We start from the raw sequence: 230686 nt of genomic DNA, 5'->3' as shown, positions 1-230686 counted from the left end.
CGTCGGCGGGGCCCGCTCCCACTTCACCGAGCTCAACCGGGAGCACCATCGCCTGCCGGCCGATCTCGACGGCATCGTGTTCAGCGTGACGCCGCTGTTCCACAGCCTCGGCACCGAGCAGCTCGTGGAGTCGCTCGCGATGCAGCGGCTCGTCGCCGCGCAGGCGGTGCGGATCGCCGCATCGGTCGCGGGCGGCCCGTCGACGGGCTCGGCGACCGAGGGCGCGGGCACCGGCTCAGGGGCCGAGGGCGTGCCCGTGCACATCGGGCCGATCGGCCTGCGTCCGCACTTCAACGACGTCGCGACGACGCCTCCGCCGCGAGCGGCCCACGATGACCTCCGCGACGGGTACGGTCCCGCGCTTCTCGATCTCGCCGACCCTCGACAGGACGCCGAGGAGCTCGCCGCCTGGACGATCGCGAGCGCGGCTGCCCTTGCCGTGCCGGGCGTGGAGACGCTGACGTTCTTCGAGGAGTGGGGGCCCCGAGGCATCCGCGATGCGTCGGGCACCGACCGCCCCGTGGCCGACGCGATCCGCGCTCTGGCCGCACTCTCGGGCACCGCCCTGCTGCACGGCGCGAGCCCCGACGGCCTGATCTGGGCGATCGGCGGCGCCGACGCGGAGGGCCGCGAACGCGTCCTGGTCGCCAACCTCGACCGCACCGGACGCACCCTGCGCCTGACGACCGAGACAGGCCACGCCGGCATCCATCTCGGTCCGCTGACCTGGCTCGCCCTCGACCTCCCTGCCCCGCGCTGACCTCGCCCCTCGATGTCCCACTTTGAGTGGGTGCGGAGGCGACCAACCCACGCGAAGTGGGACACCAACCGACGCGAACCCCTCGATGTCCCACTTCGTGCGGGTGCGGACGTGGTCAACCCACGCAAAGTGGGACACCAACCAACGCGACCCACCCGTCCCTCTCGATATCCCACTTTGAGTGGGTGCGGACGCGACCAACCCACGCGAAGTGGGACACCGACACCGGGAGGTCAGGGCAGGGCTTCGCCCCAGACCGCGACGCCCCAGGGTGCGAGCGGCAGCACCGAGCCCGCAGGCAGCGGCGCATCGGCAGCTAGCGCGTCCGCGACATCCCGCACCGTCTCGACCTCGACCTCATCGGGCGTCCAGTTGTGCACGACCCACACCCGACCGCGCGGCCCGGAGAGCGAGTGCACCGTGACGCTGTCCGGTCGATCCCGCAACGGCGACACGATGCGCGGAGCGGAGGCATCCACCACTACCCGCGCCATCAGCGCGCGATCGAGCAACGTGCCCACCGCATACGCGGTGCCCGCGCCGAACGCGTGCCGGGTCACCGCCGCCCACGCGCCGTAGTGCGGGTGCGCATACCCCGCGAGCACCTCGGCACCCTCCGGCTCGTACGCATCGATCCAGCCCTGCGCGACTCCTCCGCCCAGGCCGTCGACGACGACGTCGCCGCGCAGCGCCGCGAACTCGGCGTACGACGCCCCCAGCACCTCGGCGAGAACCCCCGGCGCCACCGAGGTGCGCACCCGGCCGGAGTCGTCGCCGAACCCCGTCCGCGGGCCGACGACGAGCGTTCCACCGAGACCCACGAACTCGACGAGAACGGAGAGCGTGCGGTCGGATGCGGCCACAAGGCCGGGAACGATCACGGTACCGAATCGAGAAACCAGGGCAGCGGCATCCGGGATCTGCCGCTCGTTCACGACGGCGAGCTGACGTCCGGCGTCGACGACTCCGCGCGCGAACGCCTGGACGATGCGCCCGTATGAACGCGGATCGGCGCTGCCGTCGACCCGGCACAGCGGCGGCTCGGCCGCCATCACCCAATCACTGTCGTGCGCGATCACGATCGCGACATCGGCCTCGGCCTCGGCATCCGCGAGCCACTCGGCGGATGCCGAGAACTGCGCCCCGAGGGCCGCGATCTCGCGGTACACGCGCCCCGGGCGCAGGTCGTGGCCGAGCACGCCGCCCCAGTGCGCCTCGTGCCCCGAGTGCAGCGTGTGCCAGTGCCAGTACGACACGAGCCGCGCCCCGCGGGCGACGAGCAGCCAGGCCGCCTGGGCGAGCTGTCCGGCGTACGGCGGACGGGTCTGGTGAGCGGCGCCGATCGACGTCGCACCCGTCTCGGTCACGAGGAACGGGGCGTCACGCGTCGCGCGCATGCGATCGGCCATCAGCACGAGCTGCGCGACGTCGTCGGCGAACCACTCGTCGCCCTGCGCGGTGTGCGCGAGCGCGAGGGAGTCCTGTGCGGCGTAGTACGCGTTTCCGCTCGCGATGTCGAGGACCCCGCCCACGGCCACGTCGTCCATCGCCGGCCGCCCGTAGGCGATGCACGTCGTGATCACGGCATCCGCAGAGACCAGCGGCCGCACGATCCCGGCCTGCCACGCGAGGAAGTCCGTCGTCTGGGCGGCCTGGAAACGGCGCCACGCGAGCGCATACGCGGGCGTCGTGTTGCCGGCCGGCGCCCACAGCTCGTCCCACGCCGAGATGCGGTGCGACCAGTACGTCAGGCCCCAGGCCTCGTTGAGCGCCGCCGGGGTGCCGTACCGCGCCTCGAGCCAGCGTCGGAAGGCGGCGACGACGTCGTCGTTGTGGATGAGGTGCAGGCCCGCCTCGTTGTCGAGCTGCACACCGGCGACCGCCGGATGCCGCCCGTGTCGGCCGACGACGGCGCGGATGACGCGTTCGGCATACCTGCGGAACACCGGGGAGGTGAAGTCGACCTCCTGCCGTCCGCCCCAGGGCACGCGCGATCCGTCGGCCCTCTGCACGGCGAGCTCGGGATGTGCGCGCGCGAGCCACGGCGGCACGGCGTAGGTCGGCGTCCCGAGGATGACCTCGATGCCGTGCGCGTGCGCGGCGTCGAGGATCGGCGTCATCCACTCGAGGTCGAACAGCCCGTCCTCGGGCTCCCACGTCGACCACACGGATTCGCCGACGCGGATGCACCGGATGCCGGCGGCGACCATGAGCCGCAGATCCTCGTCGAGCCGCGACGGATCGGGGAGGTACTCGTTGTAGTACGCGACGCCCAGACCGACGGTCGTGCCCAGCCGGGCCATCAGTCGATGCGGGTGATGCGCAGCGCGATCGCCTCGCCCTCGGGGAGCGCGACGGGGTCGGCGGCCCGGGCGAAGGCCTCGTTGCGCTGCACGTCGTCGAGCACGAAGCGGCGACCCACGGGCATGATCGTCATGTTCCACGTGTCGATGACGTCGATCTCGAAGGCGTCGCCGACCTCGAGCCTCTCGCCGATCATGCTCGACTGCGGCAGGCGGAACACCCACTCCGCCGGAGCCGAGCGCCCGAAGTACCGCACGTACTGGCGGCGCGCGACGCCGGCGACGTACTCGGGATCGTCCCACTTGTCGATGGGATCGAGCCCCGGAACGGCGAGATCGTCGAGCACCGTCCGCAGGAAGCCGAGGCGCACCGGCGAGTCGCCGAGCAGCGGTCCGCCCTCGACGATGTGGTAGCTGTCGTTCGGCAGCAGGAAGCTCTCGCCGTGCGACGCGTACGTGCCCGACACGGTCGCGATCCAGAACTGGTGCACGAGCTCCTGCGGCGTGAGATGCCCCCACCGCTCGGGGGCATCGCCCTAGTCGAGGCCCGCCCGTTCGATCCAGGCGTAGCGGTCGGCCGCGGTCTCGGCCGCGAACGTCTCCTCGTCGACGACGAGGTACACGTCGACGTCGGAGTCCTCGCGCTCCTCGCCCCGGGCCACCGAGCCCACGACGATGACGGCCAGGGATCCGGGCCGCTCGCGGACGGAATCGACGTACGCGGCGAGCGCGCGCTCCTGCTGTTCCACTCGTGCTCCTTCGCATCGGGTCGCTCCCCACGCTATCGGCCCGGTGATCGTCATCGGGGCTCCATCGCCGCGGAGATATCGATTTCTCGTCGTCGATCGGGCCTGCCGTGCGGTAGGTTTGAAACGATTCATGCCCGATCGACCGAGGAGACGACTCGATGACGAGCACCCCGCCTCCGACGCGCGTCTGCTTCGAGCTCCAGGTCGCTCCCGACCGGCTCGAGGAGTACGTCGCGCGGCACACCCCCGTGCGCGCCGACATGCTCGCCGAGATCGCGGCCTCCGGTCGACGCAACTACTCGCTGTTCCTCGCCGAGGGAGGACGACTCGTCGGCTACTACGAGACCGACGACGACGCGGCCGCGCAGGCCTACCTCGCCGCGTCTCCCGTCGCCACCCGCTGGGAGGCCGAGATGGCGCCCTTCTTCGTCGGGCTCGCCGGGCGTCCCGACCAGGCGGCGACACCCCTCACCGAGATCTTCAACCTCGATGCCCAGCTCGCCCCGGCCGGCACGGCATCCGTCACACCCAACGAAGGAAGCGACGCATCGTGAGCACCCTCACCCCCGACCACCTGTCCACCCTCGAGAAGCAGGGCATCGAGCTGCCCAGCTGGGCGTTCGGCAACTCCGGCACGCGGTTCAAGGTGTTCGCGACCCCCGGCACGCCCCGCGACCCGTTCGAGAAGATCGCGGATGCCGCGGAGGTCAACCGGGTGACGGCCCTGGCGCCGAGCGTCGCCCTGCACATCCCGTGGGACAAGGTCGACGACTACGGCGCGCTGCGCCGGCACGCCGAAGACCTCGGCGTCGCGCTCGGCACGATCAACTCCAACACGTTCCAGGACGACGACTACAAGTTCGGCGCCCTCACCCACTCCGACCCGAAGATCCGGCAGAAGGCGATCGATCACCACCTCGAGTGCGTCGACATCATGGATGCCACGGGTTCGCGCGACCTCAAGATCTGGCTCGCCGAGGGGTCGAACTACCCCGGCCAGGCCGATCTCCGCGCCCGCCAGGACCGTCTCCAGGAGTCCCTGCGGCAGATCTACGCGCGCCTGAGCGACCAGCAGCGCCTCGTGCTCGAGTACAAGTTCTTCGAGCCGGCGTTCTACCACACCGATGTTCCCGACTGGGGAACCTCGTACGCGCAGGTGGCCGCCCTCGGCGACCGCGCTCTCGTGTGCCTCGACACCGGCCACCACGCACCCGGCACCAACATCGAGTTCATCGTCATGCAGCTGCTGCGCCTGGGCAAGCTCGGCTCGTTCGACTTCAACTCGCGGTTCTACGCCGACGACGACCTCATCGTGGGCGCGGCCGACCCGTTCCAGCTGTTCCGCATCATCGACCAGGTGATCGTCGGCGGCGGCCTCAACAACCCCGACGTCGCGTTCATGCTCGATCAGTGCCACAACATCGAGAAGAAGATCCCCGGCCAGATCCGCTCGGTGCTCAACGTGCAGGAGATGACCGCCCGCGCCCTGCTCATCGACCGCGAGGCGCTGCGCGCAGCGCAGGACGCGGGCGACGTGCTCGCCGCGAACGCCGTCTTCATGGACGCGTTCTACACCGATGTGCGCCCGGCCCTCGCCGAGTGGCGCGAGTCGCGGGGCCTCCCCGGCGACCCGATGGCCGGCTACGCCGCGTCGGGCTACCAGGACAAGATCGAAGCCGAGCGCGTCGGCGGAGTGCAGGCGAGCTGGGGCGCATGACCCCCCTCGTCCGAGCTCTTCCCGCATCCGTCACCGAAGGACACCACGCATGACCAACCCCGCCGCCGCCGATCTCCTCGCGCGCTCGCATCGACTGGGCGCCGACCCGAAGAACACGAACTACGCCGGCGGCAACACGTCGGCCAAAGGCACCGAGACCGACCCCGTCACCGGCGAGCCCGTCGAGCTGATGTGGGTGAAGGGATCGGGCGGCGACCTCGGCACACTGAAGGAGGAGGGCCTCGCGGTGCTCCGCCTCGACCGTCTCCGCGCGCTCGTGGGCGTGTACCCGGGTCTCGACCGCGAAGACGAGATGGTCGCCGCATTCGACTACTGCCTGCACGGCAAGGGCGGAGCCGCACCGTCGATCGACACCGCGATGCATGGCCTCGTCGATGCCGCCCACGTCGACCACCTGCACCCGGACTCGGGCATCGCGATCGCGACCGCCGCCGACGGCGCCGAGCTGACGCCGACGATCTTCGGAGAGAAGGTCGTGTGGGTGCCGTGGCGTCGGCCCGGCTTCCAGCTCGGCCTGGACATCGCCGAGATCAAGGCGCAGCATCCGCAGGCGATCGGCTGCATCCTCGGCGGTCACGGCATCACCGCGTGGGGAGACACGTCGGACGAGGCAGAGGCCAACTCGCTGTGGATCATCGAGACCGCGCAGGCCTATCTCGACGCGAACGGGTCGCCGACGCCGTTCGGCGACGTGCGCCCCGGCTTCGAGGCCCTCCCCGACGAGGCGCGACGAGCGAAGGCGGCGGCACTGGCTGCCACGATCCGCGGTCTCGCGTCGACCGACAAGCCCATGGTGGGCCACTTCACCGATTCCGACGTGGTGCTGGACTTCCTCGCATCGTCGCGCGCCCCCGAACTGGCGGCGCTCGGCACGAGCTGCCCCGATCACTTCCTCCGCACGAAGGTCAAGCCGCTCCTGCTCGACCTTCCCGCCGACGCGACGGTCGAGGAATCCGTCGCGCGCGTGAAGGAGCTGCACGCCGAGTACCGCGCCGACTACCAGGCCTACTACGACGCGCACGCGACCGCGGACTCGCCGGCCATCCGCGGCGCCGATCCGCTCATCGTGCTCGTGCCGGGTGTCGGCATGTTCTCGTACGGCGCGAACAAGCAGACGGCCCGCGTCGCGGGGGAGTTCTACGTGAACGCGATCAACGTGATGCGCGGCGCGGAGTCGGTCTCCACGTACTCCCCCATCTCGGATGCCGAGAAGTTCGCCATCGAGTACTGGGCTCTCGAAGAGGCGAAGCTGCAGCGGATGCCGAAGCCCAAGACCCACCAGGGGCGCATCGCGTTCGTGACCGGCGCGGCCTCGGGCATCGGCAAGGCCATCGCCACCCGTCTGGCCGCCGAGGGCGCGTGCGTCGTCGTCGCCGACCTCGATCTCGAGAAGGCGCAGGCCGCCGCGGCCGAGCTCGGGGGCACGGATGTCGCCGTCGGCGTCGCCGCGAACGTCGCCGACGCCGCGGGCGTGCAGGCCGCGATCGACGCGACCGTGCTGGCGTTCGGCGGGGTGGACCTCGTCGTCAACAACGCCGGCCTGTCGCTGAGCAAGCCGCTGCTGGAGACCACCGAGAAGGACTGGGACCTCCAGCACGACGTCATGGCCAAGGGATCGTTCCTCGTCTCGAAGGCCGCCGCGCGCGTGCTCATCGACCAGGGCATGGGCGGCGACGTCATCTACATCTCGTCGAAGAACTCCGTCTTCGCCGGGCCCAACAACATCGCGTACTCGGCGACCAAGGCCGACCAGGCCCACCAGGTGCGCCTGCTGGCGGTCGAGCTCGGCGAGCACGGCGTCAAGGTCAACGGCATCAACCCCGACGGCGTCGTGCGCGGATCGGGCATCTTCGCCGCCGGATGGGGCGCCAACCGCGCCGCGACGTACGGTGTCGAGGAGAAGGACCTCGGACAGTTCTACGCGAACCGCACGATCCTCAAGCGCGAGGTCGTGCCCGAGAACGTCGCCGACGCCGTCTACGTGCTCACGGGGCCCGAGCTCTCGCGCACCACCGGCCTGCACATCCCGGTCGACTCCGGCGTCGCCGCGGCGTTCCTGCGATGACGACGGGAACCGTCGCCGCGATCGATCTCGGCGCCACGAGCGGACGCGTCATCATCGGCCGCGTCGGCCCCGACACGCTCGCGACCGAGACCGTCGCGCGGTTCCCCAACGACCCCGTGCCCACGATCGACGGGCTCCACTGGGACATCCTGTCGCTGTACGGCGCCGCGCTGAACGGCCTGCGCGACGCGTTCCGGGCGGAGCCCGGCATCCGCAGCGTCGGGGTGGACGCGTGGGCCGTCGACTACGGGCTCCTGCGCGACGGGCGCCTGCTCGGCAACCCGCTGCACTACCGCGACGACCGCACCGCGCGCGGCGTCGCGGCCGTGCACGAGCGGATGCCGCACGCCGAGCTGTTCGAGCGCAACGGCCTGCAGTTCCTGCCGTTCAACACCCTCTACCAATTCGCCGCCGAAGAGCGCGACATCCTCGCGTTCGCCGACCAGGCGCTGCTCATCCCCGACCTGATCGGCTACTGGCTCACCGGTGGCGCGCGCGCCGAGGTCACCAACGCGTCCACGACCGGACTCCTGCGCACCCTCGACCACCGCTGGGACGATGCGCTCGTCGCGGCGCTGGACCTGCCGCGCGGCATCCTTCCTCCGCTCATCGCGCCCGGTGAGACCCTCGGCGCGCTGCGCGCCGACGTCGCCGCGTCGCTCGGCGCACCCTCGAACGTGACGGTCACCGCCGTCGGGTCGCACGACACGGCGTCCGCTGTGGTCGCCGTGCCGATGCAGGCGGATGCCGCCGCCTACATCTCGTGCGGCACGTGGGGCCTCGTCGGAGTCGAGGTCGACCGTCTGGTCCTGACGCCGGAGGCCCTCGCAGCGAACTTCACCAACGAGGGCGGCGTCGACGGACGCGTCCGTCTGCTGCACAACGTCATGGGGCTCTGGGTGCTCAGCGAGACTGTCCGCGGGTGGGAGCGCACCGAGGGCCACCGCATCGATCTGCCGACTCTGCTCGACTCGGCACGGGAGGTCGACCCATCGCGCGTGCCGCTGTTCGACGTCAACGATCCGCGCTTCCTCCCGCCCGGCGACATGCCCTCCCGCATCGACGCGTGGTGCGCCGAACACGACCTCGCCGCCCCGCGCACCCGCGCCGAGTACACGCGATCGATCGTGGAGTCGCTCGCACAGGCGTTCGCGGAGTCGGCCCTCGAAGCCGGCCGGATCGGCGGAGTGGACGTGCGCACGATCCACATCGTGGGCGGCGGCTCGCTCAACGAGCTGCTCTGTCAGCGCACCGCCGATCGGGCCGGACTCCCGGTGCTCGCCGGACCCGTCGAGGCCACGGCGCTGGGCAACGTGCTCGTGCAGGCCCGCGCGCTCGGACTCGTGTCGGGAACCCTCGAGTCGCTGCGCGATCTCGTCGCGCGCACGCATCGGCCGCGGAGATTCGATCCGCACGCGTGAGCCCGCCGCTCGTCCGGAGAACCCCAGGATGACCGCATAATGGAGAGGTGCCCCCCGGCACGGAGAGTGCCAAGGTGATCTGACATGCCCTATCGCGATCAGGCGACGGTGAATGCATGGGTGCGGGACTTCCTCGCGGCGAACCCCGACATCCACTCCGAGATCTCGGTGCTCGAGAAGGACTACGTGTCGGGCCCCGAGTCGGGACTCGTCGCGGTCGCCATGCGCCACGCGTCGACCGTGACCTACATCCAGGCCGTGGTCCGCGACGACCACCCGACGTGGATCGTGACGTTCGAAGCCCGCCCCGACAGCTTCGACCTCGACGCCGTCGGCGTCTCCCGCCTCGCGGAAGAGCTGTCGACGATCGCGCGCATCGCCCTCTTCCTCCAGGACCAGACCGACCTCGTGGTCGAGCAGCGGGCGTGACGCCCCGCGGCGCGGCGCACGGCCGACGAGCCTAGAAGAGCGCGAGCGCCCCCGCGCTCACGAACAGGCCGACAGCCACCGCACCGGTCGCCGTCGCCAGCGACCACACGGCGCGGGTGGCTTTGGTCGGCTCGGGCCAGGTCACTCCGCGGGCGACGTCGACGACCGCTCGCTGGGCAGCCTCGAGGGTCGCGTAGCGGCCGAGCGCGGTCGAACGACCGTCGAAGGCCACGTGGATGCCCGCGGCTGTCACATCCACCGAGCCGACGAACTCCCCGCCGCGCGAGGCGACGTGGAAGCCGTCGTCGACGGTGCTCCACGTGACTCCGCCGGTGGGAGCGAAGATCGAGGTGATCGCCGGGGCGCTCACGCCGCACGCTCCAGGTGCCGCCGTTCGGCCACGGGGGCGACCATCGACGCCAGGTCGAGGGTCACGCCTCCCGTCGCCATGGCGCTCTGGGCGAGCTCTTCGAGGAGCTTGCGGTCGAGCACCTCGGGCGCCGCCGAGTCGAATTCGAACCGGAACGGGATCGAGGGGTGCACCCAGATCATCGACCGGCCGTCGTCGTCGTCCTCGCCGTGACGCCACGAGACCGTGAAGCTCTCGGACCGGCGGAGCTTCGAGGTCATGAGCACGCGCAGATGGGCGAGCATCCGATCGGGGAACTCGATGGAGTCGTTCCCGCCGTAATGAAGACGTCCCACGTCGATCCCTTCGCCCGTTCGGTAAGTTGATTGCTAGGTTAGTCATGAAGTAAGTAGTTCGTCAAACTAGATACTTGTGAACCTGTATCATTGTCGACGGAACGAGTGCGGAGGTGAGCACATGAGCACGAACGACACGTCGCAGACGACGGAGGACGTCGTCGCCGCGTACCACCGGCTGCGGTCTGCGGAGGCGTCGCGACAGGCGCGCGTCCGATCGGCCACCGGCCTCGGCGACAACGAGCTCAAGGTCCTGAGGCTCCTCCTGAGCGAGGGCGAGAGCGGTCACGCCGTGATGCCGAGCGAGATCTCCCGGCACCTCGGGGTCTCCTCTGCCTCCACCACTGCTCTCCTCGACCGACTGGAGCGAGCGGGCTCGCTCGAGCGCGTCAGCCACCCGACCGACCGGCGCAGCATCCTCGTCGCCCCGACCGCAGCCGCGGAAGCCGCGCTCGCCGACGCACTCGGAGAGCACGAGCGCGCGCTGCACGATGCCGCCGCGCGCCTCGACGCCTCCGGGCGCCGAGCCGTCGTCGAGTTCCTCGAGTCGGTCGCCGCCGAAGCAGAGCCCGCCACGGCGACGCGAGGCTGACGCGGCTCAGGCGTCGATCTCGTCGACCGCGGCCTCCATCGCGGCGAGGAAGGCGACCACGGTCCGCCGGTCGTCCTCACTCATCCCCCGCACGACCTCCATCATCCGGGTGTGCATCGTGGAGAGCGTGTGACGGATCTCCAGATCCGACTTCTCGGTCGGTTCGATGATGACGCTGCGGCGGTCCTCCGGATTGGCGGAGCGGGCGATGTGCCCGCTCTTCTCGAGGCGATCCAGCAGCGCGGTCGTCGACGCCGACGTGATGCCGAGGTGGCGTGAGACGACGGCGGGAGTGACGAGTTCGCCACCGGACTGAGCGCGCATCAGGAACCGCAGCAGGAGGAGCTCGTTCTCTCCCATGTCCATCGCCTGGCGAGTGCGGCGGCGCATCGCCACCTCTGCCGCGCGATACGAGCGCAGAGCCTCCATCACCGACACCGCCGGCGCATCCCGCTCCTCGGTGTACCAGTACGGCTCCCCCGCCGTGTGCTTTCCGTTCATCGCTCCCATTTTCCCCCGGACACCCTCCCTCCGGCGTGAGATCGACGGAATCAGCGATACCGGATGCGCAGATAGCTAGATAAGCTAGCGAAATGGTTCAGGGCTCCCGCCGCCGATGGATCGGCCTGGTCTTCATCAGCATCGCCGTCGCGCTCATCATCGTCGACTCCACGATCGTCAACGTGGCGATCCCCGCCATCGTCGACGACCTCGGCATCACATCGACCCAGGTCCAGTGGGTGCAGGAGGCGTACACGCTCGTCTTCGCCTCACTCCTGCTCGTGTGCGGCAGCATCGCCGACCGCGTCGGCCGTCGACGGATGCTGATCTCCGGCGTCGTCGTCTTCACGATCGCGTCGATCGGCGCGGCGCTCGCGCCCACGGGCGACCTGCTCATCCTCGCGCGGTTCGTCCAGGGCGTCGGCGGCTCGATGATCCTCCCCACGACGCTGTCGCTGCTCAACGCGTCGTTCCGCGGACGGGAGCGCGGCATCGCGTTCGCCGTCTGGGGCTCCACGATCGGCGGCATGGCGGCCGTCGGCCCCCTCCTCGGCGGCTGGCTCACGACGTCGTTCTCGTGGCACTGGGCGTTCGGCATCAACATCCCGCTGGGCATCCTGATCGTCGTCGGCGTGCTCCTCACGGTCGACGAGTCCCGCGGAGACGGCACCGGCATCGACGTCGTGGGCGCCCTGCTGTCGATCGTGGCGATGGCGGCGCTCGTGTTCGCCCTCATCGAGGGTCGCTCGTACGGGTGGTGGGGAACCGAGAAGAGCCTCGTCATCGGCGGATGGACGTGGCCGTGGGACATCTCACCCGTGCCGATCGCGTTCGCCGTCGCCGCGGTCGGCATCACCGCGTTCATCGTGTGGGGCCTGCAGCGCCGGCGCCGGGGCCGGCCGACCCTCATCGCCTTCGGGCTGTTCGGCATCCCGTCCTTCCGCAACGGCAACATCGCCGCGCTCGTCGTCTCGCTCGGCGAGTTCGGCATCATCCTCGCCCTGCCGTTGTGGCTGCAGTTCGCGCTGGGGTTCGAGGCGGTGCAGACCGGCCTCATCCTCCTGGCGCTGGCCCTCGGCTCGTTCGTCGCGAGCGGACTGGCAGGCGCTCTCAGCGGCCGGCTCTCCGCCGTCTGGATCGTGCGCCTGGGCCTTCTGGCCGAGATGATCGGCGTGGCCTGGGTCGCCTGGGTCATCGCGCCGGATGCCTCGTGGGGTCCGCTCATCCCGGCCCTCTTCGTCTACGGCATCGGCGTGGGGCTGGCGACGGCGCAGCTGACCGGTGTCGTGCTGGCCGACGTCCCCGTGACGGAAGGCGGTCAGGCATCCGGCACCCAGTCGACGGCCCGCCAGCTCGGCGCCGCCCTCGGCATCGCGATCCTCGGCACCGTGCTGTTCACCACCACCGCAACGGCCCTCGCGACGCGGCTCGACGACCGCGGCATCCCCGCCGATCAGCGCGACCAGGTGGTGTCGGCCGTCGTCGACAGCGCCGGCGGCGCGATCGCCGGACTGGAGCAGTCGCCCGAGACGGCCCCGCTCGCCGACGACGCGAAGGCCGCGCTCTCCGACGGCACGAAGTGGGCGAGCATCACCGCAGCCGGCTTCCTCGCCTTCGGCCTCCTCGCGACGCTCTCGCTGGGTTCGGGACGCCGCCCCGACCACGACGAGGCCGACCCTCCCGCCAAAGCCACCGGCGCCGCCGAAGGCGCCGCCGCGAGCTGACTCCGCGGTCGCGCGTCGGTCTTCCTCCGGCTGGCGTCGAGAACCGTAGGAGGAACGCGAGAAATCCGACCGCTCCACCGGCGCCCCGGCGATTCCTCCCACGGTTCTCGACACCGCGGCACACCGACGACGGTGTCAACCCCCTCCGCAGCACGCGGAGCCCGCCGTAGCGTCGAACCATGGACCGCGAACGCGAGCAGGACGCCCCCCTCGGCGGCGACGAGACGACCGAAGACCAGCTGGAGGCCGACAACCCGGCGGAAGAGGAGACGCTCAAGCTGCTCGACCCGGACTCCCCGCCCGCCTGAACCAGGAGGTCACGCCTCGCGCGTGATCGTCACCTTCACGTTGACCTGTCCCTTGAACGGACCCGCGTACACCCCGCGCAGCGGCGGCACGTCGTTGTAGTCGCGCCCCCGGCCCACCAGCACATGGCGGTCGCCGATCTCGGTGTTGTTCGTCGGGTCGAAGCCCTGCCACTCCCCCGAGAACCATTCGACCCACGCGTGCGACTCCCCGGCGACGGCGACGCCGACCTCGGGCTCGCGCGACGGGTGCAGGTAGCCCGAGACGTAGCGGGCGGGGATGCCCACTTCGCGCAGCGCGCCCAGCGTGATGTGCGCGATGTCCTGGCATACGCCCTTGCCGGCCTCCCACGCCTCGGCCGCGGTGGAGTGCACGCCCGTGACGCCGAAGACGTACTCGACCGCGTCGCCGATCGCGATGGCGATCGCGTGGGCGGCGTGACCCGGAGTGTCGTGCTGCGCCGCGATCGAGCGGGCGAGCTGGGCGACCTCGGGGTGCGGCTGCGTGCGCGCCGTCTGGGTCAGCTGCTCGACGGTCTCGATCGAGCGATCGATCTCGGCCTGCAGCTCGTCCCACGAGATGTCGGTGTGCTCGAGCGGGCGCGGACGCACCTCGACCAGCGACCGCGCCGTGATCTTCAGCTCCGTGTGCGGCGAGAGCACGTCGAACGCCGCGACGCGCGTGCCGAAGTAGTCGACGTACTGGTTCACCGACGTCGACGGCTCGATGTCGAGCTGCGAGCTGAGGACGAACTGACTGTCGGTCGACCCGGGGAGCATGCGCGCCTCGTTGTACGACGCCGAGACATCGCCCGGGTACGAGAAGCCGGTGGCGTGCTCGATGCGCAGGCGCTTCATGAGATCTCTCCGATCCAGCTCGGTTCGGCTTGCGTGGGGAAGAAGCGCTGACGGATCGCCTCGGATGCCTCGCGGGTCACCTTCTGCACGCGGTCCATGTGCGTCGGCAGCTCGTGCAGGATCTCGCTGATCGGCCGGTACTCGAGGTCGTTGCGGATCTGTCCCAGCGCCCGCAGCACGGTGTTGGAGTGTCCGACGCGGTCGGCGCGGGGGTCGATCGCGCTCATGCAGTCCTCCGCGCGCTGCACCGAGTACACGATCGAGCGCGGGAACAGTCGGTCCAGCAGCAGGAACTCTGCGGCGTTGCGCGCGCTCGGCATCCCGCGGTACGTCCGCAGGTACGCCTCGTACGCGCCGCACGAGCGCAGGATCGTGGTCCACGAGGGTCCGGATGCCTCGGTGAGCGACCGGGTCGCGAGCATCCGCGCCGTCATGTCGGCGCGTTCGATGCTGCGACCGAGGCTGAAGAACTGCCAGGCCTCATCACGGCTCGTGGAGGAATCCACGATGCCGACGGCGAGCGCCGAGCGCTCGCGCACCCACTGGAAGAACTCGTGCACCTTCTCGTTGTTGATGCGCCGCGGCATCCGGGCATTGGTCGTGTTGAGGCACTCCCACAGCTCGGTGCTGACGATCTCGCGCGCACGGCGGGCGTTCTCGCGCGACGCGTTCAGCGCGTAGGCGATGCTCGACGGGTTGGTGCGGTCGACGGCCAGCCGGGCGAGCACGTCTTCGCGCGTGACGGACTCGAGGCCTTCGGGAGGCACCGATCCCATGACGGAGATGAGCGAGCGGCACGCGGTGTCTTCGTCGATCCACGGGTCCTCGAGGAGGAGTTGGAGGTGCACGTCGAGGATGCGGGCGGTGCCGTCGGAGCGCTCGATGTAGCGGCCGATCCAGAACAGCGACTCGGCGATGCGGCTCAGCATCCCGCCACCCCCTCGTCGTCGCGCGCCTGCTGCTGCTGCTCCTGCTGCTCCTGGCGGCCGCCCGCGAGATCCTGCGGGGAGTGGGCCGGAGGCGGCTGGTCGTCGTAGATGATCGGGATCGCGGCCGTCTCCGGCGCGGCCTGGTCGGCGACGAGCCCTGCGAGCCCGCCACCCTGGCCGTACTCGACGTGGCCCGGAGCCGAGCCGCCGACGATCCACGTGTCCTTCGACCCGCCGCCCTGGCTCGAGTTCACGACGAGCTGTCCTTCGGGGAGCGCGACACGGGTGAGACCGCCGGGGAGCACCCAGATGTCTTCGCCGTCGTTGACCGCGAACGGCCGCAGGTCGGCGTGCCGGGGCCGCATCCCCTCCTCCACGAGCGTCGGGATCGTCGAGAGCATCACGACCGGCTGCGCGATCCACCCGCGAGGGTCGGCCCTGAGCCGCTTGCGGAGCTTGTCGAGCTCGGCGGGAGAGGCATCCGGCCCCACCACGAGGCCCTTGCCGCCCGAACCGTCGACGGGCTTGACCACGAGCTCGGGCAGACGGTCGAGAACCTCCTCGAGGGCTCCCGGATCCTCGAGGCGCCACGTGTCGACGTTCTTGAGGATCGGCTCCTCGGCGAGGTAGTAGCGGATCAGGTCGGGCACGTACGTGTAGAGGAGCTTGTCGTCGGCGACGCCGTTGCCCACCGCGTTGGCGATCGTCACGTTGCCCAGGCGCGCCGCGAGCATGAGGCCCGGCGCCCCCAGCATCGAATCGGCGCGGAACGACAGCGGGTCGAGGAAGTCGTCGTCGACGCGGCGGTAGATCACGTCGACGCGCTTCGGCCCGCGCGTCGTGCGCATGAACACCTTGCCGCCCACGCACAGCAGGTCGCGACCCTCGACGAGCTCGATGCCCATGAGGCGCGCGAGGAGCGTGTGCTCGAAGTACGCGGAGTTGTAGACGCCGGGGGTCAGGACGACCACGTTGGGATCTTCGATGCCGGCGGGGGCGGATGCGCGCAGGGCCGCGAGGAGCTTGTTGGGGTAGTCGCCGACGGGCCGCACGCGCATCGAGACGAACAGCTCGGGGAGCGTCTGGGCCATGACGCGGCGGTTGGAGATCACGTAGCTGACGCCGGAGGGCACGCGCACGTTGTCTTCGAGCACGCGCATCTCGCCGTGCTCGTCGCGGATCAGGTCGATGCCCGACACCTGGATGCGCACGCCGTTGGCGGAGTGGATGCCGGCCGCCTGCCGGTAGAAGTACTGGCTCGAGGCGATGAGCCCCGCCGGGAGGACGCCGTCGCGCACGCAGTGCTGGTGACCGTACGTGTCGTCGAGGAACGCCTCGAGCGCGCGGACGCGCTGCTTGACGCCCGCCTCGACCCGCGACCACTCGTCATAGTCGATGATGCGGGGCACCGCGTCGAGCGGGAACGGCCGTTCCTCACCCGCGAAGTCGAACGTGACGCCCTGGGCGAGGTACGAGCTGGCGAGCGACTCCGTGCGCCCGCGCAGCTCCTCCTGGGTCATCTGCGCGAGGGCCTGATAGAGCTCGCGATACGCCTTGCGCGACTCCGCCGGCGATCCGGGACTCTCGGGGAGGCCGAACATCTCGTCGAACGCCGGGATGCCCGACGCCGTCTTGCGCGGCGCCAGAGTGGAGCCGTATCCATCGAACAGGTCGCCCATGACATGAGCCTAGTCGGGGCCGTGTTGCGTGAGTGTTTCGACTTCCGGAGCGCGACGTGCGGCAGATCTCACGAAGTCATGACGGATGCCGCACCGCACGCCTCGGGCCGTGCGGCCGGACGTACGCTGGGGTCGTGACCGATGCTCCGCGCTCCCCCGGTGTCGTCGCCCCCGCCGCCGCGGGGGTCGCCGCCGTCGCCCTCGGCGCCGGTCTCGGCGAACTCGTGTCGGGCATCTTCGCCCCCGCGGCGAGTCCGTTCGCCGTCATCGGCGGCGCGCTGATCGACGCCGCTCCGTCGTGGGCGAAGGATGCCGCGATCGCGCTCTTCGGCACCGCCGACAAGGTCGCCCTGCTCGTCGGCATCGGCATCGTGCTGCTGATCGTCGCCGGCGTCGCCGGCTGGCTCGAGGCCCGGAAGGCCCCGTGGGGACGCGTCATCGTCCTCGCGCTGGGCGCCGTCGGCGCGGTGGTCGCGATGACGCGGGCGGAGGCATCCACCCTCTCCTGGCTCCCCTCGGTCGTGGCGGGAGTGACCGGAGCAGCAGCGCTGATGTGGCTCGTCCGGCTCGTGCTGCGGCGGGGCCCGGCGCGCGCAACTCCTCAGGAATCGGCGGCTCCCGGCGTGGCGGAGTCCGACACGCCCGACGCCGCACCGCCCGTGCTGAGCAGCGCGCGCCCCGACCGGCGGAGCTTCCTGATCTGGTCGGGCGTGGCGACGGGCGTCGGCGTCGCCGCCGCGTTCGCCGGCTCGGCGCTGCGGGCGGGCAGCCGGTCGGTGACCGTCATCCGCGACGTGCTGACCCTTCCGCGCGCGACGGGCACCGCTCCCGCCGTACCGGCGTCGGCCGACTTCGGCATCGACGGGCTCGCGCCGGTCATCACGCCGAACGCGGACTTCTACCGGATCGACACGGCCCTCATCGCCCCGCAGATCGATCCCGCCGACTGGTCGCTGCGCATCCACGGCGACGTCGAGCAGGAGGTGACCCTCACGTGGGACGAGCTCGTCGCGCTCCCGCTCGGAGAGAGCGTCACGACGCTCGCGTGCGTGTCGAACCCCGTCGGCGGCGACCTCATCGGCACGGCCGTGTGGCTCGGCTACCCGATCAGAGAGCTCCTCGCCCGCGCGAAGCCCACGGCGGATGCCGACATGGTGCTCTCCCGCTCGATCGACGGGTTCACGGCATCCACTCCTCTCGACGTGCTCACCGACGAGCGCGACGCCGTGCTCGCGATCGGCATGAACGGCCAGCCGCTGCCGATCGAGCACGGGTTCCCGGTGCGCATGGTCGTCCCCGGGCTGTACGGCTACGTGTCGGCGACGAAGTGGGTGACCGAGCTCGAGGTCACCCGGTTCGACAAGGCGACGGCGTACTGGACCGATCGCGGCTGGTCGGAGGAGGGTCCGGTCAAGCTGCAGTCGCGCATCGACGTGCCGCGCGGACGCCAGAGCGTGCCCGCGGGCGAGACCGTCATCGCGGGCGTCGCCTGGCAGCAGCATGTGGGCGTCTCCGGCGTCGAGGTGCAGATCGACGAGGGTGCGTGGCAGCAGGCCGAACTGGCGACGCCGATCTCGGACGACACGTGGGTGCAGTGGCGCTTCGTGTGGGATGCCGTCCCCGGCGATCACACCGTGCGCAGCCGCGCCACGAGCCGGACGGGCGAAGTGCAGACCGACGTGCAGCGCGCCGTCGTGCCCAGCGGCGCGACCGGCCACCACGAGATCACGATCTCGGTGTCCTGACGACGACGCCGCGCGTCCCGCCGCCGAGACAGTTGAGGCGGGTCAGTCGGCGAGGACGAGCTTCAGCTGCTCGACGGCCCAATCGAGTTCGGTCGCGCGGATGACGAGCGGCGGCGCGATGCGGATCGTCTGGCCGTGCGTGTCCTTGACGAGCACGCCGCGCGCGAGGAGCTTCTCGGCGATCTCACGCCCCGTGCCGTACGCGGGGTCGATGTCGACGCCCGCCCACAGGCCCGCGATGCGCACCGTCGTGACGCCGTGGCCGACGAGCTCGTCGAGCTTCGCCTCGAGGTGCTCGCCGAGGGCGCTCGCGCGGCGCTGGAACTCCCCGGTGTCGAGCATCTCGACCACGCGCAGCCCCACCGCGGCCGCGAGGGGATTGCCGCCGAAGGTCGAGCCGTGCTCACCCGGTCGGATGACGCCGAGCACGTCGGCGTTTCCGACCACCGCCGAGACGGGCAGGATCCCCCCGCCGAGGGCCTTGCCGAGCAGGTAGAGGTCGGGGACGACCCCTTCGCGGTCGCACGCGAACGTCTCGCCCACGCGGCCGAGGCCCGACTGGATCTCGTCGGCGATGAACAGCACGTTGTGCCGGTCGCAGATCTCGCGCACGGCCCGCAGGTAGCCGACCGGCGGGATCACGACGCCGCCCTCGCCCTGGATCGGCTCGAGCAGCACGGCTGCCGTGTCGGGCGTGATGGCCGCCTCGATCGCGGCGGCATCTCCGAACGGCACCGAGACGAAGCCGGCCGCGTACGGGCCGAAGTCGTCGCGGGCCTGCGGGTCGTCGCTGAAGCCGACGATCGTGGTGGTGCGGCCGTGGAAGTTGCCGTTCGCCACGACGACGGTCGCGGCATCCGGGGTCACGCCCTTCACGCGGTACGCCCACGCGCGGGCGACCTTGATGCCGGTCTCGACGGCCTCCGCGCCCGTGTTCATCGGCAGCACGAGGTCTTTGCCGCACAGCTTCGCGAGCGCCGCCGCGAAGACGCCCAGCCGGTCGTTGTGGTACGCCCGGCTCGTGAGCGTGAGCCGGCCGAGCTGCTCGGTCGCCGCGGCGAGGAGCGCCGGATGCCCGTGCCCGAAGTTGAGCGCCGAATAGGCCGACAGCAGGTCGAGGTAGCGTTTGCCCTCGACATCCGTCACCCAGACGCCCTCCCCCTTGGCGATCACCACGGGGAGCGGGTGGTAGTTGTGCGCGACGTGCGCATCCTCGACGTCGATGATGCGGATCGAGCCGGTGTACAGCGAAGGGGTGGCGCTCATCGACGACCTCGCAGTTCGAGGGTGCAGCATTTGATCCCGCCGCCGCCCAGCAGCAGTTCGGAGAGATCGATCAGCACCGGGTGGTAGCCGCGTTCGCGGAGCTGGGCCTCGAAGCCCGTCGCGCGCGGCGAGATGATGACGTTGCGTCCGTCACTGGCGGAGTTGAGCCCGAAGACCGCCCCGTCGTCGTCGGACACGAGGATCGCGTCGGGGTACCGCGCGGCGAGGATCTCCTGGCTGCGCTCGTCGAACGCATGCGGGAGGTAGGCGATGTTCGCGCGCTCGACGCCACCGTCGCCCTCGACGGGATCGAGCACCGCGATCGCGGTGTCGAGGTGGTAGAACCGCGGGTCGACGAGCTGGAGCGAGACGACCTCGCGGCCGAAGACCTCGGCGACTTCGCGGTGGCTGTCGCCCGTCGAGCGGAAGCCCGTGCCCGCGAGGATCGTGTCGCCGACCAGCAGGAAGTCGCCCTCCCCCTCGTTCACCTCGACCGGTTCGACGACGTCGTAGCCGTGCGCAGCGAACCACTCCATGAACGGCCCCGCCTCGGCGGCGCGCTCCTGGTAGCGGAACTTCGGTCCGTACGCGGTGCCGTCGATCAGGAAGCCGCCGTTGGCGGTGTAGACCATGTCGGGGAGGCCCTCGACGGGGTCGATCAGGTGCACTTCGTGGCCGAGCTCGAGGTAGGTGTCGTAGAGGGTCTGCCACTGGCGCAGCGCGAGGGAGGTGTCGGTCGGGTTCGCCGGCTCCATCCACGGATTGATCGTGTAGCTCACCGTGAAGTGCTCGGGCCGGCACATCAGGTACGTGCGGCGCTGGGCGATGCGTACGGGTGCCGTGTGCTCGACCGCCACGTTGGGAAGGGACATGTTGCGCTCCTCAATTCAATGGGGATGGCGGACGCTGTCCACAGGCCCGACGGCTCCTCGATGCAGGTCGAGGGGACAGACTCGGGCACGCCGGGCTCTATTGTCGCACGGCCGGATGCCGCCGCACCCGGCGATCTCCGCTCATCCGCCGAGCACGACCACCTTGCCCACGGTGTGCCCGGCGTCGACGTGCGCGAGCGCGTCCCGCGCCTCATCGAGGGGCCACGTGCGCTCCACGACGGGGGCGAGACGGCCCTTCGCGGCGAGCCCGAGGAGCGAGGTCAGGATGCCGGTGTCGGGCGTCGCCGCGAGCGGGATGAGCCTGCGGGAGCGGCGCGAGAGCACGATGGCGCGCAGGATCCGCCCGACCGGACCGAGCACGCGCCCGCCGTGCCCCGACACGAGCACGACACCGCCGCCGGGCCGCACGAGCCGCTGCAGATCGCGCAGGCGGGCGGTCCCGGCGATGTCGATCACGGCGTCGAACGACGCGGCACCCAGCTCCGGAGCCCCGGGCTGCACCACCGCGTAGTCGAAGACCCGTGCGGCGCCGAGACCCGTGACGAGCTCCCGTGCGCGGGCGCCGGTCAGCGCCCACACCTCGATGCCCCGCTCGGCGGCGAGGCGCAGCGTGAACGTCCCGACTCCGCCCGACGCGCCGATGACGAGGATGCGCGCCCCCGCGGCGACCTTCGCGAGCTCGAGCGCCCGCCAGGCCGTGCCGCCGGCGATGGGGAGGGTGGACGCGGTCGCCGCCGTGACCTCCGCGGGTCGGCGCACCAGCCGAGCAGCGGGCGCGACGACGAACGGGGCGAGCCCGCCGCCGGGCAGCTCGCCCACGACCTCGTCGCCCACCGCGAACGCGGTGACGCCCGCGCCGATGCCGACGACGGTTCCGGCGACGTCCATTCCCCGCCCGGGATGCTTCGGGCGCCGCAGCCCGAAGGCGGCGCGCACGAGCAGCGGCTCGCCGCGCATCAGTCGCACGTCGCCGGAATTGAGGCTGGTCGCGGCCACCCGCAGCAGCACCTCGCCCGCCGACGGCGTCGGCACGGGCACCGTTTCGCGTGCCACCGTCTCCGGGCCGCCGTAGCGATGCTGCTGCCAGGCCGTCATGGTTGCGGGAAGGGCGGCGGCCGGGGCCGCGGCATCCGTCGTGTCGGTCATCTCTGCTCCTGCGGGTAGTGGAAGACGTCGTCGAGCGAGACCCCGAAGACGCGGGCGATCTGGAAGGCGAGCTCGAGGCTCGGGGAGTAGCGGCCCTGTTCGACCGCGATGAGGGTCTGCCGGGTGACGCCGATGCGGGCGGCGAGCTCGGCCTGCGTGAGAGCGGCCTCCTCGCGGAGGCGACGGATGTCGTTGGTGACCTTCGTGGGCTTCACCATCAGACGAGTCCCCGGCGGTAGGCGATGACGCTCGCGATGCCGCCGATGAAGGCCGACAGCGCGAAGCCGAAGAACATCGTGTGCGCGATCCAGAACCACGGCGCCTCCACCGCGCACAGCACGATCACCCCGAGCCCGGCGAGGACCGTGAACGCCTGGCCGACGCGGCTGCCCATCCGGGCGATGTCGCGGTCGCGCTCGTCGGACTTCCCCACGCCGTCGGGGTCTCGCGCGCCGGCGATGATCCCCCAGACGATACTCAGGAGGATCGTGCCCGCGATGCCGGCTCCGATCGTCCACAGCATGGTCGGCCACCAGTCGACGTCGGGCAGCGGCCCGCCGGCCGCCTGCTGCAGGATGACGACGACGTACGCCGTCATCACGATGACCGTGACGATGAGCCCCGCCCACGCGTTGCGCTCTTCGTACGCCATGATGCCCTCCACAATGTAAGGAATGTTTGACATCAGAAGAGTATGCCGCCGTCCGTCCAATTGTCAAGAAACTTTGACATAGTGAATCCGGCTCCGTGTCAAGAGTTGGCTGTCCGGGCCCTGACCTGGGATTCTGAAGTTATGGGGAGGCGTACAGCCGAAGACACGCGCAGGCTCATCATCGATGCGGGGCTGACGCTCCTCCTCGAGCGGGGGGCTTCAGCAGGCGTGCAGCACATCCGCCTGCAGGAAGTGCTGCGCACGGTCGGGCTGACCACCGGAGCGGCGTACCGCATCTGGGCGGATCAGACCGACTTCCACCGCGACCTCGCGATCGAGATGGTGCGACTGCGCTTCGCGCCGCCGTCGCGCAGTGCCGAGTCCGCCGTGGCGGGAGTGCTCGACGGCGGCGGATCGATGGACGAGGCGATCCGCGCCGCCACTGCAGACCACATCGCGTACGCCTCGCGCTTCCACCTCGAGCCCGAATCGCGCGACTCGCACGCGTTCATCACGGCCCTCGCGCTGCGTACGGCGGCAGGCGCCTGGCCCGAGCTGCGCGAAGCCAGCGCCGAGCGCCACACCGAGTCCATTCAGGGCTTCACGGACTTCTACACGGCGATGATCGCCCGCTACGGATACCGGATGCGCGCGCCGTTCACCGTCACCGACTTCGCCGAGGCGATGGCCGCGCTCGGCGAGGGCTTCGCCGTCCGGGCCGCGGAGGGCTTGGACCATCCGATGTTCGAGATCGACGACGCGCAGGAGGTGCCCGCCGGCCACTGGACGCTGTTCGGCCTCGCGGCGCGCGGCTTGGTCGACGCGTTCATGATCCACGAGCCCGACGCCGACGCGACCGATCAGGCCGCGTCCGACGCCGTCTGACACCGCAGCGGCCACCGGCCGTTGCGGGCCCGATCCCCAACGGCCGGGGCCGCTGACCCCAGGTGTGTGGACGACGTAGGAATGCGAACAACTCCCCAGTTGTCCTTCGCCGTCATGTCCGTCCTCCATGTAAGCGGACATCCGCGAGCAAGAAAAGAAAGATAAGTTCTTTCTCTTCGGCGGGCCGAAACGTCAGATGACGGTCTCCGACCAGGCATCCGGATTCCCGAATCGGTGCGCCGTGATCGTGATCGACTGCTCGTGCAGGAACGGCAGGAGCTCGATGCGGCCGGCCGTGGTCACCTCGTTGTCGTACACGGCCAGGTCGGGGTCGCCCGCGACGGCCTCGGCGAGCGCGCGATGCGCCGCAGCGACCGACTCGCTCGTGCCCACGAGCCGAACGCGCGACGGGCGGCCTGCCCCCGACATCCGCTCGAGCCACTGCTGCTCGGTCTCGACCCAGACGGCGATCCCCTGGTCGCTGAGCACGCGCCGCACGGTGGGGGGCAGCCCCACGGGTGCGCTCACGTCGAAGTCCGCCCCCGACCGGATGCCGGCGACGACGACGCGCAGGAGGGCCCGCCAGGAGGCATCCCCCGCCGCGCGCAGCGCGACGCCCGGCATCGGCCGGTACCGGAAGAGATTGCGCTCGACGCCGAGGCGCGAGACGTCCTTGACCTGGCCGAACTCACGGTCCCACGCGATCGCGTCGGCCAGGGCGCCGCGGCGCAGCCACTCGAAGGACTCGTAATCGAGTGAGGGCTGAGCGGCCTCCACGAGGTCGGTGATGCGGGAGTCGAGACCCCGCAGGTGCAGCGTCGCCGACGTCGTCGCCCCTGCGGAGGGCCGCCACGATCCGAGACCGATGAGGTAGTTCGGTCCGCCCGCCTTGGTGCCGGCGCCCACCGAGGAGCGCTTCCAGCCGCCGAACGGCTGGCGCTGCACGATCGCGCCGGTGATGCCGCGGTTGACGTACAGGTTGCCGGCCTGCACGGTGTCGAGCCACTGCGCCAGGTCGTCGGGGTTCTGCGTGTACAGGCCCGCGGTGAGTCCGTAGGCGACCGCGTTCTGCAGCTCGATCGCCTGGGCGAGCGACGTCGCGTGCATGACACCGAGCACGGGCCCGAAGAACTCCTCGCGGTGGAAGCGTGACCCGGGTTCGACGCCCGTGCGGATGCCCGGACTCCAGAACCGGTCGCGGTACTCCGGTCCGAAGTCGAGCGGCCGGGGCTCGACGAGCCACTTCTCGCCGTCGTCCAGCGTGGTCAGCGCCCAGGCGAGCTTGCCGTGCGGGGGCTCGATCACGGGGCCGACCTCGCTCAGGGCATCGGAGGGCGGCCCGACGCGGAGAGAGGCCGCGGCATCCACGAGCTGTCGGGCGAAGCGCTGGGACCGGCCGACCGGGCCGACGAGGATCGCGAGGGAGGCCGCAGAGCACTTCTGCCCCGCGTGCCCGAACGCGCTCTTGATGAGGTCGGACGCGGCCAGGTCGAGATCGGCCGACGGCATCACGATCATGGCGTTCTTGCCGCTCGTCTCGGCCAGCAGGGGCAGCTCGGGCCGCCACGAGCGGAAGAGCTGCGCGGTCTCCCACGACCCGGTCAGGATCACGCGGTCGACGTCGGGATGCGACACGAGCCGACGGCCGAGGGACCCCTCGTCGATGTCGACGAGGGCGAGCACGTCGCGCGGGACCCCGGCCTCGTCGAGGGCCGCCCACAGCGCCTCGGCCACGACGGCCGCACACCGGCGCGCCTGCGGAGCAGGCTTGAAGACGACGCCCGAGCCGGCCGCGAGCGCGGCGAGCACGCCGCCGGCCGGGATCGCGATGGGGAAGTTCCACGGCGGAGTGACCACGGTGAGCTGGGACGGCACGAAGACCGCACCCGAGACGCTGTCGAGCTCGCGGGCGGTCGCGGCGTAGTACGCCGCGAAGTCGACCGCTTCGCTCACTTCGACGTCGGCCTCGGCGAGCACCTTGCCCGTCTCGGAGGCCGCGACCTCGATGAGCTCGGCCCGGCGGAGCTCGAGCATCCGCGCCGCCGCCTGGAGCACCTCGCCGCGCTCGCCCGCGGGGCGCGCGCCCCACGTCGCCCCGGCCGCGCGCACCCGCGCGATGACGGCCTCGAGCTCGTCGGCGTCGCCGACGAGCGCCGCGCTGATCGTGGCGTCGCCCGCGGAGGACGTCTCGATCCGGTCGAGGATGTCGCGGCCCCAGGCACGGTTCGCCGCGAGGGCCGGATCGGTGTCGGCGGCGTTCGTGAACCCGGGAGCACCCGTCGCACGGGACGTCTCGCGGGAGGCGAAGACGGCCGTCTCGACGAAGCTGTCGCCGCCGAAGACGACGTGCCCGGCGCCCGGGGCGATCGGCGTCGTGTCGCCGGGATCGGAGGAGGAGGAGCGGGCGATGCCGAGCACCACGTCGGTGAGCCCGTCCTCGGCCGCCGCGATCGGCGCGCTCCGGCGGAGGATCTCGGGCGCCGGGGCGGTCCGGCGGTCCTGCACCCGGTTCGGCCCCGTCGCCAGCGCCGGATCGGCCGCGCGCTCGAGGGAGGCCGCGAAGCGCGCGCGCTCCCTCTCGAACAGCGACGGATCGTCGGCGAGCTCGAACGCCGCCGAGAGGAAGTTCTCGCTCGACGCGTTCTCCTCCAGCCGACGCACGAGGTAGCTGATCGCGACGTCGAACTCGTCGGGCCGCACGACCGGCACGTACAGCAGCACATGGCCGACCTCCCGCGCGACGGCCTCGACCTGCCCCTGCGCCATGCCGAGGAGCATCTCGAACTCGACGGCTGCGGTCACCCCGCGGCGCTGCGCGAGCAGCCACGCGAAGGCGATGTCGAACAGGTTGTGACCCGCGACGCCCAGGCGCACGGCATCCGTCCGTGCAGGATCGAGCGCGAAGTCCAGGCAGCGCAGGTAGTTCGCGTCGGAGTCGACCTTCGCGCCGTACGTGGCGAGCGGCCAGTCGTGCATGACGGCATCCACCCGCTCCATCGCGAGGTTGGCGCCCTTCACGAGGCGCACCTTGATGCGCGCTCCGCCCGCGGCGACGCGCTGCCGGGCCCAGGCCGTGAGCTGCTGCAGCGCGGGGAGCGCGTCGGCGAGATAGGCCTGGAGCACGATGCCGGCGTCGAGCCGCGTGAGACGCGGGTCTTCGAGGATGCGCGTGAACACCGCGATCGTGAGGTCGAGGTCGCGGTACTCCTCCATGTCGAGGTTGATGAACGTGCCGTCCGATGCCGCGCTCAGGTAGAGCGGCATCAGCCGGTCGACGACCTTGTCGACCACGTCGTCGAACGCCCACATCGAGATGTGGCTCGCGATCGCCGAGACCTTCACCGACACGTAGTCGACGTCGGGACGACGGATGAGGTCGTGGATGCCCTCGAGCCGCCGCAGCGCCTCACCCTCGCCGAGCACGGCCTCGCCGAGCAGGTTGAGGTTGAGCTTCGCTCCGCTCGCGCGGAGCTTGGAGATCGCGGGGCCGAGCTTGGCGGGCCGCGCGTCGATGACGAGGTGGCCGACCATGTCGCGCAGCGCCCGGCGCGCGATCGGCACGACGGGCGAGGGCAGCACCGGGGCGACGGCTCCGCCCAGGCGCACGGCGCCGCGGAGATACCACGGCAGGAAGTCGGGAACGAGCGGAGCGACGCGCTGCAGATTGGATGCCGCGGCGGCGAGGCTCTCCGGGCGCATGACGCCGTCGACGAAGCCGATCGTGAAGGGGAGGCCGTTCGCGTCCTGCAGCACGCCCGCGAGCCGGGCCGCCGCGGGATCCGCGTCGGCGTCCGCCGCTTCGTGCACCCAGCGCTGCGCGAGCGCGACCGCGCCCTCGATGAGATCCGTGTCCTCGAGCATCCGCACTCCTGATCGTCCGTGTCCAGCCTGTACCCCGACGTCGCTCATTCGACCAGATTGCGGCATCCGATCATTCGTGAATAGCGATGATCTACGATCTGTATTGTTCGGCTTTATCGATGGGATGAAGATGTTCGAACTTCGACGCCTCCGGCTGCTGCACGAACTGGCTCTCCGGGGCACCCTCTCGGCGGTCGCGGAGGCGCTGTCGTACAGCCCGTCGACGATCTCGCAGCAGCTCGCGCAGCTCGAGAAGGACGCCGGCGTGCCACTGCTCGTGCCCGATGGACGCCGGGTGCGACTGACCGAGCAGGGCGAGGCGCTCGCGGCCCATGCGGCTCGTGCGCTGGCGCTCGAGGAGCAGATCCGCGGCGAGCTCGAACAGGTCCAGCCCGGCATCGCGCCGGTGCGCGTGGCCGTCATGCAGACCGCGGCGCTCGGGCTCGTGCCGGCCGCGCTCGGCATCCTGCGTGAGCGCGCCCCCGGTCTGCGCGTCGAGCTCGCCGAAGTGCCGCCCGAGGAGGGCCTGTTCGAGCTCGCGGCCCGCGGATTCGACCTCGTGATCGCCGAGCAGTATCCAGGAGTCGCCCGCGAGCACCGCTCGGGCCTCGAGCGGGATCCGCTCGGCCGCGATCCGATCCGCCTCGCGCTGCCCCGCTCGTCGAGACCCGAACCCGTCACCGCGCTGCGCGACCGCGCCTGGGTGATGGAGCCGGTCGGCACCGCATCGCGGCAGTGGGCCGTGCAGCAGTGCCGCGCGGCCGGATTCGAGCCCGACGTGCGGTTCGAGCTGGCCGACCTCACCGCCCACGTGCGGCTGATCGCGGCGGGACACGCCGTGGGGTTCCTCCCCGATCTCCTGTGGGCCGGCGAGAAGCCGCGGGTGCGGCTGGTCGAGCTCCCCGGATCGCCCGACCGCGAGATCTTCACGGCGGTCCGCCGCTCCTCCACGACGCGCGCCGGCATCCGGATCGTCCGCGACGCGCTGCGCGCGGCCTTCGACCTGCACGCCGGAACCGCGGTGGCCGGTTCGTCGTGACCCACCGACCGCGGCATCCGTCCGGCCTCTAGCGTGGAGGCGTGACCCTCGCCTCCACGCACCCCGCCGTCGTCGAAGCCCTCGCCTCATTCCCCGTCATCGACGGCCACAACGACCTGGCGTGGGCCGCACGGGAGGACGCGACGGATCGGTACGGCGTAGAGGGGCTGGATGCCGGATCGGCCCACGGCCGGTTCCAGACCGACCTGCCGCGCCTGCGCGCCGGCGGGGTCGGGGCGCAGTTCTGGTCGGTGTACGCGCCCTCGACGCTGCCCGAGCCGGAGGCCGTCGTCGCCACGCTCGAGCAGATCGACTTCGTGCACCGCTTCGTCGCCCGCCACCCCGCCGATCTGGCCTTGGCCTGGTCGGCCGACGACGTGCGCGCGGCGTGGGCATCGGGCCGCATCGCGTCGCTCCTCGGAGCCGAAGGCGGGCACAGCATCGCCGGGTCGCTCCCGGTGCTGCGCGAGCTCGCCCGACTGGGCGTTCGGTACATGACCCTCACCCACAACGACAACACCGCGTGGGCGGATTCCGCGACCGACGAGCCCGTGCACGGCGGACTCACCGACTTCGGCCGGGCCGTGGTGCGCGAGATGAACGCCATCGGCATGATCGTCGACCTCTCGCACGTGTCGGCGCAGACGATGCACGCCGCGCTCGATGAGACGCGGGCGCCGGTGATCTTCAGCCACTCGTCGTGCCGCGCGCTGTGCGGCCACCCGCGCAACGTGCCCGACGACGTGCTGCAGCGGCTCGGATCCAACGGCGGCGCGATCATGATCGCGTTCGTGCCGCCGTTCCTCACCGACGACTACGCGCAGTGGATGCGCGACGGCTCGGAGGGCCCGAAGCCGCCCGTCACGATCGACGACCTCGTGCGGCACATCGAGCACGCCCGCGACGTCGCCGGCATCGACCACATCGGTCTCGGCGGCGACTACGACGGATTCGAGGACTTCCCACCCGGCCTGGAGGACGTCTCGGGCTACCCGCGCCTGCTCGAGCGCCTCGCCGAGCGGGGCTGGTCGGCGACCGATCTCGGCAAGCTCACCGGCGCGAACCTGCTGCGGGTGATAGGCGACAGCTGAGCTCCGTCAGCTCCAGACGCTCGGCGCCTCCGCCTTCGTGGAGGGCAGAGCGGATGCCGCGGCCCACTCCGACACCCACGGCGCCAGTTCGGGCAGGTTGTCGGGCTTGTGGAGCGCCTCGAAGAGCTCCTCGAGCGGGACGACACCGCCGCTGCGGCGGAGGAACCGCGCACGCACGATCATCTCGGCGTACACCTCGCCGTCCACGACCGCCCGGTGCATGAGGTAGCTCGACTTGTCGTCGTGCGCCATGATCCGCGACTCGATGGTGAAGACCTGCCACAGCTCGAGCGACTTGCGGAACGTGATCGTCTCGCTGGCCACGACGGCGTACCAGCCGCGCTTCGTGAGCAGGTCCCACAGCCCCGTGCGGATGAGCAGGTCGAAGCGGCCGAGATCGAACAGCGATCCGTAGCGGCCGTTGTTCATGTGGCCGAGCAGGTCGATGTCGGTCGGCAGTGTGCGCACGCGCACGCGCCCCACAGCGGTCGGATCGAGGGGACCGTTCCGGCGGAGCATCGCTTTCGCCCGCCAGACGGTCAGGAGGGTGCGCCAGATCACGTTCACGAGGAGCGATCGTAGCCATCGCTGTGCGTATCGCGGATTCGTTTGTCGAATGCCCACAGTGGGACCGGCGTGTCGTTGGCGTCCCCGTCCGCCGATGCCGACATGCCCGTCCGAGCCTCCGCATTCGCGGTCGCCCCCGACCGTCGCTCGATTTCGCCGAGCCGAATCGCGAGCGTAGAGTCGCGGCATGGAAGCGGAAATCCAGACCGACATCGTCGTCCGTCCGGTGCGCGACGTCGACGCCGAAGCCCTCGGCCGCGTGCATGCGACGTGCTGGCACGAGACCTACGACCACCTCATCAGCAAGGCCGCCCTCGAGGCCGTCTCGCCGAAGCGTCTCGCCGAGCTGTGGACGCACTGGGCCGCGCAGGGCCCCGACTTCAAGATGTTCGCCGCGCTCGTCGACGGCGAGATCGTCGGCTTCGCCGGCTCCGGCCCCGCCCGCGACAAGGACGCCCCGAGCTTCCGCGAGCTGTACTTCATCTACCTCCTCGACGCCTTCCACGGCACCGGCATCGGCCAGCGTCTGTTCGACGCCGTGATCGAGACCGACGAGCCCCTCTACCTGTGGGTCGCGGAGGACAACCCCCGCGCCCACCGCTTCTACCAGCGCAACGGCTTCACCCTCGACGGCGCGACGCACACCGAGCCCTTCCTCGGCGAGACGCTCACCGAGGTGCGGTTCGTCCGCTGACCGCTGACGTGCTGCAGGTCTGGGCCCTCGAGGGCATTCCCGAGGTCGCTCCGGGCGCCGACCTCGTCGCGCTCATCGCCGACGCCGCCGGGGGGACGCTCGTCGACGGCGACATCCTCATCGTGACGTCGAAGATCGTGTCGAAGGCCGAAGGCCGGATCATCGAGGCATCCGACCGCGAAGCCGCCATCGACACCGAGACCGTGCGCGTCGTCGCATCGCGCACGTCCGAGTCGGGGCACGTGACGCGGATCGTGGAGAGCCGACTGGGCATCATCGCCGCGGCGGCCGGCGTCGACGCGTCGAACACGCCGCACGGCACCGTGCTGCTGCTGCCCGTCGATCCGGATGCCTCGGCCCGCGCGCTCGCGGCGGGAGTGCGGGAGCGGCTCGGGGTGCACGTCGGCGTCATCGTGTCCGACACGATGGGGCGCGCGTGGCGCGACGGCCAGACCGACACCGCGATCGGCGCCGGTGGCGTGCACGTGTTCGAGGATCTCCGCGGACAGACGGATGCCGAGGGGCGCCCTCTCGTCGTGACGATGCCGTGCGTGGCCGACGAGCTGGCGTCGGCCGGCGACCTGGTCAAGCGCAAGGCCGCCGGCCGCCCGATCGCCGTCGTACGCGGCCGCGGCGACCTCGTCGGCGACCTCGACCTGCCGGGTGCGCGGTCGATCATCCGCCCCGCCGAGCGCGACTTCTTCCACACCGGATCGGCGGAGTCGTACGCCGAGGGCTTCGCCGCGGGCGCGGCATCCGCTGCTCCCTGATCTCCCCCGCGGCCGCCCGCACGCAACTCCTCCGTTCCGGCGCCGGTACGGCGTGTCATCGCCGCGACACGCCGACCCCCGGCCGGGAGTGAGGAGTCACGCACGCGAGAACGGCCCGGGCCTCTCCCTGGGCCCGGGCCGTTCGCGTCAGGAGAGGTCAGTTCGCGCGCAGCTCCGCGTTGCCGGCGGAGACCGTCACCGTGACGGTGTTCGGCGCGCCGGGGGTCGACCCGATACGGTTGTCAAACCCGCCGGCCGACACGTCCGACCGGACGTCGTACTCGCCCTCGGGCACCTCGAGGCGGAGCGAGCCCGCGCTCACATCGAGCGAGAGCTCGCGCGGCGGTGTGCCGGTGAACGACACGTCGAGGTCGCCCGCACTCACGGTGAGCTCGCCGGTGCGCACCCCGTCGACGTCGAGATCGGCGCGTCCGGCGCTCACGTCGACCGAGACGTCGTTCGCCGAGCCGTCGATCTCCGCGCGACCGGCGCTCACGTCGACGTCGAGCTCCCCGAACGCTCCGGACGCCGAGAGGTCTCCCGCCGACAGGCCGAGCTCGGCATCCAGTCCTTCGAGCGCCAGCGGGAGCCGCAGCACGGCGTCGCCGGCGCCGTCGAAGAGCCAGCCCAGGCCGAAGAAGCGGGGCGACGCGACGCGCAGTTCGTCGTCGTCGCGCTCGAGCGTCCAGCGGTCGGCGCCGAATGCCGAGCGCACGTCGAGCTCGGCTTCGTCGACGTCGGCGAACTCGATGCGGAGGCTGCCGGCCGACACGTCGACCGAGAGGTCCTGGACGCCGGTGGTGGCCACGGTCGCCGTCGAGGTGCGCACGTTGGCGCTGAAGAGCGTCGTGGCCACGGCCCAGCCGACGGCGCCGAGCACGAGGATGCCGCCGACCACGATCGCGATGATGGCGACCACGCGCGACGCGGGCGTGGGCGACGACGGGGTCGGCGCAGGCTGTGGAGGAACCGGCTGCTGAGGAGGAGCGGGAGGGGCGGGAGTGGTCGCAGTGGACATGTGATTCTCCTGACTAGAGGCCGGCGGACGGCTGTCCGCCGTGCCCGAGGTGGACGAGGGCTGCGAGCACGCGCCGGTTGCCCGACTCGTCCTGCTCGAGGCCCAGCTTCTGGAAGACCGCGGTGATGTGCTTCTCGACGCTGCCTTCGCTGATGTAGAGGGTCTTGGCGATCGCCTGGTTCGACTTGCCCTCCGCGAGCAGGGCCAGCACCGTGCGCTCCCGATCGGTCAGCCGCTGCATCCGCTCGTCGCGCGGGCGGCGCCCGAGGAGCTGGGCGACGACCTCGGGGTCGAGCACCGTGCCGCCCTGCCCGATCGCCTCGATCGTGTCGAGGAAGTCGGCCACGTCGGCGACGCGGTCCTTGAGGAGGTAGCCGAGGGCGCCCCCTCGTCCGGCGATGAGCTCGGAGGCGTAGCGCTCCTCGACGTACTGGGAGAGCACGAGCACGGGGAGGTCGGGGTGGGCGTCGCGCAGCCGCAGGGCCGCCCGGATGCCTTCGTCGGTGTGGGTCGGGGGGAGGCGCACGTCGAGGATGCACAGCTCCGGGGCGGACTCCACGACGGTGTCGTCGAGCTCGGAGGCATCCGGGAGGGCGGCGACCACAGTGTGACCGGCGTCTTCGAGCAGACGCACGAGCCCTTCGCGCAGGAGCACCGAGTCCTCGCAGATCAGAACGCGCACGGGATGCTCACCTCCACCGCAGTGGGTCCGCCGACGGGGCTGTCGAGGCGGAACTGACCGCCGACGCCGAGCACGCGGTTGGTGAGGCCGTCGAGTCCGCCGCCCGGAACGACGGTCGCCCCGCCGATGCCGTTGTCTTCGATGCGCACCCAGAGCAGCCCGCCGTCGCGCTGGCGCACGACGACCCGGCACTCGGTGGCGCGGGCGTGCTTGGCGGCGTTGGTGAGCGACTCGGCGATGACGAAGTACGCCGCCGTCTCGGAGGCCTGACTGCACCGCTGGGTGAGACGGACGTCGAGCGTCACGGGCACCGGCGAGCGTGCGGCCAGGGCCGACAGGGCGGCATCCAGTCCCCGGTCGTCGAGGACGGACGTGTGGATGCCGCGGGCCAGCTGACGCAGCTCGGTGATCGCCGTCTTGGTCGAGGCGTGCGCTTCGGCGATGAGGGCCTTGGCCGTCTCGGGGTCGTCGTCGATCTTCTGCTGCGCCATGCCCAGCGTCATGCCCACCGAGACGAGGCGCGGCTGGACGCCGTCGTGGAGGTCGCGCTCGATCCGGGTGCGCTCCACATCCGCGGCGCGCACGGCGCCGGCGCGCTGCCGGTTCGAGGTGCGCGCCTCTTCGGCGAGCAGCGCTTCGCGCGACGGCACGAGGATCGCGCGAGTCAGCACGCCGTGCAGCAGGGCGAGCCCGACGATCGCCGCCGCGGAGATGAGGGCGATCAGGATGCCTGCGGGCACCGCCCATCCGGCCGGAAGAGCCAGGCCGATCCGAGCGAAGCGCACCGCCTCGCCGTCGGCGAAGAGCGGAGCGAAGATGCCGACGATCCCCGAGGCGAAGACGCCGACCAGGCCGAAGACGATCGCGCCGAGGATCGTCGACACGGCCGCACTGGCGATGCCGCGCCACACGGGCGGATCGATCAGCTGCTGCCAGAGCGTGCGGAGCAGCCCGCCGAAGCCCGGACGCCCGCTCGTGCGGAGGCGCCGGGGCGGCAGGCCGAACCCGTACAGCCCGTCGACCCGCGCCGCCTCGAGCCACGACGTCGCGAACAGCGCGTAGGCCAGCACCACGAGGAAGACGACGCCGATGAGGAAGACCGGCAGGAGGCCGAGCCCGAGTCCGAGCAGCGTGAACAGGATGGCGAAGACGACCGGGCCGATCACGCCGACCGCCGCGAGCTGGAGGATCGCACCGGCCACGAGGCGGGGGGACGAGATGCGCGGCGGGAGCGGTGCGGATGCCGGCGGTGCGCCGGTTCCCGGCGAGACGGCGACGGATGCTGTGGTCATGCCTCCACGGTAGGACTCGGCGCGCGTCGGCGCCGTGGTGTCAGCCGGACAACCCTCTTCGGGTTATCCCCCGGTGGATTCCCCTCAGCGACCGGAGACGGTGCCGAAGAGGCGGGCGATCGGCGCAAGGACGAGCGGGCGCGCTGCGATCCAGGCGCTGGCGATGACGACCATGGATGCGAAGAAGAGCCAGAACCCGGTCCAGTTGTCGGCGTAGGCGTTCGGGTCGACGGAGCCCTGCGCGGCGTACATGTGGTTCAGGTTGCGCAGCGCACCGGTGGCGAACACGAGCACGACGTGCACGAAGATGAACAGGCAGAAGTAGATCATCGTGGGGAAGTGCACAGCGCGAGCCCACTCGACGGGGTAGATCCGGTTCAGGGTCTTGGCGTTCTGCGGCCACAGCTTCGTCATGCGCGCGCCGGTGATCGCCGCCACAGGGGCCGCGATGAAGATCGTCACGAAGTACGCGAGCTGCTGCACCGAGTTGTAGTTGACCCAGCCGTTCTCGGTGGGCCAGTCGAGCGAGATGTACTGCAGCACCGCGGAGAGGGCGTTGGGGAACACCTCCCACGACGTCGGGACGACCCGCATCCACTGACCCGTCGTGAACAGCAGCACGATGAAGATCACGCCGTTGACGAGCCACAGGATGTCGAGGCTCTGGTGGAACCACAGGGCGAGACTGATCTTGCCCTTGGGGTTGTTGCGCGGTGTCCAGAACGCGGTCGGACGCTTCTCGGTGCGCACCTGCAGACCCGAGCGGATGATGAGGACCATCAGGAACACGTTGAAGAAGTGCTGCCAGCCGAGCCACGCCGGGAATCCGACCGGTGCACCCTCGGGCAGGTGGTACTCGCCCGGGTACGTCTCGAGGAAATCGCGCAGCGGCTCGGTGGAGAGCAGGAACCGCACGGTGACGACGGCCATGAACGCGGCGAACAGGAGCCCGAGTCCTCCGACGGCGACCGCGCCGGCCCACTGCACCTTCGTGAACGGACCGATCCGCTCCGGCTCGGGCGCGGCGATCTTCTCGCCCGCGCGCCGCTCGGTCTCGAATCGGCGGGCGGCCGGCCCCTGCCACACGGTGCGCGTGAACGGCAGCGGCGCACGCGGTCCGGAGGCGACGGCGACGGATGCCGCAGCCGGTGCGGGCGCCGAGCTCTCGGACGCCGACGACTCGAGCGTGTCGGATGCCGCGGTCGTCTCGATCGGAACGTCCGCCTCGGCCGCGGCGACGGGAGCGACGGCGGCGGGGTCGGGCGCGAAGCCCGCCGGAGGCCAGGGTTCGCCGCCGGCCACGCGCGGCAGTCCACGACGCAGCGGGGTGGTCGAGGAGGGAGCGGCGACGGATGCCGCGCGGGCGGGCGCTGCGGATACGGGTGCCGGGACGGGCTCGTCGGTGGGGGCGGCGGTGTCTGCGGCGACCGCCGCGGCGGCGACGGGGGCGGCACTGACGGGAGCGGGGGCCGCGGAGGCCGGAGGCCACGGCTCGCCGCCGGGCACGCGCGGCAGCCCGCGCCGGACGGTGCGCGTCGCGACGGGCGCGGCCGTGGACGACGCTTCGACAGGCTCAGCGACCGGGAGGCCAGGCTCAGCGATCGGGACAGAGGACTCAACGACCGGGACAGGGGCCTCGGCGACCGGGACGGCCTGCTCGGCGACCGGTGCGGCAGGCTCAGCGACCGGTGCGGCAGGCTCAGCGACCGGTGCGGCCGGCTCGGCGACCGGTGCGGCCACATCGAGCGGAGCGTCTCCCGCGGGAGGCCAGGGTTCGCCGCCGGATCGGCGGGGAAGACCGCGCCGAACGTGTGTGCCGTAGGTCGCCATGCCTCGGACGCCCCTTACTTGGCCTTCTCGGCCTCGAGCGCGGCGATGAGCTGCGGGACGACCGTGAACAGGTCGCCCACGACGCCGTAGTCGGCGATGTCGAAGATCGGCGCATCGCCGTCTTTGTTGATCGCCACGATCGTCTTGGCCGTCTGCATGCCGGCCTTGTGCTGGATCGCGCCCGAGATCCCGAGGGCGACGTACAGCTGCGGCGACACCGAGACGCCCGTCTGTCCGACCTGGTACGAGTACGGGACGTATCCGGCATCCACCGCGGCGCGGGAGGCGCCGATCGCTGCGCCCAACGCGTCGGCGAGCTGCTCCACCAGCACGAACTTGTCTTCGGAGCCGAGCCCGCGGCCACCGGAGACGACCTTGACCGCACCACGGAGCTCGGGTCGCGACGACGCGACGACGGCCTCTTCGACCGACTCGACCGCCGCGGCGGGACGGCCGCTGGCTGCGACCTCGAGCGCGTGCACGACGGGAGACGCGACCGCGTCGGCCCGGGCATCCACCGCCCCCTGGCGCACCGTGATGACGTACGCCCCGAACGTGGCGGCGGAGTCGACGTTGTAGGAGCCGCCGTACACGGAGTGCTGCGCGACGATGCCCTCGTCGTCGCGCGAGACTCCGACGGCGTCGACCGACAGCGCGGAACGCGAGCGCGCCGCGAACCGCGCGGCCACTTCGCGCCCCTCGACGGAGTGCGACACGAGCACGGCATCCGGCTGCACGAGCGCGGCAGCCGACGCCAGCGCGTCGACCACCGGCACCGACAGCGCCGAGGCGTCACCCGCGGCCGTCAGGACGACACCCGCACCGAGTGCCGCGGCTTCGGCCGCGAGCTTCTCGGCGTCGCCGCCGACCACGAGGGCGACGGGCGTGCCCACCTGGGTGGCCGCGCCGATCAGACCGGCCGCGCTCTTGGCGAGCGCGCCGCTCGGGGTGACGTCCAGCAGCACCAGGATGGAATCCGCAGCAAAGTCAGTCATCGCTCCACACCCTCACGCGAGCCGGTTCTGGATGAGGAACTCGGCGAGCTTCGTGCCCGCGTCACCCTCGTCGGTGATCTTCACACCCGCAGAGCGGGGAGGCTTCTCGGTCAGGCCGATCACGATCGACCGCGCCGCCGCGGAGTCCTCCGCGTCGATTCCGAGGTCGGCGAGCGACCACGTCTCGAACGGCTTCTTCTTGGCGGCCATGATGCCCTTGAAGTTGGGGAACCGGGCATCCGGCAGCGCCTCGGTGATCGAGATCACGGCGGGCAGCGCAGCCGACACCGTGGCGGATGCCCCGTCGGATGCGCGGCTGCCCGACACCGAGGACTCGGTGATCTCGACGGCGGCGAGCATCGTCGCCGCCGGCACCTCGAGGAGCTCGGCGATCATGGCCGGCACCACGCCGCCCGATCCGTCGGTCGAGAGGTTTCCGCCGATCACGAGATCGAATCCGGTCTTGCGCAGCGCCGCCGCGAGCACCTCGGCGGTGAGGCCCAGGTCGGCGCCCAGCAGCGCCTCGTCGACGACCTGCACCGCAGATGCGGCGCCCATCGCGAGGCCTTTGCGCACCGTCGTCACGGCGGACGCGGGCGCCATCGACAGCACGACGACCTCGGTGCCGGCGTTCTTGTCGGCATATGACAGCGCGACCTCGAGCGCGCGCTCGCCGATCTCATCCAGCACCGACTCCGATGCACCACGATCCGCGAGACCCGTCTCCAGCGACAGCTTGCGATCCCCGTAGGTGTCCGGGACTTCCTTGACCAGAACCACGATCTTCATCCGGCAACTCCTTCAGCCGTATCGAGTCTACCCAAGAGGAATGACAATGTACCCAAACGGAGGCCGTGCAAAGAGCAGGATCAGCGTTTGAGGCCCGTATGTATACATTGCGAAGGCAGACGCGCGCTGGTGACATCCTCGACGCGCGCGGACTCGCTAGCCTGGGAGCACGCAGGAGGGGGTGCTGATGGCCAGATCGAGGAGGCTCGCGGTCGACCCGATCGCCGAAGCCAAGCGGCAGTGGCTCGCGCGCGGGTGGACGGATGCCGCGGCCGGCATGACCGCCGTCACCTCCGTCATGCGCGCCCACCAGCTCATGCTGGCCCGCGTCGACGAGACGCTGCGCCCGTTCGGCCTCAGCTTCGCGCGCTACGAGCTCCTCACGATGCTGAGCTTCACGCGCGAGGGACGGATGCCGATGGCCTCCGCGACGGCGCGACTGCAGGTGCATCCGACCAGCGTCACGAACACCGTCGACCGGCTGGAGGCATCCGGGCTCGTCGCGCGCGAACCGCACCCGCAGGACGGACGCGCGACCCTCGTGGTGCTCACCGAGGCCGGACGCGACGTCGCCGAACGGGCGACCGCGGCGCTCAACACCGAGGTGTTCGAGACTCCGGGGATGACCCCCGACGACACCGACGAGCTCGTCGCGATCATCGCGCGGATGCGCAAGGGCGCGGGAGACTTCACCGAGCCGCGCCCGCTTCCCGACCCGCTCTGATCCGACGCGCCTACAGGCGCTCGATGATCGTGGCGTTGGCCATTCCGCCGCCTTCGCACATCGTCTGCAGGCCGTACCTGCCGCCGCTCGCCTCGAGGTGCGCGAGGAGCGTCCCCAGGAGCCGCGTGCCCGACGACCCGAGCGCGTGACCCAGCGCGATCGCGCCGCCCCACGGGTTGAGCTTGGCAGGGTCGGCGCCCGTCTCGGCCGCCCACGCGAGCGGGACCGACGCGAAGGCCTCGTTGACCTCGTAGGCGTCGAGGTCGTCGATCGCGAGCCCGCTGCGCTGGAGGATGCGGTGCGTGGCGGGGATGGGTCCCGTCAGCATGAACAGCGGATCGTCGCCGACGACCGCGAAGGAGTGGAACCGCGCGCGCGGCCGCAGCCCGAGCCGGGCCGCGCTCTCCGCGCTCATGATGAGGACGGCGGATGCCCCGTCGGTGAGCGGTGACGAGTTGCCGGCGGTGATGCGCCATTCGAGCTCGGGGAAGCGGGCGGCGGCGGCGTCGGAGCGGAACGCCGGCGCGAGCCCCGCGAGCGAGTCGACGGTCGTGGCGGGGCGCACCGTCTCATCGGCGCCCTGACCCTCGACGGGGAGGAGCTGCGAGGCGAAGAGTCCCCCTGCGGCAGCATCCGCCGCCCGCCGGTGCGACTCGGCGGCGTACGCGTCCAGCGTCTCGCGCGAGAGACCCCACTTCTGCGCGATCAGCTCGGCCGACACACCCTGGTTGACGAGGCCCTCGGGGTAGCGGGCGGCGAGCAGAGGCGACACGGGCGATCCTCCGACGGCCGCCGAGGTGCCCAGCGGCACGCGGCTCATCGACTCGACTCCGCCGGCGATGACGATGTCGTACGCACCCGCGATCACGCCCTGCGCGGCGAAGTGCGCGGCCTGCTGGCTCGATCCGCACTGCCGGTCGATCGTGGCCGCGGGCACGGACTCGTCGAAGCCGGCGGCGAGCACGGCCTGACGCGCGATGTTCCCGCTCTGCTCGCCCACCTGACTGACGCAGCCGAGCAGCACGTCGTCGATCTGCCGCGCGTCGAGGCCGTTGCGCTCGAGCACGCTCGTGAGCACGCCCGCCATGAGATCCACGGGGTGGATGCCGCTGAGCGCGCCGCCCGGTTTGCCGCGCCCGGAGGGCGTGCGGACGACATCCACGATGACAGCGTCGGTGGTCATGATCGGACCTCCGTCAGCGGTTCGTGAAGTCGGGCGACCGCTTCTCGCGGAAGGCGGCCATGCCCTCCTTCTGGTCGGCCGTGTCGAACAGAGCGGCGAACGCGTGCTGCTCGAAGCGGAGGCCCTCGGCGAGCGTGGTCTCCATCGCGGCATCCAGGGCCGCCTTCGCCGCGAACACCGACGGGAGCGACTTCGCGGCGATCGCGTCGGCGACCTTCCCCGCTTCCTCGAGCAGATCGACTGCGGGCACGACACGCGACACGAGGCCCGCGCGCTCGGCCTCGTCGGCACCCATCATCCGGCCGGTGAGCACGAGATCGGCGGCCTTGTAGTAGCCCACGGCGCGCAGCAGCCGCTGCGATCCGCCCATCCCGGGGATGACCCCGAGGGTGATCTCGGGCTGACCGAACTTCGCCGAATCGGCGGCGAGGATGATGTCGCACATCATCGCGAGCTCGCATCCGCCGCCCAGCGCATAGCCGGAGACCGCGGCGATCACGGGCGTGCGGACCGCCGCGAAACGCGCCCAGCCGCCGAAGTGGTCGTCCATGATCATGTCGAGGCCGGACTTCGACTCCATCTCCTTGATGTCGGCGCCGGCCGCGAACGCCCGCTCGGAGCCGGTCACGACGATGGCGCCGATGCCCTCGTCGCGATCGAATCCGGATGCCGCGTCCACGACATCGCGCATCACCTGCGAGTTGAGGGCGTTGAGCGCCTCCGGGCGGTTGATCGTGATCCAGCCGACGCGTCCTCGCGTCTCGGTCAGGATGGTCTCGTACGTCGTCATGCCCTCATCGTTCCACGTCGCCCTCCGACACGCCCGCCCGGCGATGTCAGCCGAGGAGCTCGCGGCCGATGATGACGCGCATGATCTCGTTCGTGCCCTCGAGGATCTGGTGCACCCGCAGGTCGCGCACGACCTTCTCGATGCCGTACTCGTGCAGGTAGCCGTAGCCGCCGTGCAGCTGCAGGGCCTCGTTCGCGACGCGGAAGCCCGCGTCGGTCGCGAAGCGCTTGGCCATCGCGCACTGCATCGCGACATCCGGGGCCTTCTCGTCGAGCGCCCGGGCGGCGTCGCGCACGAGGGCGCGCGCGGCCTGGAGCTCGGTCGCCATGTCGGCGAGCGCGAAAACGACGGCCTGCTTCTCGGCGAGCGCCTCGCCGAACGTGAACCGCTCGTGCACGTAGCGGATCGCACGCTCGAGGGCCCACTGCGCGCCGCCGAGCGAGCACGCCGCGATGTTGATGCGTCCGCCGTTGAGCGCCGACATCGCGATCTTGAAGCCCTGCCCGGGCTCGCCGAGCATGGCCGACGCCGGCACGCGCACCTCATCGAGGATGACCTGCCGGGTGGGCTGCGCGTTCCAGCCCATCTTCTTCTCGTTCGCGCCGAAGCTCAGGCCGCGGGACCCGTCTTCGACGAGGAACGCCGAGATGCCGCGGGCGCCGGGCTCGCCGGTGCGCGCCATGACGATGTAGACGGATGCCTCACCCCCGCCGGAGATGAACTGCTTGACGCCGGTGAGCACGAACTCGTCGCCGTCGCGGATCGCGGAGGTGGTGATGGCCGCGGCATCCGACCCTGCACCCGGCTCGGTGAGGCAGTAGCTGCCGAGCGCGTCCATCGACACCAGGCGGGGAAGCCAGGCGTGCCGCTGCTCCTGCGAGCCGTAGGTGTCGATCATCCAGGCGACCATGTTGTGGATCGTGAGGTAAGCGGCGATCGCGGGATCGGCCTTGGCGAGCTCCTCGACGATCAGGACGGAGTCGGCGCGGCTGAGGCCGGATCCTCCGACGTCCTCCCGGATGTAGAGGCCGCCGAGGCCCAGTTCGCCCCCGCGCTCGATGACGTCACGGGGGAAGTGCTTGTCCTCATCCCACTCGAGGGCGTGCGGGGCGATCTCGGACTGGGCGAAGTCGCGCACCGCCTCGAGGATCGCGTCACGGTCGTCGGGGCTGAGGGGAGAGACCTCGGTGGCGGTCATGCTCATGGGATTCACGTCCTTGTGGGGCATCCTGCAGGTTTCAGCGGCGCCGCAGTGGGCACGATGCTCAGTTTACATGGACGTCCTAGCATTTGCGAGGACGTTCAGGGAAGCAACCGTTCGCGGCTCGTTCACCCCGATGACATCGGCGGCGAGTACCACGGAGACACCGCGCTCGCGGACCCTCCCCTCCCCGCCCGAGGACACCGATGCCTTCGCTCCCCCGCTCCGTCGCCGTACTCGCGGCGACCACCCTCACCGCGGCCCTCGCGGTCTCTCCCGCGGTCGCCACCGCGGCGATCGTCGCCGATCCGATCGCGTACTCCGCCGACGACGCGACGCTCTCGCTGTCTCCGCTCGGCACGTTCGAGACGGGGCTGTTCGACGTCTCCGGTGCCGAGATCGTGCAGGCACACGGCGATCGTCTGTTCGTCGTGAACGCCCAAGCGGGCTCGGTCGACGTGCTCGACTACTCCGACCCCGCCGCGATCGCGCAGGAGTTCTCGATCTCGTCCGACGGCGTCGCCAACTCGGTCGCGATCCGCGCCGACGGCCTCGGCGCGATCGCCTTCGAGGCACCCGACAAGGTGGGCGCAGGTCACGTCGTCTTCTTCGACGCCACGGCGGCGGATGCCTCCACGGCCGTCCTCGGCGAGGTGACCGTCGGCGCCCTGCCCGACATGGTCGCGATCTCGGCCGACGGCACGCACGCGGTCGTCGCGAACGAAGGCGAGCCGGCCGACGACTTCTCGTCCGACCCGGAGGGCTCGGTCGCCGTCATCACCCTGCCCGCCGCGAAGCTCGCTCCCGCCCAGGAGTCCGTGCGCATCGCCGACTTCCACGCGTTCGAGGCCGGCGGCCCGAAGACGCTGCCCGAAGGCGTCCGCGTCTTCGGGCCGCGGCCGCACGGCGACGACCTCCCGGTCAGCCGCAACCTCGAGCCCGAGTACGTCGCCGTCGACGGCGGCATCGCCTACGTCGCACTCCAGGAGGCGAACGCCGTCGCGGTCGTCGACCTCGCCTCCGCGACGGTCACGCACATCCTGGCGCTCGGCTTCAAGGACCTGGGACTCGCCGGCAACGGCATCGACCCGAGCGACCGCGACCCGAACGGGGCGCCGACGTTCAGCATCCGCACCTACCCGGGCCTGCACGGCGTCTTCATGCCGGACGCCATCGCGTCGTACGTCGCGAACGGCACGACCTATCTCGTCTCGGCGAACGAGGGCGATGCCCGCGAGTGGGGCGACTACGTCGAGCCCGTGCGGGTGAAGGACCTCGCGAAGGACGGCTTCGGCCCGGTCTGCGCCGACAGCGCGCTCGCGCCGTTCCAGAAGGACGGCGACCTCGGACGCCTCAACGTCACGAAGGAGCTCGGCTTCGACGAGGCGAACGGCTGCTACTCCGAGCTCTACGCGTTCGGCGGGCGCTCGTTCTCGATCTGGACGACCGACGGCACGCAGGTCTTCGACTCGGGCGACGCGTTCGAGCGGATCACCCACGCCGCGATCCCGCAGTTCTTCAACTCGAACCACACCGAGGCGAACCTCGAGGGACGCAGCGACGACAAGGGCCCCGAGCCGGAGAGCGTCGCGATCGGCACGCTGAGCGGCCGCACGTACGCGTTCCTCGGCTTCGAACGCGTCGGCGGCATCGTCGTGTTCGACATCACCGACCCTGCGGCATCCCGCTTCGTCACCTATGTCAACAACCGCGACTTCGCCGCCGACCCCGAATCGTCGGAGGCGGGCGATCTCGGACCGGAGGGCATCGCGTTCATCCCCGCCGCGTCGTCGGCCACGGGTGAGCCGCTGCTCGCGGTGGGCAACGAGGTCTCGGGCACGACGACGCTGTTCTCGATCGCCGATCTGCTCGTGCCGTTCAACACCGCCGTACCGACCTTCTCGGGCGCTCCGGACGTCGGCACGACGCTCAGGGCGACGCCGGGCACCTGGACGCCCGGCGTCGGCGGAGCGGCCGTCGGCTTCTCGTACCAGTGGCTCCGCGACGGTGCGCCGATCGCGGGCGCCACCCGGAGCACGTACCGCGTGGCCGTCGCCGACCAGGGTCGCCCGCTCTCGGTGCGCGTCACGGCGGCGCAGGACGCGGCATCCGCCACCGCCGACAGCGCGCCTGTCACCGTGCGCCGCATCTCCATCGCGTCGGTCGTGGCCTCACCGACGCTCGCCACCACGACCTCGAAGGTCACCGTCACGGTGCGCATCGTGTCGACAGGGGGAGCGAAGGCGACCGGCGAGGTCAGGGTCACCGTCGGCGGCAAGACCTTCACCGGCACCGCGGTCGACGGCGTCGCGAAGATCGCGATCGGAAAGCTCACGCGAGGGATCCGCGCGATCACGGCGACGTACGCGGGCGACTCCGTCGTGTCGCCCACGGCAGGGTTGGGGATCGTCCTGGTGCTGTGACCCGGACTCCCCCGGCGGGCTGTGACGTCGTCTGCACGTCCGCCCGCCTCGCGGCCCCGCCCCGGGTGCCGCCGCGATCCCCCGCCGATCGGGTCGGCGGGGGATCGCCCTCTCTGCGGCGTGCACCCGCGTCCCACACGGCGAGCGCGTTCCTCCCCTGGCGGAGTCGGATGCCGAGTGCCAGGCTGACGCCGGGGGAACGCGGCGACGAAAGGCCGACATCGTGGTGGACATCTTCCTTCAGCTGCCGGGGATCCCGGGCCCCTCTTCAGCCACGGGGCATGAGCAGTGGATCGAGCTGACTCGGGCGAGCTGGGGCGTCGACGGCGCCGGAGCCGTGCACCAGGGCGGGGGTGCGGGAAGAGGACGAGCGACACCGGATCCCCTCGTCGTGACCGCACCGACCAGCACGGCGACACCGCTCGTGTTCGAGGCGATCGTCACCGGCCGCCGATTCGCCCAGGCGACGCTCGAGGTCGTGCGCCCCGGTCAGGTGCAGCACACCGCGATCCGCTGGGAGTTCGCCGACGTGCAGCTCACCGCACTCGACGTCTCCGGCGCGGAGCCGGGGTTCGAGGACGTCTTCCGTGTCGAGGCTCGGCGCGCGCGGGTCGCCGTGATTCCACCGCACCCCCGGGGCGGCGAAAGCCTCAATGTGACGCGCGGGTGGGACTTCGCGCAGAGCCGGCCCTGGTAGCCCCACCCACGACTGTCAGTAGACGAACACCGGCAGCGGAATGATGCCTCGGGAGTCGTTCCACCCGTCCGCGCCCGTGAACGACACGCGGATGAGGTGGATGCCCCGTGCGAGCTTCGGCAGCGCGATGTCGACCTTGCCCTTCGCCGCGGCGGCGAGCGGGGCCGTCGCGATCACCTTGCCGTTGTCGGTCACCGTGACGGTGCCCACCGGTGCGCTGCCGTCCTCCGCGACGATCTTGCCCGTGACCTTGACGGTCGAGCCGTACTTCGCGAGCAGCTTGTTCGGCCCCGCGACGACCGCCGTGTCGACGGACTGCGGTGCCGCGTCGACGAGCACGGCCACCGATCGGGCGGGCACCGTGACCGTGCCGGTCGCGGCATCCCACGTCGTGGTCTTCACCACGGCATCCGACCCGTTCGCCTGAGCCGGCGTCAGCGCGAATCCGCGCCCCGCCAACCCGGCCACGGTCTGCGTCGTCGCCTCGGGCGATGCGTTGAACACGACGAGGGCGCCCTCGAGCTCGGGATCGATGTCGTCGCCGAGCAGATCGTCGATCAGCATGACGATGACACCCGGCGTCGCGCCGGCACCGCTGTTGGGGAAGCTCACCTTCTGCGAGATCAGCTCCGCCGATCCGAGCCGCAGGAGGGGGACCTCGTTGCGGACCTTCAGGAGGTCGAGAGCGGATGCCTCGGCCGCCGCGATGTCGGAGGCTCCGGGCTTGAGGGCGGGGTTCGCCAGGAGGGGCGCCATGATGCCCCACTTCTCGCCGTTGTCGGCCGCGCGCGGCAGACCCGAGCCGAACGTGGACTCCTGTCCGGTCCAGTCGATGCGGTTGAACCAGTCGCCCGAGTTGTAGCTGTTGCGGTCGAGCGACTTCGAACGCAGCAGCTCGGTGCCCGCGTGCCAGAACGACGGAGTCTGGGAGAGCGTCACGGTCGCCAGCGACAGCGTGTTCATCCGCACCCGGTCGGCCATCGTCGTGTCGGTCGGCAGCTTGAGCACGGAGAGGTCGTAGAGCGTCTCGTTGTCGTGCGCGTCGACGTAGCTGATGACCTCGTCGGGCTGGTCGGCGTAGCCGGCCGGCTGGCCGTTGTAGTCGAGCTCGGAGCCCTTCTTGACGCTGCCGTCCGCGGTCGTCAGCGAGAAGTCGCGCAGGTTGCCCGCGAGGCCGAGCTTGACCAGGTCGGTCTGCTTCGCGAGGTCGATGAGCGCCTGCTCGGGCGTGCCGTTGATCACGTCTCCGTTCGGATCGGTTCCGAGTCCGGTGCCGAAGCCCTGCCGGAACGTCGATCCGCTGTCGACCGGGCTGCCGCCGTGCACGGCGTCGCGCAGCCGATCGTTGAACGTGCCGATGCCGGTGCCGCCGAGCTGCCCCTGCGTGGCCTGCTCGAAGAGGGCGTTGTCGGCCACCTCGCCGAAGTTCCAGCCTTCGCCGTAGAGGTAGATCTTCTTCCCGTCGACGCCGTCCGCCTTCAGCGTGAGCTCGTCGAGCGCGGCCCGGATGGCGAGCATGTTGGCCTTGGAGTGGTGGCCCATCAGGTCGAAGCGGAATCCGTCGACCTTGTAGTCGCGCGCCCAGATCACGATCGAGTCGACCATGAGCTTCTGCGCGACCTCGTGCTCGGTGGCGATGTTCTGGCAGCACGTGGAGGTCTCGACCGCACCTGCCGCGTTCAGGCGGTGGTAGTAGCCGGGCACCACCTGGTCGAGCACGGAGCGCTCACCCTGACCGGATTCGGCCGTGTGGTTGTAGACCTCGTCGAGCACGACCTGCAGGCCCATGCCGTGCAGCGCTCCGACCATCGAGCGGAACTCGCCCACCCGCGCTCCGCCATCGGGGTTCGTCGCGTACGAGCCCTCGGGGGTGGAGTAGTGGTACGGGTCGTAGCCCCAGTTGAATCCGTCGGTGTCGGCGACCGCTTCGACGGCAGCCTGCTGCTCTTCGGATGCCGGCCCGAACGACGACAGGTCGCCGGCCGGCGTCTGCTGCGCCGCACGGTCCTCCTCGATCGACGCGATGTCGAACGAGGGCAGGAGGTGCACGGTGTTTATGCCGGCGGCCGCGAGCTGCTTCAGCTGCTGCGTGCCCGCACTGTCACGCGTGAACGCGAGGTACGTGCCGCGCTCCGCAGCGGGGACCGTCTCATCGGTGATCGAGAAGTCGCGGATGTGCAGCTCGTAGATCGAGCGGTCGACCGGCCGATCGATGACCGGGGCCTTCGTCTTCGCCCACTGCTTCGGCTGCCACGCCTTGTCGTCGAGGTCGACGGCCACCGAGCGCGTGGAGTTGAGGGTGAGCGCGACGGAGTACGGGTCGGTGACGGTGTTGGTCTCGACGGCGCCCGTCGAAGGCGCGTACACCTCCACCTCCCACAGGTACTCGTCGCCCTTGAGGTCGGACCGGCCCTTCACGGTCCATGCGCCCGATGCCGCGTCCTGCGTGGCCGCGTGGCGCGTGGGCTCGCCCTCCGAGCCGGCGTCCCAGGTGAGGAGCGAGGCGGACTGCGCCGTGGGCGCCCAGAGCCGGAACGTCGGCTTCTTGCCGTCGAAGCTCACGCCGAGGTCGACATCCGAGACGCCGTCGGCGTACAGGTCGTCGAGCACACCGGGGATCTGCACGCCGGTGAACGCCGTCAGCGCTCCCGAGGCACTGCGCTGCGCGACCTTCAGCTGGCCGCGCAGGAGCTCGGCGACGGCCGCGCGATCCTGACCGTCGACCCGCAGGGCGGTGTAGGCGGCGAGCGCGGGGAAGCGCGCCTTCTGGTCGTCGGTGAGCCCGCCATCGATCTCGGTCAGCGTGACGGGGTCGTCCCCGCCCGTCACGGCGCCGTCGGCGACGGCCAGCGATGCCTCTGCCGAGGAGTACAGCTGCCACTCGGTCGCTGCACTCGACCCGAGGTCTGCGGGCCAGGCGATCGTGTCGGCGTCGATCCAGTGCGCGCGCGACTCCCCCGTGCCCGGGAGCGGCGGATCGGTGACCACGATCCTCAGCATGTGGGTCGCGAGCGTGTAGCGGAAGACCGTGAGCTTTCCCTCGGTCGCCGAGAACGGGATGTTGCCGCCGTTGGGGACGCCGTCGGCCCCGTAGTTCTCATCCCAGCCGAGCCCGTGCGTGACCTTGGTCTCGTAGGCCCCCGTGGGGAGCTTGTTCGTGGCGTACGTGTAGACGCCGTCGCCGTCGCCGTCGAACATGAGGGCGGTGTGGCAGGAGGGTGCCCAGTCGCCGCTGCAGCCGAGTTCGGTCTGGAACGATCCCGCGAGGGTCACGACCGGCCCTGGCGGGTTCGTCTGCACGACCTTCGTCCGGGGGTCGAAGTAGAACGTGATCGGTCCGCCGGCGTGGGTCAGGGGGATGTTGGTGCCGTTGAGCGAACCGTTCGCTCCGTAGTTCTCGGTCCACGACTTCTCGGTCGCGACCTTGAACTCGTAGTCACCCGCCGGGAGGTCTGCGATCTGCAGACGCCAGACGCCGTTCGCGCCGTCGACGAGCTCCATCTGCGCCTGGTCGCACGCGGGATCCCAGTCGGCCCCGCACCCGAACTCGGTGTTCAGGTTGCCCGGGATGCTGACCGCGCTGTACGGCGTCGGATCGGTCGGCTCGTTCGGGTCGACCGGCTCTTCGGGCTCCTCCGGCTCGACGCCCAGATTCACGCGGTTGCCGACGGAGCCGTACGTGGAGGCGGCGGAGCGCTGGCCCGCGGCATCCGTCGACACGGCGCGGTACTCGACGAGGGTTCCGGCGGCGAGGTCGCCCACGTCGTGGAAGACGCGCGGCGTGGTGTCCTCCGCGGTTCCGAGGGCGTTCCACTCGTCGGAGCCGACCACGCGCCACGCGAAGCTCGTCTCGCGCCACGACGCGTCGGCTGTCGCCGAGACGGGGGTCGAACCGGCGAGCGCGGCGCCGGCGGCCGGCACGGTGACGGCCAGGTATGCGGCGGCATCCGGAGCGGTGACGTCGCGATCGGCCTTCAGCACGACGGCGGAGAGCGCGGGGACGGTGACGGATGCGTCGGCCGAGGCATCCGTCGTCACGTCGCCCGCGTCGCCGTAGACCGCCTGGTAGGTGGCGCCGGCGGTGAGGGTCGTGAGGTCGACCGTCTTCTCGGCGGTCGCGTTGTTGAGCGCCACGACGTACTCCGTGCCCTCCGCGCGGTCGACGCGGGAGAAGGCGTAGACGCCGGCTGCGGCGTCGGCGTGGAGTTCGATCTGCGCGCCGTCGACGAGGGCCGGGTGCGCCTCGCGGAGCTCGGCGAGGTCGGCGATGTGCGTGTACAGCGTCGAATCGGTGTCGTACCGGTCGACGCTGCCCGCGGGCGTGCCGTCGACGAGGTTCTGGTTCGCGTAGTCGGAGACTTCGGTCGCGAACAGCGACTGGCGCGCGTCCTTGTCGCCGCCCGCTCCCGCGAAGCCCTGCTCGTCGCCGTAGTAGACGACGGGCTGACCGCGACTGAGGAACAGCAGGTCGTGCGCGAGCTGATCGCGCGCGAGCGTGTCGGTCGTGCCGGCGAGCTTCGCGCCGATGCGGCCCATGTCGTGGTTGCCGAGGAACGTGGGCAGCGCCGTGGAGGAGGAATCGGATGTCGTGTACCGGTCATCGCCCGCGAACAGGTTCTGCAGCACCTTGGCGGGCTGGCCCTTCGCGAAGCTCTCCGCACCCGACTGGAAGGCGAAGTCGAGCACCGAGTTCATGTCGGTGTCGCGCACATACGGAGCGAGCAGGGCGGGGTCGGCGTCGTACACCTCGCCGAACATGAAGAAGTCGTCCTTGCCCTGTGCATGGGCGTAGTCGAGCACGTCTTCGGACCAGGTCTCCCAGAACTCGAAGTTGACGTGCTTGGCCGTGTCGATGCGGAAGCCGTCGATGCCGAGGTCGATCCACGCCTTGTAGATGTCGGCGAAGCCGTCGACGACGGTGGGGTGCTCGGTCATGAGGTCGTCCAGGCCCACGAAGTCGCCGTACGTCGAGGACTCCCCCGCGAAGGTCGAGTCGCCGCGGTTGTGGTACAGCGTCACGTCGTTCAGCCAGGCCGGGACCTTGACGTCGGCCTCGGCCGGTTCGACGACGGGCGTGTAGGGGAAGCTCGTCGCCGCGTCGAGGGCGGGGAAGTCGTCCGTGCCCGCGTAGGTCGCCGGATCGAACTCGACGCCCGCGGCGTCGCGGTAGGGCTCGGCCGCCTTCGAGATGTACCCGTACTGGTTCTCCTCGTAGCGGATGACGTCGGCCGTGTGATTCGTGATGATGTCGAAGTAGACGTCGATGCCTTCGGCGTGGGCTTCGCCGATGAAGTCCTCGAGCTCGGCGTTCGTGCCGAGGTGCGGGTCGATCTGGGTGAAGTCGGTGATCCAGTACCCGTGGTATCCGGCGCTCGCATCGGCGCCGACGCCCTGCACGGGCTTGTTCTTGAAGCTCGGCGTGAGCCAGATCGCGGTCGTGCCGAGTCCCTTGATGTACGGGAGCTGCGCCCGGAGGCCGGCCAGGTCGCCGCCGTTGAAGAAGCCCTTGTCGGTCGGGTCGAAACCCGTCGCGAGGCGGTCGCCCTCGAGTCCGCCCGTGTCGTTCGCGGCGTCGCCGTTGGCGAAGCGGTCGGTCATGACGAAGTAGAACTGCTGCCCGTCGCCCGCCTGACGCACCGGATCGGCGACGAGCGCATCGTCGGCCGCGGTGTAGCCCGCGCTGAGCGACTCCACGTCGATCGCGATGCGGTGGCTCACGTCGTCGAACGAGAAGCGCAGGGTGGCGGGGCCCTCGATCGTGAGCGGGATGTTCGTGCCGCCCGCGGTGCCGTCGGCTCCGTAGCTCTCGTCCCAGCCGCCGCCGACGGCGACCTTGTACTCATAGGTGCCGGCGGGCACCTCGAAGGTCCGCGAGTAGACGACGTCGTCGTCGGACTCGGTGAGTCGCGTCGCATCGCACGCGGGGTCCCAGTCGCTCGCACAGCCGAGCTCGCTCTGGAGCGTTCCGACGAGCACGAACTGCCGGTCGGCGGCGGCGGCGGGGGCCGTGATCGCCACGGTGCCCGTGACGGCGAGGAGGGCGGTCGTGAGACCGGCGATGAGGCGGCGGGCAGTGGTCGGCTTCGACAACGGAGCTCCCGGGGGAAGAGGGCACGGCGACGTGCCCGATCAGTGCGTGCTGGCGACGCTACCTCCGGCGGGAGAGTTAATGCAAGCGCTTGCAGGATGAGAATGCGCTCATTAGTGCAGACCCGCGGTCGCGGCGTACGGATTTCCGGAAGCGCTTGCAGACGGAGGAGCCCGTCGGCGATTGCATCTGCGCGGAAGTGTCGATACATTCCAACCAGTAGGTATGCCCGTCCGCGTGACCGATCGACGGAGATCCCCGTGAGCGCAGCAGGTTCAGCCGTGCCGCTGACCGACCTCACCGAGGTCCTCACCACCACCCGATCCATCCGGCTGCGCCTCGACTACGACCGGCCCGTGCCCCTCGACGTCATCGGCGAGTGCATCCAGCTCGCCCTCCAGGCTCCGACGGGCGGCGACGCGCAGGACTGGCGGTGGATCGTGATCGACGATCCGGGCCTGAAGGCGAAGATCGCCGAGTACTACCTCCGGGCGTTCACCGAGCATGTTCTCGCTCCCCTGCACGGCGGATCCGGCGCGCAGGACGACGAGGTGCGCGGGCGCCTGGGCGGCGTCGGCCGGGACGGCGCCCTGGATCAGCGGACGCGCCGCATCCTCGACGCCGCCGAGCACCTGGCCACCACCATCGGGCGTGCGCCGTACCTCGTGCTCCCCTGCGCCACACGGCCCGACCCGGCCGCGGGCGGGCCGGGCACGACATCCGCACTCTACGGATCGATCTACCCGGCGGTGTGGTCGTTCAACCTGGCGCTGCGGGCCCGCGGACTCGGCACCTGCATCACCTCGCTGCACCTGCACCATGCCGCCGAGATCGCGCGACTGCTCGGCATCCCCGACGGCGTGGTCCAGGTGACGCTGCTGCCGGTGGCCTACACCGTGGGACTGTCCTTCCGCCCGGTCGCGCGCAAGCCGGTGAACGCGGTGTCGTACCTCAACGCGTGGGGCGCTCCGCTCCCCTATGCGGAGCGACCGTTCGCAGAGCTGTCGGGGGCGCCGGCATGAGCGCGCCCGTCATCACCGATGTCGACGAACTGCTGACCACGACCCGGGCGGTGCGCCGTCGGATGGACTTCGACCGGCCGGTCGGCCGCGGCGTCGTCGAGGAGTGCCTGCGGATCGCCCAGCAGGCGCCGATGGGGTCGAACCTCGAGCACTGGCGCATCGTGTGCGTCGACGACCCGTCGCTCAAGGAGCGCATCTCCGCGCTGTACACCGAGATCTGGTTCGAGACCGTCGAAGGACCGCTCGCCCGGAACGAGGCCGCCACCGTGACCCGGTTGTCGCCCTCGACGCGCCCCGATCGTGAAACGGCGGATCGCCAGGCGCGCATCCTCGGCGGCGTGAAGTTCCTCGTCGACCATCTGACCGAGGTGCCCGTCCTTGTGATCCTGTGCTCGCTCAAGCCCGTCCCCGAGGAGGCGGTCGGCGGCACGGCATCCGGGTACTACGGCTCGATCTTCCCGTTCGCGTGGTCGTTCACCCTCGCCCTGCGCTCGCGCGGCCTCGGATCGGTGATGGCCACCGCTCTCGCGCACCGGGCCGACGCGGTGCGCGACGCCCTGGGCCTTCCCGAGGACTGGCGCCCCATCACGCTCCTCCCGGTGGCGCACACGAAGGGCCTCGAGTTCCACCCGGCCCCTCGTGCACCGCTGTCGGACGTCGCGTTCTGGAACTCCCCGGACGAACCCGCCGGGACGGACCGCGCATGAGGGCCGCGTTCGTCACCGCGCCCGACGCCGACGATCCGGCGGGCGCCGTCTCGATCGGCGAGCTCCCTGCCCCGACGGCGGACGACGGCTGGGTCGAGGTCGAGGTGCATGCCGGCGCCCTGAACATGCACGACGTCTGGATGCTGCGCGGCGCCGTGCCGTTGGCGGACGGGCCGACGGTCATCGGCAGCGACTGCGCCGGGACGAGCGGCGGAGCCGACGTCGTCGTCTACCCCGTGCTGGCGCTCGCCGACCCCGGCCGCAACGTCGCGCACGGCACGCTCGTCTCCGATCTCGGCCACGGCGTCCTCTCCGAGGTCGCGACCGTGCCGGCGGCCGGCATCGCCCCCAAGCCCGCACATCTCTCCTGGGCCGAGGCCGCCGCCCTTCCGACCGCGTGGCTCACGGCGTACCGCATGCTCTTCACGCAGGCGGACCTGCGAGCCGGCGAGACGGTGCTCGTGCAGGGAGCCGGCGGAGGAGTCGCGACGGCCGCGATCGCGCTGGCCTCGGCGGCCGGAGCGACCGTCGTCGTGTCCTCTCGCTCTCCGGAGAAGGCCGAGCGGGCGCTCGGGATCGGCGCCGACCTGGCGATCGCGCCCGGAGCGCGGGTGCCCGAACTCGTCGACGTCGTGATCGACTCGGTGGGCGCCGCGACGATCGGGCATTCCCTCGCGTCGGCGCGCGTCGGTGGCCGCGTCGTGACGTGCGGATCGTCGACGGGCTTCACCGGGGCGATCGACCTCGGCCGCATGTTCGCCCGCGAGCTCACGCTCCGCGGCTCCACGACCGGCACCCTCGAGGAGTTCCACCGGATGGTCGCCTTCGTCGCCGAGCATCGGATCACGCCGGTCGTCGACAGCGTCGTCGACCTTGCGGACACCGAGCTGCAGGTGCGGCGGATGCTGGAGGGCGCCGCGTTCGGCAAGCTCTGCGTGAGCCTGCGATGAGCGCCGTCGAGCTCGAGCGCGACGGCGCGATCCTCTGGGCCCGCCTCCGCCGGCCCGAAGCGGGCAACGCGTGCAGCTCCGAGGTCATGGAGCTGCTCGAGCAGTGGACGGAGCGCGCGCACGACCCCGGCGTGCGCGCGCTCATCCTCACCGGCTCCGGCGCCACGTTCTGCGCGGGCGCCGACCTCACCGAGGCTACGCGACTCCTGGCCGATCCTCCGGCGCTGCTGGCGTTCCTCGAACGCGGACGCGCACTGGTCCAGCGCATCCGCCGCGCATCCGTGCCCACGATCGCCGCCGTCAACGGCGCCGCGTTCGCCGGCGGTCTCGAGCTCCTCCTCGCGTGCGACATCGCCGTCGCCGCGCGGAGTGCGCGGATCGGCGACCGGCACATCCGGGTCGGTCAGGTTCCCGGATGGGGGTCGAGCGCGATGCTTCCGGCTGCCGTGGGCCCCTCCCTTGCGCGGCGCCTGCTGTTGACCGGCGAGACGTGGTCGGCCGACGACGCGCTGCGCCACGGCCTGGTGAGCGAGGTCGTCGACGACGAGGCGCTCGCCGAGTGCGCTCGGGGCGTGGCGGAGAGCATCGCGCGGCACGATCCCGCCGCCGTGCAGCGGATGCTGACGCTGGCCCGCGGCTCGTCGGACGGGGGCGACGTCGCCTGGGCACGGGAGTGGGAGACCCTCGTCGCGCATGTCGCGACGCAGGGACCGGAGGGCTCCGACGAGATGCTCTCCGCGCTGCGGCGGCGCGATCAGGCCGACTGAGCCCGATCGCGCACGACCCGTCGGCGCACATCCCGCGGAGCGACGGGGCGGCCCGATCCGCGCGTGCGGATCGGGCCGCCGCGGGTCACTCGTACCGCAGCGACTCCACGGGATCGGCGCGCGCCGCCCGGGCGGCGGGCAGCGTTCCGGCGAGGAACGCGATCCCCATGACGATCACGATGATCACGCCTATCGACAGCGGATCGAAGGCGATCAGGGTGAGCCCCGGGAGGTCGGCCAGGAGGGTGTCGGCGAGCGCCGAGCTGATGCCGACGCCGGCGACCACCGCCACGGCCACGCCGATCGCGCTGCCCAGCAGCCCGATGAACACGGCTTCGAAGCTGAACAGACTGAACACGCGGCCGTTGCCCATGCCCATGGCCTTCATCAGCCCGATCTCCCTCGTGCGCTCCTGCACCGACATGAGCAGGGTGTTGACGATGCCGAAGCTCGCGGCGAGCAGGGCGATGACGGCGAACGCGTTCAGCACGAGCACGATCCCGTCGATGACGGTGCGGAACGCGCCGAGCTGATCGGCCACCGTCGAGCCGGTGAAGCCCTCATCGGCCAGACGGTCCTTCAGCGCCGCGATGTCGTCGTCGGTCGCCTCCGGATCGAAGCGGATCGTCGCCTGGGCGTACCGCTCCACCTGATCGGCGGGCAGGCCGATGCTCTGCGCGTCGAACAACGCATCGCTGAGCGCCTCGTTCGGCACGACGGCGGCGCCCGACGGTGACGCCAGTCCCTCCTCGGCGACCCCGACCACGGTGGCTTCGACCACGTGCTGGGTGCGTTCGGCGTCGGTGAGCGTGAGCGAGACGGTCTGGCCGATCGCCTCCTCCGCATCTCCCAGACCCATCGGCTCGGTGAAGTCGACCGGCAGCACCAGCTGCAGCTCGTCCGAGCCGTCGTCGGGCTCGGAGCCCGCGGCCAGCGGGATGGTCTGGCCGGCGATGAGGGCGCCGACCCCGATCACGTACTTCGTCCCGTCCCCCGCCTGGATGTAGTCGAGGCTGATCGTGCGCGTGGGCTGGACGTCCAGGACGCCGTCGATGCCGGCGAGCGTATCGAGGTCGTCGGGCCGCAGGGCCACGACGGTCGATCCCGGAGGGCCGGGCTGCGTGCTCGCCACCGCGTCGGGGTCGTACTCGACCGGCCCGTCGGCGGCGACGCCGGTCAGGGAATCGGCGGTCTTGGTGACCGTCATCGCGTCGCTCGCGCCGATCGCGGTCACGGTGTCGTCGATGTAGGCGTTGATGCCGGTGCCGAGGCCGCTGGTCAAAGTCAGGGTGAATGCTCCGACGAAGATCGCCAGGATGGTCAGGATCGTGCGCGTCTTGGAGCGGAAGGTGTTCGCGACGGCGGTGCCGATCAGGTCGAGGGTCTTCACGATGCCACCGCCGCGGAGTCCTCGACCAGCAGGCCGTCGCGAATGAAGAGACGCCGATCGCAGCGACGGGCGAGGTCCTCGTCGTGCGTGACGACGAAGAGCGTGATTCCGTGCTCGCGGTTCAGACCGAACAGGATGTCCTCCACGACCGCTCCGGTCGCGCTGTCCAGGTTGCCGGTCGGCTCGTCGGCGAAGATGATGCGCGGATTGTTCACCAGCGCGCGGGCGATAACCGTCCGCTGCTTCTGACCCCCCGAGAGGTTGACGGCCTTGTTCTTCGCCTTGTCGTCGAGTTCGAGCTGGGCGAGGGCCGCCATCCCGCGACGTCGGCGTTCGGCGCGTCCGACGCCGGCGATCTTGAGCGGCAGGATGACGTTCTCGAGCACCGTCGCGTTTCCGGTGAGGAAGAACTGCTGGAAGACGAAGCCGAACGTCTTGTTGCGCGTGCGGTTGAGCGCACCGCCCCGCAGCCGGGATGTCTCGGCGCCCTCGAGCAGCACCGAGCCCGAGGTCGGGGCGTCGAGCAGAGCGAGCACGTGCATGAGGGTGGACTTGCCCGACCCGCTCTTGCCGACGATCGCGACGCTCTCGCCCTCGGCGACGTCGAAGCTCACCCCCTTCAGCGCGTCGAAGCGGTTCTGACCTCGGCCGTAGGACTTGTGTACGTCCGTGACCGAGATGATCGGGGTGGCCATGTGACTCCTCACAGGGGTGCGGGGCGGGTGGGTACCCAGCATCGCCGCGCCGACCCGTTCTCCGCGTCGCCCTGTCGGAGACACCTGCATACCGCGGGCGCGGTATGCGGATGCCGCTGCCGGATGATCCCGCGAGACGCGATGACCGCCACACTGGACGCATGACGCCCGTTCCGCTGTCCGCCCACACCTTCGGCGGGCTGCCGCCGAAGGTGACGGCGTGGGTCGGAGACCTCGCCGCCGCCGTCGTGGTGATCGGTTCCGCCTTCGTTCCCTTTCCGGAGGCCCAGTTCCATCCGACCGATGCCGCGGGGCTCGCGCTGGTGGCGGCGCCCGCCCTCATGCTGCCGCTGCGGCGCCGGGCGCCGCTGGCCGTCCTGACGGTGTGCGTCGTGCTGTACGGCGTCGCCGCACTCGCGGGCCGCCTCTGGCCGGGCATCGTCGTCGCGGTGGCCATCGCGGTGTTCGCCGTGGCGAGCCGGTCGACGCGCCGCCGGACCGTCGTGGTGACGCTGGCGACGATCGCCGTCGTCGTGATCATGTCGCTGATGACGTCGATGGCAGGCATTCCGGGAACGCGCATCTTCGCCGTCGCCGTCACGATCGCCTTCGCCGCCGCTGCGGCCGATGCCGAACGGTCCGCCCGGGCCTACATCACCGCGATCACCGAGCGCGCCGAACGGGCGGAGCAGACGCGCGAGTCGGAGGCGCGACGCCGGGTCACGGAGGAGCGCCTGCGGATCGCGCGCGATCTGCACGACGCCGTCGCCCATCAGATCGCGGTCATCAGTCTGAACGCCGGGGTGGCGGCATCCGCTCTTCCGAGCCGCCCGGAGGCGGCCCAGGATGCCGTGCGCACCATCCGCTCCGCCGCGAACAGCGTCCTCGGCGAGATCGGCACGCTCCTCGAGGTGCTGCGCACCGACGAGGATGCTCCGGGCGCGCCGGATTCCCCACAGCCGGGTGTCGACCGGCTGCCGGAGCTCGTCGAGACGTTCGCGGAGGTCGGTCTCGCGGTGACGATCCGCACGGAGGGAGACCCGAGCCGGATGGACGAGGCGACGGGACTGACCGCCTACCGCGTGATCCAGGAGGCTCTGACCAACGCGCACAAGCACGGAGCCGAGCATCGCGCCCACGTCCTGCTCAGCGTCGACGACGCGGTGCGCATCATCGTGACCAACCCGGTGGGCGCGGCGCCGGCCGAACGCGATCCGTCCGCCGCTGCGCGCACCGGATCCGGACTCGGGCTCATCGGGCTGCGTGAGCGCGTCGCAGCACGTCGCGGCACGGTCGAGGCCGGTCTCGCGACCGGAGGCTGGCGGGTGTCGGTGACGCTGCCGCGCACCACGGAGGCTGCACGATGATCCGCGTCCTGGTGGTCGACGATCAGGCCCTCATCCGCCAGGCGGTGGTGCAGATCCTGGAGCACGCCGACGGTGTCGAAGTCGTCGGGCAGGCGACCGACGGGCAGGACGGTGTGCAGGCGGCCGTCGATCTCGTGCCCGACGTCGTCGTGATGGACATCCGGATGCCGCGGATGGACGGCATCGCCGCCACCGCGGCGATGTGCGCTCGTGCCGAGCTGGGTGGGACGAAGGTGCTCATCCTGACCACGTTCGAGGAGGACGAGTACATCGTCGCCGCCCTGCGCGCCGGCGCGAGCGGCTTCATCGGCAAGGGCGCCGAGCCTGAGGCGATCGTCGCCGCGGTCGTCGCCGTCGCCGCCGGCGATGCGCTCCTGTCCCCCGCGGCGACGCGCAGCCTGATCACCCGCTACGTGCTGCCCCGCCCGGCGATCGCCGACCGCCTGCCGGCCGAGGTGCCCGCGCAGCTGCGGCACCTGACCGACCGGGAGCGCGAAGTCCTGCTCCTCGTGGCTCGAGGGCTGTCGAACCAGGAGATCGCGGACAGCCTGCACATCTCACCGCACACCGCGAAGACCCACGTCAACCGCGTGATGTCGAAGGTCTACGCGCACGATCGCGCCCAGCTGGTCATCCTCGCCTACGAGAGCGGCCTCCTGGCGCCCGGGGCCGGGTGAGCGGCGCTCTAGACCGATTTCTTCGCGTACACGACGACGGCGTTGCCCGCCGCATCGCGCACGAGGACGGTCCGCTCGTGCGGGCCCTCCACGACCGGGCCGGCCTCGCCGTCGAAGCCGGAGAGGAACCCGTCCAGGTCGTCGACGGCGATGCTCACCACGACCGCGCCCGGCACGGGCTGCTGCGACGCATCGGCGAGGGCGAGCGTGGTGGTGCCGTCGGTGAGAGCGGCGTACCGGTCGCCGTCGCGGAACCGCAGCGTGAGACCGAGCGCGGTGTAGAAGGCGACCTGCGTATCGAGGTCGCCGGCGGGGACGATGATGTGTCCGATCTTCATGTGCGGAACCTCGGCATGACCTCTCGCGCGAACCGCTCGGCGATCCGCATCGACTCCTCGATCGGCAGGCCGAGCCACTGCATCCGGAAGACGAAGTGGTTGTACCCGGCATCCGAGAAGTCCTTGACCTTCGCGGCGATGTCGTCGGGCGACCCGAAGAACAGGGCCTTGTGCTTGATCCCCTCCCACTGCGTCTCGAAGTAGTCCATCCCGTACTGCACGTACTCCCCGTACGACCGCGCGACGCCTTCGCCCGCGATCGACCACGCCTCGTCGAAGTCGTCGGCGACGCACAGGTCGCGGTGGATCGGGAAGGTGGCACCGGCATCGTCGAACCCCGCCGCAGTCCGCTCGGCGCGGTAATCGGCGAGGTTGCCGACCGCCCAGTTGCGGCGCACGTTCGACGGCGCGAGCCAGGCGAGACCCTGCCGTGCGATCCGCGTGATGCCGACGGGACCGTTCGCCCCCACCCACACCTCGGGCCCTCCGGGGTTCACGGGCAGCATGCTGCTGCGCACGCCGTCGAGCGTGAAGTGGCGGCCGTGGTGCACGACCGGCTCTCCGGTCCACAGCTTCTGCATCACCTCGAGCGACTCGTTCATGCGCGAGACGCGCGTGCGGCGATCCACGCCGAACGAGGAGAACTCGTCGTCGCGATACCCCGACCCGATGCCGAGGATGAACCGCCCGCCCGACATCTGGTCGATCGTCGCGATCTCCTCCGCCCAGCTGACGGGGTGCCCGAGCGGGAGGATCAGGATGCCCGTGCCCAGCGACATGTCTCCGGAGTGGTCGATGAGGCGCGACAGCAAAGGCAGCGGCTGGTGCGTGCGCAGCGACGACAGGTAGTGGTGGATGCCGAAGAGCGAGTCGAATCCCAGGTCCCGCACGTGCTGGACGAACTCCACCAGTTCGCCCGAGCGTCGGCCGAGATCGTCGTCCCGCGCGTACTGGTGGTCGAGGAGGATGCCGAACTTCACCCCTCGGCATCCTCGCGCGAGCGGGAGTCGCTGAGCCGGAAGTAGGGCGCCACGAGGCGGTCGCGATCGGCGAGGGCCTGGCCGATGCCCTTCTCGCGACGCTCCTTGAGGAAGTTCCAGTCGCCCTCCTCGAACGACACGTTCGTCGCCCACCCGTGGCCGACCCATCCGGTCATGGCGCCGAGGCCCTTGCCGCGGGCCTCCATGAGCACCTGCATCATCGACTTGCCCATCATGAGCGAGTCCAGCGGCATGACCGCGATCGCCGCCGCGTAGTCGGCGACCCACTTCTCGAGCTCATCGCGCTCGACGACCTTGGTGACGAGCCCCTTGCGCTCGCCCTCCTCGGCCCCGATGGCCCGCATCGTCAGCATGACGTCCTTCATCGTCGTCAGGCCGACCTTCTCGATCCAGTGGTACATGTCCTGCGGCGCCGGGCCGAGGTAGCGGAACGCGGGATGGGTGAACTTGGCGTCGGGGGTCGCGATCACGATGTCGGCCGACAGGGCGATCTGGAAGTGCCCGCCGTAGCAGTACCCCTGCACCTGGCAGATCGTCGCCTTGAGCGACTCGATGATGGGGCGCGTGAACCCCGAGCTCAGCACATTGCGGTCGGCGAGGATGCGCTGGCGCTGCGACGGCCGGCGGCGGGACTCCTTGTCGGTGCCGTTGCGGTAGCCGATGTAGTGCCCGAGCTCTGCCGCGTCGGCGCCGGTGCCGAAGTGGTCGCCTTCGCCGGTGAAGACGATGACCTTGACACGGTCGTCGGTCTCAGCCTCGCGCACGAGATCTCCGACCCGCTCGAAGGCGGCGACGGGGATCGCGTTCAGCCGGTCGGGCCGGTCGAACGTGATCGTCGCGACGGCGCGCTCCTCGTCGACGTGATAGCGCACGTAGCGCGCGAGCACCTCGGGATCGGTCTCCATGTTCTCGACGTCCCACTGGTGTTCGAGCAGATCTGCTTCGGACTTCTTCACGGTGTTCCTCACTCTTTCTGGTCGGTGGTGGTTCTGCGTCTCACCGGAATGCCGGGAAGACCTCTGTGGCGAACAGGCGCAGCGAGTCGCGCACCTTCTCGACGGGCATCCCCAGCCATCCCGGCCGGAAGATGACGTGGGTGAATCCCAGAGCGCGGAGCGCCTCGATGCGCTCGATGAGCGCAGCGGGCGATCCGAGCAGCAGCGTGTTGGCCACGAGCTCGTCGAAGCGATCGCGCTGCCACCGCAGCGCCGGGTACTCGGCATACGTCGAGTACTCCCGGCGGGCGTACGGAAGGGCCTCTTCGATCGCGCGCTCCGTGGTCGGGGCGCAGTACAGCTCGAGCCCGACGGGCCGCTCAACGGCCGCGGGGTCTTTGCCGGCCGCGACGAGCGCGTCGTCGTACACCTGCGTGTGCTCGCGGAGGTACCGCGGGTTGGGCGAGTTGCCCGGCGCGTACCAGGCGTCGCCGAGCCTCGCGGCCCGCTCCACCGCCTTGCGCCCGCCCGCGCCGATCCAGATGGGCGGACCTCCGGGCGTGAGCGGACGGATGCCGATCGACGCGTCGTCGAGCGACACGTGCCGGCCGTGGAAGGTGACCGGATCGCCCGACCACAGCGCACGGATGACGCGCACGCTCTCGTCGAGCCGCCGGAAGCGGGTCGCCGGGTCGATGCCGAACGCCGCGAACTCGTTGTCGCGATAGCCGGCTCCCACGCCGAGCACGACACGCCCGTGGGAGAGGTGGTCGAGCGTCGCGAACTCCTCCGCGATGTGCACGGGGTGGAACATCGGCATCAGCAGGATGCCGGTGCCCACCGTCATGTCGCCCGAGCGGGCGAGCAGGCTCGCCGTCATGGAGATGGGCTGGGGGGTGGCGAGGTTGGACTGGAAGTGGTTGATCGTCCAGACCGAGTCGTAGCCGAGTTCGGCCGCGAGCTCGACCGTGCCGAACAGCTCGTCCAGTCGCGTCCTGAGGTCGTCGTCGTGCGGATACTGGTGCGACGCCATGATCCCGAACTTCATGCGTCTCCCCCGCTCAGTCCGGCGATCGCGACGCGCTTGACCTTGCCGGCCTCGCTCCGCTCCAGTTCGTCGACGAACTCGACCCGCCGCGGAGTCTTGAAGTGCGCGAGCCGCTCGCGGGAGAACGCGACGAGCTCGGCCCGCACGTCGTCATCGGGCCGGGAGGCCCCCTCCGGCGAGCGCACGATCACGGCCACCGGGATCTCACCGAGACGGTCGTCGGGCACTCCGAGCACCCGCGCGTCGACGACGGCGGGATGCTCCCGCAGCACGTCCTCGATCTCCTCGGGCCACACCTGGAATCCGCCGCACTTGATCATGTCGCGCTTGCGGCCCGACAGCCAGAGCACGCCGTCCTCGTCGACGTGGCCGACGTCGCCCGTGTGCACCCAGCCGTCGCGGATGAGCTCGGCCGACGCCTCGGCGTCGTCGACGTAGCCGCGCGTGAGCTCGGAGCGCACGACGATCTCGCCCTCTCCTCCGTCGGCGACGACGGAGCCGTCGTCGGCGCGCACCTCGAGCTCGACGCCGTCGTAGACGCGTCCGGCCGACCCCGGCTTCCAGAGGCCGGCCTTCATGTCTCGGCCCGTCCAGCCCGCGATGTGGCCGGACTCGGTCGAGCCGTAGTTCACCAGGATCGGGGTGCGGTATCGCTCCTCGAACTCGCGCCGCAGCGTCCACGAGATGGCCTGCCCGGCGACGAGCACCGACTTCACATCGTCGAAAGGCAGCTCGCGCTCGGCGTGCACGATGTCGAACACCATCGTGGGCAGGAGGAAGAAGTTGTCGAAGCGGAAGCGCTCCATGAGGGCGGCGAGGCGGTCCACGCCGAAACGCTCCCAGACGACCGCGGGGCGGCCGACGTAGAACGCGAAGAGCAGGGCATGCTGCCCGCCGGAGTGGAACAGCGGGAGAGCGATGAGGTTGGGGGCGGCATCCGGCGCCGCCGTCCCCTGCTCGGCCGAACGCGAGGAGGCCTGCGCGAGACGCGCGAGGGAGCCGAAGGTTCCGCCGTGCGTGACGCTGACGGCCTTCGGCCGACCCGTCGTCCCGCCGGTGAAGAGGATGCAGGCCTCGGCCTCGTCGGCGACGGCGGGCCCGGAGACGCGCGCCTCCTGCCCCCAGGCGAGGGTCTCGACTCCGGCGACAGAGGCATCGATCGAGAGGATCGGGAGGGCGGTGTCCGCGCCGACCGAGCGGGCCGCCTCCGCACCGCGGGCGTCGACGAGGAGCATCCGCGGCGACGTCTTGTGCACGGCATCCGCGAGCTCCGACGCGTTGTAGAGGCTGCTGATCGTGACCGGGATGGCGCCGATCTTCCACGCGCCGAAGAGGAAGAACACGACGTCCGGGCCGTTGGTCAGGTAGAACGCGATGCGGTCGCCCGCGCCGACGCCCTTCGCGCGCAGCGACTCGGCCACACCGCCGGCGAGGAGATCGATCTGCGCGAACGTCCAGCTGCGCCCGTTCTCATCGAAGAGTCCGGGGGCGTCGCCGCGCTCCGCTGCCCGCGCCTCGATGATGGTCGCGAGGTTCGACGCGCCGGTCATCGCACGACCGTGCTCTCACGGGGCGCTTCCACGCGCGGGATGACCTCGGCGCCGAAACGACGGATCTGGTCCATGGTCTCGTCGTGGCTCGCGCCGACGAACTGGAGCCGGAGCGTGACTTCGGTGATGCCGAGGACGTCCTCCCAGCGCCGCAGCTTCGCGACGATCTCCTCGGGGGTTCCGACGAGGCAGTCCTCGGCGAGATAGCGCTCGACATCGATCTTCTGCGCGTCGTCCCACGACTTGTATCCCGCGTACTGCCGCTCGAGGTGGGGGCGCACCCTGTCGAACGCCGCCGCCCGCGAGTCGGCGACGAATCCCTCGCGGCTCAGGGGGTACTCCCGCTCGAGGGAAGCGCCGCGCGACTCGAGCACTCCGCGGTAGATGCCGAGCAGTCGGGCGAGTTCGTCCTCGGTGCCCTTGGGACCGATGAGCCACGGCGCATCCAGTCGCGCGGCGCGACGGATCGCGGGCTCGGCGAACGCTCCGATCCAGATGGGCGGGCCGCCGGGCTGCACGGGGCGGAGGGCGAGCGAGGCGCGCGGCGCGCTCCCCCACGTGCCCTCGAGGTCGAGCTCCTCCCCGCGCCACAGCGCGCGCAGAAGCGGAACGTACTCGCGCAGGCGCGTGAGCCGGTCGTCCCAGGCGACGCCGAACGCCTCGGTCTCGCGCTTGCGGTACCCGGCGCCCATGCCCACGGTGAGTCGCCCACCGGAGAGCACGTCGAGCGAGGCGAGGTCTTCGGCGAGCGCGATCGGGTTGAGAAGCGGAGCGAGGAGCACGCCGAAGCCGATGCGCACGCGCGACGTCGCGGCGGCGAGATATCCCGCGAGCGGGACCGGCTGGACGAAGGCGGACTTGGCCAGGTAATGATGACCGAGGTAGACGGCGTGGAACCCCGCGTCCTCTGCCGCTGTCGCCTGAGCGAGAACCTGGTCGACACCGGCGACGGCCGACGCGCCCGGCTCGAACTGGGCGCTCAGGAAGCAGCTGATCTTCACCCGGCGAACACCTCGCTCGGCGACGGCGCCGATGACGAAGCGGACTCGGCCCGGAAGTGCGGGATCACGGTGGTCGCGAACTCCTCCATCGACTTCAGCGCAGCGGTGCGGTCGAGCGAAGGGATGCGCAGCCACCCGATGTAGTGGTTGATGCCCAGTTGATCGCGCAGCTGCTCGATCGTCTCGATGACGCGCTGGGGCGAGCCGAAGTTGCCGCCGTGCGTGAGGGTCTGCTCGAGCGTGAGCATGTCGATGTTGCGGGCGACGGCTTCGTAGTACGCCTTCTCGGCCTCCATCGCCTGCTCGGAGCCGGGGATCACCTTGCCGACGGACTTGTAGTAGTTCATCGCGGCCTGGGCCGCGGCCTGCAGGCCCTGTTCGCCCTCTCCGCACCACACCTGCTGCATGAACGGCACGTCGTACTGCGTGATGTCGTGCCCGTTCTCGATCATCGCGTTGCGGTACAGCGCGAAGTTCTTCTGCATGATGCCCAGCGGCGTGAAGTTGGGCGACGTGATGATCGATTCGCCGACGGCGCCGCGCTCGCGGAAGCTGTCGGGCGAGACCGTTCCCTGGAGGATCGTGGGGCCCCCGGGCGTGTACGGACGCGGGTACGTCGTGATGTTCTCGTAGTGCAGGATCTCGCCGTGGTACGAGAAGTTCTCCTGCGACAGCGCGAGCCGCAGCACGTCGAGCGTCTCGTTGTAGCGCACCTTCGACTCTTCGATCGGGATTCCGAAGCCCGAGAACTCGGTGGGCTGATACCCCCTCCCGACACCGATGCTCACGCGCCCCTGCGACATCACATCGAGGGCGGCGATGTCCTCGGCGAGTCGGAGCGGGTCGTGCAGCGGGAGGACGAGCACGGCCGTCCCGATCGAGATGTTCTTCGTGCGCGCGGCGATCGCCATCGCGAAGTTCAGAGGGTTGCCGAGGATCCCGTACTTGGAGAAGTGATGCTCCGCGAGCCACACCGAGTCGAACCCGAGTTCGTCGGCGAGCTCGATCTCTTCGAGGGTGTCGCGGTAGACCTGGTGGTCCGACCCTCCCTCGCTGAGCGGGAACAGGTTCATGATTCCGAATTTCACAGCGACTCCTCCGATTGCGTGCAGTTAATCCCGACTGGGCGGTATGTTGCGGTCGCGCCGACGACCTCGACGCCGATCACGCGCGTGCCGCCACGCGCAGCCGCCCGACCTCTCGCCGATGCACGGAGCCCCGGCCGAGCATGGCGTCGAGCACGAAGGCGCGACGAAGGTAGAGGTGCGGATCCGCGGCCATCGTGATCCCCATGCCGCCGTGCACCTGGATGCAGCGTTCGGCGGCGAAGACCGCGGCCTTCCCTGCGGCGGCCTTTGCGGCGTGCACGTGCGACGTCGCATCGTCGCGATCGTTCTCCACCGCCCAGGCCGCGTAGATCGTGAGGTCCCAGGCCGCCTTCCGCGCGGTCACGGCCTCGGCGAGCTGGAAGGCGACGCCCTGGAACGAGCCGATCGCCTTGCCGAACTGCTGACGGGTGCGCGCCTGGCCGGCCGCGAGATCGATCGCGCCCTGCGCCACACCGCACAGCTGGGCCGCCACGACGAGCGTGGCGCGCTCGAGACCACGCGCGAGCGGACGCGGATCGGCCCCCGCCTCGGCGAACTCCACGTCGGCGAGCGGGACGGAGGGGTCGAACGACTCGCGCTCGCGCACGGCGACCGCCGATGCGGACCACACGCGATCGCCGTCGACGACCGCGAAGGCATCCGCGTGCGCCGCATAGGGGACGAGACTGCGCGCGATCCCCGTGCCGGTCCACCCGGGCCGCGCGTCCACGGCCGGCGCGAGCACGACCTCGCCGCCCAGGATCGCGTCGTCGACGACCGGGCCGCCCGAGAGGAGCTGCACCGCGGCCGCATGCCACGGGAAGCGGCTGGGCGCGAGCGTCTCGCCGAGAACCTCGACCGCGACGAGCAGATCGACAAGGTCGGAGCCGACGCCTCCGATCGACTCGGGCACGCCGAGCACGCCGAAACCGCCGAACAGCTCGGCATCCATGGCGGGGGGTGACCACGGGGCGTCCAGGGCGGCCCGCGCCGCGCCGTTCTCGCCGCCTGCGATGTCGCGCACGGCCTGCTCGACCTCGCGCTGCTCTTCTGTGAATGTCGCGTGCATGTTCTCCTCCTAGCGCGAGCGGGGCAGCCCGAGCACCCTCTCCGCGAGGATGGACTTCTGGACCTCTTCCGAGCCGCCTTCGATCGTGTGGGCGCGGGCGCGCAGGTAGCGCCGCATGCGCGGGCCCGCCCCGTCGCCGTCCAGCAGAACGCCGCCGCCGTCGTCGATCTGCACCGCGAGCCGGTTCGCGTTCTGCACGACACCCGCCCACAGACTCTTCAGCGCCGACGTCTCAGGCCCCGGGACTCCGCCGCTGCGACTCTCGGCGACCATCCGCATCGAGCCGATCCGCACGGCCTCCGCATCGCAGTCGAGCGCCCCGACGGCGTCGAGGAAGGCCTCGTCGTCGGCCATCCCGCGCTCCACGGCGATGTCGATCAAGCGGTCGACGGCCTGGCGTGCCCAGACCCACAGGTTGAGCGCCATCGAGCCGCGCTCGAAGGCGAGCGTCGTGAGAGCGACCTTCCACCCGTTGCCGACGCCGCCGAGGACGTCCTCATCGGGGACGAAGACGTCGTCGAGGAACATCTCGTTGAACTCGGTGTCGCCGTTGATCATGACGAGCGGCCGCACGGTGAAGCGATCCATCGGCGCGAGGAAGTACGAGATGCCGGCGTGCTTGTCGGCGGTCGCATCGGTGCGGGCGAGAAGCAGGCACATGCTCGCGTTGTGCGCGTTGGAGGTCCAGATCTTGGAGCCGTTGATGACCCACCCGCCGTCGACCTTCACGGCCGCGGTCCGCAGGCTCGCGAGATCGGAGCCCGATCCGGGCTCGCTGAATCCCTGGCACCAGTAGGTCGACCCCTGCAGGATTCCCGGGAGGTACCGCGCCTTCTGGGCGTCGTCACCGTGCGCGATGATGGTGGGTCCGGCGAGCATCATGCCGACGCCGTTCAGAGGGTAGGGAGCGCCGCGGACGGCGGCCTCCTCGTTGAAGATCGCCTGGGCGAGCGCATCCATCCCTCGACCGCCGTGCTCGACCGGCCACGAGAGTCCGGCCCACGACCCCTCGCACAGGCGCTCCTGCCAGACGCGCGACCAGTGTTCGCGCTCGGAGTGGGCGAGCTCCTCCTGATCGGGGACGTCGGCGAGCGCGGTGTCGAGCCACGCGCCGACCTCGCGCCGGAAGGCCTTGTCGTCGGGGCTGTCATCGAAGTCCATGGGCGCCTCCTGAGGTCTGCGCGGTCTCGGTGCCGGCGAGCTTGGTCTTGTAGAGCTTGCCGTTCGGGTCGCGCGGCAGGGATTCGTGGATGACGTAGTGCACGGGCCTCTTGGGCTTGGCCAGCCGCGCCTCCACGTGCGCGCGCAGCTCCGCCACGACGTCGGGCGACGACGCGCGCTCCGACAGCGCGATGTGCGCGACGGGCACCTCGCCGTACTCGTCGTGACGCTCGCCGAGCACGCCCACGTCGGCCACCGCGGGATGCTCCAGCAGCGCGGCCTCGATCTCGGCCGGGTAGACGTTCACGCCGCCCACGAGGATGAGTTCCGCCGCGCGTCCGGTGATGTAGAGGAATCCGTCGGCGTCGACGTGTCCGACATCCCACACGGTGAGCAGGTCTCCCCGACGCGAGCCATCGGTCTTCGTGGGGTCCTTGTGGTACTCCATGCGATCGGTGCCCTGGCGCATGTAGACGATGCCCGTCTCGCCGGTGGGCACCTCTTCGCCGTCGGCGTCGAGGATCTTGAGCGTCGAGATGGAGGCGGGCCGCCCCACCGTGCCGGGATGGGCGAGCCACTCCAGCGGGCGCGCGATCGTTGTGCCCACCTCGGTCGATCCGTAGTACTCGTAGACCACGGGACCGAACCACTCGAGGATGCGCCGCTTCACATCGGGTGGGCACGGGGCGGCGCCGTGGATGATGTAGCGCAGCGACGAGACGTCGAACGACTCCCGCACCTCGACCGGGAGCTGGAGCAGCCGGTAGAAGTGCGTGGGCACCATGCTCGATCCGCTCACCCGACGCTCCTGCACCCGGCGGAGGAACCCCTCCGGCGTCCAGCCGTCCATGAGGACGAGCGTTCCCCCCGCGTGGAGGGCGCCCATCGCCGGGGTGATGTTCGCGGAGTGGTACAGGGGGGCGGAGACGAGCCAGGCCGAGAAGGCCTCGCGCTCCATGCCGAACTCCTGGAAGAGCCACACATAGGTGAGCGCGCCGGTGTCGGCGTCCATCCCGCTCAGGGGGCGCTTCACGCCCTTGGGCTTGCCCGTGGTGCCCGACGTGTACATCATGAGCGAGCCGGCCGTCGGGGCGGCGACGTCGTGGGACGGCATCCCGTGCGTGAGGTCGTGGAGCACGTCGCCCGAGGCCGACGGGCGGTCGACGACGAGGTCGATCCCGAGCGAGTCGGCGACCGATCGGACGGTGCCCTCCACCCGCTCGGAGCACACGACGAGCTTCGCGTCGCTGTCGCCGACGATGTACGCGATCTCGGACTCGGTCAGGTGGTAGTTGAGGGTGACGAGGTAGAGGCCCGACTGCATGACGGCCAGGTACAGCGCGATCATCCCGACGCTGTTCGTCATGACGCAGGCGATCGTGTCGCCCTGGCGGATTCCGCGCGCGGCGAGACCGTGCGAGATGCGGTTGACGTCGGCGAAGAGCTCGCCGTACGTGCACGACGTGTCGTCCGCGGACACGATGGCGCACTGATCGGGATCGGAGACGGCCCAAAGCCGAAACCCGGTCTTGTGGTCAATCATCGGACTCCATTGTCAGTAATTCCGACCATTCGGTATGTTGTACCCAAACTAGATGGGAAGCGCACCGATGTCCACCCCTCTGCACGACGATCTCGCCCTCGCCTATCGCTCGAAAGAGGTCCCGCCCGTGCGGCGCATCCGCGACGGCGTGTGGTCGCTGCCGATCCCCCTGGTCGACAGCGCGCTCCGCTCCGTGACCATCCACGTCGTGGAGACGCCGGTAGGACCGGTCCTGATCGACGCGGCGTACGACACCTCCGGATGCTGGGACGCGCTCGTCGAGCGGCTCGACGGGATCGGGCATCCGGTCGAGTCCGTGCGCGCCGTCCTGCTGACCCACAACCACCCCGACCACGTGGGGCTGGCGGAGCGGATCCGCGAGGTCTCCGCTGCGACGATCGCGATCGACCGCGAAGACGACTTCGCCCACCAGCACGCCGAGCGCGGGGGGTTCCTCGACCAGCTCTCGCGCGCGCTCGCGCTGAGCGGGGCGCCCGAGGCCACCGTCGACGACATGTACCGGTCGGCGCTCACGATCGCGCGGCATCCGGAGTCGCTCCGCGCCGACCTCGTGCTCGACGACGACGAGGACCTCGTGTACGGCGACGTGGTCATCCGAGCGGTGCGGACCCCCGGCCACACATGGGGCCATCGCGTGTACGCCGTGCACGACGTCGTGTTCACCGGCGACACGATGATGCCGGAGGGACCTGTGCAGCTCACGCTCCCGAGCCGGCCGGACGACGCCCCCGTGCGCGACCTGCTCGACTCGCTCGCGCGCATCCGCGACCTGGGCGCCGCGATCGCCTGCCCGGCCCACCAGTACCCCTACCTCGATCCGGCCGAGCGCGCCTCCGAGCTCATCGCCCAGCATTCCCGCGAGCTCGCCGACGCCGCACGCGTCGCGTCGTCGGGGGCCACGGCCTGGGAGGCTGCCCCGCAGCTGACGTGGGCGAAGCCGTGGGCGGAGATGGGCGTCGGAACCCGGCGCTTCGCGCTCATGCAGACGCTCGCGCTCCTCCAGAGCATCGATCGCTGAGGGAGTCGACCTCAGCCGCGCGGGACGTACTCCCACGCCGGCTCGAGGGTTTCGCGCAGCAGCCGCAGCTCGCGCTTGAGGACCTTGCCCGAGGGGTTGGTCGGGAACTCCTCGACGACGTAGACCGCCTTGGGCAGCTTGAAGCGGGCGAGCCGCGTGCCCGCGGACTCCACGAGCGACGCGGGGTCGAAGCCGGGTCGCGCGACCACGAAGGCGACGGGGACCTCCTGCCACTGCGGGTCGGGCGCCCCCACGACGGCCACGGCGAGCACGTCGGGATGATCGGCGAGCACGTGCTCCACCTCGGCGCTCGCGATGTTCTCGGCCCCGCTGCGGATCATGTCCTTCAGCCGGTCCTGCACGGTCAGGTACCCGTCGGCGTCGAGATACCCCACGTCGCCCGTGTGGAACCAGCCGTTGCGGAACGCGCGGGCGGTCGCCTCGGGGTCGTCGAGGTAGCCGTGACTGACTTTGGGGCCCTGGGCCACGATCTCCCCTGATTGGCCGGTCGGAGCATCGGCACCGTCGGCGTCGACGACCCGCACCTCCACCCAGGGCAGCGGCAGCCCGACCGACCCCTGCTTGGACTCCATGTGCGCCTCGTCGAGGTAGGTGAGTCCGCCGCACGTCTCGGTCAGGCCGTAGCCCTCGATGAGGCGCGCATTCGGGAACAGCGCGCGGGCCGTGCGGAAGAGCGCCGGCGTCACCTGCGAGAAGAGCAGCCAGCGCACGTGCGACTCCGCCAGGCGCGTGCTCGCCTCGAGCCGCCGGATCATGTCGAGCACCGTCGCCGGGATCACCATGCCGGTCACGCCGTGGGCGAGGATGGCCGACACGATGCCTTCGGGGTCGGCGCGGCGCAGGAGCACCATCGTGCCGCCCACGTGCCAGATGGCGTACCCGGGGAGGTCGGTGCCGCCCACGTGGTACAGCGGGGCGAAGTTCAGGATGCTGTCCCCCGGCCGCAGCCCCATCTCGACGATCTGCGCGTGCATGTTGGCGTTCACGTTGCCGTGGGTCAGCAGCACGCCCTTGGGGAGACTCGTCGTGCCCGACGTGTAGATGATCCGCTGGAGCGTGTCGGGCTCGACGGACGCGGTCGGCTGGACCCGACCCCGGTGCGAGGCGATGAGGGCCGGCACCGACTGCCACGGCTCGCCGATCTCCTCGAGCGCGTACCGGCGGTCGATCGCCAGCTGCTCCAGAGCCTCCCCCACGACGGCGGCGTACGGCGCCGACACCGCCACCCCGTCGACGCGGGCGTGCGTCAGGAGGTGGCGGAGCTCGGCCGCCGTGAGCCGGTAGTTCAGCGGAACCGACACGGCGCCGAGCTTGCTCAGCGCGAGATTGAGGATCAGGAACTCGGGCACGTTGTCGGCGACGACGGCGATGCGCTGAGCGGCTCCGATCCCGTCGTCGGCGAGCGCCGAGGCCAGCGCGTCGACGTCGCGGGCGAGCTCGCGGTACGTCCACGTGCGGTCGCCGGCGACGAGCGCCGCCCGATCGGCGAAGCGGATGGCGTGCAGATCGATGGTCCGGGCGAGATTGGCCGTCATCGCACCGGCTCCTGTTCGCGCAGCGCCTTCTTGAGGACCTTCCCGGAGTCGTTTCGCGGGAGGGAGTCGACGAACGCGAAGTGCGCCGGCACCTTGAACTTCGCGAGGTGGTCGAGGCAGTGGCGTCGCAGCTCGTCAACGGTGAGCTCGGTGCGGGCGACGATGAACGCCTCCGGCACTTCATCCCACCGAGGGTCGGGCACGCCGATCACGGCGACCTCCGCGACTCCGGGATGCTGGGCGAGGATCCGCTCGACCTCGGCGCTGGCGATGTTCTCGCCGCCCGACTTGATGAGGTTCGCGCGGCGGTCGACGAACCAGAGGTAGCCGTCCGCATCGATGCGGGCGACGTCGCCGGTCACGAACCAGCCGTCGCGCCAGGCCCGGCGCGTCGCCTCCTCGTCGCGCCAATAGCCCGGCGACACCTTCGCCCCGCGCACGACGAGCTCGCCCTCGACGTCGGGGCCGACCTCGCGGAAGTCGGCGTCCACGATCCGCAGCTGCACCCCGGGGAACGCGGCGCCGAGCGCGCCGAGCTTGGACTGCTCGTGCGCGGCGTCGAGGTAGGCCACGCCGTTGCACAGCTCGGTCATCCCGAACGTGTCGACGAGCCGCACATGGGGCAGGAGGGCCTTGACGCGCTGCCGCACCGCGGGGGCGACACCGGCGAACAGCAGGTATCGCAGCGCCGAGAGGTCGGGGGCGGGGTCGAGGTCGAGCATTCCGAACAGGATCTGCGCGGCGAGCACCATGCCCGTGATGCGCTCGCTCTCGGCGATCCGCGCGATGTCGGCGGGCTGGAAGCTCGTCGTGAGCACGAGGGTCCCGCCGGCGACGAACGTCGCGAGGCCGGGCGCCTCGAGCCCGCTCACATGGAAGAGCGGCGCCGAGACGAGGATGCGGTCGTCCTGCGTGAGCTCGAGCTCGAGCACCTGGCCGACGTGGTTCGCCGCGATGTTGCCGCACGTGTGCATGACGCCCTTGGGATGCGCCGTCGTGCCCGACGTGAAGAGGAGCCGGTGCAGGTCGTCGGCCTCGCGCTCGACGTCGGGCACCCGGATGCCTCGCGGAACCTCCGCGAGCATCTCGGCGAGCACGAAGCCGCCGTGCACGCGCTCCTGGCCGTGCGCGACGAGCAGGCGCACGGAGGTCACGGCGGCCACCGAGGCCGCGATGTCTGCGAACTCGTCGTCGTACAGCAGGCCCGAGATGCCCGCGCGCGAGACGACGTAAGCCTGCTCCTGCTCGTGGAGTCGCCAGTTGAGAGGCACCGAGACCGCGCCGAGACGGGCGAGCGCGAGCAGCTCGATGACGAACGTCGCCGAATTGCGGCCGAGCACCCCGACGAGGGCGTCCGCCTCGACTCCGACTGCGCGCAGCGCCGCCGCGTGGCGGTCGACGTCGGCGTCGAGCTCGGCGTAGGTCCATCGCCGATCGCCGTCGACGAGCGCCTCGCGGTCGCCGCGCCGGAGCGTCTGGCGCCGCAGGGTCTCGGAGAAGTTACTCGTCGCCACGGGCTTCACCCCGGCGATACGCCTGGATCTGCTCCTTGGTCGGCAGCGCCACGAACTCGAGCAGATTGCCGTCGAGATCGCGCGCCGCGAAGGCCGTCAGGTAGCCGTAGTTCTCCAGCAGCACGCGCTGCGGCCGCCCGAGGCAGTCGGCGCCCAGACCGGCCAGCCGATCGTGGAGCTCGTCCATTTCTGCTTCGGGCACCTGGAAGCTCAGCAGGAACGTGCCGAGCTCGAGGTGGCCGCCGGTCGCGGTGCGCACCTTCGTGCCGTTCCACTCGATGAGCTCGAGCTGGCCGATCTGACTCGGTCCCTGCAGGTACTGCACCTTTCCCGTCGTGCCCTCCGGCAGTCCGAGCGGACCCTCGATGCCCGGACCGCCGACATCCGTCCGCAGGGTCTTTCGGTATCCGAGCCCCTGCTCGTAGAAGTCGGCGGCACGATCGACATCCGAGACCGTGACGGCGACGTGGTGCACTTCGCTGACGGGCATGCTCACTCCCCCTGGGTGATGACGCGGTGGATGAGGGCGACCTCGTCGGCGCCGCCGACGGGCACGATGAAGTCGTCCAGAGACACGATCTCGTCGAGGGCGCCCACAATGTCGTCGGGTGTCGCCGGATCCGCCCCGCCGTACCACCCGGGCGTGACGCCGATGAAGAAGCGGGCGACGCGTCCTCCGCCGACGCTGAGGATGTGACGGTCGAGCGCGCACTGCGACGATGCCAGGAACGTCGCGACCGACGCGACGTGCCGCGGGTCGAAGCGGTCGGCGAGCTCGCCGAGCAGACCGTCGGTCATGCGGGTCGCCGCCGTGGGCGCGATCGTGTTGACCAGGATGCCGCTGCGCGCGCCCTCGAGAGCGAGCACGTTCATGAGCCCCACGAGCCCGGTCTTCGCGGCACCGTAGTTCGACTGTCCGAAGTTGCCGAGCAGACCCGACGACGAGCTCGTGAGGACGATCCGGCCGCTGCCGCCGGCCGCGAGGTGCGGCCAGGCCGGCCGCAGCACGTTGAACGCGCCGAGGAGGTGGACGTCCATGACGTCGGCCACGTCGGCATCCGAGAGCTTTCCGAACGTGCGGTCGCGGAGGATGCCGGCGTTGTGGATCACGGCGTCGACGCCGCCGAACGCCTCGACCGCCGCGTCGACGAGCTCACGACCGCCCTCGGGCGTGGTGACGGACGCGCGGGAGGCGACGGCAACGCCGCCCGCGGCGACGATCTCGTCGACGACGGCCTGCGCCGCACCCGAGCCTCCTCGACCCGTGACGTCGCCTCCGATGTCGTTGACCACCACGCGCGCTCCGTGCGCGGCCAGCGTGAGGGCCTCCGCGCGCCCGATCCCCCCGCCCGCTCCCGTGACGATCGCGACGCGGCCGTCGAAGCTCACTCGATCGGTCATGACTCCCTCTCCTGCAGTTCGGTTCCGAGGACGGCGACGAACGCGACGCACGAGCCCGGCTGTCCTCCGAGGTTCTGCGCCAGCGCGAGGCGGGCGTCGGCGACCTGTCTCGGACCGGCCTCGCCGCGCAGCTGCAGGAAGCACTCGTAGATCATCCGCAGACCGGTCGCGCCGATCGGATGCCCGAACGACTTGAGACCTCCGTCGGTGTTGACGGGGAGGTCTCCGCCGAGGTCGTAGACGCCGTCGAGCACGTCGCGCCACCCGTGACCCCTCTCGGAGAACCCGAGGTCCTCCATGAGCACGATCTCGGTCGGCGTGAAGCAGTCGTGCACCTCGGCGAGGGAGATCTCGGCACGGGGATCGGTCACCCCCGCCTGCTCGTACGCCTGGCGTGCGGCCTCGGCCACCTCGGGGAACGTCGTGAAGTCGTAGGAGTCTGCCGCGAGTCCTGCTCCGGATCCTGCGATGAACGACATGCCGCGCAGGTAGATCGGCCGATCCGTGTACAGATGGGCGTCCTCCGCCCGGACGATGATGGCCACGGCCGCGCCATCGGAGACGCCGGAGCAGTCGAGGGTGCCGAGCACGCCGGCGACCTTCGGCGCGCCTTCCACGGCGGCGGCCGTGACGGCCTTCTGGAACTGGGCGCGGGTGTTGAGCGCACCGTTGGCGTGGTTCTTCATCGCGACCTTCGTCAGCGCCGACCGAAGATCCGACTCGCTGACGCCGTGCGCCGCGCGGTAGGCGGGCACGAGCAGGGAGAACGCCGCCGGGGCCGTCCAGTCCACGTCGGTGCCGTCGGCCGGGGGGTACACCGCCGAGAGGCCCGCCTGCGAGCTGTCCTTGAGCTTCTCCACGCCCGCCGCCATCACGACGTCGTAGGCGCCCGAGGCGACGGCGAACACCGCGTTTCGGAACGCCTCCGAACCCGTCGCGCAGTAGTTCTCGACGCGGGTGACGGGCTTGCCGGTCAACCGCAGCGGGCGGGCGAGGGTCTGCCCCGACATGCCCGAGCCCTGCGTGCCGACCCAGAACGCGTCGACATCGTCGAGGCCGAGGGCGGACGTCGATCCGAAGCAGTCCTGCACCGCGTCGACCAGGAGGTCGTCGGCGGAGCGGTCCCAGTGGTCGCGGAAGGCCGTGCAGCCCATCGCGACGATCGCGACGTCGTGGTACATGCGTCCTCGTGCCATCAGCGGTCCTCACTCGAAGGGCGGAGCTTCCAGAAGTAGTTGTGGATGCCGTCGGTCGTCCACAGGCGCCGGAACGTCGAGACCATGGGCGATCCGACCTCCACCTCGTCGGGGTCGACATCGGCCGCGTAGGCGATCAGACGACCGCCCCCGTCGACGTCGGCGACCACCACGGTGACCTCCGACTCGGGCATCGTCGTCAGATGGTCGCGTGTCACCGACACGACGCGGGCGACACGGTCCCGCAGCGGCTCGACGACCATCCCGTCGGCGGTCGCGAGGTGACCGCAGGCGGCGCACCCGCGGGCGGGCGGAGTGGTGACGGCGCCGCAGCTCTCGCACCGGCTGCCCTCCAGACGGTGCTTCCATCCGGAACGGCGCAGCATGGGCGGAGACGCGGGGGCCGCGGACGCGGGGCGTGCGGGTCCCTGGACGTCGATGAGCCCGCGCCACCGCAGGTAGCGTCCGTACGACAGCGCGCGACGCTCCGCGAGCTGCGCGCTCACGGCAGGACCGAGTCGCGCCGCGCGAACTCCCGCGCCGACTTCGAAGAGGAAGGCGTCCGCCCCCTCCGCCGCCGACACGAGGAGGATCGTGTCGCCCGGGGCGGCGTCGTCGAGCGCCGCGGCCAGCAGGAGCCCGGGGTGTGCGGCGCCCGTGAACCCCGTCTGCCGCTCGAGCGCGGCATCCTCTCCCCCTCCCCCGAGCGCGCGGCGCAGGGCCACGGCCGCACGCGGGTTCGGCGACGACACGACCACGCGGTCCACGCTCTCGCGGCCGGCCGTCCGCAGCGTCTCGCCGACGACCTCCTGGGCCGCCGCGACGAGCGCATCCGCGGTGAACCGCTCGTCCCACACGCGATCGTGCCGCTCACCGGGGAGCCGCCAGCGGTCGAGCAGTTCGACACTGCGTCCGGCGCGCGCCAGCAGCACCGCTGCATCCGCACCCGGCGAGAAGGCCGCCGCGGCATCGCCCTGGGCGAGCTCGTCCGGCGCACCGGAGCGCGACGTGCGCACGTCTGCCGCGACGACGACCATGCCGTGGTCGACGACGAACGCGAGCGCGGAGGCGCCGGCCCGACTGCCGTGCAGGTCGGTCGCGCCGACCGCCGCAGGAAGGCCGAGGGCCTCGTGCACGATCCCCGCGGCCGTCTTCACCTCGTACGGGGCCGAGGTCGTCGCCAGCACGAGGTGTCCGTCGGCATCCAGAGGGAACCGGCGGAGCGCCTCGACGGCCATCGTGACGACGTCCTCATCGAACGCGGCGACGCTGCGGACGCGCACCGGCACGCGATCCGACGCACCGTCGAGGCTGTTGTCGCCGAGGAAGTGAGCGGGCAGATAGGCGGCGTACGCCCCGATCCCGTGCGTCTGTGTCATCGGAGTCCAGTCGTCGCTTTCAGGTCCAGCTCGGGATCGCCGCGAGAAGTCGGCGGGTGTAGTCGTCCTGCGGGCGGTCCATCACGTCCTCCGCCGTGCCCACCTCGACGATGCGTCCCTTGCTCATGACCGCGATGCGGTCGCACAGGTCGCTCGCCAGCATCAGGTCGTGGGTCACGAAGACCAGCCCGACGCCCAGTTCGTCCACGAGCGAGCGGAAGAGCTCGACCACCTTCGCCTGCGTCGTGACATCGAGGGCGGTCGTGCATTCGTCGGCGATGACGAGGGCGGGCTTGGTCACGACGGCGAGGCCGATCGCGACCCGCTGGCGGAGTCCGCCGGACAGCTGATGCGGGTAGGCGTCGAGCACGCGCGTGGCATCCTCGATGCGCATCTGATGCAGCACTTCGGTGGAGCGGCGCAGAACCTCGGCGTGCGAGATCCCGGGCTCGTGCCGGTGGAGCACTTCGGCCAGATTCGCCTTGACCTTCATCAGCGGGTTCAGGGAGCGCGAGGCATCCTGGAACACCATCCCGACCTCGGATCCGCGCACGCGGCGGCGATCGTCGTGTGCGGTGCTCACGATGGTGCGGCCGGCCAGGGCGATCTCGCCGCCCGCGACGCTGACGTTGCGCTCGACGAGGCCGATGACCGAGCGCGCGAGCGTGGTCTTCCCGCTCCCCGACTCGCCGACGAGTCCGATCACCTCTCCGCGCTCGAGTTCGAGGTCGACGTTCTCGAGGAGCGTGAGGTCGTCGTCGCGCACCCGCGCCGTGATCGTCAGGTCGCGGATGCTGAGCAGGGCCGTCATCGCTGCCTCTTCCGTGGGTCGTACGTCGTCAGCAGCGCGTCGCCGAGGAGGTTCACGAGCAGGACGACGAGCGTGATCGCGACGCCCGGGAAGACCGCGATCCACCACGACTGGGTGAGTTCGCTCTGCCCCGTCGCGAGCATCGATCCCCAGCTGATGGCAGGCGGCTGGACGCCGAGCCCGAGGAAGCTCAGGGCGCTTTCGATGAGGATCGCGATGCCGACCTGCAGAGTCGCGAGGGCGACGACCGTGCCCGCGAGGTTCGGTACGAGGTGCCGGAAGATGATGCGGGGCTCGGACGCCCCCGCGGCGTGCAGCCCGAGCACGAACTGACGCTCGCGGATCGACATCGTCGCCGATCTCGTCACGCGGGCGACGGGGGCCCAGCCGGTGATCGCGAGCACGACGAAGAGCACCAGCATCCCGCCGCCCGTGCTCGAGATGATCGCGAGGGCGACGAGCACGAACGGCAGCGCGAGCTGCGCATCGATGAGGATCGAGATGACACGATCGACCCAGCCGCGATAGTAGCCGGCGAGCACGCCGAGCAAGGTGCCCGGTCCGATCGCGACGAGCGCGCCGATGACGCCGATCGTGAGCGTCAGCGATCCCGCCTCGACGAGTTGGGTGAAGACGTCCCGCCCGAGCTTGTCCGTTCCCATCGGGTGGGCCCAGCTGCCGCCCTCGACGAAGGCCGGCGGAAGTCGGGTGGCCGCGAGATTCTGCTCGGTGCCGGGCAGGAGGCCGGTGAGCGGCAGGAGCACGACGATCGCCGCGATCACGACGAGCGGGAGCGCGAGCCAGAACACGGCGTTCGGGCGGCGGCGACGGCGCGGCTTGCGCGTCATCGACGACTCGAGCGCGCGCACGGTCTGCGTGGTCATCTCGGTCATGCCGTCACCTCACCCGGGGGTCGACGATCGTGTGCACGATGTCGACGAGAAGATTGAGCACCACGAACGTCACGGCGCCGAAGACGACGATGGCCTGCACGAGCGGGAAGTCGCGGAACTGCACGGCCTGGAGGGCGAGCTGTCCGATGCCCGGCCAGGAGTACACGTACTCGACGGCGACGGCTCCGGACAGGAGGATGCCAGCCTGCAGCACGACGATCGTCAGCACCGGCATCATGGCGTTCTTGAACGCGTGGCGCCACACGATGGACGACGATCGGATGCCGCGCGCCCGCGCCGAGTCGACGAACGGCTCGACGAGCGCCTCGCTCATGGCCGCGCGGGTGAGCCGTGCGATCTGCGCCATGGGATACAGGGCCATCGTGCATGCCGGGAGGATGAGGTTGCGGAAGTCGCCCGCCTGCCCCGCCGGCAACCACGCGAGCTGCACGGCGAACAGGATGATGAGCATCATCCCCATCCAGAACACCGGCACGGACTGGCCGATGAGCGCAAACGTCGAAGCGATGCGGTCCCAGACGGAGCCTTCGCGGGTCGCCGCCAAGACGCCGAGGGGAACGCCGATCGCGATCGCGAGCAGCATCGCCGCCCCGACGAGCTGGATCGTGAACGGCAGCCGCTCGAGGATGAGCGAGACGTTGGACTGGTAGAACTGCAGCGACTGGCCGAGGTCTCCCGTGAGGATCCCGCCCATGTACTGGAGGTACTGCACGATCAGCGGCTGATCGAGCCCCAGCTCCACCCGCAGCGCCTCGCGCTGCTCGGGCGAGGCCATGGGTCCCAGGATCGTCGCGACCGGATCGCCGGAGAGCCGGCCGAGCAGGAAGGCCATCGTCAGCGCGACGAGAAGGGTGATGAGCAGCGTCGCGCCCCGCGTCACGACGCGGCGCAGCGTCGGGTTCTTCCTCGCCCCGCTCGCGGGCTTCGCACTCGTGGGATGCGGGCTCGTCTGCACCGATACACCCCGTGTTCGATCGGTCATCGCCGCGACCTCCATCGTGCGCCGGGCATGGCTGCCAGCAGTTGGCGCGTGTAGTCGTCGGTGGGCTGCGTGAACACCGTCTCGGACGGACCGGACTCCACGACGCGTCCCTTGTACATCACGTGCACGCGCTCGCAGACCGACCGCACGACCGCGAGGTCGTGGCTCACCATGAGCAGAGCAGCGCCGGTCTCGGCGCGCACGGTGGCGAGCAGGGCGAGCACATCGGCCTGCACCGAGACGTCCAGACCGGACGTCGGCTCGTCGGCCACGATGAGCGACGGTCGCATGAGCAGGGCGCGGGCGATGCAGACGCGCTGCGCCTGTCCACCCGAGAGCTGATGGGGATACCGCGTGAGCATCTCCGGTCCGAGCCGCACGCGCTCGAGCAGACCGATGTCGTCGGTCCATCCCGTGCGCTGCGGCTGCAGGCTGCGCAGCTCGGAGAATCCGGACCGCACCGTCTGGCGCGGGTCGAGCGAACCGTGCGGATCCTGGAAGACGACCTGGACCTCGGGCCGGAGGGCCCGCATCTCTCGCTTGCCGAGGCTGGAGAGCACTCGACCGATCAGGCGGATCTCGCCGCTGGTGTGATGGCCGAGGCCCGTGGCCGCCATCGCCAGCGTCGTCTTGCCGGAACCCGACTCGCCGACGATCGCGACGCTCTCTCCGGCGCGGATGGTCAGATTCACTTCGTCCACGGCACGGAACATCTCGCCCGTGCTGCGGTTGCGGTGCTCCACGACGAGGTCGCGGACATCGAGGATCACGTCGTCACGGCGCCCCCCGGGGAGGCGATCGAAGGCGACCGCCTCCTCGGGGGTGATGGCGCCGGACATGCTCAGAGCGTGGTCTTCGTCAGGTTGAGCGTGTTGAGGGGGCCGAACACGACACCCTGAACGCTCGGCTGCGTCGCGATGTTGAAGATCTGGCGGTAGAGCGGCACGTAGCAGTGCTTCTCGACGACGCCCATCGTGTTCAGCTCCTCGTAGATCTCCGCAGCGGCTTCATCGCTCTCCTGCTGGAGCGCCGTCGCCACCATCTCATCGATCGTCGGATCGGGGCAGTTGCCGGTGATGGACGCCGACTTCATGAACCCGCTCGCGAAGAAGTCGGGAGTCGCCACGTTCGGAACGCCCGCGAAGATCGAGATCCCCGGCACTTCGCGTCCGATGACGCGTCCCACCAGCGTGCCATAGTCGGTCGCCTCGTACGAGACGGTGAAGCCGGCCTGCTCGAGGCTGCCGCCGACGGCCTCGGCGACCTCCTTGATGTTCGTGTACTGGGCGGCCGGGTAGTGGATCTGCACGGCGGGCGAACCCGACACGAGCTCGGCCGCGGCATCCGGATCCGCCGTCACGATCTCCGCCGGCTCCTGGCCGGGGCGCACGTTCAGAAGGCCGCCGTCCGCTTCGGCCTGGCCGTCGAAGATGCCGGAGACGATCGCGTCGCGATCGATCGCGAGGGCAGCGGCCTCGCGGAGCTGCGGGTCGTCGAACGGCGCCTTGGTCGAGTCGAGGAACGCGATGATCTTCATCGCCGTCGTGGTCCGGATGACCTCGAGGCCCGCGCTCTCGGCCTGGTCGGCCTGCACGGGCGGAAGGTCCAGCGCGATGTCGACGGCCTTGCTCTGCACCAGCGCGAGGCGCTGCGCCGCCTCGTTCGCCCAGGTGTAGACGATGCCGTCGTTGAGCGGCTGGTCGCCCCAGTAGTCCTCGTTGGCGACGACCGCGATCGACTGACCGGCCTTCACCTCGTCGAGGACGTAGGGTCCCGTGCCGATCGGCTCCAGCGCGAAGCCCTCGGTGCCCACTTCGGCGTAGTACGCCGGGGGGACGAGGTAGACGGTGGTCAGGAGGTCGGCGATGTTGTACTGCGGGAGCTTGGTCTTGACCACGACCGTGGTCGCATCCGTCGCCTCCGCCGACTCGACGTTGCCGAAGTACGACTTCAGCTGCGAGCGCTCGGCATCGCGGGAGAGCAGGATCGTGTTCGCCACGGCGGCGGCATCCGCCTTCTCCCCGTTGCTGAACTCCACGTCGGGACGGACGCCGAAGGTCCACGTCGTCTCGTCGGTGCGCTCCCAGCTCGTGATGATGCCCGCGTCGGTGAGCTCGAGGTCGGGGTCGGTGACGATCAGGGGCTCGAGCATCGTCGCCCACACCACCTGTCCGGACCGAGCGCCGACGATCGGGTCGAGGGTGGCGGGCTGTGCGGCCAGCAGCACCTTGACGGTGCCGCCGGGCTCGCCGGCCTCACCGGACGAACTCGGAGCCGGGCCGCTTCCGCCGCCTCCGCACGCGCTCAGCAGGAGTGCGCCTACCGCCGCGGCGGCAAGGGCACCCCAGACCCTCCGGGCCGAACTGCGTTTCATCATCATCGACGTGGTCCCTTCTCCATTGACGGAACAAGCGAGCAGCGGGTGCAAGCGCACTCGGGCTTGCCGACAACATACCGACCAGTAGGAACTCCGTCAACGGCCGGATGCGCGCGGCGAGCAGATGCGAAGAGAAGATGGACTTTCATACCGACCGGTACGTATTATGCCGACATGGACATCACGCAACGGCGCGAGCGGTCCGGCCGTGTCATCCGCGTTGTCGTCGCGGGCAGCGGGCGGGGCAACAGCTTCACGATGGAGTCGCTGACGGCACTCGCCGATGCGCTGAGCGCGGCCGCGGCGGACCCCGCCTGCGGCGTCGTGCGCCTCGACATGGAGGGTCCTCACTTCTGCAGCGGGTGGGACACGGGCTCGTTCGCCGAGCTGGCGGACGCGTCGGTGGACGACGTCGCCGCCCAGCTGCGCGCGAGCGACGAGGTGGTCGGTACGATCCGTCGTCTCCCCGTGCCGGTCGTGTCCGCCGTGCGGGGCAAGGTCATCGGATTCGGCGTCGGTCTGCTCGCCGCGGTACATCTGCCGATCGTCTCCGAAGAATCTCGCCTCTCCCTCCCCGAGGTGCGGTTCGGATTCGCCCCGGCCGGCGTTGGACACGTCCTCGCCCAGCTCCTCCCCCGCCCGCAGGCCTACGCCCTGCTGACGGGGCAGTCGACGCTCTCGGGAGAGGAAGCCCATCGCGCGGGGCTCGCGGCGCGGGTCGTCCCCGAGGCCGAGCTCGATGGCGCCGTCGACGCGCTCGTGGACTCCCTCGCCGATCTGGATCCGTCCGCTCTGCGAGCGGTCGTCGACGTCGTCGAATCCAGTCGCTCGACCGGTCGGCCCGACGACGCGTACATCGCCTCCGCCCGCACGATCGTGCGCTCGGCAGCATCCCTCACGACGAAAGGCACGCGATGACCGACCGCACTCGACGAGGCGAGCCGATCTGGATCGAGCTGTGCACCCCCGATCCCGAGCGCGCGTGCGCGTTCTACGCGGAGCTGCTCGGGTGGACGATCCGCGAGGAGCGGCTGGGTCGCACGATGTACCGCATGTGCAGCCTCGACGGCCGCGATGTCGCCGGGATCTCCGACGCCGGCGCCCTGCACGACGGGCGCGCGCAGGGGTGGATCACGTACTTCGGCGTCGATGACGTCGCCTCGTCGTCGGAGCTCGCCGTCGGGCTCGGGGGCGAGATCCTGACCCCGCCGAGATACCTGCCGGATGCCGGGCTCGGCGCCGTCGTGATGGACCCGCTCGGCGCCGCCTTCGGCCTCTACCACGGTGATGCGCGGCCGGGCATCGAGGCCGTCAACACCGCGGGCGCCCTGTGCTGGAACGAGCTGCAGACGGCCGACACCGCCTTCGCCCTCCGGTTCTACGCCGAGCTGTTCGGCATCGTCGCCGAGCACCGACTGTCGGCGACGGCCCGGCCGTACATGGTCCTCCTCGCGGAAGGGGTTCCGATCGCCGGCATCCTCGAGCTCGAGGACAACGACCTCGCGCCGCTGCCGGCCGCGTGGATCACATACCTCGGCGTCACAGACCTCCGCGCCACGGTCGAGCGCGTCCCCGCCCTCGGGGGCAAGGTCGGCATCGGACCCATCCAGAGCCCGTACGGGATGCTGCAGCTGATCCGCGATGCCGCGGGTCACACCGTGTGTCTCATCCAGCTGACAGGGGAGCTGCTCGAACCGGCCCGCTCCGACGCGACGGAGGTTGCGCGATGATCCCGCAGACGACGTTCGACTCCCGGACGTTCCGCCAGGCGTGCGGTCAGTTCCCGACGGGCGTGACGGCCATCACGGCCGTGACGGCGACCGGCGAATACGCCGCCCTCACGGCCAACTCGTTCACGTCGGTGTCGCTCGATCCGGCGAAGGTGCTGTTCTGCCTGATCACGACGTCCTCGAGCTTCTCCGTCCTCCGCGATGCGCAGCGGATCGCGGTGCACATCCTCGGGCACGAGCAGGAGGACACCGCGCGGCGTCTCGCGACATCCGGCCTCACCGGAGCCGAACGACTGGAAGGCGTCGACTGGACGGCGGGACCGGACGGGGTGCCCGTCCTGGCAGACTGCCCGGCCATCCTCTCGGGGCGCACGGACGAGATCATCGTCAGCGGAGATCACTCCATCTTCATCCTCGACATCGACCACCTCGCGGTGACCGAGGAGGAGATCCCGGCGATCACGTTCTACCGCGGGCGGTTCTCCACCCCGCCGACCCCGACGGCGAACTGACCCCGCCGCGGGGACGGCGACGGGTCAGGCGAGGAGACCGTCGAGCACGAGGTCGCAGAACTGCCCCGCCACCTCGTCGATCGACAGGCGCCCGCCCGGCCGGTACCACTGGAACGCCGACGCGCACATCCCGATGATCGCGAACGTGACGATGCGCTCGTTCAGGGCCGAGCGGAAGACGCCCTGCTCGATCCCTCGCCGGACGGCGTCGCGGAAGTGCTGCTCCAGCTCGTCGCGCTTGCGGATGATCGAGTCGAGGCGGTCCCCGGTGAGGTGACGCCGCTCCTGATGGAATATCGCCACGTGGGAGCGGTAGTCCGCCGCGCCCAGGAGGCTCAGACCGATGAGCGCGCGCAGCTGCTCGACGGGAGCATCACTGCCGGTGACGATGGCCGTGGCCTGCGCGATCTGGGTGTCGAGGTACTCGTTCTGGATCTGCCAGAGCACCTCCTCCTTGCCGTCGAAGTGGTAGTAGAACGCACCCTTCGTGAGCCCGGCGTCGTCGACGATGTCCTGCAGGGTCGTGCGGTCGAATCCGTCGCGCTCGAACCTCGCGAGAGCACTGTCCACGAGCGCGCGCCGCGTGCGCTGCGGGTCGTACCCGTCCGGCTTCCGGCGTCCACCGACCCGCTCCGATGCGGTCATGTGTCGGTCCTTCCCCACTGGCTAGTCGTAGTAGCGGAAGAGCAGCTCCGCGATGTAGCAGGGCTGTTCATCGTGAGTGAACTCTACGAGCATCGAGGCCTTGGCTTGGATTCCCGCACCCGACAACGACGATGATGCGGTGATCGGCGCGGCGGAGACGAGGGTCGTGACCGCCTGGATCGGCGTGTCGGGCGGGACCGGTCGGAGGAACCGCACGCGATCGAGCCCGTAGTTCACGCCCATCGAGAACGACTCCACTTCGAGCGTGTCGGTCAGCATCCGCGGCGCGAGGGCGAGCGAGAAGAAGCCGTGCGCGACCGTCGTGCCGAACGGGCCCTCCTTCGCGCGCTCGGCGTCGACGTGGATCCACTGGTGGTCGTACGTGACGTCGGCGAAGAGGTCGATCTCGGCCTGCGTGATGGTGCGCGGCTCGCTCACGCCGAGTTCCTGGCCGACGAGGGCGAGGAGGTCGGACGGACGCTCGATCACGGTGCGGCGCGGGGGTCTCATCTCTGGCGTTCTCCTTCGAGCGTGCGGAGTCTCGAATGAGATACCGACCAGAAGGTATTCTTCCGGTCGGCACCTCATCCCGCAAGAGCGGTGGCCCCGGTCAGAGCCGCCGCAGCCGCGGAGCCAGATCGCGCTCGAACAGTCCCATGAAGCGCTCCTGGTCGTGGCCGGGTGCGTGGAAGACCAGGTGGTTGAATCCCATGTCGACGTACTCCGCGATCGCCGCTACGACGGTGTCCGGGTCGGTGCCCACGATCCACCGCTTCGCGATCTGCTCGATCGGGAGGGCGTCGGCGACGCGCTCCATCTCGACGGGGTCGGTGATGTCGTGCTTCTGCTCCTTCGACAGCGACAGGGGCGACCAGAAGCGCGTGTTGTCGAGCGCCGCCTCCTCGGTCTCCTCGTACGACAGCTTGATCTCGATCATCCGGTCGATCTGCGCGTAGTCGCGCTTGCCGGCCTCCGCCCCCTCTTTGACGGCGGGGATGAGCTGATCCTCGTACAGCGCGCGCCCCTTGCCCGAGGTGCAGATGAAGCCGTCGCCGGCACGACCCGCGTACTTGGCGACGACGGGTCCGCCGGCGGCGATGTAGACCGGGATGCCGCCTTCGGGCACGTCGTAGATCGAGGCGTCGTGGGTGGAGTAGTACTCGCCCTCGAACGACACGCGCTCGCCCGTCCAGAGCGCGCGCATGAGACGCACCGACTCCCGCAGCCGCGCGAAGCGCTCCTTGAACTCCGGCCAGTCCTGGGCGCCCGCCCCGCGGAATCCGGTCGCGACCTCGTTCAGCGCCTCGCCGGTGCCCACCCCGAGGAAGATGCGCCCGGGGGCGAGGCATCCCATCGTCGCGAACGCCTGCGCCAGCACGGCGGGGTTGTACCGGAACGTCGGCGTCATGACGCTCGTGCCGATCGTGATGGTGCTCGTGCGCTCGGCGACGGCCGCCATCCACGCCAGCGAGAAGGGAGCGTGCCCGCCTTCGTGACGCCACGGCTGGAAGTGGTCGCTCACGGCGACCGACTCGAAACCGTGCTGCTCGGCCGAGACCGCGATCTCGACGAGCTCACGGGGTCCGAACTGCTCCGCGGATGCCTTGTATCCCAGCTTGAGTGCACTCACACCGATCTCCTTCTCCATCGTTCGCGCGACACCGTCGCGATCATCCGAATCTCTGCGCCTCTGCCGAAGGCGCCGTCTCGTACAGCCAATCCTCGACCCGCTCGAACCCTGCAGGGTCGAGGCGGTGCACGACGGACTGGTTGTGGCGCACCGAGGTCACCAGACCCGCGCTGCACAGTGCTTTGAGGTGCCGGGATGCCGTGAAGCGGTTGAGCTCCGCCGCCTCCCCCACCTGCGAGATGTTCATTCCGCGCGATCCGCAGGCCCGCAGCACGTCGAGCACGGCGAGGCGCTCAGCGTTGGCGAGCGCCCGGAACACAGTGAGCACTTCGCCCTCGGCGTCGGCCCACTGCATCGCGGTCATCAGTCCGCGGCTTCCTCGGCGCGCTCGAGGATCTCGAGCGTCGCGGTGTCGGCGACGTAGCCGTCGATGTGCCGCTCGTCCGGGCCGTTGTACTCCGACAGCGGACGGATGAGGGCGTTCGAGGCCATCTGCTCCATGATGTGCGCCGTCCAGCCCACGACCCGCGCCGCGACGAAGAGCGGGGTGAAGGTGAGCGTGTCGAAGCCCATCAGGTTGTAGGCCGGTCCCGACGGGTAGTCGAGGTTCGGGTAGATGCCCTTGCGGCCGACGAACTCGGACTCCAGCGTGTTGTACAGATCGGCGACGTCCGGGCGGTCGTAGAAGTCCACGAGCGTGTCGAGCGCGGCCTTCATGGTCGGCACCCGCGAGTCGCCGCGCTTGTAGACGCGGTGGCCGAAGCCCATGATCTTGCGCTTCTCGGCGAGTGCGGCGTCGAGCCAGGGCCCGACGTTCTCGGCCGTGCCGATCTCGTCGAAGATGTGCATGACGGCTTCGTTCGCCCCGCCGTGCAGCGGCCCCTTCAGCGCGCCGATGGCGCCGACGACGGCGGAGTAGAGGTCGCTCAGGGTCGATGTGATGACGCGCGCCGTGAACGTCGACGCGTTGAACGAGTGCTCCGCGTAGAGGATCAGCGACCGGTTGAACGCGTCGACGACGACCGGATCGGGCTCTTCGCCGAAGGTCATCCAGAGGAAGTTCGCCGCGTAGTCGAGGTCTTCGCGCCACTCCACCGGGTCGAGGCCGTGGCGGCGGCGCTGACCGTACGCCACGATCGCCGGCAGCGCTGCGAACAGGTGGAGGCTGCGGGCGCGGTTCTCCTCGACCGTGCCGACGGCGTCGAGCACGTTGCCGATGCCGGCGAGGTCGATCGCACCGATCACGCTGACGGCGGTGCGCACCTCGTCCATCGGGTGCGCGTCGAGGGGCAGTGCGTCGATGGCCGCCTTGACCTCGGGCGCGAGCGCACGCCAGGGGCGACCCTCCTCGCGCTGCGACTCGAGCTGATCGGCGGTCGGAAGCTCGCCGTTCCACAGCAGGTACGCCACGGCATCCGCAGGCTGGGTGGCCGCGAGCTCCTGCACCGGGTAGCCGCGGTAGAGCAGCGAGTTGGTCTCCGGGTTGACCTTGCTGATCGCCGTGTAGTCGACGACGACCCCGGCCAGGCCCTTCTTGATGTCGGTCATGTCAGTCCTTCTCGATCGTGAAGTTGAAGACGCTGGTGTCGAAGTGGTTGTAGGCCGGGTAGTCGATCAGCTCGTAGAGGTCGGCCCGATGCTGCATCTCGCCGAGTCTCGACGTGAGGTGGCCCTCGTCGGCGATCGTATCCAGGGCGCGGGATGCCGCGCCCATCGCGATCCGCAGGAGCGAGACGGGCCAGATGACGATGTTGACGCCGGCGCTGCGCAGCTGATCGACGGAGAAGAGCTCGCTCTTTCCGAACTCGGTCATGTTGGCCAGGATCGGCACGTCCAGGGCGGTGCGCATCGCCTCGAACTCGTCGAGCGTGCGCATCGCCTCCGGGAAGATCGCGTCGGCGCCGGCATCCACCAGCGCCTTCGCCCGGTCGATCGCGGCATCCAGCCCCTCCACGGCGCGGATGTCGGTGCGCGCCATGATGAGGAAGTTCGGATCGCGGCGCGCGTCGACGGCGGCGCGGATGCGCTTGACCGCGGTGTCCTCGTCGACGACGGCCTTGCCGTCGAGGTGCCCGCAGCGCTTCGGGTTGATCTGGTCCTCGATGTGGGTGCCGGCGATCCCGGCATCCTCCAGGGTCTGGATCGTGCGGGCGACGTTCATCGGCTCGCCGAAGCCCGTGTCGGCGTCGATGATCGCCGGCAGATCGGTCATGCGCGCGATCTGCTGACCGCGCCCCGCGACCTCGGTGAGGGTCGTCAGGCCGATGTCGGGAAGACCCAGATCGGCCGAGAGCACGGCGCCCGAGATGTAGACGCCCTCGAACCCCTTCTGCTCGATCAGCCGTGCCGAGAGCGGGTTGAACGCTCCCGGGAAGCGCAGCAGCTCCCCCGAGGCGAGCCGCTCCCGGAACGCGCGCCGCTTCTCGGCGGCGGTCACCGTGGAGTAGAGCATCAGAAGAGGCCCTTCGGGGCCGGTGCCCCCGCGAGCACGCCGGGCGCCGCGACGATCGTGAGCTGGGCGACCTCTTCGGCGGTGAGCTCGGGAAGGCGCTCGGCCAGACCGAGGAACCGCTCGATCTCGTCGGGCGTGAGCACCGGCTCGGCGAGCAGGCGGAACTTGCGCACGTAGTCCTCGCGGGCGAACGGGCGCGCGCCGAGCGGGTGCGCATCGGCGACCGCGATCTCGTCGACGATCGCCTGGCCGTTCGCGAGGAGGATCTCCACGCGACCGCCGAACGCCTTCTCGTTCGGGTCTTCCGAGTGGTAGCGGCGGGTCCACTCGGCATCCTCCGCCGTCGTGACCTTGTGCCAGAGCGCGACGGTGTCGTCGCGGCCGGCGCGCTCCGGCGCGTAGGAGTCGACGTGGTGCCACGCGCCGTCCTGCAGCGCGACGGTGAAGATGTACGGGATCGAGTGGTCGAGCGTCTCGCGCGAGGCGGTCGGGTCGTACTTCTGCGGATCGTTCGCACCGGAGCCGATGACGTAGTGCGTGTGGTGGCTCGTGTGCAGCACGATCGAGTCGACGTTGGCGGGGTCGCGCAGCTCGGGCCGCTCGTCGCCGAGCTTGCGCGCGAGGTCGATCCACGCCTGAGCCTGGTACTCGGCCGAGTGCTCCTTCGTGTACGAATCGAGGATGCCGCGCTTGGACTCCCCCGCCGCCGGCAGCGGCACGTCGTAGGAGGCGTCCTTGCCGTCGAGGAGCCAGGCGATCGCGCCGTCTTCCCCCTCGTAGATGGGCGACGGCGACGTCTCGCCGCGCATCGCGCGGTCGACCGCCTCGACGGCCATCTTGCCCGCGAAGGCCGGGGCGTGCGCCTTCCACGTCGAGATCTCGCCCTTGCGCGACTGACGCGTGGCCGTGGTGGTGTGCAGCGCCTGGCCGACGGCCTGGTAGATCGTCTCGACGTCGAGCCCGAGGAGCGTACCGATGCCGGCCGCGGCCGAGGGGCCGAGGTGGGCGACGTGGTCGATCTTGTGCTTGTGCAGCGAGATCGCGCGCACGAGGTCGATCTGGATCTCGTAACCGGTGGCGAGGGCGCGCGTGAGCGCAGCGCCGTCGGAGCCGACGTGCTGCGCGACGGCGACGATCGGGGGGATGTTGTCGCCGGGGTGCGAGTACTCCGCGGCGAGGAACGTGTCGTGGTAGTCGAGCTCGCGCACCGCGACACCGTTGGCCCAGGCGGCCCATTCCGGCGACGTGTGGCGCTCGAGCTGGCAGCCGAACACCGTGGCTCCCCTTCCGCTCACCGACACGGCGTGGTCGAGGGCCTGCTGGCGGGCGGCGCTCACCGGGGCGCGGGTGAGGGATGCCGCGGCGACCGACGCATTGTCGATCACGCGGTTGATGATCATGTCGACGACGTCGGCGTCGACCTCCACGGGGTCGGCGGCGACTTCGGCGATCTTCCAGGCGAGCTGCGCCTCGCGGGGAAGCGGCTCTTCGCTGCGGTACACGCGGACGTGGTGGCTGACGGTCATGGAGTGGTGTCCTTCCGGAACGACTCGAGCGAGTCGAGGATGCTGGTCAGGGCGTTGTGCAGATGGATGTGGGTGGCGTGCGCCGCGAGCTCGGCGTCGCGCGCGGCGATCGCGCTCGCGATGAGCCGATGCTCGGCGACGGATGCCGCGAGGCGGTCGGGGTTGTCGCGCGCGAGCCGGCGCACGCGCACGAGGTGGGTGCGCACGGTGCGCAGGGCGGCCGAGAGGTAGTCGTTCGCCACGGCGGCGTCCAGAGCGGCATCGAAGCGGGCGATCACGTCGTAGTAGTCGTCCATCGCGGCGGCGCCCTCCACCGATGCCGCGCCGAACTCCTCGGCGAGCTCGGCGAACACCGCGGGGTCGGCCCGCTGGGCGGCGAGCCGCGCCGAAGTCTCTTCGAGGGCGCGACGGACGGCGAAGAGCTCGCGGATGTCGTCGGCGTCGATGCCGGTGACGACCGTCACCCGCGGCGAGGCCTGGGCGACGAGACCGTCGGCGGCGAGACGGCCGAGCGCTTCGCGCAGCGGAGTGCGGCTCACGCCGAGGCGAGAGGACTGCTCCACCTCGCCCAGCACGGTGCCGGGGGCGAGGACGCCGGACTGGATCTCGTCGAGGAGCGTGCGGTATGCGCGATCACTTGCCCGCATCGTTGCACCTCCCGTGGATCACCCTGATTGTATACACAGAGTGTTCGAAAGTGCCAGACAGGCAATCGATAACGGGTCAGGGTATACAAGCATGCCACCGCGGCGCCCGCCGTGACCGTCTGCGCACCTCCCCCGTCGAACTCTGCCACCGGGAGGCGTACGATCCGCGCCATGGACCCCGTCATCCTCACCCGCTCTCTCACGAAGCACTTCGGCCACGTGCACGCGCTCGACGGGCTCGACCTTCGGGTAGACCAGGGACAGGTGCACGGCTTCCTCGGACCCAACGGAGCCGGCAAGTCCACGACGATCCGCATCCTGCTCGGCCTCGCGCGCGCGACGGACGGCGAAGCGCGCGTCTTCGACCGCGAGCCGTGGCAGGACGCGGTCGATCTCCACCGGCGCATCGCCGCCGTGCCCGGCGATGTCAGCCTCTGGCCGAACCTCTCCGGCGGAGAGGCGATCGACTTCCTCGCCCGCCTGCGCGGCGCCGATACGCGCGACGCCGCCTACCGCCAGGCCCGCGAGCGCCTCCTCGACGTGTTCCAGCTCGATCCGCGCAAGAAGGGACGCGCGTACTCGAAGGGCAACCGCCAGAAGGTCGCGCTCGTCGCGGCGTTCGCGGTGCCGGCCGACCTCTACATCCTCGACGAACCGACGAGCGGCCTCGACCCGCTCATGGAGGTCGTGTTCCGCGAGGAGATCCAGCGGGTGCGGGATGCCGGTGCCACCGTGCTGCTGTCGAGCCACATCCTGTCCGAGGTCGAGCAGCTGTGCGACCGGGTCTCGATCATCCGCGCCGGCCGGATCGTCGAGTCGGGCACGCTGGCGGATCTGCGGCACCTGACGCGCACGGAGGTGTCGTTCGAGGCATCCGGGATCGATGCGGCGTCGGCCATCCCCGGCGCCCACGATCCGCGCCTGCAGGACGGGCGGGTGTTCTTCACGGTGGACTCGGATGCCGTCGCCGCCGCCCTTCCGGCGATCGCGGCGTCCGGGGCGCCGGGTCTCCGCGTCGCACCGCCGAGCCTGGAGGAGCTGTTCCTGCGTCACTACGGCTCCTCGGCGGCGGAAACAGGCGAGGCGTCCGAGACGGGCCTGACGCGCCGAGCACGCCGGGAGGCGCGATGAGCGTGTTCCCGACGCTGATCGCCCAGCGCATCCGCCGCGATCGCTGGCAGCTGCTGCTCTGGATCGGCGGTGCCACGGCGCTCGCGGCCGCCGCCTACTCCGGCGTCACGAGCACGTTCGGCACGGAGCAGGAGCGCACGGCGCTCCTCGCGGCGGCGATCGCGAACCCCGTGATCCTGCTGTTCCGAGGCCTCCCCTCGGGATCGGAGGAGGGCGCCTTCATGGTCTTCCTGATCTTCCCGTGGCTCGCGTTCCTCGCCGCGTTCATGAGCACGTTCCTCGCCGTGCGCCACACCCGCGGCGATGAGGAGTCCGGCCGTCTGGAGCTCGTGTCCGCCACCCCCGCCGGGCGGATGCTCCCCCTCACCGCCACCCTCGTGCACGGTCTCCTCGCGAACGCGGCACTCGGCATCCTGATTGCGGTCACCTACATCGCTGTCGGCCTTCCCGTCGGCGGCGCGCTGCTGGTCGGAAGCGCCGTCGGCAGCGTCGGCGCGGTCTTCCTCGCGCTCGGGCTCACGACCGCGCAGCTGATGCGCACGTCGCGCGGCGCCAACGCGACCGCGGTGTGGACCACCGTCGTGCTCTTCGTGATCGCCGGCGTCGGCAACGCGATCGGCACGCCCTCCGACGACCTGACGCGCATGAAGAGCTCCGGCCTGACCTGGATCTCGCCGTTCGGCTGGGGCGAGAACACGCGCGCGTTCGACGACGACGCCTGGTGGCCGGTGATCCTGTGCCTTGCGGTCACGGGCGCCCTGAGTGCGGTCGCCTTCGTCCTGGCGGGAGCGCGCGATCTCGGTGAGAGCCTCGTCGCCGAGGGTCAGGGGCCCCGTGCCGCGCCCCGGACGCTGTCATCGTCGACCGGACTCGCCTGGCGTCTGACGCGGGGGGCGATCGTCGGATGGGCCCTCGGGGGCTTCCTGGTCGGCCTGCTGTCGACGTCGCTCGCCTCCATCGTGGACGACGTCGGATCCGGCAACCCGGCGATCGAAGGCGTCCTCGCCCAGCTCTCCGGCGGCGGCGACCTCGAGCAGGCCACGGTCACGACCTTCTTCACGATGCTCGGCGTGCTCGCCGCGTGCGCCGCGGTGCAGACCGTGTGCCGGGCCCGCCAGGAGGAGACCCACGGCACGGCCGAGCCCCTGCTCTCGTCTCCGGTCGCACGGGTGCGCTGGCTCGCCGACTACGTGTGCGTGGGGGCGGCGGGCATCGTGCTGATCGTGCTGGCAGGAGTCGCGGGCGCCGCCATCGGCATCGCGACCCGGGGTGGCGCGGGGGACCTGATGACGGACGTCTGGGTGAGCGGAGGCGGTCAGGCCGTCGCGGCATCCGTCTTCCTCGCCGCGACTGCTCTGGTCTTCGTCGTCGCCCCGCGCCTCACGATCGCACTGGGTTGGACGCTCGTGCTCGCGGCGACCATGATCGGCCTCTTCGGGCCGCTCCTCGGCCTGCCCGAGGCGCTGACGAACGCATCGCCGATCGCGGCGGCCCCGCACCGGGAGCAGGACGCCGTCGACCTGGCCGGACTGTGGTGGCTCCTGTCGGCGACCGGCGTGGGGCTGGCGGCATCCCTCACCCTCACGCGGCGCCGCGAACTGTTCCCCGCGGGGTGAACGCCGTCCCGGCGCGGTCGGAGTTCGGCGCGGTCAGAGCCCGGTGCGGCGGCGCAGCTCGGCCCGCGTGAGGGGGACGCCTGTGGTAGGCGCTGCGGCGGACCCGGAGTCCGGGGCCGGCGGGGCGGATGCCGCCGACGCGACGCCTGCCGCCGACTTGGCGCCGGCCGCCGACTCGGAGCCGGCAGCCGCGGCGGACGTCGCCGCGATGCGACCGTCATGGATCTCGACGACGCGGTCGGCCCGCGCGACCAGCAGCGGGTCGTGCGTCGACACGATCGCCGCCAGGCCCTGCTGGTGGGCGAGCTCGCCGAGGAGGTCCATGATCGTCGCCGCGGTGCGGGAGTCGAGCTGCCCGGTCGGCTCGTCGGCGATCAGGATGCGCGGACGCGACACGATCGCGCGCGCGATGCCGACCCGCTGCTGCTGACCGCCGGAGAGCTCCGACGGCCGCTGCTCGCTGTGGCCGGCGAGCCCCACGAGCTGCAGCGCGTGCTGCGTGCGCTCGTCGCGTTCGGATGCGTCGACGCCCGCGATGCGCAGCGGCAGCTCCACGTTCTCCCGCGCCGACAGCACGGGGATGAGACCGAACGACTGGAACACGAACCCGAGGTTCTCGCGGCGCAGCGGCGCGAGCTCGGCCTCCGTCAACCCGGTCGTGTCGACGTCGCCCAGCATCACGCGGCCCGACGTCGGGGTGTCGAGCGTGCCGAGCAGGTTCAGCAGCGTCGTCTTGCCGGCGCCGGATGCTCCCCGCACGACGAGGAGCTCGCCGGTGCGCAGCTCGAGGTCGATGCCGTCGCAGGCCACGACGTCGCCGGCCGGCGACGAGAACACGCGTCGGAGCGCCTCCGCGCGCAGGGCGATCCCGGTCATGATGCGTCCTCCGTCGCCGACGCCGCATCCTCTGCCTGGTCTCCCGCATCCTCTGCCCGGTCTCCCGGCGCCTCCGCGGCATCCGAAGTTCGGAGAATGTCGCGATCGTCGGATCGTGCGCTCTCACGGCTCCGAGTTTCGCGTGATTCTCCGAATCCGCGAGGGCGGTCGGCCGTCGCACCCGGCCACACCCCGACGTGATCCGGCTCGAGGGCGAGCCGCACGCGCTGGCGGAGATCGAGGGCCGTGACGAACTCGTCGGGGAGCTGCAGCCGCCCGACCCGATCGAGCACGGCGTACTCCTCGGCGATGTGGTGCTCGGCGCCGTGCTCGTCGTGCCGGGTCGAGCGCAGCACTTCGGTCGCCGTGCGGCCGTCGCGGATCTGCACCGTGCGGGCCACGTGCTCCGACACGGCCGGATCGTGCGTCACGATGAGCGTCGTGACGCCGAGTTCGCGGTTGACCGATCGCATGGCCTCCAGGACGTGCGCGCTCGTCTCGTCGTCGAGCTCGCCCGTCGGCTCGTCGGCCAGGAGCACGCGCGGCTCGTTCGCGATTCCGACGGCGATTGCCACTCGCTGCTGCTCCCCGCCCGACATCTGCGCGGGCCGCCGGTCGGCGCAGTACCCGACCTGGAGGAGGTCGAGGAGACCCGCCGTGCGCGCGGCGCGCTCCCTCTTGGGCGTGCGCCCGGCGATCGCGAGCGCCGCCGCGACGTTCTCGGCCGCGGTGAGGTACGGCAGCAGGTTGCGGGAGGTCTGCTGCCACACGAAGCCGACGCACTCCCGACGGAAGGTCACGCGCTCGGAGCGCGTCATCGACAGCAGGTCGCGTCCGGCGACGCGCGCGACGCCCGCGGTGGGCACGTCGAGACCCGAGAGGATCGAGAGGAGGGTGGACTTCCCCGACCCGGATGCCCCGACCACGGCGACGAGCTCACCCCGGTCGACGACGAGGTCGAGCCCCTGCAGCGCCTGCACCTCGATCGCATCCGTCTTGAAGATGCGCACCAGTTCGGAGCACGCGATGTCGGGCTCGTCCCCGCGGGACGCGACGGACGGGGTGAGGGCGGGCGAGGTGGTCATGAGTCCTCCACGGTACGGAGCACGGTCGCGATGCGCGCGCGGCGGGTGATGAGGATCGCGACCACGGCGACGGCCGCGGTCACGACGAGGAAGCCTCCGAGCGCGATCGCGAGCACGATCGGGTCGACGGCGTAGGCGGGCTGGTCGGCACCGCCGGTGAAGGGCGTCAGATCGACCACCCGGGTCAGGAGGAGGGGGAGTGCGGCGCCGAACGCGCATCCCACGACGAGCGCGGCCACGACCTGCGGCACGAGCTCCCACGCCACGAGTCCGCCCGCGGCGCGCGGCGCGGCGCCGAGGGTGCGCAGCAGCGCCGACACGCGACGCCTGGACGACGACCCGAGGGCGAGCGTCAGGACGACGGCGACCGCGGCCAGCACCGCCGACAGGGCGATGCCGGCGAACAGGGCGATACGCAGCCCGGTGACGACGGGATCGTCGGCCAGCTCGGCGAGCTCGCGCGCGGCCGTCGTCGCCTGCACCGACGGCCCGAGGGCTGCACCCACGGCGGCGATGACGGCATCCGGATCGGCGCCCTCGTCGAGGCGCACGAGCATCGACACGGTGACGGGAGTCACCTCGCCGACGGCCGGCAGCGACGCGATGTCGGCGAGCGCCCACTGGTCGTTGGAGGCGAACGGCACGACGCCGGCCACCTCCCCGGCGTACTCGGCCGACGCCTCGACGATGCGCAGCGCGGCGTTCGCGGCATCCGCCCGCTCGGCTGCGGCCGCCGAGAAGAGCAGCGGCACGGGCTCGCCACCGCCCGCGAGCGAGACCCCCGGCGGGATGACGGCAGGGTATCCCTGCTGCACGTCGTCGAGCAGCGCCTGGTCGGCGAAGAAGAGCAGCACGCGCTGGAGCCGGTCGTCGGTCTTGAGGTTGGCGGCGTACGCGACCGACACCGGCGCGACCGCCGCGACGCCCTCGATGTCGGCGACGGATGCCTCGGCGCCGGCGTCGAACCGCGTCGCCGACAGCAGCAGATCGGCCCCGACCGACGCACGGGCGACCTGCACGGCTCCCCCCTGCACCGTCGACAGCAGCACACCGCTCGCGACGGCGAACGAGACGCCCACCACGAGGGCGAGGATGGGGGCGACGCCGGTGGCGGGATCGCGGATCGCGCGGGCGGCGCCCAGGACGCCCACGAACCCCCGCCCGCGCTGACGCCGGGCGAGGATGGCGCGCAGCGCGAGCGGGTACAGGCGGAGCGTCGCGACGCACGCCACGAGAGACAGCAGGAGCGGCGCGATGACCAGGAGCGGATCGAGGGCGCCGGGGTCGTCGGCGGGCTCGGCGGCCCGCACGAGGAGGAGCACGGTCGCGAGAGCGGCGAGGAGCGCCACGAGCAGCTCGACCAGGCCGCGCCACCGGGACCGGCGGGCCGGCGCATCCGACCGGCCGGCGCGGGTCGCACCCGCGGAGGCGATCACGACGGCCGGCGGTACGAGCCCGAGCACGACGGCCGCCACCACCGCGAGCGGCGCGATCGCTCCGGATGCCGGGAAGGCGAGGCGCGCGATCGCCGCGCCGGCGGCGAGCCCGAGCACGGCGGGCACCACCCCGACGAGCGTGCCCTCGAGCGCGAGCAGAGCGCGCAGCTGCGCCGGCGCCGCCCCCCGCGCGGCCAGGAGATCGAGGGCGGCTCGGCGCCGTTCGAGGATGAGCCGGCAGCCGAGGGCGAGCACCCCGACCGCGACGCCGAACGGACCGGACGCGAACATCGCGAGCACGGCGACGAGCGTGCGGGCCTGCGCCGTCGAAGTCTCCAGCGCGGAGATCGTCCCGGTCTGGAACGACAGGTTCGCGCCCGGGTACGTGCGGGTGGAGAACGGCTGCGACGTGCCGGTGAAGCCTCGGAGCTCGGCGAGCAGGCCGGGGGCGGCCTCGGCCGTCACCGTCTCGGCATCGAGCGGGTACCACATCGGCGTCGAGAGGCCTCCGGCGATCGTGCCGATCGTGGCGAGCCCGTCGGGAGACGCGAAGGCGCCGATGCGGGTCCACGGGTTGCCGTCGGGATCCGCGCCGCGCGACGGCGTGATCATCGCGGTCGTGCGCGCCCAGTACGGGTCGGCGGCGTCGACGACGTCGTACGTGCCGACCAGGACGAGGGGGACCGGCGCCGGCCATTTCGCCTCCGTGCCGACCTCGCGGACGTCGCCGATCGCCCACTCCTCGGCCTCGGCGGCCTCTGCGGAGATCACCACCTCGGTGGCCGGCAGGGTGGCGGTGCCGTCGACCCGCGGCCGCAGTGTCTGCGGGTCGATCAGGTCGTCGAACGCCGTCTGCCATTGCTCGGCCGTCGCGGTGGTCTCGGGCAGGCGGCCCTCGACCAGTCGGATGCGCGACGCATACCGGGGATCGAGCACGACATAGGTCGTCGAGGCGTACTGCGCCGGTTCGCCGAGGCGCGTGAAGTAGTCGGCCTCGCCGAAGCTCTCCCTGATCGCGGGGGCGGCGTTCCGGCGGATCTGCGAGAGCGCCGTGTCCCACTCCCCCCACGTCGCCTCGTACGCCGGGGGCAGCGAATCGGTCGTGTTGGCGCCGTAGCCGACCGACGGCAGCGCGCCGACGGAGGTGGTCAGATCGCGCACCGAAGGGCTGAGGCGATCGAGCTGATACCTCGTGGCCGCGTCGAGGAGAGTCGTGACGGCGGGTGAGACGATCGTCGTGACGACCGTGAGCACGAGCACGAGCGATGCCACGACCACCGACCCGCCGAGTCCCGTGCGCAGATGGCGGGCGAGCAGCCGGGGCGTGCCGACGCGGAGGGTCACGGTGCCGCCTCCTCGAGGCGCGTGGAACGCGACTGCGCCGCGACGGATGCCGCGATGGCGACCGCGCCGGCCAGGCATCCGACCGCGATGAGCGCGACCGCTGCGATCACCGGCCACCCGTCGACCGACAGCACCGGCGCCAGCGCGGCAGACGGGACGGCGCGCGCCACGAGCCCCGGCACGAGCAGCGCCGTGAGCGCGTAGCCCCCCGCCGCTCCGAGCGCGGCGGCGATCGCGACCACGACCACGGCTTCCGCGACGCGCTGACGGCTCTGGCGCCGCGGCGCGACGCCGATCGCCCGCAGCACGAGCACCTCGCCGGCCCGCTGCCGGGTGACGGCGGCGAGCAGGGCGACGAGGGCGACGCCGGCGAGCACCGCACCCCCGAGCGCGGCCGCGATCCACACGATCGTGACGGGTGCGGTCACGGCGGTCGACTGCGACGCGGGCACGAGCACGGGGACGCCGAGCTCGTCCGCGAGGGCGGGGGCGGATGCCTCGTCCCCCGCCGCCCACAGCTGATCGGGCAGCGGCGGCGTGGCGGCGGGCTCGCCGATCGTCGGCGCCGACGGCAGCTGGGCGACCGTCAGCGCCTCCAGGTCGGCGACCGCACCCGGTCGCGCCCCGATGCCGGGGATCGCGTCGGACACCGATGCCACCGTGCCGCCCAGCACCCGACCGGATGCGCTGAACGAGAGATCGACCGGGTCGCCGACGTCGAGCGCGAGCGTCGACGCGAGCGACGTGGTGATCGCGAGGGGCACGCGGTCGCCCTCCTCGCCGGCGGCGCTCCAGACCAGTGCGGACGGGACGCCGGGAGCCCCGAATCCGCCGTAGAGGCGGACGACGGGAGGCAGGGTCACGTCCAGCGGGGCGCCGTCGGCGGAGAGGGCGAAGCGGGTGAAGGAGATCTCGACCTGCGCCCAGGCGTTGCCGCGCGCGAGCTCGAGGCCTGCCAGGCGCCACGCGCCGTCGGGCAGCTGAGCCCGGGCGGCGAACGTCGACGTGTCGCCGGTCGCGTCATCCCCCGTCTCGACCTCGAGTGCGAGCGGCACGGTCGTGCCTGCGTCGTCGACGATCCACGCCCGCACGGCGGTGTCGGCGATCGCCTCCGGCACCGACGACCGTGCCGAGGCATCGAGGCGCAGCTCGGAACCGGAGATCGCCACGAGAGACGACGGGGCGCCGACGGCGTCGGCCAGCGTCGCGGGCGCGGCAGCCCCGGGGACCTCGAAGAGCAGGTCGCGCATGGCGTCGGCGGGGAGCGCGAGCAGCACGGCGTCTTCGCCGGAGGATGCCACGGGCACGACGATCGCAGGGGCGGCGAGCTCGACGCCGTCGACCGACTCCGCTCGCGCGACGTCGCCCGCGCCGACCGGCAGCACGGCGCGCATCGCGGTGCCCGCCTGCACCCGCTGGGAGTCGGCGGCGGTCGTGCCCGCCATTCCGGCGTACCCGCCGGCCAGCACCGCCCCGCACACGGCGATGGCCACGAGCGCCACCGCCACCGAATACGCGCCGACCCGGCGCGCGACCTGACGTGCGGGGTACGACGGCGAGATGCCGCGTGCGCGTCCGGCGAGCATCGCCGCGAAGGCCGCGACCGGACCGAACAGGAGCACCGCCAGCAGCGCGACGGCGGCGACCCCGAGAGCCGGAGCGAGCGTGGCCACCACGATCCCCCACACGCCCGACGGCGACGTGCGCGCCTGCCAGATCACGACGCCCGTGACCACGACGAGCAGGATGCCTGCCGCGGGGGTGGCCGCGCGCGCCACCCGCCCCGCAGCCGCATCCGATCCCCTCGCGCGCCCCGCGGCACGGAGCTGGCCGACCGCGAGCGTCGCCGTGGCGGCGAGCACGACGAGGAGCGCGAGCGGCCACGTCGCGACCACCGCCGGGAGCCCTCCAGCCCCACCGGGCAGGGCCGGCACGAGCACGAGGCCGAGGGCCCAGCCCAGCGCCGCGCCGGCGACGGCCGCCGACTCGCCCGCGGCGAGCATCGCCGATTGCCGGCCCGACAGACCGCGGGCCCGCAGCAGCGCCGCCTCGCGCCCGCGCGACAGCCCGAGCAGCCGCGCGAGCTGCAGCACCGCGAACCAGGCGAGCACGCCCAGCACGATCAGCGGCACCGGCAGCAGGGCCGTCGCCGCGCGGGTGCCGATCGCGACCTCGGCCACGGCGGCCGGAAGCCCGCCCGACACCGACGCTCCGCGCTCCTCGGCATCCGAATCGCGGAACGCCGTGGGAAGTCGGTCGAGTCCCGCAGCCAGCCTCTCGATCGAGTCGGGACCGAGACGGTCGGGGTCGGGCGTGATGCGCCACGCGACGCGTTCGAAGTCCGTGCCCGGATCGCCGAGCTCGAGGCGCTCGACGACGGCGGTGTCGCCCAGGACCTCGTCGAAGAGGGCGTCCGCTGCGGCGTCCTGCACGGCCGCGTCGGCCGCGGGACGGGTCTGCAGCTGCAGCCATCCCTCGGGAACGTCGGCATCCGGAACCGCGGCGCGCACGGCCGCGCGCAGCTGGAGATCGGCGACGGCCGACAGCCCGCACAGGAGGGTCGTCGACACGACGATCGCCGCCAGGATGCTCGCGAGCACGCCGCGGGATGCGCGGGTGCGCTCGCGGATCAGGCGAGGCACGGATGCCTCGCGCCGCGGTGTCGTGGTCGGCATGGCGTCCAGGGTGGGGAGCGGAGTCCCTGCCCACCCTATACACCGCCCCGAACCGCCCCGGAGCGGGCTCAGGATGCCGCGTCGAGCCTCTTCTCGAGCGCGTCGATCGCCGGGCGCTGGCCCTTCACGAGCTTCTCGCGGGCGATCTCCAGCGGCATCCACTCCGCTCTGTCGACCTCGGGGAACGCGGTGCGCGTGCCGGAGCGCGGCGGCCACTCGAGCTCGAATGTGCCGAAGGCGTAGTCGGGGTCGCCGAAGTCGGCGCCGTCCACGACGAAGACCGTGATGCGCTTGCCCGACGAGTACGCCCACGTGCCGAGCTCGGCGGGAGCCCCCTCGGGGGGATCGACGCCGAGCTCCTCCCGGAACTCGCGCACGGCCGCATCGAGGGGAGACTCGACAGCCGGATCATATTCCCCTTTGGGAATGGACCACGCCGCGTCGTCCTTCGAGGCCCAGTACGGACCGCCCATGTGGGCGACGAGCACCTCCGCCCGCGGTCCGCCGAGGCGGTACAGCAGAAGGCCGGCGCTCGTCGCCACCATCGGTCAGACCAGCCGCGTCTTGGGCGAGACGTCGTACGTGTTCTCGGGGTCGGTGACGGCGACCGGAAGGAGAGCCTCGTCGATCGCGGCGAGGGTGTCGGCGTCGAGCTTCACGCCCGAGGCCTTCACGTTGTCCTCCAGCTGCTCCGGACGGGATGCCCCCACGAGCGCCGCGGCGACGTTGGGGTTCTGCAGGACCCAGGCGATCGCGAGCTGCGGCATCGTGAGGCCCGCCTGCTCGGCGACCGGCAGCAGCTTCTGCACCGCCGCGAGCACGTCGTCGTCGAGGAAGCGCTTGATGAAGTTCGCACCGCTCTTCTCATCGGTCGCGCGCGAGCCGTCGGGCACGGGCTGACCGGGTAGGTACTTGCCCGACAGCACGCCCTGCGCCATCGGCGACCAGACGATCTGCGAGATGCCGAGCTCTTCCGACGTGGGGACGACCTTGCCCTCGATGACGCGCCAGAGTGCCGAGTACTGCGGCTGGTTCGAGACGAGCTGGAACCCGAGGCTCTTCGCCAGGGCGTGACCCTCGCGCAGCTGCTCGGCCGTCCACTCCGAGACGCCGATGTACAGCGCCTTGCCCTGCCGCACGATGTCGGCGAAGGCCTGCATCGTCTCTTCGAGCGGGGTCTCGTAGTCGTAGCGGTGCGCCTGGTACAGGTCGACGTAGTCGACGTCGAGGCGCTTCAGCGACCCATGGATGCCGTCGAAGATGTGCTTGCGGCTGAGGCCGTGGTCGTTGGGCCCCATGCGGCCGATCGGGAAGTAGACCTTCGTGAAGATCTCGATCTCGGCGCGGTTCTGCCCCTTGAGCGCTTCGGCGAGGATGACCTCCGCGGCCGTGTTGGCGTACGTGTCGGCGGTGTCGAATGTCGTGATGCCGAGGTCGAGCGCCTTGTGCACCGTCGCGATCGCCGCGTCGTTGCCGACCTGGGACGCGTGCGTCACCCAGTTGCCGAACGTGATCTCCGAGACTTTGAAGCCGCTGTTGCCGAGGTAGCGATAGTTGACCATGGGAAAACGCTACCGGCGATCGACGTCCCGGGGGTCGCGTCGGCGGAGCACGGTGCGCAGCGCGCGCAGGAGGAGCAGCATCCCGCCGAGCCCCATCAGAGAGCCGAGGACCGCGAACACCGATACCTCGGGCGTGATCAGCGGCCCGTCGGTCGACATGCTGACCAGCAGTCCGGTCACCACCAGCGCGATCCCGATGAGCACGGTCGTGAGCTGGCCGACGATGCGGTCGATCCACGTGTGCGCGGATCCCCCCTCGTCCGCGCGGAGCCGGACGGTCAACGAGCCGCTCTCGAGCTCGCCCAGGATGCGCTCGACGCGCTGGGGCACACGGCGCAGCCGCTCGACCCCGAGGGCGAGCTCGGTCTGCGCCGTGAGGGTCGCCGAGCGCAGCGAGAGCGTCTTCCGCGAGAAGTGCGGAGCGCGGTCGAGCGCACGCGTGACCATGTCGTAGTCCGGATCGAGGAGGCGCAGTGCGCCGTCGAGCGATCCGAGTGAGCGGAAGACGAGGAGGAGCGACGGCGGGATGCCGACGCGATGGCGGCGGAGGATGCCGATGAGCTCGCGGAAGACGTTCGCACCGATGCCCGCGTTGTGCACGCGGGTGAGCGCGACTCCGATGTCGTGACGGAGCCGGTCGCGGTCCACTCCCCCGTCCGGCTCGGCGATGAGCATCAGGACGATGTCGGTGGCGGCGATGTCGTCTTCGTTAGACAGGGCCACCAGCAGCGGGAGCAGGAGGCGCCGAAGGCTCTTCTCGAGGATGCCGACGGCACCGAAGTCGATCAGCGAGACGGTGCCGTCCGCGGCGAGCATGAGATTGCCGGCGTGGAGGTCGGCGTGGAAGACGCCGCGCACGGCCATCTGGTCGAAGAACGAATCGAGCACATCGTCGGCGATCGCCCGCGCGGACTCCGGATCGAGAGAAGCGGCATCCACCCGCGCGAACGGCTCGCCCTCAGCGCGCTGCTGGACGATCATCTGCTCGGTCGAGATCTCCTCGTAGACGTGGGGCACGTGCATGCGCGCGATGCCGGAGCGCTCCACGACGGCGCGCAGCATCTCCTGATTGGCCATCTCGATGCGGTAGTCCAGCTCTTCGCGCAGGCCCTGGGCGAACTCGTCGGCGAGCGCCACCGCCCCGTAGTCGCGCGCCCAGGCCATGCGGCGTTCCGCGTCCTGCGCGAGGGTGCCGAGGATGTCGAGGTCGGTCCGCACCTGCGCGCGGGCGTCGGGGCGCTGCACCTTGACGATCACCTCCGCCCCGTCGCGCAGCGTCGCGGCGTGCACCTGGGCGACGGATGCCGCGGCGAGCGGAGTCTCGTCGATCGTGGCGAACACCTCCTCGAGCGGACGACCGAGCTGAGCCTCGATGACGGTGCGCACGCGCTCCCACGGCAGCGGAGCACTGTCGGACTGGAGCGTCGCGAGCGCCGAGGTGAGCTCGGGCGGCAGGACGTCGTCGCGTGCCGACAGGACCTGCCCGAGCTTGACGAAGGTCACTCCGGCTTCGTCCATCGCCGCCACGAGAGCGGCCGGCAGATCGTCCGGCGTGCCGTCGCGGTGGGCCCGGACGATGCCGAGACCGTGGCGGGACGCGATCGCGACGATCTGCGTGTACCGCAGGGCGCGACGCCGACGACGGAAGGCTCCCCGCACGACGGCGATCGGGTTGCGCGGGCCGCGCGAGGGCCAGAGGAACTCCAGCGTGAGCACCACGACGACGACGGCGACGAAGAGCCATCCGATCGACAGGAGCAGCAGTCCCGCCGCCGTCCACCCGTCGATCGTGATGTGCTGTCCGTCCCAGCCGCCCTCTCGGCGCAGCGCCCACACCGTCACGGGTGCGCCGACGAGGAAGACCACGACGGCGACCACGATCGAGCGGGCCCAGCCGACCTGGTCGTCGAGCAGACGCCGGCTGACCCATGCCGACGGCACGGCGAAGACCACGGCGAGCAGGACGGCCAGCAACCAGGTGGGCATGCGTCCGATTGTCTCAGGCTCTCTGCCGAGCGCCAGGGGTCAGAGTCGCTGCGCCAGCCCGCAACAGGCGATCTGCCCGCTGCAGGCGGAATCCGAACGAATCCTCCTGCGTCCGGCAGATCGCCTGCCTTTGGCGGCGGGATGCCGCGGCTCTCCGACGAGCGCCAGGGTCTGGGGAGATCAGACCTCGAGCGGTGTGTCGGCGGCCAGCACCTCGTCGGCCTCGGTCGCCACGAGCTGGCCGCACGCGCCGTCGATCTCCTTGCCGCGGGTGTCGCGGAGCGTCGTCGGGATGCCCGCATCGTTCAGCCGACGCACGAACTCGTTCTGCACGTCGACCTCGGAGGCCGTCCAGATCGACCCGGGGGTCGGGTTCAGCGGGATCGGATTGACGTGCACCCAGCCGCGCCCGCGGGCGTTGAGCTTGTCGGCGAGGAGGTCGGCCCGCCAGGCGTGGTCGTTCATGTCCTTGATGAGCGCGTACTCGATCGAGACGCGGCGTCCGGTCTTGTCGAAGTACTCGCGCGCGGCGTCGAGGGCTTCGTCGACCTTCCACCGCGAGTTCACGGGGATGAGCTCGTCGCGCAGCAGGTCGTCGGGCGCATGCAGCGACAGGGCGAACGTGACCGGGATGTCTTCGTCGGCGAGCTTGCGGATCGCCGGGACGAGTCCCACGGTCGAGACCGTGATGCCGCGTGCGCTCATCCCGATACCGTGCTTCTTGTCGACCATGACGCGCACGGCCTGCAGCACGCGGGCGTAGTTGGCGAGCGGCTCGCCCATGCCCATGAAGACGATGTTCGTCACGCGTTCGCCGTCGTGTCCGACGCGTCGCGGATCGCCCAAGCCGCCGTCGGCGATGAAGCGGTTGGCCCGCACGATCTGCTCGATGATCTCGCCGGCCGACATGTTGCGCGTGAGGCCGGCCTGGCCGGTGGCGCAGAACGGGCAGTTCATGCCGCAGCCGGCCTGCGACGACACGCACAGCGTGATGCGACCGGTGTAGCGCATGAGCACCGACTCGACGAGCGCGCCGTCGTGGAGCTTCCAGAGGAACTTGACGGTGTCGCCGCGGTCGGTCTCGAGGCGGCGGACCTCGGTGAGCAGGGGCGGCAGCATGCCGTGCACGAGCTCGGCGCGGCCGTCGGCGGGGAGGTCGGTCATGTCAGCGGGGTCGTGCGTGAAGTGCTCGAAATAGTGCTTCTCGAGCTGCTTCGCGCGGAAGCCCGGCATCCCGAGCTCCTTCACCTTCTCGACGCGCTGCTCCGGCGTCATGTCGGCCAGGTGCACCGGCGGCTTCCCGCGCTTGGGAGACGCGAACTGCAGGAGCGGGCGGCCCTCCTCGTCCTTCTTCTGCGACCAGCCCTCGGTCGCCGGGCGCACCTGACGCGGTTTCGTGGTGCGCACGGGAGAAGGCTCGGTCATGCAGGCCAGGGTACCGGGCGCACCTGGACGGAGCGTCCTAGACTTCCCCCATGAGCGGCGAGGGCAAGGGGGCGCGCGCCGTCCCCGTGCACAAGGTGCTCAACAACAACGTCGTGATCGCCGTCGACGAGTCGGGCCGTGAGCGCGTCCTGATGGGTCGGGGGCTGGCCTTCGGCCTGAAGCCGAGCGACACGATCGACCCCGCGAAGGTCGAGAAGACCTTCATCCTCGACGCCGGAGCCGACGGCGAGCGCGAGCGCCAGCTGCTCACCGACGTGCCCTACCCCGTCATCGAAGCCGTGTCCCGCGCGGTGGATCAGGCCGAGCGCTCGCTCGGCCGTCAGCTGGGCAGGCGCCTGACGATCGGGGTCATCGACCACATCCAGTACGTGCTGGAGCGGCTCGACCAGGGACTGCGCATCCCGACGACGTCGATGCCCGAGCTGCGGGTGCTGCATCCGCACGAGTTCGACACCGCGCAGCAGATGGCCGCCTCGATCGCGACGGCCCTGGACCGGGAGCTCCCGCCCGAGGAGTCGGTGTTCCTCACGATGCACCTGCTCAACGCGACGCGCGACGAGCCCAACGGCACGGCGGCCCTGCTGTTCCGCCGCGTGCAGCACGTCGTGGAGACCGTCGAGCACGGCCTCGGCGTGCGCCTCGACACGGCGAGCCCCGACTACGCCCGCTTCATCCTGCACATCCAGTTCCTGCTGCAGCGCCTCGTGAGCCGCACGATGCTCTCGAGCGGCGACACGTCGTTCTTCGAGTTCGCCAAGCACAGCTACCCGCGCTCTTACGCGATCGCGGTGGACGTGAAGGCCTACGTGCTGGCGGCGACGCAGTCCGAGCTGACGGACGAGGAGCTGCTGTACCTGATCGTGCACGTCGAGCGTCTGGCGTCGCAGGTGAGCCTCGGCACCCCCTCCGAGACTGTGGTACCGTAGGCGGCGCAGAGCGGAGTCGCTCTGCGAAGCGTCTGGATTGTTACCGCGGCAGCGGGCAAAACCTGAACTCACATCGTCATCCGACGGTGAACGAGTTCAGGTTTTTTTGTTGCCCGGAAACGGGTTCCGGGGGCTTCCAGAACCTGAACATGCCGCGCAGGAGCGGCGAAAGGATGGCGGATCCCGATGGCGGATTACGCGAAGACCGCAGCAGGCGTACTGAAGGGCGTCGGCGGCGAGGAGAACGTGCAGTCGCTCGTGCACTGCGCCACACGACTGCGCTTCGTCCTGAAGGACGAGTCCCGCGCCGACGGCGCGGCCATCAAGGCCACGCCCGGAGTCATCACGACGGCACAGGCCGGCGGCCAGTACCAGGTCGTGATCGGCAACGACGTGCCCGAGGTGTTCGCCGAGATCGGCAAGATCTCGAAGTTCGGCGGATCGGGAGACACGTCGGCGGCGACGGAGGGCCCGAAGGGCAACCTCTTCAACCGCTTCATCTCGATGATCGCCGCGATCTTCACTCCGCTGCTGTGGGCCCTCGCCGGCACCGGACTGCTCAAGGCGTTCATCGCCGCCGCCGTGACGTTCGGCTGGCTGGACAACACCACGAGCACCTACCTCGTGCTCAACGCGCTGTCGGACGCCTTCATCAACTTCCTGCCGATGGCGCTGGCGCTCACGGCCGCCCGATACTTCAAGGCCAGCGAGTTCACGTCGTTCGCGATCGCGGGCGCCCTCGTGTATCCGACCATCACGGCGGCGGTGGGCCTGCCCGACCTGACGTTCTTCGGCATCCCGTTCACGATGGTGACCTACGTCTCGAGCGTCATCCCCATCATCATCATCGTGTGGCTGCAGAGCCACACGGAGAAGTTCCTGTACCGCGTGCTTCCCGCCGCGATCCGCCGCTTCGTCACGCCCATGATCGTCGTGCTGATCGCCGTCCCGCTCGTCTTCGTCGTCATCGGCCCGATCTCGGCCATCCTGAGCGGCTGGATCGGCACGGGCATCGGCTGGGTCTTCGAGAACGCTCCGTGGGCCGGCGGTGCCATCATGGGCGGCCTCTGGCAGGTCTTCGTCATCTTCGGGCTGCACTGGGGCCTCGTGCCGCTGTTCACGCTCGAGTTCCAGACCACCGGTCAGATCCTCCTGCTCGGCCCCGTGTTCGCCGCGGTCCTCGCCCAGTCGGCCGCCGTCGCCGGCGTGTGGGTGCGCACGCGCAACAAGAACCTCAAGTCCCTCGCCGCCCCCGCGACGCTGTCGGGCTTCCTCGCCGGCATCACCGAGCCCGCGATCTACGGCATCAACCTGCCGCTCAAGCGGCCGTTCGCCTTCGGCATCGTCGGCGGCGCGGTGGGCGGTGCGATCATCGCGATCGGCGGCGTCTTCTCCACCGCGTTCGTGGTTCCCTCCGGCCTGGCCCTGCCGGCGCTCTTCGGCAACGGCAACATGATCCTCCTCGCGATCGGCCTGCTCGTGGCGATCGCCGTTCCGTTCCTGCTGACCGTGCTCGTCGGGTTCACGGACCCGACGGAGGACGCCGTCGTCGCCGCCGAGGGCACCGACGTCGCCGTGCTCAGCCCGCTCGACGGCACCGTCGTCGCGCTGAGCGAGACCCCGGATGCCGCGTTCGCCGACGGTTCGCTCGGCCAGGGCGTCGCGATCCAGCCGCGGTCGGGCGCCGTCTACGCGCCGTTCGACGCGACGGTCGTGGCCGCGTTCCCCACGGGTCACGCGATCGGGCTGCGTCACGCCGACGGAGCGGAGCTGCTGATCCACATCGGCATCGACACCGTCAAGCTCGGCGGTCAGCACTTCAGCGTGAAGGTCACGTCGGGCCAGCAGGTGACGGCCGGAGACCTGCTCGTCGAATTCGACGGCGACGCGATCGAGAAGGCCGGCTACGACCTGACGACCCCGATCATCATCACCAACCCCGACCTCTACCCCGAGATCGGCGAGGCGGCCTCCGGACCGATCGCGCACGGAGAGCCCCTGTTCTTCGCCCGCGCCGTCGAGTCGGCGATCGCCGCGAAGTGATTCGTCCGGGGGCGGGACGCGATCCGTCCCGCCCCCGGGACCACAGAGAGAGAATGAGATGAGCACCACCACGACCGCATTCCCCGACGGATTCCTCTGGGGCGGCGCGACCGCCGCCAACCAGCTCGAGGGCGCCTACGACCAGGGCGGCAAGGGACTCTCCGTGCAGGACGTCATGCCGCAGGGCATCGCGGGTCCGCGTACGGCGGGGCCCGTCGCCGAGAACCTCAAGCTGATCGGCATCGACCACTACCACCGGTACGCCGAAGACATCGCGCTCTTCGCCGAGATGGGCTTCACGACCTACCGGTTCTCGATCGCGTGGAGCCGCATCTTCCCGCGGGGCGACGAGGACGAGCCCAATGAGGAGGGCCTGGCGTTCTACGACCGCCTCCTCGACGAGCTCGAGAAGCACGGCATCGAGCCGCTCGTGACGATCTCGCACTACGAGACACCGCTGCACCTCGCCGAGACGTACGACGGCTGGACCGATCGCCGCCTGATCGGCTTCTACGAGCGCTACGCCCGCACGCTGTTCGAGCGCTTCGGCTCCCGCGTGAAGTACTGGCTGACGTTCAACGAGATCAACTCCCTCGTGCACGCCCCGTTCATGTCGGGCGGCATCGACACCCCGAAGGACGAGCTCACCGCGCAGCAGCTGTTCCAGGCGATGCACCACGAGCTCGTGGCATCCGCCCGCGCCACCCGCGTCGCACGCGAGGTCGCTCCGAATGCGCTCGTGGGCTGCATGGTGCTGTCGATGCCGACCTACCCGCTGACGCCGTCGCCCGCCGACGCGCTCGCGGTCATGGAGGCCGACCACGCGAACCTGCTCTACGGCGACGTGCACACGCGCGGGGTGTACCCGGGATACTTCCTGCGCACGCTCCGCGAGCAGGGGATCGAACTCGACATCACGGCGCAGGACCGCGAGGACCTGACGAACACGGTCGACTTCGTGTCGTTCAGCTACTACATGAGCGTCGCCGAGACCGCGGATCCCGAGCTCAAGAAGGCGGGCCAGGGAAACATCATGGGCGGCGTGCCGAACCCCACTCTCCCGGCATCCGAGTGGGGGTGGCAGATCGACCCGGTCGGACTGCGCCTCGTGCTCAACCAGTTCTGGGACCGCTGGCAGAAGCCGCTGTTCATCGTCGAGAACGGTCTGGGCGCGAAGGACCAGCTCGTCGAGGTCGACGGCGTGAAGACCGTGGTCGACGACTACCGCATCGCGTACCTCAACGACCACCTCGTGCAGGTCGGAGAAGCGCTCCTCGACGGCGTCGACGTCATCGGCTACACGTCGTGGGGCTGCATCGATCTGGTCTCGGCCTCCACGGCGCAGCTCAGCAAGCGCTACGGCTTCATCTACGTCGACCGCGACGACGACGGCTCGGGCACGCTCGAGCGCTACAAGAAGAAGTCGTTCGACTGGTACGCCGAGGTCATCCGTACCAACGGCGGCTCGCTGCAGGCCTGACACAGCCGGATGCCGCGGCCCGGGCTTCCACCCGGCCCTCACACGCATCGGCCTCGAGCCGTCGCAGGGCGCGGGCCGCGGCATCCCCTCTTCTTCCGGAGCACACCATGAGCACCTCTTTCCGCCGGCGCGCCGTCTTCCTCGACGTGGACGGCACGATCATGCAGGACGGCCGCCACATCCCGCCGTCGGCCGTCGACGCGATCCGCGGGGCGCGCGCCGCGGGCCACGTCGTCTTCTGGAGCACCGGCCGCGGCACCGCGGAGCTGACGGGCGCGCTCGCCGAGATCGCGGTCGACGGCGCGGTGACCAACGGCGGCGCCTTCGCAAGCGTGGGCGACGAGATCATCGTGTCGCGTCTGATGTCAGCGGATGCCGTCGCCCGCCTCGAGCGGGAGTTCGCCGCTCGAGGCATCCACTGGTACTTCCAGACCTACGACCGCCTGTTCGCCAGCGCGGGTCTGAGCGCGCTCATGCAGACGTACGTCGAACGCGATCGCGCGGTTCACGTCGAGCGCGCGCGGGCCGCGGGCGTCTCGCCCGACGACCTCGAGTTCTTCAGCATCGGCATGAAGGCCTTCGACGATCCGGAGCACTTCGTCGCGGCGGAGGTGGCGAAGGCCGTCATCCTCGGCGACGACCCCGACGAGGTCGGTGCGCTGCTCGCCGAGCTCGACGGCGACTTCGCGGTCGTCAGCGGCACGATCCCGCTCCCCGAGGGCGGCTCGGGCGAAGTCGCCCCCGCCGGGGTCACCAAGGGCGCGACGATCCTCGAGGTGCTCGCACACCTGGGCATCGATCCCTCCGATGCGATCGGCATCGGCGACAACTGGAACGACGTGGAGATGTTCGAGGTGTGCGGCCTGTCGATCGCGATGGGCAACGCCCTCCCCGAGGTGCAGGCCCTCGCCGACGAGGTCACCACGGCGATCGACGACGACGGCATCCGCAACGCCTTCCTGCGCCACGGCCTGATCTAGACCGGCCGGGATCTCGCCCGCCCCATAGCGCCGGCACCCCGTCATCTGAGATATTTCTCACCTGGACGGCTGCGTTCCGCGACGCCCCTCCCCCTGACTCTGTCGCGACCTCGACCGTCCCTGGGGAGGCGATTCCCGGTGACTGCGCATGTCGTGGCCTCGGCGCTGTCTCCTCGCCTGCTCCACGGGGTTCCCGATGACGCCGATCCGCACCTCCGCGTCGACGGCACGGCGGTCGTCGTCGACATCTCGGGGTTCACGGCGCTCTCCGAGCAGCTGGCTTCGGCCGGTCGCGAAGGCACCGAACAGCTCATCGCCACGCTCTCGCGCATCTTCACGGTGCTGCTCCCCTCCAGCGACGACGGCGGCGATGTCGTCAAGTTCGCCGGCGACGCGCTGTTCGTGCTGTTCCAGGGCGCCGACCACGCCAAACACGCCGCGCATGCGGCGTGGAACATGAACCGCGTCCTCGCCGCGATCGGCGACATCCATCTCCCCTCCGCACGCACGAAGCTCCGGATGTCGGTGGGCGTGCACTCGGGCACCTACGAATTCGTCCTGAGCGGCGACGACGTCGTCAGCGTGATCCTGACGGGGGCCGCGACGACGCGCGTGCTGGAGCTGCAGGATGCCGCGGAGGCCGGCCGCATCCTCGTGAGCGACGAGACCGCCGCGCTCCTGCCGGAATCCCAGGTCGCGAAGGACGAGTCGGCGGCCGGGGGCCGACGTCTCCTGAAGGCCGGCTCGGTGGCCTCGGCAGCCCTCATGGCCCTGAGCGTCGGACGGACGTCGGCCGCCGACCGCTTCCTCCCGCGGACGTTCGCGCAGCGCCCCGATCTGCTCGGATCCGAGCCCGACCACCGGTGGGCGGCGATCGCGTTCGTGCAGGTGGAGGCGCCGGATGCTCCGGGCCCCGAAGACATCGCCCGCATGCAGGCGCTGACCCTGCTGGTGGAGGCCGCCGCGGCGGACTCCGGGGTCACGCTGCTCGACGTCGACCCGGCGCGGCACGGCTACCGCTTCTTCCTCACGGCCGGCGCTCCGACCACGGTCGAGGATCCGGAGGGGCGTCTGCTGACGGCGGTCCTGCGCATCGTGCAGGACGGGGGGCCGGGCATCCGGGCGGGACTCACGTCCGGGCGGGTGTTCGCAGGCTTCGTCGGTGCGACGTACCGGCAGACGTACACCGTGATGGGCGATCCGACGAACCTCGCCGCCCGCCTCGCCGCGCGCGCCGAGACCGGCACCGTGCTCGCGACGCGCTCCGCGGTCGAGCGCACGGGCCGCCCGTTCGACGCGGACGACCGCGGGACGATCACGGTGAAGGGCAAATCGCAGGCCATCCCCGTGGTCGTCGTGACCGGTCACGGCGGGCTCGCGAGCCTGGACGCGCGGCAGACTCCGTTCGTCGGGCGGCTCTCCGAACTCGAGGCTGTCCGCACACGGCTGGCGGAGGCCGCAGCGGGCGTCGGGAGCGTCACGGTGCTGTCGGGTCCGGCCGGAATCGGCAAGACCCGGCTGCTCGACCATGCTCTCGAGGAGACACCGCTGCCCGTGCTGCGCGCGCACGGCGACCGGTACGGCGCGAACGCCCCCTACCGCACGCTGCAGACCCTGCTGCGGCCGCTGCTCGGCATCCCGTCGGCCTCGCCGCCGATCGACGCGGGCGTTCTCCTGGGTGCGGCCGTCGCCGATCGCGCTCCGCATCTCTCCCCGTGGCTCCCACTGCTCGCCCCGGCGGTGCGGGCGGAGGTGGCCGCCACCGACGAGGTCGACGCTCTCGACGACGCGTTCCGCGCGGAGCGCGCGTCGGCCGTGCTGCGCGAGTTCATCGAGACCGTCACGGCCGGCCCCGGATGCCTCGTGCTCGACGACGCCCAGTGGATCGACCCGGCGTCCGCGGCCGTCCTGGGCGAGATGATCGCGGCCGACGCGGTGCACGCGATCTTCGTGTCGCGACGCGACGGCGAAGGAGCACTGGCCGTCGAGGCCGGCGAGATCGCCCTCGGCGGCCTCGACGACGACGACGCCGGCGATCTCATCGAAGCGGTCGCCGGCCGGCGCATGCTCCCGGCCGATCTCGCTCCCCTGGTCGCCCGCGCGGGCGGCACGCCGCTGTACCTGGTCGAGATCGCGGCAGGGCTCGCGAGCGAGGTCGACGGTCTCGCGATCGAGCAGCTCGTCGGCGAGCGCATCGACGCGCTGAGCGAGACCGACCGCACGATCCTGCGCCGGGCCGCCGTGCTCGGCGTGCGGATTCCGCTCGGCCTGTATCTGACATGCGTCGGCGCTCCTCTCCTGTCGAGTGGGCTGTCCTCCTTCCTCGAGCTCGGCGCCGACGGGGTCTCGTTCCGGTCGGAGCTCTTCCGCGACGTCGCGTACAGCCAGCTCACGTTCCAGGCACGGCGCGAGCTGCATCGTGCCGCCGCGGCGGCCATCTCCTCCGATCCGGGCATGGGCGGAGCATCCCGTGATGCCATGCTGACCGCGCACTACGAAGCCGCCGGCGAATGGGAGGCGGCCCGCGAGGCCGCCTCCCGCGCGGCGGCCTCCGCCGAGTCCGCCTTCGCTCTCGAAGAGGCGGTGCGCGCCTATCGCAGCGCGATCGAGGCCGCGCGGCGCTCGGGCGGATCATCCCACGACCTGCCCGCGCTCCTGGAGGCGCTCGGCCGCGTGAGCGTCGCGGGCGGCTGGGCGGCAGAGGGCCTCGAGGCGTTCTCGAGCGCGCGCAAGCTCATGACGGATGCCGTGTCGCGTGCGCGCCTCGACCGCGAGCGCGCCTACGCGCTGAACATCCTCGGCCGCGCCGACGAAGCGGCGCGCGCCCTCCGAGCGGCCCGACGCGCGGTGGCCGGCGCCGGCGACAGCGCGCGCGGCGTGCTCGCGGCGATCGCCGTCACGGAGTCGGGCCTCGAGCTGCGCAAAGGGCATTGGGCGCCCGCGAAGGACCTGGCCGTCGAGGCGATCACGCTGCTCGAGGGTCGCGCCGACGATGCGACGAGCCGGCGCGTGCTCGCCGACGCGTACCGGTACCACGACATCGCCGCGAGCGAGATCGGCGGCGACGGCGCCATGATCCACCTCGCGCAGGCCTTGGAGATGTACGACCAGACGGGCGACGAGCTGTCGAAGTCGAAGGTGCTGAGCCTTCTCGGGGTGCGCGCGTACTACCGGGGCGACTGGGGGTCGGCGGCCGCGCTGTACGGACAGGCGAGGGCGGCAGCGGATGCCGCGGGCGACGTCGTCGGCAGCGCGATCGAAGCCGCCAACGCCGCGGAGATCCTGCTCGACCAGGGTCTGATCGATGAGGCGCGACCCCTGCTGCGGTCGGCGCGCCGCGTGTTCGAGGCCTCCGACAATCCGTACCTCGTCGCGTTCGTCCTGCTGCTCACCGGCCGGTGCGACACCCGCGCGGGCGATCCCGTGGCCGCGCGCACCGCGCTCGAGGCGTCGGCAGCCGGGTACGCCGAGCTCGACGAGGCGGACTCGGCCCGCGACGCTCGCGTGCATCTGCTCGAAGCGCTGATCGACGCCGGCCTCCACGACGACGCCGTCGTCCTGGCGAGCGATCTCGCGGTCGCGGGCGTCGACGGACCCGCCCTCAGCCGCCTGCACCGACAGAGCGCTCGCCTGGCCCGCACCGACGGCGACGACACCGCCGCCCGCGCCGCGGCCCGAGCGGCCGTCGACGTGGCCACCGCCACCCCGTACGAGCGTGCGCTCTCGCTCGCCCTCCTGGCGCATCTCGATCCCGACACCGCGATCGGCGACGCGCACGAGACTCTGCGCAGGCTCGGCGTCGTCGACGTCGACGCTCTGCTCGTCCACGATGTCGTCGACTTCACCCCCTCGGAGCGTCCGCGATGAAGCACGCGCACCACCGCCCTGCCCTGGCCGCCCTCGCGATCGCGTCGCTCGTCGTGACGGGAGCCGTCGTCGTCGCCCCGGCGACGCCCGCTCCGGCGAGCGCCGCGGTCGGCGACGCCGAGACGTTCACGGTCACCGACAGCGCGCAGGGCGGTGCGAGCAGTCCCTTCCTCACTGCGGACGCGCAGCGGGTGGTCTTCACCTCGGGCGCGTCCGACCTCGTGCCCGGCGACACGAACGGCGAGCCGGATGTGTTCCTCGCGACGGCCGTGCAGGGCTCGGACGACCCGTTCTCGGCCGCCCCCGTGCTGGTGAGCGCCCCGGACGGGCCGATCGGCGCGGTGCGTGCCGACGGCCGCAGCGACGACGCCGTGTCGAGCATGAACGGCCGCTACGTCGCGTTCACCAGCGATGCCACGAACCTCGTCGACGGCGTCACTCCCCGCGGATTCACCCACGTGTACGTGCGCGACACGGTGGCGAACACGACCGTGCGCCTCCAGGCATCCGAGATCCCCGACGGGGATTCCCGCGACCCCGACATGAGCGACGACGGCCGGTACGTCGTGTTCACGTCCGCGGCGGACAACTTCGACACGATCGATGCGAACGGCGCCGAAGACGTGTACATCGCCGACCTCGACGCGAACGGCGACGGCGTCCACGGCGACATGGAGATCGACAAGGTCTACCCCGACCAGAACATCGTCACGGGAACACGGGACGGCGTGATCAGCGGGAACGGGTACATCGTGGCGTTCCGCACGCGCGGCGACCCCGCAGACCCGCTCGTGCAGACCACGCTCGACAGCCTCTTCTGGACGAACCTGACCTACGACCGCCAGGGCGTGGTCGGGCGCGACGTCATCAGCCCCCCGTCGATCGATGTCACGGGCAAGGCGTTCGCCTACGTGCGGGGCCGGGCGTGCAATCTGGGGTTCGGCGACTCCGAATCCCCGGCCGTGGTCGCCGCGATGTACTCCGTCCAGTCGCCCTTCACGGCCTCCGTCGGCACCTTCGGCACCGACCGTCGTTCGGGCGTGGACTCCGCCCCCGTCATCTCGCCCGACGGGAGCACCGTCGCGTGGTCGACGACGGTTCCGATCGCGGAGTGGAGCAGCGACAGCCCGCCGCCGCCCCCTCTCGAGCGCCCCGTCATCCGCACGGAGAAGATCAGCTGGATCGACGCCGAGACCGGCGGCACCGTCGTCCGGTGCACCGGCACCCCCGGCGCGAGGACGGACCACGCGCCGGGCTCGTCCCCGTCGTTGTCCGCCACGGGCCGCACCCTGGCGTTCCAGTCGGGCACGCGCATCGACGCGATCGACACCCACTCGAACGACGGCATCTCGGTCTCGAGCACGCAGGGCACGATCGTCCCCCCGAGCTACCTCACCCGTGTGCCGATCTCGAGCATCGCCCTCACCACGCTCCGCGGGTACGCGTCGGCGCTCGCCGACGCTCCCGTGCACCGCCTCCCGGTCCACCGCCTGCCCGTGCACCGCCTGCCCGTCCATCGTCTTCCGGTGCACCGTCTCCTCGTCGAGGACTCGCCCGTGCACCGCCTGCCGGTGCATCGCCTTCCCGTGCACCGCCTCCCTGTGCACCGGCTCGACATCCCGGGCGGCTGGGCGCAGATCCTCGAGGGCACGCCGTTCGCCGATCAGCTCCTGCAGACGGTGACGCTCGACGAGGTGCTCGCGTGGGCCGATGAGAACCCCGACACGGATGCCGGGCGCCTCATCCTGAGCCTGTCGCTCGGCGACCTCGACATCGACGGCAGCGGCCTGGATGCGCTGACCCTCGCGTCGTATGCGCTGGGCAGCGCCCCCCTGGCCGAGCTGCCGCTCCCGGGCTCCGACGACGCCGCGTCGGCGTGGCAGGACCTCGCCGACGCTCAGGGTCTCGCGGTCGAGGTCGACCCCGAGATGGTGCTCGCCGACCTCGACGCGGCCGGTCTCGACATCGCGGCATCCGGTGTCGACCGGCTCGTCGTGGGCGCCCTCCCCGACGCGACGATCGACAGGATGCTCCTCGACGCGATGACGATCGATCCGGCCCTCCTCCCGGGCACGCCGCTCGGCGAGCGCGACGTCCGGTCGCTCGACGACGCCGCGCGGGTCGCGCTGTTCGGGCGCACCGACGTGAGCGGCACGCTGGCCCAGCCGACGTGGCCGCTGCTCGAGACGGCGACGTTCGCGGATGTCGCGAAGGGCGTGCCGGATCTGGAGTTCGGCGAACTGCTGTTCTCGCTGCTCGACGCGGAGAGCTACCCGTGGGAGCAGCTCACCTCGAGCGCGATCGATCCGCGCTCGGGGCTCGACCCCACCGATCCCGGCGGCTGCAACACGAACACGCGCTGCAGCTCGAACTCCCCGTTCCGCTTCGCCTTCGACGCGGGTCCGGGCGAACCGGTGCGCTTCGCGGCGCCCACGGCGCGCATCACCCTGCCCCCCGACACCGCGCGCACGCAGCTGCTGTGGAGCGGCTCGGCGCCCGAGCCGCGGTCGTGGAACCAGTACACGGAGTACCAGGGTCCACGCACCGAGACACGCAACGGCCTGAGCTTCGCCCTGCCCGACACCTCCGCGGGCACCGTGATCGAGATGGACGCATGGTTCTCGCTGTCGGCGGGGCGCGGCGACCCCGTCGCCCGGGCCACGCTCACGACGGGCACGCTCGAGAGCGAAGCGACTCTCCGCGGCATCGGCTCGCTCTCGAACTGGGACAACCCGTCGACCGACTACGCCGACGGCGTCTGGGAGTCCGGCACGGGGATCGTCTTGGAGGAGGGTCAGCTCTACTACGAGTGGATCTCGCCGGCCTCCGTGCGTCAGGAGGAGGTCGACGGACGGACCGTCGACGTGTACGGCCCCGCCGACGACGAGGACTTCTACCTCGTGCCTCCGCCCCCGCCGGGGAAGAGACTGGTCATCTCGACGAACGCGAGCGACGGGCAGCTCGCCCTCGCCCTCTTCAGCCCCACACGCGCCGCGGGCGAGGACGCGAGCCTCGGCGTCGCATCCGCCGGCGACGTGCCGGGCACGCTCGTGGCGGAGCAGACGGGCGCGGCCGGCGAGCCCGCCACCGCGGGTGCCGACACCACGGCGGAGGTCGCCGGTCAGACCCTCATCGATCAGGCGGCTCAGCGCGGCGACGGCACCGCGACGGTCGAGGCCGCCTCGACGGATGCCGCGGGCGGCCAGAACCTGCTCGTCCGCGTCTCGAGCGGAAACGGACTGGCGAGCTCCGAGCTGTATTCGCTGCGCGTGCGGTACGTCGACGAGCCCTCCGAGATCGTGTGCACGCCCTGGGCGCCCACGATCCCCGGGCTCCCCGCCGAGGCGTCCGTCAGCGACGTCGTCACCGATGAGACGAACACGATCTACCTCTTCGACCAGGCGCGGTTCCGCGACACCTACGGCGTCGAGGAGACCGCGACCGTGCGGGCCGCCCTCGCGCGGCTGACCGGTGACGGGGCGCAGGACGACGCCGTCGTGGGCGCCGTCCTCGCGATCGACTCCGATCCCGGAGTGGCCGCCGCCCGCAGCGTCCTCGACGCGAATCCGTGCTCGCTGACGGCCCGCGAAGCGCTCTCGACGGCCGTCAACGTCTACGTCGCCGCCGCGCTCGGCGACCACCGCGACCAGATCGACTCCGTCGTGATCGTCGGCGGCGACGACATCGTGCCGTTCGCCCCCGTCGCCCAGCACACCGGACAGTTCAACGAGGCCAGCCACGCCGACGCGCTCCGCCTGAGCGGTGACGCGTGCACGCTCGCCGTGCCGGAGGGCTCGCTCGACCCCTGCGCGACCCCGCTGTCGGCGGCGGCGGCCACCAACCACATCCTCACCGACGATCCGTACGGGCTCGCGACCGCCTACCGGTCGCTCGACGGCTACCTCTACGTGCCGAACGCGGCACTGGGGCGGCTGGTCGAGACGCCGGCGCAGATCGTCGCGACGATCGATCGCTTCATCGAGGCGGACGGCGTGCTGGCGGCGGATTCGAGCCTCACGGGAGGCTACGGCGCCTGGGCGGAGCTCCCCGAAGACATCCGCGCCGCGCTCGGCTGGCGCTCACCCGACAACGAGACCCTCGGCGAGGACGACCCCCAGAAGCTGTGGACGCGCGCCGAGCTGGCCGAGGCGCTGTTCCCGGATGCCGGCGAAGCCCCCCGCATCGTGTCGGTCAACACGCACGCCGACGAGACCCGGCTGCTCCCGGGCGTGGCCGGCGCCGCCGGCGGCAGGTTCGCGGAGGCGGACCTGTTCACGACGGACGATGCGCCCGAGGCATCCGGACTCGACGGCTCGCTGCTGTTCCTGATCGGATGCCACGCGGGCAACAACCTGCCCTCCGCCTACTACGGGGAGGACGCCGTCGACTGGGTCGACGTGTTCTCCGAGTCGGGCGGATTCATCGGCAACACCGGCTACGGGCTTGCGAACACCGTGACCACCGCCCTCAGCGAACGGCTCCTGACGCTGTACGCCGACTGGGTGGGTGTCGAGGTCGACGGACGCTCCGTGACGTCGTCCGAAGCGCTCACGTACGCCAAGCAGTCGTACCTCGGCGGGCTCGGTCTCTACTCCGGCTACGACGAGAAGATCCTGATGGAATCGGTGTACTACGGCCTGCCGATGTACACGTTCGCGGATGCCGCGACCGCGAAGGCCGCGCCGGTGCCGACGATCCCCGACGATCTGACGGCGCTGCAGACGCAGGGCGGACTGTCGTCGGCATCGCTGGAGTTCGCGCCCGACTTCCAGAAGGTCACGAAGACGGACGACGAAGGGCGGGATGTCTCCTACCTCACGGCCGACGGCCAGGAGCCGGTCACCGTCGCGGGTCAGCCGGTGCTCCCGCGTATCGTCTCGCAGCTGCGCGACGAGCCCGGCTACACGCCGCGCGGCGTGCTCATCACGAAACTGACGTCGCAGACCGAATCGGGGGTGCCGATCGCGATCGCCGCGCCCGGGGTGGGCGTCGCCCAGACGACGGCCACGCGGACCGACGTCGCGTTCCCCTCGACGTTCGCGACGATCACGAGCCAGCAGACGCCGGCGGGGCGGTCGGACCTCCTCGTCGTGACGCCCGGCCGGGTCGAATCGGGCGACGGCGTGACGGGCAGCCTCGAGAGGTTCACGGCGCTCGGCCTCGACGTGCTCTACGCGCCCGAGGAGTCCACCGACACGACGGCGCCGTCCGTCACGGGCATCGACGCCCGCGCCGACGGATTCACGTTCTCGGTCGCCGGCGATCCGGCGGCCGGCATCCTGCTCGTGCAGCCGACGGACGGCGGCTCGGGCGAGTGGCAGGCCCGTCCGGTCGGAATCGCCGCGGATCGCGGCTCCGTCCTCCTGCCGGCCGGCCTCGGCGCGTACCGCTGGATCCTCCAGGTGGCCGACGCGGCCGGCAACGTCACGGTCGAGACGAACCGCGGGCACATCGTCGAGACCGCCGCGTCCGCGCCGGAGCTGGGCAGCACCGCCGGCGACGCGGAGCTGAAGGTCGGCGCCCTGCTGCAGCGCGCCGTGGAGATCACGGATGCCGCGCCCGGCGACCGGCTCACGGCGCAGCTCACGGTGCAGTCCGGGGAGTCGGCGGTGGGCGGCGCGATCGTGCCGGTCACCACGGGCGCCGACGGCGTGACCCGGGCGCTCATCGCGCAGCGGTTCGACACTCCCGGCTCGTTCGACGTCGCGCTGCGCGTCTGCCGCGCCGAGGCGTGCACGACGGCGCGGTTCGCCGTCGACGTCGCGCTGCAGAACGCGGCGCCGACGTCGTCGGTGAGCCTCGTCTCCGACACCGATCCGATCGGCCCATCGTCCGTGCTCACGGCGACGGCGGAGGCGCGTGACGCCGACGACGCCGACGACCCCTCGCTGCTCCTGGAGTGGGCCCGCAACGGCGTGCCGATCGCGGGCGAGTTCGGCGCGACGCTGGAACTGCTGCCGCTCGGGGCGAACCCGGGCGACGTCATCACCGTCACGGCCACGCCCTTCGACGGCACGACCGTCGGACACGCGAGCTCCGCGTCGGTGACCCTGCACATCCCGCCCCCGCCGCCGGTCATCACCGCGACGGCGACCACGGCGGGGGGCGCGTACGCGGAGGGTTCCTGGAGCCGGATGCCCGTCACCGTCGACTTCGACTGCTCCGGCCTGGGCGCCCTGCAGTGCAGCCCGCCGGAGACGGTCTCCGTCGACACCACCGCCGCCGGCCTCGTCGTGCGGGGCACGGTGCGCGACCTCTTCGGCCGCACCGCCACCGCGGAGGTGCTCGTGCGGGTCGACCGGACCGCGCCGACGCTCGCCCCCGCGGTGACCCCCGACCCGGTGGCGCAGGGCGCCGTCGCGACGGCCGCGCCGAACGCGGCGGACGCGGCATCCGGGCTCGCCTCGGCAGCGTGCGCCGTGCCGCAGACCTCGGTCGCGGGCCCCGCCACGGTCGTCTGCACCGCGGTCGACGTCGCCGGCAACACCGCGACGGGCGCGGCCTCCTACACGGTGCAGGCCGTCGGGGCGCGGATGTGCCGCGGGCTCCTCGACCGCACGGCGCTCGCGCCGCTCAACGCCGACGGGACCAGCGTGTTCCTGCGCACGTCGGGTGTGCCCATCGCGTTCCGCGCCTGCGACGCCTCCGGGAAGCCGATCGGCACGAAGAACTTCGTGAGATCGGTGACCCTCGTCTCCACCACGACGCTCCCGGCATCCGCGCGGATCAACGAGCTGTGGACACCGCCCTTCACCGGCTTCAGCTACCTCAAGGCCGCGGATGTCTGGCTCGGCCAGATCTCCACGGTGAAGCTCGCGAAGGGCAAGAAGTACACCTACACCGTGTTGCTGGCCGACGGCAGCTCGTTCCCCTTCACTTTCGGAGTGCGCTGAATGACCTCGCCCGACACCGACGCTCTGGCCGCCGAGATGCTCTCCGAAGTGCGTGAGGAGATCGACCGGGCCGACCAGAAGGCCTCGCTGCTGATCGGCAGCCTCGGCATCGCGTTCAGCATCGTGCTGAGCGGCCTGCTGGGCGGCTCCTGGAACCCGGCGAGCCTCGGACCCGTCTCCACCGCCGTCTGGGGCGCGTGCGCCCTCACCGCCGCGGGGTCGGTCCTCGCCGCGGCGCTCGCGGTCTGGCCGCGCGCGAGCCCGCCGCCCGGAAAGGGCGCGATCACCTATTGGGGGCTCATCCAGGATCTGCCGAGCGGGCAGGCGGTGGCGGAGGCGCTCGCCGAGCGGGGCCTGCACGCGCCCGCGCGCACGTATCAGCAGCTGCACGTGCTGTCGGCCCTCGTGCAGCGGAAGTACCGCGCGATCCGCTGGTCGATGGTGCTCGCCGGTGTCGCGTCGGGGCTCGTCGTGGTCTCGTTCTTCGTCGCTCTCTGACAGAGTCGCCTGCATGGATCCCGCTTCCCGCACCGAGCTCGACGCTCTGCGCGAGCGCGCGTACGGACCGGCTGCCGACATCCTCTCCGATCCGGATGCCGTCGCCCGCCTCCAGGCGCTCGAAGACGAGCTGCGGGGGCCGGCGGTCGGGGCGGACGCGCCCGCCGCTGCTGCCCCCGTCGGTCGACCGCCGACGGGCGACGGCAGCGTTCAGCCCGCGGAGGCCGAGCGCGCCGAGGGACGCCGTGGCCCGCGCATCGCCCTCGTCGCCGGGCTCGCCGCCGTCGCTCTCGCGGTCGTCGTCTTCGTCGTCGCACCGCTGATCGGCGGCACGGCGGAGCCGGAGGCATCCGCCACACCGTCGCCGAGCATCGATTTCGCCTCGCGGCCCGGGTACGAGCGCCTCATCACGATCGCCCTCGACGGCGGGTTCGCCGACACCACCACGATCCCCCTCACCTCCATCCCCGTGCTGCCCGGGCTCGGAACCGTGCGCTGGGCGGAGCCGCTCGGCGACTACTACGGCTTCGATCTGTGGATCGGCTCGGTCGTCACCGCCGAGGGCGAACGGCTCTGCGTCGCCGCCGTGCACGCCGAGAGCGCCCCGGCCTATGACTGCAAGCGGCACGGGGAGTGGCGCGAGGAGGGGATCCTGGCACTCGTGCCCTACATCTCGATCGCGCCGGCCGATCGTCCCGACGGGCTCGATCCCGGCGACAGCCTGGGCTTCTGGTGGACGCCCGACGACGACGTCCTGGTGCTCAGCGGCACCGAGCCCGCCGGCTGACGCCGGGGGTCTATCGTTGCGTCGTGGTCCCGATCGACAACCTCCTCGCCTTCACGCTGGCCGCCCTCGTGCTCATCGTGATCCCCGGCCCCGCCGTGCTGTTCTCGGTCGGCCGGACGCTCGCTCTCGGTCGCACGGGCGGGCTCATCAGCGTGCTCGGCGTCTCCCTCGCCCTCATCCCGATCGTGGGCCTCGTCGCGCTCGGCGTCGGCGGCATCATCGCGCAGTCGGTTCCGCTGTTCACGGCCCTGAAGGTGGTGGGCGCGCTCTACCTGGTGTACCTCGGCATCCAGGCGATCCGCCACCGCAAAGACGCCTCCGCCGCCGTCGACTCGTCGACGCTCCCCCGCTCGCACGGGCGTCAGCTCTCGCAGGGGTTCGTCGTGGGCGTCACCAATCCGAAGACCATCGCGTTCTTCGTGGCCGTGCTCCCGCAGTTCGTCGATCTCGGCTCGGGCTCGGTGCCCCTGCAGATGATGGAGCTCGGGCTGGTCTTCGCCGTCCTGGCGGTCATCTCCGACGCGATCTGGGTGCTCGCCGCGGCGGCCGCACGCTCGTGGTTCGCGCGGTCCCCGAAGCGCATCGAACGCCTCACGGCCACCGGCGGCGGCATGATGATCGGGCTCGGCGGCGTGCTGCTGTTCACCGGCTACGAACACTGAGCATCCCCGGGCCTGGGAGGATGGATGGCGTGACACCCGCGCCCTCGACCCCCCGCATCGCCTTCATCGACGTCGACGGGACGATCCTCGAACACGGTGCGCTCGTCGCGCCCTCGACGGTCGCCGCGATCCGCACCGCCCGCGAGAACGGGGTGCTCGTGTACCTGTGCACCGGACGGGCGGGGGGCGACATCCATCCGTCGGTCGAGGCCATCGGGTTCGACGGAGCCATCACGAACGGCGGAGTGACGGCCCGCACGGGTGACGACATCGTGGTCTCACGGCTCATGCCGCCCGCGGCGGTGGAGCGTCTGGTGGCGGCGTTCGAGGCCCACGGCATCCACTACTTCCTGCAGACCGACGACGAGGTCTTCGCCACCGCGGGCATGACGGCCATGGTGCGCGACTTCGTGCGCCACATCCAGGCACAGGATGCCGCGGAGGGCATCGAACGCGCGGAGGACTCGCTGTCGGGCCTCGCGAACCGCACCTACCGCGACGTGTCGGACGCACCGAGAGACGAGATCGCCAAGGCCGTCTTCGTGAGCACGGAGGAGGAGGGCCTGCAGACGCTCGACGCCGAGCTCGGCGATGAGTTCCACATCGTGCCGGGCTCGATGCCCCTGCCGGGCGGATCGAACGGCGAGATCGCCCTGCTCGGCACCAACAAGGGGTCGGCGATCGAGATCGTGCTCGCACAGCTCGGCATCGACGCGGCGGATGCCGTGGGCATCGGCGACAGCTGGAACGACATCGAGATGTTCGAGGTCTGCGGCACGAGCATCGCGATGGGCAACGCGGAGCCCGCGCTCAAGGCGCTCGCCGACCGCGTCACGACCAGCGTCGCCGACGACGGCGTGTGGAACGCGTTCCGCGGGCTCGGGCTCGTCTGAGCCCGGCCTCCTCGCGCTGACCGGAGCGCTCGCGCCTACAGGAAGATGTCGGGGAACAGCTCGCTGTCGGGGGTGCCGGGGACGGCGGCGTAGCCCGAGAAGTCGGTGATGCCGACGCCCGCGAGCACGTCCTCGACGATGAGCGTCTGGCCGGTGAACGCGTCGGCGGGCTTCAGGAACACCTCGTACGCGGCATCCGCGTAGATCTCCGGCGTGCGGCTCACCTTCATCATCGCGTCGCCGCCCAGCGCGAACTGCACCGCGGCGGTCGCGATCGTCGTCGCCGGCCACAGGGTGTTCGCGGCGATGCCGAGCTTCGCGAACTCAGACGCCATGCCGAGGGTCGCCATCGTCATGCCGTACTTCGCCATCGTGTACGCCGTGTGGGCGCCCAGCCACCGCGGATCGAGGTTCAGGGGCGGCGACAGCGACAGGATGTGGGGGTTCTCGGCGTCCTTCAGGATAGGCGCGGCCGCGCGGCTCAGCATGAAGGTGCCGCGCACGTTGACGTCCTGCATGAGGTCGTACTTCTTGGCGGCGAGGTCGAGCGAGCGCGACAGGTCGATCACCGACGCGTTGTTGACCACGATGTCGATGCCGCCGAACTCTCCCTGCGTCTTGAGCACGGCCTCGGTGATGTCGTCGTCGCTGCGCACATCGCCGACGATCGGCAGCGCGTTGCCGCCCGCCGCCCGGATCTGCTCGGCGGCCGAATGCACGGTGCCCTCGAGCTTCGGGTGGGGCGTGTCGGTCTTGGCCAGCAGCGCGACGTTCGCCCCGTCGCGCGCGGCGCGCAGCGCGATGGCGAGGCCGATGCCGCGGCTGCCGCCCGACATCAGGATGGTCTTGCCTGCGAGCGTCATGAGTTCTCCTTCGGGGCGGACTGCTTGCGGGATGCCGCGGCGAACGCCGCCACGCGCACCTGCGCCTCGGGGGTGTCGAAGCGCGCGCCGATCGTGGACGCCTCGTCGTGGAAGTTGTCGGCGAAGGCACGGTGCGCACCGACGCGGACGAGCCGCTTGGCCTGGCCGAACGCCCCCGTGGCGTTGTCGAGCCAGAAGCGCGCGATCTCCTCGCTGCGCGCGGCGAGCGCGTCGGGAGCGACGACCTCGGTCACGAGGCCCCAGTCGAGGGCGGTCGCGGCGTCGATCGTGACGTCCTGCAGGAGCATCTGCAGAGCACGGCGCTGGCCGATCGCGGCCGGGAGGAGCGTCGAGACGCCGAGGTCGGGGGTCAGGCCGATGTTGGCGTACTTGGAGACGAACTTCGCCTTCTCCGACGCCACGATGAGGTCGGCCGCGAGCATGAGCCCGAGACCGCCGCCGGCCACCGCGCCCTGGACGGCGGCGACGATGGGGATCGAGGACTCCACGAACGTGCGGATGCCGTCGTGGATGATGTGGGCCATGTCGGTGACGGCCGAGCCGCCGGCGCCCGACGATCCCATCGCGATGACGTCGCCGCCCGCGCAGAAGGCCGGACCCGCCGCGTCGAGGATGATCGCGCCGACCGAGGCATCCGTCGTCAGCTCGTGGGCGACCGCGCGCCAGCGCGTGCCCATCTCGAAGTCCATCGCGTTGAGGTACGCCGGACGGTTGAACGTGACGCGGGCGAGCCCGCCCTCGACGGTGACGAGGATCGTTTCGGACACAGGGTTCTCCTTACTTCGGCGCCATGCGGATGGCGCCGTCGAGACGGATCGTCTCTCCGTTGAGGTACTCGTTGTCGACGATGGCCATGACCATCCGCGCGTACTCGTCGGGGCGTCCGAGGCGCTGCGGGTAGGGCACCTGCTGGCCGAGCGACGCCTGTGCGGCTTCGGGCAGGCCCGCGAGCATGGGGGTCTCCATGATGCCCGGGGCGATGGTGCAGACCCGGATGCCGAAGCGGGCGAGCTCGCGCGCGATCGGCAGCGTCATGGCGTGCACGCCGCCCTTGCTGGCGGAGTAGGCGGGCTGGCCGATCTGGCCGTCGAAGGCCGCGACCGACGCCGTGTTGACGATGACGCCGCGGTCTCCGCCGGCGGTCGGCTCGGTCTTCGCGATCGCCGCGGATGCCTGCCCGATCACGTTGTACGTGCCGACGAGGTTGACGCGCACGACCTTCTCGAACGCGGCGAGCGACGACGGGGCGCCGTCGCGGTCGAGCACCTTCGCGGGCGGCGCGATGCCGGCGCAGTTGACGACGACGCGCAGCGGGCCGGCGAGCGACGCCTGCGCGACGGCCGCGGCGACCGCGTCGGGGTCGGTGACGTCGGCGGGGGCGAACGATCCCCCGAGCTCGGCGGCGACGTCGGCTCCGGGCGACGACGGCAGGTCGACGATGGTGACGGCGGCTCCGGCAGCGGCCAGGCGACGAGCGGTCGCGAGTCCGAGTCCGCTCGCGCCGCCGGTGACGAGCGCGGATGCACCGGTGAGATCCATGGATTCTCCTTCGAAGTCCGGATGCCTCGGCACCCCGTGCCAGCATACGCGGGACCGAGTTCCACCGCGATGACCGGGGCGCGGCATCCGCCCCAGGCTAGCGCCGGAGGGCGATGGCATGCAGCGCTCGGTCTAGCGGCCGATCGGAGGCACGGTGCGCAGCAGGGCCGTGATGCGCTCCAGGAGTGCGACGGGCTGAGCCAGGAGCACGCGCGCGTCGGGATGCGCGACGAGGTAGTCGACGAGCCGGGTGGCCGCCCGGGCGTCGCGGCGGCGGTAGCCCGAGAGGTAGTGGGGGGTCAGCGGCCACTCCACGACGTCGGACTGCCCGGTCGTGAGGCGGAACGGGAAGGTCGGCGTCTCGGACAGCGACTCGGTGGCGGCGCCGCCGCTGAGGAGCCCTTCGATCGTCGGCCAGACCGTGTCGCCGATCGCCGGATGCGGCCACAGCGTCGTCGGAAGACCGAGCGCGATCTCGCGGGTGTCGCTCCACGGGACGAAGCCCCCGGGCGCGTCGGCGAAGTGCAGCGAGATCCCCGTCGGATCCAGACGCACGTGCCGCACTGCGACATCCCCGATCGCCAGCGCCGGCGCGGTTCCCTCCAGGGCGGACAGCGGGCCCTGCCGTCGGGAGATCGTCGCACTGTCCACGGGTCCATCCCACCATGCGGGCGGCCGAAGGCGCGCTCGCCGCGCGCGTGCACGCCTGCGGAGCGGGCATCCGACACGCCGCCGCTCACCCGCGCCGCCCGGCGTGCCCCGCCCCGTCTCCGCATCCGTGCACGCGTGGGCCGCCGCCGGCCTCACGCGCGGGCAGGATGGAGGCGTGACCATCCCGTCCGAGCCGCTCCCCGTCGATCCGCGGGTCGCGCTCCTCGCGCGAGGCGCCGCCCTCACCCCGGTGTGGCGCAACGATCTCGGCGGCGTGACGTTCCGCACGGACGACGACCGCTTCCTCAAGTTCGGCCCCCGCAACGCCGAGTCGACGATGGCCGGCGAGGCCGAGCGGCTGCGGTGGGCGGGCGGATGGCTCACCGTGCCCCGCATTCTCGAGGCCGGCGCCGACGACACCCACGAATGGCTCGTGACCGCCGCGCTCCCCGGGCTCTCCGCCGTCGATCCGCGCTGGATCGCCGCGCCCGCCGTCGCCGTGCGGGCGGTCGGCGAAGGACTGCGCGCCCTGCACGATGCGCTCCCGGTCGAGGACTGTGCCTTCGACTGGAGCGTGGAGCGCCGCATCGCGAACGCCGCGGGGCGCGGCATCCGGGTTCCCGACGACCTGCGCACGGCACCTCCGATCGACCGCCTCGTCGTGTGCCATGCGGATGCCTGCTGCCCCAACACCCTGCTGGGCGACGACGGGCGCTGGCTCGCGCACGTCGATCTGGGCCTGCTCGGCACGGGCGACCGGTGGGGCGACATCGCCGTCGCGGCGATGTCGACGGAGTGGAACTACGGGCCCGGATGGGAGGACGCGCTCCTCGAGGCCTACGGGGTCGCGCCCGACCACGAGCGCCTGGCCTATTACCGGGAGCTGTGGAACGCGACCTGATGCGAGGGCTCAGCCGGGTCCGAGGATGAAGTTCCACGACCCGGTGAGAACGGCGGCCGTCACCGCCACGGCGGAGATCGCCGCACCGAGCGCGAGCAGCATCCACTCGCGTCTACCGAACGTCGACTCCCGCGCACACGTGCGCCGGCCGGGAGCACCGAATCCGCGCGCCTCCATCGCGGTCGCGAGCTTCGATCCGCGACGGATCGAGAGCACCAGCAGCGCGAAGGCCATCCCCAGGAAGCGCCGGATGCGGCCGCGGTCGGCCACCCCGCGCGCCCGTCGGGCGAGTTCGAGGGCGCGCCAGTCGTCGAGGAAGAGTCCGACCATGCGCAGCCCGGCGAGGGCGCCGAGCACGAACCGCGCCGGGAGCCGGAGGATCTGGGCGAGCCCGTCGGCGAGGTCGGTGGGGTCGACGGTGACGAACAGGACGACCGAGGGGAGCGCGATCGCGAGCACGCGGAAGAACGTCGCGAGCGCGAGCTCGAGCGAACCTTCGCTGATGCGCACGACGAACCACTCCGCGTAGACGGTGCCGGATGCCTCGCCGTACAGCGCGATCGTCAGCGCGGTCAGGGGGGCCGCGATCCACACGGGCCACGTGCGCACCCAGAACTCGCGCCATCCGATGCCCGCGAACGGGAACAGCAGCAGCTCGAGGGCCAGCGCGACCGCGGCCGACACGACATCGAGCGTCAGGATGAGCGGCAGCGCGATGAGCGCACTCGCACCGAGCTTCGCGACGGGGTTGATGCGTGCGAACGCCCCTTCGCGGGCGTGGGACTCGAGCAGGGTCATCCGGATGCCTCGACCCTCGGGAGCATTCGGCGGGGGTGCGAACGGAGGCGCTGGTGCGAAGGGAGGACGGATGCCCGCAGAAGCATCCTCCGTCCGCACCATGTCCTCCATTCAGACCCGGCAGACCCGGCAGACCCCGGCCTCACGAGGGGCCCCGCAGCTCGTAGCGGTCCGCGCGCAGCGCGTCGATCACGGCGTGGTCGTGCGTGATCGCGACGATCGCCGAGCCCTCCTCGGCATCCGTCCCATCGCGCAGCCGCGCCAGCAGGGTGACGAGCTCGGCCCACGTGCGGGCGTCCTGGCCGAAGGTGGGCTCGTCCAGCACGAGCACGCGCGGCGCGGTCGCGAGTGCGGCGGCCACCGTGAGCCGCCGCTTCTCCCCGCCGGACAGCGTGTACGGATTGGCCTCCGCGAGACGCGTGAGCCGCAGTCGCTCCAGGAGCTCGTCGACGCGCCGCCCCGTGACGGCCGGGTCGAGGCCGAGGGCGTGTGGACCGACCTCCAGCTCCGCACGCACGGTCGTGGCGAGCAGCTGGTGCTCGGGATCCTGGAAGACCGTGCCGATGCGGGTCAGCAGCTCCCGCGAGCGCCAGCGGATCGGCTCGGCGGTGGCGCCGGCGGCGAGCACCGGCGAGGCGGTGAGCGAACCGGATGCGGGGGCGAGGAGCCCGGCGACGGTGAGGCCGAGCGTCGACTTGCCTGCTCCGTTGGGTCCGGTGATCGCGAGCGCCGAGCCGGCGCGCACCTCGAGGTCGATCCCGTCGGCGACCGCGACGCCGCGCACGCGCGCGACGGCGAGCCCGCGCGCCGTGAGGAGGGGCGCTCCGGGGGCGCGCGCGGGCGGAGGCGGCAGCGCGGGCGGGATGCCGGGCACCCACACCCCCGCCGCGGCGAGGCTTCGGCCCTCGCGGCCGAGAACGGCATCCGGTGACCCGTCGGCGATCACGCCGCCCTCCCCGAGGACGATCACGCGGTCGACGAGCGGCAGCCACACCTCGACGCGGTGCTCGACGACGACGAGCGTGGTCGCACGATGCGCGAGGAGGGCGGCGACCGCGTCGCGGACCTCGGCGACGCCCGCCGGGTCGAGGTTCGCGGTCGGCTCGTCGAGCAGCAGGATGCCGGGCTGCATGGCCAGAGCGCCCGCCAGGGCGAGCCGCTGCTTCTGCCCGCCCGACAGCGCCTTCGTAGGGCGGTCCAGCGGCACATCGAGCCCGACGGCGTCCAGCGCCGCCCCCACCCGAAGCCAGATCTCGTCGCGCGGGACGCCCAGGTTCTCGCAGCCGAAGGCGGCGTCGTCTCCGACGCGCGCCAGGATCACCTGCGAATCGGGGTCCTGCAGCACGAGTCCGGCCCGGCCGCGCGCACCCGCCGCCGGCGCCCCGTCGACGCGGAGCTCGCCGGTCTGCTCGCCCTCCTCGTCACCGCCGAGCACACCGGCCAGGCCGTGCAGAAGGGTGGACTTGCCCGATCCGGACGCGCCGAGCAGCAGCACGCGCTCGCCCGGGTCGATGCGGAACGAGACATCCCGCAGCGCCCACGCACGACGCGAGGCGTGCCGCCAGCCCCACCCGCGGGCCTCGACGGCACCGCGACGCGGCTCGTCGGTCACCGACGTCAGACGCGGACGCGGCGTTCGCGACCGGACGCGAACCGGTCGAGCGCTCCCGTCGCGGCGAGCCCTCGCGCGAGCACCCACGACAGTGCGCCGGCGATCACCGCACCCGACACGATCGTGGCGATCAGATAGACGACCGTGAACGTCGTATCGGCCCCGGCGTACCAGAGGATCAGGTTGTTGACGCCGCCGAACAGCGCGGCGCCCGCACCCGCCAGGATCGCGACGGGGAGGTTCCAGAGGCGGTAGGCGAAGATCAGGAACACGACCTCCGCCCCGAGTCCCTGCACGAGGCCCGCCTCGAGGGTGAGGAAGCCGCCCCACTGGTTGCCGACGAGGGCCGACACGACCGCCGCCAGCGTCTCGGTGTACAGCGCCGCGCCCGGCTTTCGGATGATGAGTGCGCCGAGCACGCCGGCGAACAGCCACGGTCCGTCGAGCAGACCCTGCAGTCCCGGCAGCAGTGGCTCCAGCAGACTCTTCGGCCCGAGGTACCCGATGTTCCAGAGCAGGAAGATCAGACCCGCGGCGACGCCGAGGACGCTGGCGACGACGATGTCGACGACGCGCCAGCGGAACCGGCCCGTGGTCGTCCGATCGGTGGATGGGGACGTGGAAATGCTCATCGATCTCTCCTCCCTGCGCTGGCATGACCCAGATCAGGTTCGACGGTCGAAGCGTGGATCGCTTCCTCTCAGCCCGGCTCACCGGACTCCCGTGTGTGACCCGATGAGTATACAGACGCCGAGTCGGGGTATTTTGGGCGGGTGACCCCCGCCGACGTCCCCCCGCCGACGCGCCGCTCGCTGCGCGCGACGGATCAGACGGATGCCGCGGACGCGACCGCGATCCTCGTGGCCGACCCTGTGGTCGCCCCCGCGGCGCGCGACCGGGATGCGCATTCGGTGCTGCCGCCACGCACCTCGCCCACGCCGGGCACGGCGGGCAAGGCTCCCGCCCCCGCGAAGGTCGCCTTCGCGTGGGTCGACGAGTCGGTCGTCGCCACCGGCGCACGCCCGGCGCTCACGGCGGACGCCACCGGCTCCGCGCTGGCCCCCGCGTCGGCCGATCTGCTGGCCTCCGCGCCGCGCCGGTCGCCCTTCCGCCCGGGCGTCATCATCCCGATCCTGCTGATCCTCGCGCTGTTCGGCGTCTACGGGGCGACGACCCTCCTGTGGCCGCTCCACGCCGTCGCCCCCGAGGTCACGGCCGTGCAGGTCGAGCCGGTCGCCGCTCCCGCGGCCGCGCCGGTGTGGCCCGCCGAGGGCAGTGCCGGCATCGCCGTGCGGGGCATCTCCGGGTCGCTGTCCAGCAGCGCCGAGCCCCAGGAGATCGCGAGCATCACGAAGGTCGTCACGGCCCTCCTCGTGCTCGAGGAGATGCCGCTCGCCGTCGGCGAGACCGGGCCGGAGTACCGCTTCACCGCGAACGACCGCTCGCAGTACCAGGGCTACCGCAACCGCGGCGAGTCCGCGCTGAACGTCCCCGTGGGAGGCTCGCTGACGCAGTACCAGCTGCTCCAGGGCATGCTGATCGGCTCGGCCAACAACTACGCCGACCGCCTCGCGAGCAACCTCTGGCCGTCCGACGCCGTGTTCGCGCGCGCTGCGAACGAGTGGCTCGCCTCGCACGGCGTACCGGGCATCACGGTCGTCGAGCCGACCGGCTTCGACACGGACAACGTCGCCACGAACGAGGCGCTGCTGATCCTGGCGACGAAGGCCCTCGCGAACCCCGTCATCGCCGAGATCGTGCGCACCCCGTCGGTCGAGCTCCCCGGCGCAGGTCTGGTGACCAACACGAACGACCTCCTCGCCGACCCTGGCGTGCTCGGCATCAAGACGGGCGCCCTCGACCGGTTCAACCTGCTCTCGGCGAAAGACATCGTCGTGGGCGACGTCACGATCCGTCTCACGGCATCCGTGCTCTCGCAGCCCGACCCGGAAGCGCGCTCCGCGGCCACGCGCGCCCTCTTCGCGCAGCTCGAGGCCGAACTCCAGCCCACGACGACGGTCGCGGCCGGAACGACGGCCGGTGTCGTGGAGACGAAGTGGGGCGCGCGGGCCGACGTCGTGACGGCGGACGCCGCTCCGGTCATCCTGTGGAACGGCGGCGCCGCGACGCTCGAGACCGAGTACTCGCTGGGCGACAGCCGGGCTCAGGGCGATCAGGTCGGCACCCTCACCGCCACCGGCCCGTTCGGATCGACGTCGGTCGCGCTGCGGCTCGACGGCGACATCGAGCCCCCCGACGCGTGGTGGCGGCTGACGCACCCGCTCGACCTCTTCGGCCTCGCGGGCTGAGTCGGCGGAGACCGCCTGGGCCGGCGCTCAGACGAAGCGGACGGTCTGCTGCAGCCGGGTGCGCACGTCGAAGACCTCGTTGCCGCCGATCGACCGCGATCCCGCGACGCCGCGGCGCAGCACGCCCGACAGCGCGGAGCGCGACACGACGGCGACCGGCAGGCCCCGCACCTTGCCGAGCTCCTCGATGGGCTGCTGCAGGTCTTCGTCGGGAAGCACGACGATCGCGCCCCCGAAGCGCACTCCCGCCGCGCGCGCGACCGTCCGGATGCGGGCCAGCAGGCCGGCGATCGGCGGATCGGCCACGCCGTCTCCGATGAGGTCGCCGCGGCGCACGCGCACGGGTCCGCCGAAGTCCTCCGACAGGATGCCGTAGAGGCCGCTCGGTCCGAGCACGATGTGGTCGAGCTTGACATCAGGTCCATCGCCGCGTCCCCCGGCGGCGACGTCGTGCCACACGGTGTACCCGATGCCGAGGTCGGCCACGGTGCGCGCGGTCTCCTCCTCGGCGAGCGCGTCGGCGAGGAGTCGGCGCACGGCCACGGGCGCCGATCGCACCAGCGCCGGGTCGTAGGGATTCTCGACGGTCACGCCACGGCCCGCCCATTCCCGGATGAGCTCCAGGTAGCGCTCGCGACGCCAGCCTCCGGGCTGACCGTGCGACCGCGCGCGGGGACGCGTGTCGACCGGGCGTCCGGGCGGCCGCCAGGACGGGGCATCCGGTGCGTACTCGGGGGCAGCCGTCGACCCGAACCCGTGCCCCCGGTCGTAGGCGGCGCGCGCCTCCGGGGTGCCCACGAGCTCCCACGCGCGCTGCACCTGGATGAACACGGCGGCGTCGCCTCCGGTGTCGGGGTGCGTCTGGCGGAGGCGGAGGCGGTAGGAGCGTCGGAGCTCCTCGTCGTCCACGGTGGCGTCGACGCCGAGCACGTCGTACGCGGAGGCGGAGAGGGGACTGTCGAACATGCGTCAGCGCTTCTCTTTCCGGCGGGCGTACGCCGCCGCACTGCGGCTGGAGAGGGCGAGCAGGACGAGGATGTCGAGCGCCAGAGTGAGGAACGTGCCGTCGAGGTGGATCCGCTCCCCCTGCACCCACCACGCCGCGAACGACGAGGAGATCGACACGACGGACACCGTCATGACGAGTACGCGCGCCCAGTTGACACCGCGGTACACGAGCAGGGCCATGACCGCGTCGATCAGCAGGGCTGCTCCGAGGATCACGGCGAACGCGACGAACGAATCGCGCAAGGCCTCCGGCGACCACGCGACGCCGTCGATCTCGATGCTCGCGTCGCGGATGACGGAGTCCCAGTTGAGCCCGAAGTCGATGATGACGTAGACGCCGGCCAGCACACGGAGCACCACGAGGAGCACCCCGGCTGTGATCGTGAGCGGGCGCTTCATGTCGGGGTCGTATCCCGTGCGCGCCAGGAGCTGCTCGACGGGCTCGTAGGCCGACCTCTTGGCGGGCTCGCGGGTCATGCGCTCACCCCCCGCACGTCCACGATCGGCAGATCGCCGTCGGTGCGGATGCTGTCGCCCCCGCCGTTGCGCGCGTGGTACCCGGTGGCGAAGTCGGGGATCACGTCGACGGTGATGCGCGGATCGGCCGCCGTCAGCGAGCTCACGATGTGGTCGCGCTCGACATCGGTGTCGGCGTCGATCTTGTGCGTCACCTGCAGGGTGAACAGCGACAGCCCGACGGAGGTGTCGAACGTGCCCGCGGCGAGCCAGTCGACGCGTCGCCCGCCCGGGAGCAGCCAGTCGTCCGGGCATTTCCAGAACCGCACGTGGTGGCGCTGCGACGGATTGCCGTCCACCTCCTGCTGGTACGCGAAGTCCTGCTGGCGCGAGAACAGGAAGAGCGGGCTCACGGGCGCTTCGTCGTAGCTGCGGCGCGTCAGTGTCGACACGATGATCTTCCACGACGAGCCCAGGGTCACGGGGTCGGCCTTGGTCCACCCGGCAGAGCGCAGGGCGGCCTCGATCCGATCGCCGTCCCCCATCAGCGCGAGGTTGACGGGATCGCCGAGAAGGCCGTCGCTGGTGCGCGTGCGGCCGATGAAGTAGTTCGGCACGTAGATCGTCGTGAGGATGCGGTGCAGCCGCGGGAGCACGAGGTAGGCGAGCAGCACCCAGAAGACGACGGCGGCGGCGATGCCCCACCACCCGACCGTGAACGCCTCGGTGAAGCTGAGGTAGGCGAGCCAGACCGCGGCGAGGCCGGCGAACACGAAGAAGAACCAGTCGACGGCGATGCCGATCGACCAGCGCCTCGTCGTGCGCGCGGTCATTCCGGAGCGCTCCACAACGGGATCGAGGGGGCGTACGCGAGCGCGGTCGCCGCGGCATCCGGGGCCAGTTCGGCGATCGTGGCCGGCTGCCAGCGCGGCGAGCGGTCCTTGTCGACCAGCTGGGCGCGGATGCCCTCGACCAGATCGGGCTGGGTCAGGGCGAACCACAGGACCAGCCCGTACTCCTGCTCCAGCGCCGCGCGCAGGTCGGGGAGCTCGCGCGCGCGCCGCACCGCCGCGAGCGTCACGGCGAGACCGGTCGGCGAGAGCTCCTCGAGCGTGTCCGCGGCAGCGGATGCCTCGGGCTCCGGCCGGGCGCGCAGACGCTCGACGATCTCGGCGACCGTGTCGGCCGCGAAGGCGTCGTCGATCCACGGGCGCTGGGCCATCAGCGTCGATGCGCCCGGCGTCTCGTCGAACAGCAGCACGAGCTCGGTCGGGCTCGCGGGGTCGGCGCGGGTCTCCAGCGCCTCGCGCACGCCCGCGAGGTTCTCCGACGGGACGAGGTGGTCGGCGAATCCGCAGGCGATCGCATCCGCGGCATCCATCGTCCCGCCGGTGAGGGCGAGGTACTCACCGAGGCGCCCGGGTGCGTGTGCGAGCAGCCACGTGCCGCCCACGTCGGGGGTGAACCCGATGCGCGTCTCGGGCATCGCGAGGGACGACCGCTCGGTCACGAGGCGGATCGCCGCGTGACCGGCGAGTCCGATGCCGCCGCCCATCGTGATGCCGTCGGCGAAGACGACGACCGGCTTCGGGTAGTCCGCGATCCGGGCGTTGAGGGCGTACTCGGCGCGGAAGAACACCCCCGTCGCCTCGGGGTCGCCCGCGACGATCTGCGTGTAGAGCCCGCGGACGTCGCCGCCGGCGCACAGTCCCCGGTCGCCGGCGCCGTCGAGGAGGACGACGTCGACGTCGGTGTCGTGCTCCCAGGCATCCAGCGCCGCGGCGAGCGCGTCGATCATCTCGAGGTCGAGCGCGTTGATCGCGCGCGGCCGGTTGAGCGTCAGATGTCCGACGCCGCCGGACGTGCGGACGAGGACGCGGGGCTCGGGGGTGCCTGCGGGTTCACTCACGACGGCAAGGCTACCGGGGGGTTCTGAGGGCGGGGTCGCCACGCGGTGGCGACGCCGGTCAGCACGGGCGGGAACTTTCCGCAAAGATAAGGGGAACAGCTCACGACGACGAGAGGGTTCGGCATGCCCGAAGGACAGGTGCTGGAATTCTCCGGTGTCACGAAGCGCTTCGGAGCGGTGACGGCCGTCGACGGATTCACGGCGCGCGTCGAACCCGGGCGCGTGACGGGATTCCTCGGCCCGAACGGGGCCGGCAAGACCACGACGCTGCGGATGCTCCTGGGTCTCGTGCGGCCGACCAGCGGGTCGGCGACCATCGGCGGGGTTCCCTACGCCCGACTGAAGGACCCGCTGCGCTCGGTGGGAGCGGTGCTCGAGGCCTCCAGCTTCCACCCGGGCCGCACCGGCGCGAACCATCTGAAGGTGTACGCCCACGCGGCGGGCCTGCCCGACGTCCGCGTCGATGAGACGCTCGCCATGGTGGGTCTGGCCGACGTCGGAGGCCGCAAGGTCGGCGGCTACTCGCTCGGCATGCGCCAGCGCCTGGGGCTCGCCTACGCCCTGCTGGGCGATCCGGGCGTGCTCGTCCTCGACGAGCCGGCCAACGGATTGGATCCCGAGGGCATCAAGTGGATGCGCGGCCTCCTCCGCGAACTCGCCCGCCAGGGGCGGACGGTCCTCGTCTCGTCGCACCTGCTCACCGAGGTGCAGCAGACCGTCGACTCGCTCGTGATCATCTCGCGCGGACGGCTCGTCTTCCAGGGCGGCCTGGACGAACTGACCGACCCCTCCGAATACACGACCGTCGTCGACGCATCGGATCGCGGGGCGCTGGCCGCCGCGCTGCGCGCCGCCGACGTGCCGAGCGAGGTCCTGCGCTCCGGACTCGTCGTGCGAGGAGTCGACCCCGCGACGGTCGGCGCGGCCGCGGCGGCCTCGGGCGTCGCGCTGACCCTGCTGCAACGGCGCGGCCCGGCGCTCGAAGAGGTGTTCCTCGATCTCGTCAACGGAGCGCGGGTGCACGCGAGCGCGTCCGGCGCGGTGGCGGGCGCGGAGGAGTCCCCGGATGCGGCGCCGGTCGCGATCGCGGCATCCCCGGCCGCCCTGGACGACAGCGCGGATGACACGACCGGGACCGGCGCGGTCGCGGATCCGGCCGAGGACGGAGCGCCCGACGAGATCTCGGAGGACGAGGCGGCGCAGTCGCTCCTCGCCGAAGACGTCGTGATCGCGGACGATGTCGCGATCGCCGACGACGCCTCCGCCGGGGAAGACGTCGTCGCGACGGTCGACGCCGACCCCGCGGACTCGCCGCTCGACGAGGCGGCCCACGCAGCTGCGCCCGAGGACTCGGCAGAGGTCCCCGACGCCGCTCCCGCCGCCTTCGTGGTCGCGAGCACCGGGATCATCGACGTCGTCCCGTCGTCCTCCGCCGACGACGACGACACGCCCGCAGACGCGCCGTCCGGTGCGGCCTTCGCCGTCGGCTCCTCCGGCGAGACCGTGTCGACGGACTCCGTCGAGGTCGTCGACGAGGGCGCCGAGGAGGGTGCGTCGCCGGACGTCGACGAGACCGCCGACGGCGACCGGCCGTGGGAGCAGTACGTGAAGACGGAGGCCGATCTCGAAGCCGACCGCTTCTTCTCGACGTTCGACCGCGAAGAGGCCGCGCGCCTGGCGGCCGAGGAAGCCGCTTCCTCCCACGAACCCGAGACGACCGAAGGGGAGCCGTGGCGCGAAGACCAGCCGTGGCGCGAAGGCGATCCCTCCGACCCGCAGGATCACGACCACGATCACGCCGACCGAGATGCCGATCACCGAGAGGGAGGTGACCACCGATGAGTCTGGCGACGGCGACCAAGTCGGAGACCACGAAGCAGTTCACGACGGCGATGTGGTGGATCCTCGCGATCATCCTCGTCGCCTACGTGGGATTCACCGCCTCCATCCTCGGCTGGATCTTCGCAGCATCCGCCACCGGGGCCATCGGCGCCGACGGCGGTCCGCAGCTCCCCGCCGAGGGACTCTCGGCGACGCTCTACAGCACCGCGACGTCCGTGGGCTACGTCTTCCCGCTGCTGATCGGCACACTCATGGTGACGGCCGAGTTCCGTCACAAGACGCTCACCCCCACGTTCCTCGCGACACCGCGGCGCGGTGTCGCCCTCGTCGCCAAGATCGTCGTCGGCGTGCTCCTCGGTGTCATCTACGGCATCATCGGCGTGGTCGCATCGGTCGGACCGGCGGCCGGATTCCTCGCGGGCTTCGGGCTGGACACCGAGATCACCACCCCGGATGCCTGGGCGCTGTTCGGCCGGATGATCCTGGCGTACGTGCTCTGGGTGCTCGTGGGCATCGGCGTCGGCGCGCTGATCCGCAACCAGGTCGGAGCGATCGTCGGGGTGCTGGTCTTCACGCAGTTCCTCGAGCCGGTCGTGCGGGCGGGGGCCGCTTTCGTCGAGGGGCTCGCCGACGTCACGCGCTACCTGCCGGGAGCGGCGAGCGACACCCTCGTGGGGGCGAGCCTCTTCGCGGGCGCGACGCCCGGGGGGGCCGTGGAGTCCGCGCTCGAGTGGTGGGTCGGAGGCGTCGTGCTGCTGGGCTACGCCGTGGTGTTCCTCGTGCTGGGGTATCTGACGACGTGGCGGCGCGACGTCGTCTGACGCCGCCGTGCGGAGGGATCCGGATCAGACCGCGGGGGCGGGGGCGGATGCCTTGCGCCCGCGGGGCACCGCCGGCACGGTCGGGATCGACGCCGTCACGATCTCGACGACATCCGTCGGCTCCTCGTCGACGTCGAGCTGGAGCGCCTGCACGAGCGCGAGGCCGTGGCGGGTCGTGAGGATGACGCGCTGGTACTCGGGATGCCCGTCGAGGTCGATCACGACACCCGGCCGGCGGCGACGGATGATGGCGAAGTCGTCGGCGCCGGTGGATCGCCAGGTGCCCATCGCGATGACGCCGCGAACGTGGGTGCCGGGGCTCGCCACTCCGCGCAGCCACGTGAACGGGTCGTCGGTGAGCTGCACCTTCGCGATCGCCGACCGCTCGATCTCCACATTCCCTTTGTGGAATGAAAGCGCTCGCTCGGTCCCCGACAGGACGACCTCCAGCCGCGCGGAGTCGAGGAGCAGGGTCGCCATGCGACCAGTCTGCCAGCCGCCCCGGGGGCCCATGGACCGGTTTGATTGCAGACAGACAACAATCACCGGCGCCGCCCTCCGCCGACACGGTGGGAGACTGGAGCGATGACCCTGCTCGATCCCTCGGCGCCCCCGGCGACGGCCGGTGCCCTCGAGAAGGCCGCCGCCGGCGCCCGACTCGACGCGCACGACGCCGAAGCGTTGCTCTCGGCATCGGGCGCGGCCATGGACGAGCTGCTGCGGCTCGCGGGCGATCTGCGCGATGCCGGGCTCGCGGCATCCGGTCGACCCGGCGTCATCACGTACTCGCGCAAGGTGTTCATCCCGCTGACGACGCTGTGCCGCGACCGCTGCCACTACTGCATCTTCGTCGACACCCCCGGCCAGCTCGCCACGCTCCGAAAGCCGTTGTTCATGTCGGCGGAGCAGGTGCTCACGGTCGCCCGGCAGGGTGCCGCGATGGGCTGCAAGGAAGCGCTCCTCACACTCGGCGACCGGCCCGAGGACCGCTGGCCCGAGGCCCGTGCGTGGCTCGACGCGCACGGCTACTCCTCCACTCTCGACTACGTCGGCGCGATGGCGCGGCTCATCACGGCCGAGACCGGGATGCTGGCCCACCTGAACCCCGGGGTCATGTCGGCGGACGAGCTCCGGATGCTGCGGCCCACGGCGCCGTCCATGGGCATGATGCTCGAGACGACGTCGCGGCGCCTGTTCGAAGAGCCCGGGCAGGTGCACTACGGCTCGCCCGACAAGGATCCCGATCTGCGTCTGCGCGTCATCGACGACGCCGGCGAGGCCCGCATCCCGTTCACCACCGGCATCCTCGTCGGCATCGGCGAGACCCTGCGCGACCGTGCCGAGTCGCTCATCGCGCTGCGCGACGCCCAGGAGCGCCACGGCCACGTGCAGGAGGTCATCGTGCAGAACTTCCGCGCGAAGCCGCGGACGGCGATGCAGAAGGCTCCGGATGCCTCCGTTCTCGAGTACGTCGCGGCGGTCGCCGTCGCGCGGCTCGTGCTGGGCGCGCGCATGCGCGTGCAGGTGCCGCCGAACCTCTCCGATCCCGCCGAGTTCGACCTCCTCGTGCGGGCGGGCGCCGACGATTGGGGCGGAGTCTCGCCACTGACGGCCGACCACGTGAACCCCGAACGACCGTGGCCTCAGCTCGACGACCTCGCCGCGCGGACGGCGGCCCTCGGCTACGACCTGCGGGAGCGGCTCACGGCGCAGCCCGAGTACGTCGTCGCGGCGGACGAGTGGATCGATCCGTCCCTGCACGCCGCCGTGGCGGTGTTCGCCGGCCCTGACGGCCTCGCCCGGGTCGACGCGACGCCATCGACCCCTGAGGCGCCCGCGGCACCCCGTGACACGTCGGCCGTCCGACGCGCTCAGGGAGCGAGCGGAGCGATCCGCCGGCTCGCGGAGGCCGCGGCATCCGACCCCCTGGCGCTCGACGACGCGGAATGGGTGTCGCTGCTCGAGGCCACCGGGGCCGATCTCGACGCTCTCACAACGACCGCCGACGACGTGCGCCGCTACACGGTCGGCGAGGCCGTGACGCTCGTCGTGAACCGCAACCTCACCTCGTCGGGACTGCGCTCGCAGCCTGTCGGCGCGGAGGAGTTCGACCTCGACGACGTCGCCGCCGTCGCGCGGGATGCCGTGGCCCTCGGTGCGACCGAGCTCTGCGTGCAGGGCCTCCTCCCCGCGAGCGAGGATGCCGGCGGCTACCTGGCCATCGCCCGGGCCGTGAAGGCTGCGGCCCCCGATCTGCACCTGCACGCCTTCCGGCCGCAGGACGTGCGCGATCTCGCCGACCGCGGCGGGCTCGGCCTCGACGGTGCCCTCGAAGCGATGCGCGACGCCGGCGTCGACACCGTTCCGGGCACCGGCGTAAAGGTGCTCACCGAGCGTGTGCGTCGCCTCGTCGCGCCTGGCGATCTCGAGATCGATGCCTGGGTCGAGGCGATGACGGCCGCCCACAGTGCGGGGTTCCGCTCGACATCCGTCCTGTTCTACGGACACGTCGAGACGGCGGCGGAGCGCATCGCACACCTGCGGACGCTCCGGACGTTGCAGGACGGCACCCGGGGCTTCTCGGAGTTCGTGCCGATCCCCCTGCCCGGCCCTGCCGGCGGAGTGCCGCTCGTGGACGGACGGACCGCCCTCGACGAGCACCGCGCGATGGTCGCGGTGTCGCGTCTGCTGCTGTCCGGCTCGATCCCGCACATCCAGATCCCGTGGACGCGCGTCGGCCGGCCGGCCGCCGCCGTGCTCCTGCGGTCGGGTGGCGACGACCTCGGCGGCACCCTGCTCGACGGACGCGTGAAGCCCGAGGCGGGCATCGAGTTCGGCCTCGAACTGCCGGTGGCGGATGCCGCCGCCCTCGTCGCTCCCCTGTTCCGGCCGTTCCGGCTCCGCACGACGGACTATGCGTCCCTTCGACAGGCTCAGGGACCGGAGTCGGCGCCGGGGCCGGTGGTGTGATGAGGCGCGTCGAGGTCGCGATCGTCGGCGCCGGGTTCGCCGGCATCGGCATGGCGCTCGCGCTCCGGCGGGCGGGGCACGACGACTTCGTCGTCCTCGAGCGCGGATCATCCGTCGGCGGCACGTGGCGCGACAACACGTACCCCGGAATCGCGTGCGATGTGCCGAGCCATCTCTACGGCTTCGCCTCGCATCCGCACCCGGACTGGTCGGGCGTGTTCGCGCGCGGCGACGAGATCCGCTCCTACCTCGAACGGATCGCGGCCTCGGAATCGCTTCCGGTCGAGCTCGAGACGGCGCTGACGGGGGCCGAGTGGACCGGCGACGGCTGGAGGCTCCGGACGCCGCGCGGCGACCTCGAGGCGCAGGCGCTCGTGCTCGCGTGCGGACGCCTGACCGAGCCGACCGTGCCCGACATCCCGGGCCTGGAAGGATTCGCGGGACCGCTGTTCCACTCCGCGCGCTGGGACCACTCGGTGAAGCTGGCGGGCGCCCGCATCGGCGTCGTCGGCACGGGAGCCTCGGCGGTGCAGATCGTGCCCGAGCTCGTGCGTCGCGGCGCCCACGTGACGCTCCTCCAGCGCACTCCGGCGTGGATCGTGCCCCGCGAGGCACGCGACTACACCGACGCCGAGCGCCGGGCGTTCGCCGCCGATCCGGACGCGCTCGCACGACTCCGCAGTGAGCTCTTCGACGAAGGCGAGGCGCGATTCGCGTCGCGGTCGGGCGATCCGGATGCCGCGGCCGTCGCCCGTCGCCGCGCCGAGGCCCATCTGGCCGCCCAGGTGCCCGATGCCGCGCTCCGCGCCGCGCTGACCCCCGACTACGCGTTCGGCTGCAAGCGCGTGCTCCTGTCGGACGACTTCTACCCCGCCGTGACCTCCGACGCGGTCACGCTCGAAGCATCCGCCCTCGCCTCGGTCGAGGGATCGACGCTCGTCGCGGCGAGCGGCGCACGCCACGAGGTCGACGTGCTCGTGCTCGCGACCGGGTTCGCCTCGTCGCAGCAGCCGTACGCAGACCTGGTGCGCGGCGAGGAGGGCACGCTCGCCGAGCACTGGTCGGGCGGCATGACCTCGTTCGCCTCCACCGTCGTGGCCGGATTCCCGAATCTCTTCGTGCTCGACGGGCCGAACGCCTCCCTCGGCCACAACTCGTCGATCCTGATGATCGAGGAACAGGCCGAGTACGTCGTGCGCTCCCTCGCCCGTCGCCGGCCGGGGCGTCCGCTGCGGGTCCGTCCCGACGCCGAAGCAGGCTACACCGAGGAGATCGCGCGAGCCGCCGCGTCCACACCCTGGCTGACCGGCGGCTGCCGCAACTGGTACGTCGACGAGAGGTCCGGCCGGCTCACGCTGCTCTGGCCGGGGACCGTCGTCGCCTTCCGCGAGCGCCTCGCCCGTGCCGACGGCTCGGAGTTCCTCGTGCCGCACGATCCGGCATCCCGCGACGACGGGGAGCCGGGCGACGCGTCTCCGGAAGATCCCGACACGACCTCCGCGGAACGCGACGCCCAGCCGGTGGGCGCGACCCGGAGCACCGCGTGACGGCGGCGACACCGGGCGTCGGGTGGATCGTCGTCGTCCCGGTGAAAGAGGCCCACCGCGGCAAGACCCGGCTCGCGGTGGCGGGCGTGGATCGCGCAGACCTCGCCCGCGCCGTCGCTCTGGATACGATCGCGGCGGCGGCGGCCTGCGACGAGGTCGCGCGCGTCCTCGTCGTCACCGACGACCTCGAGGTGGCGGCGACGGCTGCGAGCGCGCGGGTCGAGGTGTGCGCGGAGGGCGCCGCGGGCGGCCTCGACGCCGCGATCGCGATCGGCATGGACCGTGCGGGCGATGGCGTGCCCCGCGCCGCGCTGCTCGGCGATCTGCCGGCACTGCGGCCCGGCGACCTGGGTGCCGCGCTGCGGCTCGCGTCGTCGCACGAGCGAACGGTCGTCGCGGATGCCGAGGGGACGGGATCGACGCTGGTCACCGCCGCCGCGGGGGCGACGTGGACGTCGGCCTTCGGCCCGGACTCGTTCGCCCGGCACGTCGCCCTGGGCTGTCGGCCGTCGGACGTACCGGATTCTTCGACCCTCCGCCGCGACGTCGACACCGCCGACCAGCTGACCGCCGCCGCCGAGCTGGGTCTCGGCGCGCACGCGGCCGCGCTCCTCCGCACCCGGGTGCCGACGTGACCGATCGCGCGGTCCCGAACCTCCCGTCCCGGGACTTCGACGCCACGATCGCTTTCTACGGCCGATTCGGCTTCGAGCCGGTGCACCGAGAGCACGCGTGGCTCATCCTCCGCCGCGGCGCGCTCGAGCTCGAGTTCTTCCCCTACGAAGAGCTCGTGCCCGAGGAGAGCTCCTTCATGTGCAGCATCCGCGTCGACGACGTCGACGAGCTGTACCGGACGGTCGCGGAGGCCGGCATCGGCGAGGCGTCCGTCGGGTTTCCGCGGCGACATCCTGTCCGGACGCAGCCCTGGGGACAGCGCGCGGGATTCCTGGTCGACCTGGACGGAACGCAGCTGCACCTGATCGAGAACACAGGTTCTCCCGATGGTCAGTCGGACGCGGATCTCACGAATCGCCCGAGGCGGGCCGAAGCGCCTTCTCCGTGAAGTAGCCCACCTCGCCGGCGTCGTCCTCGACACCGATGACGAATGTGCCGGACGGAGTCGCCCGCACGTCGATGACGATGCCGTGCCCTCGCGTCGTGATGACGTACGTGCCCGGGCTGAAGATCGCGTTGGTCATGCGTCTCATCCTGCGCGCACGGGGAGGCGCTCCGCCTCCGCCGCCAGACGGAGATGCGCGCACATCTAGCCCTGCTCCTCGACACCCGCCGGCGCGTCGAGCTCCCGCAGCTGCCTCGTGATGGCGAGATAACCGGTGGTCGCCGCCAGCACCACGGCGATCGAACCCGAACTCGCTGCCACCATTCCCGCCGCGGATCCGTTCGCCGCCGACAGGATCGCCCAGGCCGTCAGCGCCATGACGGCGGTCACCGCCAGCCCGACGAGCCACTGCAGTCCGACGCGCAGACGTCGCTCCTCCTCGCGGGCGGCACTCTCCTGTTCGACACGATCGCTCATGGATCCGACGCTAGCCGCGCACTGCTCGTGGCACCTCCGCCTCCCGAGGGAGATCCGGACCGCTAGGACACGAGCAGGTACACCGCCCCCACCACCGTGAACACGACGACCAGCTGCTCGAACAGCTTCTGATTCAGCCGGCCGGCGATCCAGCGCCCGGCGAGCGCACCGACGATCACGAGCGTACGAGCACGAGATCGATGACGAGCCCCGGCACGGTGATGAGGCCGAGACCGATCGAGAACGGCACCTTCGCGAGATTCACGAGGAAGAAGAACCACGCCGCCGTGCCGAGGAACTCCTTCACCGGGAACCTCGCAGCGAAGAAGTACATCGACATCACGGGTCCGGCGGCGTTCGCGACCATGGTGGTGAAGCCGCCGAGGGTGCCGTAGGCGGCCGCGGCGACCCTGTTCGGGCCCGCCTGCTCGACCGCCTGCATCCGTCGCCGCACGAGGGTGATGACGATGACGGCGAGGAGGATGACGCCGATGACGCGCTTCACCCACCAGTCGTCCGTGAACGCGAGGAAGACGACTCCGAGCAGCACGCCCGCGATGACCGCCGGGACCAGCCGCACGAGGGCCCGCCAGTTGGCATGGCGGCGGTACAGCGTCACGGCGAAGAGGTCGGCCACGATGAGCAGAAGCAGGATCGTTCCGGTCGACTGCTTCGCGGGCAGCACGGCGGCGAAGATCGCGACGGCGATCGTGCCCGCTCCCGGGACGGCCGTCTTCGACAGCCCGATCACGAGGGCGGCAGCGGCCAGCAGCACCCACGCGACCCACCCGAGATCGACCATCTCAGAGGCCGGCGACGCGGAGCGCGGTGTCGACGATGGATGCCGAGGCCGAGGCATCCGTCATCCACAGCGCCGTCACTTCGGGCCGGATGCCGGCCGCGGCGACCACGTCGGCCAGGCCCGCATCCTCCTCCGCGAGGAGCCACGCATCGAGCAGCCCGTCGCCGGACCGTGCACCGTAGTGCGACGCGACACCGGATGCCGACGTCTCGACGCCGATCGCGGTGAGGCACACGTCGGCCATCCCCCGCACGACTCGACCGCCGATGATGCCCGAGACGCCGATCACGGGAGCGGCCGTCGCGAGCAGGGCCTCGCGCATGCCGGGGACGGCGAGGATCGGGCCGAGGGAGACCACGGGGTTCGACGGCGCGAACAGCACGACGTCTGCGGAGGCGATCGCCTCGACGACGCCGGGCGCGGGAGCGGCCGAGACGAGACCGGGGTTCTCGAAGCGCAGCGGGGTGAGTGCGGCGCGGTGACGCGTCCACCACTCCTGGAAGTGCAGGCGCGACCCGTCCTCCAGCACGACGTACGTGTCGGCCTCGGCATCCGTCATCGGGAGGAGCCGGACGCCGAGGGGCCACCTCCGCGAGAGTCGCTCGACCACATCGGACACCGTGAGCCCCTCGCGCAGCCAGCCCGTGCGGGCGAGATGCGTGCCGAGATCGAGGTCGCCGAGCGTGAACCACGGCCACCCCGCCCCCCACGCCTGCAGCTCTTCGTTGACGCGCTCGGTGTCACCGGCGCGCCCCCACCCGCGCTGCGTGTCGTTCTGCCCCGCGAGCGCGTAGAGGATGGAGTCGATGTCGGGCTGCAGCCGCACGCCCGAGAGCCAGAGGTCGTCGCCGGTGTTCACCACGACGGTCGCCTCGGGGGCCCCGCGTCGCGCGAGGGCCTCACGGACCCCGAGGGTGAACTTCGCCCCGCCGACGCCGCCCGCGAGCACGACGACGCGCGGTCCTGCGCCGGGGAGGGCCACGCTACTGCTCGACGTGAGGGATGGGGCCGGTCGTGGCGGCGAACTCGTCGATGGCGTGCGGGAGGGCGAAGCGGCCGACGGCGTCGATGAGCGCCTCCACCGTCTGAGCCTCGGCGACGACGTCGACCGAGAGGCCGGCGCGCTTGGCGTCCTTGGCCGTACGCGGGCCGATGGCGGCGATGACGGTGGTCTCGGGGACGTCGGGGAACTGCGCCGACACCTGCTCGGCCACCGAGCCGCTCGTCACGAGGATCGCGTTGATCCTCCCGGAGCGCACATCGGCGGCGATGCGGTCGGTCACGGGAACGCCCACCGTGCGGTACGCGACGACGCTGCGCACGCGGTGCCCGGCCTCGGCGAGCATGCGGGTCAGCACGGGCTTGGCGATCTCGCTGCGAAGGGTCAGGACGTCGCGCGGCTCGGGCTCGAGGCCGATCATCTGCTCCGCCATGCCCGCCGCGGAGTTGTCCTGGTCGGGCACGAGATCGACGCGGTAGCCGACCGCGAGGAGCGCCGCCGCCGTCGTCTCACCCACCGCCGCCACCTTCGTGGAGGCGGGGATGACGGCCCGGTAGGCGTAGAGCACGTCGACCGTCGTCGCACTCGTGACCGTGAGCCAGTCGAAGGCGCCGGCGGCCAGATCGGCGAGCGCCGCATTCAGCGACTCCTCGTCGTTCGTCGGCGCGAAGTTGATCAGGGGCGCGATCACCGGCGTGGCGCCCTGGCGCCGCAGCGATCCCGCGACGCCGTCGCCCCACGGACCACCGCGGGGGACGAGCACGCGCCAGCCCGCCAGGGGCTTGGCGGGCGACTGCCCTGCTGCTGCGTTCATGGGGTGCGCTCTCGTGGTACTTCGGCGGCCGCCCCTCGTAGAGCAGCCGACGCGGGGGCGAACCTCATTCGGGGGGATTCGCGCCTGTCGGCAGCATCCGCTCCATTGCACTGCCGGGATCCACCATACCCCGCGCACCGCCCCGCACCCCTGTCGGAGGGGGTGGGCGGATGCCGGGGCTTCAGGTCAGCGTGCGTAGGCCCTCACCAGAGCCCAGACGATGCCGCCGACGGCGGCGGCGCCGGCGATCACGATCGCGGTCGCTGCCGTCGGATTGCGGCGGGTGAAGGCACGCGCCTCGGCCACCTTCGCGTCGGTCGCCTGACCGACCCGACGCGGGACGTTGGCCTTGACCTCGATCGCGGCCAGAGCCGCCTTGAGTTCGGCGCGCGCCTTCTCGACGGGATCGGTGATGCCGAGCGGCACGGCGGTGCGCGGGACGGGGAGGTTAGAACTCATTGCGGATCTCCTTCACGTCGGTCGCGATGGACTGCGCCGGATTCGTGGTCTTCGTGATGCGACGGAACCGCATCACGCCGATGAGCGCGAGCAGGATCGTCGTGACGATGATGATGCCGAACACGAGGAGCGCTGCGCCCCACAGGGGCATCCACGACGCGAAGCCGATCACCGCGAACGCGAGGAGCGCAGCGATTGCCCAGAAGAGGAAGAACAGCGCAGCGATGATCCACACGCTGCCGATGCCGGCATCCTTGCCCGTGCGCTTGACCCACGCCTTGCCGGCGTCGACCTCGGCGACCACGAGATTGCGGACGAGCTCGGGCACATCGCCGACGAGCGTGAACAGACTGTCGTCTGCGCGGTCCTTGAAGCCACGGGGAGTCGACACGTCAGGCTCCGTCTGCGTCGCGGGCAGCCTTCTGGACGCCGTCGACGGCCTCGGCCGCGGCATCCTTGACCGCCTCTCCGCTCTTCTTCGCGGCGGCGCCGGCCTTCTTGGCCGCGGCGCTCACGTCGTCGGCGGACTTGTCGGCCGTCTTGATCGCGGCGTCCAGCTTCTGACCGGGCGTGCCCTTCGACGACGTCGCAGCCTTCACGACCTTGACGGCGCCGTCCCACACGGTACTGGGCAGCGCCAGCGCAGCGGTCTTGGCGAGCTCCTTGGCGTTGTCGAGCTGCTTCTGCACGGGCGGGGTGTTCCACACCTTGAGCCACTGCGTCTTGATCTGCTCGTAGCGCTCGCGACCGGCGCGGCTGCCGAGCACATAGCCCACGGCGAGGCCCACGACGATTCCTGCTTTGCCCTTCATAGGGTCTCCTGACGCTCGGTGGAGCTGATGGTCTGCCCCCAGGGTAGTCCCGTATTCCCGATCAGGCATCCGCCCCTTCACGCGGGGGAACACCGTGGGTAGGATGCCGTACCCGGTGTCACTCCGCGATGCGGCGCCCGCCCCACAGAAGTGCGCGACGCACGCGGTCCGCTTCGGCGATCGCGTCGGGGACGACCTGCGCGAGACCCGAGCCTGCGATCCATGCGCCGGCCACCGCGAGCCCGGGCACGGCGCTGACGGCGGCACGGGCAGCCTGCGCGGCATCCCGGTGCCCGATCGTCGACGCGGGCACGGCCGCCGCCCAGCGGTCGCGGCGACCGTCGAGCACCCGCAGGGAGGCTCCGAGCATCGTCTCGGCCTCGGCGCGGGCGAGTTCGACGGCGGATGCCTCGTCGAGGCCCTCCGTGGCCGGGGGGTCGAGCTGGGTCCCGAACGACACGCGCAGCACGTGGTGGCCGGCCGGGAGCCGCGCCGCGAGCACGGGCCAGCGCGTCGAGGAGACGACGAGGCCGGTGGCCCGGTGGGTGCCCGGCACCGCGAAGGCCGCGTCGCCGTGGGAGACCGCGTCGAGCGCGGGCGCGTCGACCACGAGGGTCACGACCTCGCTGACCGCCGGACGCGACACCTCGGCGTCGAGGGCGGCGACATGGGTCGCGAGAAGCGTGCGCGCCTCGGCCTCGGGAGCCGCCACGATGACCGCGTCGGCGGTGGCGACGCCCTCGCGGGCCGGTCCGGCGGAGGCGAGCGACGCCTCATCGATCGACGACGGGTCGGGCGAACCCACAGCGGCGAAGCCGACATCCCAGCGTCCGTCCTCGCGCCCCTCGAGGGCGACGACCCGCGTGCCCGTGCGCACGTCGGCGCCGAGCTCGACGAGCCTGTCGTGCAGGGCGTCGACGAGGCGCGCCACTCCGCCGTCCACCGACTGGAGGAAATGCTGACGGGTCTCGTCACCGCGCAGCTGCAGCACGGCCCCGGCGAGCGAGCCGGTGCGGGTGAGCGCGGTCGACAGGCCGGACGCGGCGATCTCGACGTCGACGTCGTCGGGATGGATGCCGAACGTGCCGAGACTCATCGGCGCGACGAGCCGCTGGAGCACCTTCTCACCCATGCGCGATCGCACGAGGCGGCCGAAGCTGCGCTCGCGGCCGATCGTGAGCGGAGGGCGCAGTCGATCGAGGTACGCCCGCCATGTGCCGCCCCACCCGATGACGCGACGGACGGCGACGTCCCACGGATTGCCGGGGACCCCGAGCAGCGTGCCGGGCGGAAGCGGCACCGGCCCCTTCGGAAGCCCGGCGATCCACGGCGCCAGCGGGGCCGAGGTGACGACATCGAGGCCGAGCTGCTCGGCCAGCGCGCGCACGCGCCCGCCGCGCGACGAGAATCCCTCGACGGCGGCATCGAGGACCACGCCCCCGACCTCGACCGAGCCGACGACCCCGCCGACGCGGTCCCGCTCCTCGAGCACCGTCACGTGCATCCCGACGCTCGCGCATTCGAGCGCCGCGACCAGCCCCGCGACACCGCCGCCCACCACCACGACATGGCGCGACTGAGCGGCGTCGGCGAGCGCGGCGGTGGAGGCATCCGTCATGTCTCCATCCTCCCACCCGCCGCCTGGCGTGCCGCCGGGCGGCGGTGCGAGACTTGCCGCATGACGCTCCACATCACGGACGACGCCGCCGCCGACGCACTCCTCACCGACGACCCGCTCGCCCTGCTGATCGGCATGCTGCTCGACCAGCAGGTGCGTTGACCGTGTGGACATCACGGACTTCTCGCTGGGACAAGGACGTCCGTGAAGCGATGAAAGGTCGCCCGAACTTCCGCGTGAGCACATCGGTGACATTGATCGCCGCATGTCTCTGGGACTGCGGTGAAGACGAACTCGCCGAACATGCCCTCACGATGACTGCAGACGACCACGATGCCATCCAACGAATCGAGGCAGTCTACGAAGACCCGAGGTATCCGCTTCCCGTCGTCGGGCAGCGGATACTTCACCGGCACGTGGCCGCTCTCGCGGCGATCGCCTACTTCGAGGGCAGCCTCCGACCGCTCGCCCGCAATCGGAGTCGGGCGCAGAAGGACCGTCCGGCGCGCTTCAGCGCGGAACCATCCGTCCACCAGAACGAGGAGAACTCATGAGCCTGCACATCACCGACGATCCGGCCGCCGACGAACTGCTCTCGACGAACCCGCTTGCCCTCCTGGTGGGGATGCTGCTTGACCAGCAGGTTCCGATGGAGACCGCGTTCGCCGGCCCGCTGAAGATCCGGGATCGGATCGGATCGCTGGATGCCGCGACGATCGCCGGCTACGACCCCGAGGCGTTCGCCGAGGTGTTCAAGACGACGCCGGCCGTGCACCGCTTCCCGGGATCGATGGCCGGGCGGGTCCAGTCGCTGTGCACCGCGATCGAGCAGGAGTGGGGCGGGGATGCGGCGGCGATCTGGACCGACGCCGACGGGCCGACCGTGCTGAAGCGCCTCAAGGCCCTCCCCGGCTTCGGAGACCAGAAGGCACGCATCTTCCTCGCCCTGCTCGGCAAGCAGTACGGCTACGACGGCGCCGGCTGGCGCGAGGCGGCGGGTGCGTACGGCGACGAGGGGTCGTTCCGCAGCGTCGCCGACATCGTCTCACCCGAGTCGCTCACGAAGGTGCGGGCGTTCAAGCAGGCGGCGAAGGCCGCCGCGAAGGAGAAGTGATGGAACCCACGGGCGGGAGCGTCCTGGAGTTCGTCGCCGGAGTGGCGCCTGCGCGCCGTCGCGAGGACGCCGAGGTGCTGCTGGGGCTCTTCTCCGAGGTGTCCGGGCACGAGGCGGCGATGTGGGGCGGCATCATCGGATTCGGGTCGTGCCACTACCGATACCCCACCGGCACCGAAGGCGACATGCCGCTCCTCGCGTTCGCCCCACGCAAGGCCGCCATGACGGTCTACGTCGACAGTGCCCAGAAGCACACCGCGCAGCTCGACCGCCTCGGGCCGCACACCTCCAGCGTCTCGTGCATCTACATCAAAGACCTGTCGAAGGTCGATCTCGACGTGCTGCGCGAGATCCTCGTGGACTCGCTCGCGTGGACGCTCGCCGGGGGCGACGAGAACGCGGTCATCACCGTCGCGGAGTAGCCCCGCCGCGCGACGTGTGGACAGCCGGGAGCCGCCCGAGCGACCCCATAGGCTGGAGACGCGTCCGAGAACGCGCGGCACGTCGCCGTCGACAGGAGGAATCCCATGCTGCCCTTCCTCATCGTCGGCGGAGTCGGACTCGCCGTGCTCCTCATCTCCCTGCTCGTGGGCGACATCTTCGACCACTTCGAGATCGGAGAGGGCGCGATCTCGGGAACCGCCCTCGGCATCGCGGCCGTCGTCTTCGGCGCCGCGGGCGTGCTCACGTCGCAGAGCGGACTCGACACCACCTGGGCCTATGTCTTCGCCGGCGTCTTCGCGGTCGCCGCCTACCTGCTCGCTCTGCTCGTCGTGAAGCGGCTGACCAGCAGCTCCGACGGCGTGCCCGTGAACGCGGTCGGCCTGACGGGCGTCTCCACGTCGCCCATCTCGCCCGCCGGCGGCGAGGTCAGCCTCGACGGCCCCGGCGAGATCGAGCGCCGTCTCGCGTACTCCGACGAGCCGATCGAGGAGGGCCTGCGCATCCGCGTCGTCGAGCACTCCGGCACGCGCGTCAAGGTCGTCGCCGACTAGTCCTTCGCCGAGAGGCATCCGTCCCCTTCCGTCATCGAAAGGACCCCATGCTCGATCCGCTCCTCATCCAGGTGATCTCGGTCATCGCCCTCGTCGTCGCGCTGCTCGCGCTTCTCGCGTTCATCGCACGCCGCATCCGGCGCGTGCCCCCCAACCAGGCGCTCGTGATCGTCGGCCGCGGCGCCGGGAAGCCCGCCCCGGGCGACACCGGAACCCAGCGCGTCATCATCGGCGGGCGCACGTTCGTGTGGCCGATCCTGCAGCAGGGGTTCCCGATCTCGCTCGAGCAGCGTCAGATCGCGATCACGGTCGAAGGCGTCGACAAGAACCGCATCAAGATCGCCATCAAGGCGTCGATCAACTTCAAGGTCTCCGGCACCGAGGAGGGCGTGCGCCGTGCCGCCCAGCGCTTCCTGTCGCAGCAGGAGGCCCTCACCGACATCATCCGCGAGTCGCTGGAAGGATCGCTCCGCTCCATCGTCGGCGACATGACGATCGAGCAGATCATCTCCGATCGCAAGAGCCTCTCCGACCGCGTCGTCGCCGAGACCAAGGCCGACCTCGTCGAACAGGGCCTGCAGGTCGACCTCCTCAACATCAGCGACATCTCCACCCCGGGCAGCGACTACCTGGCCAACCTCGGTCGCGCCGAGGCGGCCCGCGCCCGCCAGGTCGCTGAGATCAGCGAGGCCGAGGCCGCCCGCGCCTCGGAGTTCGCCCGCATCGAGGCGTCCGAGCAGATCGCCGAACGCCAGAAGGCGCTGTCGCTCAAGCAGGCCGCCATCAAGGCCGAGACCGACCGCGCGAACGCCGAGGCCGAGGCATCCGGCCAGCTCGCGAAGGCCGAGCAGGACAAGTCGGTCGCCCTCCTCGAGCGCGACGCCCTGAGCGAGCAGGCGCTCGTGACGCAGGAGCGCCTCGACATCGATGTGCGCAAGCCCGCCGAAGCACAGGCCTACGCCGAGGTGCAGCGCGCGACGGCGCTGCGCGATGCGGCGAACGCGGCGACCGAGGCCGACGCCTTCAAGCGCACCAAGATCGCAGAGGCCAACAAGGTCGCCGCGGTCCAGGATGCCGAGGCCGCCGCCACCGCGGTGCGGCTCTCGGGCGAGGCCGATCGTGACCGCCAGGTGGCTCTCGCCGCCGGTATCCGCGCCGACGGCGAGGCCCGCGCGGCCGCCGTGCAGGCTCAGGGTCTGGCCGATGCCACCGCGACCGACGCGAAGGCCGAAGCGCTGAAGAAGTACGGCGAGGCCGCACTGGCGCAGGAGATCATCTCGCGTCTGCCCGAGATCGTGCGGGCCGCTGCCGAACCCATCTCCGCGATCGACAACCTCACGGTCATCTCGACCGACGGCGCGTCGGCCGTCACGAAGACCGTCGGCAAGGTCCTCGGCGAAGGCACCGAAGTGGTCAAGTCGCTCACCGGCCTCGACCTCGGCGCACTCCTGGCGGGCTTCGCCGGACAGCAGGGCGCGGCGGCCATGCCCGCCGCGGCTCCTTCGGCCCCGAAGGCGGCGGCCGGCGCCGACGCCTGATCGCACCGCACCGGATGCCCCGACCCTCGCGGGTCGGGGCATTCGTGCGTCCGGGGGCGCCCCTCCGAACGGCGGCGGACGACGGAGAGGAGATTTTCTCGGGATTCCGCGTAATGGATCACCGCATTCGTCGTCTCACCTGTAAGCGGTGTGCGATCTGGGGCGCGCACCGGGAGATCAGGCACCTGCACGCAGGTGTCTCTGGGGGATTTTCATGTGGGGATTCGACGCGCGTCCGCGCGCGCAGAAAACAAGACGAGCACGGTCTGGGGACCGGAAGGGGACGCGGTTCGCCGCATCCGCCGCGGCGCTGCTCATCGCGAGCGTCGGCGCCTTCGCGCTGACACCGCCGGCGAGCGCTGCCGCAGCCACGCTGCCGGTGCCGCCCGACGCCGACGTGCAGGCACGCGTGCTCTCGCACGTGGGGACGGACGCCGGCGTGGCCGTGCCCGACCTCGGCGACTGCATCCGCTACGGATCAGCGCCGCAGTCGACCACGACCGGGCCCATCGCCAACCCGGGTGGGACCCCCGGGACGCAGGCAGCCGGGTGGAGCGACGGTGCGACCGGTTGGGTCGCGTTCGACTCGATCGCCTACACCGCCCACGGTGACAGCGGCCGCCGCTGCGGCGGCCCCGACCTCAACCTCTCGACGCAGAGCGCGGTCGGCTTCGGGCCTGCGTCGGTCTCGTCGATCGAGATCGGCACGCCGTTCAACCTCGGTCGGATGGTGCATCGCAACAACGTCGTCCAGACGCTGTCGCACGCGTGGTCGTCGGGTGTGCTGGAGGTGCGCTTCCTGGGCCTCGACCTGAGCTACCCGTGGACGCTGCACGAGACGTCCAACACGCAGTCGCCGGCCTCGAACCCGGCCAACGACGACGTGCTGCAGTTCACCGGGACGATCGGCGACCAGTCGTTCGTCGGTTCGGACGGCAACCGCTACACCCTCGTCGTGTCGGGCTTCACAGCCCCGCAGGCCGACGGCACGTGCGCCGCGAGCCTCGCCGACCCGGGCTCGGCTCTCGGCGAGTTCCTCACGGTCGAGCAGACCTCGACCTACGGCTGCCTCTACGCGTCGATCCGTCAGGTGCGCACGCTCACGGTGGTCAAGATCGCCGAAGCCGCGCAGGCGCAGACCGCCGGCATCCCGGCGTTCTCCTTCACCTCGACCAGCGACCTGGCCGGATCGCCCTGGGCCATCGGCTTCTCGCTGACGCCGACGGCGCTGGGAGCGGCGGGCCAGGCGTCGACCGCGACGGCGGACTTCGTCGTGGGTGAGACCGTGACGATCGCGGAGAGCACCCCCGCCGCGCCGTGGGCGTTCACGAGCGTCGCGTGCGTCGACGGCACCGGTGCTGTCGTGCCCGCCCAGGTGGCCGGGGCGCAGATCACGCTGACCGGCGACCTCACCGCCGCCTCAGCGGACGCCGCGCCGATCACGTGCACCTATACGAACACCGACACGACGGTGCCCGTCGACCCGACCGGATCGCTCACGCTCGCCAAGACCGTCACCCCGCGCGACGGAACGCCGGCCGACGGATACACCGGCGGCGACGCCCGCGTGTTCGCCGTCGACTTCGTCTGCACGCTCGACGGCATCCCCGCGGCATCCGGCACGCGCGATCTCACGATCGCGACTCCCGTGACGATCACGGGCATCCCGGCGCGGGCCGAGTGCGAGATCACCGGCGAAGACGAGTCGCCCACTGCGGGTGACTTCACCGACGCGAGCTACGCGTGGGACGGGTACGACCTGTCGCCGGCATCCGTGACGATCGCCACCGACACCGTCTCGACGCTGACGATCGACAACCGCTTCGTGCGCACGCCGCCCGTCGAGCCGACCGATCCTCCCGTCGAGCCGACCGACCCGCCCGTCGCACCGCCCGGACCGCTGCCGCTCTCGGACGGCACCCCGAACCCGCTCGCGGCGACGGGCTCCGGCCCGATCCTGCCGTTCGCGTTCGCCGGAGCAGGCCTCCTGCTCGCCGGTGCCGTCGCACTCGGCGCCGTGCGGCGCTCACGCCGGCGCGCATAGACCCGGACGCGGCCCGGCATAGATCCCCAGGGTCAGGTCGCGTCCGTCCGCATCGGGGTCACTCCCGGTGCACAGCCGGAGGGCCCGTGTTCGCACGGGTCCTCCGGTCTTCCTGCGGTGCGGGCGCCTCGACGGGCACCCCGCACCCGCAGACGGCGGATGCCCCGGCCCACTGAGGGCCGAGGCATCCGGATTCGCGCGGGTCGGGCGCTACGCTCCGCGCAGGCGCTCCGCGAAGTACGCGCCGAGGCCCTCGAGCGGCACCCGCTCCTGCGTCATGGTGTCGCGGTCGCGCACCGTGGCCGCCTGGTCCTCGAGCGTGTCGAAGTCGATCGTGACGCAGTACGGCGTGCCGATCTCGTCTTGACGGCGGTAGCGGCGGCCGATCGCGCCGGCGTCGTCGAAGTCGGTGTTCCAGCCGTGCGCGCGGAGGCCGTCGGCCACCTCTCGGGCGACGGGCGACAGCTTCTCGTTGCGCGACAGCGGGAGCACCGCGACCTTGACCGGCGCGAGGCGGGGGTCGAGCTTCAGCACCGTGCGCGTGTCGGTGCCGCCCTTCGCGTTGGGGGCCTCCTCCTCGCGGTAGGCGTCGACGAGGAACGCCATCATGGCGCGCGTCAGACCGAACGACGGCTCGATCACGTACGGGACGTACTTCTCACCCGACGCCTGATCGAAGAACGTGAGGCTCTGACCGGATGCCTCGGAGTGGCTCGTGAGGTCGTAGTCGGTGCGGTTGGCCACACCCATCAGCTCGCCCCACACCTTGCCCGGGAAGCCGAACTTGTACTCGACGTCGATCGTGCCGGCCGAGTAGTGCGCGCGATCCTCCTTCGGCACGTCGAAGCGGCGGAGGTTCTCGGGGTCGATGCCGAGGTCGATGAACCAGTCCCAGCACGCCTCCACCCAGTGCTCGAACCACTCCTGCGCCTCGGCGGGCGGGGTGAAGAACTCGATCTCCATCTGCTCGAACTCGCGCGTGCGGAAGATGAAGTTGCCGGGCGTGATCTCGTTGCGGAACGCCTTGCCGACCTGCCCGACGCCGAACGGCGGCTTCTTGCGGCTGGCCGTGAGCACGTTGGAGAAGTTCACGAAGATGCCCTGCGCCGTCTCGGGGCGGAGGTAGTGCAGGCCCGACTCGTCGTCGACGACGCCGAGGTAGGTCTTCACGAGGCCCGAGAAGGCCTTCGGCTCGGTGTACTGGCCCTTCGTGCCGCAGTTGGGGCACGGGATGTCGGCGAGGCCGTTCTCGGCCGGGCGGCCCTTGCGCGCCTCGAAGTCCTCGATGAGGTTGTCGGCGCGGAAGCGCTTGTGGCAGCTCAGGCACTCCACCAGCGGGTCGGTGAACGTGGCGACGTGACCGGATGCCTCCCAGACGCGCTTGGGCAGGATGACCGAGGAGTCCAGGCCCACCATGTCGCCGCGACCGCGCACGAACGCCTGCCACCACTGCCGGCGGATGTTCTCCTTGAGCTCGGTGCCGAGGGGGCCGTAGTCCCACGCCGACCGGGATCCGCCGTAGATCTCACCCGCCTGGAAGACGAACCCGCGGTGGCGGGCGAGGGCGATGACTTTGTCGAGGCGGGACTGCTCGGCCACGGTGGCTCCAATGGTCGGGTGGGTGTTCGGCGGGATTCCGCTGGATGCCGCGAGCGCGGCCGGCTTCGATTCTAGTCGGCAGGGTGCCCGCGCTTCCTGGACGGCGGGCTCAGCGGCGCGGGGTCCACCCCGGCGGCAGCGGCCCGTCGTCGAGGGCGCGATCGCGGTCGACCTTCGCCGACCAGCCCTGCGCGGCATCCCGGCCGTCGAAGCCCCCGCGCGCCACCCGGAAGCCGACGTCGTCGTGGTGCATGCGGGGCGCTCCGCCTCGGCGCACCGACGCCCGCACGCTCCACGCGTCGTCGGCGAAGCCGCCCCCGCGGAACACGCGGTAGTCGTCGTACCGCGCCGGATCGAGCAGATCCCAGCACCACTCCCACGCGTTGCCGAGGGTGTCGAAGAGCCCGTGGAGGTTGGGCAGCTTGCCTCCGACGTTCTGCGGTGCCGTCACGCCGTCGGCGCTCGTCCAGGCGACATCGGCGAGCGGCCCGTACTGCGGACCGGTCGAGCCCGCGCGGCACGCGTGCTCCCACTCCGCCTCGGTCGGCAGACGGTATCCGTCGGAGTCGACGTGCCACGTGACGTCTTCGCCATCGAAGGAGTACGCGGAGTCGAGCCCGTCCCATTCCGACGCGGCGTTGCAGAAGTGCACGGCCCGCAGCCAGCTGACCTCGACCGCCGGGCGCCGCGGGTGCACCGCGGCGATCCCGAGGATCTCTGCGAGCTGCTCCTGCGTGACCGCGAACACGCCGATCTCGAACGGCTCGAGCTCGACGCTCCACCGGCGCTCCCGCCGCGCGTCGTGCAGCGCCACGGTGCCGCCCGGGATGCCGGCCAGCTCGATGTCGACCATCCGGGTCAGGGGACCCGGTGACCTGCGGCGCGGAAGAGCTCGTACCACTCGGCGCGCGTGAGCGGGATGTCGGATCCCTGCGCCGCGCCGGTGACCCGGTCGGGCGTCGTGGTGCCGAGCACGACCTGCATGCCTGCCGGGTGGCGGGTGATCCAGGCCGTCGCGATCGCGATCGGCGGAACGTCGTAGACCTTCGCGAGCCGGTCGATCACCGCATTGAGCTCGGGGTAATCGGGCGAGTCGAGGAACACGCCGTTGAAGAAGCCCGCCTGGAACGGCGACCACGCCTGCACCGTGATGTCGTTGATGCGGCAGTAGTCGACGATCCCGCCGCCGTCGAGCGTCACCGACTGCTCGAGGCCGACCATGTTCGATGCGACGCCGTGGGCGATGGTCGGGGCATGCGTGATCGACAGCTGCAGCTGGTTGGCGACGATCGGCTGGCGCACGGCGGTGCGCAGCAGGTCGATCTGGCGCGGCGTGTGGTTCGAGACGCCGAACGCCCGCACCTTGCCGGCCTCCTCGAGCTCGTCGAACGCGCGTGCGACCTCCTCGGGCTCCACGAGGGCGTCGGGACGGTGGAGCAGGAGGATGTCGATGTAGTCGGTGCGCAGGGCCCGCAGCGACCCCTCGACCGACTCGATGATGTGCTCGTACGAGAAGTCGAAGTACGGACCCTCGCGCACGATGCCCGCCTTGGTCTGCAGGGTGATCTCGGCCCGCTCGGATGAGGAGAGCTGCAGCGCCTCCGCGAAGCGCTCCTCGCAGCCGTGGACCTCGGGTCCGTACACGTCGGCGTGGTCGAAGAAGTCGATGCCGGCGTCGCGCGCCGTGCGCACGAGCGTGCGCACCTCGTCGTCGGTCGATTCGCCGATGCGCATGACGCCCAGGACGACGTTGGGGACTTCGAGGCCGGTGGTGCCGAGGGGAACGGTTCTCATGGTGTCCATCTTGACGGCAACGGCCGACATCCGAGTGTCGGAACCCGCTCCCGAGGTGAAGACGAGAAGCGGAGGACGGCATGCTCCGTGCTCGGCGTGCGGGAGAACACGCACGACCTCGAGGGGCGCTGGCTCACTGCGGTCGCGCGATGGGGCCGGTGTCTCCGTCGGCGCGGTCGAACTCGCGCTCCCAGTCCTTCAGCTCCTTGCGTCGCCCGATCACGCCGTCCAGCGACACCTGGAAGTGCAGCCCACGACGGGCGTTCACCTGCTTGATGTTCGCGACGAGTTCGCCCGAGACATCCGTGATCGCCTCCCGCACCTCCGCCACCCGCTCGTCGGGGTCGTCCCAGAGGTGCGGATGGGTCAGGATGTCGAGGAAGTAGTCGCGGTCGAGCGCTGCGGTGAGCTTGCGCAGCGTCTCGCCGTACTCGACGGCACCGAGTGCGAGCTGGCCCTCGTCGCCCTTGCGGTCGAGTCGCTCGAACAGCTCGCTCGCGTTCGCGGCGATCCCGGCGATCTCCGGCGCGACCTGGGCCGCGAGCCGATTGCCGGATGCCCCCGCCGCAGCGTACTCGCCGCTGAGAGCGCGGAGGCGGGTGATCGTCTCGCGCACCGAGTCCGGCAGCGGTGTGCGCTCTCCCGCCGCGCGTCGCCGGGAGCGGCGCACGCCGAGGAAGACGCCGAGCGCCGCCCCGAGCGCGGCGACGACGAGCACCGCGCCGATTCCGATGCCGACCGCTCCCCCCGCGTCCGGGCTGACGGGCCCGGCAGTGTCGGTGGCCGCGATGACCGTCTGCACGGTCTCGACGAGGGCGGCCTCGGTCGATCCCGCCGACCCCTCGGCCTCGTTGGCGATGCGCAGCGCCTCACCCGAGGGCAGGTCGCGCGACCCGGCGGCGAGGTCTCCCCCGACCGAGATGATGATGGTCTGGAACTGCGGGTGCTGCTCGGCGAGCGTCGACAGGATCTCGGTGCCGGAGGCCTCCAGCGCCGCGTTGCTCGAGAAGACTGCGACGCCGATCGGCTGGTCGCCGATCTGCTGCGAGAGCTGATCCCGCAGCGCGGTCGCCCCCGACACCTCGGGAGACACGTAGACGTTGCTGCCGGTGAGCGCCTCCACGGCGTCGTCGATGTAGCCCTGACCGCTCATCCCGTACACGTGCGCCTCAGAAGTTGTTGATCACGGAGGCGAACACGAGGTCGATCTTGGCGGCATCCGATGCATCGAACCACTGCCCGCCGGTCGCCTCGGCGATGCGCTGCAGCGCGCCGGTGTCGGCCCCCTCGCCGTACGCGATCGGGAAGATGCGCACCGGGGCGTCGTCACCGCCCTCACGGGCGGATCTGCCGATCTTGGCCACGAGCGAGTCGAGCGAGATCGACGAATCCGTGTCCTGTCCGTCCGAGAGCAGGACGATCGCGTTGATGCGGCCGGGTTCGGCTCGCGCCGACATCTCGTCGTAGGCGGCAGCGATCGCGTCGTACAGCGGCGTGCCCTCGCGCTGCGCGAACCGCAGATCGTCGAGCGACGAGTCGACGGACTCGCGATCGGAGGCCAGCGGCGAGACATCCCGCAGCACGACGATGTTCCGGCCTGCCGTCGAGGAGACGCCGGTGGTGAAGGCCCAGACGCCGACCTCATCGGATGAGCGGAAGTGTCCGAGGGTGGACTGGGCGCCCTCGATCGCGCCGTCGAGCTTGGAGCGACCGTCGCCGATCGGCTCGTCCATCGAGCCGGAGATGTCGATCACCTCGAGCACGGACGAGGGCTTCCGGATCTGCGCCCACTGATCCAGAGCCGCCGAGACGACGTCGACCCCCGGCTTGGGAAGCGTGATGGCGGGGCCGGCCGGGTCGACGCCGTAGGCGGCCGTGAAGAGGTCGCCGAGAGGTACCGACTCGTCGAGCGGGCGGAAGCCGAAGTCGGGGAGGATCCGCTGGGCGGCGTCGGTCTGCAGGAACTCCGCGAACGCCGTGCCCGCCTCGGCCTGCGCGTCGGTGACCCAGTCGGCGCCCAGTACCGTGATCGGGTTGTCTGACCACATCGAGCCGCCGGAGGGATAGACCGCGACGAGCTTCTCCTTCGGCTCGGTCAGTTTCTCGCCCGGCTGCACGGTATGCGAGTCGGGGTTGCCCTGGTTGTAGTTCAGCAGCGAGGTCTCTTCCAGCGCGACGGCCGAGACGTAACCCGATCCGCCCGCGCCGTTCTGCGTCTCGTCGTACAGCGTCGTGAGCACCTTGCCGGTGGTGTCGCCGTAGTGGATGACGCACTCCTCGAACACGCGGGAGAAGTCGGCGGCCGCGGCGACGTCGTCGGAGGTGAGGTCTGCGGTCTTGCCCGTCGCCTCGTAGGACTGCATCAGGATGGCCGACAGGCCGGTCGTCGACGTGTTGGGGTTGGTCTTGGAGATCTTGAACGAGCCCCACAGGTCTTTGCCGACGCTGCCCCAGCCGTCGGGGTCCTGACAGAGCCGCTCGAAGTCGGTGATGCCGATCGGCTTCGCGGGGTACCCGAGCGCCTTCGCCATCGTCTCGGGCACGCCGAACACGACGGGCGTGTGCGTGAACGATTCCGGTTCGCCGACGAGGGAGGGGGATGCCGCGGCCGCTACCCGCTCGGTCCACACGGTCGAGGCCGGCGACCACATCGTGGGCCAGCGCCGCGTGTTCTCGTCGGGCCAGTCGCCGCCCGCCGTGAGGATGCGGGTCGCCTCACCGGATGAGACGTTGATCGGACGCACCGTCGCGCATTCGTCGAGAGCGGCGTGCTGCGGCGACTCCTTGAACGCCCCGGCGAGCGCATCGAGCATGTTCACCTTCTCGGACGACGTCGCCACGACGACGCTCGTGCAGCCGTCGTCGGCGAAGTCCCCGTCGCCGGAGCCACCGCCGCCGTCGATGGATCCCCCGCCGCCGAAGCAGCCGGTCACGGTCAGCGCGACAATCGCCGCGAGGCCGGCCAGGCCGAGCCGTCGGGGCGTCTGGGCACGCCGCGACTCCGTCGCCGGATCGAGGATCGGGGCGGTCGTGCGCCGTGCGCGTAGGGCCATGGGAACAGCGTAGGTCGCGCGGTCGACCGCCGCATCCGCCTGATCGCCTGTCCGGCCGAGTGCGGCACTCTCCTGCGAGCGCGCCGTCGCTCGACGCAGCGGTCGCACGAGACGGCAGCGCTCGACGCCGAGCCTCCGGCCCGCGGCGTCAGACCGTGCGGAGCGTGTCGGCGCCGAGCTCGGCGATGCTCGTGTGGCCCGACAGACCGAGGGTGATGTCGAGCTCGGCGAGGAGGTTGCGCACGACTTCGCGCACTCCCGCCTCGCCGGCGAGCCCCAGTCCGTACGCGTAGGGGCGACCGATCGCGACGGCGGTGGCCCCGAGCGCGAGGGCGATGACGGCATCCGTCCCCTGTCGGATGCCGGAGTCGAACACCACCGGCACCCGCCCCCCGATGCGCTCGACCACGCCGGGCAGCGCGGCGATCGTCGGGACGGACTGGTCGATCTGCCGACCTCCGTGATTGGAGACCCACACGCCGTCGACCCCGGCGTCGAGTGCGCGCGCCGCATCGTCGGGGTGCACGATCCCCTTCAGGATGATCGGCAGGCTCGTCCATTCCCGCGCTTTCGCCAGATCGCCCCACGTGAGCGCGGGCGTCGAGAACACGTCGAGGAACGTCTCGACCGCCGCGCGCGGAAGCGGCGAGCGCAGGCTCTCCCGCAGTCCCGAGCCGGTCAGTGCCGTCCCCTTGCGGGCGATCCGGATGCCTGCCGCCACGGCCTTCGGAGTGACCCGCACCGGCGGGGCCGCGGCATCCGTCATCGTTCCCGCGCCCCGCGCGCGTTCACGGACGAGCTGCTGGAACACCGGATCGCTCGTGTACTGCGCGATGCCCATGGCCCGCGTGAAGGGCAGGTAGGCCAAGTCGAGGTCGCGCGTGCGCCAGCCGAGCAGGTGCGTGTCGAGGGTGACGACGATCGCTTCGCAACCGGATGCCTCGGCCCGCCGCAGGAGTGACGCATTGAGCTCGTCGGACGCCGACCAGTAGAGCTGGAACAGCCGCGAGCCTTCCGGCGCGGCGTCTCGGACCTCCTCCATCGGGAACGACGCCTGGTTGGACAGCGTGTACGGCACGCCGAGCGACGCCGCCGCTCGCGCCACCGCGAGATCGGCGTCGTCGTGCGCCATCTCCATGACGCCGAGGGGAGCGAGCAGGAACGGGGTCGCCCGCCGCACGCCGAGGAAGTCGATGGACAGATCGCGCGTCGCCACGTCGCGGAGCGGCCGCGGCCACACCTGCCAGCGCGCGAACCCGTCGCGGTTGGCGGCCACGGTGCGCTCGGCGCCCGCCCCGCCGGCGATGTAGGCGAAAGCCTCTGCACTCAGCGCCCGGCGCGCGGCCGCCTCGAGGGCGTCGGCGTCGACGGGCACCCGCGGCTTCGTGCCGCTGATGCCCGCGCGGTAGATCTCGGACTGGGTCCGCCGGGAGATGCCGCGCGCGGCGGCCGGATCGTGGGGAGCGACGCTGCTCGGTGCCATGCACCTCAGCCTAGAACCGGCGCGTCAGCCTCCGAAGCCGCACCACTGGGCGACCCACGTGAGGATGCGGCCGCGGAGCTCGGCGGAGGCGGCGAGCTCGATCTCCCCCGGCTCGCCGTCGACGACGACGTCGAGGGTGAAGATCGTGCCGCGCTTGTCCTCCTGCACGGCGTGCGCGTCGCACCGCAGCGGCACGAGCGGCAGCCGCACCGTCGTGGGTGCGGAGTCCGTGCCCACGTCGACGCCGAGGGGGAAGGTCTCGGCCGCCGCCCCGACGCCGAACGTGAGGAGGTTCGTGGTGCGGATGCCCTCGATGCGCGCTGCGGCGTCGCCGGTCGGCTGGATGTCGAGCACGAGGTCGGCCGGAGCGCCGGGCGACGACGGCGTGAAGTCGGAGAAGCCCAGCACGACGGCGTCGGCCAGCGCCTCCGCGCGGCACTCGCGCTCGTGCAGGTCGGCGAGGAAGGGCACCGCTTCGGGGAGCGGCACGACGGCGACGGAGATCGCCTCGCCCAGGGCGAACGGCACGATCGCGCTCGACTCCCCCGCATCGGGCGTTGCACAGTCCATCGGCGGCAGCTGCACGCGGATGTCGACCGTGCCGCCGGGCTGCACGGCGGTGTCGCGTTCTCGCGGACGTGACGCCGGCCGGGCGAAGCGCGGATCCACGACGCGCACGTCGCCGACGAACAGCTCGTCGTCGGAGTCGTTGCGCACCTGCACCTGCGCCTGGCGGTCGGCGACGTCGGAGCGCAGCTGGACGAGCCGCACCGAGACGCCGTCGGGCAGCACGGTGGCCGAGGGCGCGGGACGAGCTTCGCCCCCGCATCCCGCGAGCACGGCGGCGGCGAGGAGCAGCGACAGCGCGGCGCGCAGGCGTCGTCGCATCCCCTACCGCCGGATCTCGACGCGCTGCACGGTGACGTCGTCGAGGGCGACCGGATCGATCTCGACACCCAGTCCCGGGCCCGTCGGCACGCGCACGTGCCCGGCTTCGAGCACGGCCGGCTCGGTCACGATGTCGCGCGCGTAGAACCTGCTCGACGCCGAGACGTCGCCGGGCAGCGTGAAGCCGGGCAGCGCCGCGAGTGCGGCGTTGGCCGCGCGACCGATTCCGGTCTCGAGCATCCCTCCGCACCACACGGGGATGCCGGCATCGCGGCAGAGGTCGTGGATGGCCACGGCCTCCAGGTATCCCCCGACCCGTCCGGCCTTGATGTTCACGACGGATGCCGAGCCCAGCGCGAGCGCGTCGCGCGCGGCCTTGAGCGACACGATCGACTCGTCGAGGCACACGGGGGTGCGCAGCATCCGGGACAGCGCCGCATGGTCGACGAGATCGTCCTCCTGCAGGGGCTGCTCGATCAGCAGCAGATCGAAGCGATCGAGTTCGGCGAGCACGGCGGCGTCGGCGAGCGTGTAGGCCGAGTTCGCATCGACCTGCAGCGGCGTGGCGCCGAACGCGTCGCGGACGGCGGCTGTGTCGTGGATGTCGCGACCGGGCTTGATCTTGATCTTGATGCGCACGTACCCCTCGTCGAGGTACCCGGCGACGGCCTCCACCAGCGCTTCCGGAGTCTTCTGGATGCCCACCGAGACGCCCGACGGCACGCGGTCGCGCTCGGCGCCGAGATACTCGCCGAGCGAGCGGCCCTGGGCCCGCAGCCCTGCATCGAGCACGGCGAGCTCCAGGCCCGCCTTCACCATCCGGTGGCCGATGAAGGGCGCGAGGATGCCGGCCACGTCCTCCGCCGCGACGGTCCGCCGCTCCAGCAGCGCCGGGATCAGGAAGCGCTGCGCGACATCCCACGCACCCTGGGTGTACTCGCTCGAGTACAGCGGATCGGCCTGAGTGACGATCTCTCCCCACCCGTCCCCACCCGCGGTGAGGACGCGCACGACGATGACCTCGCGCACCGTCTCGGTGCCGAACGACGTCGTGAACGGCGAGACGAGCGGCACGTGCAGCACGCGCAGTTCGACGCCGTCGAGGGCGACAGGTTCTGCGGGGCGCGCGATCGGCATGCGCTCAGGCTACGCCGAGACCCCGCACGAGCAGGAGAGGCCCCTCGCCGCGCAGGGTCTCGGGTTCCACTGCACGGCGAGGGACATCTCAGGAGAGAGCGCGAAGGCTCTCGTCGCGGATCGGCACGAAGGTCGAGCGGCGCCCCCGCAGCCGCTGCGGCCGTGACGCGACACCGCGACGCGACGGGGGCGTCTGCAACGCCTTGGCCACCGAATCGATGTATCCGCGCATGGCCTCTCCCGTCGTCTCGCGGCGCCCGCTGCGCCGTCCTACCCATGAGACGGGGACGGGGGCGTTCTATGACGCGGGTTCCACGAGATCTTCGAAGAGCGTCAGTGCGCGCGGGCGGCCGCGTCGTGGACGACGGGGACGAACGTCGCCCGTCGCCGACTGCGGCCGCGCCGGGGCATCCGGTCGCCGCGCGTCGTCACGGGGACGAGTGTGCGGATGACGGCGTCGAAGTAGTCGCGCATGAGGGGCCTCTCCGGTGGATCTCCCCCTCGGAGAGCCACCGGGCGCCCGCCTGATACGTCAGTTGAGGGCGCGCGTGCCCGCGGGGAGCGCCCCGCCCTCGTGCACGACCCGCACGAGGTCCTGCAGCGCCGTCAGCGCCACGCGCTGCGACCACGGTCCGTACGACACCCGGGCCACGCCGAGCTCCTGGAGCCGTGCGAGCGGGAGCGATCCGGGCACGGCGATGAGCGACAGCCGCTGCGGGCCGAACGCCTCCACGAGCGTCGAGACCTGCGCCTCGTCGAGTTTGCCCGGCACGAACACCACGGGCGCACCGGCGGCGAGGTAGGCGGAGCCGCGCGCGACCGCGTCGTCGAGGTTCTCCTCGGGGGTGCGCTCGCCGCCGCGCACGAAGGCGTCGGTGCGGGCATTGAGCACGAACCGGATGCCTTCGGCCTCGCCGGCCTTCAGCGCGGCCTCGACGCCGCGCACGGCCTCGTCGAGGGGCTTCAGCTGGTCTTCGATGTTGGCGCCGACGACGCCCACGCCGATCGCCCGGCGGATCGTCTCGCCCACGTCGCCGTAGCCCGCCTCGAGGTCGGCGCTCACCGGGAGCTCCGTCGCCGCGACGATGCGCTGGATGGCCTCGAGGTGGAGCGCGAGCGGGATGTTCTCCCCGTCGTCGTAGCCGAAGCTCGCGGCGATCGAGTGGCTCGCGGTGGCCAGGGCCGTCGTCCCCGGCTCCTCGGCGACGACGCGGGCCGAGATCGGATCCCACACGTTCACGACGGTGAGCAGGTCGGGGGCTTCGTGGAGGGCGAGGAGGCTCTGGGCCTTATCGAGAAGGGTCATGATCGGTGCAACTCCGATCGGCGGGTGAGGATTCCGCTCACGTCCAGGGCGTGAACGCCGGATCGCCCGGCGCCCACGGGCGAAGCTCCCCCGGGGCGGGCCACGGCAGCTCGAACCGGGGGGCCGGCGGACCGCCGATCGCGCCATGGTCGTCGACCTTCACCACGACGCGTCCGGCCTCGTCGCCGTGCCCGGGCGCGACCTCGAGGATGCGGACGCGGAGCGCGTCGGCGTCCGGCCGCTCCAGCATCCAGGGATCGGCGAGCCATCCGATTCCCCGGGCCTCGAGAGCCTCCTCGGCGACGAGCCAGTCCACGGCTCCGGATGCCTCGTGCCCGAACAGGTCGTGGGCGACCCAGTCGTCGCCCTCGGGACGGATCCACCCGAGCAGCTCGCCGTCGTCGCGGCGGTGAGGCATCCAGTCGGCGGGGATCACGTCGTCAGGCTACCGGGCCGCTCAGCGTCCGATCTCGGCGAACGCCCGCACCGGGAAGGTGCCGAAGCCCTCGACGGCGGGCGGAGCGGCGGTGAAGCGCGCGCCGCTCGGCGGCACATCGCCCAGACGCGTGAGGTGCTCCACGACGTGCACGCCCGCGGCGAGCAGCAGCGAGTGCGCCGGCCGCTCACCGCCGGCTTCGGCCGCGGTGTCGTCGATGTTGAGCGAGTCGATGCCCACGAGCACGGCGCCGGCGTCGATGAGGTGCTGCGCGCCGTCCGCGGTGAGATACGGCGCGCCGTGCCCGTACTCGGGGGTGCCGAAGAGCCGGTCCCATCCGGTGTGCAGCAGCACGGCGGCACCGCGCACGTCACGGCCCCGCAGCAGCTCGACGCCGATCCCGCGGCGGTCGGGAGTCCAGACATCCGCGACGTGGAAGACCTCGGCGGGCAGGCCGACGAGGGTCGCGAGGTCGAGCCCGGCGAGGTCAAGGCCGTCGGCGTAGCGGTGGAACGGCGAGTCGAGGTAGGTGCCCGTGTTGCCGATCAGGTGGATGACGTCCATCGCGAACTCGGTGCCGGGGGCGTAGACCGACCGGGAGTCCCCGCGGGTGAGGTGCGGGGTGATCGTCGGGGCGGGGAGTCCCGGATAGGTCACGAGCCCGGCGCGGATCGCGTGGCTCAGATCGATGATGCGGCGGTCGGTCATGCGGGTCAGCCTAGGGTCGAGGTATCCCCTCGACGTCGCACTTCTTCGGAGATGGGCAGTTCGGCGGAGCTCCTCGGCAGAAATCCTCCGGAGAACGGCGATTCTCCCGAGAACTGACGCGGGCTACGGGCGCACGAACAGGTAGCCGCGATCGTCGTCGAACCCGCCGACGACGAGGCCGGCGCCGAGCTGCGCGAGGAATCCGTCGCGCACCCGCAGGCGCCAGTCCGCGGCATCCGTCGGCGACGCGGCCCGCACCGACTCGATGTCGTGCGGCACCTCGACCGACGCGACGACACGGTCGGCCGCGGGAGTCGGGAACGGCGGCGCCGCCACCGCCCACGACACCATGACGCGGTCGGTCTCGTCACCCCGGTTGAGGCCGTCGTCCATCGGCCCGTAGTGGTCGACGAGATACTCCGTCACGCGCGCGCCGAGCACGCGGAGGTTGAAGTGCGCGTTGCGCGCGACGAGCGGATCGAAGGTCCACGTCACGTGTCCGACGCCGCGGCGGAGCGCCCACTCGCGCTGATGCTGCTTGAGCACGCGCCCGAGACCCTGGCTGCGGTACTCGGCGAGCACACCCGTGACGTGGGAGTGCATCGAGCGGGCGGCGGGCTCGCCGAAGAAGCCGACGGATGCCCCGATCATCCGCTCGCCGTCGAACAGTCCGACGGCGTAGTTGCCCGAATGCGCGAGCGCCCGCAGCAGGTTGGGCGGCATGCCGGCCGGATCGCCCGCCCATACCTCCGACAGCACCTCGCACGCGCGGAAGACGTCGTCGACCGTGTCGAGCGGACGGATGTCGATGCCGGGCTGAGCGGTCGGATCGGGCATGCCGCCCACGCTACTCCCGCCCGACCCCGACATCCCGGACCGCCGATAGCCTGAAGGGATGGCCAAGGGAGACGACGACGCGAGGCGCCGTCTCTCCCGTCCCACGCCGCAGGGTGCCATCGTCGCCGTGCTGGCGGTCGCCGGCCTCGCCTCGTCGTTCATGTTCACCCTCGTGGTGCCGATCCAGTCCAAGCTCCCCGAGCTGCTGAACGCGAGCCGCGACGACACGGCGTGGGTCGTCACCTCCACGCTGCTCGCCGCCGCCGTGATCACCCCGATCGCCGGTCGCCTGGGCGACATGTACGGCAAGAAGCGCATCGTGCTCGTGCTCCTGGCCACCCTCGTGGTCGGCTCGGTCATCGCGGCCGCCTCGCCGGGCATCGTCGGGGTCGTGATCGGCCGCACCCTGCAGGGCGCGGTGACGGGCGTCATCCCGCTCGGCATCTCGATCCTCCGGGATGTGCTCCATGAAGACCGTGTCGACACCGCGATCGCTCTCATCAGCGCGACGCTCGGCGTGGGCGGCGCGCTCGGGCTCCCGATCAGCGCCCTCATCACCGAGCGCAGCGATTGGCACGTGCTCTTCTGGGTCGCCGCCGCGCTCGGCGTCGTCGTCTTCGCCCTCGTCCTGTGGATCGTTCCCGAGAGCGTGCTGCGCACGGCCGGACGCTTCGACTTCGTCGGCGCCGCCGGGCTCGCCGTCGGGCTCCTGGGCGTGCTGCTCGCCGTGTCGCGGGGCAACACGTGGGGGTGGACGTCGGCGCCGACGCTCGCCTGCGGACTGGGCGGCATCGTCGTGCTGCTCGTGTGGGGCTGGTACGAGCTGCGCATCGCCGAGCCGCTGCTCGACCTCCGGGTGGCCGCCCGCCGCCCTGTGCTGCTGACGAACCTCGCCTCGATCGCGATGGGGTTCTCGCTGTTCGCGTCGAACGTCGTGTATCCGCAGATGCTGGAGCTCCCCGTCGCGACGGGCGGCTTCGGGCTGAGCCTGCTCGGCGCGAGCCTGGTCGTGATGCCCGCCGGGATCGTGATGATGGTGCTCTCGCCGTTCTCCGGCCGCCTGGCCCGCACGGTCGGACCCAAGCTGCTGCTCGTGCTCGGGGCGATCTCGCTGGTGATCGCGTACGGGTTCACGCTCGTGCTCTCGAGCGAGGTCTGGCACCTCGTGGTGGCGAACATCATCATCGGCGTCGGCATCGGCTTCGGCTACGCGGCGATGCCGATGCTCATCATGCGGTCGGTGCCGCAGTCCGAGACGGGCGCGTCGAACGGACTCAACGCCCTGTTCCGCTCGCTCGGAACGAGCACCGCCGCCGCCGTCATCGGTGCGGTGCTCGCCACGTACACGGTGCAGGTCGAGGGCACCCCGATCCCGACGGCCACCGCCTTCACGCTGTCGTTCGTGCTCGGACTCGCCGCGGCCGTCATCGCCCTCGTGATGGCGCTGTTCATCCCGCGCGGCCGCGCGGCCGAGGAACGGCATCCGTCGCTCCCCCATTGAGCGGCCCGCCCGAGCCCTGCCCGCGCTAGCGTGAATGCATGAACGATGAGCGCGACGATCGTCAGGAAGTCCCGGTCGGCCCGCCCGAAGGGGCGACGGCCGCCGGCCGGACCGGTCGGCAGTCGCGGGAGGCCGCGAAGCGCAGCGGCACGGATGCCGTGGGATCGGTCGCCACGGCATCGGCCTCGGTCGGCGACTCCGACACGCGCTTCTTCGGCCAGCCCTTCGCCCTCGCGCACGTGTTCGGCGTCGAGATGTGGGAGCGGTTCAGCTTCTACGGCATGCAGGGCATCCTGCTCATCTACATGTACTTCTCGGTCGCCGAGGGCGGCCTCGGCATCGACCAGACGGTCGCGACGGGCATCGTCGGAGCGTACGGCGGCACGGTCTACCTCTCGACGATCCTCGGCGCCTGGATCGCCGATCGCCTGCTGGGCTCGGAGCGCGTGCTGTTCTCCAGCGCGATCGTCATCATGGCGGGCCACATCGCCCTGGCGATCCTGCCGAACGTGTGGGGCCTGGGCATCGGCCTCGTCCTCGTGGCCCTCGGCTCGGGCGGCCTGAAGGCCAATGCGACGTCGGTCGTCGGCACGCTGTACACGGCGGACGACCCGCGCCGGGATGCCGGCTTCTCGCTGTTCTACCTCGGGATCAACCTGGGTGCGTTCGCAGGGCCCCTCCTCACAGGTCTCCTGCAGTCGACGATGGGCTTCCACTGGGGCTTCGGCCTCGCCGCGGTCGGCATGGCCGCCGGTCTCATCCAGTACTCCTTCGGCCGCAAGCACCTCCCCGCCGAATCCCGCGCGGTCCCCAACCCGCTGCCCCGCAGCCGCCGAGGCCTCTTCATCGGCATCGGCCTGGGGGGCGTCGCGCTCCTCGCCGTGCTCGTTCTCGTGGGCGTCATCCGGGCCGACAATCTCGCGATCGTCGTGATCATCGCCACCCTCGGCGCGGCGATCGCGTACTTCCTCGTGATCACGGCGTCGAAGGCCGTCACGGGCGACGAGCGCTCCCGCGTGATCGGCTTCATCCCGCTGTTCATCGTGAACGTCGGCTTCTGGTCGCTGTACCAGCAGCAGTTCACCGTGCTGACGATCTACTCGTCCGAGCGGCTGAACCGCGACATCTTCGGCTGGGAGATGCCCATCCCGTGGGTCAACTCGATCAACCCGATCTTCGTCATCATCCTGTCGGGCGTCTTCGCCGCGATCTGGACGAAGCTCGGGCGCCGCCAGCCCTCCACGCCCGTCAAGTTCGCGCTCGGCGTCGTGATCATGGGCGCCGCCTTCCTGCTGTTCCTGCCGTTCGCCAACGGTCCGGCGAATGCGACGCCGCTCCTCGCGATCGTCGGCATCCTGCTGGTCTTCACGATCGCCGAGCTCTTCATCTCGCCGGTCGGGCTCTCGGCGTCCACCAAGCTCGCGCCGCAGCACTTCCACACGCAGATGGTGGCGCTGTACTTCCTCTCCGTCGCACTCGGCACCTCGATCGCGGGATGGCTCGCCGGCTTCTACGACCCCGAGAACGAAGTTCCGTACTTCACGATCCTCGGCGTCATCGCCATCCTCCTCGGCCTCGCGCTGCTCGCGGCGGTCAAGCCGGTGCTCGCGCTCATGCGCGGCGTGAGGTAGCCGGCGGCTCAGGGTTCGAGCGACAGCGACGGAGGGATCGGCACGATGCCCTCCCGCAGCCGGATGATCTCGAGCGCGTGCTCGTGCAGTCGCACGTCGTCCGCGGCATCCGGCACCCACGCGGGGATCGCCGCGGCCACGCCGTCGGCATCGGGCACGACGAAGACGCTCATGCACTGGGTCGCGACGTCCAGCTCCTGGGGCGTGCGCGGATCGGCCGTGGACACCCGGATGCTGAGATGCATGCTGCGGGCGGAGGTGTGGATGAGCCGGGCCTCGATCTCGACGAGGTGGCCGATCGGCACGGGCGAGAAGAAGTGGATGCCGCCGGAGTACACCGCGACGGCGTGATCATTGCCCGACCACCCGACCGCGACGGCGTACGCCGCCTCATCGATCCACCGCATGACGGTGCCGCCGTGCGCTTTGCCTCCCCAGTTCACCACTCCCGGCGGCACCAGGAAGCGCAGGGTGGAGCGGGGGCCGTGCCCGGCATCCGTGTACTCCTCCCGCAGCATGAGCCGCTTGATCTCGGCGCGGGCGTCCATGCGCTCCAGCGCCGCCGCCGCGAGCTTCCGGTCGGAGCGGCTCACCGGACTCCAGCTCGGCACCGCGGCGGGCCGCCCGTCGGCGCCCTTGGCGACGAACACGAGGATGCACGTCGTCGCCGGCGTGTACAGCCGATCGCTGACCTCGGCGGACGACACCGTCACCACGACGTGCATGCTGGTGCGACCCGTGTACACGATGCGCGCCTGCACCTCGACGAGGCTCCCGGGCGCGACCGGGCGACGGTGGCGAACGTTGCCCACGTACGCCGTGACGCAGTAGGCGCCCGCCCAGCCGACCGCGCACGCGTATCCGGCCTTGTCGATCCACTCCATCACGCTGCCGGCGGCGATCGAACGGCCGCCCGCCGCGGTGTCGGCCGGGGTGGTCATGAACCGCAGCGTGATGCGGTCGTCGCGGCCCGCAGTGCGCTGCGGGGCATCCGTTGTCGGAGTGCTCACGCGGTCAGCCTAGAGCGATCCGGATGCCCCGGCCACGACATGCGGGTCGGGCGAGGCGCGATGACACGGCAGAATCGAATCCATGACCGCGCACGACGCCCACCTCCTCACCGACCACGCGTGCCTCATCGTGCACGGGAGCGACCGCCCCGGCATCGTCGCCGCGGTCTCCGCGCTCATCACGCGGCACGCCGGCAACATCGTCGCGCTCGACCAGTACTCCGACGACCCGATCGGCGGCGCGTACTTCTGCCGCGTCGTCTTCCACCGCCCCGATCTGGCCGCGGCCCTGCCCGAGATCGAGGGAGACCTCGACCGCACGCTCGGCGAGGGCTTCGACCTCGAGTGGAACGTCACCGACCTCTCGGTGCCCAAGCGCATGGCGATCCTGTCGTCGAAGCAGGACCACTGCCTGCTCGACCTCCTGTGGCGCCACCGCCGCGGCGACCTGCCCGTCACGGTGCCCATGGTCATCTCCAACCACACGAACTCCGCCGAGGACGTGCGCTCGTTCGGGGTGCCGTTCTTCCACGTGCCGTCGGGGTCGGGACCCGACAAGTCGGCAGCCGAAGCCGAGATCCTGCGGCTGCTGAAGGGCAACGTCGACTTCATCGTCCTCGCCCGCTACATGCAGATCCTCTCGCCCGACTTCCTCGCGCAGCTCGGCGTGCCCGTGATCAACATCCATCACTCGTTCCTGCCGGCCTTCATCGGCGCCGAGCCGTACAAGCGGGCCAAGCAGCGCGGCGTCAAGCTCATCGGCGCGACCTCGCACTACGTGACGGAGGATCTCGACGAAGGACCCATCATCGAGCAGGACATCGTGCGCGTGACCCACGCCGAGTCGGCCGCCGAGCTCGCCCGCCGGGGCGCCGACGTCGAGCGCCAGGTGCTCTCCCGCGCCGTGCTGTGGCACGCGCAGGACCGCGTGATCCGGCACGGCAACCACACGATCGTCTTCTGACGCGGGGGCGCATCGGCAGAGCCTCGCCTGCCTGTCCGCGTTTCACCCCGTGAGGCCCGGCTTTCCTGCCACGGTCAGGTCCGCCACGCGTTGATGTCCCACTTCGCGTGGGTGGCACGCCGACACACCCGCGCAAAATGGGACATCGACGCGCACGGTGACGCCCATGTCCCATGTGAGGCGGGTTGCACGCCGGCACACCCGCGCGAAGTGGGACATCGATCCGGGGCGCGCGACCGCGCGCCTCAGAACACGTACTCCATCAGGTCGACGCCGAGCACGCGGAACGCGTCGTGCGCCCGCAGCCGGTGCGTGATCGACAGGTCGTCGAAGCACACGATGAGCGCGTACGACACTCCGGCCCGGGGCCCTGCCAGCACTCCCGCTTCGACACGGATGCCGGCATCCCGGCCCGTCTTGTTGACGAAGAGCAGTCCGTGCTCGTCGTTCTCATGGGCGAACGGATCGAGCCCGGTCGCGGCGGCGACGAGGGAGAGGTCGTGGTTCAGGCTCAGCCACTCCGCGACCTGCGCGCTGACGCCGGCGGAGACGGCCTGGGAGTTCACCAGCGCGGCGAAGATCTCGGCGAGCTCGCGGGCCGAGCCGAGCGCGACCTGCGGGGCGTCGTCGGGTCCGCGCTCGTCGCGGAAGCCGTCGAGCAGCGCCGTGCGCGACAGCCCGAGCTGCTCGATGCGCGCGCGCGCGGCCGGCAGCCCCACGCGGGCGAGGAGTGCGTTGGCCGCGAGCGCATCGCCGGCCGCCGCGGTGAGCACAGCGAGGTCGGCGATCGGGAGCGCCGGGGCCTTCAGGTGCCGCCACACACCCGAGACCTCGACGCGGTCGAGATCGGCGCGGTCGATGATCTCGTGCGGATCGAGCGTGCCCGCCTCGATCGCGGCGGCCACCTCGAGCAGGAGCGGAACGACGCCGAGTCCGGCGACAGGCAGCGTCACGAAGTCGTCGCCCGCGAGCACCGACGTACCGCGGTCGAGGTCGTTGATGCGCACGGACACCTTCGCGCCGCTCTCGGCGAGGACGTCGAGAGCCTTCAGCGTCGACGCGAACGACCGACGCCCGACCGCTGCCCGTCGCGGAAGACGCCGGCTGCTCCGGCGCGACGCGCCGCGCAGCGCCGGTTCGGGCGCGCCGACGGGTGCGTGATGCGAAGGGCGCGATGCGTCCGTGTCAGAGGGCTCGGGGGTGCCCACGAACACACTTCCTTCCGGGGGGAGAGGGGTGAGGGGAGGGATGCCGCCGCTGCGGCGGCGCGTCACCAGATGGAGACGCGTTGATCCGCCGGCAGCCAGAGCGCGTCTGCTTCGGTCACATCGAACGCGTCGTAGAACGCGTCGATGTTGCGGACGATCTGGTTGCAGCGGAACTCGTTGGGCGAGTGCGGGTCGATCGTGAGCAGACGGATGGTCTCGGCATCCCGTCCCTTCTGCTGCCAGATCTGCGCCCAGCTCAGCAGGAGTCGCTGGATGCCGGTGAGCCCGTCGATGACCGGGGCCTCGGCGCCGTCGAGCGAGAGCTCATAGGCACGGAGGGCGATGGCCAGCCCGCCCAGGTCGCCGATGTTCTCGCCGATCGTGAGCGCGCCGTTGACCGTGTGCTGCGCGTCGAGCCCCACGGGGACGAGCGCGTTGTACTGCTCGATGAGGCTCTTCGTGCGCTCCTCGAACGCCGTGCGGTCGGCGTCGGTCCACCAGTCGCGGAGGGATCCGTCGCCGTCGAAGCGGCTGCCCTGGTCGTCGAAGCCGTGGCCGATCTCGTGGCCTATCACGGCGCCGATGCCGCCGTAGTTGGCTGCGGCATCCCGGTCGAGCTCGAAGAACGGGAACTGCAGGATCGCCGCGGGGAACACGATCTCGTTCATGAGCGGGTTGTAGTACGCGTTGACCGTCTGCGGGGTCATGAACCACTCGTCGCGGTCGATCGGCTTGCCGACCTTGTCGAGCTGACGATCGTGCTCGAGCACGTGGGAGCGCGCGACGTTGCCGAGCAGGTCGGTCGGGTCGACCTCGAGACCCGAGTAGTCCTTCCAGGCCACCGGGTAGCCGATCTTCGGCGTGAAGGCGTCGAGCTTGGCGAGCGCGCGCTCGCGGGTCTCGGCGCTCATCCAGTCGAGGTTCTGGATGCTCTGGCGGTAGGCCTCGACGAGATTCGCGACGAGCTCGTCCATGGCGACCTTCGCCGCCGGCGGGAAGTGCCGCTCGACGTAGACGCGGCCGATCGCCTCGCCCATCGCCGCCTCGGCGAGGCCGACGCCGCGCTTCCAGCGCTCGCGGATCACGGGGACTCCCGACAGCTGGGTGCCGTAGAAGCCGAAGTTCTCCTGCACGAACGCGTCGGAGAGGAACGGCGCCGCGGCGTGCACGATCTGGAAGCGCAGCCAGTCCTTCCAGTCCTCAAGACGCTCTTCCGTGAGAAGGGTCCCGAGACCCTCGACGAAGCTCGGCTGGTAGACGACGACCTCCGCGAAGGCGTCTTCGTGCTCGGGCGCGATGCCCTCGCGCCACGGGAGGAGGTCGATGCCCGCGAGCTCCTGCAGCGCGTCCCACGAGAGGAGGTTGTAGGTGGCCACGGCGTCGCGGCTCTTCACGTTGTCCCAGTGGTGTCCGGCCAGCTCCGTCTCGAGCGAGACGATGCGGTCGGCGGCCGCGCCGGCGTCGTCGACGCCGGCGAGATCGAGGATGCGCTCGATGTGCTGACGGAACGCGATGCGCGTGTCCTGGAAGTTCTCCAGGCGGAAGTACGACTCGTCGGGCAGCGACAGGCCGCCCTGCACGAGGAACGGGACGTATCGCGTGGGGTTCCCGGGGTCGGGCTCGACGTAGAGGTGCACGATGCCGCCCACGCCGTCGCGCTCCAGCCGGCCGACGGCGCGGAGCAGTTCGGGGATGGAGGAGATGCCGTCGACCGTCGCCAGCCGCTCGGACAGCGACGCGGTGCCGAGCTCGTCGATGCGCGCCTCGTCCATGAAGCTCGTGTAGATGTCGCCGATCTTGCGGGCCTCGGTGCCGGGCTCGGCATCCGTCGACTCCTCGACGATCGTGCGCACGTCTTTCTCGGCCTGCTCCGCGATGAGGTGGAACGACCCCCAGCGCGCCTTGTCTTCCGGGATCTCGGTGCGCTCGAGCCACGCGCCGTTGACGTGGCGGTAGAGGTCGTCTTGAGGGCGGATGTCGGGGCTCAGCTCGTCGAGCGTGAGACCCGAGCGCAGCGCGTCGGTCATGCGTTACAGGATAAGCGTCCGGGCCGACACGTGCGTTCGCATGAGGAGACGCTCACGGACGCGGGCTCGGCGACAACCGGGTCTCCCGTATCGGGCACTCAGTACTCCGCGCGGTTGCAGCCGGCGATGCCGGGCTCCCCCGAGAGCCGGGCCTTGGTCCACTCCATCAGCTGCGGCACGACCAGCGACGCCGCGGCGACGAGGTCGACGTGGCCGAGGCCGGCGTACAGCCGGTAGTCGACGATCTGGCCCGCGCCGCAGGCGGCGCCCACGAACGCATCCTGCGCCGCCGGCGGCACCAGGACGTCGTCCTTGCCCTGCGCGAGCAGCAGAGGCACCGTGATCGTGGGCGGCGGGACGTTCTCGGCCAGGCGGGCGCCGAACGCCCCCTCGGTCGGCGGGACGGCGAACAGATCGGGATCGCTCGTCTGGCCGACCTCCGCGAGCACGGGCACGAGCAGGCCCGGCCCGGCGAGGCAGTGCTCGGCCATCCGGCGCGCCGTGTCGTCGGACTCCGGGCGGATGAACTTGCCGTACGTGACGTCGTCGTAGCGCGCCGCATAGGCCGCCATCGTGAAGGAGGCGACGACCGAGCCGCCCGACACGGTCGGAAGGTTCGCGAGGACGGCGGCCGGGTCGGCCATCGGGGCGAGTGCGGCGACGCCCGCGAGCGGCACGTCGGGGGCGTACGCGGCTGCGGTCGCACCGGCCCACAGCGCGGTCCCGCCCCCGTCCGACCAGCCCCACGCCACCGTCTGGCCGCCGAGGTCGGCTGCCGGGATCTGACGCGCCGCCCGCACGGCGTCGAGGTCGGCGCGACCGCTCGGATCTCCCACGAGATACGCGGGCGGGGATGCCGCCCCCCGGCCGGAGCCGTCGGCCTGGACGAGCGCCCACCCGTTGGCGACGATCTCGGGGAGCACCGACATCGCCCCCGATTCGAAGGGCTGCGCGAGCAGCGAGGGCGCGCACTGCTGCGCGACGCCGGTCGCGCCGTGGGCCCAGGAGATCACGGGCCACTCCCCGAACCCGGCGGCGGGAACGACGACGATGCCGCTCGCGACGCCCGGGCCGCCGTCGCCGTCCGTGGTCGTGTAGAGGATGCGCCAGCCGACCGCTCCGGCGGGGACGCCGCGGGTGAACGCCTCCGCCCGGATCAGCTGTCCGGGCTCGTCGGGCACCGTGCGCGGTGCCGCGTAGAAGGCGTCCGTGACCGGATCACCGCCGCGCAGCACCGCCGTCAGACCCCCCGCGGCGACGCCCACCACGAGGGCGACGGCCACCGCCAGGGTGCGCATCCACCTCCCGGCGGCGGGCGCGGCATCCGTCGCCGTCGGTCGGTCCCGGCGACCGCGCACTGCGCGCCAGACTTCGAGCAGGCCCACGACGATCAGGCGGCCGCCGAGCACGACCGTGACGACGAGGAGAGTGATGTCGGCCCCCGAGAGGGCGAGCAGACCGAAGCCGATGCCCGCGACGCCGAGCAGCATCGACGCGACCCGGGCGTCGGCCGTGATGCCGGGACGGAGGCCCGCCAGAACCGACAGCACCCCGGCGGCGATGACGGCGATTCCCACGACGAGGGCGACCGAGCGCACGGTCAGGTCGGGGAACAGCAGAACGAAGACGCCCGCAGCGATCCACACGACGGCCATCAGCGCCCGCCAGCGCGGGGTCGGCTCGCCGTCTGCGCCCTGACCGCCGGCGACGAGTTCGAGGAGGCCGCTGAGCACGAGGCCCGCGCCGATCAGGACCGCCAGCGCGCCGAGGGATGCCGTGGGACGCACGACGATGACGGCGCCGAGGACGACCCCCGCGAGACCCAGCACGGCGCGCAGCCACGACGGCAGTGCGCCGAGCCACGAGCGGACCGGAGCGGGGCGGGCGGTCTGCGTCGACATGATCCTCCTCCGCTGTCGCCTTCGGTCGGCGCACCCACACGCCGATGTGGCGCGGGCCGCGCTCCGGCCAGGCTAGGGCCTCGTCGCGGATCGCCCGGGCGGGCGCGCCTCGTAGGCTCGACTCGTGGCCACCCGAGACACGCTGAACCGCGACATCCTGCGGCTCGCCGTCCCCGCCCTCGGGGCGCTCATCGCCGAGCCCCTGTTCCTCATCGTCGACGCCGCGCTCGTCGGCCACCTGGGCATCGTGCCGCTCGCCGGACTCGGCATCGCCTCGGCCGTACTGCAGACGATCGTCGGCCTCATGGTCTTCCTCGCCTACTCCACCACTCCCGCCGTCGCGCGCCGGTTCGGCGCCGGCGATCCGACCAGGGCGGTGTCGGTCGGCGTCGACGGCATGTGGCTCGCCCTCGGCCTCGGGTCGGTGCTGGCCCTGGGGGGATTCTTCGCGACGCCCGGCCTCGTGGAGCTCTTCGGCGCCGCCCCCGACGTCGCCGAGCAGGCGCGCATCTACCTGGGACTGTCGATGTGGGGCCTGCCGGCGATGCTGGTCGTGTTCGCCGCGACCGGTCTGCTGCGGGGCCTCCAGGACACCGTGACCCCGCTCTGGATCGCCGGATTCGGGTTCGCCGCCAACGCACTCCTCAACTGGCTCTTCATCTACGGCTTCGGCTGGGGGATCGCGGGGTCGGCCGCGGGCACCGTCGTCGCCCAGTGGGCGATGGTGGCGGCCTACGTGCTCGTGGTCGGACGCCTCGTGCGGCGGCACTCGGCATCCGTCCGTCCTCAGCGCGACGGCGTGCGCGGCTCGGCGCGCTCGGGCGGCTGGCTGTTCCTGCGCACGGTCTCACTGCGCGTCGCCTTCCTCGCCACGGTCGGTGTCGCCACCGGACTCGGCACCGAGGAGCTCGCCGGGTGGCAGGTGATCTTCACGCTCTTCTCCACGGCGGCGTTCGCCCTCGACGCGCTCGCGATCGCCGCGCAGGCCCTCGTCGGCAAGGGCCTCGGCGCCGGTTCGACCGGCGAGGTGCAGCGGGTGCTCCGCCGCACCGTGGCCTGGGGCGGCTGGTTCGGCATCATCGTCGGCGGCATGCTCGCGGCCCTCTCGGGCGTGATCGGCCTCGTGTTCACGGGCGATCCGGCGGTCGCCGCGCTCATCCAGCCCGCCCTCCTCGTGCTCGCGGTCGCGCAGCCGATCTGCGGCATCGTCTTCGTGCTCGACGGCGTGCTCATCGGGGCGGGCGACGCGAAGTACCTGGCGATCGTCGGCGTGGTCAACCTCGTGCCGTTCCTCCCCGCCCTGCTGCTCGTCGGACTGCTGCACCCCGAGGGCGCCGGGGGTCTCGCCTGGCTCGCCGTGACGTTCTTCGGCGTCTACATGCTCGCCCGGCTCGTCACCCTCGGCCGACGCGTGCGCGGCACCGTCTGGATGACCGTCGGCGGCTGAGCGACCTCCCCACGGCGACCGCCGGACGTCGGATCACACCCGACGGCGACGGCGGGCGACGACGAGGACGAGACCGAGCAGCAGCATCCCTCCGGCGAGCCAGACCGAGCCCCACGGCACCGAGCCGCCCGTCGGGGGCATCGGGTCGGCGAACGTGTTCACGAACGACACCACCGACGGCGATTCGTCGTCGCCTTCGGCGAGCACGACGGTCGCTGCCCGGCCCGGGGCGGCCGGCGCGTCGTCGACGGCGACCGTCGTCGAGAGGGCACCCCCGGCATCCGTCTCCGTCACGGCGCACTCGGCTCCCACCGGGAGCTCGGTCCACACGACCGTCTCGCCCGCGGCGACCCGCTGCGACGACGACTCGGCCGCCGTGACGGGAAGGCCGAGGAGCGTGCACACGACCGAGATCGGGAAGGTCTCCGGAGCTCCGATCGCCGTGCCGCCGGCGGCGCTGCGGGTCTGCTTCGTCGCGGAGATCGAGGCGAAGAGGAACTCGTTCACGGCCGAGACCGGAGGCTGCGGCTGGTCGACGTCGACGAGGTCGGTCGGATCGGTCGTGACGGTGAACGTATAGCCGCCGTCATCGTCGACCTCGAGACGCTCTCCCGACGCGTCGGCGAGCCAGCTGTTCGTCGCGCCACCGGCATCCGTCTCCGCCACGCGGCAGATCGCCCCCGTCGGCAGCGCGGTGTACAGCGCGGTCGGCGCGTCGGCGCTCACCGTGCGCGTCGCGCCGTCGGCGATGTCGAGCTCCACGTCGCGCAGGGTGCACGCGAGCGAGATCTCGAACGAACCGGTGCCGAACTTCTCGGCGCCGGCGCCGGTGAGCACCTTCGTGACCTCGAGCGAGCCGCCGAGATACCAGTTCGTCACGGCGACCGATCCGACACCGGTCGTGGGGATGATGATGACGCCCGTCGTCGGATCGCCCTCGTTCGGCGTGATCACGACCGAGTCGGCGTATGCGGCGTCCTCCTCCGTGATCTCGCATCGCGACTGCGCCGCGATCGGGAAGAACGCGACCGTGTAGCCGTTCTCCGGGGCGAGTGCGACCAGCTCGGACAGCACGGTCTCGCCGTCGTTGACGCACGTCACCGCGATCGTGAACGACTGCCCGTCGGCGACCTGGGCGGCAGCCGTGCCGGCGAAGTCCTTCTCCACGACCATGCCCGACACGTCGAACAGGTTCGTGAAGGTGACGGTGTTGCGCGGGGAGCCCGCGACGATATCGCGGGACAGCTCGGGGATGATCACCGTGCGGGTGGCCTGGTCGACGACGGGAGTCACCGTCGCCGCCTCGACCTGCACCTGGCTCACCGTGGCGGCCGCGCCCCGGGGGTCGGTCTCGACGACGACGCACCGCGAGCGGCTGGGCAGATCGGCGAACACCCGGGACTGATCGCCCTCGAGCTCGAACGTGGTGAGCGGGAGGACGGTGGCTCCACGGAACGTGCACGTGACCGACATGCCGAACGTGCTCGGCACCGCCCCTTCGTTCGGGTCGACGTTCTTCGCGATGCGCAGCGACGCCCGCAGGAACACGTTCTCGGTCTGGATCGTCGCCGTGGGCTGATCCGACGGACCGATCACAGCCGTTGCGGGGGTGTAGATCGTCTCGTCCTGCCCGGAGTCCGATTCCACGACGCGGCACACCGAGTCCACCGGGATGCCGGACAGCGTCACGGGGGCGCCGGCGCGGAGCGTCACCTGGCCGGCCTGCGGCAGCGTCACGGGAGACCCGCGCCACGTGCACGACACGACGGCGGGGAAGCTCGCCGGAGCGTCCGAGGCGCCCGGGCCCGAGACCACCTTCGTGAGGGTGAGCGAGCCGTTCGGGAAGACGTTCGTGACGGTCGCCGTCACGGTCGTGCCGTTGCCGATGGTGAGGCTCGACGGGCTCACGGTGTGCGAGGAGGCGAATCCCTGGTCGACCTCGGTCACGGCGCAGGTCGCCCCCGTCGGCAGACCGGTGTAGGTCGCCGTGCCCGCGCCGGTGATCGTGCGGGTCGGGCCGCCGGGGATGGCCACGGCGACCGGAGCGCCGTTCACGACCCGGGTGCACGCCAGCGACACCGTGTAGGAGCCCTGGGTCGCCGGAGGCAGAGCCGCGGCGGGGAGACCCGAGAGCGCCTTCGTGACGCGGAGAGAGCCGGTGGCGAAGGTGTTCGTCACCGTCACGGCCGTCGGCTGCGCGGCATCCGTCACGGTGAACGTCGTCGGCGTGATCGTCGTGGAGGTCGCCCCGCCGTTCTGGGTCTCGGTGACGGCGCACACGGCGCCGCGCGCGAGGTTCGCGACGTTCCACGTCGGATCGGCGCGGCTGAGGGTGACGGTGTCGTCGAAGACGAGCTGCGGATCGCCCCACGCGAGGGTGCAGCGCAGGCCGACGGTGAAGTCGGTGCCGCCCCAGTCGGCACCGCCGGGGCCGGCGATGGCCTTGGTGATGGATGCCGAGCCCGCCGTGTACACGTTGGTCATCGTGAGGGCGACCTGCGGATCGGTGCTGTCCGGCGGATCGGCCACGAGCGTGAACGTCGCCGTGGGATCGGGCTCGTTCTGCCCGGGGACGCCGGAGACCGAGACCTGCGTGTACGTCTGTGCAGCTCCGCTCGCGTTCGTCTCGACGACGGTGCACTCCGATCCGGCCGGAAGCCCGGTGAACTCCACGACCTCGCCGTCCTCGAGCGTGAACGCACGGTCGCCGACAGGCAGGACCTCCTGGCCGAGGAAGAAGCAGGATGCGGTGAAGTCGTAGTCGTCGATGTACTGGATCGGCACGCCGTCCTGATCGACCGCGGGACCGTTGTCGACGGCCTTCTCCACGCTGAAGCCCGCGTGGCGGTAGGTGTTCGTGGCGGTGATCTGCTCGAGCTGCACCGGGTCGGGGAACGCCGGATCGACGACGTTCGGCCGCGTGTCCCAATCGCGCAGTGCGGTGATCGGCTGATCGCTGTAGCCGACCTCGACGCCGGGCGTCGGAGTCGCCTCCACGAGCGAGCAGCGGGCGAAGAGCGGGAGGTTCACGTTCGACCACGGAGAGGTCACCGGATCGGCGCCGTCGGCGTAGTGGAGCACGGTGCCGTCGGCGGCGAGCTGCACCCGCGACATCGACGCGCCCGCCGTGTTGACGAGTCTCACCTGCTCCGGCCCCGACGTGCACGAGACGTCGAAGTCGTAGTTCGTGGGCATCACTATGGCGGGATCCCACCCGTCGGGCACGACGACATCCTTGGCGAGGTCGATCTTGCCTGTGGCCATCGCGACGCCCACCTTGCGGGGCTCCACGACCGTCGTGACGTAGTCGAGGTCGTCGAGCACGCCGCGCGCGCCTACGGCGGCGGAGTTCCAGGCGATCGAATCACGGTCGAGCCGCTCGGCGACGGTCGCCTGCCACGCGGTCGACGTCGTGTACGTGACGCCGACGCTCTGCCCGGGCGGCAGGCCCTGCGCAGCGCGGTTCGCGAAGTCGACGACGATCTTCAGCGCCCGGACCTCCGCGAGCTGCGCCGGCGTCATCCCGGGCGTGAGCAGCTGCCAGTTGCGGGTCGTGACGTCGGTGTAGCACGGGTTCGACGGGAGGATCGTTCCGCTGGTCTCTCGCAGGATGTCGGCCGCGTTGCAGACGGTCGACGGCACCGTGGTCATGTAGTAGACGTTGCGGAACTCGCCGGCGGCGAGGTCCGTCAGGTACTGCACGCCCCCCGTGAAGGTCACGGGCCACGCGGACTGGCGCGGGGAGTTGATGATCACGCCCGTGTCTCCGAAGGCGGGGAGCACGTCGATGCCCGCCACGACGGTGGCGGGAATGTTGCCGAGGTTGGTCACCTCGAACTTCCACCGCTCCGAGCCTCCGGGGCGGGTGATCGGGATGCAGGGCGTACGCCAGTAGCCGTCGACGCCGTTGGGGGCCTCGCACTGCGTGGTCGGCACGTTGAAGGCGAGCACGCCGAGATCGTCGTAGTGCGGGTCTCCCGGCTGGGCGCCCGGCAGTCCGGCGCCTTCGCCCTTCACCCACTTCGTCATGCGGAGCGGTGCGGCCGGCGTCGGCGTGATCTGGGTCGTCGCGATGCACGCGGGCACGCCGGGCAGCGCGGGGAGCGCGACGCCGTTGACGGCGCCGACGCAGGAGTCGAGGATGCGCTCGGTGCGGGCGGTCACGGTGTTGACGACGGGGGTCTCCGGCTCGAGGCCGATGCGGAACTGCAGGGCGGCCGTGATCGTCAGCGTGTCGCCGACGGCGAAGACGAAGCCCGGCGGCACCGTGATGGAGAGTTCGCCCGTGGTCGTGCTGAAGCCCGCCGAGAACCCGGTGACGGGCTTGGCGACGTTGTTGGAGCCCACGAGGGAGAACGTGTAGATCGGCGTCGTGTCTCCGACATCCCGCTCCGCCTCGCGCAGCAGCGCGCCTTGGCCGTCGACCGATGAGACGTCGGTGAGCCGCAGATCGGTGATGGCGCGCGCGCCGGTGTTGCGCACGGTGATGGTGAACGGGATGTCGTTCTCCGGACTCTCCGGACCGGTCGGCGTCTTCATGATGCTGAGCCGGGTCTCGCGGTGCAGCAGTCGCGTGGTGGCGGTGGACGAGGCATCCGCCTCCCACAGCGCCGCTCCGTTGCGCCACGAGGCGATGCCGTTCACGTCGAGCGTGTCGGTCGTGGTGCCCTGCACGGGCTCGCCCGGCGCCCCGACCAGACCCGGCTGCGTCGACGGCACCGGCTGATCGGTCGCGCCGCCCACGCCGTAGCGCAGCAGCGCGTTGCGCGTCGTGTTGAAGGCGACGACGACCTCCGGGTTGTACGGACGCTCCCAGTTGCCGCCGTCGGCGGTGCGGAACGACCAGCGCAGGCCGCGCACCTGTCCGGCGGTGACGCCGGCGGGCAGGACGGGCGTCACCGCACCGGTTGTCGGGTTCGCCTGCACGAACACGCCCTCCCGCCAGCACGCCGTGAGGTCGGTGCTGCCGGCGCAGAGCGCGACGAGGTCGGAGCCCACGAGCGAGTAGTCGACGCCCACGAGGGCGTCGACGCGCAGCTGGCGCACGGGCGCCGGCAGAGTCGCCTGCGGGAACGACGTGAACGAGAACGCGTTCCAGAAGGTCGGGGTCGCGTCCTCCATCGTGAGGGTGGTGGTGCGCGCGGTCCCCTCGGGGCGGCTGCGCAGGGTCACGACGTAGGCGTTGGACTGATCCTCGAAGCGGCTGGCGGCGTTGAAGGTCTTCGACGCCGTCACGGTGTAGGTGGGGAGCACGAACACGAGGTCATCGGATGCCTCGGCGACGACGACGTTGGCGCTCGTCCCGCCGGGCGAGGAGATCGTCGCCCGCGCGATGTTGAGCGCTTCGAACGCCGGCGGGATCGCCTGGCCGGTCGACCGGGTGAGCGGCCGCTCCTGGTAGACGAGGACGATCGTGGTGGTCGCCTGCGACACGATGAACCCGGTGTGCGTCACGCTGACGGCGGTCACGTCGGCGAGCTGCGCGGGCGTCAGCGCCAGTGCCTGCGCCAGGGTGTAGTCGGTGGTGGCCGCGCCCCTGCTGAGGGTCACGGTGGTGCCGGTCGCACCGGCCGGGACGCTGATCGAGGCGATCTGGTGCAGATCGAGCACGTCGTAGATCGTCGGGTCGGCCTGACCCGGCGAGGGATCGGCGACGGTCAGCGATCGGATCTTGGCGGCCGTGGTGTTGGTCGCCGTCAGGGTGCCCGTGACGAGCGGGTACAGCTCGGCATCCGTGTCGGCGGGCGGGATGCCCAGGTCGGACTGATCGAACGACTTCGTGAGCGACACGTTGAGGGGCGTGTCGAGGATCGTGATCGTCGCGCCGTCGGTCGAGGAGAACGAGGCGTCCGGATCGGTCGCGTCGAGCCGCACGGTGTTGAGGACGACGCCGACCTCTCCCGAGTTGTACGTGATGCCGCTGGTCGTTCCGAGCACCGCCTGCGCCGGATCGGACCGACGGTCCTGCCGCAGCTGGTAGGTCAGATCGATCGGGCGCACGATGCCGGATGCCGCCACGCCCGAGCCGACGATCGGATCGTTCGGCGAGGTCGCGCGGCTCGCGCGGGTCGGGCTCTCGATGAATCCGATCCGCACGCCGAGCGTCGACTCGCGCTCCGAGGGGGTGAGCGTGTAGCCGGGGAACGTCCCGTCGCAGAGCGCGCCGGTGGGCCCGCACACCGTCGAGGTGATGTCGACCCATCCGCCCGCCGTAGAGGAGTACAGCAGCACCGCGTTCACCGCGTCGAACGTCATGAGCGGATCGGTGGCCGTCGTGATGGGCTGGATGCGCACGAGGTCGAACGCGTCGTACACCGAGCCGGCGACGTCGGCGGGATCGGTCGCCGGGTCGGACAGCGTGACGGCGTCCAGCGGGTAGTCGTTCGTGCCCCACGTGAGCCGCAGCGAGCTCTGCTGATCGGTCTGTGCCGTGGTCGTCGCCAGGTCGTCCGAGGGCACGCCGCCGACGAGCCAGCCCTTCTCCACGAGCTGGCCGAGGCCGCCGGGGCCGGTTCCGGGGGCGCGGAGCTCGATCGTGTCCGACGCGGTCGCGGTGCTGCTGGTCGGCGACGCATTCGGGTTCGTCACGGTCGCCGCGGCGTCGTTCGACAGCACACCGTCGGCGCCGCTCGCGGGCGTCGCCGGATCGCTGCGGAGATCGTCGCGGAGTGCGACACGGTAGTACGGCAGCACGTTGAAGCCCGGGGGCAGGAGGGCGCCCGGCTCGGTCGGGGTGAAGGTGTAGCGGAGCCCCTGGATCTGCTCCCGCAGCGCGCCGTCGGGCGTGTAGGTGAAGCTGGTCGACGGGCCCACGATGCCGGCTCCCGCGCCGCCGGGGAGCGCCGTCCACGCGGAGCCGTCCCAGTAGGTGATCGTCAGCGTGGAACCGGCGGGCACCGACGTGCTCACGATCTGCTGCAGGTCGAAGCTGTCCCAGAACGCCGTGGGCGGATCACCCGGCTGCGGGTCTCCCGGGTCGCTGACCGTCAGGACGGCGGCGCCCACGGTCGAGCCCGCGGGGCCCTGCGTCGACACGGCGGCCGGCAGCTGCACGAGGCTCGACGCACCGGGCGACGACCAGATCCAGTCGCGGAGGATCTGCTTCTCGAGCGACGCGAGCACCCGCAGCGGCTGGCGGGTGAGCGCTGCCTCCGAGAATCCGACATCGCTCTGCTGGCCGAGCTCGTCGAAGACGACGGCGGACGCGCTGTTGAGCGAGCGGATGTCGGTCTCCCCGACGACGGGCTGCGCCCGTACGACGAACGGCAGCGATGCGAACTGGGCCGAGCCCATGAGTCCCGTGAAGCTCACGGTGAAGCCGTCGACCACTCGGCCGGCCTCGGGTGCCGGCAGCGTGTCGCGTCCGGTCGCCGTCTGCTCGGCGCCGACGCCGTCGGCGTACGTGTAGACGATCGAGGCACCCGTCGCGCCGACCGGCCACTCCAGATCGGCGTTCGTGAACCCGACGAAGTCGAGGCCCTGCTGCGACAGCGTCAATCCGCCGGCGCCCGGCTCCGCGATGACCATGCGGGCGACCGGGGCACCGCCGACGGAGGCGCCGATCGTCGCCGTCCGCGTGTCTCCCGACAGCACCGTCGTGCGGTCGAACACCTTCGTCACGGCCACCGTGGGCTTGATCCGGCGGATCTGCACGGACGCCTGCGCGGTGGTGGGTGCGCTCGTCGCGCCCGCGACCTCGACCTGCGCCTGGGCGGTGTCGGTCACGGTCAGCGTCGTGCCGTCGGCGAGGTCGACGACCGACGGGCGCGTCGCGGTGGCGAGCTGGATGGATGCCGGAGTCGCCGCGGGTGGCGCGGCGAGCGTGCCGGCGGAGTTGGAGAACACGAACCGCAGACCGTGCACGTCATCGAGCGCGAGCCCGGCGAGCAGGTCGTCGGGCACGGCCGGAATCGGCCCGGGAGTGCCGGTGATGCTCGTCCACGTGCCCGCGGCATCCCGCCAGAACGTTTCGACGGAGTCGGCGCCGGCCGGAGGCACGAGACTCGTGATCCCGGTGAGCGCGAGGTACTCGAACGGATCGGATGCCGCGGTGTCGGCCGGGTCCTGGATCGTGAGCGAATCGACCGTCGTGTTGGAGGTGTTGGCGCCGCCGAGGGTCCAGCCCACGACCCGGCCGGGAACGGCCGGGATGGGCTCGCCCGGAGGCATGTTGGACTGCGCGGCCTTCGACGCCGACGCGGAGAGCGTCTGCGTGACCTGGATCGTGACGGGCGCCGTGGCCTGCACGGGGACGGCATCGACGGCCGTCGCCGTGGCCGTGTTGGAGATCGTCCCGCCCTGCTGCACGGACAGGCCCGTCGGCACGCGCACCGCGACGACGATCGTGACGTCGGACGTGCCGGCGATCAGGCCCACGTCGGCCCCGTCGAGGGGCTGTGTGAATCCGACCGTGACGGTGCTGCCGCTGAAGCTGGGGACGAAGCGGGTGCCGACGCCCGTGACCGAGCGGATCGGGCTCCCCTGCGACGTGTCGAGCTCGAGGGGTGCGGGGATGGTGTCGGTCACGGCGGCGTTGACGCAGCCCGCCTCGAGCGTGATGCACGAGACGAGGATCTCGTAGGAGAACGTGTCACCCGGTTCGTAGACGGGGGTGTCGGCCGGACGACCGGCGACGAACTTCTCCAGCGTCAGCTCGGCGTCGCCGAGGTCGGCGAACGCCGCCGGCGTCACGAGGCTCCCGACAAGGACGGCGACGACGAATGCCGCCACGGCTGCCATGGCGCGTGACCACACGCCGCCTCGTGTCATGTGGACGCGGCCCCCCACGGGCCGACGTCGGTGTCGAATGCTGGTCATCCGTGCAAACCCCCGTTGCACGACAAGTTCGACGTGCTCCTGGGTCACACTAGAACACTTCCGTCACATGCGGCACGGCCGGACGAAAGTCATGCCCAGCGGCGGCACCACTCGTACATCACGACCGCCGCCGCCGCCGAGGCGTTGATCGAGCGGGTGGAGCCGTACTGGGTGATCTCGACGACGCCGGATGCCGCGGCGAGCGCGTCGGCGGAGAGCCCGGGGCCTTCCTGGCCGAAAAGGAGCACGCACCGCTCGGGCAGTTCCGCACGGTCGACCGGCACAGAGCCGTCGACGTTGTCCACCGCGATCACGGGAAGGCCTGCGGCATCCGTCCACGCGGCGAAGGCGGCGACATCGTCGTGATGACGCACGTGCTGGTACCGGTCGGTGACCATCGCACCGCGGCGATTCCACCGGCGCCTGCCGATGATGTGCACCTCGGCCGCGAGGAACGCGTTGGCGCTGCGCACGATCGAGCCGATGTTCATGTCGTGCTGCCAGTTCTCGATCGCCACGTGGAACGCGTGCCGGTGCTCGTCGAGATCGGCGACGATCGCCTCCATCGTCCAGTACCGATAGGCGTCGACGACGTTGCGCGCATCGCCGTGCGCGAGCAGCTCGCGGTCGTATCGGGGGTCGTCGGGCCAGGCATCCGGCCCGCCCGGCCACGGCCCGACGCCCACGGGGGCACGCGGGGCTTCGGAGGCATCCGGCTCGGTCACCGGCTCAGAGTAGCCCGGTCGAGCCTGCGCACGTCCCGTCGCCCCCGGCCCGTCCGTCACCCCACCCGCCCGCTCACCCGTCGCGCCCGTCGAGAACCGTAGGAGTATCTGCCGCCCGAGGCCGCTCCGACGCCCGGCACGGCGTGTCCTCCTACATCCTCGACGGTGCCATCTTTCGGCTCACCGAAATCTCGGATACCTTTTCGGTGTGCCGAAAAATGCTCCACCCGCGGACGCCGCTCTCCGCGCACACCGGCGGCCGCCCACCTCGACGCGCCTCGCGTGGCTCCTGGGCCCCGCCCTCGTCGCGGGCGTCGCGTACCTCGATCCCGGCAACGTCGCCAGCAACATGACCGCGGGTGCCCGCTACGGCTACCTGCTCGTCTGGGTCGTCGTGATCGGCAACGTCATGGCGTGGCTCATCCAGTACCTGTCGGCCAAGCTCGGGATCGTGACGGGGCAGAGCCTCCCCGAGACCCTCGGACACCGCATCCGCCGTCCGTGGGCCCGGCGGGCCTACTGGCTGCAGGCCGAGCTCGTGGCGATGGCGACCGACATCGCCGAGGTCATCGGCGGCGCCGTGGCGCTGTGGCTGCTCTTCGGCATCCCGCTGCTGTGGGGAGGCGTCATCACGGGCTCGGTGTCGATCGTGCTGCTGATGGTGCAGTCCCGCCGGGGCCCGCGTGCGTTCGAGTTCATCGTGATCGGCCTCGTCGCGATCATCGCGATCGGGTTCACGTTCGGCGTCTTCCTCGCGCCTCCGGATGCCGCGGGGGTCGTGGGAGGACTCGTCCCCCGGTTCGACGGCACCGACTCTGTGCTCCTGGCGGCGTCGATCCTGGGCGCCACGATCATGCCGCATGCGATCTACGCGCACTCGGCTCTCGCCCGCGACCGCTTCGCCCCCGCGGGCCTGCCCCAGACGAAGGGGGTGCGCCCCGACCTCGATGCCCTGCGCGGCATCCCCACCGCCCGCCTCCTCCGTGCGACCAAGTGGGACGTGAGCATCGCGATGCTCATCGCCGGCACCGTGAACCTCTGCATTCTGCTGCTGGCCGCAGCGAACCTGGCCGGAGTGCCCGGCACCGATTCGCTCGAGGGCGCCTATGCGGCGCTGGACGCGGGACTCGGCCCGATGGTCGCGACGCTGTTCGCGGTAGGACTCCTCGCCAGCGGCCTCGCCAGCACGTCCGTCGGCGCCTACGCGGGCGCCGAGATCATGCACGGGCTCCTGCGCGTTCGGGTGCCGCTGCTCGCGCGCCGCCTCGTGACCCTCGTGCCGGCGCTGGTCATCCTCGGCGTCGGGGTCGACCCCACTCTCGCCCTCGTGCTCAGCCAGGTCGTGCTGTCGTTCGGCATCCCGTTCGCCCTCATCCCCCTCGTGGCGCTCACCGCGCAGCGCGATGTGCTCGGCGCGTTCCGCAACCGCGCTCTCACGACGGCGGCGGGGATTGCGGCATCCGTCTTCCTCGTGGCCCTCAACGGCGTGCTCCTGTGGCTCGTCTTCACGGGGGCGTGACCGCGGCCCGATAGCCTGGGGCGGTGCCGACGTCCGTCGCGATCGACGACTACCTCAAGACGATCTACCACCACACCGAGTGGCAGAGCGATCGCATCACGCCGTCCCAGCTCGCGCTGGTCCTCGGCCTCGCGCCGTCGAGCGTGACGGAGATGGTGCAGAAGCTCGCCGCGCAGGGACTCGTGACCCACCGGCCCTACGGCCCGATCGGACTGACCGCCGAGGGCGAGCGTCGCGCGGCGGCGATCGTGCGGCGGCACCGCCTGGTCGAGACGTGGCTCGTGCGCGAGTTCGGGTACGGCTGGGATGAAGTGCACGACGAGGCCGAGATCCTCGAGCACGCCCTGAGCGACCGGCTGCTGGAGGGCATCGACGAGCGGCTCGGTCGCCCGCGGTTCGATCCGCACGGCGATGCGATCCCGGATGCCTCGGGCGTCGTGCGCCGCGAGCCGTTCGTGCGGCTGGGCGACGCCGCCCCCGGCCACGTCGGCCGCGTGCTGCGCGTGAGCGACCGCGACCCCACCCTGCTGCGCGCGCTCGTGGACGCGGGCATCGACGTGGGGCGCACCGTGCGGGTGACGGATGCCGCCACCGCCGCGATCGACGACGGCGAGCCCTTCGCGCTGCCCGCCGGGGCAGCCGACGCGGTCTGGCTCACCGCGTAGCGGCAGCCGGGCGTCCGGGCGGCGGTCAGCGCCGACGGACCTTCGCGGCCTTCTCGAACGGCCACTGCACGCGGGCGGTGCGCTCGCAGAACTCCCATAGCCGGGCGGCGATCTCGGGGTCGCGTGTGATCTTCGACGGGCGGGCGACCTGAGGCGCACCCCGGGTGAGGCGCTGCGGACCGTAGAACTGGCCGCCCTCGGCATCCGGATCGATCAGGGCGCGCACGAGCGGCCACGCACCGTGCTCCTTGGACTGCGTCATGGGGCCCTGCAGGTTGTCGGCGAACCGCTTGAGGCGCGAGGGCTGGTTCACGCCCTGGATGCCGGGCGTGCGCCCGCCGATCGAATAGCCGGGGTGGGCGACCAGGCTGCTCACCGACACCCCCGCGGCGCGCAGCCGCCGGTCGGCCTCGAAGCCGAGGGAGGTCGTGGCGACCTTGGACTGCACGTACGCGCGCCAGGCCGTGTAGCCCTCGACGAGCTGCGGATCGACCGGGTCGTAGGGCGAGATCGTGGTCGACAGGCTGCCGAGCCACACCAGGCGCCCACCCGTCTTCGCGAGCGGGAGGAGCAGCTCGCCGGCGAGCCCGAAGTGGCCGAGGGCGTTCGTGGCGAAGACGAGCTCGATGCCGTCGGGCGTCGTCTCGCGCTGCTTCGGCGGATGCGTGATCCCGGCGTTGAGGAGCACGCCGTGCACGGGCCCGGAGGTCGCCGCCGACGCCGCGGCGGCGCGCACCGAACCGAGGTTGCTCGTATCGAGGATGAGGGTCTCGACACGGCCTTCGGCTTCGTCGACACGGCGGTGCAGTGCCGCTCGGGCTGCGGAGAGCCGGTTGGGGTTGCGCCCCGTCATGACGACGCGGGCGCCGGCGCGCACGAGCTGCTCGCAGGAGAAGTAGCCCAGGCCGGCGTTCGAACCCGTCACGAGATACCGACGGCCCGTGAGGTCGGGCAGCTGCTGCGGATCCCATGCGTCGCGCGCCACGCCTCGACCCTATCCGTTCGGGCGCGCGCGCCGGTGCGTCGCTAGGCTGGCCGCATGCGGACCCGCGCCGATGTCGAATGCTGGCTGACCGACATGGACGGCGTGCTCGTCCATGAGAACCGTCCCGTGGTGGGCGCCGCCGAACTGCTGGCGCAGTGGCGCGATTCGGCCACCCCGTTCCTCGTGCTGACGAACAATCCGATCTTCACGCCGCGCGACCTGAGCGCGCGGCTGCGCCGGTCGGGACTGGACGTGCCGGAGGAGCGCATCTGGACGTCCGCCCTCGCGACGGCGGAGTTCCTCAAATCGCAGCTCCCCGGTGGCACCGCGTTCGTGATCGGCGAGGCCGGTCTGACGACCGCGCTGCACGAGGCGGGCTACATCATGACCGAGACCCAGCCCGACTACGTCGTGGTCGGCGAGACCCGGCAGTACTCGTTCGAGGCGATCACGAAGGCCATCCGGTTCATCAACGCCGGCGCCCGGTTCATCATCACGAACCCGGATGCCACGGGCCCCACCCCCTCCGGAGTGGTCCCCGCGACGGGCTCGTTCGCCGCACTGATCACGACGGCGACGGGCAAGGCGCCCTACGTCGTCGGAAAGCCGAACCCGATGATGTTCCGCTCCGCGATGAACCGGATCGGCGCCCACTCCGAGAACACCGGGATGATCGGCGACCGCATGGACACCGACGTCGTGGCCGCCATCGAGGCGGGGCTGCACTCCGTGCTCGTGCTCACCGGCATCAGCGACCGCGCCGAGATCGAGCGGTACCCGTTCCGCCCCGACGAGGTGCTCGAATCGGTCGCCGACCTGGTGTCGGCCGAGCCCTGGGAGTCGGAGATGCCCGAAGGCGTCTGAGCCGTCGGGAGAAGTTCACGCCGAGCCTCTAGACGCGCACCCCCCGGCACGGACAACATGGGACGCATCCCCCGAGCGCGCCCGAGCGCGCCCTGGCGGATCCCGCGCGGCGACCCGAAACCCGCGCGGCGCGCAGTGCGGAGATCGTGGCCGAGGCCGCGGAAGGGAAGCGCCCCATGAACGCTTTCGAGCAGAATCTGCTGTTCGCGGCCACCGGCATCGTGATCCTCGGCACGATCATCGCGCTCGTGGTGCAGTACATGCGCCGCGACAAGGACGATCAGTGATGGCACCGCTGTCGCTCGGGGTCGTCCTGCTGGCGTTCCTCTGCCTGATCGGCGCCGCCGTGCTCTGGCAGCGGAACAAGACCGCCGGGGTCGACGGCGTCGGTCGCGGGGGCACGCGCATCGCGATCATCGTGCTGGTGACAGCGGGCGTGCTGCTCGCCCTCGCCTCGCAGCTGCCCGCCCTGCGCGGCTGAGCGCTACTGCGCGTCGAGCCCGAGGTCGTCGAGGTCGATCGCGGCGAGCCACCGCAGCCCGGCCTCTTCGATCGCCGCCTGCGCGCCGGTCTTGCGGTCGACGATGACCGCGACCGCGACAGGCTCGGCTCCCTCGCGGCGCAGCGCCTCGACCGCCTTCAGCGCCGACTGGCCCGTGGTCGACGTGTCTTCGAGCACGACGACGCGCTTGCCCGCGACATCCGCCCCCTCCACCTGACGCCCGCGGCCGTGGTCCTTGGGCTCCTTGCGCACGACGAACGCGTCCAGCGGTCGAGGCGTGCGCGCCGACTCGTGCATGACGGCGTTGGCGATCGGGTCGGCGCCCAGGGTCAGCCCGCCCACCGCCACGACTCCGTCGACGTCGCGGATGAGGTCGAGCATGATGCGCCCGATCGCCGGAGCGGCGCGATGGTCGAGGGTGAGCTTGCGCATGTCGACGTAGTACGTCGCCTTCTTGCCGCTGGACAGGGTGAAGTCGCCGTGGAACACCGCCTCGTCCTCGATCAGGGCGATGAGGTACTGGCGGTCGGCTTCGAGCTCGGGCGTGGAGGCGGCGGTCATGCGAACGAGTCTAGGAGGGGCATCCGATGTTATTCACGCGCTCGGATCGCGCCCGTCGGGCGCGACGGCTCTACAGTCGGAAGACGGATGCCGTGGCCGCACAGCGACCTCGGCTCCCCGCCTGACAGGAGCTCCCCATGACGCGGATCGGCATCGTCGCCGAGCGCCCCGGCGAAAGCCGGGTCGCGGCGACACCGACCACTGTTCCCAAGATCATCGCCCTCGGCTACGAGGTGGTCGTCGAGACGGAAGCGGGCGCCGCATCGTCGTTCCCCGACGCGGCGTTCGCTGCGGCGGGCGCGACGATCGTCGACGGCGACGCGGCGTGGTCGTCGCCGATCGTGCTGAAGGTCGAGCCGCCCACGCGGGGGGAGATCGACCGGCTCGCCGATGGTGCGACGCTCATCGGCCTGCTGAGCCCGGCGCTGCGCCCCGACCTGGTCGAGGCGCTCGCGACCCGCGGCATCACGGCGATCGCGATGGATGCCGTCCCGCGCATCTCGCGCGCCCAGTCGATGGACGTGCTGAGCTCGATGGCAAACATCGCCGGGTACCGCGCGGTCGTGGAGGCCGCTAACGAGTTCGGCCGGTTCTTCACCGGTCAGGTGACCGCGGCCGGCAAGGTGCCGCCCGCGAAGGTGCTCGTCGCCGGCGCGGGGGTCGCGGGCCTCGCCGCGATCGGCGCGGCGTCGAGCCTCGGTGCGATCGTGCGGGCGACCGATCCGCGCCCGGAGGTGGGCGATCAGGTCGCTTCGATCGGCGGCACGTACCTGCCCGTCGACGTCGTCGTGGAGCAGTCCACCGACGGATACGCGAAGGCCACGAGCGAGGCGTACGACCGTCGGGCTGCGGAGATCTACTCCGAGCAGGCCGCCGACGTCGACATCATCATCACCACCGCCCTCATCCCCGGCCGTGCGGCGCCGCGCCTCATCACCGAGGCGGACGTCGCGACCATGAAGCCCGGTTCGGTCATCGTCGACATGGCGGCCGCCCAGGGCGGCAACGTGGCGGGCTCAGTCGCCGGCGAGAGGGTCGTCACGGCGAACGGCGTCACGATCCTCGGCTACACCGATCTCGCGGGTCGGCTGCCGCAGCAGGCGTCGCAGCTGTACGGCACGAACCTGCTGAACCTGCTGAAGCTGCTCACCCCGGGCAAGGACGGCGCGCTGTCGCTCGACTTCGACGACATCGTGCAGCGATCGGTCACGGTCGTGCGCGCGGGCGCCGTGACGTGGCCTCCCCCGCCGGCGCAGGTGTCGGCGGCGAAGCCCGCGACCCCGGAGCCTGTCGGAGCATCCTCGCAGACCGCGAAGAAGCCGATGTCGGCCGCCGCGAAGAGCGGACTCATCGCCGCCGGCATCGCCGCCCTGTTCCTCGTCTGCGCGTTCGCGCCCGCGCCGCTGCCGCAGCACTTCCTCGTGCTGACACTGTCGGTCGTCGTGGGGTTCTACGTCATCGGCCACGTCGCGCACGCCCTGCACACGCCGCTGATGAGCGTCACGAACGCGATCTCGGGCATCATCGTGGTCGGCGCGATGGTGCAGATCACCGCCCCCAGCCTCGCCGTGCAGCTGCTGGCCGCCCTGGCCGTGCTGCTGGCCAGCATCAACATCTTCGGAGGGTTCGCCGTCACCCGGCGGATGCTCGCGATGTTCTCGAAGGGTGACGCGCAGTGACCCTCGCCGCCTCCGTCGCCGGCGCCGCGTACATCGTCGCCGCGCTGCTGTTCATCCTGAGCCTCGCCGGCCTCAGCAAGCACGAGACCAGCCGCCGCGGCGTCGCCTACGGCATCGTCGGCATGGCGATCGCGCTCGTCTCGACGGTGTGGCTCACCGCAGCCCAGGCCTGGGGCGACCCGGCCGCGCTCGTGGGCCTCACTCTCCTCGTGGTCGCGGTGCTCGTCGGCGGCGCGATCGGCCTGTGGCGCGCACGCGTCGTGGAGATGACCGGGATGCCGGAGCTCATCGCTCTCCTGCACTCGTTCGTCGGCCTCGCGGCCGTGCTCGTCGGCTGGAACGGCGCGCTCTACGACACCGGTCTCACCGGGACGCTCGCCGACATCCACCACGCCGAGGTGTTCATCGGCGTCTTCATCGGCGGAGTGACCTTCATCGGGTCGATCGTCGCGTTCCTCAAGCTCTCGGCGCGCATCTCGTCGAAGCCGCTCATGCTTCCGGGGAAGAACGCCCTCAACATCGGCGCCCTCGTCGCGTTCGTCGCCTTGACGGTCTGGTACGTCGTCACACCCGAGCTGTGGCTGCTGATCGCCGTCACCCTCCTCGCCCTCGCGCTCGGCTGGCACCTCGTGGCCTCGATCGGCGGCGGCGACATGCCGGTCGTCGTCTCGATGCTCAACAGCTACTCCGGATGGGCCGCCGCCGCAGCGGGCTTCCTGCTCAACAACGACCTGCTGATCGTCACGGGCGCGCTCGTGGGCTCGTCGGGTGCGTACCTGAGCTACATCATGTGCAAGGCGATGAACCGCTCGTTCCTCTCGGTCATCGCGGGAGGGTTCGGCATCGAGGCGCCGAGCGGCGACGACGCGGACTACGGCGAGCACCGCGAGATCGACGCCGAATCGGTCGCCGACATGCTCACCGGAGCATCCACCGTCGTCATCACCCCCGGCTACGGCATGGCCGTCGCTCAGGCGCAGCACGGCGTCGCGAACCTCGTGCAGCGGCTCCGCGAGCGCGGCGTCGACGTGAAGTTCGGCATCCACCCCGTCGCCGGACGCCTTCCGGGGCACATGAACGTGCTGCTCGCCGAGGCCAAGGTGCCCTACGACATCGTCCTCGAGATGGACGAGATCAACGACGACCTGTCGCAGACCGACGTCGTTCTCGTGATCGGGGCGAACGACACCGTGAACCCGTCCGCCGCGGAAGACCCGGGCTCGCCGATCGCCGGCATGCCGGTGCTGCGGGTGTGGGAGGCGGGCAACGTCATCGTGTTCAAGCGCTCCATGGCCTCGGGCTACGCCGGCGTGCAGAACCCGCTGTTCTTCCGCGACAACGCGCAGATGCTCTTCGGCGACGCGAAGGAGCGGGTGGAGGACATCCTCAAGGCGCTGTAGCGGCGACGCGGCGTCGGCGGTCGACCGTAGGCTGGACACCATGCGTCTGGCCACCTGGAACGTCAATTCCATCCGCGCTCGCGTCGCCCGCACGGTCGAGTTCGCGGTGCGCGAGCACGTCGACGTGCTCGCGATGCAGGAGATCAAGTGCAAGCCCGAGCAGTTCCCGTACGCGGAGTTCGAGGCGGCGGGCTACGAGGTCGTCGCGCACGGACTCAGCCAGTGGAACGGCGTCGCGATCGCGAGCCGGGTGCCGATCGACGACGTCGAGCTCGCGTTCCCCGGTATGCCGGGCTTCTCGAAGGACCACCAGGGTCCGGATGCTCCGCAGGAGGCCCGCGCGATCGGCGCGACCGTCGGCGGGGTCAAGGTGTGGAGCCTGTACGTGCCCAACGGCCGCTCCCTGGAGGATCCGCACTACTTCTACAAGCTCGACTGGCTGTCGGCCCTCGCGCAGTACACGTCGGATTCGCTCGAGCAGAACCCCGACCTGGCGCTCGCGCTCGTGGGCGACTTCAACATCGCGCCGACGGATGCCGACAACGGCGATCCGACGGTGGTCGCGGGCTTCTCGACCCACGTCTCGGCCCCCGAGCGCGCGGCCTTCGCGGCACTCGAATCGGCAGGGCTCACCGACGTCGTTCGTCCGCTCGTGCCGTCGGGCTACACGTACTGGGACTACAAGCGCCTGCGCTTCCCCCGCAACGAGGGCATGCGCATCGACTTCATCCTCGGGTCGCACGCGCTCGCCGAGTCCGTCACGGGCGCGGCGATCCACCGCGACGAGCGCAAGGGCGAGATCCCCAGCGACCACGTTCCCGTGGTCGTCGACCTCGACCTGACCGGGCCCGACGACGACGACGATCGGCCCATGATCTTCTGAACGCGGCGGCTCAGATCCGGCCCTGCAGGATGAAGTGCCAGTAGAGCCACGGGAAGACGTGCCGGTCGACGATCCATGACGCCCTGTTCTCGCGGTACATGGCCGGCCAGAACGGGATCGTGGGCTTCAGGCGGCCGCGGTGGTCGTATTCGGCCAGGACGACGGTGCCGCGCGACACGGTGAACGGACACACCGTGTAGCCGTTGTACCGGGCGGGGGGACGCTCTCCGCGGAGCGCCGCCACGATGTTCTTCGCCAGGGCGGCGGTCTGCTTCCGCAGCGCTCCGCCCGAGCGGTCGCTGGGAAGGCCCGCCGCATCGCCGGTGGCCCAGACATCCGGGAACCGCGGGTGGCGCAGCGTCTCGGCGTCGACCTCGATCCAGCCCTTCTCGTCGCCCGGGACGGCGAGCCCCGACGAGGCGAGCCAGGCCGGAGCGACCTGCGGCGGCTCGACGCACAGCACGTCGTAGTCGAGCTGCTCCGTCCCGCCGCCGCGCGTCGCGAGCTCGATGGTCTTCGCGGCGCCGTCGACACCGGACAGCTCCGTCGCCGTCCGCAGCTCGATGCCGTACTCGTCGATCTTGCGCTCCAGCTCGCGGGCGATCTCGGGGATGCCGAACACCGCGTCGTCGGCCACGACCAGCACGACCCGCAGCCGATCGAGCACGCCGATGGCACGCCAGTACGCGCAGGCCTGGTACATCGGCTTCTGCCCCGCGCCGAGGCACGAGCCCGGCCCCTCCGGCTGCACGAAGACCACGGTGCCCTCGCGGATGTCGCGCAGAGCCGCAGACGCGTCGACGGCGAGGTCGAGCTCGTAGTTCGACACGGCCTGGCGCGCCGACACCGCCTCGGCGAGTCCGGGCACCCGGCTCCACGCGAAGTGCATGCCGGGGCAGAGGACGAGCTGGCCGTACGACAGCCGCCGTCCGCCGGCGAGTTCGACGACGGATGCCGCGGGGTCGACGGCGGTCGCGGCGTCGCGGATCCACTCGACGCCCTTCGGGGTCACGTCGCCCTGCGGCCGCGTCGTGATGTGGGCGGGCGCGGTGCCCCCGGCGACGTGGGAGAGGAGCGGCTTGTAGACGTGCACGTCGCGCGGCTCCACGACCACGACATCGTCGACGCCGTAGCGCCTCAGCCGGCCGGCGACGGCGAGTCCCCCGTTGCCACCGCCGATCACCACCACCCGGTGCCACTCGGGGGTCGAGATCTCGTCCTGCGCTTCGGGGTCAGCCATGTCCCCACGCTAAGCGCGCCCGCGCACACCTCGGGCGGGGTTGCGGTGCGGACTCCGCCGGGGTACGCGCTCGGGCCCCGTGTGCGCGCGGTGTTCCGGAGCATCCGCCGCCCTCCGCCGTTCTCCGGAGATCCGCCGTTCTCCGGATCCACCCGGCCCGACGGCTCCGGAGGAACGAGGATGTCCGCTGCAGAGAGAAGCAGCCCGCGCACGCCCGACTCCGCCGTGCGGGGGATGCCTCGGCATGCCCTCCCCCGTAGCGTGGAGTGATGCTCGACACCGCCCCCACCGATCGCGTGCGCCTGCCCGTCACGCGCAGCGGACTCCGCGCCGACGCCGCACTCGCCGCCGCCCTGCTCGTCGGGGCCGTCCTCAGCAGCGCCCTCGGCTCGGTCGCGGGCCTCTACGGCGACGACACGCTCTCGCTGGAATGGGCGCTCCTGTACGCGGTGGCCGTCGCCGCCCCCCTCGCCCTCCGTCGGAAGTACCCGGAGATCGTGGCCCTCACCGTCGCCCTCGCGTTCTTCGTGGGCGGTTCGCTGCGCGTCACCGATGTCTACGTCGGCAACATCGCCCTCTTCATCGCCGTCTACACGGTCGGGGCGTGGGTCGACGATCGCCGGCGCGCGACCATCGTGCGCGTCGTGATCATCGTCGGCATGTTCGTCTGGCTCCTCGTCACGATGTTCCAGTCGGCGACCGCGCCGACCGATGAGGGGCTGTCGCGGGTGGGACTCTTCTCACCCTTCGTCGCATTCATGCTCATGCAGCTGCTCGTGAACATCGCCTTCTTCGGCGGCGCGTACTTCATGGGCGACCGCGCCTACCTGTCGGCGCGCGAGCGGGCATCCCTCGAGGAGCGCACGCGCGAGCTCGAGAGCGAGCGGGAGGTGACGGCCGCGCAGGCCGTCGCCCTCGACCGCGTGCGCATCGCGCGCGAGCTGCACGACGTCGTTGCCCACCACGTCTCGGCGATGGGGGTGCAGGCCGGGGCCGCGCGAGCCGTCATGGACCGCGATCCGGATGCCGCGCGCACGGCGCTCATCGGCGTCGAGGCGTCGGCGCGCTCGGCGCTGGCCGAGCTCCGCCAGCTGCTCGAGACGCTGCGCGCCCCCGGGGGCGAAGCCGTCGACGGGTCGACGCTGCGCCTCGACGATCTCGCCGCGCTCGTCGCGCATGCCCGCGAGAACGGCCTGCCCACGACGTTCGCCGTCGTCGGCGAGCCCGTGCCGCTGCCCGACGTCGTGCAGGTCAATCTCTACCGGGTCGCCCAGGAGGCTCTCACCAACGCCCGCAGGCACGGGGGTCCGGATGCCTCGGCCGACGTGCGCCTGCGCTACTCCGCCGACTCGGTCGAACTGGAGATCGCGAGTGCAGGACGCCTCTCCTCCCCCGGCACCCGCACCGGGCTCGGCATCGTCGGGATGCGCGAGCGCGCCGCGGCCTCGGGCGGGACGATCGAGATCGGCCCCCGGCCGCGCGGCGGCTTCCTGGTGCGCCTGCGCGTACCCGTGCGCTCGGAGGTGCTCGCGTGACGGGCACGCCCATCCGCGTGCTGCTGGCCGACGACCACGCCGTCATGCGCGCCGGCTTCCGCATGATCCTCGAAGCGCAGGACGACATCGTCGTGGTGGGCGAAGCGGCCGACGGCGCCGCGGCGGTGGCCGCGGCATCCGCTCTGCGTCCGGATGTCATCTGCATGGACGTGCAGATGCCGGGGACCGACGGCATCGAGGCGACGCGGCGGATCGTCGCCGACGCCGGCATCGAGTCAGCCGTCGTGATCGTGACGACGTTCGACCGCGACGACTACCTCTTCGAGGCGCTGGAGGCAGGGGCGAGCGGGTTCCTGCTGAAGAACGCCGGCCCGGAGGAGCTCGTCACCGCCGTCCGGGTCGCGGCGGTGGGCGACGCCCTCCTGGCGCCCGAGGTGACGCGTCGCGTGATCGAGCGGTTCGCGGCGGGCGGCGCCGCGCGTTCGCCCCAGACGGCGACTCCGGATGCCTCGAACCCGCCGTTCGGGACGCACGAGCCGGTCGTGGTCGAGCTCACCGAGCGCGAGGACGAAGTGCTCCGGCTCGTGGCGCAGGCGATGAGCAACGCCGAGATCGCCGCGAAGCTGTACATCGGCGAGGCGACGGTGAAGACGCACGTGTCGAACCTGCTGCAGAAGCTCGGCGCGCGCGACCGGGTGGCCGCGGTGGTCTACGCCCACCGTCACGGCCTGGCGTAGACCCCCCGTCCTCGAGTCCCCGCAGGTAGGGTCAGGCGCCGACCGGCACCGGGGCGTAGCGGTCGATGAGCGACTCGAAGGCCTCGAGGTAGCCCGCGAGGAACTCGGCGGTCTGCTCGTTGGTGACTTCGCCCTCGTCGGTGAACAGGCCGGGGAGCGACTGCACGTACGCCTCGGGCTGGCCCAGCGTCGGTGCGTTGTAGTGGCTCAGGATCGCCTTGAGGTGCTGCTGCGCCGCAGCCGTTCCGATCGGACCGCCCGACGTGCCGATCACGGCGGTGGGCTTGCCGTTGAACGAGCCCTGGCCCCACGGACGTGCGGCCCAGTCGAGCGCGTTCTTGAGGACGCCGGGGATCGAGCGGCTGTACTCGGGGGTGACGATGATGACGCCGTCGACGTCGTCGATCGCCTGCTTGAAGTCGCGCGCCACCTGCGGGTAGTCGGCGTCGAAGTCGGGCGAGTAGAAGGGGAGGTCTGCGATCGGGATCTCGACGAGAGTCGTGCCCTCGGGCGCGAGTCGCGCGAGCGCCTTCGCGAGGCGGCGGTTGATCGACGTCGACGAGATGCTGCCGACGATGTAGCCGATGGTGCGGTCGGACATGGGGGACTCCTCCGTGAAATGAAAAGGGTCCCCGGCGGGGACCACCGTGGACGTTCCACCACGGTCCAAGGAGAGGCATCCGGAATCTATTCCCGCGCATGGATGTATGACGCCGGATGACACTCCTCCCCCGCGGGAGGGGGACCACATCCCCACCCCCAGGGGGAGGCCGCGACACCGTCCCGTCCCTAGCGTGGAGTCATGGACCTCAGGAGGATCGCATGCTGACACTGACCGGCATCACCAAGAGCTACGGAGGGCGGCGCGTGCTCGACGACGTGGCGTTCGACGTCCGACCCGGACGGCTGACCGGCTTCGTCGGCGGCAACGGGGCGGGAAAGACCACGACGATGCGCATCGTGCTGGGCGTCCTCGGGAAGGATGCCGGCTCGGTCACCCTCGACGGCACCGAGGTGACGGCATCCGACCGCCGCTCCTTCGGCTACATGCCCGAGGAGCGCGGCCTCTACCCGAAGATGAAGGTGCTCGAGCAGGTCGTGTACCTCGCCCGTCTGCACGGATTCTCGAAGGCGGATGCCACGACCCGCGCCGAAGCCCTGCTCGGGCAGCTCGGACTCGGCGAGCGGCTCGGCGACAACATCGAGACCCTGTCGCTGGGCAACCAGCAGCGCGCGCAGATCGCGGCGGCCCTCGTGCACGAGCCGCGGGTGCTGATCCTCGACGAGCCCTTCTCCGGTCTCGACCCCCTCGCCGTCGACGTCGTCGCGGGCGTCCTGCAGGAGCGGGCCGCTGCGGGCACGGCGGTGCTGTTCTCCTCGCACCAGCTCGACGTCGTCGAGCGGCTGTGCGACGACCTCGTCATCATCGCGGGCGGAACGATCCGCGCCGCCGGTGCGCGCGACCAGCTGCGCGCCCAGCACTCCACGCGCCGCTACGAGCTCGTCTCCGCGGGGGATGCGGGATGGCTGCGCCATGAGGCCGGAGTGGAGGTCGTCGACTTCGACGGCGGCTACGCCCTGTTCGACGTCGACTCCGACGACACCGCCCAGCAGATCCTCCGCCGTGCCGTCGCCCAGGGCGACGTCGCGAGCTTCGCCCCGCAGCATCCCACCCTCGCCCAGATCTTCAAGGAGGTCATCCAGTGAGCACCGCCACCCCGACCCGCCGCGCGCCCGCACCGCCCAGCTTCGCGCAGAGCACCTGGCTCGTCGCCGAGCGTGAGATCGGCTCGAAGCTGCGCAGCAAGGCCTTCATCATCTCGTTCGCCATCATGTTCGTCGTCGCTCTCGCCGGAGTGATCTGGGCGGGCTTCGCCGCAGGCGGAGCGAGCAGCGGCACCCCCGTCGCCGTCACGTCCGAGGCGCAGCAGCTGCTGCCGAACACGTCCGGACTCGACATCACCGAGGTGGGCGACCGCGCAGAGGCCGAGGCGCTCATCACCTCGGGCGACGTGGATGCCGCGATCCTGGCCGACCCCGCCTCCCCGACGGGCTTCGTGGTGGTCGCCGAGACCGATGCGCCCTCGACGCTCCTGCTGAGCCTGTCGACCGCGCCCACGGTCGAGCTGCTCGATCCCGAGGGCGGCTGGAACATCCTCGGGTACTTCGTGGCGATCGCGTTCGGCGGCATCTTCTTCTTCGCCGCGCAGCTGTTCGGCTCGACGATCGCGCAGAGCGTCGTCGAGGAGAAGCAGACGCGCGTCGTGGAGCTGCTCATCTCGGCGATCCCCACCCGTGCGCTGCTGGCGGGCAAGGTGATCGGCAACACCGTGCTGGCGATGGGGCAGATCCTGATCCTCGCGGCGATCGTCGTGGTGGGACTGACGGTCACCGGTCAGACCGAGCTGCTGCAGGGCATCGGGGCTCCGATCGCCTGGTTCGCCGTGTTCTTCTTCTTCGGCTTCATCCTGCTGGCCGCGCTCTTCGCGGCGGCCGCGGCGATGGTGTCGCGTCAGGAGGACATCGGCTCGACCACGACGCCGCTGATCCTGCTGATCATGGCGCCGTACTTCCTGGTGATCTTCCTGTGGAACAACCCCACGGTGCTGACGATCATGTCGTACGTGCCGTTCTCGGCCCCCGTCGGGATGCCGGTGCGCCTGTTCCTCGGCCAGGCGCAGTGGTGGGAGCCGCTGGTCTCGCTCGTGATCCTCATGGTGACGTGCGTCGCGGCGATCATCGTCGGCGCGAAGATCTACGACAACTCGCTCCTGCGGATGGGCGCGCGTGTCAAGCTCATGGACGCCCTGCGCGGCTGAGCAACGGCGGCTCCCGAGTCTGCCGACGGATGCCCCGGTTCCTCGATCACGAGGGGCCGGGGCATCCGGCATCCCCTACCGGTCTTCGAGCACCGACAGCACGTTGCCGGCCGGATCGCGGAACCACGCGATCGGCGGGCCTCCGTTGCCGCGCACGATCCCCTTGGCATCCGACGGGAACGCGTCGTCGTCGTAGATCTTCGTCTGCACGCCCTTCGCGTTCAGGGCGTCGACGGCGACGTCGATGTCGTCCACGGGGAAGTTGAGGATCGTGAAGCTCGCCGGCTCGTGGTTCGGCTTCGGGTAGATCAGGATCCGCGCTCCCGACGCGAGGCCGAGGGCGAGGAACCCCATCTCGTCGTCGCGGACGTCGAGTCCGAGTGTGTCGCGGTAGAACGTGCGGGCGGCGTCGATGTCGTCGACGGAGAAGCCGCTGAAGGCACGGTCGGTGGGGAACATGGGCAGACCTCCGGATCGGTGCGTGCTGCCAGCATCCGCCCGCCGGCCGCCGATGTCGAGGGGGTCAGCGCTCGACGAGCACGCCGTCGGCGTCGGCCCACACGCGGCGACCGGGGGTGAAGCGCACGCCTGCGATCACGACGGGGACGTCGACCTCGCCGACGCCGTCCTTCGCGCTCTTGCGCGGATTCGAGCCGAGCGCCTTCACTCCGATCGGGAGTGTCGCGATCTCGGCCCGGTCGCGGATCGCTCCGTGCACGATGATCCCCGCCCACCCCTGCGCGACGGCGGAGGCGGCGATGAGGTCGCCGACGACCGCGGATTCGAGCGATCCGCCCCCGTCTATCACGAGCACGGCGCCCTCTCCCGGCGTCGCGAGCACGGCCTTGACCAGTGCGTTGTCGCGGTGGCAGCGCACGGTGCGGACGGGGCCGTCGAACGCGACGCGCCCTCCGAGGTCGTGGAACTGGAGCGCGAGCGAATCGAGCTCGTCGCCGCGCTCGTCGTACAGGTCGGCCGTCGCGATCGTCATGTGCTCAGGCTAGGCGCGGGGCTCCGGATGCCGGAGGCCGCCTCCGCGTGAACTTCAGGCGACCTTCACGCCTGCGCAAAACGGAGGGGATGGTGCGGGGGGAGGAGCGGATGCCCCGCAGTCATCCTCCGTCCACACCATCCCCTCCGACTCGAACCGCGTTGCTCACTCCGCGTGCGGCGTGGGCGGGTTGTGGTCGGGATGCAGCGCGGTGAACAGCGAGTACGACCGGCCGTCGGCATCCGGTCCGCGCTCCTTGAACTCCTGGAGGAGGGCATGCAGGCGCTCCTCGAGTTCGGCCTTGTGGTCGGGGTTCAGTCGCAGCCCCAGCCAGGAGACGTCGAGGTCGTCGGGGGCGAGTCCCTCGATCTGCTGCAGGAACGTCTGCACGAGCACCGGACTGCCCTCGGCGATCCGCGTGCGCCACGACAGCCCGGTCGCCCGGTACGGCACTTCGCGGGCACCCTGCGCGCCGGCCCGTTCGCCCTCCGCCGCAAGGAACCCGGTCTGCACGAGGGTGCGCACGTGGTGCAGCATCGTGCCGGGGTTGACCTCCAGCAGATCGGCGAGCTCCTTGTTGGTGCGCGCCTCGAATGCGCACAGCCGCAGGACGCGCAGCCGCAGCGGGGAGCTCAGCGCACGTCCGCGCGCCTGCGCGTCGGCGTCGTCGGCGTGCGCGTCGGCGCTGATCCTCTGCTCCGTCACACCCCCACGCTACGGCACCGATTGACATTCCTCAATCGCATGGCGCAGACTGATCGACATGTCCCAATCGCTGGAGCCGGATGCCGCGGACGGCGTCGATCCCACGGCGCTGGCGGAAGCGCGGGCGGAGTCGTCGACGCCGCTGTCGACACCCGATGCGGCCGACGCCGTCGAGGCCGACCAGGGGCAGCAGCCCGCACCCGGATCCCCGAAGGGGTCTCTCTGGCGCGACCGCAACTTCCTGACGCTGTGGGGCGGCCAGGCGCTGAGCCAGTTCGGGGCGCAGATCACCGAGCTCGCCCTCCCGGTGCTGGCAGTGCTGCTGCTGAACGCGACGGAGTTCGAGATCGGCGTGCTGAACGCGGCCGGCGTGCTCGCGTTCCTCGTGGTGGGCCTTCCGGCCGGTGCGTGGATCGATCGCCTGCGCAAGCGGAGGGTCATGATCGCGGCCGACCTCGTGCGCGCGATCGCGCTCGCGACGCTTCCCGTGCTGGCGCTGCTGGACGTTCTGGAGATCTGGCACATGGTGGCCGTCGCCCTCGTCATGGGCGTCGCCACGGTGTTCTTCGACGTGTCGTACCAGAGCATTATCCCCTCCCTCGTGCGACCGGGCCAGATCGCCGAGGCCAACGGCAAGCTCGAATCCACGCAGCAGCTCGCGGGCCTCGCGGGCCCTGCGATCGGCGGCTGGCTCGTCGGCGTCCTCGCCGCCCCGTTCGCGATCCTGATCACGGTCGGCACCTATGTCGCGTCGTTCTTCGCACTGCTGTCCACCCGCGACCACGAGCCGCGCCGGGCGGCCGGAGACCACGAACCTCTCGTCACGGAGATCGGCGAAGGGCTGCGCTGGGTGTTCGGCAATCCGCTCCTGCGCCGCATCGTCGGCACGACGGGCGTCGCGAACTTCTTCGGCACCTTCGCCGGCACGCTGTACCCGATCTTCGTGCTGCGCACGCTCGGTCTCGGTCCCGAGGTGCTCGGCGTCGTGCTGTCGCTGTCGGCCGTCGGCGGGGTGCTGGGGGCCGTCGCGACGCCGCGGATCGTCGCCCGCATCGGCGAAGCGCGCGCGATCCCGGTGAGCGCGATCGCGTTCGGGTTCGCGCCGATCTCGCTGCCGCTCGTCGCGGTGTTCCCCGAGCTCGCCGTACCGCTGCTGATCGCCGGCGGATTCCTGACGAGCTTCACGGTCCTGCTGTACAACATCACCCAGGTCACCTTCCGTCAGCGCATCACGCCGCCGCGCCTCCTCGGCCGCATGAACGCGTCGATCCGCTTCGTCGTGTGGGGCGTCATGCCGATCGCCGCACTGCTCGCGGGGGCACTCGGCACGTGGATCGGGGTGGTCCCGACGCTGTGGATCGCTGCGGCCGGTGAGGCTCTGGCGTGCCTCTTCGTGGCGACAGGGCCGTTCTGGCGGATGCGCGAGCTCCCGGATGCCGCGTGGAACGGGCCGGATCGCTCCCGCTGAGCCTTACCCTGAGACTCTGGCTCGCGCAACGGGGGACGTTCCCTCCCGCGAGCCGTGGTCGGGTGGAGGAATGAACGCACGCATCGTCTCGATCGGCACGGCCGTGCCCGCCACGCCCGTCAGCCAGACGGTCGTGCGCGACTTCTTCGCCACGCAGCCCGGAGTCGACCGGCTCACGCGCCGCCTCATCCACGCGGCGTTCGATGCGGCGCAGATCGAGCAGCGGCACACCGTGCTCACCCAGCTCGCCGACGATGCCGCGGGTGTCTCCGGTGCGGGCGGTGTGGACTTCGTGGGCGACGGCCGGGCCCTCCTCGTGCCCTCGACGGGCGCCCGCAACGCCGTGTACGAGCGCGTGGCCCCGTCGCTCTACGCGGAGGCCGCACGCTCGGCGCTCGCGCAGGCGGAGATCGACGCCCAGGCGGTGACGCACGTCGTGACGGTGTCGTGCACGGGCTTCTTCGCCCCGGGGCCCGACTACCGCCTGGTGCGCGATCTCGGGCTCTCGTCCCTCGTCGAGCGCTACCACCTCGGCTTCATCGGCTGCGCCGCCGCCGTCCCGGCGCTCCGTCTCGCGGCGCGGATCACGGCCGCGCAGCCCGGAGCGGTCGTGCTCGTGGCCTGCGCCGAACTGTGCTCGCTCCACATCCGCGCGTCTTCCGATCCGCAGCAGATCGTCGCGGCATCGGTCTTCGCCGACGGCGCGGCTGCCGCCGTCGTGACCGCCGATCCCGGCATCGCCGACGGGAGCGGACTGGAGCTCGACCGATTCGCCACCGCGCTCACCGAGGCCGGCGAGAAGGACATGGCGTGGACGATCGGCGACGAGGGGTTCCTCATGACGCTGTCGGCCGAAGTGCCGCGGATCATCGGGCGAGAGATCCGCGCGGTCGTCGCCGACTTCCTCCACGGCGACACGCCCCCGGATGCCTGGGCCGTGCACCCCGGCGGGCGGAGCGTGCTGGACCGCGTCGAGACCGGACTCGACCTCTCGCCGGAGGCCATCGCCCCCTCGCGTGCGGTGCTGCGCGACCACGGCAACATGTCGAGCGCCACGATCCTGTTCATCCTGCGCGCGCTGCTGCTCGACGACGGCGTGGGCGACGGGAGCCGCGTCGGCGCGCTCGCGTTCGGCCCCGGACTCACCGTCGAATCGGCGCTCCTCGTCAAGCGCGGAAGACGGAGCGGATGAGCCTCGCCGTCCGCGACACCGAGGTGCGCGAGCTGATGGACGATCCGGCGTGCGATCCCGAGCGCCTCGCGGCGACCCTCCGCCGGTTCGACACCGTGAACCGGCTCGTGTCGGGGTGGGGCGGCGTCTACCGCACGCGTCTCGCGCCCCGGTTGGCAGCCCTCGGCCGCCCCGCCCGGGTGCTCGACCTCGGATGCGGGGGCGGCGACCTCGTGGCGCGGCTGGCGGCCCTGGCCCGCCGCGACGGACTCGACGTGCGGTGGGTCGGTGCCGATCCCGATCCGCGAGCGCTGCGCATCGCGACCGCGCGCGAGAGTGCGGACGTGCGGTTCGTCGCAGCCGACTCCGGGGCGCTCCTGGCGAAGGGCGACGTCTTCGACGCCGTCATCTCGAACCACGTGCTGCACCACCTGGGTTCCGAGCTGCCCGTCGTCGCCGCGCAGTCGCGCGCACTGTCGTCGGGGGTCGTCCTGCACGGCGACATCGCGCGCGGCCGCCTGGCCTACGCGCTCTACGCCATCGGCATCACCCCCCTGGCTCCGGGCACGTTCCTGCGCACCGACGGGCTCCGATCCATCCGGCGCAGCTTCACTCCGGATGAGCTGCGCGCGGCCCTGCGCGCCGACACGGCGGGCGCCTGGAGCGTGCACGCCCCCGCACCGTTCCGACTGCTGGCGGAGAGCACCGCCGATGCGTGACGTCGTCGTGGTGGGGGCAGGGCCCGTCGGGATGCTGCTGGCCGGCGATCTCGCCCGCAGCGGAGTCGACGTCGAGGTGCTCGAGCGGCGGCCGGAGCCCGGCTGGGGCAGCAGGGCCATCGGCCTGCATCCGCCCGTCCTCGCGGCGCTGGAGCGCTCCGGACGCACGGAGCGGATCCTGTCGTCGGCGATGCGCGTGCCCCGCGGCGAAGCCCGCTCCGACGGGAAACGGCTCGGGGTCGTGCGCTTCGACCGGCTGTCCACGCGCTTCCCCTTCGTGGCGACGCTCCCCCAGTCCGAGACCGACGCGGCGATCGCGGCCGATGCCCCGGCGCCGTTGCGAGGAGCGTCGGTGCTCGCGGTGCGCGAGCGCGGAGATCGGGTGGTCGTGCGGGCGGGGGTGGGTGGCCGCCCCGTCGAGCTCGAGGCTCGCGTCGTCGTCGTGGCATCCGGTGCCGGGGGCCGAGGCCTCGTCTTCCGGCCGGAATCGGCCCGCGCCGACGACTACCGCGATCGCTACGTCATGGCCGACATCGCCGTGGGCGATCGTCCCGACGCCGCCACGGCCGTCGTGCACCTCGACCGCGAAGGCGTCCTGGAGTCGTTCCCGCTGCCGAACGGAGTCCGTCGGTTCGTGGCGTGGGCCGACGAGACCGCAGATCGAGACCCGTCGTCGCTGCTCGAGCAGCTGCGCGGCGCGCTCGTGTCGCGGGGCGAGTTCTCGGCGGCCGACCGGGTGCAGGAGGCCACGGGCTTCGGGGTGCGCCGGTTCGTCGCCCCGAGGCTGCGCAACGGGCGGGTCCTCGTGATCGGCGACGCCGCGCACGAAGTGAGTCCGATCGGCGGGCAGGGCATGAACCTCGGGCTCCTCGACGCCGCGACGCTCGCACCGCTGCTGGCCGAGTGGATGCACACGGGGCTCGCGCCGGAGAGCGATCTCGGCCGCTGGGAGCGGCGACGCGTGCGCTCCGCGACCACGGCCGCGCGGATGGCTGCGGTCAACACGCGGCTCGGCCGCTCGATCGGTCCGCGGGCCGATGCCGTGCGGCGCGCCGCCGTGCGGACGATGCTGGCGGGCCCCGTCGGCGGGGTCTTCGCTCGCGCCTACGCGATGGGGTTCGACGCCGACGCGTGACGACTCTGGCCGCCGTCAGGCGGCGAGCGCCGCCCCCGAGGCCACGAGCTGCACGGCCAGCACGAGCGCGGCGAGCATGATCAGACGGTGGAGCACCCGCGCGGTGGGCCGTGCGACCGCGAGGACCAGCGTCACCACCACGACCGCGAGGACAGCGGCGAAGAAGACCCAGGCCGCCGCGGGGACCTCCGCGACGTTCCCGTCGACGGGTCCGAGCAGCACCGCCACGGCGCCGCCGACGACGGCGACGCACGCCAGCAGCGCCGACACGCGGGCATCGATCCGGTGCGGCAGGCCGCGCACGCCCGTGCGCGCATCGTCGTCGAGGTCGGGCAGCACGTTGGTGAGGTGGAACGCGGCCCCGAGGGCGGCGCCGCCGATCCACGCCCACCACTCGGCGAACGCCGGATCGGCGGCGGAGAGCGGGGCGAGGGAGGGGAAGACGCCGAAGCTCACGAGGAACGGCACGAGCGAGGCCGCCGTCGCCTTGAGCCCCGCGTTGTACGCCCACGCGCCGCCGAGCATGAGCGCGTGGGCCGCCAGCATCCGCCAGCCGAGAAGCGCCGACAGCCCCATCGCCACGGCGAGCGCGAGGGACGCCGCCGCCCACGCCTGGCGCACGGTCGCGTCGCCTCGGGCCAGCGGCTTGTCGCGTCGGCCGACCGCGCGGTCGCGCGGCGCGTCGAGGGCGTCGTTCGAGATGCCGACCGACAGCTGACCGGCGAACACCGCGAGCACGAGCAGGGCGAGCCGCCCGGCGTCGAGGCCGACGGCGACCCCGAGCGCTCCCGCCAGGGCGGTGACGACGAGCGTCGGCCCGGGGTGCGACGATCCCCACAGCGCGCGGAGCGTCTTCCCGATCGCGGCGGCGGTCACTTCGAGCCTGCGCTCGCCCGGCCGGCGCGTCCGGCGCCGATGATCGCGAGGGCCAGACCGGCGACGAGGGCGAAGAACACGATCATGACGAGCACGATGAAGATCGTCTCGGTCGCCTCGTAGCCGATGAGCCCTCCGGTCCAGACGGTCAGCGCCGTGTCGAGGCGTCCGCTGTCGCCGGAATCCGGGATGACGAGCCCGGCCAGGAACAGCGCGATCCAGGCGACGCCCATCGCGATCGAATACGCCACGCGCTCCGACCTGCGGCGTCGCACGTCGCGGTCGAACAGCGACACGAGCGGGGGGATCAGCAGGAACAGGATGACGAAGGCGCCGTACACGATGCCGATGACCGCCATCCAGCCGACCTGCGCGCCCACGAGCTCGCGCCCGAGGAAGATCCACACCGGCAGCAGCAGCGCCAGGATCCACTGCACGACGAAGACGAAGCGGCCCGAGCGCGGAAAGTCCATGTGCTCACGCTAGTCGCGCACGCCCCGTGCCCCGCCCCGGCGCACGCCGACCGTCGATCAGTCGATGAGCTCCGCCTCGACGATCTCCTCCTGCGGCCCGTCGCTCGTGAGCACGAGCGACGCACCGGAGGCTTCGACATCCACCCGCACGACGTCGCCGTCGCGCACGCCGCCCGACAGGAGTGCCATCGCGAGGCGGTCCTGGATCTCGGACTGGATGAGACGGCGCAGGGGCCGCGCGCCGAACAGCGGGTCGTAGCCCCGCTCGGCGAGCCACGCGCGGGCGTCCGGCGTCACGGCGAGCGTGAGACGGCGATCGCGCAGGCGACGCTGGAGGGCGTCGACCGACAGCTCCACGATCTGCGCGAGGTCGTCTTCGGTGAGCGCGTGGAACACGACGGTGTCGTCGAGTCGGTTGACGAACTCGGGCCGGAAGGCCTGGCGCACGAGCGCCATGACCTGCTCCCGCTTCTCATCGGTCGACAGCGTCGGATCGATGAGGATCGGCGAACCCAGGTTCGAGGTGAGGATCAGGATGACGTTCTTGAAGTCGACCGTGCGGCCCTGTCCGTCGGTGAGACGTCCGTCGTCCATGACCTGCAGCAGCACGTCGAACACCTCGGGGTGCGCCTTCTCGACCTCGTCGAGCAGCACGACCGAGTACGGACGCCGGCGCACGGCCTCGGTGAGCTGCCCGCCCTGCTCGTACCCGACGTACCCCGGAGGGGCGCCCACGAGCCGCGAGACCGAGTGCTTCTCGCCGTACTCCGACATGTCGATGCGCACCATGGCGTGCTCGTCATCGAAGAGGAACTCCGCGAGCGCCTTGGCGAGCTCGGTCTTTCCCACACCGGTGGGACCGAGGAACAGGAACGAGCCGGTCGGGCGATCGGGGTCGCTGATGCCCGCCCGCGAGCGGCGAACGGCATCCGCCACCGCCTTCACGGCAGCCTTCTGTCCGATCAGGCGCTTGCCGAGTTCGGCTTCGAGGTGGATGAGCTTCTCGGTCTCGCCCTGGAGCAGACGCCCGACGGGGATGCCGGTCCACGCCGCGATCACCTTCGCGATGTCCTCCTCGGTGACCTGGTCGCCGACCATCCGGTCGTCGCTGGTCTCCGCCTTCTCGGCCTCCGACACCTGACGCTCGAGGTTCGGGATCTCCGCGTAGAGCAGGCGCGACGCCTTCTCGAGGTTGCCCTCGCGCTGGGCGCGCTCGGCCTCGACACGCGCGGCGTCGAGCTGGATCTTGAGCTCTCCGACGAGGTTGAGCGATGCCCGCTCCTGCTCCCACCGCTGCTGCAGCTCGCCGAGGCGTCCCTCCTCCTCGTGCAGGGTTTCGCGGAGCGTCGCCAGCCGCTCGCGCGACGCGTCGTCCTTCTCGCGCTTGAGCGCCATCTCCTCGAGCTTCAGTCGGTCGACGTGACGGCGCAGCTCGTCGATCACGAGCGGGGCGGAGTCGATCTCCATGCGCAGGCGCGACGCGGCCTCGTCGATCAGGTCGATCGCCTTGTCGGGCAGCTGGCGCGACGGGATGTAGCGGTTCGACAGCGACGCCGCGGCGACCAGCGCCGTGTCGGCGATCGCGACCTTGTGGTGCGCCTCGTAGCGCTCCTTGAGCCCGCGCAGGATCGCGATCGTGTCTTCCACCGACGGCTCGCCGACGTAGACCTGCTGGAAGCGGCGCTCCAGCGCAGCATCCTTCTCGATGAACTCGCGGTACTCGTTGAGCGTCGTCGCGCCGATGAGGCGCAGCTCGCCCCGCGCGAGCATCGGCTTGAGCATGTTGGAGGCCGCGACCGATCCCTCGCCTCCACCCGCACCCATGAGCACGTGGAGCTCGTCGATGAAGGTGATGACCCTGCCGTCGGACTCGGTGATCTCCTTGAGGACGTTCTTGAGGCGCTCCTCGAACTGGCCGCGGTACATGGCACCGGCGACGAGTGCCGACATGTCGAGGCTGATGAGCTCTTTGCCCTTGAGCGACTCGGCGACGTCGCCCGCGACGATGCGCTGCGCAAGGCCCTCGACGACGGCGGTCTTGCCGACGCCGGGCTCGCCGATGAGGACGGGGTTGTTCTTCGTGCGGCGCGTCAGCACCTGACTGACCCGGCGGATCTCGCTGTCGCGACCGATCACGGGGTCGAGCTTTCCCTGGCGTGCGAGGTCGGTGAGGTTGATCCCGAATTGCTCGAGGGCGCTCTGCGCGTCCTCCTGACCCGGCTGCGGTGTGGCGTTCATGTGTCTCCTGAAAACTGTAGGACTCAAAACTTGAGTCGACTTATATCAAGTTTACCAGTGTCCGGATGCCGCGTCCACCGCCTCGCGTTCACACCCGCGGCGTCCCGCCCCGAGAAGCCCTCGGCCGAGAAACCCCGCGCAGCGTGAGGAACCTCGCATCGCGGGACTTCTCACGCGGCACGGGGTTTCTGGAGGGGAGCAGCCAGGAGTGGGTCGCCGCGGACGGGTCAGGCGACGGCGTCGGTGCGGGCGTCGTGGCAGGCGAAGCGGGCGCGGTACGCGGTCGGGGTCGTGCCGAGCACGCGGGCGAAGTTCTGCCGCAGCACGGCCGCGGAGCCGAAGCCGCACTCGTACGCGATGCGATCGAGGCCGAGATCGGTCTGCTCGAGCAGACGCTGCGCCTGGATGATGCGCTGGCGCGCGAGCCACGCGGCCGGAGTCGCGCCGTGATCGGCCTTGAAGCGGCGGGCGAACGTGCGCGGAGACATGTGCGCCTTGGCGGCCAGCTGGTCGACCGTGAGCTCGAGGCGCAGGTTCTCCAGCATCCAGTCGGTGACCGGCGCGAGCGACAGCGACGACACCAGCGGCAGCGGCTTCTCGATGAACTGGGCCTGACCGCCGTCGCGCTGCGGGGGCACCACCATGCGCCGTGCGATGCGGTTGGTGACCTCGGCGCCGAGCTCCTGCCGCAGCAGGTGGAGGCACGCGTCGAGCCCGGCGGCGGTGCCGGCGCTGGTGATGATGCGGCCGTCCTGCACGTAGAGCACGTCGGGGTCGACGTCGATCGCGGGGTGCATCGCGGCCATGACGTCGGCGTACATCCAGTGGGTCGTCGCGCGCCTGCCATCGAGCACGCCGGATGCTGCGAGCACGAACGAGCCGCTGCACACGCTCAGCACCCAGGCGCCGCGCTCGACCGCACGCCGCACGACGTCGCACACGCGCTCGTCGACGCGGCCCCACGAGCTGCGGGGGATCGGCGTGACGACCACGAGGTCGGCCTCCTCGGCGAAGGCGAGGTCGTGCTCCACGTTGATCGAGAAGGCCATGTTGCTCGCGATGGCGCCGGGCTCGGGCGTCACGATGCGGAAGTCGAAGGGTGCGATGCCGTCGTCGGACCTGTCGAGGCCGAACGCTTCGCAGGCGAGACCGAACTCGAACGGCGCGAAGCCGTGCTGGACGATGACGGCGACGGTCTTCATGGGTGCTCCCTGGCAGGAATCGATCGAACGGTGTCCATCCTGCCACTCGTGGCGGAATCAGCGCAAGCGTAGCTTTACTGCCATGTTCCTGATCATCGTTCTCTCCGCGCTCTCCGCCACGGCGATCGTCTCGACGATCGTCGCCCTCCGCACCGACGGCTACCGCCGCGTGCCCACCGACTGGACGCGGCTTCCCTGAGGCGCGCCCGTCGGGCTCAGACGCGGACGCGCTCGTAGATCTCCACCATCGCCGCGCTGCGCGAGGACTGGCGGAACCGCTCCCGCACCTCGGGGTTGGGGGCGACGGGCGTGCCGTCCTCGATGTCGGCGACGGCCTGCCGCAGCGTCTGAGCGAGGGCGGCGACCGATCCGTCGGCGACGTCGGGCGCGCAATCCACTCCCCCGCCCACCGCCCAGAACCCGCTGCCGAGCTCTCGGGCGATGTCGGGATCGCTGATGATCGACGGCGTGCCCAACGCCGCGGCCTCGAAGGGCGTCATGCCCTGCGTCTCGAATCCGATGGAGGTCTGCACGAGCGCGTCGGCGCTGCGCAGCCGCGCGAGCGAGCCCGCGTACGGCATCCGCCCCGAGAAGACGACGGATGCCGTGGGCTGCAGCCGCTCGACGAGCCGGCGCGCGGCGCGCAGCTGTCCCCCGCCGCCGAGCACCTCGACGCGCGCGCGGATGCCGGAAGCGGCCACCGCCTCGAGGAACGGCAGGAGGCGCTTCTCGGGACTCATCCGGCCCATCCAGACGAGCGTCGGGAGCCGGGCGTCCGCCGGTCGCTGATCCCGCGGAAGCGCGGCACCCGAGGCGAGCGCGGCGTCGAGCACGTCGTCGTCGATCCCGTTCCAGACGACGTCCACCCCTGCCCCGGCGCGTCCGCGCGGCACGACCCCGTGCTCCTCGAGCCGGCGGGCGAAGTGCGACGACGGCGCGGTGACGGCATCCGACCGCACCGCCAGCCGGCGCAGGAACGACCAGCCGTCGTGCCCGCGTTCGAGATCTCCGACGAGACGACGTTCCCGGCCCCGGAGCGCACGCCGTTCCCACGCGTTCAGCACGCGCAGCACGAGGTGCGGGAAGGGAGCGGTCGCCTGGATGCCGACATCCACGCGGTTGTGCATCGTGTGGACGACCGGCACACGGTGCCGCGCGGCGTACCGGTGCCCGATGAAGGCCCCCCAGAAGTCGGCCTGCACGTGCACGACGTCGACCGGCGGCCGGCCGGCGAGCGCGGCGTCCACCCAGGCATCCGTTCGCCTCCCGGGCCACGTGAGCGAGTACTCGCGGTCGGGCGTGATCGGCACCGAGGGCATGTCGAGGTATCCGGGGTCGGGCGCGACCGCGCGGCCCCGCGGACCGTGCATGCGCGGCGCCACGACCGTCACGGTGTGTCCGGCGCGCTCCAGGAAGCGGCGCTGCAGGCGCATCGACACCTGCGCACCCCCGAACGACTCGAGGTGCTGGTCGCTGAAGAACACGACGTGCACGGCGCTACTCGGGCAGCGGCTCGTCGCGGTACAGCGCCTCGAACGTGTCGAGGGTGCGGTTCATGTCGTGGATCTTGACACCCTCCAGCGAGGCCTGCTGCATGCGGAGGCGTTCCTCGGGAGTCGCGGTGAGCACCCTGGTGAGCTTGTCGACGAGATCGTCGACGTTGCCGGGTTCGAAGAGGTACCCGTTCTCGCCGTCGTGCACGAGATGGGGCAGCGCGACGGCGTTCGCCGCGACGATCGGAAGCCCGGACGCCATCGCCTCGAGCGTCGCGATCGACTGGAGCTCGGCGATCGAGGCGATCGCGAAGACGCTGGCCCGCGTGAGGTAGCCGCGGAGCTCTTCGTCGGTGGTGCGGCCGCGGAAGGTGACGCGGTCGTCGAGGCCGAGCTGGTGCGTCAGCTGCTCGAGGTTGCGGCGCTGGTCGCCCATGCCGACGATGTCGAACGTCACATCCAGCGCGGGATCGAGCTTCGCGATGGCACGCAGAACGACATCGATCTGCTTCTCGGTCGTGAGGCGCCCGACGAAGACGATGCGGTTCGCGTCGCGCGGGGTGAGATCCGCCGTGTAGTTGGAGGCGTCGATGCCGCAGCTGATCGGGATGACGCCCTCGAGGTCGATCGTGTCCTCGAGGAAGTCCGCCGCCTTGCGTGTGGGCGTCGTGACGGCACGCGCCATCTCGAGCGTGCGCCGGGCGTCGTCCCAGGCGAGCTTGACGAGCACCTTGTCGAGCATGGGCGGCAGCGTCGTGAAGTCGAGGATGTTCTCGGCCATGATGTGGTTCGTCGCGATGATCGGGATGCCGCGCTTGCGCGCCTCGCGGGCCAGACCCCGCCCGATCACGATGTGCGACTGGATGTGCACGACGTCGGGCTTGATCGAGTCGAGCGCCTTGCGCGCGTAGTGCTTCGACATCCACGGCAGCACGAAGGTGAGCCAGTCGTGCGGGGGCCAGCGCCATGAGGGCAGCCGGTGCATCGTCAGCTGCTCGCCCTCGATGGTCTCCTCGAACGTGCCGTGGTGGCGGTGACCGGCGCTGGGTGCGGAGACGTGCACGTGGTGGCCGCGGGCGGCGAGCCCGGCGGCGAGGCGTTCGGCGAACCGCGCGGCGCCGTTGACGTGCGGCAGGAACGTGTCGGCGCCGATGAGCACCGTCAGGGGTTCGCGCACTTCGGGCGTTTCGGGGGGAGTCACGGGTGGGGTGGCTGCCTCTCTGTGCGACGTCACGGGGTGCCGTGGGCGCCGGTTCCACCTTACCGGAGGGGCCTCTCGTACCCTGGAGGCATGCCCCGACTGCACGCAGACGCCGATCCCGCCCGATGGGTCGCGGTCACCGAATCGCTCGGCTTCCGTGGCCGCCGTCATCGGAAGGCCGCGATCCGGATGCTGCTGACGCAGGCGAACTCGTCGCTCGGAGCCGACCAGCGCCCCGGCAGCGGGTTCCTCGCGTGGACCCTGAGCCAGGCGACGCCGTTCCTCATGCGCAAGGCCGCCGGACGCGTGCTCGCGTGGGTGTGGAAGTCCGATCCCGATCTGCTCGCGGTGATGGCCCAGGTGCAGGAGGCCACCCCGCAGCTGCGCACGGCGCGCGCGATGATGCCGATGGAGTACGACGACACCGAGTCGTTCCCCACGCCCTTCCTGGGCGTCGGGGAGAAGCTCGCGATGCCGCTGCCGCCGACGCCCGGGCAGCCGCCGTTCGCGACCTACACGTGGGACACGGGCACGCACATCGTCACGGTCACGGCCGTGTGCTCCGACCGGGAGCGCTTCGGCACGGTCCTCGGCGACGTCGACGCCCTCGCCCGGACTCTCCGGATCGTCGACGACCTCTCCCTCGGAGAGTCTGGCAACGTCCTGCGCATCGAGCCGTCGTCCTGACCGCGCCTGGTCGGACGCATCCCTTCTTCACAGCTCGGATCACTGTCGCAGGATGCCTGCGAGCGCTAGCGTCGGAGGCGGACCCCGCGCCCCCGCGCGAGGCCGGCGAAGGGAAGCGCGCATGGTGGAGTTCCGATACGGTCCCGTCGAGTTGTATCTCGTCGGCTTCGAGGGCGATCGGCCCGACCCCGCCGTCATCGCCGCCCTCGTCGAGCAGCTCGAGAGCGGCCTCGTCCGCCTCCTCGACTTCGTGCTCATCTCGAAGTCCGCGGACGGCGACATCACCGTGACCGAGATCGAGACCGAGGAGTTCGGTCTGGGCAGCGTCGAGCTCGCCGAACTCGGTCTCGCGGGCGACGAGGACGTCGCAGACCTCGCCGAGCTGATCGAACCGGGCACCTCGGCAGCCCTGGTCACCCTCGAGCTGCTGTACGCCCGCAAGCTCGCCGAGCGGGTCGCGGCATCCGGTGCCGTCGTGCTGAGCTCGGAGCGCATCCCCGCACCCATCGTCAACGCGATCCTCGATGCAGCAGAGGACGAAGGAGAACAGTCATGATCCGTCGTGGAGGCCGCCCCGGCCTGATCGGTCTCGCCGCCCGCACCGCCGTCGTGGCCGGAACCGCACAGGCGGTCTCGGGCGGAATGGCCCGCAATCAGCAGGCGAAGTCGCAGGCGCAGTGGGAGCAGCAGCAGTATCAGGCGGCCCAGCAGCAGGCGCAGATCGACGCTGCGGCGCAGGCGGCCGCGGCGCAGTACGCGGCCCCGGCGGCTCCCGCCACCCCGGCGGCTCCCGCGGCCGGATTCGATCTCGTGGCCGAGATTCAGAAGCTCGCCGCGCTCAAGGACGCCGGCGTGCTCGACGACGCGGAGTTCGCCGCAGCGAAGGCGCGCCTGCTCGGCTGAGCATCCGGTCCGGGAGTCGCGACTACGGTCGCGGGCCCGGATCGAGCGCGCCCGCGGCGGCCGGGTCGCCGGAGAGCCAACGCAGCCATCTGCTCTTCGGGTCGCCCTCGAGCACGACTGCGCGCACGAGCAGCGTCAGCGGGATCGAGAGGATCGCGCCGAGCGGGCCGATGATGAACGTCCAGAAGATCACCGAGAAGAAGCTCAGCGTGAGGCTGAGGTTCACGGCGTCGCTGACGAACTTCGGCTGGATGAGCACCTGCAGGGTGACGTTGACGACGCTGTAGATCGCGACGACCGCGAGCAGGAGCGGCCAGCCGCCCACGACGAGCGCGAGGATCGCCGGCGGCACGAGACCCAGCACGAAGCCGATGTTGGGCACGAAGTTGGTGACGAAGGCCAGGATCGCCCACACGATCGGGGCCGGCACGCCCAGCGCCCAGAGGGCGAGGCCGTCGATCACCGCGACGACCGCCCCGAAGGCCGCGTTGACCACGTAGTAGCGGCGCACACCCGTGTTGAACGAACGCACCCGAGCGAGCGTCGGCCGCGCCGTGCGCCCGAACGACGCCTCGGCGCGCGCGTAGCGGGAGCCGTCGGCGGCCATGAAGATCACGTAGGCGAGCACGAAGAAGAATGCCGTGAGCGCGCCGAGGGCGGTGCCTCCGATCGAGGTCACGAGCGAGAGCACATTGGCGGGTTCGAGACCGGATGCCGCCGAGCCCGCCGCCTGCGCGTCGAGTCCGATCGACTGCAGCCACGACACCACCCCGGCGGCGGCGTCGCGGAGCTCGTCGGAGAAGTCGCCGATGAGGCGGACGAACTGCACTCCGGCGAAGAAGAGCAGCAGGGCCAGGAACGCGAGGATGAGGTAGCCCAGCACGATCACGGCGGTCGTCGCCGCCCATCGCGGCCATCCGCGCCGCTCGAGCGGGTGGCGCAGCGGGTGGCAGATGATGACGATCACGGCCCCCAGCACGAGGGGCCCGACGAGCTCGCGGCCCGCGTGCATCCCCGCGAGCACGACGACGGCGGCCGCAAGGCCCAGCAGCACGCGCAGCGTCGGGCCGAGTGCGGGTTGCGGCGCGGGCGGCGGGACGGCGGCGTGCTTTCGCTTCACGCGGCCAGGCTAGCGCGGCCCGGCATCCGCCGAGCCTCTGTCGACGTCACTCGCGGGGTGCGGCCTGGCGTCCGGCGTCCGCTTCGTCGAGGTGCCCCGGCAGCCGGAACGGCGTGCGCAGAGCCTCTTCGCCAGCCGGGCGCGGTCCGGTCACCCGCTCGAGCACCCACGACGAGATCGTCGCGACGATGAGGCCCACGAGCACGACTCCGCCGGCCATGAGGAGCACGGCGAAGACGCGGCCCGTGACCGTGACGGGGGCGTAGTCGCCGTAGCCGACGGTCGTCACGGTGCAGAAGGCCCACCACACCGCATCGCCGAAGCTGTCGATCGTCGCCCCGGGTGCGCCGCGCTCGGCCTCGAGGACGACGAGGGAGACGTACCAGATCAGCAGGAGGGCGGTGCCGACGCCGTAGATGAGCAGCTGTGCGCGCAGGGACGATCCCGCCGAGCGACGGAACGTCGTGATCCGGGTGAACGCGTCGAGGAGGCGCACGGGCCGCAACGCCGGGATGAACACCATCGCCAGTGACGTCAGGTGCGAGCGGAACCAGACCGCACGCGGGCGGGAGAGCAGGAGCCGGACGACGTAATCGACCACGAACACGAGCCAGGTGATGCCGATCGTCACGGTCGTCACCGTGCGCGAGACACCGTTCACCTGACCGATCACGTGCACCGTGTACGTGACGAGGAAGACCAGCGCCGCGATCGTGAGCGGCCAGTACATCGCCTCGCTCCACCTGTGCGTCGCCTCTGTCTCCCCGGGGCGGAATTTCGTCATGGGCGGACTCTACCGCCGACGCACCCTGCCCGCAGAGGAGGTCGCGCGGGGCCGCGGAGGCGCCCGGATGCCATGATGAGCGCATGACCGCGCAGCCCGTCGTCCCGATCGCCGACTCGTGGGTCCACCCGCCGTCGGTCGACGTCCGCATGCAGTCCGGCCGCGCCGCGCGGCGCCGTGTGCCCCGCAGCAGCCTCTCGGTGCTCACCACGACGACGCGCGACCCCCTCGGCATCCTCGACGAGCAGAACGGCACGCGCCTGCAGGACCTCGTTCCGCTGCGCGTCGCGCGGATGTCGCAGAGCCCGTTCGCGTTCTACCGCGGATCGGCCGCGGTGCAGGCGGCAGACCTGGCCGCCGATCCGCACAGCGGGATCCTCGTGGCCTCGTGCGGCGACGCGCACGTGGCGAACTTCGGCTTCTACGCCTCGCCGCAGCGCACGCTCGTGTTCGACCTCAACGACTTCGACGAAGCGGCCTGGGCGCCGTGGGAGTGGGACGTCAAGCGCCTCGTCACGAGCATCGTCATCGCGGGCCAGGACACGTCGCGCGACGAGACGGTGACGCAGGATGCTGCGCTCGCGGCAGTGCGCGCCTACGCGCGCGCCATCGCGACGAGCGCCCGCATGAGCCCGCTCGAACGGTTCTACACGCACTACGACGTCGATCAGGCGATCAACAGCACCGACCCCGCGTCGCGCGCCGCGATGCGCCAGGCGATCGCCGACGCGGAGAAGCGCACGGGTGAGCGCGCCGCCCGGAAGCTGACCCACCGCGACGAGGGCGGTCGCCTCACGCTCGTCGAGCGCCCTCCCACGATGACGCGCGCGGCGCCCGAGATCGCCCGTGACCTCGAGGGGCACGTCTTCGACTACCTCGACTCGACGCGCCCCGACGTCCGCGTGCTGATGTCGAACTACGTGACGGCCGACGTGGCGCGTCGTGTCGTCGGTGTCGGGAGCGTGGGCACGCGGTGCTACCTCATCGTCTTCCAGGACGGCGAGGACAACGCGCTGCTCCTGCAGGCCAAGGAAGCCGATGAGAGCGTCCTCGCGAAGTACGGCGGCATCCCGCAGCCTCCCGCGCTGACGGCGCACATCACCGCCCACGGACAGGGCGGGCGGGTCGTGGCGATGCAGCGCGTGCTGCAGGCCTTCAGCGATCCCTTCCTCGGATACCTGCGCGTGCCGGACGCCGACATGTACGTGCGGCAGTTCCACGACATGAAGGGCGGCGTCGACATCGAGACGCTCGATGACCGTCCGTTCGCGACCTACGCGACCGCGTGCGCCGTAACGCTCGCCCGCGCGCACGCCCAGTCGTCGACGGCGCCCCAGGTGGCCGGCTACATCGGCAACGGACGCCTCGTGGGCGAAGCCCTGCTCGAGTGGGCGCTGGCCTACGCCGAGCTGTCGCGCAGCGACTACGAGGCGTTCACGGCCGCGAATCCGGCGTCCGCTCAGCCCTGATCGGCGAGCAGGGCCTTCGCGGCGGCGGATGCGCGCACGAGCCAGGCGTCGGTGATCACCTCACGGAGATGGTCGGCGTCGATGACGTCGAGCCTCGCGAGCACGGCCGGGTACCCGGCGAAGTGCGGGATCGTGAAGAACCGGTCGGGGAACGCCGCCAGCAGCTCCTCCGTGCCTTCGAGACCCTCGGTGCGGATGCCGATGACCGGACCCTCGGGCCACGCCCGACCCGCCGCTTCGAGCTGGGCCAGGTCGGTCTTCCCCGGCTCGCGCTCCCACACGAACGCGCCCTTCTTCGTGCGCCATGCGGCGCCGCCACGATGCCCGTCGACCTTCTCGAAGGTCTCGGGGAGCGCCAGCGCGATCGCCCGCACGTCGTCGAGGGTGGCCATGCGGCCAGTCTGCCCGGGCGGGCGGGCGGCATCCACCCCTGTCAGAACGAGATGAGCTGACGCAGCTCCCCGCCCGCGGCCAGGCGATCCATCGCGGAGTCGAGGTCGGTGAGAGCGATGCGCGACGAGACGAGGCGCTCGAGCGGCAGCCGACCCTCGCGCCAGAGGTCGACGTACGTCGGGATGTCGCGACGGGGCACGGCCGAGCCGAGGTAGCTCCCGATGACCGTGCGCGCTTCGGCGGTGAGCTGCAGCGGCGACACCGACGCCCGCGCGTCCGGGGCGGGGAGCCCGACCGTGACGGTCGTGCCGCCGGGGGCCGTGAGAGCGAGCGCGGTCTCGAGCGCGCGGGCCGACCCCGCCGCCTCGATCACGACGGGGGCACGGATGCCGCGCTCCGCGGCGTCGGCCGGCCCGAGCGCGTCGACGGCACCGAGCTCTCGCGCGAGGGCGAGCTTGGCGGGGACGGCGTCCACCCCGATCACCTCGAGGCCCAGCGCGACCGCCACGAGCAGCGCCGCCATGCCGACGCCGCCGAGGCCGACGACGATCAGCCGCGAACCGGGGACGGGGCGACCGGCGTTGATGACCGCACCGCCGCCGGTGAGCACGGCGCAGCCCAGCAGAGCGGCGATCTCGGCCGGCACGTCGGGAGGAACCGGCACGACCGACGTGCGGCTGACGACCGCGTGGGTGGCGAAGGCGCTGACTCCGAGATGGTGGTGCACCGCCTCGGTGCCGGGCCCCTCACCGGCGGCGGAGCTCGTCGACGGGCGCGAAAGCCGGATGCCGCCGCCCACGAGCGTGCCGGCGTTGTTCGCGGCCGTCCCGACCTCGCACGGCAGCCGGCCGTCGGTCAGGCATCCGTCGCAGGTGCCGCAGCGCGGCAGGAAGGTCATGACGACCCGGTCGCCGACGGCGAGGTCCGTGACGCCGTCGCCCAGCTCCTCGACGATCCCCGCGGCCTCGTGCCCGAGGAGCATGGGCGTCGGACGCCGGCGGTTGCCGTCGACGACGCTGAGGTCGGAGTGGCACACCCCCGCCGCCTCGATGCGCACGAGCAGCTCGCCCGCGGCGGGCGGGTCGAGCTCGATCTCGCCGACGCGGAACGGCCGGGAGGTCGCGAACGGCGCGTCGGCTCCGGACACCTCGAGCACTGCTCCCGTGATCTTCACGCGCACCTCCTCGTTCGCGGCGCGGAGTCGCGCGTGACGTCGACGCTACCGGGTCTCGTCGTACTCGTCGTCGTCCGCGGCGTCGGGCTCGGGGGCCGCCTCCAGCTGCGGCCGCGGCCGCCACAGCGCGATCTCGGCCGCTCGGCGCACCCGCGTCCCGCGGCGCAGCGACACGACCGCTCCCGACGTCCCCGCGGCGAACACGCGCGCGCCGGGGCGGCGCTCGAGCTCGTGCCGCACGCGATCCTCGAGGTCCTGCACGCGCGAGTGGAGGTCGCGCACGCGGCTCTCGAGCTCGAGGATGCGCGCGATGGCCGGAAGGCCGATCCCCTCGGCCGACATCCGTCCGACCTCGCGCAGCTGCTCGATGTGGCGCACCGAATAGCGGCGCGAGCCCCCGGGCGTGCGCCCCGGCACGACCAGCCCGAGCCGGTCGTACTGGCGGAGCGTCTGCGGATGCATCCCCGACAGCTCGGCCGCCACGGCGATCGCGAACAGCGGGGCGTCCGCGTCCACTTCGCGTTCAGGCATCCGTCCTCACTCCTCGCGGGATCTCAGCCGCGCGCCTTGGCCATGAGGTCGGCGCGCGGGTTCTCCTTCGGCTCGAGCTCCTGGAACTGCTCCAAGACCTCGCGGGCCCTGTCGTCGAGGTGCGCGGGCACAGCGATCTGCACCTCCGCGAGGAGGTCGCCCGTGCCCTTCGGCGTCTCGACGCCGCGGCCCTTCACCCGGAGCACGCGACCCGACGGCGTACCGGGCGCGACGCGCAGCTTCACGGGCTCGCCGCCGAGCGTCGGCACCTCGATGGTCGCTCCGAGCGCGGCCTCGGTGAACGTCACGGGCACCGTGACGCGCAGGTTGAGACCCTCCCGCGTGAAGACGGGATGCGGGCGCACCGTGATCGAGACCACGATGTCGCCGGCCTCGCCGCCGTCGGCGGAGGCCCGACCGCGACCGCGGAGGCGGATCTTCTGCCCGTCCGACACCCCCGCGGGGATCTTCACCTTGAAGGGCTTGCCGTCTTCGCCCTGGAGCGTGATCGTCTCGCCCTTCGTCGCCGTCACGAAGTCGATGGTCGTGCGCGCCGTGACGTCGGCGCCCTTGGTCGGGCCGCCGTAGCCGCGGAAGCCGCCGCTCGGCTGACCGAACCGGCCCGAGCCGAAGCGTCCGCCCTGCGCCTGCTCGAACATCGAGAAGATGTCGTCGTAGTCCGCCCCCCCGCCTGACGACTGGTACCGCACGTTCCCGCCGCGGTTGAACTGGCTGAAGACGTCTTCGAACCCGCCGGCGCTCTGGCCGCCCGCCGTGAAGCGGGCACCGGAGCCCATCGCGCGGATCTGGTCGTACTCCTCGCGCTGCGCCTTGTCGGACAGCACCGCGTACGCCTCGCTGACCTCCTTGAACTTCGCCTCGGCTGCGGCATCGCCCTGATTGGAGTCAGGGTGATAGGTGCGGGCGAGCTTGCGGTACGTCTTCTTGAGGTCGGCTTCGGAGACGTCCTTGGAGACGCCGAGCACCTTGTAGAAGTCCTTGTCGAACCAATCCTGACTCGCCATCGCCGCCGCCTACTCCGCCGGGACGGCGACGACGACCTTCGCAGGGCGCAGTTCGATGGAGCCGAGCCGGTAGCCCGTCTCGACGACCTCGAGCACCGTCGCGGTCTCGACGCCGGGCGTCGGCACCTGGAAGATCGCCTCGTGCTGCTGCGGGTCGAACGCCTCCCCCGCCGCGCCGTAGGCGATCACGCCGAGGCGCTCGGAGACGCCGCGCACCTTCTCGGCGATCGCCGTGAAGGGCGTGCCCTCCACGAGGTCGCCGTGCTTGTCCGCACGGTCGAGGTCGTCGAGCACGGGGAGCAGAGCCTTGACGGCCTCGCCCTTCGCGCGCTCGATGTCGACCTGGCGCTGATCCTCGGTGCGACGGCGGTAGTTCGCGTACTCGGCGGTCAGCCGCTTGAGGTCGGCGAGGTACCCCGCGGCCTCGGGCGGAAGGTCCACCGCGTCGTCGGCGGTCAGGGCGTCGTCGGTCTGGTCGGCGTTCAGGATGTCGTCCACCGTCAGCGGCTCCTGGGCCTGGCGCCGGTCCTCCTGCGAGTCGGGGCCGGAGACATCCGTCTCCGACCCCTCCTCACCGGGGACCTCGTTCTCGAAGTCCTTGTCGGTCATGGTTACTTCTTCTCGTCCTCGTCTTCGACGACCTCGGCGTCGATGACATCCTCTTCGGGGTTCGGCACGTCGCCGTTGCCCGGGTCGGTCGCCGTCGGGTCGGGCGTCTCGCCGGCAGCCTGCGACGACGCGTAGATCGCTTCGCCGAGCTTGCCCTGGCTCGCGTTGAGCTTCTCGAACGCCGCCTTCACGGCGTCGTCGTCCTCGCCCGCGAGCGCGGCCTTCAGCGCGTCGACGTCGCCCTGCACGTCGGACTTGACGTCCGCAGGCAGCTTGTCGTCGTTCTCCTTGATGAGCTTGTCGATCGAGTACGCGAGGGTCTCGGCCTGGTTGCGGACCTCGGCCGACTCGCGGCGCTTCTTGTCCTCCGCGGCGTTCTCCTCGGCCTCGCGCACCATGCGCTCGATGTCTTCCTTGGGCAGCGACGAGCCGCCCGTGATCGTCATCGACTGCTCCTTGCCGGTGCCCTTGTCCTTCGCAGAGACGTGGACGATGCCGTTCGCGTCGATGTCGAAGGTGACCTCGACCTGCGGGATGCCGCGAGGGGCCGGGGCGATGCCGGTCAGCTCGAACGTGCCGAGCGGCTTGTTGTCGCGCGTGAAGTCGCGCTCGCCCTGGAAGACCTGGATGGC

Annotated in this window: 203 protein-coding genes, 1 pseudogene and 1 riboswitch (2 of these 205 cut by a window edge); of the genes and pseudogenes, 78 read left to right on the top strand and 126 right to left on the bottom strand. The window is 71.3% G+C overall.

Features of this window, described 5'->3' with window-relative positions:
• Positions 1-760 carry the 3' portion of a D-apionate lactonase family protein gene (locus B0B14_RS13315; RefSeq protein ID WP_076682544.1) on the top strand. It extends 1034 nt beyond the left edge of the window, so 760 of the gene's 1794 nt are visible here — the last part of the coding sequence; its start codon lies beyond the left edge, outside the window; its stop codon occupies positions 758-760.
• 233 nt (positions 761-993) lie between these two features.
• Here B0B14_RS13315 and B0B14_RS13310 read toward each other — a convergent pair whose 3' ends face one another.
• The 3 genes from B0B14_RS13310 to B0B14_RS16615 are packed head-to-tail and all read right to left on the bottom strand — an operon-like array spanning position 994 to position 3812.
• Complete coding sequence (locus B0B14_RS13310; RefSeq protein WP_076682542.1) at positions 994-3063, bottom strand: beta-galactosidase; 2070 nt, start codon at positions 3061-3063, stop codon at positions 994-996.
• Positions 3063-3554 carry a DUF5605 domain-containing protein gene (locus tag B0B14_RS13305; RefSeq protein ID WP_076682540.1) on the bottom strand — a complete coding sequence of 164 codons (492 nt, stop codon included), beginning with the start codon at positions 3552-3554 and terminating at the stop codon, positions 3063-3065. The genes B0B14_RS13310 and B0B14_RS13305 overlap by 1 nt, the downstream gene beginning before the upstream one ends.
• A gap of 45 nt (positions 3555-3599) precedes the next feature.
• Positions 3600-3812 carry a nucleotidyltransferase domain-containing protein gene (locus B0B14_RS16615; RefSeq protein ID WP_076682537.1) on the bottom strand — a complete coding sequence of 71 codons (213 nt, stop codon included), beginning with the start codon at positions 3810-3812 and terminating at the stop codon, positions 3600-3602.
• A 158-nt stretch (positions 3813-3970) separates the two neighbouring features.
• Between B0B14_RS16615 and B0B14_RS13295 the strand changes: the two genes are divergently transcribed.
• The 5 genes from B0B14_RS13295 to B0B14_RS13275 all read left to right on the top strand — a co-directional run bounded on the left by B0B14_RS13295 (position 3971) and on the right by B0B14_RS13275 (position 9465).
• Positions 3971-4366, top strand: coding sequence for an L-rhamnose mutarotase (locus B0B14_RS13295; protein WP_076682535.1), 396 nt, complete (start codon positions 3971-3973; stop codon positions 4364-4366).
• On the top strand, positions 4363-5529 hold the full coding sequence (rhaI, locus tag B0B14_RS13290) for an L-rhamnose isomerase (protein WP_076682533.1): 1167 nt from the start codon (positions 4363-4365) through the stop codon (positions 5527-5529). Before B0B14_RS13295 ends, rhaI begins: the two co-directional genes overlap by 4 nt.
• Before the next feature lie 49 nt (positions 5530-5578).
• The gene (locus B0B14_RS13285; protein WP_076682531.1) at positions 5579-7615 is read left to right on the top strand and encodes a bifunctional rhamnulose-1-phosphate aldolase/short-chain dehydrogenase; all 2037 of its coding nucleotides are present in this window, start codon (positions 5579-5581) and stop codon (positions 7613-7615) included.
• Positions 7612-9036 (top strand): rhamnulokinase, encoded by a 1425-nt coding sequence (locus B0B14_RS13280; protein ID WP_076682529.1) that lies wholly within the window; start codon positions 7612-7614, stop codon positions 9034-9036. The genes B0B14_RS13285 and B0B14_RS13280 overlap by 4 nt, the downstream gene beginning before the upstream one ends.
• Before the next feature lie 84 nt (positions 9037-9120).
• Positions 9121-9465, top strand: coding sequence for a protein-L-isoaspartate carboxylmethyltransferase (locus B0B14_RS13275; protein ID WP_076682527.1), 345 nt, complete (start codon positions 9121-9123; stop codon positions 9463-9465).
• A 31-nt stretch (positions 9466-9496) separates the two neighbouring features.
• On the opposite strand, the gene B0B14_RS13270 is transcribed toward B0B14_RS13275, so the two are convergent.
• Positions 9497-9835 carry a hypothetical protein gene (locus B0B14_RS13270; protein ID WP_083710597.1) on the bottom strand — a complete coding sequence of 113 codons (339 nt, stop codon included), beginning with the start codon at positions 9833-9835 and terminating at the stop codon, positions 9497-9499.
• Complete coding sequence (locus B0B14_RS13265; protein WP_076682525.1) at positions 9832-10170, bottom strand: DUF7882 family protein; 339 nt, start codon at positions 10168-10170, stop codon at positions 9832-9834. Before B0B14_RS13265 ends, B0B14_RS13270 begins: the two co-directional genes overlap by 4 nt.
• A gap of 121 nt (positions 10171-10291) precedes the next feature.
• On the opposite strand from B0B14_RS13265, the gene B0B14_RS13260 reads away from it, so the two are divergent.
• Positions 10292-10762, top strand: a complete 471-nt coding sequence (locus B0B14_RS13260) for a MarR family winged helix-turn-helix transcriptional regulator (RefSeq protein WP_076682524.1) — start codon at positions 10292-10294, stop codon at positions 10760-10762.
• A gap of 6 nt (positions 10763-10768) precedes the next feature.
• Here the strand turns inward: B0B14_RS13260 and B0B14_RS13255 are convergent, their stop codons facing one another.
• Entirely contained in the window at positions 10769-11263 is a 495-nt protein-coding gene (locus B0B14_RS13255) for a MarR family winged helix-turn-helix transcriptional regulator (RefSeq protein ID WP_076682770.1), read from the bottom strand.
• A 92-nt stretch (positions 11264-11355) separates the two neighbouring features.
• Between B0B14_RS13255 and B0B14_RS13250 the strand changes: the two genes are divergently transcribed.
• Positions 11356-12987 (top strand): DHA2 family efflux MFS transporter permease subunit, encoded by a 1632-nt coding sequence (locus B0B14_RS13250; protein WP_076682522.1) that lies wholly within the window; start codon positions 11356-11358, stop codon positions 12985-12987.
• A 179-nt stretch (positions 12988-13166) separates the two neighbouring features.
• Positions 13167-13295: a hypothetical protein gene (locus tag B0B14_RS16810; protein ID WP_256714385.1), complete on the top strand. Its 129-nt coding sequence runs from the start codon at positions 13167-13169 to the stop codon at positions 13293-13295.
• A gap of 9 nt (positions 13296-13304) precedes the next feature.
• On the opposite strand, the gene B0B14_RS13245 is transcribed toward B0B14_RS16810, so the two are convergent.
• Genes B0B14_RS13245 through B0B14_RS13235 form a run of 3 tightly spaced genes read right to left on the bottom strand, consistent with a single transcriptional unit; the run spans position 13305 to position 16758 of the window.
• The gene (locus tag B0B14_RS13245) at positions 13305-14150 is read right to left on the bottom strand and encodes a transglutaminase family protein (RefSeq protein WP_076682520.1); all 846 of its coding nucleotides are present in this window, start codon (positions 14148-14150) and stop codon (positions 13305-13307) included.
• Positions 14147-15079: an alpha-E domain-containing protein gene (locus B0B14_RS13240; RefSeq protein ID WP_076682518.1), complete on the bottom strand. Its 933-nt coding sequence runs from the start codon at positions 15077-15079 to the stop codon at positions 14147-14149. Before B0B14_RS13240 ends, B0B14_RS13245 begins: the two co-directional genes overlap by 4 nt.
• A complete protein-coding gene (locus B0B14_RS13235; protein WP_076682516.1) occupies positions 15073-16758 on the bottom strand; it encodes a circularly permuted type 2 ATP-grasp protein in 1686 nt (561 codons plus the stop codon). The genes B0B14_RS13240 and B0B14_RS13235 overlap by 7 nt, the downstream gene beginning before the upstream one ends.
• Before the next feature lie 134 nt (positions 16759-16892).
• On the opposite strand from B0B14_RS13235, the gene B0B14_RS13230 reads away from it, so the two are divergent.
• Complete coding sequence (locus B0B14_RS13230; protein ID WP_076682514.1) at positions 16893-18503, top strand: molybdopterin-dependent oxidoreductase; 1611 nt, start codon at positions 16893-16895, stop codon at positions 18501-18503.
• Between the two features lie 42 nt (positions 18504-18545).
• On the opposite strand, the gene rocD is transcribed toward B0B14_RS13230, so the two are convergent.
• The 5 genes from rocD to B0B14_RS13205 all read right to left on the bottom strand — a co-directional run bounded on the left by rocD (position 18546) and on the right by B0B14_RS13205 (position 22493).
• On the bottom strand, positions 18546-19769 hold the full coding sequence (gene rocD / locus B0B14_RS13225) for an ornithine--oxo-acid transaminase (RefSeq protein ID WP_076682512.1): 1224 nt from the start codon (positions 19767-19769) through the stop codon (positions 18546-18548).
• A complete protein-coding gene (ddaH, locus tag B0B14_RS13220; RefSeq protein WP_076682510.1) occupies positions 19766-20641 on the bottom strand; it encodes a dimethylargininase in 876 nt (291 codons plus the stop codon). The genes rocD and ddaH overlap by 4 nt, the downstream gene beginning before the upstream one ends.
• Before the next feature lie 141 nt (positions 20642-20782).
• The gene (locus tag B0B14_RS13215) at positions 20783-21808 is read right to left on the bottom strand and encodes an NAD(P)-dependent alcohol dehydrogenase (RefSeq protein ID WP_083710596.1); all 1026 of its coding nucleotides are present in this window, start codon (positions 21806-21808) and stop codon (positions 20783-20785) included.
• Complete coding sequence (locus B0B14_RS13210; RefSeq protein ID WP_076682508.1) at positions 21805-22026, bottom strand: helix-turn-helix transcriptional regulator; 222 nt, start codon at positions 22024-22026, stop codon at positions 21805-21807. The genes B0B14_RS13215 and B0B14_RS13210 overlap by 4 nt, the downstream gene beginning before the upstream one ends.
• Positions 22026-22493 carry a hypothetical protein gene (locus B0B14_RS13205; RefSeq protein ID WP_256714384.1) on the bottom strand — a complete coding sequence of 156 codons (468 nt, stop codon included), beginning with the start codon at positions 22491-22493 and terminating at the stop codon, positions 22026-22028. The genes B0B14_RS13210 and B0B14_RS13205 overlap by 1 nt, the downstream gene beginning before the upstream one ends.
• Positions 22494-22601: 108 nt before the next feature.
• Between B0B14_RS13205 and B0B14_RS13200 the strand changes: the two genes are divergently transcribed.
• A complete protein-coding gene (locus B0B14_RS13200; RefSeq protein WP_076682504.1) occupies positions 22602-23345 on the top strand; it encodes a hypothetical protein in 744 nt (247 codons plus the stop codon).
• Positions 23346-23537: 192 nt separating this feature from the next.
• On the opposite strand, the gene B0B14_RS13195 is transcribed toward B0B14_RS13200, so the two are convergent.
• A complete protein-coding gene (locus B0B14_RS13195) occupies positions 23538-27206 on the bottom strand; it encodes a bifunctional proline dehydrogenase/L-glutamate gamma-semialdehyde dehydrogenase (RefSeq protein ID WP_076682502.1) in 3669 nt (1222 codons plus the stop codon).
• A gap of 130 nt (positions 27207-27336) precedes the next feature.
• Between B0B14_RS13195 and B0B14_RS13190 the strand changes: the two genes are divergently transcribed.
• Both B0B14_RS13190 and B0B14_RS13185 read left to right on the top strand, forming a co-directional pair.
• On the top strand, positions 27337-28245 hold the full coding sequence (locus B0B14_RS13190; RefSeq protein ID WP_076682766.1) for a LysR family transcriptional regulator: 909 nt from the start codon (positions 27337-27339) through the stop codon (positions 28243-28245).
• Between the two features lie 41 nt (positions 28246-28286).
• The gene (locus B0B14_RS13185) at positions 28287-29336 is read left to right on the top strand and encodes a dipeptidase (RefSeq protein WP_076682500.1); all 1050 of its coding nucleotides are present in this window, start codon (positions 28287-28289) and stop codon (positions 29334-29336) included.
• Between the two features lie 6 nt (positions 29337-29342).
• Here the strand turns inward: B0B14_RS13185 and B0B14_RS13180 are convergent, their stop codons facing one another.
• The gene (locus B0B14_RS13180) at positions 29343-29903 is read right to left on the bottom strand and encodes an acyl-CoA thioesterase (RefSeq protein WP_076682498.1); all 561 of its coding nucleotides are present in this window, start codon (positions 29901-29903) and stop codon (positions 29343-29345) included.
• 187 nt (positions 29904-30090) lie between these two features.
• Here B0B14_RS13180 and B0B14_RS13175 point away from each other — a divergent pair, with 187 nt between their 5' ends.
• Positions 30091-30597, top strand: coding sequence for a GNAT family N-acetyltransferase (locus B0B14_RS13175; RefSeq protein WP_076682496.1), 507 nt, complete (start codon positions 30091-30093; stop codon positions 30595-30597).
• Positions 30598-30605: 8 nt separating this feature from the next.
• Complete coding sequence (gene cofE / locus B0B14_RS13170; protein ID WP_083710595.1) at positions 30606-31367, top strand: coenzyme F420-0:L-glutamate ligase; 762 nt, start codon at positions 30606-30608, stop codon at positions 31365-31367.
• Positions 31368-31524: 157 nt separating this feature from the next.
• On the opposite strand, the gene B0B14_RS13165 is transcribed toward cofE, so the two are convergent.
• The 6 genes from B0B14_RS13165 to B0B14_RS13140 all read right to left on the bottom strand — a co-directional run bounded on the left by B0B14_RS13165 (position 31525) and on the right by B0B14_RS13140 (position 37973).
• Positions 31525-32385 (bottom strand): DUF4097 family beta strand repeat-containing protein, encoded by an 861-nt coding sequence (locus tag B0B14_RS13165; RefSeq protein ID WP_076682494.1) that lies wholly within the window; start codon positions 32383-32385, stop codon positions 31525-31527.
• Between the two features lie 13 nt (positions 32386-32398).
• Complete coding sequence (locus B0B14_RS13160; protein WP_076682492.1) at positions 32399-33067, bottom strand: response regulator transcription factor; 669 nt, start codon at positions 33065-33067, stop codon at positions 32399-32401.
• On the bottom strand, positions 33055-34359 hold the full coding sequence (locus B0B14_RS13155; RefSeq protein ID WP_083710593.1) for a sensor histidine kinase: 1305 nt from the start codon (positions 34357-34359) through the stop codon (positions 33055-33057). The genes B0B14_RS13160 and B0B14_RS13155 overlap by 13 nt, the downstream gene beginning before the upstream one ends.
• An 84-nt stretch (positions 34360-34443) precedes the next feature.
• Entirely contained in the window at positions 34444-36099 is a 1656-nt protein-coding gene (locus tag B0B14_RS13150) for a cytochrome b/b6 domain-containing protein (RefSeq protein WP_256714383.1), read from the bottom strand.
• A 104-nt stretch (positions 36100-36203) separates the two neighbouring features.
• Entirely contained in the window at positions 36204-37184 is a 981-nt protein-coding gene (locus B0B14_RS13145) for an electron transfer flavoprotein subunit alpha/FixB family protein (protein WP_076682488.1), read from the bottom strand.
• A 12-nt stretch (positions 37185-37196) separates the two neighbouring features.
• Positions 37197-37973 carry an electron transfer flavoprotein subunit beta/FixA family protein gene (locus B0B14_RS13140; protein WP_076682486.1) on the bottom strand — a complete coding sequence of 259 codons (777 nt, stop codon included), beginning with the start codon at positions 37971-37973 and terminating at the stop codon, positions 37197-37199.
• A 187-nt stretch (positions 37974-38160) separates the two neighbouring features.
• Between B0B14_RS13140 and B0B14_RS13135 the strand changes: the two genes are divergently transcribed.
• Positions 38161-38697: a MarR family winged helix-turn-helix transcriptional regulator gene (locus B0B14_RS13135; protein WP_076682484.1), complete on the top strand. Its 537-nt coding sequence runs from the start codon at positions 38161-38163 to the stop codon at positions 38695-38697.
• A gap of 10 nt (positions 38698-38707) precedes the next feature.
• On the opposite strand, the gene B0B14_RS13130 is transcribed toward B0B14_RS13135, so the two are convergent.
• From B0B14_RS13130 to B0B14_RS13120, 3 genes are read right to left on the bottom strand one after another with little or no spacing between them, the layout of a single operon-like run.
• On the bottom strand, positions 38708-39880 hold the full coding sequence (locus tag B0B14_RS13130) for a thiolase family protein (RefSeq protein WP_076682482.1): 1173 nt from the start codon (positions 39878-39880) through the stop codon (positions 38708-38710).
• Between the two features lie 13 nt (positions 39881-39893).
• Positions 39894-40670, bottom strand: coding sequence for an enoyl-CoA hydratase (locus B0B14_RS13125; RefSeq protein WP_076682480.1), 777 nt, complete (start codon positions 40668-40670; stop codon positions 39894-39896).
• Between the two features lie 46 nt (positions 40671-40716).
• The gene (locus B0B14_RS13120) at positions 40717-41868 is read right to left on the bottom strand and encodes an acyl-CoA dehydrogenase family protein (RefSeq protein WP_372236648.1); all 1152 of its coding nucleotides are present in this window, start codon (positions 41866-41868) and stop codon (positions 40717-40719) included.
• Between the two features lie 209 nt (positions 41869-42077).
• Here B0B14_RS13120 and B0B14_RS13115 point away from each other — a divergent pair, with 209 nt between their 5' ends.
• Complete coding sequence (locus B0B14_RS13115) at positions 42078-44294, top strand: choice-of-anchor I family protein (protein ID WP_076682476.1); 2217 nt, start codon at positions 42078-42080, stop codon at positions 44292-44294.
• Positions 44295-44517: 223 nt separating this feature from the next.
• A complete protein-coding gene (locus B0B14_RS13110; RefSeq protein WP_076682474.1) occupies positions 44518-44991 on the top strand; it encodes a type VI secretion system tube protein Hcp in 474 nt (157 codons plus the stop codon).
• 15 nt (positions 44992-45006) lie between these two features.
• Here the strand turns inward: B0B14_RS13110 and pulA are convergent, their stop codons facing one another.
• Positions 45007-51081 carry a pullulanase-type alpha-1,6-glucosidase gene (gene pulA / locus B0B14_RS13100; protein ID WP_179085322.1) on the bottom strand — a complete coding sequence of 2025 codons (6075 nt, stop codon included), beginning with the start codon at positions 51079-51081 and terminating at the stop codon, positions 45007-45009.
• Positions 51082-51339: 258 nt separating this feature from the next.
• Here pulA and B0B14_RS13095 point away from each other — a divergent pair, with 258 nt between their 5' ends.
• Genes B0B14_RS13095 through B0B14_RS13080 form a run of 4 tightly spaced genes read left to right on the top strand, consistent with a single transcriptional unit; the run spans position 51340 to position 54525 of the window.
• The gene (locus tag B0B14_RS13095; protein ID WP_218642086.1) at positions 51340-52101 is read left to right on the top strand and encodes a nitroreductase family protein; all 762 of its coding nucleotides are present in this window, start codon (positions 51340-51342) and stop codon (positions 52099-52101) included.
• Positions 52098-52808, top strand: a complete 711-nt coding sequence (locus B0B14_RS13090) for a nitroreductase family protein (protein ID WP_076682470.1) — start codon at positions 52098-52100, stop codon at positions 52806-52808. Before B0B14_RS13095 ends, B0B14_RS13090 begins: the two co-directional genes overlap by 4 nt.
• Complete coding sequence (locus B0B14_RS13085; protein ID WP_076682468.1) at positions 52805-53758, top strand: zinc-binding dehydrogenase; 954 nt, start codon at positions 52805-52807, stop codon at positions 53756-53758. Before B0B14_RS13090 ends, B0B14_RS13085 begins: the two co-directional genes overlap by 4 nt.
• Positions 53755-54525 (top strand): enoyl-CoA hydratase/isomerase family protein, encoded by a 771-nt coding sequence (locus B0B14_RS13080; RefSeq protein WP_076682466.1) that lies wholly within the window; start codon positions 53755-53757, stop codon positions 54523-54525. Before B0B14_RS13085 ends, B0B14_RS13080 begins: the two co-directional genes overlap by 4 nt.
• Positions 54526-54610: 85 nt before the next feature.
• Here the strand turns inward: B0B14_RS13080 and B0B14_RS13075 are convergent, their stop codons facing one another.
• Entirely contained in the window at positions 54611-55915 is a 1305-nt protein-coding gene (locus tag B0B14_RS13075) for an ABC transporter permease (protein WP_076682464.1), read from the bottom strand.
• A complete protein-coding gene (locus tag B0B14_RS13070) occupies positions 55912-56610 on the bottom strand; it encodes an ABC transporter ATP-binding protein (RefSeq protein WP_083710591.1) in 699 nt (232 codons plus the stop codon). Before B0B14_RS13070 ends, B0B14_RS13075 begins: the two co-directional genes overlap by 4 nt.
• Positions 56611-56771: 161 nt before the next feature.
• Between B0B14_RS13070 and B0B14_RS13065 the strand changes: the two genes are divergently transcribed.
• Together B0B14_RS13065 and B0B14_RS13060 are read left to right on the top strand one after the other, a co-directional pair.
• Positions 56772-57977 (top strand): sensor histidine kinase, encoded by a 1206-nt coding sequence (locus tag B0B14_RS13065; RefSeq protein ID WP_076682460.1) that lies wholly within the window; start codon positions 56772-56774, stop codon positions 57975-57977.
• A complete protein-coding gene (locus tag B0B14_RS13060; protein ID WP_076682457.1) occupies positions 57974-58654 on the top strand; it encodes a response regulator transcription factor in 681 nt (226 codons plus the stop codon). The genes B0B14_RS13065 and B0B14_RS13060 overlap by 4 nt, the downstream gene beginning before the upstream one ends.
• A gap of 8 nt (positions 58655-58662) precedes the next feature.
• Here the strand turns inward: B0B14_RS13060 and B0B14_RS13055 are convergent, their stop codons facing one another.
• The 10 genes from B0B14_RS13055 to B0B14_RS13010 form a co-directional block, all read right to left on the bottom strand.
• Positions 58663-58992 (bottom strand): VOC family protein, encoded by a 330-nt coding sequence (locus B0B14_RS13055; protein ID WP_076682455.1) that lies wholly within the window; start codon positions 58990-58992, stop codon positions 58663-58665.
• Positions 58989-59972: an LLM class flavin-dependent oxidoreductase gene (locus B0B14_RS13050; RefSeq protein ID WP_076682453.1), complete on the bottom strand. Its 984-nt coding sequence runs from the start codon at positions 59970-59972 to the stop codon at positions 58989-58991. The genes B0B14_RS13055 and B0B14_RS13050 overlap by 4 nt, the downstream gene beginning before the upstream one ends.
• Complete coding sequence (locus tag B0B14_RS13045) at positions 59969-60949, bottom strand: enoyl-CoA hydratase/isomerase family protein (protein WP_076682451.1); 981 nt, start codon at positions 60947-60949, stop codon at positions 59969-59971. Before B0B14_RS13045 ends, B0B14_RS13050 begins: the two co-directional genes overlap by 4 nt.
• Before the next feature lie 40 nt (positions 60950-60989).
• Positions 60990-61976: an LLM class flavin-dependent oxidoreductase gene (locus B0B14_RS13040; protein WP_076682449.1), complete on the bottom strand. Its 987-nt coding sequence runs from the start codon at positions 61974-61976 to the stop codon at positions 60990-60992.
• A complete protein-coding gene (locus tag B0B14_RS13035; protein WP_076682447.1) occupies positions 61973-63526 on the bottom strand; it encodes a class I adenylate-forming enzyme family protein in 1554 nt (517 codons plus the stop codon). Before B0B14_RS13035 ends, B0B14_RS13040 begins: the two co-directional genes overlap by 4 nt.
• Positions 63523-64527 carry an LLM class flavin-dependent oxidoreductase gene (locus tag B0B14_RS13030; RefSeq protein ID WP_076682445.1) on the bottom strand — a complete coding sequence of 335 codons (1005 nt, stop codon included), beginning with the start codon at positions 64525-64527 and terminating at the stop codon, positions 63523-63525. Before B0B14_RS13030 ends, B0B14_RS13035 begins: the two co-directional genes overlap by 4 nt.
• Positions 64524-65615: an LLM class flavin-dependent oxidoreductase gene (locus B0B14_RS13025; RefSeq protein WP_076682443.1), complete on the bottom strand. Its 1092-nt coding sequence runs from the start codon at positions 65613-65615 to the stop codon at positions 64524-64526. Before B0B14_RS13025 ends, B0B14_RS13030 begins: the two co-directional genes overlap by 4 nt.
• A gap of 76 nt (positions 65616-65691) precedes the next feature.
• Positions 65692-66684 carry an acyl-CoA dehydrogenase family protein gene (locus B0B14_RS13020; protein ID WP_076682441.1) on the bottom strand — a complete coding sequence of 331 codons (993 nt, stop codon included), beginning with the start codon at positions 66682-66684 and terminating at the stop codon, positions 65692-65694.
• A 9-nt stretch (positions 66685-66693) separates the two neighbouring features.
• Positions 66694-67845 (bottom strand): acyl-CoA dehydrogenase family protein, encoded by a 1152-nt coding sequence (locus B0B14_RS13015; protein ID WP_076682439.1) that lies wholly within the window; start codon positions 67843-67845, stop codon positions 66694-66696.
• The gene (locus B0B14_RS13010; protein ID WP_076682437.1) at positions 67832-69388 is read right to left on the bottom strand and encodes an AMP-binding protein; all 1557 of its coding nucleotides are present in this window, start codon (positions 69386-69388) and stop codon (positions 67832-67834) included. Before B0B14_RS13010 ends, B0B14_RS13015 begins: the two co-directional genes overlap by 14 nt.
• A gap of 67 nt (positions 69389-69455) precedes the next feature.
• Between B0B14_RS13010 and B0B14_RS13005 the strand changes: the two genes are divergently transcribed.
• Entirely contained in the window at positions 69456-70427 is a 972-nt protein-coding gene (locus B0B14_RS13005) for an MBL fold metallo-hydrolase (RefSeq protein WP_076682435.1), read from the top strand.
• A gap of 11 nt (positions 70428-70438) precedes the next feature.
• Here B0B14_RS13005 and B0B14_RS13000 read toward each other — a convergent pair whose 3' ends face one another.
• The 11 genes from B0B14_RS13000 to B0B14_RS12950 are packed head-to-tail and all read right to left on the bottom strand — an operon-like array spanning position 70439 to position 82560.
• Positions 70439-71983 (bottom strand): class I adenylate-forming enzyme family protein, encoded by a 1545-nt coding sequence (locus B0B14_RS13000; RefSeq protein ID WP_076682433.1) that lies wholly within the window; start codon positions 71981-71983, stop codon positions 70439-70441.
• Positions 71980-73497: a class I adenylate-forming enzyme family protein gene (locus tag B0B14_RS12995; protein ID WP_143733720.1), complete on the bottom strand. Its 1518-nt coding sequence runs from the start codon at positions 73495-73497 to the stop codon at positions 71980-71982. Before B0B14_RS12995 ends, B0B14_RS13000 begins: the two co-directional genes overlap by 4 nt.
• Entirely contained in the window at positions 73484-73987 is a 504-nt protein-coding gene (locus B0B14_RS12990) for a VOC family protein (protein ID WP_076682431.1), read from the bottom strand. The genes B0B14_RS12995 and B0B14_RS12990 overlap by 14 nt, the downstream gene beginning before the upstream one ends.
• Positions 73988-73989: 2 nt before the next feature.
• On the bottom strand, positions 73990-74898 hold the full coding sequence (locus tag B0B14_RS12985) for an SDR family NAD(P)-dependent oxidoreductase (protein ID WP_076682429.1): 909 nt from the start codon (positions 74896-74898) through the stop codon (positions 73990-73992).
• Positions 74895-76094 carry an acetyl-CoA acetyltransferase gene (locus tag B0B14_RS12980; protein ID WP_076682427.1) on the bottom strand — a complete coding sequence of 400 codons (1200 nt, stop codon included), beginning with the start codon at positions 76092-76094 and terminating at the stop codon, positions 74895-74897. Before B0B14_RS12980 ends, B0B14_RS12985 begins: the two co-directional genes overlap by 4 nt.
• Positions 76094-77473, bottom strand: a complete 1380-nt coding sequence (locus B0B14_RS12975; protein WP_076682425.1) for a zinc ribbon domain-containing protein — start codon at positions 77471-77473, stop codon at positions 76094-76096. Before B0B14_RS12975 ends, B0B14_RS12980 begins: the two co-directional genes overlap by 1 nt.
• A gap of 19 nt (positions 77474-77492) precedes the next feature.
• On the bottom strand, positions 77493-78284 hold the full coding sequence (locus B0B14_RS12970) for an ABC transporter ATP-binding protein (protein ID WP_076682423.1): 792 nt from the start codon (positions 78282-78284) through the stop codon (positions 77493-77495).
• A complete protein-coding gene (locus B0B14_RS12965) occupies positions 78281-79177 on the bottom strand; it encodes an ABC transporter permease (protein ID WP_083710585.1) in 897 nt (298 codons plus the stop codon). Before B0B14_RS12965 ends, B0B14_RS12970 begins: the two co-directional genes overlap by 4 nt.
• Positions 79178-79181: 4 nt before the next feature.
• Positions 79182-80180, bottom strand: a complete 999-nt coding sequence (locus B0B14_RS12960) for an ABC transporter permease (protein ID WP_076682421.1) — start codon at positions 80178-80180, stop codon at positions 79182-79184.
• Positions 80177-81019, bottom strand: coding sequence for an ABC transporter ATP-binding protein (locus B0B14_RS12955; protein WP_076682419.1), 843 nt, complete (start codon positions 81017-81019; stop codon positions 80177-80179). Before B0B14_RS12955 ends, B0B14_RS12960 begins: the two co-directional genes overlap by 4 nt.
• Before the next feature lie 2 nt (positions 81020-81021).
• Positions 81022-82560 (bottom strand): ABC transporter substrate-binding protein, encoded by a 1539-nt coding sequence (locus B0B14_RS12950; protein ID WP_076682417.1) that lies wholly within the window; start codon positions 82558-82560, stop codon positions 81022-81024.
• A gap of 171 nt (positions 82561-82731) precedes the next feature.
• Between B0B14_RS12950 and B0B14_RS12945 the strand changes: the two genes are divergently transcribed.
• Genes B0B14_RS12945 through B0B14_RS12935 form a run of 3 tightly spaced genes read left to right on the top strand, consistent with a single transcriptional unit; the run spans position 82732 to position 84799 of the window.
• The gene (locus tag B0B14_RS12945) at positions 82732-83475 is read left to right on the top strand and encodes an enoyl-CoA hydratase/isomerase family protein (RefSeq protein ID WP_076682415.1); all 744 of its coding nucleotides are present in this window, start codon (positions 82732-82734) and stop codon (positions 83473-83475) included.
• Complete coding sequence (locus B0B14_RS12940; RefSeq protein WP_076682413.1) at positions 83472-84287, top strand: VOC family protein; 816 nt, start codon at positions 83472-83474, stop codon at positions 84285-84287. Before B0B14_RS12945 ends, B0B14_RS12940 begins: the two co-directional genes overlap by 4 nt.
• Complete coding sequence (locus B0B14_RS12935; RefSeq protein WP_076682411.1) at positions 84284-84799, top strand: flavin reductase family protein; 516 nt, start codon at positions 84284-84286, stop codon at positions 84797-84799. Before B0B14_RS12940 ends, B0B14_RS12935 begins: the two co-directional genes overlap by 4 nt.
• Positions 84800-84823: 24 nt before the next feature.
• On the opposite strand, the gene B0B14_RS12930 is transcribed toward B0B14_RS12935, so the two are convergent.
• The 8 genes from B0B14_RS12930 to B0B14_RS12895 form a co-directional block, all read right to left on the bottom strand.
• Positions 84824-85444, bottom strand: a complete 621-nt coding sequence (locus tag B0B14_RS12930; protein ID WP_076682409.1) for a TetR/AcrR family transcriptional regulator — start codon at positions 85442-85444, stop codon at positions 84824-84826.
• Positions 85445-85465: 21 nt separating this feature from the next.
• On the bottom strand, positions 85466-85954 hold the full coding sequence (locus B0B14_RS12925) for a MaoC family dehydratase (protein ID WP_076682407.1): 489 nt from the start codon (positions 85952-85954) through the stop codon (positions 85466-85468).
• A gap of 100 nt (positions 85955-86054) precedes the next feature.
• The gene (gene fgd, locus B0B14_RS12920; protein ID WP_372236641.1) at positions 86055-87074 is read right to left on the bottom strand and encodes a glucose-6-phosphate dehydrogenase (coenzyme-F420); all 1020 of its coding nucleotides are present in this window, start codon (positions 87072-87074) and stop codon (positions 86055-86057) included.
• 40 nt (positions 87075-87114) lie between these two features.
• On the bottom strand, positions 87115-87438 hold the full coding sequence (locus tag B0B14_RS12915) for an ArsR/SmtB family transcription factor (RefSeq protein WP_076682403.1): 324 nt from the start codon (positions 87436-87438) through the stop codon (positions 87115-87117).
• Positions 87438-88622, bottom strand: a complete 1185-nt coding sequence (locus B0B14_RS12910) for a bifunctional 2-methylcitrate synthase/citrate synthase (RefSeq protein WP_076682401.1) — start codon at positions 88620-88622, stop codon at positions 87438-87440. Before B0B14_RS12910 ends, B0B14_RS12915 begins: the two co-directional genes overlap by 1 nt.
• Position 88623: 1 nt before the next feature.
• A complete protein-coding gene (prpB, locus tag B0B14_RS12905; RefSeq protein WP_076682399.1) occupies positions 88624-89526 on the bottom strand; it encodes a methylisocitrate lyase in 903 nt (300 codons plus the stop codon).
• Positions 89526-91052, bottom strand: coding sequence for an MmgE/PrpD family protein (locus tag B0B14_RS12900; protein WP_076682397.1), 1527 nt, complete (start codon positions 91050-91052; stop codon positions 89526-89528). The genes prpB and B0B14_RS12900 overlap by 1 nt, the downstream gene beginning before the upstream one ends.
• Positions 91049-91699: a GntR family transcriptional regulator gene (locus B0B14_RS12895; protein ID WP_076682395.1), complete on the bottom strand. Its 651-nt coding sequence runs from the start codon at positions 91697-91699 to the stop codon at positions 91049-91051. Before B0B14_RS12895 ends, B0B14_RS12900 begins: the two co-directional genes overlap by 4 nt.
• 171 nt (positions 91700-91870) lie before the next feature.
• Between B0B14_RS12895 and B0B14_RS12890 the strand changes: the two genes are divergently transcribed.
• Both B0B14_RS12890 and B0B14_RS12885 read left to right on the top strand, forming a co-directional pair.
• Entirely contained in the window at positions 91871-92830 is a 960-nt protein-coding gene (locus B0B14_RS12890) for an ABC transporter ATP-binding protein (protein WP_076682393.1), read from the top strand.
• The gene (locus tag B0B14_RS12885; protein WP_076682391.1) at positions 92827-94446 is read left to right on the top strand and encodes an ABC transporter permease; all 1620 of its coding nucleotides are present in this window, start codon (positions 92827-92829) and stop codon (positions 94444-94446) included. The genes B0B14_RS12890 and B0B14_RS12885 overlap by 4 nt, the downstream gene beginning before the upstream one ends.
• 33 nt (positions 94447-94479) lie before the next feature.
• Here B0B14_RS12885 and B0B14_RS12880 read toward each other — a convergent pair whose 3' ends face one another.
• The 8 genes from B0B14_RS12880 to rlmN all read right to left on the bottom strand — a co-directional run bounded on the left by B0B14_RS12880 (position 94480) and on the right by rlmN (position 106835).
• Positions 94480-95322 carry an ABC transporter ATP-binding protein gene (locus B0B14_RS12880; RefSeq protein ID WP_076682389.1) on the bottom strand — a complete coding sequence of 281 codons (843 nt, stop codon included), beginning with the start codon at positions 95320-95322 and terminating at the stop codon, positions 94480-94482.
• Positions 95319-96407, bottom strand: a complete 1089-nt coding sequence (locus tag B0B14_RS12875) for an ABC transporter ATP-binding protein (RefSeq protein WP_083710583.1) — start codon at positions 96405-96407, stop codon at positions 95319-95321. Before B0B14_RS12875 ends, B0B14_RS12880 begins: the two co-directional genes overlap by 4 nt.
• Entirely contained in the window at positions 96404-99187 is a 2784-nt protein-coding gene (locus B0B14_RS12870) for an FtsX-like permease family protein (protein ID WP_076682387.1), read from the bottom strand. The genes B0B14_RS12875 and B0B14_RS12870 overlap by 4 nt, the downstream gene beginning before the upstream one ends.
• Entirely contained in the window at positions 99184-101862 is a 2679-nt protein-coding gene (locus B0B14_RS12865) for an FtsX-like permease family protein (protein WP_076682385.1), read from the bottom strand. The genes B0B14_RS12870 and B0B14_RS12865 overlap by 4 nt, the downstream gene beginning before the upstream one ends.
• A 68-nt stretch (positions 101863-101930) precedes the next feature.
• Positions 101931-102407, bottom strand: a complete 477-nt coding sequence (locus B0B14_RS12860) for an NUDIX hydrolase (protein ID WP_076682383.1) — start codon at positions 102405-102407, stop codon at positions 101931-101933.
• A 3-nt stretch (positions 102408-102410) separates the two neighbouring features.
• Complete coding sequence (locus B0B14_RS12855) at positions 102411-103424, bottom strand: aldo/keto reductase family protein (RefSeq protein WP_076682381.1); 1014 nt, start codon at positions 103422-103424, stop codon at positions 102411-102413.
• A 9-nt stretch (positions 103425-103433) separates the two neighbouring features.
• Positions 103434-105410: an ABC1 kinase family protein gene (locus B0B14_RS12850; protein ID WP_076682379.1), complete on the bottom strand. Its 1977-nt coding sequence runs from the start codon at positions 105408-105410 to the stop codon at positions 103434-103436.
• A 180-nt stretch (positions 105411-105590) separates the two neighbouring features.
• Positions 105591-106835: a dual-specificity RNA methyltransferase RlmN gene (rlmN, locus tag B0B14_RS12845; RefSeq protein WP_076682377.1), complete on the bottom strand. Its 1245-nt coding sequence runs from the start codon at positions 106833-106835 to the stop codon at positions 105591-105593.
• A 50-nt stretch (positions 106836-106885) separates the two neighbouring features.
• On the opposite strand from rlmN, the gene B0B14_RS12840 reads away from it, so the two are divergent.
• From B0B14_RS12840 to B0B14_RS12795, 10 genes are all read left to right on the top strand, one after another.
• Positions 106886-107782, top strand: a complete 897-nt coding sequence (locus B0B14_RS12840; RefSeq protein ID WP_076682375.1) for a PRD domain-containing protein — start codon at positions 106886-106888, stop codon at positions 107780-107782.
• A 186-nt stretch (positions 107783-107968) separates the two neighbouring features.
• Complete coding sequence (locus B0B14_RS12835; protein ID WP_076682373.1) at positions 107969-109825, top strand: beta-glucoside-specific PTS transporter subunit IIABC; 1857 nt, start codon at positions 107969-107971, stop codon at positions 109823-109825.
• Between the two features lie 58 nt (positions 109826-109883).
• On the top strand, positions 109884-111305 hold the full coding sequence (locus B0B14_RS12830; RefSeq protein WP_076682372.1) for a glycoside hydrolase family 1 protein: 1422 nt from the start codon (positions 109884-109886) through the stop codon (positions 111303-111305).
• A gap of 107 nt (positions 111306-111412) precedes the next feature.
• Positions 111413-112285, top strand: a complete 873-nt coding sequence (locus tag B0B14_RS12825; RefSeq protein ID WP_076682370.1) for an HAD-IIB family hydrolase — start codon at positions 111413-111415, stop codon at positions 112283-112285.
• 138 nt (positions 112286-112423) lie between these two features.
• Positions 112424-116152, top strand: a complete 3729-nt coding sequence (locus B0B14_RS12820) for an AAA family ATPase (protein ID WP_076682368.1) — start codon at positions 112424-112426, stop codon at positions 116150-116152.
• Complete coding sequence (locus B0B14_RS12815) at positions 116149-123045, top strand: PD40 domain-containing protein (RefSeq protein WP_076682366.1); 6897 nt, start codon at positions 116149-116151, stop codon at positions 123043-123045. Before B0B14_RS12820 ends, B0B14_RS12815 begins: the two co-directional genes overlap by 4 nt.
• On the top strand, positions 123046-123543 hold the full coding sequence (locus B0B14_RS12810) for a Pycsar system effector family protein (RefSeq protein ID WP_076682364.1): 498 nt from the start codon (positions 123046-123048) through the stop codon (positions 123541-123543).
• Between the two features lie 13 nt (positions 123544-123556).
• Positions 123557-124330, top strand: coding sequence for a hypothetical protein (locus B0B14_RS12805; protein ID WP_076682363.1), 774 nt, complete (start codon positions 123557-123559; stop codon positions 124328-124330).
• 23 nt (positions 124331-124353) lie between these two features.
• Complete coding sequence (locus B0B14_RS12800) at positions 124354-124992, top strand: LysE family translocator (RefSeq protein ID WP_076682361.1); 639 nt, start codon at positions 124354-124356, stop codon at positions 124990-124992.
• 20 nt (positions 124993-125012) lie between these two features.
• Positions 125013-125885 (top strand): Cof-type HAD-IIB family hydrolase, encoded by an 873-nt coding sequence (locus B0B14_RS12795; protein WP_076682359.1) that lies wholly within the window; start codon positions 125013-125015, stop codon positions 125883-125885.
• 35 nt (positions 125886-125920) lie between these two features.
• Here the strand turns inward: B0B14_RS12795 and B0B14_RS12790 are convergent, their stop codons facing one another.
• From B0B14_RS12790 to B0B14_RS12775, 4 genes are all read right to left on the bottom strand, one after another.
• On the bottom strand, positions 125921-126748 hold the full coding sequence (locus B0B14_RS12790; protein ID WP_076682357.1) for an SDR family oxidoreductase: 828 nt from the start codon (positions 126746-126748) through the stop codon (positions 125921-125923).
• Positions 126745-127536, bottom strand: a complete 792-nt coding sequence (locus B0B14_RS12785; RefSeq protein ID WP_076682355.1) for an enoyl-CoA hydratase/isomerase family protein — start codon at positions 127534-127536, stop codon at positions 126745-126747. Before B0B14_RS12785 ends, B0B14_RS12790 begins: the two co-directional genes overlap by 4 nt.
• Before the next feature lie 10 nt (positions 127537-127546).
• The gene (locus tag B0B14_RS12780) at positions 127547-128308 is read right to left on the bottom strand and encodes an SDR family NAD(P)-dependent oxidoreductase (RefSeq protein WP_076682353.1); all 762 of its coding nucleotides are present in this window, start codon (positions 128306-128308) and stop codon (positions 127547-127549) included.
• 132 nt (positions 128309-128440) lie between these two features.
• The gene (locus B0B14_RS12775; RefSeq protein WP_076682351.1) at positions 128441-128959 is read right to left on the bottom strand and encodes a hypothetical protein; all 519 of its coding nucleotides are present in this window, start codon (positions 128957-128959) and stop codon (positions 128441-128443) included.
• Between the two features lie 175 nt (positions 128960-129134).
• Between B0B14_RS12775 and B0B14_RS12770 the strand changes: the two genes are divergently transcribed.
• The gene (locus tag B0B14_RS12770) at positions 129135-129860 is read left to right on the top strand and encodes an aminoglycoside 3'-phosphotransferase (RefSeq protein WP_076682349.1); all 726 of its coding nucleotides are present in this window, start codon (positions 129135-129137) and stop codon (positions 129858-129860) included.
• Positions 129861-129869: 9 nt separating this feature from the next.
• Here the strand turns inward: B0B14_RS12770 and B0B14_RS12765 are convergent, their stop codons facing one another.
• The 3 genes from B0B14_RS12765 to B0B14_RS12755 all read right to left on the bottom strand — a co-directional run bounded on the left by B0B14_RS12765 (position 129870) and on the right by B0B14_RS12755 (position 132902).
• A complete protein-coding gene (locus tag B0B14_RS12765) occupies positions 129870-130658 on the bottom strand; it encodes an energy-coupling factor transporter transmembrane component T family protein (RefSeq protein ID WP_076682347.1) in 789 nt (262 codons plus the stop codon).
• A 142-nt stretch (positions 130659-130800) separates the two neighbouring features.
• Complete coding sequence (locus tag B0B14_RS12760; protein ID WP_372236647.1) at positions 130801-132279, bottom strand: ABC transporter ATP-binding protein; 1479 nt, start codon at positions 132277-132279, stop codon at positions 130801-130803.
• A complete protein-coding gene (locus B0B14_RS12755) occupies positions 132276-132902 on the bottom strand; it encodes an ECF transporter S component (protein ID WP_076682345.1) in 627 nt (208 codons plus the stop codon). The genes B0B14_RS12760 and B0B14_RS12755 overlap by 4 nt, the downstream gene beginning before the upstream one ends.
• A riboswitch (TPP riboswitch) is annotated at positions 132895-133005 on the bottom strand. (Overlaps the previous gene by 8 nt.)
• Before the next feature lie 38 nt (positions 133006-133043).
• Between B0B14_RS12755 and B0B14_RS12750 the strand changes: the two genes are divergently transcribed.
• Positions 133044-134579 carry a D-alanyl-D-alanine carboxypeptidase family protein gene (locus B0B14_RS12750; RefSeq protein WP_076682343.1) on the top strand — a complete coding sequence of 512 codons (1536 nt, stop codon included), beginning with the start codon at positions 133044-133046 and terminating at the stop codon, positions 134577-134579.
• Between the two features lie 27 nt (positions 134580-134606).
• Here B0B14_RS12750 and B0B14_RS12745 read toward each other — a convergent pair whose 3' ends face one another.
• Genes B0B14_RS12745 through B0B14_RS12730 form a run of 4 tightly spaced genes read right to left on the bottom strand, consistent with a single transcriptional unit; the run spans position 134607 to position 137952 of the window.
• Complete coding sequence (locus B0B14_RS12745; RefSeq protein WP_076682341.1) at positions 134607-135545, bottom strand: J domain-containing protein; 939 nt, start codon at positions 135543-135545, stop codon at positions 134607-134609.
• 3 nt (positions 135546-135548) lie between these two features.
• Entirely contained in the window at positions 135549-136064 is a 516-nt protein-coding gene (locus tag B0B14_RS12740) for a hypothetical protein (RefSeq protein WP_076682339.1), read from the bottom strand.
• A complete protein-coding gene (locus tag B0B14_RS12735) occupies positions 136061-136876 on the bottom strand; it encodes an LssY C-terminal domain-containing protein (RefSeq protein ID WP_076682337.1) in 816 nt (271 codons plus the stop codon). Before B0B14_RS12735 ends, B0B14_RS12740 begins: the two co-directional genes overlap by 4 nt.
• Positions 136873-137952, bottom strand: a complete 1080-nt coding sequence (locus B0B14_RS12730; RefSeq protein WP_076682335.1) for an enoyl-CoA hydratase/isomerase family protein — start codon at positions 137950-137952, stop codon at positions 136873-136875. The genes B0B14_RS12735 and B0B14_RS12730 overlap by 4 nt, the downstream gene beginning before the upstream one ends.
• A gap of 123 nt (positions 137953-138075) precedes the next feature.
• Here B0B14_RS12730 and B0B14_RS16235 point away from each other — a divergent pair, with 123 nt between their 5' ends.
• Both B0B14_RS16235 and B0B14_RS12720 read left to right on the top strand, forming a co-directional pair.
• Complete coding sequence (locus tag B0B14_RS16235; RefSeq protein ID WP_083710582.1) at positions 138076-139794, top strand: ABC transporter ATP-binding protein; 1719 nt, start codon at positions 138076-138078, stop codon at positions 139792-139794.
• On the top strand, positions 139791-140615 hold the full coding sequence (locus B0B14_RS12720) for an ABC-2 transporter permease (RefSeq protein ID WP_076682333.1): 825 nt from the start codon (positions 139791-139793) through the stop codon (positions 140613-140615). The genes B0B14_RS16235 and B0B14_RS12720 overlap by 4 nt, the downstream gene beginning before the upstream one ends.
• 24 nt (positions 140616-140639) lie before the next feature.
• On the opposite strand, the gene B0B14_RS12715 is transcribed toward B0B14_RS12720, so the two are convergent.
• The gene (locus tag B0B14_RS12715) at positions 140640-141095 is read right to left on the bottom strand and encodes a hypothetical protein (RefSeq protein ID WP_076682331.1); all 456 of its coding nucleotides are present in this window, start codon (positions 141093-141095) and stop codon (positions 140640-140642) included.
• A gap of 105 nt (positions 141096-141200) precedes the next feature.
• On the opposite strand from B0B14_RS12715, the gene cofG reads away from it, so the two are divergent.
• The 4 genes from cofG to B0B14_RS12695 are packed head-to-tail and all read left to right on the top strand — an operon-like array spanning position 141201 to position 146195.
• Positions 141201-143585: a 7,8-didemethyl-8-hydroxy-5-deazariboflavin synthase CofG gene (gene cofG / locus B0B14_RS12710; RefSeq protein ID WP_076682329.1), complete on the top strand. Its 2385-nt coding sequence runs from the start codon at positions 141201-141203 to the stop codon at positions 143583-143585.
• Entirely contained in the window at positions 143585-145132 is a 1548-nt protein-coding gene (locus B0B14_RS12705; RefSeq protein WP_083710581.1) for a flavin-containing monooxygenase, read from the top strand. The genes cofG and B0B14_RS12705 overlap by 1 nt, the downstream gene beginning before the upstream one ends.
• On the top strand, positions 145129-145767 hold the full coding sequence (gene cofC, locus B0B14_RS12700) for a 2-phospho-L-lactate guanylyltransferase (protein WP_076682327.1): 639 nt from the start codon (positions 145129-145131) through the stop codon (positions 145765-145767). The genes B0B14_RS12705 and cofC overlap by 4 nt, the downstream gene beginning before the upstream one ends.
• Positions 145764-146195: a bleomycin resistance protein gene (locus B0B14_RS12695; RefSeq protein ID WP_076682325.1), complete on the top strand. Its 432-nt coding sequence runs from the start codon at positions 145764-145766 to the stop codon at positions 146193-146195. Before cofC ends, B0B14_RS12695 begins: the two co-directional genes overlap by 4 nt.
• On the opposite strand, the gene B0B14_RS16610 is transcribed toward B0B14_RS12695, so the two are convergent.
• From B0B14_RS16610 to hemG, 9 genes are all read right to left on the bottom strand, one after another.
• Complete coding sequence (locus tag B0B14_RS16610) at positions 146155-146331, bottom strand: hypothetical protein (RefSeq protein WP_179085319.1); 177 nt, start codon at positions 146329-146331, stop codon at positions 146155-146157. The two genes, B0B14_RS12695 and B0B14_RS16610, sit on opposite strands and share 41 nt — an antisense overlap.
• 65 nt (positions 146332-146396) lie before the next feature.
• Positions 146397-146669 carry a hypothetical protein gene (locus tag B0B14_RS12690; protein WP_076682324.1) on the bottom strand — a complete coding sequence of 91 codons (273 nt, stop codon included), beginning with the start codon at positions 146667-146669 and terminating at the stop codon, positions 146397-146399.
• 175 nt (positions 146670-146844) lie between these two features.
• On the bottom strand, positions 146845-147471 hold the full coding sequence (locus B0B14_RS12685) for a sulfite exporter TauE/SafE family protein (protein WP_372236640.1): 627 nt from the start codon (positions 147469-147471) through the stop codon (positions 146845-146847).
• A gap of 1 nt (position 147472) precedes the next feature.
• Positions 147473-148453 (bottom strand): 2-phospho-L-lactate transferase, encoded by a 981-nt coding sequence (cofD, locus tag B0B14_RS12680; protein WP_143733719.1) that lies wholly within the window; start codon positions 148451-148453, stop codon positions 147473-147475.
• Between the two features lies 1 nt (position 148454).
• Complete coding sequence (locus B0B14_RS12675; RefSeq protein WP_076682322.1) at positions 148455-149285, bottom strand: uroporphyrinogen-III synthase; 831 nt, start codon at positions 149283-149285, stop codon at positions 148455-148457.
• A 186-nt stretch (positions 149286-149471) separates the two neighbouring features.
• Positions 149472-149744 (bottom strand): hypothetical protein, encoded by a 273-nt coding sequence (locus B0B14_RS12670; protein WP_076682320.1) that lies wholly within the window; start codon positions 149742-149744, stop codon positions 149472-149474.
• Positions 149734-150135, bottom strand: a complete 402-nt coding sequence (locus B0B14_RS12665; RefSeq protein ID WP_076682318.1) for a phage holin family protein — start codon at positions 150133-150135, stop codon at positions 149734-149736. The genes B0B14_RS12670 and B0B14_RS12665 overlap by 11 nt, the downstream gene beginning before the upstream one ends.
• A gap of 1 nt (position 150136) precedes the next feature.
• Positions 150137-150556: a hypothetical protein gene (locus tag B0B14_RS12660; protein ID WP_076682316.1), complete on the bottom strand. Its 420-nt coding sequence runs from the start codon at positions 150554-150556 to the stop codon at positions 150137-150139.
• 118 nt (positions 150557-150674) lie between these two features.
• On the bottom strand, positions 150675-152174 hold the full coding sequence (hemG, locus tag B0B14_RS12655) for a protoporphyrinogen oxidase (RefSeq protein WP_076682314.1): 1500 nt from the start codon (positions 152172-152174) through the stop codon (positions 150675-150677).
• 60 nt (positions 152175-152234) lie between these two features.
• On the opposite strand from hemG, the pseudogene B0B14_RS16385 reads away from it, so the two are divergent.
• From B0B14_RS16385 to B0B14_RS12625, 7 genes and pseudogenes are all read left to right on the top strand, one after another.
• Positions 152235-152330 (top strand): annotated as a pseudogene (locus B0B14_RS16385) (Fe-S cluster assembly protein HesB); the annotation flags it as partial.
• Between the two features lie 2 nt (positions 152331-152332).
• Complete coding sequence (locus B0B14_RS12650; protein ID WP_143733718.1) at positions 152333-152728, top strand: hypothetical protein; 396 nt, start codon at positions 152333-152335, stop codon at positions 152726-152728.
• Complete coding sequence (locus B0B14_RS12645) at positions 152725-153288, top strand: HhH-GPD-type base excision DNA repair protein (RefSeq protein ID WP_076682310.1); 564 nt, start codon at positions 152725-152727, stop codon at positions 153286-153288. The genes B0B14_RS12650 and B0B14_RS12645 overlap by 4 nt, the downstream gene beginning before the upstream one ends.
• Positions 153288-153710, top strand: coding sequence for a DUF1801 domain-containing protein (locus tag B0B14_RS12640; protein WP_076682308.1), 423 nt, complete (start codon positions 153288-153290; stop codon positions 153708-153710). The genes B0B14_RS12645 and B0B14_RS12640 overlap by 1 nt, the downstream gene beginning before the upstream one ends.
• Positions 153711-153815: 105 nt before the next feature.
• Positions 153816-154283 carry an NfeD family protein gene (locus B0B14_RS12635; RefSeq protein ID WP_076682306.1) on the top strand — a complete coding sequence of 156 codons (468 nt, stop codon included), beginning with the start codon at positions 153816-153818 and terminating at the stop codon, positions 154281-154283.
• Between the two features lie 47 nt (positions 154284-154330).
• Positions 154331-155821 carry a flotillin family protein gene (locus B0B14_RS12630; RefSeq protein WP_076682304.1) on the top strand — a complete coding sequence of 497 codons (1491 nt, stop codon included), beginning with the start codon at positions 154331-154333 and terminating at the stop codon, positions 155819-155821.
• Between the two features lie 214 nt (positions 155822-156035).
• Positions 156036-157865 (top strand): choice-of-anchor K domain-containing protein, encoded by a 1830-nt coding sequence (locus tag B0B14_RS12625; protein WP_076682302.1) that lies wholly within the window; start codon positions 156036-156038, stop codon positions 157863-157865.
• A 210-nt stretch (positions 157866-158075) separates the two neighbouring features.
• Here the strand turns inward: B0B14_RS12625 and B0B14_RS12620 are convergent, their stop codons facing one another.
• From B0B14_RS12620 to B0B14_RS12565, 13 genes are all read right to left on the bottom strand, one after another.
• A complete protein-coding gene (locus B0B14_RS12620) occupies positions 158076-159464 on the bottom strand; it encodes a glycine--tRNA ligase (protein ID WP_076682300.1) in 1389 nt (462 codons plus the stop codon).
• A gap of 109 nt (positions 159465-159573) precedes the next feature.
• Complete coding sequence (locus B0B14_RS12615; protein WP_076682298.1) at positions 159574-160317, bottom strand: formylglycine-generating enzyme family protein; 744 nt, start codon at positions 160315-160317, stop codon at positions 159574-159576.
• Positions 160318-160322: 5 nt separating this feature from the next.
• Positions 160323-161258: an aldo/keto reductase gene (locus tag B0B14_RS12610; protein ID WP_076682752.1), complete on the bottom strand. Its 936-nt coding sequence runs from the start codon at positions 161256-161258 to the stop codon at positions 160323-160325.
• A gap of 133 nt (positions 161259-161391) precedes the next feature.
• Positions 161392-162411: a hypothetical protein gene (locus B0B14_RS12605; RefSeq protein WP_076682296.1), complete on the bottom strand. Its 1020-nt coding sequence runs from the start codon at positions 162409-162411 to the stop codon at positions 161392-161394.
• 16 nt (positions 162412-162427) lie between these two features.
• The gene (locus tag B0B14_RS12600) at positions 162428-164311 is read right to left on the bottom strand and encodes a substrate-binding and vWA domain-containing protein (RefSeq protein ID WP_083710615.1); all 1884 of its coding nucleotides are present in this window, start codon (positions 164309-164311) and stop codon (positions 162428-162430) included.
• A gap of 148 nt (positions 164312-164459) precedes the next feature.
• Positions 164460-165794: an alpha-hydroxy-acid oxidizing protein gene (locus B0B14_RS12595; RefSeq protein WP_076682295.1), complete on the bottom strand. Its 1335-nt coding sequence runs from the start codon at positions 165792-165794 to the stop codon at positions 164460-164462.
• A gap of 24 nt (positions 165795-165818) precedes the next feature.
• Complete coding sequence (locus tag B0B14_RS12590; RefSeq protein WP_076682293.1) at positions 165819-166682, bottom strand: hypothetical protein; 864 nt, start codon at positions 166680-166682, stop codon at positions 165819-165821.
• Positions 166683-166685: 3 nt separating this feature from the next.
• Positions 166686-167819 (bottom strand): o-succinylbenzoate synthase, encoded by a 1134-nt coding sequence (gene menC / locus B0B14_RS12585; protein WP_076682291.1) that lies wholly within the window; start codon positions 167817-167819, stop codon positions 166686-166688.
• 333 nt (positions 167820-168152) lie between these two features.
• Complete coding sequence (locus B0B14_RS16600) at positions 168153-168293, bottom strand: hypothetical protein (RefSeq protein ID WP_179085317.1); 141 nt, start codon at positions 168291-168293, stop codon at positions 168153-168155.
• A 58-nt stretch (positions 168294-168351) separates the two neighbouring features.
• Complete coding sequence (locus B0B14_RS12580; RefSeq protein ID WP_076682289.1) at positions 168352-169125, bottom strand: isocitrate lyase/PEP mutase family protein; 774 nt, start codon at positions 169123-169125, stop codon at positions 168352-168354.
• 37 nt (positions 169126-169162) lie between these two features.
• Positions 169163-169561, bottom strand: a complete 399-nt coding sequence (locus B0B14_RS12575; RefSeq protein ID WP_372236639.1) for a hypothetical protein — start codon at positions 169559-169561, stop codon at positions 169163-169165.
• 21 nt (positions 169562-169582) lie between these two features.
• A complete protein-coding gene (locus tag B0B14_RS12570; protein WP_076682287.1) occupies positions 169583-170269 on the bottom strand; it encodes a cyclase family protein in 687 nt (228 codons plus the stop codon).
• Between the two features lie 123 nt (positions 170270-170392).
• A complete protein-coding gene (locus tag B0B14_RS12565) occupies positions 170393-171106 on the bottom strand; it encodes a GNAT family N-acetyltransferase (protein ID WP_076682285.1) in 714 nt (237 codons plus the stop codon).
• Positions 171107-171164: 58 nt separating this feature from the next.
• Between B0B14_RS12565 and B0B14_RS12560 the strand changes: the two genes are divergently transcribed.
• Complete coding sequence (locus B0B14_RS12560; protein WP_076682283.1) at positions 171165-172607, top strand: MFS transporter; 1443 nt, start codon at positions 171165-171167, stop codon at positions 172605-172607.
• A 38-nt stretch (positions 172608-172645) separates the two neighbouring features.
• Positions 172646-174238, top strand: coding sequence for a peptide MFS transporter (locus B0B14_RS12555; RefSeq protein WP_083710580.1), 1593 nt, complete (start codon positions 172646-172648; stop codon positions 174236-174238).
• An 8-nt stretch (positions 174239-174246) separates the two neighbouring features.
• On the opposite strand, the gene B0B14_RS12550 is transcribed toward B0B14_RS12555, so the two are convergent.
• Positions 174247-175248 carry an acyl-CoA thioesterase gene (locus B0B14_RS12550; RefSeq protein ID WP_256714380.1) on the bottom strand — a complete coding sequence of 334 codons (1002 nt, stop codon included), beginning with the start codon at positions 175246-175248 and terminating at the stop codon, positions 174247-174249.
• 82 nt (positions 175249-175330) lie between these two features.
• Here B0B14_RS12550 and purU point away from each other — a divergent pair, with 82 nt between their 5' ends.
• Positions 175331-176212 (top strand): formyltetrahydrofolate deformylase, encoded by an 882-nt coding sequence (gene purU, locus B0B14_RS12545; RefSeq protein WP_076682281.1) that lies wholly within the window; start codon positions 175331-175333, stop codon positions 176210-176212.
• A gap of 245 nt (positions 176213-176457) precedes the next feature.
• Here the strand turns inward: purU and B0B14_RS12540 are convergent, their stop codons facing one another.
• The 3 genes from B0B14_RS12540 to B0B14_RS12530 all read right to left on the bottom strand — a co-directional run bounded on the left by B0B14_RS12540 (position 176458) and on the right by B0B14_RS12530 (position 181348).
• Positions 176458-177420: a serine hydrolase gene (locus B0B14_RS12540; RefSeq protein WP_076682741.1), complete on the bottom strand. Its 963-nt coding sequence runs from the start codon at positions 177418-177420 to the stop codon at positions 176458-176460.
• A 62-nt stretch (positions 177421-177482) separates the two neighbouring features.
• Positions 177483-179447, bottom strand: coding sequence for a M13 family metallopeptidase (locus tag B0B14_RS12535; RefSeq protein ID WP_076682279.1), 1965 nt, complete (start codon positions 179445-179447; stop codon positions 177483-177485).
• Between the two features lie 98 nt (positions 179448-179545).
• Positions 179546-181348 carry a lipase family protein gene (locus B0B14_RS12530; protein WP_076682277.1) on the bottom strand — a complete coding sequence of 601 codons (1803 nt, stop codon included), beginning with the start codon at positions 181346-181348 and terminating at the stop codon, positions 179546-179548.
• A gap of 124 nt (positions 181349-181472) precedes the next feature.
• On the opposite strand from B0B14_RS12530, the gene B0B14_RS12525 reads away from it, so the two are divergent.
• Positions 181473-182795 (top strand): MATE family efflux transporter, encoded by a 1323-nt coding sequence (locus B0B14_RS12525; RefSeq protein WP_076682275.1) that lies wholly within the window; start codon positions 181473-181475, stop codon positions 182793-182795.
• 33 nt (positions 182796-182828) lie between these two features.
• Here B0B14_RS12525 and B0B14_RS12520 read toward each other — a convergent pair whose 3' ends face one another.
• Entirely contained in the window at positions 182829-191549 is an 8721-nt protein-coding gene (locus tag B0B14_RS12520; RefSeq protein ID WP_143733717.1) for a DUF5979 domain-containing protein, read from the bottom strand.
• Between the two features lie 152 nt (positions 191550-191701).
• Positions 191702-192337, bottom strand: a complete 636-nt coding sequence (locus B0B14_RS12515) for a TrmH family RNA methyltransferase (protein ID WP_076682271.1) — start codon at positions 192335-192337, stop codon at positions 191702-191704.
• Between the two features lie 208 nt (positions 192338-192545).
• On the opposite strand from B0B14_RS12515, the gene B0B14_RS12510 reads away from it, so the two are divergent.
• Together B0B14_RS12510 and B0B14_RS12505 are read left to right on the top strand one after the other, a co-directional pair.
• Entirely contained in the window at positions 192546-193856 is a 1311-nt protein-coding gene (locus B0B14_RS12510; RefSeq protein WP_076682269.1) for an Nramp family divalent metal transporter, read from the top strand.
• A gap of 23 nt (positions 193857-193879) precedes the next feature.
• A complete protein-coding gene (locus B0B14_RS12505; RefSeq protein ID WP_076682267.1) occupies positions 193880-194521 on the top strand; it encodes a metal-dependent transcriptional regulator in 642 nt (213 codons plus the stop codon).
• A 25-nt stretch (positions 194522-194546) separates the two neighbouring features.
• On the opposite strand, the gene B0B14_RS12500 is transcribed toward B0B14_RS12505, so the two are convergent.
• Complete coding sequence (locus B0B14_RS12500; RefSeq protein ID WP_076682265.1) at positions 194547-195506, bottom strand: SDR family NAD(P)-dependent oxidoreductase; 960 nt, start codon at positions 195504-195506, stop codon at positions 194547-194549.
• Between the two features lie 54 nt (positions 195507-195560).
• Here B0B14_RS12500 and B0B14_RS12495 point away from each other — a divergent pair, with 54 nt between their 5' ends.
• Complete coding sequence (locus B0B14_RS12495; RefSeq protein ID WP_076682263.1) at positions 195561-196370, top strand: HAD-IIA family hydrolase; 810 nt, start codon at positions 195561-195563, stop codon at positions 196368-196370.
• Positions 196371-196656: 286 nt separating this feature from the next.
• Positions 196657-196851 (top strand): hypothetical protein, encoded by a 195-nt coding sequence (locus B0B14_RS12490; protein WP_076682261.1) that lies wholly within the window; start codon positions 196657-196659, stop codon positions 196849-196851.
• Between the two features lie 3 nt (positions 196852-196854).
• Here the strand turns inward: B0B14_RS12490 and pyrE are convergent, their stop codons facing one another.
• Positions 196855-197433, bottom strand: coding sequence for an orotate phosphoribosyltransferase (gene pyrE / locus B0B14_RS12485; protein WP_076682259.1), 579 nt, complete (start codon positions 197431-197433; stop codon positions 196855-196857).
• A gap of 137 nt (positions 197434-197570) precedes the next feature.
• On the opposite strand from pyrE, the gene B0B14_RS12480 reads away from it, so the two are divergent.
• From B0B14_RS12480 to B0B14_RS12470, 3 genes are read left to right on the top strand one after another with little or no spacing between them, the layout of a single operon-like run.
• Complete coding sequence (locus B0B14_RS12480; protein WP_076682258.1) at positions 197571-199112, top strand: Re/Si-specific NAD(P)(+) transhydrogenase subunit alpha; 1542 nt, start codon at positions 197571-197573, stop codon at positions 199110-199112.
• The gene (gene pntB / locus B0B14_RS12475; RefSeq protein WP_076682256.1) at positions 199109-200512 is read left to right on the top strand and encodes a Re/Si-specific NAD(P)(+) transhydrogenase subunit beta; all 1404 of its coding nucleotides are present in this window, start codon (positions 199109-199111) and stop codon (positions 200510-200512) included. Before B0B14_RS12480 ends, pntB begins: the two co-directional genes overlap by 4 nt.
• Positions 200513-200552: 40 nt before the next feature.
• A complete protein-coding gene (locus B0B14_RS12470) occupies positions 200553-201395 on the top strand; it encodes an exodeoxyribonuclease III (RefSeq protein ID WP_076682255.1) in 843 nt (280 codons plus the stop codon).
• Between the two features lie 10 nt (positions 201396-201405).
• Here the strand turns inward: B0B14_RS12470 and B0B14_RS12465 are convergent, their stop codons facing one another.
• Positions 201406-202635: an NAD(P)/FAD-dependent oxidoreductase gene (locus B0B14_RS12465; protein ID WP_076682254.1), complete on the bottom strand. Its 1230-nt coding sequence runs from the start codon at positions 202633-202635 to the stop codon at positions 201406-201408.
• Between the two features lie 269 nt (positions 202636-202904).
• Between B0B14_RS12465 and B0B14_RS12460 the strand changes: the two genes are divergently transcribed.
• Both B0B14_RS12460 and B0B14_RS12455 read left to right on the top strand, forming a co-directional pair.
• Entirely contained in the window at positions 202905-204170 is a 1266-nt protein-coding gene (locus B0B14_RS12460; protein ID WP_076682253.1) for a sensor histidine kinase, read from the top strand.
• 44 nt (positions 204171-204214) lie between these two features.
• Positions 204215-204868, top strand: a complete 654-nt coding sequence (locus B0B14_RS12455) for a response regulator (RefSeq protein ID WP_372236646.1) — start codon at positions 204215-204217, stop codon at positions 204866-204868.
• A gap of 31 nt (positions 204869-204899) precedes the next feature.
• Here the strand turns inward: B0B14_RS12455 and B0B14_RS12450 are convergent, their stop codons facing one another.
• Positions 204900-205469 carry an NADPH-dependent FMN reductase gene (locus B0B14_RS12450; RefSeq protein ID WP_076682249.1) on the bottom strand — a complete coding sequence of 190 codons (570 nt, stop codon included), beginning with the start codon at positions 205467-205469 and terminating at the stop codon, positions 204900-204902.
• A 221-nt stretch (positions 205470-205690) separates the two neighbouring features.
• Between B0B14_RS12450 and B0B14_RS12445 the strand changes: the two genes are divergently transcribed.
• Positions 205691-206575 carry an ABC transporter ATP-binding protein gene (locus tag B0B14_RS12445; RefSeq protein ID WP_076682247.1) on the top strand — a complete coding sequence of 295 codons (885 nt, stop codon included), beginning with the start codon at positions 205691-205693 and terminating at the stop codon, positions 206573-206575.
• Positions 206572-207687, top strand: coding sequence for an ABC transporter permease (locus tag B0B14_RS12440; protein ID WP_076682245.1), 1116 nt, complete (start codon positions 206572-206574; stop codon positions 207685-207687). Before B0B14_RS12445 ends, B0B14_RS12440 begins: the two co-directional genes overlap by 4 nt.
• Before the next feature lie 75 nt (positions 207688-207762).
• On the opposite strand, the gene B0B14_RS12435 is transcribed toward B0B14_RS12440, so the two are convergent.
• The 3 genes from B0B14_RS12435 to B0B14_RS12425 all read right to left on the bottom strand — a co-directional run bounded on the left by B0B14_RS12435 (position 207763) and on the right by B0B14_RS12425 (position 209383).
• Positions 207763-208146: a VOC family protein gene (locus B0B14_RS12435; protein WP_076682243.1), complete on the bottom strand. Its 384-nt coding sequence runs from the start codon at positions 208144-208146 to the stop codon at positions 207763-207765.
• A 64-nt stretch (positions 208147-208210) separates the two neighbouring features.
• On the bottom strand, positions 208211-208678 hold the full coding sequence (gene rraA, locus B0B14_RS12430) for a ribonuclease E activity regulator RraA (protein ID WP_076682241.1): 468 nt from the start codon (positions 208676-208678) through the stop codon (positions 208211-208213).
• Between the two features lie 165 nt (positions 208679-208843).
• Positions 208844-209383 carry a winged helix-turn-helix domain-containing protein gene (locus tag B0B14_RS12425; protein WP_083710579.1) on the bottom strand — a complete coding sequence of 180 codons (540 nt, stop codon included), beginning with the start codon at positions 209381-209383 and terminating at the stop codon, positions 208844-208846.
• Between the two features lie 58 nt (positions 209384-209441).
• On the opposite strand from B0B14_RS12425, the gene B0B14_RS12420 reads away from it, so the two are divergent.
• The 4 genes from B0B14_RS12420 to B0B14_RS12405 all read left to right on the top strand — a co-directional run bounded on the left by B0B14_RS12420 (position 209442) and on the right by B0B14_RS12405 (position 213876).
• Complete coding sequence (locus tag B0B14_RS12420; RefSeq protein WP_076682239.1) at positions 209442-210851, top strand: MFS transporter; 1410 nt, start codon at positions 209442-209444, stop codon at positions 210849-210851.
• Between the two features lie 70 nt (positions 210852-210921).
• Entirely contained in the window at positions 210922-212043 is a 1122-nt protein-coding gene (locus B0B14_RS12415) for a type III polyketide synthase (protein ID WP_076682237.1), read from the top strand.
• Positions 212040-212741 carry a methyltransferase domain-containing protein gene (locus B0B14_RS12410; protein ID WP_076682235.1) on the top strand — a complete coding sequence of 234 codons (702 nt, stop codon included), beginning with the start codon at positions 212040-212042 and terminating at the stop codon, positions 212739-212741. Before B0B14_RS12415 ends, B0B14_RS12410 begins: the two co-directional genes overlap by 4 nt.
• The gene (locus tag B0B14_RS12405) at positions 212734-213876 is read left to right on the top strand and encodes an FAD-dependent oxidoreductase (protein ID WP_076682233.1); all 1143 of its coding nucleotides are present in this window, start codon (positions 212734-212736) and stop codon (positions 213874-213876) included. The genes B0B14_RS12410 and B0B14_RS12405 overlap by 8 nt, the downstream gene beginning before the upstream one ends.
• A gap of 15 nt (positions 213877-213891) precedes the next feature.
• Here the strand turns inward: B0B14_RS12405 and B0B14_RS12400 are convergent, their stop codons facing one another.
• The 6 genes from B0B14_RS12400 to B0B14_RS12375 all read right to left on the bottom strand — a co-directional run bounded on the left by B0B14_RS12400 (position 213892) and on the right by B0B14_RS12375 (position 221359).
• Entirely contained in the window at positions 213892-214752 is an 861-nt protein-coding gene (locus tag B0B14_RS12400) for a UbiA family prenyltransferase (RefSeq protein ID WP_256714379.1), read from the bottom strand.
• On the bottom strand, positions 214749-215225 hold the full coding sequence (locus B0B14_RS12395; protein WP_076682231.1) for a hypothetical protein: 477 nt from the start codon (positions 215223-215225) through the stop codon (positions 214749-214751). Before B0B14_RS12395 ends, B0B14_RS12400 begins: the two co-directional genes overlap by 4 nt.
• Positions 215226-215282: 57 nt before the next feature.
• The gene (locus B0B14_RS12390; RefSeq protein WP_076682229.1) at positions 215283-217463 is read right to left on the bottom strand and encodes an ATP-dependent Clp protease ATP-binding subunit; all 2181 of its coding nucleotides are present in this window, start codon (positions 217461-217463) and stop codon (positions 215283-215285) included.
• Positions 217464-217690: 227 nt separating this feature from the next.
• On the bottom strand, positions 217691-218665 hold the full coding sequence (locus B0B14_RS12385) for a GlxA family transcriptional regulator (RefSeq protein ID WP_076682227.1): 975 nt from the start codon (positions 218663-218665) through the stop codon (positions 217691-217693).
• Between the two features lie 215 nt (positions 218666-218880).
• Complete coding sequence (locus B0B14_RS12380) at positions 218881-220158, bottom strand: glycosyltransferase (RefSeq protein WP_076682225.1); 1278 nt, start codon at positions 220156-220158, stop codon at positions 218881-218883.
• Between the two features lie 4 nt (positions 220159-220162).
• Entirely contained in the window at positions 220163-221359 is a 1197-nt protein-coding gene (locus tag B0B14_RS12375; protein ID WP_076682223.1) for a glycosyltransferase, read from the bottom strand.
• A 90-nt stretch (positions 221360-221449) separates the two neighbouring features.
• Here B0B14_RS12375 and B0B14_RS12370 point away from each other — a divergent pair, with 90 nt between their 5' ends.
• The 3 genes from B0B14_RS12370 to B0B14_RS12360 all read left to right on the top strand — a co-directional run bounded on the left by B0B14_RS12370 (position 221450) and on the right by B0B14_RS12360 (position 222949).
• A complete protein-coding gene (locus tag B0B14_RS12370; protein ID WP_076682222.1) occupies positions 221450-222046 on the top strand; it encodes a hypothetical protein in 597 nt (198 codons plus the stop codon).
• A 121-nt stretch (positions 222047-222167) separates the two neighbouring features.
• On the top strand, positions 222168-222602 hold the full coding sequence (locus tag B0B14_RS12365) for a DUF6325 family protein (RefSeq protein ID WP_076682220.1): 435 nt from the start codon (positions 222168-222170) through the stop codon (positions 222600-222602).
• Positions 222599-222949, top strand: a complete 351-nt coding sequence (locus B0B14_RS12360; RefSeq protein ID WP_076682218.1) for an SHOCT domain-containing protein — start codon at positions 222599-222601, stop codon at positions 222947-222949. The genes B0B14_RS12365 and B0B14_RS12360 overlap by 4 nt, the downstream gene beginning before the upstream one ends.
• Positions 222950-222971: 22 nt before the next feature.
• Here B0B14_RS12360 and B0B14_RS12355 read toward each other — a convergent pair whose 3' ends face one another.
• Positions 222972-224069, bottom strand: a complete 1098-nt coding sequence (locus B0B14_RS12355; protein WP_076682216.1) for an AI-2E family transporter — start codon at positions 224067-224069, stop codon at positions 222972-222974.
• Positions 224070-224115: 46 nt separating this feature from the next.
• Positions 224116-224853: a potassium channel family protein gene (locus tag B0B14_RS12350; protein ID WP_076682214.1), complete on the bottom strand. Its 738-nt coding sequence runs from the start codon at positions 224851-224853 to the stop codon at positions 224116-224118.
• Positions 224854-224936: 83 nt separating this feature from the next.
• Between B0B14_RS12350 and B0B14_RS12345 the strand changes: the two genes are divergently transcribed.
• The gene (locus B0B14_RS12345; RefSeq protein WP_083710578.1) at positions 224937-226322 is read left to right on the top strand and encodes a DUF2252 domain-containing protein; all 1386 of its coding nucleotides are present in this window, start codon (positions 224937-224939) and stop codon (positions 226320-226322) included.
• Here the strand turns inward: B0B14_RS12345 and B0B14_RS12340 are convergent.
• The 6 genes in view from B0B14_RS12340 to dnaK are tightly spaced (at most 45 nt apart) and all read right to left on the bottom strand, a layout consistent with a single transcriptional unit that may run on beyond the window.
• Positions 226313-226714 (bottom strand): MmcQ/YjbR family DNA-binding protein, encoded by a 402-nt coding sequence (locus B0B14_RS12340; protein WP_076682212.1) that lies wholly within the window; start codon positions 226712-226714, stop codon positions 226313-226315. The genes B0B14_RS12345 and B0B14_RS12340 overlap by 10 nt on opposite strands.
• A gap of 41 nt (positions 226715-226755) precedes the next feature.
• Positions 226756-227889, bottom strand: coding sequence for an alcohol dehydrogenase catalytic domain-containing protein (locus B0B14_RS12335; RefSeq protein WP_179085316.1), 1134 nt, complete (start codon positions 227887-227889; stop codon positions 226756-226758).
• Between the two features lie 45 nt (positions 227890-227934).
• Positions 227935-228420: a heat shock protein transcriptional repressor HspR gene (locus tag B0B14_RS12330; RefSeq protein ID WP_076682208.1), complete on the bottom strand. Its 486-nt coding sequence runs from the start codon at positions 228418-228420 to the stop codon at positions 227935-227937.
• 23 nt (positions 228421-228443) lie between these two features.
• Entirely contained in the window at positions 228444-229445 is a 1002-nt protein-coding gene (locus tag B0B14_RS12325) for a DnaJ C-terminal domain-containing protein (RefSeq protein WP_076682206.1), read from the bottom strand.
• Positions 229446-229454: 9 nt separating this feature from the next.
• Positions 229455-230054, bottom strand: a complete 600-nt coding sequence (locus tag B0B14_RS12320; protein ID WP_076682204.1) for a nucleotide exchange factor GrpE — start codon at positions 230052-230054, stop codon at positions 229455-229457.
• 2 nt (positions 230055-230056) lie between these two features.
• Positions 230057-230686 carry the end of a molecular chaperone DnaK gene (dnaK, locus tag B0B14_RS12315; RefSeq protein WP_076682202.1) on the bottom strand. The gene runs 1236 nt beyond the window's last position, so only the last 630 of its 1866 coding nucleotides appear in the window; the start codon falls outside the window, past its right edge — the gene reads right to left on this strand; the stop codon is at positions 230057-230059.

Source organism: Microbacterium sp. RU33B (assembly GCF_900155915.1).
GTDB lineage: Bacteria > Actinomycetota > Actinomycetes > Actinomycetales > Microbacteriaceae > Microbacterium.
This window is presented reverse-complemented; position numbering and strand designations above follow the sequence as displayed.

Coding starts and splice junctions, on each gene's coding strand:
- B0B14_RS13310 (WP_076682542.1), bottom strand. CDS start 3,063: ATGGCCCGGCTGGGCACGACCGTCGGTCTGGGCGTCGCGTACTACAAC.
- B0B14_RS13295 (WP_076682535.1), top strand. CDS start 3,971: ATGACGAGCACCCCGCCTCCGACGCGCGTCTGCTTCGAGCTCCAGGTC.
- B0B14_RS13285 (WP_076682531.1), top strand. CDS start 5,579: ATGACCAACCCCGCCGCCGCCGATCTCCTCGCGCGCTCGCATCGACTG.
- B0B14_RS13280 (WP_076682529.1), top strand. CDS start 7,612: ATGACGACGGGAACCGTCGCCGCGATCGATCTCGGCGCCACGAGCGGA.
- B0B14_RS13275 (WP_076682527.1), top strand. CDS start 9,121: ATGCCCTATCGCGATCAGGCGACGGTGAATGCATGGGTGCGGGACTTC.
- B0B14_RS13260 (WP_076682524.1), top strand. CDS start 10,292: ATGAGCACGAACGACACGTCGCAGACGACGGAGGACGTCGTCGCCGCG.
- B0B14_RS13255 (WP_076682770.1), bottom strand. CDS start 11,263: ATGAACGGAAAGCACACGGCGGGGGAGCCGTACTGGTACACCGAGGAG.
- B0B14_RS13250 (WP_076682522.1), top strand. CDS start 11,356: ATGGTTCAGGGCTCCCGCCGCCGATGGATCGGCCTGGTCTTCATCAGC.
- B0B14_RS16810 (WP_256714385.1), top strand. CDS start 13,167: ATGGACCGCGAACGCGAGCAGGACGCCCCCCTCGGCGGCGACGAGACG.
- B0B14_RS13245 (WP_076682520.1), bottom strand. CDS start 14,150: ATGAAGCGCCTGCGCATCGAGCACGCCACCGGCTTCTCGTACCCGGGC.
- B0B14_RS13240 (WP_076682518.1), bottom strand. CDS start 15,079: ATGCTGAGCCGCATCGCCGAGTCGCTGTTCTGGATCGGCCGCTACATC.
- B0B14_RS13235 (WP_076682516.1), bottom strand. CDS start 16,758: ATGGGCGACCTGTTCGATGGATACGGCTCCACTCTGGCGCCGCGCAAG.
- rocD (WP_076682512.1), bottom strand. CDS start 19,769: ATGAGCGCCACCCCTTCGCTGTACACCGGCTCGATCCGCATCATCGAC.
- ddaH (WP_076682510.1), bottom strand. CDS start 20,641: ATGTCCCTTCCCAACGTGGCGGTCGAGCACACGGCACCCGTACGCATC.
- B0B14_RS13215 (WP_083710596.1), bottom strand. CDS start 21,808: ATGACCGACACGACGGATGCCGCGGCCCCGGCCGCCGCCCTTCCCGCA.
- B0B14_RS13210 (WP_076682508.1), bottom strand. CDS start 22,026: ATGGTGAAGCCCACGAAGGTCACCAACGACATCCGTCGCCTCCGCGAG.
- B0B14_RS13205 (WP_256714384.1), bottom strand. CDS start 22,493: ATGTCAAACATTCCTTACATTGTGGAGGGCATCATGGCGTACGAAGAG.
- B0B14_RS13200 (WP_076682504.1), top strand. CDS start 22,602: ATGGGGAGGCGTACAGCCGAAGACACGCGCAGGCTCATCATCGATGCG.
- B0B14_RS13195 (WP_076682502.1), bottom strand. CDS start 27,206: ATGCTCGAGGACACGGATCTCATCGAGGGCGCGGTCGCGCTCGCGCAG.
- B0B14_RS13190 (WP_076682766.1), top strand. CDS start 27,337: ATGTTCGAACTTCGACGCCTCCGGCTGCTGCACGAACTGGCTCTCCGG.
- B0B14_RS13175 (WP_076682496.1), top strand. CDS start 30,091: ATGGAAGCGGAAATCCAGACCGACATCGTCGTCCGTCCGGTGCGCGAC.
- B0B14_RS13165 (WP_076682494.1), bottom strand. CDS start 32,385: ATGTCCACTGCGACCACTCCCGCCCCTCCCGCTCCTCCTCAGCAGCCG.
- B0B14_RS13155 (WP_083710593.1), bottom strand. CDS start 34,359: ATGACCACAGCATCCGTCGCCGTCTCGCCGGGAACCGGCGCACCGCCG.
- B0B14_RS13145 (WP_076682488.1), bottom strand. CDS start 37,184: ATGACTGACTTTGCTGCGGATTCCATCCTGGTGCTGCTGGACGTCACC.
- B0B14_RS13140 (WP_076682486.1), bottom strand. CDS start 37,973: ATGAAGATCGTGGTTCTGGTCAAGGAAGTCCCGGACACCTACGGGGAT.
- B0B14_RS13135 (WP_076682484.1), top strand. CDS start 38,161: ATGGCCAGATCGAGGAGGCTCGCGGTCGACCCGATCGCCGAAGCCAAG.
- B0B14_RS13130 (WP_076682482.1), bottom strand. CDS start 39,880: ATGACCACCGACGCTGTCATCGTGGATGTCGTCCGCACGCCCTCCGGG.
- B0B14_RS13125 (WP_076682480.1), bottom strand. CDS start 40,670: ATGACGACGTACGAGACCATCCTGACCGAGACGCGAGGACGCGTCGGC.
- B0B14_RS13120 (WP_372236648.1), bottom strand. CDS start 41,868: ATGACCGCCACCGAGGTCTCTCCCCTCAGCCCCGACGACCGTGACGCG.
- B0B14_RS13115 (WP_076682476.1), top strand. CDS start 42,078: ATGCCTTCGCTCCCCCGCTCCGTCGCCGTACTCGCGGCGACCACCCTC.
- B0B14_RS13090 (WP_076682470.1), top strand. CDS start 52,098: ATGAGCGCGCCCGTCATCACCGATGTCGACGAACTGCTGACCACGACC.
- B0B14_RS13085 (WP_076682468.1), top strand. CDS start 52,805: ATGAGGGCCGCGTTCGTCACCGCGCCCGACGCCGACGATCCGGCGGGC.
- B0B14_RS13080 (WP_076682466.1), top strand. CDS start 53,755: ATGAGCGCCGTCGAGCTCGAGCGCGACGGCGCGATCCTCTGGGCCCGC.
- B0B14_RS13070 (WP_083710591.1), bottom strand. CDS start 56,610: ATGGCCACCCCGATCATCTCGGTCACGGACGTACACAAGTCCTACGGC.
- B0B14_RS13065 (WP_076682460.1), top strand. CDS start 56,772: ATGACGCCCGTTCCGCTGTCCGCCCACACCTTCGGCGGGCTGCCGCCG.
- B0B14_RS13060 (WP_076682457.1), top strand. CDS start 57,974: ATGATCCGCGTCCTGGTGGTCGACGATCAGGCCCTCATCCGCCAGGCG.
- B0B14_RS13055 (WP_076682455.1), bottom strand. CDS start 58,992: ATGAAGATCGGACACATCATCGTCCCCGCCGGCGACCTCGATACGCAG.
- B0B14_RS13040 (WP_076682449.1), bottom strand. CDS start 61,976: ATGAAGTTCGGGATCATGGCGTCGCACCAGTATCCGCACGACGACGAC.
- B0B14_RS13035 (WP_076682447.1), bottom strand. CDS start 63,526: ATGACCGGCGCGTCGAACCTCGCGACCATCATCGAGGCGCGGGCAGCG.
- B0B14_RS13020 (WP_076682441.1), bottom strand. CDS start 66,684: ATGCACGCGACATTCACAGAAGAGCAGCGCGAGGTCGAGCAGGCCGTG.
- B0B14_RS13015 (WP_076682439.1), bottom strand. CDS start 67,845: ATGGACTTCGATGACAGCCCCGACGACAAGGCCTTCCGGCGCGAGGTC.
- B0B14_RS13010 (WP_076682437.1), bottom strand. CDS start 69,388: ATGATTGACCACAAGACCGGGTTTCGGCTTTGGGCCGTCTCCGATCCC.
- B0B14_RS13005 (WP_076682435.1), top strand. CDS start 69,456: ATGTCCACCCCTCTGCACGACGATCTCGCCCTCGCCTATCGCTCGAAA.
- B0B14_RS13000 (WP_076682433.1), bottom strand. CDS start 71,983: ATGACGGCCAATCTCGCCCGGACCATCGATCTGCACGCCATCCGCTTC.
- B0B14_RS12990 (WP_076682431.1), bottom strand. CDS start 73,987: ATGCCCGTCAGCGAAGTGCACCACGTCGCCGTCACGGTCTCGGATGTC.
- B0B14_RS12985 (WP_076682429.1), bottom strand. CDS start 74,898: ATGACCGATCGAGTGAGCTTCGACGGCCGCGTCGCGATCGTCACGGGA.
- B0B14_RS12980 (WP_076682427.1), bottom strand. CDS start 76,094: ATGGCACGAGGACGCATGTACCACGACGTCGCGATCGTCGCGATGGGC.
- B0B14_RS12975 (WP_076682425.1), bottom strand. CDS start 77,473: ATGACACAGACGCACGGGATCGGGGCGTACGCCGCCTATCTGCCCGCT.
- B0B14_RS12970 (WP_076682423.1), bottom strand. CDS start 78,284: ATGACGGCCCTGCTCAGCATCCGCGACCTGACGATCACGGCGCGGGTG.
- B0B14_RS12965 (WP_083710585.1), bottom strand. CDS start 79,177: ATGACCGAGATGACCACGCAGACCGTGCGCGCGCTCGAGTCGTCGATG.
- B0B14_RS12960 (WP_076682421.1), bottom strand. CDS start 80,180: ATGACCGATCGAACACGGGGTGTATCGGTGCAGACGAGCCCGCATCCC.
- B0B14_RS12955 (WP_076682419.1), bottom strand. CDS start 81,019: ATGTCCGGCGCCATCACCCCCGAGGAGGCGGTCGCCTTCGATCGCCTC.
- B0B14_RS12950 (WP_076682417.1), bottom strand. CDS start 82,560: ATGATGATGAAACGCAGTTCGGCCCGGAGGGTCTGGGGTGCCCTTGCC.
- B0B14_RS12945 (WP_076682415.1), top strand. CDS start 82,732: ATGGACATCACGCAACGGCGCGAGCGGTCCGGCCGTGTCATCCGCGTT.
- B0B14_RS12940 (WP_076682413.1), top strand. CDS start 83,472: ATGACCGACCGCACTCGACGAGGCGAGCCGATCTGGATCGAGCTGTGC.
- B0B14_RS12935 (WP_076682411.1), top strand. CDS start 84,284: ATGATCCCGCAGACGACGTTCGACTCCCGGACGTTCCGCCAGGCGTGC.
- B0B14_RS12930 (WP_076682409.1), bottom strand. CDS start 85,444: ATGACCGCATCGGAGCGGGTCGGTGGACGCCGGAAGCCGGACGGGTAC.
- B0B14_RS12925 (WP_076682407.1), bottom strand. CDS start 85,954: ATGAGACCCCCGCGCCGCACCGTGATCGAGCGTCCGTCCGACCTCCTC.
- B0B14_RS12915 (WP_076682403.1), bottom strand. CDS start 87,438: ATGACCGCGATGCAGTGGGCCGACGCCGAGGGCGAAGTGCTCACTGTG.
- B0B14_RS12910 (WP_076682401.1), bottom strand. CDS start 88,622: ATGACCGACATCAAGAAGGGCCTGGCCGGGGTCGTCGTCGACTACACG.
- prpB (WP_076682399.1), bottom strand. CDS start 89,526: ATGCTCTACTCCACGGTGACCGCCGCCGAGAAGCGGCGCGCGTTCCGG.
- B0B14_RS12900 (WP_076682397.1), bottom strand. CDS start 91,052: ATGACCGTCAGCCACCACGTCCGCGTGTACCGCAGCGAAGAGCCGCTT.
- B0B14_RS12895 (WP_076682395.1), bottom strand. CDS start 91,699: ATGCGGGCAAGTGATCGCGCATACCGCACGCTCCTCGACGAGATCCAG.
- B0B14_RS12890 (WP_076682393.1), top strand. CDS start 91,871: ATGGACCCCGTCATCCTCACCCGCTCTCTCACGAAGCACTTCGGCCAC.
- B0B14_RS12885 (WP_076682391.1), top strand. CDS start 92,827: ATGAGCGTGTTCCCGACGCTGATCGCCCAGCGCATCCGCCGCGATCGC.
- B0B14_RS12880 (WP_076682389.1), bottom strand. CDS start 95,322: ATGACCGGGATCGCCCTGCGCGCGGAGGCGCTCCGACGCGTGTTCTCG.
- B0B14_RS12875 (WP_083710583.1), bottom strand. CDS start 96,407: ATGACCACCTCGCCCGCCCTCACCCCGTCCGTCGCGTCCCGCGGGGAC.
- B0B14_RS12865 (WP_076682385.1), bottom strand. CDS start 101,862: ATGCCGACCACGACACCGCGGCGCGAGGCATCCGTGCCTCGCCTGATC.
- B0B14_RS12860 (WP_076682383.1), bottom strand. CDS start 102,407: ATGGTGGCGACGAGCGCCGGCCTTCTGCTGTACCGCCTCGGCGGACCG.
- B0B14_RS12855 (WP_076682381.1), bottom strand. CDS start 103,424: ATGGTCAACTATCGCTACCTCGGCAACAGCGGCTTCAAAGTCTCGGAG.
- B0B14_RS12850 (WP_076682379.1), bottom strand. CDS start 105,410: ATGCCCACCTGGTTGCTGGCCGTCCTGCTCGCCGTGGTCTTCGCCGTG.
- rlmN (WP_076682377.1), bottom strand. CDS start 106,835: ATGACCGAGCCTTCTCCCGTGCGCACCACGAAACCGCGTCAGGTGCGC.
- B0B14_RS12840 (WP_076682375.1), top strand. CDS start 106,886: ATGAGCGGCGAGGGCAAGGGGGCGCGCGCCGTCCCCGTGCACAAGGTG.
- B0B14_RS12835 (WP_076682373.1), top strand. CDS start 107,969: ATGGCGGATTACGCGAAGACCGCAGCAGGCGTACTGAAGGGCGTCGGC.
- B0B14_RS12830 (WP_076682372.1), top strand. CDS start 109,884: ATGAGCACCACCACGACCGCATTCCCCGACGGATTCCTCTGGGGCGGC.
- B0B14_RS12825 (WP_076682370.1), top strand. CDS start 111,413: ATGAGCACCTCTTTCCGCCGGCGCGCCGTCTTCCTCGACGTGGACGGC.
- B0B14_RS12815 (WP_076682366.1), top strand. CDS start 116,149: ATGAAGCACGCGCACCACCGCCCTGCCCTGGCCGCCCTCGCGATCGCG.
- B0B14_RS12810 (WP_076682364.1), top strand. CDS start 123,046: ATGACCTCGCCCGACACCGACGCTCTGGCCGCCGAGATGCTCTCCGAA.
- B0B14_RS12805 (WP_076682363.1), top strand. CDS start 123,557: ATGGATCCCGCTTCCCGCACCGAGCTCGACGCTCTGCGCGAGCGCGCG.
- B0B14_RS12795 (WP_076682359.1), top strand. CDS start 125,013: ATGGATGGCGTGACACCCGCGCCCTCGACCCCCCGCATCGCCTTCATC.
- B0B14_RS12790 (WP_076682357.1), bottom strand. CDS start 126,748: ATGACGCTCGCAGGCAAGACCATCCTGATGTCGGGCGGCAGCCGCGGC.
- B0B14_RS12780 (WP_076682353.1), bottom strand. CDS start 128,308: ATGGATCTCACCGGTGCATCCGCGCTCGTCACCGGCGGCGCGAGCGGA.
- B0B14_RS12765 (WP_076682347.1), bottom strand. CDS start 130,658: ATGACCCTGCTCGAGTCCCACGCCCGCGAAGGGGCGTTCGCACGCATC.
- B0B14_RS12755 (WP_076682345.1), bottom strand. CDS start 132,902: ATGAGCATTTCCACGTCCCCATCCACCGATCGGACGACCACGGGCCGG.
- B0B14_RS12745 (WP_076682341.1), bottom strand. CDS start 135,545: ATGTTCGACAGTCCCCTCTCCGCCTCCGCGTACGACGTGCTCGGCGTC.
- B0B14_RS12740 (WP_076682339.1), bottom strand. CDS start 136,064: ATGACCCGCGAGCCCGCCAAGAGGTCGGCCTACGAGCCCGTCGAGCAG.
- B0B14_RS12735 (WP_076682337.1), bottom strand. CDS start 136,876: ATGACCGCGCGCACGACGAGGCGCTGGTCGATCGGCATCGCCGTCGAC.
- B0B14_RS16235 (WP_083710582.1), top strand. CDS start 138,076: ATGCCCGAAGGACAGGTGCTGGAATTCTCCGGTGTCACGAAGCGCTTC.
- B0B14_RS12720 (WP_076682333.1), top strand. CDS start 139,791: ATGAGTCTGGCGACGGCGACCAAGTCGGAGACCACGAAGCAGTTCACG.
- B0B14_RS12715 (WP_076682331.1), bottom strand. CDS start 141,095: ATGGCGACCCTGCTCCTCGACTCCGCGCGGCTGGAGGTCGTCCTGTCG.
- cofG (WP_076682329.1), top strand. CDS start 141,201: ATGACCCTGCTCGATCCCTCGGCGCCCCCGGCGACGGCCGGTGCCCTC.
- B0B14_RS12705 (WP_083710581.1), top strand. CDS start 143,585: ATGAGGCGCGTCGAGGTCGCGATCGTCGGCGCCGGGTTCGCCGGCATC.
- B0B14_RS16610 (WP_179085319.1), bottom strand. CDS start 146,331: ATGACCAACGCGATCTTCAGCCCGGGCACGTACGTCATCACGACGCGA.
- B0B14_RS12690 (WP_076682324.1), bottom strand. CDS start 146,669: ATGAGCGATCGTGTCGAACAGGAGAGTGCCGCCCGCGAGGAGGAGCGA.
- B0B14_RS12685 (WP_372236640.1), bottom strand. CDS start 147,471: ATGGTCGATCTCGGGTGGGTCGCGTGGGTGCTGCTGGCCGCTGCCGCC.
- B0B14_RS12675 (WP_076682322.1), bottom strand. CDS start 149,285: ATGAACGCAGCAGCAGGGCAGTCGCCCGCCAAGCCCCTGGCGGGCTGG.
- B0B14_RS12670 (WP_076682320.1), bottom strand. CDS start 149,744: ATGAGTTCTAACCTCCCCGTCCCGCGCACCGCCGTGCCGCTCGGCATC.
- B0B14_RS12660 (WP_076682316.1), bottom strand. CDS start 150,556: ATGAAGGGCAAAGCAGGAATCGTCGTGGGCCTCGCCGTGGGCTATGTG.
- hemG (WP_076682314.1), bottom strand. CDS start 152,174: ATGACGGATGCCTCCACCGCCGCGCTCGCCGACGCCGCTCAGTCGCGC.
- B0B14_RS12645 (WP_076682310.1), top strand. CDS start 152,725: ATGAGCCTGCACATCACCGACGATCCGGCCGCCGACGAACTGCTCTCG.
- B0B14_RS12640 (WP_076682308.1), top strand. CDS start 153,288: ATGGAACCCACGGGCGGGAGCGTCCTGGAGTTCGTCGCCGGAGTGGCG.
- B0B14_RS12635 (WP_076682306.1), top strand. CDS start 153,816: ATGCTGCCCTTCCTCATCGTCGGCGGAGTCGGACTCGCCGTGCTCCTC.
- B0B14_RS12630 (WP_076682304.1), top strand. CDS start 154,331: ATGCTCGATCCGCTCCTCATCCAGGTGATCTCGGTCATCGCCCTCGTC.
- B0B14_RS12625 (WP_076682302.1), top strand. CDS start 156,036: ATGTGGGGATTCGACGCGCGTCCGCGCGCGCAGAAAACAAGACGAGCA.
- B0B14_RS12615 (WP_076682298.1), bottom strand. CDS start 160,317: ATGGTCGACATCGAGCTGGCCGGCATCCCGGGCGGCACCGTGGCGCTG.
- B0B14_RS12610 (WP_076682752.1), bottom strand. CDS start 161,258: ATGAGAACCGTTCCCCTCGGCACCACCGGCCTCGAAGTCCCCAACGTC.
- B0B14_RS12605 (WP_076682296.1), bottom strand. CDS start 162,411: ATGAGCGGTCAGGGCTACATCGACGACGCCGTGGAGGCGCTCACCGGC.
- B0B14_RS12600 (WP_083710615.1), bottom strand. CDS start 164,311: ATGGCCCTACGCGCACGGCGCACGACCGCCCCGATCCTCGATCCGGCG.
- B0B14_RS12595 (WP_076682295.1), bottom strand. CDS start 165,794: ATGGCACCGAGCAGCGTCGCTCCCCACGATCCGGCCGCCGCGCGCGGC.
- B0B14_RS12590 (WP_076682293.1), bottom strand. CDS start 166,682: ATGCGACGACGCCTGCGCGCCGCGCTGTCGCTGCTCCTCGCCGCCGCC.
- menC (WP_076682291.1), bottom strand. CDS start 167,819: ATGCCGATCGCGCGCCCCGCAGAACCTGTCGCCCTCGACGGCGTCGAA.
- B0B14_RS16600 (WP_179085317.1), bottom strand. CDS start 168,293: ATGCGCGACTACTTCGACGCCGTCATCCGCACACTCGTCCCCGTGACG.
- B0B14_RS12580 (WP_076682289.1), bottom strand. CDS start 169,125: ATGACCCTTCTCGATAAGGCCCAGAGCCTCCTCGCCCTCCACGAAGCC.
- B0B14_RS12570 (WP_076682287.1), bottom strand. CDS start 170,269: ATGACCGACCGCCGCATCATCGATCTGAGCCACGCGATCCGCGCCGGG.
- B0B14_RS12565 (WP_076682285.1), bottom strand. CDS start 171,106: ATGCCCGATCCGACCGCTCAGCCCGGCATCGACATCCGTCCGCTCGAC.
- B0B14_RS12560 (WP_076682283.1), top strand. CDS start 171,165: ATGGCCAAGGGAGACGACGACGCGAGGCGCCGTCTCTCCCGTCCCACG.
- B0B14_RS12555 (WP_083710580.1), top strand. CDS start 172,646: ATGAACGATGAGCGCGACGATCGTCAGGAAGTCCCGGTCGGCCCGCCC.
- purU (WP_076682281.1), top strand. CDS start 175,331: ATGACCGCGCACGACGCCCACCTCCTCACCGACCACGCGTGCCTCATC.
- B0B14_RS12535 (WP_076682279.1), bottom strand. CDS start 179,447: ATGACCGACGCGCTGCGCTCGGGTCTCACGCTCGACGAGCTGAGCCCC.
- B0B14_RS12530 (WP_076682277.1), bottom strand. CDS start 181,348: ATGTCGACGCAGACCGCCCGCCCCGCTCCGGTCCGCTCGTGGCTCGGC.
- B0B14_RS12495 (WP_076682263.1), top strand. CDS start 195,561: ATGCGGACCCGCGCCGATGTCGAATGCTGGCTGACCGACATGGACGGC.
- B0B14_RS12490 (WP_076682261.1), top strand. CDS start 196,657: ATGGCACCGCTGTCGCTCGGGGTCGTCCTGCTGGCGTTCCTCTGCCTG.
- pyrE (WP_076682259.1), bottom strand. CDS start 197,433: ATGACCGCCGCCTCCACGCCCGAGCTCGAAGCCGACCGCCAGTACCTC.
- B0B14_RS12480 (WP_076682258.1), top strand. CDS start 197,571: ATGACGCGGATCGGCATCGTCGCCGAGCGCCCCGGCGAAAGCCGGGTC.
- B0B14_RS12470 (WP_076682255.1), top strand. CDS start 200,553: ATGCGTCTGGCCACCTGGAACGTCAATTCCATCCGCGCTCGCGTCGCC.
- B0B14_RS12465 (WP_076682254.1), bottom strand. CDS start 202,635: ATGGCTGACCCCGAAGCGCAGGACGAGATCTCGACCCCCGAGTGGCAC.
- B0B14_RS12460 (WP_076682253.1), top strand. CDS start 202,905: ATGCTCGACACCGCCCCCACCGATCGCGTGCGCCTGCCCGTCACGCGC.
- B0B14_RS12455 (WP_372236646.1), top strand. CDS start 204,215: ATGCGCGCCGGCTTCCGCATGATCCTCGAAGCGCAGGACGACATCGTC.
- B0B14_RS12450 (WP_076682249.1), bottom strand. CDS start 205,469: ATGTCCGACCGCACCATCGGCTACATCGTCGGCAGCATCTCGTCGACG.
- B0B14_RS12445 (WP_076682247.1), top strand. CDS start 205,691: ATGCTGACACTGACCGGCATCACCAAGAGCTACGGAGGGCGGCGCGTG.
- B0B14_RS12435 (WP_076682243.1), bottom strand. CDS start 208,146: ATGTTCCCCACCGACCGTGCCTTCAGCGGCTTCTCCGTCGACGACATC.
- rraA (WP_076682241.1), bottom strand. CDS start 208,678: ATGACGATCGCGACGGCCGACCTGTACGACGAGCGCGGCGACGAGCTC.
- B0B14_RS12420 (WP_076682239.1), top strand. CDS start 209,442: ATGTCCCAATCGCTGGAGCCGGATGCCGCGGACGGCGTCGATCCCACG.
- B0B14_RS12415 (WP_076682237.1), top strand. CDS start 210,922: ATGAACGCACGCATCGTCTCGATCGGCACGGCCGTGCCCGCCACGCCC.
- B0B14_RS12410 (WP_076682235.1), top strand. CDS start 212,040: ATGAGCCTCGCCGTCCGCGACACCGAGGTGCGCGAGCTGATGGACGAT.
- B0B14_RS12405 (WP_076682233.1), top strand. CDS start 212,734: ATGCGTGACGTCGTCGTGGTGGGGGCAGGGCCCGTCGGGATGCTGCTG.
- B0B14_RS12395 (WP_076682231.1), bottom strand. CDS start 215,225: ATGGACTTTCCGCGCTCGGGCCGCTTCGTCTTCGTCGTGCAGTGGATC.
- B0B14_RS12390 (WP_076682229.1), bottom strand. CDS start 217,463: ATGAACGCCACACCGCAGCCGGGTCAGGAGGACGCGCAGAGCGCCCTC.
- B0B14_RS12385 (WP_076682227.1), bottom strand. CDS start 218,665: ATGAAGACCGTCGCCGTCATCGTCCAGCACGGCTTCGCGCCGTTCGAG.
- B0B14_RS12370 (WP_076682222.1), top strand. CDS start 221,450: ATGCCCCGACTGCACGCAGACGCCGATCCCGCCCGATGGGTCGCGGTC.
- B0B14_RS12365 (WP_076682220.1), top strand. CDS start 222,168: ATGGTGGAGTTCCGATACGGTCCCGTCGAGTTGTATCTCGTCGGCTTC.
- B0B14_RS12360 (WP_076682218.1), top strand. CDS start 222,599: ATGATCCGTCGTGGAGGCCGCCCCGGCCTGATCGGTCTCGCCGCCCGC.
- B0B14_RS12350 (WP_076682214.1), bottom strand. CDS start 224,853: ATGACGAAATTCCGCCCCGGGGAGACAGAGGCGACGCACAGGTGGAGC.
- B0B14_RS12345 (WP_083710578.1), top strand. CDS start 224,937: ATGACCGCGCAGCCCGTCGTCCCGATCGCCGACTCGTGGGTCCACCCG.
- B0B14_RS12340 (WP_076682212.1), bottom strand. CDS start 226,714: ATGGCCACCCTCGACGACGTGCGGGCGATCGCGCTGGCGCTCCCCGAG.
- B0B14_RS12330 (WP_076682208.1), bottom strand. CDS start 228,420: ATGCCTGAACGCGAAGTGGACGCGGACGCCCCGCTGTTCGCGATCGCC.
- B0B14_RS12325 (WP_076682206.1), bottom strand. CDS start 229,445: ATGGCGAGTCAGGATTGGTTCGACAAGGACTTCTACAAGGTGCTCGGC.
- B0B14_RS12320 (WP_076682204.1), bottom strand. CDS start 230,054: ATGACCGACAAGGACTTCGAGAACGAGGTCCCCGGTGAGGAGGGGTCG.